169 protein-coding genes, 7 tRNA genes and 4 pseudogenes are annotated in these 192,037 nt (G+C 61.2%); 90 read left to right on the top strand and 90 right to left on the bottom strand.

The window, feature by feature from the left end; translation table 11 throughout:
- Positions 1-216: 216 nt before the first annotated feature.
- From AC07OJ_RS23575 to AC07OJ_RS23565, 3 genes are all read right to left on the bottom strand, one after another.
- Positions 217-1,941, bottom strand: a complete 1,725-nt coding sequence (locus AC07OJ_RS23575; protein WP_495095303.1) for an ABC transporter ATP-binding protein/permease — start codon at positions 1,939-1,941, stop codon at positions 217-219.
- Between the two features lie 101 nt (positions 1,942-2,042).
- A complete protein-coding gene (locus AC07OJ_RS23570; protein WP_003171731.1) occupies positions 2,043-2,603 on the bottom strand; it encodes a response regulator transcription factor in 561 nt (186 codons plus the stop codon).
- Positions 2,596-3,858, bottom strand: a complete 1,263-nt coding sequence (locus tag AC07OJ_RS23565; RefSeq protein ID WP_065900649.1) for an ATP-binding protein — start codon at positions 3,856-3,858, stop codon at positions 2,596-2,598. Before AC07OJ_RS23565 ends, AC07OJ_RS23570 begins: the two co-directional genes overlap by 8 nt.
- A 249-nt stretch (positions 3,859-4,107) precedes the next feature.
- On the opposite strand from AC07OJ_RS23565, the gene AC07OJ_RS23560 reads away from it, so the two are divergent.
- The 11 genes from AC07OJ_RS23560 to AC07OJ_RS23510 all read left to right on the top strand — a co-directional run bounded on the left by AC07OJ_RS23560 (position 4,108) and on the right by AC07OJ_RS23510 (position 21,011).
- Positions 4,108-4,818: an SIMPL domain-containing protein gene (locus AC07OJ_RS23560; protein WP_065900647.1), complete on the top strand. Its 711-nt coding sequence runs from the start codon at positions 4,108-4,110 to the stop codon at positions 4,816-4,818.
- A gap of 336 nt (positions 4,819-5,154) precedes the next feature.
- Complete coding sequence (locus AC07OJ_RS23555; RefSeq protein WP_495095302.1) at positions 5,155-8,313, top strand: dermonecrotic toxin domain-containing protein; 3,159 nt, start codon at positions 5,155-5,157, stop codon at positions 8,311-8,313.
- A 95-nt stretch (positions 8,314-8,408) separates the two neighbouring features.
- On the top strand, positions 8,409-10,010 hold the full coding sequence (locus AC07OJ_RS23550) for an ABC transporter substrate-binding protein (RefSeq protein ID WP_106805162.1): 1,602 nt from the start codon (positions 8,409-8,411) through the stop codon (positions 10,008-10,010).
- A gap of 258 nt (positions 10,011-10,268) precedes the next feature.
- A complete protein-coding gene (locus AC07OJ_RS23545; protein ID WP_065900641.1) occupies positions 10,269-11,897 on the top strand; it encodes an ABC transporter substrate-binding protein in 1,629 nt (542 codons plus the stop codon).
- Positions 11,898-12,202: 305 nt separating this feature from the next.
- Complete coding sequence (locus AC07OJ_RS23540) at positions 12,203-13,807, top strand: ABC transporter substrate-binding protein (protein WP_065900636.1); 1,605 nt, start codon at positions 12,203-12,205, stop codon at positions 13,805-13,807.
- 171 nt (positions 13,808-13,978) lie between these two features.
- Complete coding sequence (locus AC07OJ_RS23535) at positions 13,979-15,373, top strand: OprD family outer membrane porin (RefSeq protein ID WP_495095301.1); 1,395 nt, start codon at positions 13,979-13,981, stop codon at positions 15,371-15,373.
- A gap of 80 nt (positions 15,374-15,453) precedes the next feature.
- A complete protein-coding gene (locus AC07OJ_RS23530; protein ID WP_106805164.1) occupies positions 15,454-17,052 on the top strand; it encodes an ABC transporter substrate-binding protein in 1,599 nt (532 codons plus the stop codon).
- A 76-nt stretch (positions 17,053-17,128) separates the two neighbouring features.
- Positions 17,129-18,139, top strand: a complete 1,011-nt coding sequence (locus tag AC07OJ_RS23525; RefSeq protein ID WP_017739471.1) for an ABC transporter permease subunit — start codon at positions 17,129-17,131, stop codon at positions 18,137-18,139.
- Positions 18,140-18,149: 10 nt separating this feature from the next.
- Complete coding sequence (locus AC07OJ_RS23520; RefSeq protein ID WP_027604858.1) at positions 18,150-19,061, top strand: ABC transporter permease subunit; 912 nt, start codon at positions 18,150-18,152, stop codon at positions 19,059-19,061.
- Positions 19,062-19,071: 10 nt separating this feature from the next.
- Positions 19,072-20,040, top strand: a complete 969-nt coding sequence (locus AC07OJ_RS23515; RefSeq protein WP_024073411.1) for an ABC transporter ATP-binding protein — start codon at positions 19,072-19,074, stop codon at positions 20,038-20,040.
- A complete protein-coding gene (locus AC07OJ_RS23510) occupies positions 20,040-21,011 on the top strand; it encodes a peptide ABC transporter ATP-binding protein (RefSeq protein ID WP_025856265.1) in 972 nt (323 codons plus the stop codon). The genes AC07OJ_RS23515 and AC07OJ_RS23510 overlap by 1 nt, the downstream gene beginning before the upstream one ends.
- Positions 21,012-21,140: 129 nt before the next feature.
- On the opposite strand, the gene AC07OJ_RS23505 is transcribed toward AC07OJ_RS23510, so the two are convergent.
- The 3 genes from AC07OJ_RS23505 to AC07OJ_RS23495 form a co-directional block, all read right to left on the bottom strand.
- Entirely contained in the window at positions 21,141-21,407 is a 267-nt protein-coding gene (locus AC07OJ_RS23505; protein ID WP_065900632.1) for a hypothetical protein, read from the bottom strand.
- Between the two features lie 97 nt (positions 21,408-21,504).
- Positions 21,505-21,762: a hypothetical protein gene (locus AC07OJ_RS23500; RefSeq protein ID WP_065900630.1), complete on the bottom strand. Its 258-nt coding sequence runs from the start codon at positions 21,760-21,762 to the stop codon at positions 21,505-21,507.
- A gap of 768 nt (positions 21,763-22,530) precedes the next feature.
- Entirely contained in the window at positions 22,531-24,114 is a 1,584-nt protein-coding gene (locus tag AC07OJ_RS23495; RefSeq protein WP_065900628.1) for a peptide chain release factor 3, read from the bottom strand.
- Between the two features lie 331 nt (positions 24,115-24,445).
- Here AC07OJ_RS23495 and AC07OJ_RS23490 point away from each other — a divergent pair, with 331 nt between their 5' ends.
- From AC07OJ_RS23490 to AC07OJ_RS23470, 5 genes are all read left to right on the top strand, one after another.
- Positions 24,446-25,162 carry an ABC transporter permease gene (locus AC07OJ_RS23490; RefSeq protein ID WP_106805167.1) on the top strand — a complete coding sequence of 239 codons (717 nt, stop codon included), beginning with the start codon at positions 24,446-24,448 and terminating at the stop codon, positions 25,160-25,162.
- Between the two features lie 20 nt (positions 25,163-25,182).
- Positions 25,183-26,076, top strand: coding sequence for a glycine betaine ABC transporter substrate-binding protein (locus tag AC07OJ_RS23485; RefSeq protein ID WP_495095300.1), 894 nt, complete (start codon positions 25,183-25,185; stop codon positions 26,074-26,076).
- A gap of 11 nt (positions 26,077-26,087) precedes the next feature.
- Positions 26,088-26,741, top strand: coding sequence for an ABC transporter permease (locus AC07OJ_RS23480; RefSeq protein WP_065900622.1), 654 nt, complete (start codon positions 26,088-26,090; stop codon positions 26,739-26,741).
- The gene (locus AC07OJ_RS23475) at positions 26,738-27,895 is read left to right on the top strand and encodes an osmoprotectant ABC transporter ATP-binding protein OsmV (protein ID WP_495095299.1); all 1,158 of its coding nucleotides are present in this window, start codon (positions 26,738-26,740) and stop codon (positions 27,893-27,895) included. Before AC07OJ_RS23480 ends, AC07OJ_RS23475 begins: the two co-directional genes overlap by 4 nt.
- A 511-nt stretch (positions 27,896-28,406) precedes the next feature.
- Positions 28,407-29,570 (top strand): type III PLP-dependent enzyme, encoded by a 1,164-nt coding sequence (locus AC07OJ_RS23470; protein ID WP_025856258.1) that lies wholly within the window; start codon positions 28,407-28,409, stop codon positions 29,568-29,570.
- 88 nt (positions 29,571-29,658) lie between these two features.
- On the opposite strand, the gene AC07OJ_RS23465 is transcribed toward AC07OJ_RS23470, so the two are convergent.
- Together AC07OJ_RS23465 and AC07OJ_RS23460 are read right to left on the bottom strand one after the other, a co-directional pair.
- Positions 29,659-30,411 carry a tetratricopeptide repeat protein gene (locus AC07OJ_RS23465; RefSeq protein ID WP_495095298.1) on the bottom strand — a complete coding sequence of 251 codons (753 nt, stop codon included), beginning with the start codon at positions 30,409-30,411 and terminating at the stop codon, positions 29,659-29,661.
- Between the two features lies 1 nt (position 30,412).
- A complete protein-coding gene (locus AC07OJ_RS23460; RefSeq protein WP_065900613.1) occupies positions 30,413-31,093 on the bottom strand; it encodes a Fe2+-dependent dioxygenase in 681 nt (226 codons plus the stop codon).
- A gap of 205 nt (positions 31,094-31,298) precedes the next feature.
- Between AC07OJ_RS23460 and AC07OJ_RS23455 the strand changes: the two genes are divergently transcribed.
- Entirely contained in the window at positions 31,299-33,608 is a 2,310-nt protein-coding gene (locus AC07OJ_RS23455; RefSeq protein ID WP_495095297.1) for a TonB-dependent receptor, read from the top strand.
- A gap of 136 nt (positions 33,609-33,744) precedes the next feature.
- On the top strand, positions 33,745-36,270 hold the full coding sequence (locus tag AC07OJ_RS23450) for a PepSY domain-containing protein (protein WP_495095296.1): 2,526 nt from the start codon (positions 33,745-33,747) through the stop codon (positions 36,268-36,270).
- Positions 36,271-36,324: 54 nt separating this feature from the next.
- On the opposite strand, the gene AC07OJ_RS23445 is transcribed toward AC07OJ_RS23450, so the two are convergent.
- The 4 genes from AC07OJ_RS23445 to ptsP all read right to left on the bottom strand — a co-directional run bounded on the left by AC07OJ_RS23445 (position 36,325) and on the right by ptsP (position 43,470).
- On the bottom strand, positions 36,325-37,866 hold the full coding sequence (locus tag AC07OJ_RS23445; RefSeq protein ID WP_495095295.1) for an alkaline phosphatase D family protein: 1,542 nt from the start codon (positions 37,864-37,866) through the stop codon (positions 36,325-36,327).
- Between the two features lie 100 nt (positions 37,867-37,966).
- A complete protein-coding gene (locus AC07OJ_RS23440; protein ID WP_213550598.1) occupies positions 37,967-39,679 on the bottom strand; it encodes a PTS fructose-like transporter subunit IIB in 1,713 nt (570 codons plus the stop codon).
- An 11-nt stretch (positions 39,680-39,690) separates the two neighbouring features.
- On the bottom strand, positions 39,691-40,611 hold the full coding sequence (gene pfkB, locus AC07OJ_RS23435) for a 1-phosphofructokinase (protein WP_495095294.1): 921 nt from the start codon (positions 40,609-40,611) through the stop codon (positions 39,691-39,693).
- Positions 40,612-43,470, bottom strand: coding sequence for a phosphoenolpyruvate--protein phosphotransferase (gene ptsP / locus AC07OJ_RS23430; protein ID WP_495095293.1), 2,859 nt, complete (start codon positions 43,468-43,470; stop codon positions 40,612-40,614).
- A 294-nt stretch (positions 43,471-43,764) separates the two neighbouring features.
- On the opposite strand from ptsP, the gene cra reads away from it, so the two are divergent.
- On the top strand, positions 43,765-44,760 hold the full coding sequence (gene cra / locus AC07OJ_RS23425; protein WP_065900599.1) for a catabolite repressor/activator: 996 nt from the start codon (positions 43,765-43,767) through the stop codon (positions 44,758-44,760).
- Positions 44,761-44,762: 2 nt separating this feature from the next.
- Positions 44,763-45,539, top strand: a complete 777-nt coding sequence (locus tag AC07OJ_RS23420; protein WP_495095292.1) for a TatD family hydrolase — start codon at positions 44,763-44,765, stop codon at positions 45,537-45,539.
- On the opposite strand, the gene AC07OJ_RS23415 is transcribed toward AC07OJ_RS23420, so the two are convergent.
- From AC07OJ_RS23415 to AC07OJ_RS23390, 6 genes and pseudogenes are all read right to left on the bottom strand, one after another.
- Positions 45,486-45,917: a hypothetical protein gene (locus tag AC07OJ_RS23415; protein ID WP_065900596.1), complete on the bottom strand. Its 432-nt coding sequence runs from the start codon at positions 45,915-45,917 to the stop codon at positions 45,486-45,488. The genes AC07OJ_RS23420 and AC07OJ_RS23415 overlap by 54 nt on opposite strands.
- 125 nt (positions 45,918-46,042) lie before the next feature.
- A pseudogene (locus AC07OJ_RS23410) lies at positions 46,043-46,561 on the bottom strand (methyl-accepting chemotaxis protein); the annotation flags it as partial.
- Between the two features lie 339 nt (positions 46,562-46,900).
- Positions 46,901-47,104 (bottom strand): annotated as a pseudogene (locus AC07OJ_RS23405) (HAMP domain-containing protein); the annotation flags it as partial.
- A 1,180-nt stretch (positions 47,105-48,284) separates the two neighbouring features.
- Positions 48,285-49,121 carry a regulatory signaling modulator protein AmpE gene (gene ampE / locus AC07OJ_RS23400; protein WP_495095291.1) on the bottom strand — a complete coding sequence of 279 codons (837 nt, stop codon included), beginning with the start codon at positions 49,119-49,121 and terminating at the stop codon, positions 48,285-48,287.
- Positions 49,118-49,681 (bottom strand): 1,6-anhydro-N-acetylmuramyl-L-alanine amidase AmpD, encoded by a 564-nt coding sequence (gene ampD / locus AC07OJ_RS23395; RefSeq protein ID WP_106805180.1) that lies wholly within the window; start codon positions 49,679-49,681, stop codon positions 49,118-49,120. The genes ampE and ampD overlap by 4 nt, the downstream gene beginning before the upstream one ends.
- Before the next feature lie 61 nt (positions 49,682-49,742).
- Entirely contained in the window at positions 49,743-51,893 is a 2,151-nt protein-coding gene (locus AC07OJ_RS23390; RefSeq protein ID WP_495095290.1) for a DUF1631 domain-containing protein, read from the bottom strand.
- Between the two features lie 246 nt (positions 51,894-52,139).
- Between AC07OJ_RS23390 and nadC the strand changes: the two genes are divergently transcribed.
- Complete coding sequence (nadC, locus tag AC07OJ_RS23385) at positions 52,140-52,988, top strand: carboxylating nicotinate-nucleotide diphosphorylase (RefSeq protein ID WP_065900584.1); 849 nt, start codon at positions 52,140-52,142, stop codon at positions 52,986-52,988.
- A gap of 43 nt (positions 52,989-53,031) precedes the next feature.
- On the opposite strand, the gene AC07OJ_RS23380 is transcribed toward nadC, so the two are convergent.
- The 4 genes from AC07OJ_RS23380 to AC07OJ_RS23365 form a co-directional block, all read right to left on the bottom strand.
- Positions 53,032-53,337 (bottom strand): DUF6388 family protein, encoded by a 306-nt coding sequence (locus AC07OJ_RS23380; protein WP_065900582.1) that lies wholly within the window; start codon positions 53,335-53,337, stop codon positions 53,032-53,034.
- A gap of 170 nt (positions 53,338-53,507) precedes the next feature.
- A tRNA-Thr gene (locus AC07OJ_RS23375) sits at positions 53,508-53,580 on the bottom strand.
- A gap of 48 nt (positions 53,581-53,628) precedes the next feature.
- Positions 53,629-55,029: an O-antigen ligase family protein gene (locus AC07OJ_RS23370; RefSeq protein WP_495095289.1), complete on the bottom strand. Its 1,401-nt coding sequence runs from the start codon at positions 55,027-55,029 to the stop codon at positions 53,629-53,631.
- A 35-nt stretch (positions 55,030-55,064) separates the two neighbouring features.
- Positions 55,065-55,478, bottom strand: coding sequence for a pilin (locus tag AC07OJ_RS23365; protein ID WP_065900578.1), 414 nt, complete (start codon positions 55,476-55,478; stop codon positions 55,065-55,067).
- Between the two features lie 202 nt (positions 55,479-55,680).
- Here AC07OJ_RS23365 and AC07OJ_RS23360 point away from each other — a divergent pair, with 202 nt between their 5' ends.
- The 4 genes from AC07OJ_RS23360 to yacG are packed head-to-tail and all read left to right on the top strand — an operon-like array spanning position 55,681 to position 58,569.
- On the top strand, positions 55,681-56,889 hold the full coding sequence (locus tag AC07OJ_RS23360) for a type II secretion system F family protein (protein WP_120447610.1): 1,209 nt from the start codon (positions 55,681-55,683) through the stop codon (positions 56,887-56,889).
- The gene (locus AC07OJ_RS23355; RefSeq protein ID WP_495095288.1) at positions 56,886-57,752 is read left to right on the top strand and encodes a prepilin peptidase; all 867 of its coding nucleotides are present in this window, start codon (positions 56,886-56,888) and stop codon (positions 57,750-57,752) included. The genes AC07OJ_RS23360 and AC07OJ_RS23355 overlap by 4 nt, the downstream gene beginning before the upstream one ends.
- Positions 57,749-58,372: a dephospho-CoA kinase gene (coaE, locus tag AC07OJ_RS23350; protein WP_065900573.1), complete on the top strand. Its 624-nt coding sequence runs from the start codon at positions 57,749-57,751 to the stop codon at positions 58,370-58,372. The genes AC07OJ_RS23355 and coaE overlap by 4 nt, the downstream gene beginning before the upstream one ends.
- Positions 58,369-58,569: a DNA gyrase inhibitor YacG gene (gene yacG, locus AC07OJ_RS23345; protein ID WP_003188437.1), complete on the top strand. Its 201-nt coding sequence runs from the start codon at positions 58,369-58,371 to the stop codon at positions 58,567-58,569. Before coaE ends, yacG begins: the two co-directional genes overlap by 4 nt.
- Here the strand turns inward: yacG and AC07OJ_RS23340 are convergent.
- The 3 genes from AC07OJ_RS23340 to AC07OJ_RS23330 all read right to left on the bottom strand — a co-directional run bounded on the left by AC07OJ_RS23340 (position 58,566) and on the right by AC07OJ_RS23330 (position 59,999).
- Positions 58,566-58,781, bottom strand: coding sequence for a hypothetical protein (locus AC07OJ_RS23340; RefSeq protein WP_003171680.1), 216 nt, complete (start codon positions 58,779-58,781; stop codon positions 58,566-58,568). The two genes, yacG and AC07OJ_RS23340, sit on opposite strands and share 4 nt — an antisense overlap.
- A 64-nt stretch (positions 58,782-58,845) precedes the next feature.
- Positions 58,846-59,535: an energy-coupling factor ABC transporter permease gene (locus tag AC07OJ_RS23335; protein ID WP_495095287.1), complete on the bottom strand. Its 690-nt coding sequence runs from the start codon at positions 59,533-59,535 to the stop codon at positions 58,846-58,848.
- Positions 59,532-59,999, bottom strand: a complete 468-nt coding sequence (locus AC07OJ_RS23330; protein WP_282396194.1) for an FAD/FMN-containing dehydrogenase — start codon at positions 59,997-59,999, stop codon at positions 59,532-59,534. Before AC07OJ_RS23330 ends, AC07OJ_RS23335 begins: the two co-directional genes overlap by 4 nt.
- A 102-nt stretch (positions 60,000-60,101) precedes the next feature.
- Here AC07OJ_RS23330 and AC07OJ_RS23325 point away from each other — a divergent pair, with 102 nt between their 5' ends.
- From AC07OJ_RS23325 to AC07OJ_RS23315, 3 genes are all read left to right on the top strand, one after another.
- Entirely contained in the window at positions 60,102-60,731 is a 630-nt protein-coding gene (locus AC07OJ_RS23325; RefSeq protein ID WP_010213242.1) for a DUF1780 domain-containing protein, read from the top strand.
- Between the two features lie 89 nt (positions 60,732-60,820).
- Positions 60,821-60,994 (top strand): DUF3094 family protein, encoded by a 174-nt coding sequence (locus AC07OJ_RS23320; RefSeq protein ID WP_048724181.1) that lies wholly within the window; start codon positions 60,821-60,823, stop codon positions 60,992-60,994.
- Between the two features lie 60 nt (positions 60,995-61,054).
- Positions 61,055-62,353: an NAD(P)/FAD-dependent oxidoreductase gene (locus tag AC07OJ_RS23315; protein ID WP_495095286.1), complete on the top strand. Its 1,299-nt coding sequence runs from the start codon at positions 61,055-61,057 to the stop codon at positions 62,351-62,353.
- Between the two features lie 325 nt (positions 62,354-62,678).
- Here the strand turns inward: AC07OJ_RS23315 and AC07OJ_RS23310 are convergent.
- The 7 genes from AC07OJ_RS23310 to rluD all read right to left on the bottom strand — a co-directional run bounded on the left by AC07OJ_RS23310 (position 62,679) and on the right by rluD (position 67,814).
- Positions 62,679-62,755, bottom strand: a tRNA-Pro gene (locus AC07OJ_RS23310).
- Positions 62,756-62,849: 94 nt separating this feature from the next.
- Positions 62,850-62,925, bottom strand: a tRNA-Lys gene (locus tag AC07OJ_RS23305).
- Between the two features lie 5 nt (positions 62,926-62,930).
- Positions 62,931-63,007: transfer RNA gene (locus AC07OJ_RS23300), tRNA-Pro, on the bottom strand.
- A 9-nt stretch (positions 63,008-63,016) separates the two neighbouring features.
- A tRNA-Asn gene (locus AC07OJ_RS23295) sits at positions 63,017-63,092 on the bottom strand.
- Positions 63,093-63,394: 302 nt separating this feature from the next.
- On the bottom strand, positions 63,395-65,959 hold the full coding sequence (clpB, locus tag AC07OJ_RS23290) for an ATP-dependent chaperone ClpB (protein WP_065900568.1): 2,565 nt from the start codon (positions 65,957-65,959) through the stop codon (positions 63,395-63,397).
- Between the two features lie 170 nt (positions 65,960-66,129).
- Entirely contained in the window at positions 66,130-66,855 is a 726-nt protein-coding gene (gene pgeF, locus AC07OJ_RS23285; protein ID WP_495095285.1) for a peptidoglycan editing factor PgeF, read from the bottom strand.
- Entirely contained in the window at positions 66,852-67,814 is a 963-nt protein-coding gene (rluD, locus tag AC07OJ_RS23280) for a 23S rRNA pseudouridine(1911/1915/1917) synthase RluD (protein WP_010213248.1), read from the bottom strand. Before rluD ends, pgeF (AC07OJ_RS23285) begins: the two co-directional genes overlap by 4 nt.
- 149 nt (positions 67,815-67,963) lie before the next feature.
- Between rluD and AC07OJ_RS23275 the strand changes: the two genes are divergently transcribed.
- The gene (locus AC07OJ_RS23275) at positions 67,964-68,989 is read left to right on the top strand and encodes an outer membrane protein assembly factor BamD (protein ID WP_065900564.1); all 1,026 of its coding nucleotides are present in this window, start codon (positions 67,964-67,966) and stop codon (positions 68,987-68,989) included.
- A 127-nt stretch (positions 68,990-69,116) separates the two neighbouring features.
- Positions 69,117-69,350, top strand: coding sequence for a PP0621 family protein (locus tag AC07OJ_RS23270; protein WP_065900562.1), 234 nt, complete (start codon positions 69,117-69,119; stop codon positions 69,348-69,350).
- Here AC07OJ_RS23270 and thiO read toward each other — a convergent pair.
- The 5 genes from thiO to pilV form a co-directional block, all read right to left on the bottom strand.
- Positions 69,337-70,446: a glycine oxidase ThiO gene (gene thiO / locus AC07OJ_RS23265; RefSeq protein ID WP_495095284.1), complete on the bottom strand. Its 1,110-nt coding sequence runs from the start codon at positions 70,444-70,446 to the stop codon at positions 69,337-69,339. The genes AC07OJ_RS23270 and thiO overlap by 14 nt on opposite strands.
- Positions 70,447-70,508: 62 nt before the next feature.
- Positions 70,509-70,910 (bottom strand): type IV pilin protein, encoded by a 402-nt coding sequence (locus AC07OJ_RS23260; protein WP_495095283.1) that lies wholly within the window; start codon positions 70,908-70,910, stop codon positions 70,509-70,511.
- An 11-nt stretch (positions 70,911-70,921) separates the two neighbouring features.
- On the bottom strand, positions 70,922-71,437 hold the full coding sequence (locus AC07OJ_RS23255; RefSeq protein ID WP_495095282.1) for a pilus assembly PilX family protein: 516 nt from the start codon (positions 71,435-71,437) through the stop codon (positions 70,922-70,924).
- Positions 71,438-71,444: 7 nt separating this feature from the next.
- Positions 71,445-72,146 (bottom strand): PilW family protein, encoded by a 702-nt coding sequence (locus AC07OJ_RS23250; protein WP_495095281.1) that lies wholly within the window; start codon positions 72,144-72,146, stop codon positions 71,445-71,447.
- Entirely contained in the window at positions 72,143-72,616 is a 474-nt protein-coding gene (pilV, locus tag AC07OJ_RS23245) for a type IV pilus modification protein PilV (RefSeq protein WP_065900554.1), read from the bottom strand. The genes AC07OJ_RS23250 and pilV overlap by 4 nt, the downstream gene beginning before the upstream one ends.
- A 204-nt stretch (positions 72,617-72,820) precedes the next feature.
- On the opposite strand from pilV, the gene AC07OJ_RS23240 reads away from it, so the two are divergent.
- On the top strand, positions 72,821-73,402 hold the full coding sequence (locus AC07OJ_RS23240; RefSeq protein WP_495095280.1) for a GspH/FimT family pseudopilin: 582 nt from the start codon (positions 72,821-72,823) through the stop codon (positions 73,400-73,402).
- Here AC07OJ_RS23240 and ispH read toward each other — a convergent pair.
- The 6 genes from ispH to murJ all read right to left on the bottom strand — a co-directional run bounded on the left by ispH (position 73,356) and on the right by murJ (position 80,814).
- On the bottom strand, positions 73,356-74,303 hold the full coding sequence (ispH, locus tag AC07OJ_RS23235; RefSeq protein WP_065900550.1) for a 4-hydroxy-3-methylbut-2-enyl diphosphate reductase: 948 nt from the start codon (positions 74,301-74,303) through the stop codon (positions 73,356-73,358). The two genes, AC07OJ_RS23240 and ispH, sit on opposite strands and share 47 nt — an antisense overlap.
- A 121-nt stretch (positions 74,304-74,424) precedes the next feature.
- Positions 74,425-74,862, bottom strand: a complete 438-nt coding sequence (gene fkpB / locus AC07OJ_RS23230; RefSeq protein WP_495095333.1) for an FKBP-type peptidyl-prolyl cis-trans isomerase — start codon at positions 74,860-74,862, stop codon at positions 74,425-74,427.
- A 7-nt stretch (positions 74,863-74,869) separates the two neighbouring features.
- Positions 74,870-75,379 carry a signal peptidase II gene (lspA, locus tag AC07OJ_RS23225; RefSeq protein WP_495095279.1) on the bottom strand — a complete coding sequence of 170 codons (510 nt, stop codon included), beginning with the start codon at positions 75,377-75,379 and terminating at the stop codon, positions 74,870-74,872.
- Positions 75,372-78,203 (bottom strand): isoleucine--tRNA ligase, encoded by a 2,832-nt coding sequence (gene ileS / locus AC07OJ_RS23220; RefSeq protein ID WP_065900543.1) that lies wholly within the window; start codon positions 78,201-78,203, stop codon positions 75,372-75,374. The genes lspA and ileS overlap by 8 nt, the downstream gene beginning before the upstream one ends.
- 14 nt (positions 78,204-78,217) lie before the next feature.
- A complete protein-coding gene (gene ribF, locus AC07OJ_RS23215) occupies positions 78,218-79,156 on the bottom strand; it encodes a bifunctional riboflavin kinase/FAD synthetase (protein ID WP_495095278.1) in 939 nt (312 codons plus the stop codon).
- 119 nt (positions 79,157-79,275) lie between these two features.
- On the bottom strand, positions 79,276-80,814 hold the full coding sequence (murJ, locus tag AC07OJ_RS23210) for a murein biosynthesis integral membrane protein MurJ (RefSeq protein WP_065900539.1): 1,539 nt from the start codon (positions 80,812-80,814) through the stop codon (positions 79,276-79,278).
- A gap of 253 nt (positions 80,815-81,067) precedes the next feature.
- On the opposite strand from murJ, the gene rpsT reads away from it, so the two are divergent.
- The gene (gene rpsT / locus AC07OJ_RS23205; RefSeq protein ID WP_016976313.1) at positions 81,068-81,346 is read left to right on the top strand and encodes a 30S ribosomal protein S20; all 279 of its coding nucleotides are present in this window, start codon (positions 81,068-81,070) and stop codon (positions 81,344-81,346) included.
- Between the two features lie 362 nt (positions 81,347-81,708).
- Here rpsT and AC07OJ_RS23200 read toward each other — a convergent pair whose 3' ends face one another.
- Entirely contained in the window at positions 81,709-82,194 is a 486-nt protein-coding gene (locus AC07OJ_RS23200) for an FKBP-type peptidyl-prolyl cis-trans isomerase (protein ID WP_027606858.1), read from the bottom strand.
- On the opposite strand from AC07OJ_RS23200, the gene AC07OJ_RS23195 reads away from it, so the two are divergent.
- The 3 genes from AC07OJ_RS23195 to yihG all read left to right on the top strand — a co-directional run bounded on the left by AC07OJ_RS23195 (position 82,193) and on the right by yihG (position 85,562).
- Positions 82,193-82,483, top strand: a complete 291-nt coding sequence (locus tag AC07OJ_RS23195; protein WP_106805194.1) for a DUF3565 domain-containing protein — start codon at positions 82,193-82,195, stop codon at positions 82,481-82,483. The two genes, AC07OJ_RS23200 and AC07OJ_RS23195, sit on opposite strands and share 2 nt — an antisense overlap.
- Positions 82,484-82,562: 79 nt before the next feature.
- Positions 82,563-84,662, top strand: coding sequence for a phosphate acetyltransferase (gene pta / locus AC07OJ_RS23190; RefSeq protein WP_065900536.1), 2,100 nt, complete (start codon positions 82,563-82,565; stop codon positions 84,660-84,662).
- Positions 84,663-85,562 (top strand): 1-acylglycerol-3-phosphate O-acyltransferase, YihG family, encoded by a 900-nt coding sequence (gene yihG / locus AC07OJ_RS23185; protein WP_201143511.1) that lies wholly within the window; start codon positions 84,663-84,665, stop codon positions 85,560-85,562. It begins immediately after the preceding gene.
- 174 nt (positions 85,563-85,736) lie between these two features.
- Here the strand turns inward: yihG and cysN are convergent, their stop codons facing one another.
- The 4 genes from cysN to AC07OJ_RS23165 all read right to left on the bottom strand — a co-directional run bounded on the left by cysN (position 85,737) and on the right by AC07OJ_RS23165 (position 90,066).
- Positions 85,737-87,635 carry a sulfate adenylyltransferase subunit CysN gene (cysN, locus tag AC07OJ_RS23180; protein WP_065900532.1) on the bottom strand — a complete coding sequence of 633 codons (1,899 nt, stop codon included), beginning with the start codon at positions 87,633-87,635 and terminating at the stop codon, positions 85,737-85,739.
- Between the two features lie 53 nt (positions 87,636-87,688).
- Positions 87,689-88,030 carry a four helix bundle protein gene (locus AC07OJ_RS23175; protein WP_065900530.1) on the bottom strand — a complete coding sequence of 114 codons (342 nt, stop codon included), beginning with the start codon at positions 88,028-88,030 and terminating at the stop codon, positions 87,689-87,691.
- 104 nt (positions 88,031-88,134) lie between these two features.
- Positions 88,135-89,052 (bottom strand): sulfate adenylyltransferase subunit CysD, encoded by a 918-nt coding sequence (gene cysD, locus AC07OJ_RS23170; protein WP_005784641.1) that lies wholly within the window; start codon positions 89,050-89,052, stop codon positions 88,135-88,137.
- A gap of 255 nt (positions 89,053-89,307) precedes the next feature.
- Positions 89,308-90,066, bottom strand: coding sequence for a Nif3-like dinuclear metal center hexameric protein (locus AC07OJ_RS23165; protein WP_262135852.1), 759 nt, complete (start codon positions 90,064-90,066; stop codon positions 89,308-89,310).
- A 102-nt stretch (positions 90,067-90,168) separates the two neighbouring features.
- On the opposite strand from AC07OJ_RS23165, the gene algW reads away from it, so the two are divergent.
- Both algW and AC07OJ_RS23155 read left to right on the top strand, forming a co-directional pair.
- The gene (gene algW, locus AC07OJ_RS23160; RefSeq protein WP_065900528.1) at positions 90,169-91,323 is read left to right on the top strand and encodes a Do family serine endopeptidase AlgW; all 1,155 of its coding nucleotides are present in this window, start codon (positions 90,169-90,171) and stop codon (positions 91,321-91,323) included.
- A gap of 112 nt (positions 91,324-91,435) precedes the next feature.
- Positions 91,436-93,532, top strand: a complete 2,097-nt coding sequence (locus AC07OJ_RS23155) for a TonB-dependent siderophore receptor (protein WP_495095277.1) — start codon at positions 91,436-91,438, stop codon at positions 93,530-93,532.
- A 61-nt stretch (positions 93,533-93,593) separates the two neighbouring features.
- Here AC07OJ_RS23155 and hemH read toward each other — a convergent pair whose 3' ends face one another.
- Both hemH and AC07OJ_RS23145 read right to left on the bottom strand, forming a co-directional pair.
- Positions 93,594-94,619, bottom strand: coding sequence for a ferrochelatase (gene hemH / locus AC07OJ_RS23150; RefSeq protein ID WP_065900526.1), 1,026 nt, complete (start codon positions 94,617-94,619; stop codon positions 93,594-93,596).
- Between the two features lie 14 nt (positions 94,620-94,633).
- Positions 94,634-95,533 carry a TIGR01777 family oxidoreductase gene (locus AC07OJ_RS23145; RefSeq protein ID WP_106805196.1) on the bottom strand — a complete coding sequence of 300 codons (900 nt, stop codon included), beginning with the start codon at positions 95,531-95,533 and terminating at the stop codon, positions 94,634-94,636.
- 211 nt (positions 95,534-95,744) lie between these two features.
- On the opposite strand from AC07OJ_RS23145, the gene AC07OJ_RS23140 reads away from it, so the two are divergent.
- The 12 genes from AC07OJ_RS23140 to AC07OJ_RS23085 all read left to right on the top strand — a co-directional run bounded on the left by AC07OJ_RS23140 (position 95,745) and on the right by AC07OJ_RS23085 (position 105,738).
- Positions 95,745-96,731, top strand: a complete 987-nt coding sequence (locus AC07OJ_RS23140) for an NAD(P)/FAD-dependent oxidoreductase (protein WP_201143508.1) — start codon at positions 95,745-95,747, stop codon at positions 96,729-96,731.
- Positions 96,728-96,943: a TIGR02450 family Trp-rich protein gene (locus AC07OJ_RS23135; protein WP_065900523.1), complete on the top strand. Its 216-nt coding sequence runs from the start codon at positions 96,728-96,730 to the stop codon at positions 96,941-96,943. Before AC07OJ_RS23140 ends, AC07OJ_RS23135 begins: the two co-directional genes overlap by 4 nt.
- Before the next feature lie 113 nt (positions 96,944-97,056).
- The gene (locus tag AC07OJ_RS23130; protein ID WP_495095276.1) at positions 97,057-98,016 is read left to right on the top strand and encodes a YbgA family protein; all 960 of its coding nucleotides are present in this window, start codon (positions 97,057-97,059) and stop codon (positions 98,014-98,016) included.
- Positions 98,017-98,019: 3 nt separating this feature from the next.
- Entirely contained in the window at positions 98,020-98,949 is a 930-nt protein-coding gene (locus tag AC07OJ_RS23125; protein ID WP_065900520.1) for a MerR family transcriptional regulator, read from the top strand.
- Positions 98,950-100,392 (top strand): deoxyribodipyrimidine photo-lyase, encoded by a 1,443-nt coding sequence (gene phrB / locus AC07OJ_RS23120; RefSeq protein WP_495095275.1) that lies wholly within the window; start codon positions 98,950-98,952, stop codon positions 100,390-100,392.
- A complete protein-coding gene (locus tag AC07OJ_RS23115) occupies positions 100,385-100,807 on the top strand; it encodes a nuclear transport factor 2 family protein (RefSeq protein ID WP_065900516.1) in 423 nt (140 codons plus the stop codon). Before phrB ends, AC07OJ_RS23115 begins: the two co-directional genes overlap by 8 nt.
- The gene (locus AC07OJ_RS23110) at positions 100,804-101,586 is read left to right on the top strand and encodes an SDR family NAD(P)-dependent oxidoreductase (protein WP_495095274.1); all 783 of its coding nucleotides are present in this window, start codon (positions 100,804-100,806) and stop codon (positions 101,584-101,586) included. Before AC07OJ_RS23115 ends, AC07OJ_RS23110 begins: the two co-directional genes overlap by 4 nt.
- Entirely contained in the window at positions 101,583-102,830 is a 1,248-nt protein-coding gene (locus AC07OJ_RS23105) for an NAD(P)/FAD-dependent oxidoreductase (protein ID WP_495095273.1), read from the top strand. Before AC07OJ_RS23110 ends, AC07OJ_RS23105 begins: the two co-directional genes overlap by 4 nt.
- Positions 102,827-103,636: a DUF1365 domain-containing protein gene (locus tag AC07OJ_RS23100; protein WP_065900510.1), complete on the top strand. Its 810-nt coding sequence runs from the start codon at positions 102,827-102,829 to the stop codon at positions 103,634-103,636. Before AC07OJ_RS23105 ends, AC07OJ_RS23100 begins: the two co-directional genes overlap by 4 nt.
- Entirely contained in the window at positions 103,623-104,894 is a 1,272-nt protein-coding gene (locus tag AC07OJ_RS23095; RefSeq protein WP_065900509.1) for an SAM-dependent methyltransferase, read from the top strand. The genes AC07OJ_RS23100 and AC07OJ_RS23095 overlap by 14 nt, the downstream gene beginning before the upstream one ends.
- A complete protein-coding gene (locus AC07OJ_RS23090; protein ID WP_495095272.1) occupies positions 104,887-105,378 on the top strand; it encodes a DUF2878 domain-containing protein in 492 nt (163 codons plus the stop codon). The genes AC07OJ_RS23095 and AC07OJ_RS23090 overlap by 8 nt, the downstream gene beginning before the upstream one ends.
- Positions 105,379-105,432: 54 nt before the next feature.
- Positions 105,433-105,738, top strand: coding sequence for a YkgJ family cysteine cluster protein (locus AC07OJ_RS23085; protein WP_065900507.1), 306 nt, complete (start codon positions 105,433-105,435; stop codon positions 105,736-105,738).
- A gap of 52 nt (positions 105,739-105,790) precedes the next feature.
- On the opposite strand, the gene AC07OJ_RS23080 is transcribed toward AC07OJ_RS23085, so the two are convergent.
- The 6 genes from AC07OJ_RS23080 to hemA form a co-directional block, all read right to left on the bottom strand.
- On the bottom strand, positions 105,791-106,309 hold the full coding sequence (locus tag AC07OJ_RS23080) for an acyloxyacyl hydrolase (RefSeq protein ID WP_065900506.1): 519 nt from the start codon (positions 106,307-106,309) through the stop codon (positions 105,791-105,793).
- 111 nt (positions 106,310-106,420) lie between these two features.
- A complete protein-coding gene (gene murI, locus AC07OJ_RS23075; protein ID WP_065900504.1) occupies positions 106,421-107,215 on the bottom strand; it encodes a glutamate racemase in 795 nt (264 codons plus the stop codon).
- Positions 107,208-107,963 carry a molybdopterin-synthase adenylyltransferase MoeB gene (gene moeB / locus AC07OJ_RS23070; protein ID WP_495095271.1) on the bottom strand — a complete coding sequence of 252 codons (756 nt, stop codon included), beginning with the start codon at positions 107,961-107,963 and terminating at the stop codon, positions 107,208-107,210. Before moeB ends, murI begins: the two co-directional genes overlap by 8 nt.
- Positions 107,957-108,787: a peptide chain release factor N(5)-glutamine methyltransferase gene (gene prmC / locus AC07OJ_RS23065; RefSeq protein WP_106805202.1), complete on the bottom strand. Its 831-nt coding sequence runs from the start codon at positions 108,785-108,787 to the stop codon at positions 107,957-107,959. Before prmC ends, moeB begins: the two co-directional genes overlap by 7 nt.
- Entirely contained in the window at positions 108,788-109,870 is a 1,083-nt protein-coding gene (gene prfA / locus AC07OJ_RS23060) for a peptide chain release factor 1 (protein WP_012722110.1), read from the bottom strand.
- A complete protein-coding gene (hemA, locus tag AC07OJ_RS23055) occupies positions 109,867-111,156 on the bottom strand; it encodes a glutamyl-tRNA reductase (protein WP_065900498.1) in 1,290 nt (429 codons plus the stop codon). Before hemA ends, prfA begins: the two co-directional genes overlap by 4 nt.
- A 182-nt stretch (positions 111,157-111,338) precedes the next feature.
- Here hemA and AC07OJ_RS23050 point away from each other — a divergent pair, with 182 nt between their 5' ends.
- The 18 genes from AC07OJ_RS23050 to AC07OJ_RS22965 all read left to right on the top strand — a co-directional run bounded on the left by AC07OJ_RS23050 (position 111,339) and on the right by AC07OJ_RS22965 (position 125,801).
- Entirely contained in the window at positions 111,339-113,063 is a 1,725-nt protein-coding gene (locus AC07OJ_RS23050) for a tetratricopeptide repeat protein (RefSeq protein ID WP_065900496.1), read from the top strand.
- Between the two features lie 4 nt (positions 113,064-113,067).
- Positions 113,068-113,685 (top strand): lipoprotein insertase outer membrane protein LolB, encoded by a 618-nt coding sequence (lolB, locus tag AC07OJ_RS23045; protein ID WP_213550640.1) that lies wholly within the window; start codon positions 113,068-113,070, stop codon positions 113,683-113,685.
- A gap of 1 nt (position 113,686) precedes the next feature.
- Entirely contained in the window at positions 113,687-114,535 is an 849-nt protein-coding gene (gene ispE, locus AC07OJ_RS23040; protein ID WP_213550642.1) for a 4-(cytidine 5'-diphospho)-2-C-methyl-D-erythritol kinase, read from the top strand.
- Between the two features lie 37 nt (positions 114,536-114,572).
- Positions 114,573-114,647 (top strand) — tRNA-Gln (locus tag AC07OJ_RS23035).
- Positions 114,648-114,693: 46 nt separating this feature from the next.
- Positions 114,694-115,635 carry a ribose-phosphate pyrophosphokinase gene (locus AC07OJ_RS23030; protein ID WP_003208392.1) on the top strand — a complete coding sequence of 314 codons (942 nt, stop codon included), beginning with the start codon at positions 114,694-114,696 and terminating at the stop codon, positions 115,633-115,635.
- A gap of 139 nt (positions 115,636-115,774) precedes the next feature.
- Complete coding sequence (locus AC07OJ_RS23025) at positions 115,775-116,374, top strand: 50S ribosomal protein L25/general stress protein Ctc (protein WP_065900493.1); 600 nt, start codon at positions 115,775-115,777, stop codon at positions 116,372-116,374.
- A gap of 167 nt (positions 116,375-116,541) precedes the next feature.
- The gene (gene pth / locus AC07OJ_RS23020; RefSeq protein WP_010213318.1) at positions 116,542-117,126 is read left to right on the top strand and encodes an aminoacyl-tRNA hydrolase; all 585 of its coding nucleotides are present in this window, start codon (positions 116,542-116,544) and stop codon (positions 117,124-117,126) included.
- Between the two features lie 21 nt (positions 117,127-117,147).
- On the top strand, positions 117,148-118,248 hold the full coding sequence (gene ychF / locus AC07OJ_RS23015; protein ID WP_106805205.1) for a redox-regulated ATPase YchF: 1,101 nt from the start codon (positions 117,148-117,150) through the stop codon (positions 118,246-118,248).
- A 307-nt stretch (positions 118,249-118,555) separates the two neighbouring features.
- Entirely contained in the window at positions 118,556-119,479 is a 924-nt protein-coding gene (locus AC07OJ_RS23010; RefSeq protein ID WP_106805206.1) for a sigma 54-interacting transcriptional regulator, read from the top strand.
- 234 nt (positions 119,480-119,713) lie between these two features.
- Positions 119,714-119,914 carry a hypothetical protein gene (locus AC07OJ_RS23005; RefSeq protein WP_157955103.1) on the top strand — a complete coding sequence of 67 codons (201 nt, stop codon included), beginning with the start codon at positions 119,714-119,716 and terminating at the stop codon, positions 119,912-119,914.
- Positions 119,915-120,022: 108 nt separating this feature from the next.
- Positions 120,023-120,406 carry a type III secretion protein gene (locus AC07OJ_RS23000; RefSeq protein WP_120447587.1) on the top strand — a complete coding sequence of 128 codons (384 nt, stop codon included), beginning with the start codon at positions 120,023-120,025 and terminating at the stop codon, positions 120,404-120,406.
- 5 nt (positions 120,407-120,411) lie between these two features.
- A complete protein-coding gene (sctJ, locus tag AC07OJ_RS22995) occupies positions 120,412-121,212 on the top strand; it encodes a type III secretion system inner membrane ring lipoprotein SctJ (RefSeq protein ID WP_106805721.1) in 801 nt (266 codons plus the stop codon).
- Entirely contained in the window at positions 121,202-121,807 is a 606-nt protein-coding gene (locus AC07OJ_RS22990) for a type III secretion protein (protein ID WP_106805208.1), read from the top strand. The genes sctJ and AC07OJ_RS22990 overlap by 11 nt, the downstream gene beginning before the upstream one ends.
- Entirely contained in the window at positions 121,746-122,378 is a 633-nt protein-coding gene (sctL, locus tag AC07OJ_RS22985) for a type III secretion system stator protein SctL (protein WP_207200620.1), read from the top strand. Before AC07OJ_RS22990 ends, sctL begins: the two co-directional genes overlap by 62 nt.
- Positions 122,379-122,684: 306 nt before the next feature.
- On the top strand, positions 122,685-123,080 hold the full coding sequence (locus AC07OJ_RS22980) for a type III secretion protein (RefSeq protein ID WP_495095270.1): 396 nt from the start codon (positions 122,685-122,687) through the stop codon (positions 123,078-123,080).
- A 14-nt stretch (positions 123,081-123,094) separates the two neighbouring features.
- Positions 123,095-125,239, top strand: a complete 2,145-nt coding sequence (sctC, locus tag AC07OJ_RS22975; RefSeq protein WP_495095269.1) for a type III secretion system outer membrane ring subunit SctC — start codon at positions 123,095-123,097, stop codon at positions 125,237-125,239.
- Positions 125,236-125,439, top strand: coding sequence for an HrpT family type III secretion system protein (gene hrpT, locus AC07OJ_RS22970; RefSeq protein ID WP_262135872.1), 204 nt, complete (start codon positions 125,236-125,238; stop codon positions 125,437-125,439). The genes sctC and hrpT overlap by 4 nt, the downstream gene beginning before the upstream one ends.
- An 11-nt stretch (positions 125,440-125,450) precedes the next feature.
- Positions 125,451-125,801, top strand: a complete 351-nt coding sequence (locus AC07OJ_RS22965; protein WP_495095268.1) for a transcriptional regulator — start codon at positions 125,451-125,453, stop codon at positions 125,799-125,801.
- Here AC07OJ_RS22965 and sctU read toward each other — a convergent pair whose 3' ends face one another.
- The 11 genes from sctU to AC07OJ_RS22910 are packed head-to-tail and all read right to left on the bottom strand — an operon-like array spanning position 125,802 to position 135,939.
- Positions 125,802-126,899, bottom strand: a complete 1,098-nt coding sequence (gene sctU, locus AC07OJ_RS22960; protein WP_495095267.1) for a type III secretion system export apparatus subunit SctU — start codon at positions 126,897-126,899, stop codon at positions 125,802-125,804.
- Positions 126,896-127,684, bottom strand: coding sequence for a type III secretion system export apparatus subunit SctT (gene sctT, locus AC07OJ_RS22955; protein ID WP_106805215.1), 789 nt, complete (start codon positions 127,682-127,684; stop codon positions 126,896-126,898). Before sctT ends, sctU begins: the two co-directional genes overlap by 4 nt.
- Positions 127,685-127,694: 10 nt before the next feature.
- Entirely contained in the window at positions 127,695-127,958 is a 264-nt protein-coding gene (gene sctS, locus AC07OJ_RS22950; RefSeq protein WP_065900472.1) for a type III secretion system export apparatus subunit SctS, read from the bottom strand.
- A gap of 7 nt (positions 127,959-127,965) precedes the next feature.
- Complete coding sequence (gene sctR, locus AC07OJ_RS22945) at positions 127,966-128,619, bottom strand: type III secretion system export apparatus subunit SctR (RefSeq protein ID WP_106805216.1); 654 nt, start codon at positions 128,617-128,619, stop codon at positions 127,966-127,968.
- The gene (locus AC07OJ_RS22940) at positions 128,616-129,629 is read right to left on the bottom strand and encodes a FliM/FliN family flagellar motor switch protein (protein WP_495095266.1); all 1,014 of its coding nucleotides are present in this window, start codon (positions 129,627-129,629) and stop codon (positions 128,616-128,618) included. Before AC07OJ_RS22940 ends, sctR begins: the two co-directional genes overlap by 4 nt.
- Positions 129,623-130,084, bottom strand: coding sequence for a type III secretion system HrpP C-terminal domain-containing protein (locus AC07OJ_RS22935; protein ID WP_213550654.1), 462 nt, complete (start codon positions 130,082-130,084; stop codon positions 129,623-129,625). The genes AC07OJ_RS22940 and AC07OJ_RS22935 overlap by 7 nt, the downstream gene beginning before the upstream one ends.
- Entirely contained in the window at positions 130,081-130,509 is a 429-nt protein-coding gene (gene sctO / locus AC07OJ_RS22930; RefSeq protein ID WP_065900464.1) for a type III secretion system stalk subunit SctO, read from the bottom strand. The genes AC07OJ_RS22935 and sctO overlap by 4 nt, the downstream gene beginning before the upstream one ends.
- Positions 130,496-131,854, bottom strand: a complete 1,359-nt coding sequence (locus tag AC07OJ_RS22925; RefSeq protein WP_106805219.1) for a FliI/YscN family ATPase — start codon at positions 131,852-131,854, stop codon at positions 130,496-130,498. The genes sctO and AC07OJ_RS22925 overlap by 14 nt, the downstream gene beginning before the upstream one ends.
- On the bottom strand, positions 131,851-132,750 hold the full coding sequence (locus tag AC07OJ_RS22920) for an FHA domain-containing protein (RefSeq protein ID WP_495095265.1): 900 nt from the start codon (positions 132,748-132,750) through the stop codon (positions 131,851-131,853). The genes AC07OJ_RS22925 and AC07OJ_RS22920 overlap by 4 nt, the downstream gene beginning before the upstream one ends.
- A 34-nt stretch (positions 132,751-132,784) precedes the next feature.
- A complete protein-coding gene (gene sctV, locus AC07OJ_RS22915; RefSeq protein WP_495095264.1) occupies positions 132,785-134,878 on the bottom strand; it encodes a type III secretion system export apparatus subunit SctV in 2,094 nt (697 codons plus the stop codon).
- Positions 134,875-135,939 carry a TyeA family type III secretion system gatekeeper subunit gene (locus AC07OJ_RS22910; RefSeq protein ID WP_495095332.1) on the bottom strand — a complete coding sequence of 355 codons (1,065 nt, stop codon included), beginning with the start codon at positions 135,937-135,939 and terminating at the stop codon, positions 134,875-134,877. Before AC07OJ_RS22910 ends, sctV begins: the two co-directional genes overlap by 4 nt.
- Before the next feature lie 271 nt (positions 135,940-136,210).
- Between AC07OJ_RS22910 and AC07OJ_RS22905 the strand changes: the two genes are divergently transcribed.
- Complete coding sequence (locus AC07OJ_RS22905) at positions 136,211-136,762, top strand: RNA polymerase sigma factor (RefSeq protein WP_065900458.1); 552 nt, start codon at positions 136,211-136,213, stop codon at positions 136,760-136,762.
- 43 nt (positions 136,763-136,805) lie between these two features.
- On the opposite strand, the gene AC07OJ_RS22900 is transcribed toward AC07OJ_RS22905, so the two are convergent.
- Positions 136,806-138,002 (bottom strand): MFS transporter, encoded by a 1,197-nt coding sequence (locus tag AC07OJ_RS22900; protein WP_120447581.1) that lies wholly within the window; start codon positions 138,000-138,002, stop codon positions 136,806-136,808.
- 271 nt (positions 138,003-138,273) lie between these two features.
- Between AC07OJ_RS22900 and AC07OJ_RS22895 the strand changes: the two genes are divergently transcribed.
- The 3 genes from AC07OJ_RS22895 (at position 138,274) to AC07OJ_RS22885 (ending at position 141,388) form a co-directional block, all read left to right on the top strand.
- Positions 138,274-138,350, top strand: a tRNA-Met gene (locus AC07OJ_RS22895).
- A 217-nt stretch (positions 138,351-138,567) separates the two neighbouring features.
- Positions 138,568-139,920: a PBS lyase gene (locus AC07OJ_RS22890; protein ID WP_495095263.1), complete on the top strand. Its 1,353-nt coding sequence runs from the start codon at positions 138,568-138,570 to the stop codon at positions 139,918-139,920.
- A 415-nt stretch (positions 139,921-140,335) separates the two neighbouring features.
- Positions 140,336-141,388: a DUF1176 domain-containing protein gene (locus AC07OJ_RS22885; protein WP_495095262.1), complete on the top strand. Its 1,053-nt coding sequence runs from the start codon at positions 140,336-140,338 to the stop codon at positions 141,386-141,388.
- Positions 141,389-141,463: 75 nt separating this feature from the next.
- Here AC07OJ_RS22885 and AC07OJ_RS22880 read toward each other — a convergent pair whose 3' ends face one another.
- The 3 genes from AC07OJ_RS22880 to AC07OJ_RS22870 are packed head-to-tail and all read right to left on the bottom strand — an operon-like array spanning position 141,464 to position 144,021.
- Positions 141,464-142,120, bottom strand: coding sequence for a hypothetical protein (locus AC07OJ_RS22880; protein ID WP_213554164.1), 657 nt, complete (start codon positions 142,118-142,120; stop codon positions 141,464-141,466).
- Positions 142,117-143,589 carry a M48 family metallopeptidase gene (locus AC07OJ_RS22875; RefSeq protein ID WP_495095261.1) on the bottom strand — a complete coding sequence of 491 codons (1,473 nt, stop codon included), beginning with the start codon at positions 143,587-143,589 and terminating at the stop codon, positions 142,117-142,119. Before AC07OJ_RS22875 ends, AC07OJ_RS22880 begins: the two co-directional genes overlap by 4 nt.
- 3 nt (positions 143,590-143,592) lie before the next feature.
- Positions 143,593-144,021: a hypothetical protein gene (locus tag AC07OJ_RS22870; protein WP_106805225.1), complete on the bottom strand. Its 429-nt coding sequence runs from the start codon at positions 144,019-144,021 to the stop codon at positions 143,593-143,595.
- 160 nt (positions 144,022-144,181) lie between these two features.
- On the opposite strand from AC07OJ_RS22870, the gene AC07OJ_RS22865 reads away from it, so the two are divergent.
- The 3 genes from AC07OJ_RS22865 (at position 144,182) to AC07OJ_RS22855 (ending at position 146,913) form a co-directional block, all read left to right on the top strand.
- Positions 144,182-145,129, top strand: a complete 948-nt coding sequence (locus AC07OJ_RS22865; RefSeq protein WP_262135914.1) for a helix-turn-helix transcriptional regulator — start codon at positions 144,182-144,184, stop codon at positions 145,127-145,129.
- Positions 145,130-145,203: 74 nt separating this feature from the next.
- On the top strand, positions 145,204-146,037 hold the full coding sequence (locus AC07OJ_RS22860) for an EamA family transporter (protein WP_065900452.1): 834 nt from the start codon (positions 145,204-145,206) through the stop codon (positions 146,035-146,037).
- A gap of 96 nt (positions 146,038-146,133) precedes the next feature.
- Positions 146,134-146,913 (top strand): PhzF family phenazine biosynthesis protein, encoded by a 780-nt coding sequence (locus tag AC07OJ_RS22855; RefSeq protein ID WP_120447578.1) that lies wholly within the window; start codon positions 146,134-146,136, stop codon positions 146,911-146,913.
- Positions 146,914-146,965: 52 nt separating this feature from the next.
- On the opposite strand, the gene AC07OJ_RS22850 is transcribed toward AC07OJ_RS22855, so the two are convergent.
- Positions 146,966-151,303, bottom strand: coding sequence for an AvrE-family type 3 secretion system effector (locus AC07OJ_RS22850; protein ID WP_495095260.1), 4,338 nt, complete (start codon positions 151,301-151,303; stop codon positions 146,966-146,968).
- Between the two features lie 236 nt (positions 151,304-151,539).
- On the opposite strand from AC07OJ_RS22850, the gene ggt reads away from it, so the two are divergent.
- Together ggt and pgeF (AC07OJ_RS22840) are read left to right on the top strand one after the other, a co-directional pair.
- The gene (ggt, locus tag AC07OJ_RS22845; RefSeq protein ID WP_495095259.1) at positions 151,540-153,369 is read left to right on the top strand and encodes a gamma-glutamyltransferase; all 1,830 of its coding nucleotides are present in this window, start codon (positions 151,540-151,542) and stop codon (positions 153,367-153,369) included.
- A gap of 22 nt (positions 153,370-153,391) precedes the next feature.
- Positions 153,392-154,114 carry a peptidoglycan editing factor PgeF gene (gene pgeF / locus AC07OJ_RS22840; RefSeq protein ID WP_495095258.1) on the top strand — a complete coding sequence of 241 codons (723 nt, stop codon included), beginning with the start codon at positions 153,392-153,394 and terminating at the stop codon, positions 154,112-154,114.
- Between the two features lie 21 nt (positions 154,115-154,135).
- Here the strand turns inward: pgeF (AC07OJ_RS22840) and ddlA are convergent, their stop codons facing one another.
- Positions 154,136-155,230 carry a D-alanine--D-alanine ligase gene (ddlA, locus tag AC07OJ_RS22835; RefSeq protein ID WP_495095257.1) on the bottom strand — a complete coding sequence of 365 codons (1,095 nt, stop codon included), beginning with the start codon at positions 155,228-155,230 and terminating at the stop codon, positions 154,136-154,138.
- A gap of 44 nt (positions 155,231-155,274) precedes the next feature.
- Entirely contained in the window at positions 155,275-155,913 is a 639-nt protein-coding gene (locus AC07OJ_RS22830) for a LysE family transporter (RefSeq protein ID WP_120447573.1), read from the bottom strand.
- Positions 155,914-156,052: 139 nt separating this feature from the next.
- On the opposite strand from AC07OJ_RS22830, the gene AC07OJ_RS22825 reads away from it, so the two are divergent.
- Positions 156,053-156,862, top strand: coding sequence for an AraC family transcriptional regulator (locus tag AC07OJ_RS22825; RefSeq protein ID WP_065900440.1), 810 nt, complete (start codon positions 156,053-156,055; stop codon positions 156,860-156,862).
- A 37-nt stretch (positions 156,863-156,899) separates the two neighbouring features.
- Here the strand turns inward: AC07OJ_RS22825 and AC07OJ_RS22820 are convergent, their stop codons facing one another.
- Complete coding sequence (locus AC07OJ_RS22820; RefSeq protein WP_495095331.1) at positions 156,900-158,258, bottom strand: MFS transporter; 1,359 nt, start codon at positions 158,256-158,258, stop codon at positions 156,900-156,902.
- Between the two features lie 122 nt (positions 158,259-158,380).
- Between AC07OJ_RS22820 and AC07OJ_RS22815 the strand changes: the two genes are divergently transcribed.
- A complete protein-coding gene (locus AC07OJ_RS22815) occupies positions 158,381-159,265 on the top strand; it encodes a LysR family transcriptional regulator (RefSeq protein WP_495095256.1) in 885 nt (294 codons plus the stop codon).
- A gap of 40 nt (positions 159,266-159,305) precedes the next feature.
- Here the strand turns inward: AC07OJ_RS22815 and AC07OJ_RS22810 are convergent, their stop codons facing one another.
- The 4 genes and pseudogenes from AC07OJ_RS22810 to AC07OJ_RS22795 all read right to left on the bottom strand — a co-directional run bounded on the left by AC07OJ_RS22810 (position 159,306) and on the right by AC07OJ_RS22795 (position 161,697).
- Positions 159,306-159,884 (bottom strand): flavin reductase family protein, encoded by a 579-nt coding sequence (locus AC07OJ_RS22810; protein ID WP_495095255.1) that lies wholly within the window; start codon positions 159,882-159,884, stop codon positions 159,306-159,308.
- 59 nt (positions 159,885-159,943) lie between these two features.
- Positions 159,944-160,372: pseudogene (locus AC07OJ_RS22805) on the bottom strand (methyl-accepting chemotaxis protein); the annotation flags it as partial.
- A 111-nt stretch (positions 160,373-160,483) separates the two neighbouring features.
- A pseudogene (locus AC07OJ_RS22800) lies at positions 160,484-161,170 on the bottom strand (PAS domain-containing protein); the annotation flags it as partial.
- A gap of 194 nt (positions 161,171-161,364) precedes the next feature.
- Positions 161,365-161,697: a DUF2790 domain-containing protein gene (locus AC07OJ_RS22795; RefSeq protein ID WP_065900430.1), complete on the bottom strand. Its 333-nt coding sequence runs from the start codon at positions 161,695-161,697 to the stop codon at positions 161,365-161,367.
- Between the two features lie 225 nt (positions 161,698-161,922).
- Between AC07OJ_RS22795 and AC07OJ_RS22790 the strand changes: the two genes are divergently transcribed.
- The 3 genes from AC07OJ_RS22790 (at position 161,923) to AC07OJ_RS22780 (ending at position 165,692) form a co-directional block, all read left to right on the top strand.
- Complete coding sequence (locus tag AC07OJ_RS22790; RefSeq protein WP_495095254.1) at positions 161,923-163,242, top strand: OprD family porin; 1,320 nt, start codon at positions 161,923-161,925, stop codon at positions 163,240-163,242.
- Between the two features lie 342 nt (positions 163,243-163,584).
- Positions 163,585-164,259: a heavy metal response regulator transcription factor gene (locus AC07OJ_RS22785; protein ID WP_065900428.1), complete on the top strand. Its 675-nt coding sequence runs from the start codon at positions 163,585-163,587 to the stop codon at positions 164,257-164,259.
- Positions 164,256-165,692, top strand: coding sequence for a heavy metal sensor histidine kinase (locus AC07OJ_RS22780; protein WP_495095253.1), 1,437 nt, complete (start codon positions 164,256-164,258; stop codon positions 165,690-165,692). Before AC07OJ_RS22785 ends, AC07OJ_RS22780 begins: the two co-directional genes overlap by 4 nt.
- Here the strand turns inward: AC07OJ_RS22780 and AC07OJ_RS22775 are convergent.
- The 4 genes from AC07OJ_RS22775 to AC07OJ_RS22760 form a co-directional block, all read right to left on the bottom strand.
- Complete coding sequence (locus tag AC07OJ_RS22775; RefSeq protein ID WP_495095252.1) at positions 165,607-168,762, bottom strand: CusA/CzcA family heavy metal efflux RND transporter; 3,156 nt, start codon at positions 168,760-168,762, stop codon at positions 165,607-165,609. The two genes, AC07OJ_RS22780 and AC07OJ_RS22775, sit on opposite strands and share 86 nt — an antisense overlap.
- 18 nt (positions 168,763-168,780) lie before the next feature.
- Positions 168,781-169,887, bottom strand: a complete 1,107-nt coding sequence (locus AC07OJ_RS22770) for an efflux RND transporter periplasmic adaptor subunit (RefSeq protein ID WP_495095251.1) — start codon at positions 169,885-169,887, stop codon at positions 168,781-168,783.
- A gap of 18 nt (positions 169,888-169,905) precedes the next feature.
- Positions 169,906-171,126, bottom strand: a complete 1,221-nt coding sequence (locus AC07OJ_RS22765) for a TolC family protein (protein WP_495095250.1) — start codon at positions 171,124-171,126, stop codon at positions 169,906-169,908.
- A gap of 110 nt (positions 171,127-171,236) precedes the next feature.
- The gene (locus AC07OJ_RS22760) at positions 171,237-172,142 is read right to left on the bottom strand and encodes a cation diffusion facilitator family transporter (RefSeq protein ID WP_495095249.1); all 906 of its coding nucleotides are present in this window, start codon (positions 172,140-172,142) and stop codon (positions 171,237-171,239) included.
- 253 nt (positions 172,143-172,395) lie between these two features.
- On the opposite strand from AC07OJ_RS22760, the gene AC07OJ_RS22755 reads away from it, so the two are divergent.
- Positions 172,396-173,766: a GntT/GntP/DsdX family permease gene (locus AC07OJ_RS22755; RefSeq protein ID WP_106805243.1), complete on the top strand. Its 1,371-nt coding sequence runs from the start codon at positions 172,396-172,398 to the stop codon at positions 173,764-173,766.
- 3 nt (positions 173,767-173,769) lie between these two features.
- Here AC07OJ_RS22755 and AC07OJ_RS22750 read toward each other — a convergent pair whose 3' ends face one another.
- Positions 173,770-175,059, bottom strand: coding sequence for an MFS transporter (locus tag AC07OJ_RS22750; protein WP_065900419.1), 1,290 nt, complete (start codon positions 175,057-175,059; stop codon positions 173,770-173,772).
- 185 nt (positions 175,060-175,244) lie between these two features.
- Here AC07OJ_RS22750 and AC07OJ_RS22745 point away from each other — a divergent pair, with 185 nt between their 5' ends.
- The 4 genes from AC07OJ_RS22745 to AC07OJ_RS22730 all read left to right on the top strand — a co-directional run bounded on the left by AC07OJ_RS22745 (position 175,245) and on the right by AC07OJ_RS22730 (position 180,538).
- The gene (locus tag AC07OJ_RS22745; RefSeq protein WP_065900417.1) at positions 175,245-176,663 is read left to right on the top strand and encodes a short-chain fatty acid transporter; all 1,419 of its coding nucleotides are present in this window, start codon (positions 175,245-175,247) and stop codon (positions 176,661-176,663) included.
- Between the two features lie 211 nt (positions 176,664-176,874).
- Positions 176,875-178,575 carry an acid phosphatase gene (locus AC07OJ_RS22740; RefSeq protein WP_495095248.1) on the top strand — a complete coding sequence of 567 codons (1,701 nt, stop codon included), beginning with the start codon at positions 176,875-176,877 and terminating at the stop codon, positions 178,573-178,575.
- Positions 178,576-178,697: 122 nt separating this feature from the next.
- Positions 178,698-179,867 (top strand): hypothetical protein, encoded by a 1,170-nt coding sequence (locus tag AC07OJ_RS22735; protein ID WP_495095247.1) that lies wholly within the window; start codon positions 178,698-178,700, stop codon positions 179,865-179,867.
- A 146-nt stretch (positions 179,868-180,013) separates the two neighbouring features.
- A complete protein-coding gene (locus AC07OJ_RS22730; RefSeq protein ID WP_065900411.1) occupies positions 180,014-180,538 on the top strand; it encodes an SET domain-containing protein in 525 nt (174 codons plus the stop codon).
- Here AC07OJ_RS22730 and can read toward each other — a convergent pair.
- Complete coding sequence (gene can / locus AC07OJ_RS22725; protein WP_025856499.1) at positions 180,535-181,179, bottom strand: carbonate dehydratase; 645 nt, start codon at positions 181,177-181,179, stop codon at positions 180,535-180,537. The genes AC07OJ_RS22730 and can overlap by 4 nt on opposite strands.
- A gap of 153 nt (positions 181,180-181,332) precedes the next feature.
- Between can and AC07OJ_RS22720 the strand changes: the two genes are divergently transcribed.
- On the top strand, positions 181,333-181,737 hold the full coding sequence (locus AC07OJ_RS22720) for a serine kinase/phosphatase (protein ID WP_106805246.1): 405 nt from the start codon (positions 181,333-181,335) through the stop codon (positions 181,735-181,737).
- Positions 181,738-181,818: 81 nt separating this feature from the next.
- Here AC07OJ_RS22720 and rimI read toward each other — a convergent pair whose 3' ends face one another.
- Both rimI and AC07OJ_RS22710 read right to left on the bottom strand, forming a co-directional pair.
- On the bottom strand, positions 181,819-182,271 hold the full coding sequence (gene rimI, locus AC07OJ_RS22715; RefSeq protein ID WP_003188286.1) for a ribosomal protein S18-alanine N-acetyltransferase: 453 nt from the start codon (positions 182,269-182,271) through the stop codon (positions 181,819-181,821).
- Positions 182,264-183,007: an energy transducer TonB gene (locus AC07OJ_RS22710; RefSeq protein WP_315413639.1), complete on the bottom strand. Its 744-nt coding sequence runs from the start codon at positions 183,005-183,007 to the stop codon at positions 182,264-182,266. The genes rimI and AC07OJ_RS22710 overlap by 8 nt, the downstream gene beginning before the upstream one ends.
- A 187-nt stretch (positions 183,008-183,194) precedes the next feature.
- Between AC07OJ_RS22710 and mksB the strand changes: the two genes are divergently transcribed.
- From mksB to mksF, 3 genes are read left to right on the top strand one after another with little or no spacing between them, the layout of a single operon-like run.
- The gene (gene mksB / locus AC07OJ_RS22705; RefSeq protein WP_065900405.1) at positions 183,195-184,487 is read left to right on the top strand and encodes an Mks condensin complex protein MksB; all 1,293 of its coding nucleotides are present in this window, start codon (positions 183,195-183,197) and stop codon (positions 184,485-184,487) included.
- Positions 184,477-185,184 carry an Mks condensin complex protein MksE gene (mksE, locus tag AC07OJ_RS22700; protein ID WP_012722059.1) on the top strand — a complete coding sequence of 236 codons (708 nt, stop codon included), beginning with the start codon at positions 184,477-184,479 and terminating at the stop codon, positions 185,182-185,184. The genes mksB and mksE overlap by 11 nt, the downstream gene beginning before the upstream one ends.
- The gene (mksF, locus tag AC07OJ_RS22695; RefSeq protein ID WP_495095246.1) at positions 185,181-188,021 is read left to right on the top strand and encodes an Mks condensin complex protein MksF; all 2,841 of its coding nucleotides are present in this window, start codon (positions 185,181-185,183) and stop codon (positions 188,019-188,021) included. The genes mksE and mksF overlap by 4 nt, the downstream gene beginning before the upstream one ends.
- 172 nt (positions 188,022-188,193) lie before the next feature.
- Here the strand turns inward: mksF and AC07OJ_RS22690 are convergent, their stop codons facing one another.
- Genes AC07OJ_RS22690 through AC07OJ_RS22680 form a run of 3 tightly spaced genes read right to left on the bottom strand, consistent with a single transcriptional unit; the run spans position 188,194 to position 191,759 of the window.
- The gene (locus tag AC07OJ_RS22690; protein ID WP_120447558.1) at positions 188,194-190,497 is read right to left on the bottom strand and encodes a PqiB family protein; all 2,304 of its coding nucleotides are present in this window, start codon (positions 190,495-190,497) and stop codon (positions 188,194-188,196) included.
- Entirely contained in the window at positions 190,490-191,113 is a 624-nt protein-coding gene (locus AC07OJ_RS22685; RefSeq protein ID WP_065900398.1) for a paraquat-inducible protein A, read from the bottom strand. Before AC07OJ_RS22685 ends, AC07OJ_RS22690 begins: the two co-directional genes overlap by 8 nt.
- On the bottom strand, positions 191,100-191,759 hold the full coding sequence (locus AC07OJ_RS22680; protein WP_201143478.1) for a paraquat-inducible protein A: 660 nt from the start codon (positions 191,757-191,759) through the stop codon (positions 191,100-191,102). Before AC07OJ_RS22680 ends, AC07OJ_RS22685 begins: the two co-directional genes overlap by 14 nt.
- Between the last annotated feature and the right edge of the window lie 278 nt (positions 191,760-192,037).

Here is a 192,037-nt window from a genome sequence, read left to right as displayed (position 1 = left end):
CATTTAGATTGAGCCCAGGCTCGGGAGAGGCGTTGCTGCTGCAGCAACCCGCTCTTGATCTACATATGCTGCCCTCGGGAGCCAAATCCATCAGCCAACCCCGCTCAACGGTGGGAGCTGGCTTGCCGGCGATGGCGGTGGGTCATTCAGCATTTGTGTCACTGACACACCGCATTCGCGGGCAAGCCCGCTCCCACATTTAGATTGAGCCCAGGCTCAGGCTACGGGTTGCTCTTGCAGCAACCCGCTCTCGATCCGCACATGCCGTCCATGGAAGCGCTTGAGGCTGCTGCGATGGCCGACGCTGACAATGCTCAACCCCGGCAGCTCGTCGATCAATGCCTGATACAGGCTCGCCTCATCCTCTTCATCCATCGCCGAAGTGGCTTCGTCCATGTACAGCCATTGCGGTGCAAACAGCAACGCGCGCGCGAAGGCCAGGCGCTGCTGCTCGCCCGGCGAGAGCATGCGCTGCCAGTGGTTGGCCTCGTCCAGGCGTGCGACCAGATGCGGCAGGCGGCAGGTTTCCAGCACCTGTGCATAACGTTCTGCCGGATAGACGCTGTCGTCCTGTGGATAACTCAACACGGCCTTCAAGGTGCCGATCGGCAGATAAGGTTTCTGCGGCAGGAACAAATAACGCGCCGCCGGCAGGCGAATACTGCCGTGCCCCGCCGGCCACAGATGGCCCATCGCACGCAGCAGGGTACTTTTGCCACTGCCGGAACGCCCGCTGAGCATCAGGCGCTGGCCAGGCTCCACGGTCATGTCGGCGGCGGTGAGCAAGTGGCGGCCATCGGCCAGGTCCATACCGAGGTCCTGCACCACCAGGCGCTCGCCTTCCGCGCGCACATCAATCGCCGGCGCACGCTGCTCGTTATCACGTATGGCCTGGTGGAAGCTCAGCAGACGATCACTCGTGGCGCGCCACGACGCCAGCTCCGAATACGCACTGATAAACCAGCTGAAGTTCTCTTGCACATTGCCGAACGCCGAGTTGATTTGCATCAGCTCGCCCAGCTCGATCTTGCCGGTGAAATAACGCGGCGCGGCGACGATAAAGGGGAAGATGATCGCGATCTGGCTGTAGCCAGCGGTGAAGAAGGTCAGGCGCTTGGACACTTTCATGATGTCCCAGAAGTTGTGCCAGACCTTGGCGAAGCGGGCGCTCAAGCGCTGGTTCTCATTCGGCTCGCCGTTGTACAGGGCGATGCTCTCGGCGTTCTCGCGCACACGCACCATGGAGAAACGCAGGTCCGCTTCGAAGCGTTGTTGTTGGTTGCTCAGGCCGATCAAGCGACGGCCGATGAGGTGCGTGAGCCAACTGCCGACTGCGGCATAAAGCAGCGCACACCAGAACATGTAGCCAGGGATGGTGATGCCGAACACTTCGATGCTGCCCGACACGCCCCACAGGATGATCGAGAACGACACCAGGCTGACCACGTTGCGTAACAGCCCCAGGCCCAGGCTCAAGGTGCTTGAAGTGAAGTTGTTGAGGTCTTCGGAAATCCGCTGGTCCGGGTTATCGGTGTAACCGCCCTGCTCCAGCTGGTAATAGTTCTTGTGGCCCAGCCAGCGCGCGAAGTGCTGCTCGGTGAGCCAGGCCCGCCAACGGATGGTCAGCATCTGGGTCAGGTACAAGCGGTACACCGCGCCGAGAATCGCCACGGCGGCGATCCCGCCGAAGTAGCCGATCAACTGCCAGAAGGCCGCCGTGTCCTTCTTCTCCAAGGCGTTGTAGAAGTCTTTGTACCAGTGGTTGATCCAGACCGAAATTGCCACGCTGAACAACGACAGGCCAATCACCGCAGCCAGCAGCAGCCAGGCCTTGCCCTTCTCTTCACTGCGCCAATACGGCGTGATCATCGCCCAGGTTCGGCGGAAGAATTGCCCACGCACCGCGTCATTGACCGCGGAATACTCAGCGTTCTGATTCATCGTTCAGGCTCGGTAGGGTAAAGAATGACAGGCGTTTGAACCGATCATAGACGATCGGTTCAGGGCTCCGTGCGGCCTGAAGCAGATTGTTCAGACTTCGTTCAGCGCCGTACCGGGCGCTTCTGCAACTTGCGCTGCAAGGTGCGGCGGTGCATGCCGAGGGCGCGGGCAGTGGCGGAGATGTTGCCTTCGTGCTCGGTCAGCACGCGCTGGATGTGTTCCCACTGCAGGCGGTCAACCGACATCGGGTTTTCCGGCACCAGGGTGTCGAGGTCGGCGTGCTCGGAGAGCAAGGCGGCCAACACGTCGTCGGCGTCCGCCGGTTTGCACAGGTAGTTACAGGCGCCGCGCTTGATGGCCTCGACAGCGGTGGCGATGCTGGAGTAACCGGTAAGGATCACCACGCGCATTTCCGGGTCGAGCTCCAGCAGCTTGGGCAGCAGCACCAGGCCGGAGTCGCCATCCATTTTCAGGTCGAGCGCGGCATAGTCCGGCAGGTCGGCCTGGGCGATGGTCAGGCCCTCCTCGGCCGAACCTGCGGTGCTCACGCGAAAGCCGCGACGACTCATGGCGCGCGCCATCACGCGGGTAAAGGTGGCGTCGTCATCTACCAGCAGCAGGTGCGGCAGTTCTTCGCCTTCGACTTGGATCTCGTCACTCATCGATATCTCCTCGTGCGACACGGGGCAGGCGCAGCTCGGTGAGCGTGCCACCTTCCTCATGACTATAGAGCTTCACTGAGCCGCCCGCGCGGGTCACGCTGGCCTTGCTCAAAAACAGGCCGAGGCCGAAGCCTTTGCCCTTGGTGGTAAAGAAGGGTTTGCCGATCTGCTCGGCAATGGCCAACGGCACGCCCGCGCCGTGGTCGCGAATACTGATGGTGACGTTTTCGGCGTCCCAGTCCAGTTGCACGCCCAGGCCTTCGGGGCAGGCGTCGGCGGCATTGTTCAGCAGGTTCAGCAGCGCTTGGGTCAAGTCTGGCGGCGGCGCCATGCGTGGCACTGTGCCCTGCCCCAGCAGGTTGAAACGGTAACTGGCCTCGGGCCGCATCAGGTGCCAGCGGTTCAGGGCTTCGTCGAGCCACTGGGTCACATCCTGCATCTCCACCGCCAGGCGGCGATTGGCCTCGGCGGCGCGCACCAGTTGCTGCAGAGTCTGCTTGCACTGCTTGACCTGTTCCTGCAGCACGCTCAAATCGTCCTGCAGGGCCGGGTCGTGATGGTCCTGGGTCATTTCCTTGAGCAGCACGCTCATGGTCGCCAGCGGTGTGCCCAATTCATGGGCGGCGCCGGCAGCCTGGGTGGCAACCGCGAGCAGCTGTTGGTCGCGCAGGCCTTCTTCACGACGGATGGCGCGCAATTCTTCCTGGCGGCGCAACTCTTCGGCCATGCGCGCAGCGAAGAAGGTGATCACGGCGGCGGAGAGCGCAAAACTCAGCCACATCCCGTAGATCTGCAGGTTTTCGCGGGCGATGGGGAAGGTTTGCAGCGGATAGAAGCGCGCCAGCAACAGGGTGTACAGGGTCAGGGCGATACCCGACAGCACCACCGAGTAGCGCCACGGCAAGGTCACGGCGGCGATGGTCAGTGGCACCAGGTAATAAGACACGAACGGGTTGGTGGAACCGCCGGAGAAATACAGCAACACACTGTGGATAAACAGGTCGCAGGCCAATTGCAGGGCGTATTCCAGCTCGGTCACCGGCCACGTGGTGCGTAACCGGATCGCGGTGAACACGCACAGCACGATGGAGAAACCGAGGGTCACGGCCAGTTGCAGCCACGGCAGCGGCAACAGGTCGAACCAATAGGCGAGCCCGACGGAGCCGGCCTGTGCGGCCAGTACCAGGGTGCGGATGAACGTCAGGCGCCAGAGGTTCTGGCGGGTGGCGGAAGTCAGTTTTACGGCGGCGAGCATGAGCTCTCCCGGTGAGCGGTGCAGGCGGATCGGCACGAGTATAAACGAAGCGGCGCCTCGGACATTGGGTGTGTGGCTCTTTGACGCAGGGCGCCGCAGCTTCACGTGGCACGCTTCAAACAGCAGGAATACGCGCGCCTTTTAGCTTGTAGCTCGCAGCTTGAAACTTTTTTTTCTAATTCGTAAACCCGAAGAACCCGATGCCACCGTCTACAGTCATACCCGATACGAACACCCTAAGGAGCTTCCATGTCTCGTTTCACTCGCAGTGCAGCCATTTTCACCCTCAGCGCCAGCGCCCTGGCCAGCCTCCCGGCCCTGGCTGCCGATGAACTGCATTACAACCAGATTTCCCTGCGTGCCGAGGTCAGCCAGGAAGTGGCCCGCGACAAGATGATCGTCACCCTCTACACCGAGTCCCAGAACACCGACCCGGCCAAGCTCGCCGCCGAAATCACCACCACCCTGAACAAGGCCCTGGGCGAGGCGCGCGAAGTCAAAGGCGTGACCTTGCGCCAGGGCAGCCGCAACAGCTACCCGATCTACGACAACAAGAACCAGAAGATCACCGGCTGGCGTGAGCGCGCTGAACTGCGCCTGGAAAGCGCGGACTTCCCGGCACTGTCCAAACTCACCGGCGAATTGCTCAACACCCTGAAAATGGAAAACATGGACTTCGCCATCGCCGACGCCACGCGCAAGGCCAGCGAAGACGCCCTGCTCAAGGACGCGGTTGCCGCCTTTAAAGCCCGCGCACAATTGGCCACCGACGCGCTGGGCGGCAAGGGTTACAAGATCGTCAACTTGAACTTCAACACCAATGGCTACCCACAACCTTATGCCCGTGGCGGGATGATGATGAAGGCCGCCATGGCCGATTCGGCACCGACGCCGGAAGTAGAAGCCGGTACCAGCCAGGTCAGCATGAGCGCTGACGGGGTGATCGAAGTCTTGCAATAACCACGACCTGGACAAAACAAAGGCGCAGCCCTCACGGGTTTGCGCCTTTTTTTGCGATGTGTCCCCATGGACACGTCATATCCAGCGGCACATTCAATGGAATCAACCCACCGGTTTTCGTTACGCAAATAGTGCCAAGGCTAACAGGGAGTGCAGTGGCGGTACTTATTCACTTCACGAGAACTGAAAACCATGTACGCACCCTCCAGCAACACCGCTCCTCCTCGGCACCCCATCTCCCCTCTGTCAAACGAGCAGACAAAGACCAGCGAGACAGCCACCCCTGCGGCGCGACAGGGCAATCCTGGCCTATCGACATCCCCCCACGAAACAGCGTTGCTCAACGAATACCTGGCAGCGGTGCAGAGCAAAGCAGAGGGTAAAAAACCCGGGCTTATCAAAGTCCCCCGCGAGAGCAATCTGGGCCAGTGGCTCGAAGTCTATCGGGCGCAATTGCAGCATCCTGTGGTTCAAGGCTGGATGCGTGACCAGAAGATCGACCCGACCGCCCTAATCGCCGTCAATCCGCGCACAGGCGCTCTGACAGCCGCCGCGGACGGCAAGATGAAAACGTTCACCCTCACGGACAACTCCGGTTGGGGCCAAGTCAGCCGCCCGCTGCTTGAGGCGGCCAAAGTCATTGCGCCAGGAACTGTAGAGAAATTGCAGATGCGCTTTGGCGACGACTTCATCCAAGTGCGCGCAGGGTTGGTTGCCAACTTCCAGGGTGAACGCCTTCCAACATCACTGACCGAGGGCAGGTCACAAATCAGGCGCCTGGAGCACAACCAAGCCTTCGCCCCCCTCTCGCCTGAGGATCCCGTACGTCCGGCGAACCAGCGCTCGGCGCAAGCGCTTGAACAGCTCAAGCTGCGTGCCGAAACCTTTTACGCCCAGGCGCCCCAGGCGTTGGCCTACAAACACCTGGCAGTGGAAGTTGCCGAGACATTGCCAAATGTGCGCGCCCAAGCAAAACAATGGGCGGAGTCGGTCATTTTCAAACTGACGGGCAAACACGTGGATGCCGACACCCTTTATCTCAACCGTTTCAACAGTTCGCAAAGCGCATCAACGGCTACCGGCTGGGAGCATATGGGCGAGGAGCCAACCGCCTCCCTGCGCCTGCCGGATGCACTGCTGAAGAACTTCTCTGAAAACGACTGGGTCCCCGGCAATCTGGACTCGGAAGCCGGTTTATATATAGACGGGCCAGGTAAAAGTAGAACGGGTGGGTACGGTGCGCATAACCAATTCCCACTGGCTCCTTCGGTGTTGATGCACGCCAGTTGGAAAACCGACTTCCAATCGGTCATGACGCAGAAAATCGACGATTTCTGGAATACCCACGGCACCGATTACCAGACAGCGATCAAAGGCGAGTTCGCCTATCAGGCCCGAAAACAACTGAAGACGGTCGCCGCCAGGCCGGCGGCCGAGCAAACGCTACAAGCACCCGAGCATCGGTTCACGCGGGAAGACTACCGCTTGGTCATGGGCGCGGTCTCCAACCTTCCACTTGACGAAAATGCACCGCTCAATGTCGAACAACTCAAGTCCCAGGCGCCTGTAAAAGGTGTAGTCCAGGCGCATGCCTTCAATATCAAGGGCTTCTTATCCAACGATATTGTGCGGTTCAGTGCTGCCGACGGTGGCCGCCAGGTCCTCTACATACCGGGCTCGGAACCCGCATTCCTGCGGTTCGACTCCCTGGAGAAACTGGATCAATGGGTAATCGACCAAGCCAAGGATCCGAAAAAACGCGAATCCTTGATGAAACATTTCCCACTGATCGCCCGCCAGGACCACGAGCCCGGGACGATTGAAAAACTGGCAGGCATTTTCATGCCCATAGTGTCTTTTACCAATGTGGCCAGAAAAACCGAAGGCTTGGACAGCACGTTCGAAAAGCTCGCCAGTGGAGAACTGAAAGATCCGACGTTCGATGGTGACGGCTCGAATATTGAGGGTGACGTCTTCTGCGCTATCGCCACCGCGACTAAGGCGCGCATGACCAGTGACGCCGACGTAATGATCAAGTCCAACAGTGAAGTAACGCGGGACACCTGGCTCAACGACATTACCGTGGCAGCGGGTTTGCTGGCCAAGCTGGCACCCATCGCCGCCCCTGTGGCCGCCGCAGCGGTGGCTACCGGGTTGGCCGAGCTGGCACTTGGGGTGGAAAAACAAGCCTCGGGCGATACCCTGGCTGAACGCAATGACGGAGCATCAAAGGCATTCGATGGCTTGCTGAATACGTTGTTCTCGGTGGGCGCCAGTGGCTCGGTTGAAGACCCGTTTGTGCCCCCTGAAGAAAGCCCCATCACGCCCACCCCGAACGAGCCACCACGAGTTGAAAGCCCACAAACCGTGCCGGCTCCCAACCGCCTGCAGCCCAGCCAAGCGGGCAACCTCAATCAATACGCGGTACCGAACGGCGAGCAACTCATCGAAACGGCTGTACGTAACACGAAGGGTATCTACCAGGTTAAAGAGGCAACCACCGGACTGGACCAGTGGTTTATTCGCTACACCGACGAAAAGGGTATTCGCCAGGTATTTGAGATAAAAAGCGATTTCAAACTGAGCAATGATTATGTGCAGATTATTGAACCTGGCACCGGCAAGCCGGTAATGACAGTACACACTGACGGAAACGGTGAATGGGCCCGCATCAAAACCGATGGCGGCATGAAGTGGCCGTGGCAACGTGCACCTTCACCAACGCCCAGCAACGATCTCAAGGCAGAGCCCAGGCTTTCCGATGGCTTCGAAATCCTCGGCGACGCCAAAACCAGTGGGGCCGACAAGTTTGATGAGATCTTTAAATACAACCGCAACACCGCCTACCAACAAGGGGTGAGCAACTTTGAAGAGGACGGTATTTTCAAAAGAAAGCTCACTGTTTCCTGGACTGTCGAGGAAGAGAACTTCGAAGTTTTTCCCAGTGAAAAGGCGCAACCCAATGAGTATGGCTCAACTGACTATTCGCCAAACTTTTTAAAAGATTTGAACCGTGACCGTTATACCGTGCGGATCAAGCAACCCGACGGGTACACCACGGTGGAACTGGATGCCACGGGAAGCGCCGACGGAGCAACATTGCGTATGCGCTTGCAGCAGTTTGAGCAAGCAGTTCCGGATGCGAACATGCGCGCGCGGATCTCCGAAGTTGCTCATCAGGGCAGTGTCGCCCCGACATCGGTGGAGCTGAAAATAAATCAACTGCAAGATCACGTGGGTTTCAAAGGCAAGGACACCCATTACGTCATCACCTATGACCCTGCCACCAATGAGGCCCAGGTCAGCTTCGACGCTCAAATGACACTGCTTGATCTGGACAAGGATGCCGCCCCAATTCCCAACACAGCCGCCGCCACGGAACGAACTTTCCACATTCGAGAAAGCAACGATCTGGAACAAGAGGCCAATCCATACGTCATCGATACCAGCGCGCCCTTTACCTTGAGGACGTCGATTATCACCGACCATCAATAGCCCTGCCGCTACCTGAAAAACCAGAACGGCGGTAACCTCGGTTACCGCCGTTTTCGTTAGGACAGCGTTAGTTTCCTGCCACTTCAGGGGTCTCCATGGAAAGAATTGCTTTCAAACCGCTCCTCCTTGCCGCAGGCCTGCTGGCCTTTATGCCGATGGCCCACGCGGCCAGCACCCTGGTCTATTGCTCCGAAGCCAGCCCCGCCGGCTTCGATCCCAGCCAGTACACCAGCGGCACCGATTTCGATGCCTCTGCCGAAACTGTATTCAACCGTTTGACCCAGTTCAAGCGAGGCGGCACCGAAGTCGAACCTGGCCTGGCGACGAGCTGGGATGTCTCCAAAGACGGCCTGACCTACACCTTCCACCTGCGCGATGGCGTCAAGTTCCACACCACCGATTTCTTCACCCCTACCCGCGACTTCAATGCGGATGACGTGCTGTTTACCTTCAATCGCCTGCTCGATGCGGACAGTCCGTTTCGCAAGGCCTACCCCTCCGAGTCGCCGTATTTCACCGACATGGGGTTGAACACCACGATCAAAAACGTCGAAAAACTCGACGAACACACCGTGCGCTTCAACCTCAACAATGTGGATGCCTCGTTCGTGCAGAACCTGGCCATGAGCTTTGCTTCGGTGCAGTCCGCCGAATATGCCGCCCAACTGCTGAAACAAGGCAAAGCCGAAGACATCAACCAGAAGCCCGTGGGTACCGGGCCGTTCGTGTTCAAGCGCTACCAGAAAGACTCGCAGATTCGCTACGTGGCGAATAAACAGTACTGGAAGCCCGAGGATGTGAAGCTCGACAACCTGGTGTTCGCCATCACCCCGGACGCCGCCTCGCGCCTGCAGAAGCTCAAGGCCGGTGAGTGCCAGGTCAGCGGTTACCCGCGCCCTGCCGACATCGACGTGATGAAACAGGACCCCAACCTGCGCGTGCTACAGCAAGCCGGTTTCAACCTGGGCTTCCTGGCCTACAACGTGACCCACCCGCCGCTGGACCAGCTCAAGGTGCGCCAGGCCCTGGACATGGCCATCGACAAGCCGGCGATCATCAAGGCCGTGTACCAGAGCGCCGGGCAATTGGCGCAGAACGCGTTGCCTCCGGCGCAGTGGTCTTATGACCCGAACATCAAGGATGCGCCCTACGATCCGACCAAGGCGCGGGCGCTACTAAAAGAAGCAGGGGTTGCACCGGGTACGACCATCAACTTGTGGGCGATGACGGTCCAGCGTGCCTCCAATCCGAATGCGCGCATGTCGGCGCAGATGATCCAGCAGGATTGGGAAAAGGTCGGCATCAAGGCCAATATCGTCAGCTATGAGTGGGGCGAATACATCAAGCGCGCCAAAAATGGCGAGCACGACGCGATGATTTATGGCTGGACGGGCGACAATGGTGACCCGGATAACTGGCTCGGCGTGCTCTACAGTTGTGCTGCGGTCAAGGGCAGCAACTACGCAAAATGGTGTAACCCGGCGTACGACAAACTGGTCCAGGAAGCGAAGGTCAGCAGCGACCGCGAGCAGCGCATCAAGTGGTATCAACAGGCGCAAAAAATACTTAAGGAACAAGTACCTATAACGCCTATTGCGAATTCGACGGTTTTCCAACCGCTGCGCAAGGAAGTGCGCGACTTCAAGATCAGCCCGTTCGGCCTGACGCCGTTCTACGGCGTGAGTCTAGATAAGTAACAGCAGCGCCCCAACCGAGTGCGCTAGACGCCTCGGCTGGGCTTTTTTGGTGCGCCTGTTGCACCGAAAAAACCCTCGAAATAGACGCAATTGTGTAGAAACTTTCATAATTGCGACATTCCTGTACGTTCGTACCACTGTTTCAGCCTCGCAACGGTTCAGCATCTTGCAATGGGTATGGCGCCTGCATAAGTATCCGCAGGCCGACTCACGAGGTCGCCCTCACCACCAAAAATGACAACAAATCATGAGGCCAATATGCTTAAACACGCAGTCCTTCCGTTATTAGTGAGCGCTGGCCTTATGGCCGCGGCCCCTTTCGCCCATGCGGCGACTAACCTGGTGTTCTGCTCCGAAGGGAGCCCGGCTGGTTTCGATCCAGGCCAGTACACCACCGGAACAGACTTCGATGCTTCGGCCGAAACCATGTTCAACCGCCTGACCCAGTTCGAACGCGGCGGCACCGCTGTGATTCCTGGGCTCGCCACCAGCTGGGACGTGTCCCCGGATGGCCTGACGTACACCTTCCACCTGCGCGACGGCGTCAAGTTCCACACCACCCCGTACTTCAAGCCGACCCGTACCTTCAATGCCGATGACGTGCTGTTCACGTTCAACCGCATGATCAACAAGGACGACCCGTTCCGCAAAGCCTACCCCACCGAGTTCCCGTACTTCACGGACATGGGGATGGACACCAACATCAAGAACATCGAGAAAGTCGATGACCACACCGTCAAGTTCACCCTTGGCACCGTGGACGCCGCTTTCATCCAGAACCTGGCCATGAGCTTCGCCTCGGTCCAGTCCGCCGAGTACGCAGCCCAACTGCTGAAGAACGGCACGCCGCAAGACATCAACCAGAAGCCGATCGGCACCGGTCCGTTCGTGTTCAAGAGCTACCAGAAAGACTCGAACATTCGCTACACCGGCAACAAGGACTACTGGAACCCTGCCGATGTGAAGATCGATAACCTGATCTTCGCCATCACCACCGACCCGTCGGTGCGTATCCAGAAGCTCAAGAAAAACGAATGCCAGATCACCTTGTTCCCGCGTCCGGCCGACCTCAAGGCGCTGGGCGAAGACAAGGACCTGAAACTGCCGCACCAGGCCGGTTTCAACCTGGGCTACATCGCCTACAACGTCATGGACAAGGTCAAGGGCAGCGACCAGCCGAACCCACTGGCAGACCTGCGCGTGCGCCAGGCGCTGGACATGTCGGTGAACAAGCAGCAGATCATCGACTCCGTGTACCAGGGCGCGGGCCAACTGGCCGTCAACGCCATGCCGCCAACCCAGTGGTCGTATGACACCACCATCAAGGATGCCAAGTACGACCCTGAGAAAGCCAAGGCGCTGCTCAAGGAAGCGGGCATCAAGGAAGGTACCGAGATCGTGCTGTGGGCCATGCCGGTCCAGCGTCCGTACAACCCGAACGCCAAGCTGATGGCTGAAATGCTGCAGAACGACTGGAAGAAGATCGGTCTGAACGTAAAAATCACCAGCTATGAGTGGGGCGAGTACATCAAGCGCTCCAAAGGCGGCGAGAACCAGGCCATGATCATTGGCTGGAGCGGTGACAATGGTGACCCGGACAACTGGCTGAACGTGCTGTTCGGCTGCGACTCTCTGGCCGGTAACAACTTCTCCAAATGGTGCGACAAGAAATTCGATGGCATCGTGAAAGAAGCCAAGGCTACCTCGGATGTCGCCAAACGCACCGAGCTGTACAAGCAGGCGCAACATATCCTCAAAGATGCAGTCCCGATGACACCTATCGCGCACTCGACGGTGTATCAACCCATGCGCACCACCGTGCAGGACTTCAAGATCAGCCCGTTTGGCTTGAACTCCTTCTACGGCGTGAGCGTAAGCGGCAAGTAAGGATCACTGACGGCGACGTTTCATAACGTCGCCGTTATTGCATCCGCCTGGACCGTAGGAAACAGACCACGTTCGCAGTCGTTGCCTCCTACAGCAACGCACTGCGATACGCAGCTCTTTTGCCTACAAGGTCAGTCCGATTTTGCGCATTTACTGCGAAGTCCGCGACCCATAACGTCGTAGGACAGCAGAGGCTGCAATCTGGGAAAGGCACTTGCTGTGTGTGGGATCAGTGATGTCTCCCTGGCCGCAAGGCCTGGGTGATTGCTCGCTGATGACAACTACAAACAAGGATCGGGATCGTCATGCGCCATACCACCGTTCTATCCGCAATTTTCGGCACCAGCCTGCTGGCTGTCGCCACGCTGGGCCAGGCCGCCGACAAGAAGAGCCTGGTGTTCTGCTCCGAAGGCAGCCCGGCAGGGTTTGACACTGCGCAATACACCACCGCCACCGACAACGATGCGGCCGAGCCGCTGTACAACCGCCTGGTTGAATTTGAGAAGGGCGCGACTAATGTCGTACCTGGGCTGGCGACCAAGTGGGATATTTCCGAAGACGGCTTGACCTACACCTTCCACCTGCGTGAAGGGGTGAAATTCCACAGCAACAAGGAATTCAAGCCGACGCGCGATTTCAACGCGGACGACGTGCTGTTCACCTTCAACCGCATGCTTGACCCCGACCATCCGTTTCGCAAGGCCTACCCCACCGAGTTTCCGTACTTCAACGGGATGAGCCTGAACAAGAACATCGCCAAGGTCGAGAAAACCGGCCCGTACACTGTGGTGATGACGCTGAACACGGTCGATGCTGCCTTCGTGCAAAACATCGCCATGAGCTTCGCCTCGATCCTGTCGGCCGAATACGCCGACCAGTTGCTCAAGGCCGGCAAACCCAGCGACATCAACCAGAAGCCGATCGGCACCGGACCGTTCGTGTTCCAGCGCTACCAGAAAGATTCGCAGATCCGTTATGCCGGCAACAAACAGTACTGGGACCCAAGCAAGGTCAAGCTCGATCAGTTGATCTTCGCCATCAACACCGACGCCTCGGTGCGCGTGCAGAAGCTCAAGGCCGGCGAATGCCAGGTCACCCTGCACCCGCGCCCGGCGGACGTGGAGGCCCTCAAGGCCGACCCGAACCTGCAACTGCTGACCAAGCCTGGCTTCAACCTCGGCTATATCGCCTACAACGTGCGCCATAAGCCGTTCGACCAGCTCGAAGTGCGCCAGGCGCTGGACATGGCGGTAAACAAGCAGAGCATCCTGAATGCCGTGTACCAGGGCGCGGGCCAATTGGCGGTCAACGCCATGCCGCCGACGCAGTGGTCCTACGACGACACCATCAAGGACGCCGCCTACAACCCGGAAAAGGCCAAGGAACTGCTCAAGGCTGCCGGTGTGAAGGAAGGCACCGAAATCACCCTGTGGGCGATGCCGGTGCAACGGCCGTACAACCCCAACGCCAAGCTGATGGCCGAGATGCTGCAAAGCGACTGGGCCAAGATCGGCCTCAAGGTCAAGATCGTCAGCTACGAGTGGGGCGAATACATCAAGCGCACCAAGAACGGTGAGCACGATATCAGCCTGATCGGCTGGACCGGCGACAACGGTGACCCGGACAACTGGCTGGGCACCCTCTACAGCTGCGACGCCATCGGCGGGAACAACTACTCCATGTGGTGTGACCCGGCGTACGACAAGCTGATCAAGCAAGCCAAGGTCGTCACCGACCGAGAACAAAGGACTGTTCTGTACAAACAGGCGCAGCAACTGCTCAAGCAGCAGGTGCCGATCACGCCGGTCGCCCACTCGACGGTCAACCAGCCGTTAAGCGCCAAAGTCGAAGACTTCAAAGTGAGCCCCTTCGGCCGCAACGTGTTCTCGGGCGTCAGTATCAACCCATAAAAAAATAACCGGATGCAGGGGAGCGAAACTCGCTCTCCGGCAAACGTGCAGCCTTTTGTTGGGAATTTTCCTACGGCAAACGTTTGCAATAGCTTGAACGAGTTACACACCCAATAGCCGGATCACCAAAAAAGACCGGCATAAAAAAGAGAACCAAAGGAGCTTCAACCCATGAAACTGAGCAGCAAAGCGCTTCTGGCCCTGGCCATCAGCAGCATCACGGCTACCGCCTTCGCTGAATCCGCCAGCCAGGAATTCGTCCCCACCACACTGGCCGGCACCAGCGCTCAAAGCGAGGCCAAAGGCTTTATCGAAGATTTCAGCCTGGGCGGCACCACGCGCAACTGGTACTCCCACGAAAGCAAATACCGTGGCGGCACCTTCGAATACAAGAAGAACGGTGTAACCCGTACCGACCGTAACCGTACCAACTGGGTACAGGGCACCATCATCAACGGCAGCTCGGGCTTCACCCAAGGCACCGTAGGCGTCAAGACCGAATTGGCGGTCTACAACGCGCTGGTCCTGGACCGTAACAAGCGTGACATCAAGGGTGGTTCCAACCGTACCCTGGCTGACTCCGACGGTGATGCAGTAGGCCAGTGGAGCAAACTGGGCCTGGCCAACGTGCAGTTCCGCGTATCGAACACCACGTTGACCGCCGGTCGTCAGAACTTCAGCAGCGGCATCGTCGACACCATCGGCAACCGTGCACTGCCATCGAGCTTCGAAGGTGTGAGCTTCAACAGCGAAGAATTCAGCAACCTGTCGTTCCAGGGCGGCGTGTTTGACCGCGTTTCGCCACGTACCGAACAGAGCCTGTCGAAATTCCGTACCGAATACGGCAATGGCGCGGAGACCGATAAGGTGTCCACCCTGGGCCTGAACTACCAGCCGCTGAAAAGCCTGAAAGTCAGCGTCTTCGGCGCTAACGTGAAGGACTTCTGGAACCAGTACTACTTCGGCGCAACCCACGATCTGGGCGATGCACAGCAACTGGCGCTGACCACCGGTTTCAACTATTACAAAACCGTCGATGAAGGCAAAAAAGAGATGGGGAAAATCGACAACGATACCTTCTCCCTGTCCCTGGGCCTGGCTCACCAGGCTCACAGCCTGACCTTCTCCTACCAGCAAGTGAACGGTAACGAGTACTTCGATTACCTGCACGAAACCAACGGCATCTACCTCGCCAACTCCCTGACCTCTGACTTCAACGGTCCGAACGAGAAATCCTTCCAGATCGCCTACGGCATCAACATGGCCGAATACGGCGTGCCAGGTCTGAAGTTCAACGCCTACTCGGCGCGCGGCTGGGACATCGACGGTACTCACTACACCGGCAACAACGGCCGGGCCAAGTTCGCCTACGACGGCATCCAGAAACAAGACGGCGAAAAACACCAGGAATACGGTGTAGGCGCTTCTTACGCCATCCAGAGCGGCGCTCTCAAGGCCACCACCGTGCGCGCAACCTACGTTGAGCACCGTGGCAGCGAGTTCCAATCCGACGGCAGCATCAAAGAATTCCGTCTGGTCACCACCATCCCGTTCAACATTCTTTAATTAGCACCAGGTAAACGGCGGGCTCAGGACGAGCCTGCCGTCTACGCTTGTCTGGTCCCATCGATTGCAGAGGGCTCTGAATGAAAATGCTCCCGCTACAAGCCGCCATTGCCGCTGCGCTGTTGAGCGTGGCGATCGGCGTTTCGGCCAAACCGCTGGTAGTCTGCACCGAAGCCAGCCCGGAAGGCTTCGACCCGGTCCTGTACACCACGGCCGTCACCGCTGATGCCGCCGCTGAAACCCTGTTCAACCGCCTGGTGGACTTCAAGCCCGGCACCACCGAAGTGATCCCCGCGCTGGCCAAAGACCTGCCGCAGATCAGCGCCGATGGCCTGACCTACACCTTTCACCTGCGTGACGACATCAAGTTCCACACCACCGACTACTTCAAACCCACGCGCAACATGAACGCCGACGACGTGCTCTGGAGCTTCCAGCGCCAGCTGGACCCGAATCACCCGTGGCATAACAAGTCCCTCGTGGGCTACCCGTACTTCGAAAGCATGGGCTTCAAGGAACTGCTCAAGAGCGTGGAAAAGACCGACGATCACACCGTCGTCTTCACCCTGACCCGCCCTGAGGCACCGTTCCTGGCCGACCTGGGCATGGCATTCTCTTCAATCCACTCGAAGGAATACGCCGACCAGTTGCTGAAATCCGGCAAGACCGAAGACCTCAACGCCAAGCCCATCGGTACGGGTCCGTTCGTCTTCAACCGTTATCAGAAAGACGCCCAGGCGCGATTCAAGGCCAACCCGGACTACTTCCGCGGCAAACCAGCAGTCGACCCGCTGATCCTGGCGATCACCACCGATAACAACGTGCGCCTGCAGAAGCTCAAGGCCAACGAATGCCAGATCGCGCTGTTCCCCAAGCCGGATGACATTCCAAGCATCAAGCAGGACCCGAACCTGAAAGTCGACGAACTGGCGGCGATGACCACCAGTTACACCGCGTTGAACACCACTCACAAATACATGAGCGATGCGCGGGTACGTCACGCGATCAACATCGCGTTCGACAAGACCGGCTATACCGAAGCCCTGTTCGGCAAAGGCAATGCGGTGGTAGGTACCGGCCCTTATCCGCCGACCTTGCTGGGTTTCAGCGACAAACTGAAGAACCCGCCCCGCGACCTGGACAAGGCCCGCGCCCTGCTCAAGGAAGCCGGCGTACCGGAAGGCACCGAGTTCACCCTGTTCACCCGTAACGGCGGCGGCCCGACCAACCCCAACCCGATGCTCGGCGCCCAGCGCATGCAGGCGGATCTGGCGCAGATTGGCCTGAAGATCAACATCAAAGTCATGGAATGGGGCGAGATGCTCAAGCGCGCCAAGAACGGCGAGCACGACATGGTTTCGGCTGGCTGGGTCGGTGACAACGGCGACCCGGACAATTTCCTGACCCCAAACCTGAGTTGCGATGCTGCGAAAAACGGCGAAAACTACGCCCGCTGGTGTAACAAAGAGTTTCAAGACTTGATCGACAAGGCACGCGCCATCGCTGAACCCGGCCAGCGCGCTGCACTCTATGAACAAGCACAGGACGTTTTCGAGAAGGACCAACCATGGCTTCCCATGGCTTACCCGAAACTGTTCACCGCCATGCGCAAGAACGTAGAAGGCTTCACCCAAAGCCCTCTGGGGACAAATAACTTCGCCACCACCCAGGTGAAGTAAATAAGAAAAACGCTCGGCGCCTTCGCTATTGAAGGCGTCGAACCTGCCTAACCGGCTGATTGAGGTACACAACAAGATGTTTAGTTTTATTGCCCGCCGACTGGGGTTACTGATCCCCACGTTTTTCGGCATCACGTTGCTGACGTTTGCGTTAATTCGCATGATCCCTGGCGACCCCGTAGAAGTCATGATGGGCGAACGCCGCGTCGATCCCGAGATGCACGCACAGGCAATGGAACGCCTTGGCCTTAACAAGCCGTTGTATGCGCAATACCTGGACTATGTCGGCAAGCTCGCCCAGGGCGACCTTGGCGAATCGCTGCGCACCCGCACCAGCGTGTGGACCGAGTTCACCGCGCTTTTCCCGGCGACCCTGGAACTGTCCATGGCCGCCCTGTTGTTCGCCGGCATCCTGGGCCTGCTGGCCGGGGTGATCGCGGCACTCAAGCGAGGATCCCTGTTCGACCATGGGGTGATGGGCATCTCCCTCGCGGGATATTCGATGCCGATCTTCTGGTGGGGCCTGATCCTGATCATGTTCTTCTCGGTAAGCCTGGGCTGGACCCCGGTATCCGGGCGTATCGACCTGCTCTACGACATCGAGCCGCGCACCGGCTTCATGCTGATCGACACCCTGCTGGCTGACGAGCCGGACGCGTTTTTCGACGCCCTGCACCACCTGATCCTGCCGGCCATCGTGCTGGGCACCATCCCGCTGGCGGTGATTGCGCGGATGACCCGTTCGTCGATGCTCGAAGTGCTGCGCGAAGACTACATCCGCACCGCCAAGGCCAAAGGCCTGTCGCCGGCGCGCGTGGTGTTCGTGCACGGCCTGCGTAACGCGCTGATCCCGGTACTGACCGTGGTCGGCCTGCAAGTCGGCACCCTGCTGGCCGGTGCGGTCCTGACCGAAACCATCTTCTCGTGGCCCGGCATCGGCAAATGGCTGATCGAAGCCATTGGCGCGCGGGACTACCCGGTGGTGCAGAACGGCATCCTGTTGATCGCCTGCCTGGTGATCCTGGTGAACTTCGTGGTGGATATCCTCTACGGCTTCGCCAACCCACGCATCCGTCACCAGCGCTGAGATCATGACCATGACCACACCTACTCAAGTGTCAGCAGTCGATCAGAGCCTGCTGTACCCGTCCCCGTACAAAGAATTCTGGCAAGCCTTTTCCAAGAACAAAGGCGCGGTTGCCGGCCTGCTGTTCATGTTGCTGATCGTGTTCTGCGCGATCTTCGCCCCCTGGGTGGCCCCGCATAACCCCAGCGAGCAATACCGTGACTTCCTGCTGACCCCGCCATCGTGGCTGGAAGGCGGGCAGATCCAATTCCTGCTCGGTACCGATGAACTCGGCCGTGACCTGCTTTCGCGCCTGATCCAGGGCTCGCGCCTGTCCTTGCTGATCGGCCTGTCGTCGGTGGTGATGTCGCTGATCCCGGGGATCCTGCTGGGGCTGTTCGCCGGGTTCTTCCCGCGCTTGCTCGGCCCGACCATCATGCGCCTGATGGACATCATGCTGGCCCTGCCGTCGCTGCTGCTGGCGGTTGCCATCGTCGCGATCCTCGGCCCTGGCCTGATCAACACCGTGATCGCGATCGCCATCGTGTCGCTGCCGTCCTACGTCCGCCTGACCCGCGCTGCGGTGATGGGCGAGCTGAACCGTGACTACGTGACCGCCGCCCGCCTCGCCGGTGCCGGCCTGCCGCGCCTGATGTTCATCACCGTGCTGCCCAACTGCATGGCACCGCTGATCGTCCAGGCCACCCTGAGTTTCTCTTCGGCGATCCTCGATGCCGCGGCCCTGGGCTTCCTCGGCCTTGGCGTCCAACCGCCAACCCCTGAGTGGGGCACCATGCTGGCTTCGGCCCGTGACTACATCGAACGCGCCTGGTGGGTGGTGAGCTTGCCTGGTTTGACCATTTTGCTCAGCGTGCTGGCAATCAACTTGATGGGTGACGGCCTGCGCGACGCGCTGGACCCGAAACTCAAGAACGCCGCCTGAGGAGATTCCCATGTCACTGTTAGAAATCAAGAATCTCAACGTGCGCTTCGGCGACAAGACCGCCGTACCGGTGGTCGATGGCCTCGACATCTCCGTCGACAAAGGCGAAGTACTGGCAATCGTTGGCGAGTCGGGCTCGGGTAAATCCGTGACCATGATGGCGCTGATGGGCCTGATCGAGCACCCCGGCATCGTCACCGCCGACGCGCTGAACTTCGACGGCAAGGACATGCTCAAGCTGAGCAACCGCCAGCGCCGCCAGATCGTCGGCAAGGACCTGGCAATGGTGTTCCAGGACCCGATGACCGCGCTGAATCCCAGCTACACCGTGGGCTTCCAAATTGAAGAAGTACTGCGCCTGCACCTGAAGATGTCCGGCAAGCAAGCGCGCAAGCGGGCCATCGAGCTGCTCGAAAAGGTCGAAATCCCAGGCGCTGCCAGCCGTATGGATGCCTACCCGCACCAACTGTCCGGCGGGATGAGCCAGCGTGTGGCCATCGCGATGGCAATTGCCGGCGAGCCGAAACTGCTGATCGCGGATGAGCCGACCACCGCCTTGGACGTCACCATTCAAGCGCAGATCATGGACCTGCTGCTGGCCCTGCAGAAAGAGCAGAACATGGGCCTGGTGCTGATCACCCACGACCTCGCCGTCGTGGCCGAAACCGCCCAGCGCGTGTGCGTGATGTACGCCGGCCAGGCCGTGGAAGTCGGCCAGGTGCCGCAACTGTTCGATATTCCGGCGCATCCGTACAGCGAAGCGCTGCTCAAGGCGATCCCCGAGCACAGCCTCGGCGCCACGCGCCTGGCCACGCTGCCGGGTATCGTGCCCGGCCGCTATGACCGTCCGCAGGGTTGCCTGCTGTCGCCACGCTGCCCGTATGTGCAGGAAAGCTGCCGCCAGACCCGCCCGGGCCTGGACCCTAAATCCAACAGCCTTGCACGCTGCTTCTACCCCTTGAACCAGGAGGTGGCGTAATGGCCGTCGTTCTTACCGCCCGCGACCTGACCCGTCACTACGAAGTGTCCCGTGGCCTGTTCAAGGGCCACGCCACCGTGCGTGCCCTCAATGGAGTGTCCTTCGAGCTGGAAGCCGGCAAGACCCTCGCCGTGGTAGGCGAGTCGGGTTGCGGCAAGTCCACCCTGGCCCGTGCACTCACGCTGATTGAAGAGCCGTCTTCGGGCTCGTTGAAAATCGCCGGCCAGGAAGTCGCCGGTGCCGACAAAGCCCAGCGCAAGCAATTGCGCAAAGACGTGCAGATGGTGTTCCAGAGCCCGTACGCCTCGCTGAACCCTCGGCAGAAAGTCGGTGATCAACTCGGCGAGCCGCTGTTGATCAACACCAACCTGTCCGCTGCCGAACGCCGCGAGAAAGTGCAGGCGATGATGAAGCAGGTGGGCCTGCGCCCCGAGCATTACCAGCGCTACCCGCACATGTTCTCCGGTGGCCAGCGCCAGCGCATCGCCCTGGCCCGGGCGATGATGCTGCAGCCCAAGGTGCTGGTGGCGGACGAGCCGACCTCGGCACTCGACGTGTCGATCCAGGCCCAGGTGCTCAACCTGTTCATGGACCTGCAGCAGGAGTTCAACACTGCCTACGTGTTCATCTCCCACAACCTGGCGGTGGTGCAGCATGTGGCCGACGACGTGATGGTGATGTACCTCGGTCGCCCGGTGGAAGTGGGCCCCAAGGAAGATATCTACGCCCGCCCCTTGCACCCCTACACCCAGGCGCTGCTGTCGGCGACCCCGACGATTCACCCGGACCCGAACAAGCCGAAGATCAAGATCGTCGGCGAGCTGCCCAACCCGCTGAACCCGCCGCCGGGCTGCGCGTTCCATAAACGCTGCCCGTATGCGACCGCGCGATGCAGCACCGAAGAGCCGCAATTGCGGGCGCTGGATAACCGTCAGGTGGCCTGCCACTACGCGGAGCAATTCGTCGCCTGAAATCATCCGTGCCCTGCACGGAAATGATAAAGGCCCTGGGGGGTTAGCCCAGGGCCTTGCAGAAGTTGTACCGCCCCACCTGTCGGATTGCGCATCAGTCCGGCCGGCGGGGCTTTTTTTTACTTCGACTTACGTATCGCTGTCACCGTCAGCATCGGCGTCATCGTCGTCTGGTGGAGCTTGCTGGTCGTCATCATCCTTGGAGCCGCCCTGGCCTTCATCACCCGGCTCGGACTCGCTCTTGGCCAGCTGCAAGCCACCCGCCTGCGCCGTCTTCGCCGCGACAAACCCTGGGGCCTGGCTCTGCACGGCCGTACTGGCCCACGCAGAGGACGCGCCCAGCGACAACATCACCAGCACTTTCAGCAGCAGCACTAAACGTTGAAAAATACTCATGGTCGATTTCCGTCCAGTCAGTGAATCACGTGCGCCGGTGTTCGACCGTCGCTGTGAATTAAGCTAGTTCCGATCCTGGGTTTGCGCCACTCGCGCTTCAGGTATCACCGTCGTCATAGGTTTCACTGTCTTCCCCTTCGTTGTAGGGGTTTTCTGCATCCTCCTTGGGCGCCGGCTGGGCCTGTGGCTGCCAGCCGCCCGAGTTGACCTCGTTCTGCTTTTTCTTGGTCACCGGTCCGGTGTCCTTCCACTGGGGCGTGCCCGCGTCCGCCAGCGTCGAGGTGTACGCCAAGGTAGTGGACACGCCCAAGGCTCCCAGCAGCACCAGTTGGATGGCGCGTTGAGTTATACGCAAGGTCCTCTCCTGATCCGTCGGTGAGTGGGTGAAGTAGTTCAAACGCTAGACTGGATGTGGGCTTCTCGCCAATCGCCCTGACAGATGAAAATCAACGGCGGGCACCCGATTCAGCCCCCCACCCTGTAGGTGCTGAGCCAGGCACAGGAATCAGGCCTCCACAAATAAGTGTGGGAGCTGCGCCAGGCACAGGAATCAAGCCTCCACAAATAAGTGTGGGAGCTGGCTTGCCTGCGAAAGCGTTGGGTCAGCCAGCCTATTTATCACTGACACACCGCTTTCGCGAGCAAGCCCGCTCCCACATTGGAACTGCGCCAGGCACAGGAATCAGGCCACACACAATAAGTGTGGGAGCTGGCTTGCCTGCGAAAGCGCTGGCTCAGCCAGCCTATTTATCACTGACACACCGCTTTCGCGAGCAAGCCCGCTCCCACATTGGAGCTGCGCCAGGCACAGGAATCAGGCCCCACACAAATAAGTGTGGGAGCTGCGCCAGGGACAGGAATCAGGCCTCCACAAATAAGTGTGGGAGCTGGCTTGCCTGCGAAAGCGTTGGGTCAGCCAGCCTATTTATCACTGACATACCGCTTTCGCGAGCAAGCCCGCTCCCACATTGGAACTGCGCCAGGCACAGGAATCAGTCCCCACACAAATAAGTATGGGAGCTGCGCCAGGCACAGGATTCAGGCTTCCCACCTTTAGCTTTATGCCACCCACAAAAAAGGGCAAAGCCATGACAGCTTCGCCCTTCTCTTTACCACTCAGACCTTAATGATGCTCACGGGTCGCGCGGAATTTCACGTCCGGCCAGCGCTCTTCCATCAGCGCCAGGTTGACCCGGGTCGGGGCCAGGTAGGTCAGGTGGCCGCCGCCATCGACCGCGAGGTTTTCCACGGCCTTGTTGGAGAATTCCTCCAGCTTCTTCTTGTCGCTGCAATCGATCCAGCGCGCGGAGTACACGGTGATCGGCTCGTAGGAGCATTCGACCTTGTATTCCTCTTTCAGGCGGCTGGCGACCACATCGAACTGCAGCACACCGACGGCGCCAAGAATGATGTCGTTGCTGCGCTCGGGGAAGAACACCTGGGTGGCGCCCTCTTCCGCCAGTTGCTGCAGACCTTGGCGCAGTTGCTTGGATTTCAGCGGGTCACGCAGGCGTACGCGGCGGAACAGTTCCGGGGCGAAGTGCGGGATACCGGTGAAGCCCAGGGTTTCGCCTTCGGTGAAGGTGTCGCCGATCTGGATGGTGCCGTGGTTGTGCAGGCCGATGATGTCGCCGGCGTAGGCTTCTTCGAGCTGTTCACGCTCGGAGGAGAAGAACGTCAGCGCGTCGCCGATGCGCACGTCCTTGCCGGTGCGCACGTGGCGCATCTTCATGCCTTTTTCGTATTTGCCGGAGCAAATGCGCATAAAGGCGATGCGGTCGCGGTGCTTGGGGTCCATGTTCGCCTGGATCTTGAACACGAAGCCGGAGAATTTCTCTTCCACGGGCTCCACGGTGCGCTCGTTGGCCACACGGGCCAAGGGACGCGGCGCCCAGTCGACAACAGCGTCGAGCACGTGGTCGACACCGAAGTTGCCCAGGGCGGTCCCGAAGAACACCGGGGTCAGCTGGCCGTCGAGGAATTCCTGCTGGTTGAACTCATGGCAGGCGCCCTGCACCAGTTCCAGCTGGTCGACAAAGCGGTCGTACTCGTCACCCAGGTGGGCGCGGGCTTCGTCGGAATCAAGTTTCTCGATGATCTTGGTTTCGGTGCGCTCGTGACCGTGACCGGCGGTGTAGACAATGATGTAGTCGTCAGCCAGGTGGTACACGCCCTTGAAGTCGCGGTAGCAACCGATCGGCCAGGTGATCGGCGCGGCCTTGATCTTGAGGACCGCTTCGATTTCATCGAGCAGTTCGATCGGGTCGCGGATATCGCGGTCGAGTTTGTTGATGAAGCTGACAATCGGCGTATCCCGCAGACGGCACACGTCCATCAGCGCGATGGTGCGTGGCTCGACGCCTTTACCGCCGTCGAGGACCATCAGGGCCGAGTCCACCGCGGTCAGGGTGCGGTAGGTGTCTTCGGAGAAGTCTTCGTGGCCCGGGGTGTCGAGCAGGTTGACCATGTGGTCGCGATACGGGAACTGCATGACCGACGTGGTAATGGAAATACCGCGCTGCTTTTCCATCTCCATCCAGTCGGATGTCGCATGGCGGTCGGATTTGCGCGACTTCACCGTGCCGGCCACAGCGATTGCCTTGCCCATCAGCAGGAGCTTCTCGGTGATGGTGGTTTTACCGGCATCGGGGTGGGAAATAATGGCGAAAGTGCGGCGTTTCGCGACTTCGGCGGCCTGGTGGGTCATGGGAAATCGCCTGGCAGGTGAGTCAAAAAAGGGCGGCGAGTATAGCGCAAACCCAGGGTCACGGACCACCGTTCACCCCATTGGGGGTGGCTAAATGCTGCCAAGTGTGGAACCTTTTAAAAGGTAGAGACGTCCACTCCCCTGCTGCCGCACTCGTAACAGGGGCTGAAAAATCAGCAAGTTAGCCTGACGAGGCTGCGCTCATGGCTCGAATACATACCGCATTGCCGGTATCGACGAGCTGCTTTTCGCGACCCTATTCGCCGACAGCCAGGAATGGCATTGCCGCTCGGGAATGTGGTCGCCGACAAAAGAAAAAAGGAGTCCGCCTGTGGCTATTCGCTATGGCAAAGGGCTGATAGGAGGAGCGGTTGTCGTCGCTCTCCTGGCCCTGCTGGTCCACTGGATCGGCATCAACACGATCGAACTGTACCGCGACGATTTGTTGTTTTACCTGCAAGCTCATCTGATCCTCGTTCTTGTCTCCATGCTGGCCGCCCTGATTGTGGGCATCCCCGCCGGTATCCTGCTCAGTCGACCGACTATGGTCGGGCGCGCAGAACGCTTCATGCAGATCTTCAACATCGGCAACACCGTCCCTCCCCTGGCCGTACTGGCCATCGCCCTCGGCGTCCTCGGCATCGGCAGTGGCCCGGCTATCTTCGCGCTGTTCCTCGCCTCCCTGTTGCCCATCGTGCGCAATACCTACGAAGGCCTGAAAAACGTTCAAGGCTCGCTGAAAGAAGCCGCCACCGGCATCGGCATGACGCCGCGCCAGGTGCTGTTTCGCGTGGAATTGCCCAACGCCGTGCCGATCATCATCGGCGGTGTGCGCGTGGCCCTGGCGATCAACGTCGGTACCGCGCCGCTGGCCTTCCTGATTGGCGCCAACAGCCTGGGCAGCCTGATTTTCCCCGGCATAGCCCTGAACAACCAGCCGCAATTGCTGCTTGGCGCCGCGTGCACCGCGTTGCTGGCATTGCTGCTCGACGGTCTGGTGACCATGGCCAGCCGCCTCTGGCTGGAACGCGGGTTGCGTCCGTCTTAAGGCTTGGCAAAGGAAATCACATGAAAAGACTGACCCTGATATTGAGCTGCGTCCTGCTGTTTGCAGGCATTGCGCAAGCTGCCGAAAAACCGGTGATCCGCATCGGCGCCCGGGTGTTCACTGAACAGACCCTGCTCGCCGAAATCACGTCCCAGTACCTGCGCACCAAGGGCTACGACGCCCGCGTGACCGGCGGCCTGGGCAGCAACCTGGCGCGCAGTGCCCAGGAAAGCGGGCAACTGGACCTGATCTGGGAATACACCGGCGTGTCGCTGGTGGCCTACAACCACGTCGACGAGAAACTCGACAGCGAACAGTCCTACGCCCGGGTGAAAGAACTCGACGCGAAAAAAGGCCTGGTCTGGCTCTCGCCGTCGAAATTCAGCAACACCTACGCATTGGCACTCCCCGAGAACGTGGCCAAGGAATTCCCGCAGATCAACAGCATCAGCGACCTTACCCAAGCCCTTGCGGAAAAAACCAAAGGCACGCGCCTGGTCGCCCTGGACACCGAGTTCGCCAACCGTTCCGACGGCATGGCGGGCATGGTCAAGCTGTATGACATGAACCTCACGCGCAAAAACACCCGGCAGATGGACGCCGGCCTGGTCTACACCGCCCTGCGTAATGGCCAGGTGTTTGCCGGTTTGGTCTACACCACCGACGGTCGCCTGAACGCCTTCAAATTGAAGCTGCTGGAAGACGACAAGCACTACTTCCCGGACTACACCGCAGCGCCGGTGGTGCGTCAGGTTTATCTCGACGCCCACCCTGAGTTGGCCGCCGACCTCAAGCCGCTGGCCACCCTGTTCGACGATGCAACCATGCGCGAGCTGAACGCGCGGGTCGACGTCGAGCATGAAAGCCCGTCCGCCGTGGCTGCCGATTTCCTGCGCCAGCACCCACTCAACTAAGAGGAGAAGACATGGAATTCCTGAACGCCTTTTCCCATCTTGATTGGGCACAAGTCCTGCACCTGACCTGGCAGCACATCACCCTCGTGGGGATCGCCGTACTGCTGGCGATCTTTATCGGCGTGCCCCTGGGCATCCTGATGACCCGCTTCCCGACCCTGGCCGGCCCGCTGCAAGCCAGCGCCACGGTGCTGCTGACCGTGCCGTCCATCGCCCTGTTCGGCCTGCTGCTGCCGTTCTACTCCAAATTCGGCCAGGGCCTGGGGCCGATGCCGGCGATCACCGCCGTGTTCCTCTACTCCCTGCTGCCGATCATGCGTAACACCTACCTGGCCCTGACCGGCGTTGAACCGGGCATTCGCGAGGCCGCCCGCGGCATCGGCATGACCTTCGGCCAGCGCCTGCGCATGGTCGAATTGCCCATCGCCGTGCCGGTGATCCTTGCCGGTGTGCGCACCGCCGTGGTGATGAATATCGGCGTGATGACCATTGCCGCCACCATCGGCGCCGGTGGCCTGGGTGTACTTATTCTGGCCTCCATCAGCCGCAGCGACATGTCGATGCTGATCGTCGGCGCCGTGCTGGTCAGTCTCCTGGCCATCTTCGCCGACCTGCTTCTGCAATGGCTGCAACGCTCGCTGACTCCAAAAGGACTGCTCAAATGATCGAACTTCAAAGCCTGACCAAGACTTTTCAAAGCAACGGCAAGACTGTTTCCGCCGTCAACGACGTAAGCCTGACCGTCAACGAAGGCGAGATTTGCGTATTCCTCGGCCCTTCTGGCTGCGGCAAGAGCACCACGTTGAAAATGATCAACCGCCTGATCAAGCCCACCTCGGGCAAAATCCTGATCAACGGCGAAGACACTACCGACCTTGATGAAGTGACCCTGCGCCGCAACATCGGCTACGTGATCCAGCAGATCGGCCTGTTTCCCAACATGACCATCGAAGAAAACATCGTGGTAGTGCCCAAGCTGCTCGGCTGGGACAAGCAGAAATGCCATGACCGCGCCCGCGAGTTGATGAGCATGATCAAGCTGGAACCCAAGCAGTACCTGCACCGCTACCCGCGCGAGCTGTCGGGCGGCCAGCAACAGCGGATCGGCGTGATTCGCGCTTTGGCGGCCGATGCGCCGCTGCTGCTGATGGATGAGCCGTTCGGCGCGGTCGACCCGATCAACCGCGAGATGATCCAGAACGAGTTTTTCGAGATGCAGCGCGCGCTGAACAAGACCGTGATCATGGTCAGCCATGACATCGACGAAGCCATCAAGCTGGGCGACAAGATCGCCATCTTCCGCGCCGGCAAGCTGCTGCAGATCGATCACCCGGACACCCTGCTGGCGCATCCGGCCGACGAGTTCGTCAGCAACTTCGTGGGCCAGGACAGCACCCTTAAGCGCCTGCTGCTGGTGAAGGCCGAAGACGCCGCCGACAACGCCCCGTCGGTGAGCCCGGAAACCCCGGTGGCCGAGGCCCTGGAGTTGATGGACGAACATGACCGCCGCTACATGGTGGTCACCTGCGCCGAGAACAAGGCGCTGGGTTATGTACGACGTCGCGACCTGCACCGTCAGACCGGCACCTGCGGCCAGTACCTGCGCGAGTTCAACGCCACGGCGGCGTACGACGAGCATTTGCGCATCCTGCTGTCGCGCATGTACGAGTTCAACCGCTCGTGGCTGCCGGTGATGGATGCCGAGCGGGTATTCCTCGGCGAGGTGACCCAGGAGTCGATTGCCGAGTACCTGAGTTCCGGTAAGTCGCGTGGCGGCAAGACCAGCATCGTCTCCCCTGCGGAAACTGCGCTGGCCTGATAAACCTGCCTCTGTGGCGAGGGGGCTTGTCCCCCGTTGGGCTGCGTAGCAGCCCCAATGAACTCCGCGCGTTTTTTCAGACCAAATGCGGTGGCAGGATTTGGGGCCGCTCCGCAGCCCAACGGGGGACAAGCCCCCTCGCCACAAAGGCCCTCGCCGACCAGCTGTTTTCCTTGCAAATTGCCCCTCCCGGGGAACATCAATCCGTCACACCTGTCGGTTACATAAGTAGCTGCACGCCATCGCGCGACGAACGCGTGCAAAAACGCGACATTTTTAGTTGATCTATGGCCCCTCACGTCCTAAAGTTCGCGCCGAACGTCCATGCTGGAAACGATCCATCCGGCTCAAGTACTGACGACGAGACAGCAAGGCCAAGGGAAGCGGTTATTCCCATGGCCTTTTTGCTTTCGGCGACATGCCTTGGGAAGTAGGCGAACCAAAGTGGGGATACGGAGGACGTTCATTTGCACCCATTGATCAATACAGTTTGCCCTTAGGAGTTCCCAGCATGTCGATCAACGTCGAAGATTATTTCGCGCGCGCCACTTTTGACAAAATGAAGGCGTTCGCCGACAAGCAAGAAACCCCGTTCGTGGTGATCGACACCGCGATGATCAGCCAGGCCTACGATGACCTGCGCGCCGGTTTCGAATTCGCCAAGGTGTACTACGCCGTCAAGGCCAACCCGGCCGTCGAGATCATCGACCTGTTGAAAGACAAAGGGTCGAGCTTCGACATCGCCTCGATCTACGAGCTGGACAAGGTGCTCGGCCGCGGCGTCAGCCCGGACCGTATCAGCTACGGCAACACCATCAAGAAATCCAAGGACATCCGCTACTTCTACGAGAAGGGCGTGCGCCTGTTCTCCACCGACTCCGAAGCTGACCTGCGCAACATCGCCAAGGCCGCGCCGGGCTCGAAAGTCTATGTGCGCATCCTCACCGAAGGCTCGACCACCGCAGACTGGCCTCTGTCGCGCAAATTCGGCTGCCAGACCGACATGGCCATGGACCTGCTGATCCTTGCCCGTGACCTCGGCCTGGTGCCTTACGGCATCTCCTTCCACGTCGGCTCGCAACAGCGTGACATCAGCGTGTGGGACGCGGCGATCGCCAAGGTCAAAGTGATCTTCGAGCGCCTGAAGGAAGAAGACGGCATCCATCTCAAGCTGATCAACATGGGTGGCGGCTTCCCGGCCAACTACATCACCCGTACCAACAGCCTGGAAACCTACGCCGAAGAAATCATTCGCTTCCTCAAGGAAGATTTCGGTGATGACCTGCCGGAAATCATCCTGGAGCCGGGCCGTTCGTTGATCGCCAACGCCGGTATCCTGGTCAGTGAAGTGGTACTGGTGGCACGCAAATCGCGCACCGCCGTCGAGCGCTGGGTGTACACCGATGTGGGCAAATTCTCCGGCCTGATCGAAACCATGGACGAAGCCATCAAGTTTCCGATCTGGACCGAGAAGAAAGGCGAGATGGAAGAAGTGGTCATCGCCGGTCCTACCTGCGACAGCGCCGATATCATGTACGAGAACTACAAGTACGGCCTGCCGCTGAACCTGGCGATCGGTGACCGCCTGTACTGGCTGTCGACCGGTGCCTACACCACCAGCTACAGCGCGGTTGAGTTCAATGGCTTCCCGCCGCTGAAGTCGTTCTACGTCTGATCATCCCGTCCGGGAACGATCACCCTCTGTAGGAGCCGGCGTGCCGGCGATAGCGATCTTTAAGACGCCATCGCCGGCACGCCGGCTCCTACGGGTTCAGGTGTGTGGCGCGCTCTTTGTAAGCCTCGGCCATCGCCCGGATCTGCGGGTCATTCGCCGCCGCCAGCGCCTTGTGCGCCGTGCGCAGGAACTTCAGGTTGCCACCGGCCAGCGCCTTGCGCAGCCACTCCAGCGCCGCCTCGATCTGGCCTCCGTCGGCCAACACCGCTGCATAACTGAACTGCCCACGAAAATCCCCGGCTTCGGCTGAGTGGCGATACCACGTCACGGCCGTCTCCAGATCCCTGGGGCAACACCGGCCGTCTTCCAGATAGCGCCCCAACAGGTTCATCGACTTGGCATGCCCCTGCTCCGCCGCCTGGCGGTATAACGCCAGTGCCTGCGGTTGGTCTTCAGCGACGCCTCGCCCGGTCGCCAACAGATTGGCATAGTTGTACTGCGCCCAATCCAGTCCGGCCTCGGCTGCCACGCGGTATTCACGCGCCGCGGCGGCCTCATCCACCGCGCAGCCCCAGCCATGCTCCAGGCAGCGACCGGTCATATTGCGCGCCATCAAGTGGCCGCCCTTCGCCGCAATCTGGAACCAGCGCAGCGCCAAGGCTTCATCGCGGGCAATGCCACGGCCTTCCAGCAGGATTTGCCCGAGCAGGGCCTGGGCATCCACCACGCCCTCTTTCGCCGCCATCAGGATCGCCTGGGCCGCGCGCACCGGGGAGTCGTCGAGCATGCTCTGCAACTGCTCGACGTTGAGCACTTCTTCACGACGCAACAAAAAGCCCATGTCAGACCTCGACCCAGCGGCGCAGCAGGTTGTGATACGTGCCGGTGAGCTGGATCAGGGCCGGATGGTCAGGCACATCGCGGGTCAGTTGCTGGATCGCGCCGTCCATCTCGAACAGCAGGGTGCGCTGGCTGTCTTCGCGCACCAGGCTTTGCGTCCAGAAAAACGAGGCATAGCGCGCACCACGGCTCACGGCGTTGACTTTGTGCAGGCTGGAGCCGGGATATAGCACCATGTCGCCGGCCGGCAACTTCACGCGCTGCAGGCCGAAGGTGTCCTGGATCTCCAGTTCGCCGCCGTCGTATTCCTCCGGGTCGCTGAAGAACAGCGTCGACGACAGATCAGTGCGCACCCGCTCGTGACTGCCCCGGGCCTGGCGCACGGCATTGTCGATATGGAAGTCGAAGCTGCCACCCGCGGTGTAACAGTTGAACAACGGCGGGAAAACTTTGTGCGGTAACGCCGCTGACATAAACAGCGGATTTTTCCACAAGCGCTCAAGCATCGCCGCACCGATTTCCTTGGCCAATGGATGGCCTTCGGGCAATTGCAGGTTGTGCTTGGCCTTGGCGGATTGGTGCCCGGCGGTGATTTTTCCGTCGGCCCACTCGGTGTTTTCCAGGGCTTGGCGAATGCGCTGCACTTCCTCACGAGAGAACAGGCCGGGAATGTGCAGCAGCATGGGCAGTACCTGATATCGAAGAGACATCAATGATATTGATTCTTATCCACGCTGTAAAACATGCCAGACGAACGACTTCGTAAAAACCGTAAGCAAAAAGTGTAAAGAATGTAAATTCAGTGCGAATAGCAATGTATCGCAATTGATAGAAAGTCTTGTTGACCCTATATTCCGCGGCCTCACATCCTTGGGGAAAGGACACGTCATGTCGCGCACCACTACAAAAATACCTGCCAGTTCACCACGCATGCTGGCTTCGGCCATCGGCGTCGCCCTCAGCGCCGGCTCTGTCGCCCATCTGGCGCAGGCGGCCGAAGACACTGAACAAAAAGGCCAGCGCAACAGCATCTCCCTGGGCGCCACCAGCATTACCGGGGAAGAGCAGGACACCACATCCTACCAGGTCGAAAAAGCCTCTTCGCAGAAATACACCGCCCCGCTGGTGGACACGCCGCGCTCGGTCACCGTGGTGCCGCAACAAGTGCTCAAGGACACCGCGGCCACTTCGTTGCAGGATGCCTTGCGCACCGTCCCGGGGATCACCTTCGGCGCCGGCGAAGGCGGCAACCCCCAGGGCGACCGGCCATTCATCCGCGGTTTCGACGCCCAGGGCGACACCTACCTGGACGGCGTGCGCGACACCGGCGGCCAGAGCCGTGAGATCTTCGACATTGAATCCATTGAAGTCAGCAAAGGCCCGAACTCCTCGTTCGGCGGCCGTGGCTCGGCCGGTGGCAGCCTCAACCTGGTGAGCAAGACCCCACAAGCGCGGGACTTCACCAACGGCGGCTTCACCTACGGTTCCGACCAGACTCGCCGCTATGTGCTCGACGTCAACCGCCAGTTCCTCGACGACAGCGCCGCGTTCCGCCTGAACCTGATGAGCCACGAGCAAAACGTGGCCGGTCGCGATGCGATCAACTATGACCGCTGGGGCGTGGCGCCGTCGCTGACCTTCGGCCTGGGCACGCCGACCCGCGTCAACCTCAGCTACTACCACATGGAAAGCGACGACCTGCCGGATTCGGGCATTCCGTATGGCTACGGCTCCTCGACGGCCGCCGCCCACGTGCATGACAAACCCAACGATGGTGGCGACAGCACGAACTTCTATGGCTTGAAGGACCGTGATTTCCGCAAGACCCGCGCCGATATCAGCACGATCTCCATCGAGCACGACCTGAGCGACACCATGACGCTGAAAAACACCCTGCGTCATGGCAGCACCGGCCAGGACTACATCCTGACGCAACCGGACGACAGCAAATTCAACGTCAACCGGTTCGGCACCGTGTGGCGTCGCCCCAACTCACGTGTCTCCACCACGGAGACCACCACCAACCAGACCGACCTGTTCGGCAGCTTCCAGGCCCTGGGCCTCAAGCATTCCTACTCCACCGGCCTGGAATTCACCGGCGAAGAAACCCGCGCCAGCAGCTACACCGTGCGCACCGCCAACGGTGCCGTCGCAGCCAACCCAAGCGGCGGCTGCCTGCCGAGCCAGATCGGCAGCAGCGGCGGCAACTGCACCTCGCTGGGCAATCCCAACCCGGACGACGCGTGGACCGGCAGCGTCGCGCGCAACTACTTCGGCACCAACACCAAGGCCACCAGCCGTGGCGCGTATGTCTTCGACACGATCGAGCTGGACCCGAAATGGCTGCTGAACGTCGGCCTGCGCTACGACACCTTCGACACTGTGGCCAATACCGACTCCGCCACCGGCCGCACCAAACTCAAGCAAGACAGCCAGTTCTTCAACTGGCAGGCCGGCCTGGTCTGGAAGCCGGTGGAGAACGCCAGCATCTATGCCTCCTACGCCACCTCGGCAACCCCTGCCGGTGGCCTGGTCGGTGAAGGCTCGGACGGCAACCCGCTGTCCGCCGGCGCCGCGACGAGCGACCTGCAACCTGAAGAAACCGTCAACTACGAGCTGGGCACCAAGTGGGACCTGTTCCACGATCGCCTGTCCCTGACGGCGGCGGTGTTCCGCACCGAGAAGAAAAACACCCGCATCCTGGTGGACTCCCTCACCTACGAAAACGCCGGCGAGTCCCGCGTGGATGGCGTGGAGTTGTCGGCCAGCGGCAAGATCACCGATCACTGGCAGGTGTTCGCGGGCTACAGCTACCTGGACAGCGAACTGGTCAACGCCGGCCTCAACGGTCGAAACGGCGTGGTCAGCACGGGCTCAAGCAAAGGCAACCAGATGCCGAACACGCCGAAGAACACGTTCAGCCTGTGGACCACTTACGACATCACCTCCAAGCTCACCGTCGGCGGCGGCGCGTTCTATGTGGACGAAGTCTATGGCGATGCCGGCAACCTCGTTTATGTACCGTCCTATACCCGCTATGACGCCATGGCCAGCTACAAGCTGACCAAGAACGTCGACCTGCAGTTGAACGTGCAGAACCTCACCGACAAGGTGTATTACGACAAGGCCTTCTCCACCCACTTCGCCAACCAGGCGGCCGGGCGTACTGCGTTGTTGACCACCAGTTTCCACTTCTAAACGCGCTCGACGCGCGACCAGGAGCCCCACGCATCGGATGCGTGGGGCTTTTGCGTGTAAAACAGAATGTTTCTCGACAACCCACGGCATAATGCGCGCCGTGGCATTTACAGACAGATGAGCGAGGCGGTCCGACGTGTTGAAGAAAACCCTGTTCCAGTTGCACTGGTTCTTCGGCATCACTGCCGGGCTGGTGCTGGCCTTGATGGGGATCACCGGGGCTGCGGTCTCGTTTCAGGATGAAATACTGCGGGCGCTCAACCCGACGGTGCTCAGCGTGCAAAAACGCGAGGCCGGGGTACTGCCGCCCGCCGAATTGGTACGCAAGCTCGAAGCCACCGAAGGCAAGACCGTGTCGATGCTGTGGGTCGAAGGCGAAAGCGGCAACGCCGCGCGCGTGTTCTTCACCCCGCCGCCCGGCGAGCGCCGTGGCCAGATGCGCTACTTCGATCCCTACACCGGTGACTATATGGGCGACGCTGTCGGCCAGGATGTCTTCGGCTTTATCCTGCAACTGCACCGCTTCCTGGTCATGGGTGAAACCGGTCGGCAGATTACCGGTGCGTGCACGCTGATCCTGGTGTTCTTCTGCCTCTCCGGCCTGTACCTGCGCTGGCCACGCCAGGTGGCAAGCTGGCGTGCCTGGCTGACTCTGGACTGGCGCAAAAAAGGCCGCAGTTTCAACTGGGACCTGCATTCGGTGTTCGGCACCTGGTGCCTGCTGGCCTACCTGTTGTCGGCGCTGACCGGCCTGTCGTGGTCCTACGACTGGTACAGCCAGGGCCTGACCAAGCTGCTGTCCGATGCCCCGCAAAATGAGCGAGTGCGCAAACGTGGCCCGGCGCCCGAAGGCCCTTTGCCGGTGGCCAACTATGACGCGATCTGGAGCAGCATCTACAGCAATGCCGGTCCCGGGCTCAGCGCCTACAACATCCGCATGCCCGCCGTCGCGGGGCAGCCGGCCACCGTCTACTACCTGTTGAAAGACTCGCCCCATGACCGTGCGCTGAACCAGATCAACCTGGACCCGGCCACCGGCGAGGTCAAATCCCACGACCAGTACGCGAGCAAGAGCCTCAAGTCGCAGCTGCTGACCAGTATTTACGCGCTGCACACCGGCAGTTATTTCGGCCTAGCGGGGCGCATCATCCTCACCGTCAGCTCGCTGCTGATGCCGCTGTTCTTCATCACCGGTTGGCTGCTGTACCTGGACCGCCGGCGTAAAAAACGCCAGGTGCGCGATGCACGCAAAGGCTTCGGCGCCAACCACAGTGATGCCCCGGCCTGGTTGATCGGCTTTGCCAGCCAGAGCGGCTTTGCCGAGCAGTTGGCCTGGCAGACGGCCGGGCAATTGCAGGCTGCCGGCTTGCCGGTGAAGGTGCAGCCCTTGGGCAGTGTCAGCCAGGACGACCTGCGCCAGTCGCAGAATGCGTTGTTTGTAGTCAGCACCTTCGGTGACGGCGAAGCGCCCGACAGCGCGCGGGGTTTCGAGCGCAGCGTGCTCGGCCAGGACATGTCCCTCAAGGGCCTGAACTACTCGGTATTGGCCCTGGGTGACCGACAGTACGAACACTTCTGCGGCTTTGCCCGCCGCCTGCATTTCTGGCTGACCAACCAGGGCGGCAACCCATTGTTCGCCCCGGTCGAAGTGGACAGCGGCGACAGCGCCGCGCTGCTCAATTGGCAACAACAACTGGGACAGCTGACAGGGCACGCACCGGCCGCCGCCTGGCCGACCGCCCAGTACGAAAACTGGACGCTGAGCCAGCGCACCCTGCTCAACCGCGACAGCAGCGGCTCGGATGTCTACCTGCTCGGCCTCACCAGCACGTCGCCACAGCGCTGGGAGGCCGGCGACCTGGTCGAAGTCCTGCCGCGCAACTGCCCATGGGCCATCGAGCACTTCCTCGAAGGACTGGGCCTGGCCGGCAGCGACGGCGTACTGATCGACGGCCTGGCGCAAACCCTCAACCAGGCCCTGGCCACACGCCAATTGCCGGACAACCGCGCGCACCTGGTGGGCCTGCATGCCCAGGCACTGGTGAATGCACTGGCGCCGCTGGGCATGCGCGAATACTCCATCGCCTCGATCGCCAGCGACGGCGTGCTGGAACTCATCGTGCGCCAGGAGCGCCACCCGGATGGCGGCCTGGGCGTCGGCTCGGGTTGGCTCACCGAGCATGCGGCCATCGGTGCCGCAATCAGCCTGCGCCTGCGCCGCAACAGTGGCTTCCACCTGCCGGACGCGCCCGTGCCGTTGATCCTGCTGGGCAATGGCACGGGCCTGGCTGGCCTGCGCAGTTTGCTCAAGGCGCGCATTGCCGATGGCCAGCAGCGCAACTGGCTGTTGTTCGGCGAACGCAATATCAAGCATGACTTCCTGTGCCAGGACGAGCTGCAAGGCTGGCTGGCCAGCGGTGACCTGGCGTTGCTGGACCTGGCGTTTTCACGCGACCAGGAGGAAAAAATCTACGTGCAGGATCGCCTGCGTGAATCGGCCGAGGTACTGCGCAGGTGGCTGGCAGAAGGCGCGGCGATTTATGTGTGCGGGAGCCTGCAGGGGATGGCGACCGGGGTGGATCAGGCGTTGGTGGACATACTCGGCAGTGACGCGGTGGAGCGCTTGATCGAACAAGGCCGCTATCGCCGCGACGTCTACTGATGATCAACTGTGGGCGCTGGCTTGCCTGCTCCCACAGTGTTGAGCGCAGGCCAATCAGGCGGGTTGCAGCTTTTGCTCGAATACCGAGACGCCATCCAGGTCACGCAGGATCACGGTCAACTCCGCAGTCTGCCCATCGATCTGCACCTCGCCAAAAAACTGGAAACCCGCAAACGGCGACGTGTTCTGCGCCGGTGGGGCCTTCTCGAACACCACTTCGGGGCCAAAGGTCTTGTCCAGCGGATTAGGCCCGAAGCTCCCCGCATTCAACGGCCCGGCGACAAACTCCCAGAACGGCTCGAAATCCTGGAACGCCGCGCGATCCGGGTGATAGTGATGCGCCGCGCAATAATGCACGTCTGCCGTCAGCCAGACATGGTTGCGCACCTGCTGTGCACGCAGGAACCCAAGCAGCTCGGCGATTTCCAGCTCGCGGCCCTGGGCCGGGCCCGGGTCATTGTTGGCGATGGCTTCCCAACGCGGCACGCCGGGGCTGACTTCGCCGTCGGGCACGCCGAGGCCGATGGGCATGTCGGCGGCGATGACCTTCCACTGCGCCTGGGAAGCCTTGAGTTCGCGCTTGAGCCAGTCCAGTTGCTCGCGGCCGAGGAAGGGCTTTTCCGCGCCCAGGTTGTCGTCGTTGGGGCCGCGATAGCTGCGCATGTCGAGCACGAACACATCCAGTAGCGGCCCATAGCTGAGCTTGCGATAAATGCGCCCGCCACCGTCGGCGCTTTGCCGGCGCATCGGCGAATATTCCAGCCAGGCCTGACGTGCGCGGCCGACCAGGGTGTTGATGTCCTTGGTCTGGTAGCGCTCGTCGAGTTGCTTGCTCGGCGACCAGTTGTTCACCACTTCATGGTCGTCCCACTGCCAGATCTGCGGCACTTCGGCATTGAAGCGGCGCACGTTTTCATCCAGCAGGTTGTAGCGGTAATTGCCGCGATATTCATCCAGGGTTTCGGCGACTTTGCTCTTGGCCTCGGTGGTGATATTGCGCCAGATGCGCCCGCCTTCGGTGGCCAGTTGCGCGGGCACCGGGCCGTCAGCGTAGATGGTGTCGCCGCTGTGGATAAAAAAATCCGGCAGGCGCAGGCGCATGGCTTCGTAGATGCGCATGCCGCCGATGTCCGGGTTGATGCCAAAGCCTTGGCCAACGGTGTCGCCGCTCCACACAAAGCGGATGTCACGGCGCTGTTGCGGCACACTGCGCAGGTGGCCGAACCAGGGCTCGCTGGCCACGCCGGTCTGGGCGTCTTCGAAGTGCACGCGATAGAAGATCGCCTGGTCGACGGGGAGCCCGGTGAGTTCGACGCGGGCGGTAAAGTCGGTGCGGCTGTCGGCCAGCGGCGAGACGAATTTGCGCGGGTTGCTGAACACGCTGCGGGTGTCCCACTCCACCACCATCTTCGCCGGGCGGTCGCTGCGGCTCCAGATCATCGCGCAATCGCCCAGCAGGTCGCCGGACTGCACGCCATCGGTGAGTTGCGGGCGATCTTTCACCGAAGCGATCACCGCCGGGGCCAGGCCCGGCAGCAACAGGCCGGCGCCGACGGCTTGCATCACGCGGCGACGGCCGAGGTCGAAGTGGCTCATGCAGGTGCCCTCTTGAGTATCAAAAGGGCAACTTAACCACGCCGGGATGAAAGCCAGATGACACCCCAGTGTAGGCGCCGGCAAGCCGGCCCCTACAGGGTCAGGCAGGGGCGACGGCCAGCTCCACCGCTTCCGGGCGCTTGATCAGCGCGTACACCAACCCGGTCAGCAGGCTACCCGCGACAATCGCCAGCAAGTACAGCAACGCATGGTTCATCGCATTCGGGATCACCAGCACAAACAGGCCGCCATGGGGCGCCGCCAGTTTGCAGCCGAAGTACATCGACAGCGCGCCGGTCAACGCGCCGCCGGCGATGCTGGCCGGGATCACGCGCAGAGGGTCCTTGGCGGCAAACGGGATCGCACCTTCGGAGATAAAGCACAGGCCCAGGATCATCGCGGCCTTGCCGGCCTCGCGTTCGGTCTGGGCGAACTTGCGCCGCGCCAGGAACGTGGCGATGCCCATGCCGATCGGCGGCACCATGCCGGCGGCCATGGTCGCGGCCATCGGTGCGCCACTCTGCGCGGCCAACAGGCCGACGGAAAACGCATACGCGGCCTTGTTGATCGGCCCGCCGAGATCCACGCACATCATGCCGCCCAGCAGGATGCCCAGCAGCACCGCATTGGTGGTGCCCATGGTACTGAGAAAATCCGTCAGCCCGGTGAGCATGCGCGCCACCGGTGGGCCGACCAGGTAGATCATCGCCAGGCCGGTGAACAGGCTAGCGAGCAACGGGATGATCAGGATCGGCTTGAGCGCTTCCAGGCTTTGCGGCAACTTCACCGCGCGGGTGATCAGCTTGACGCAATAGCCGGCGAGGAAACCGGCGAAGATCCCGCCGATAAACCCGGCGCCCAGCGTCCCCGCGAGCAGGCCGCCGATCATGCCGGGCGCAATGCCCGGACGGTCGGCAATCGAGTAGGCAATATAGCCCGCCAGCAACGGCACCATCAGCATGAAAGCGCGGTCGCCGACGGTTTTCAGCGCCGCCGCCAAGGTGCCTTCCTGTTCGAATGCGTGGATGCCGAACACGAATGACAAGGCGATCAGCAAGCCGCCCGCCACCACCATCGGCAACATGAACGACACGCCAGTGAGCAGGTGTTTGTAGACGCCGGTTTTTTCCGGCTTCTTGGTCGCCGCACCGCCGGCCGCACTTTCCACCGCACCTTCGGCCAGGGCCTTGTTGAGGGTCGCTTCGGACTGCTTGAGCGCAATACCGGTGCCACAGCGGTAAATTTTCTTGCCGGCGAAGCGCTCGGTGGCGACTTCAATGTCGGCCGCCAGCAACACCACATCGGCGTCGGCGATGGCCTGCGGGCTCAACGGCGTGCGGGCGCCGACTGAGCCTTGGGTCTCGACCTGCAAGTCATACCCCAGGCGCTTGGCCGTTTGCTGCAAGGCCTCGGCAGCCATGAAGGTGTGGGCCACGCCGGTGGGGCAAGCCGTGACGGCAACAATGCGCGGAACGTTTTTCGCGGCGACGGGGGCCGTCGCGACATACACCTGCGCCTCTTGCGCACCGCGGCGCAAGACCGCCTCGACATCCGCCAGCGCCTGGGCCGGGGTGCTCTGGAACACGCGCTTGCCGACAAACCGCTGCATGTCCACCGCGGTGCTGCTGACCAGCAATACCCATTCGGCCGCGTCGAGCGTCGCCTGGGACAGCTGGCGTTCCGGACGTTGCACGTCGACCACTTCGACGCTGGTGCTCCAGCCTTGACGCTGCGCGGCTGCGTCCAACAAGCGGGCGCACAGCACACTGGTGACCATGCCGTTCGGGCAGGCAGTAACAATGGCTAACTTCATCACAATCCCTCTTATTGTTCTGTCAGCGTGCAGACGTCGACGCCGTTTTGCAGGTGCGCCAACTGCGCGTCATCGCTGATGCCGAAACCGATCTGCGTCACCGCCATCGCGGCAATCGCCGTCGCGCGGCGCAGGGTGTGCTCCGGTGTATCGCCACTGAGCAGACCGTGAAGCATCCCGGCCAGCAGCGAGTCACCGGCGCCGACCGTACTGGCGACCGTCACCTTGGGCGGCGTGGCATGCAGGGCTCCCTGCGGGCTGTACCAGGTCACGCCTGCGGCGCCGTCGGAGACGACCACGTGTTCCACGCCTTGCTGATGCAGTTGGTGGATGACGTCAGTGGAATGCCCCAGGGCATCGGCCAGCTCCTCGGTATTGGGCTTGACCAGCCATGGGCTGGCCTTCAGACCGGCGCGCAGGGCCTCGCCGCTGGTGTCCAGGGCGACTTTCAAACCCAGGTCCTTGAGTTGCGCCAGCAAGCCCTGGAACCACTGCGCACTGACGCCGCGCGGCAAGCTGCCAGCCACCACCACGGCATCGAACTCAGGGCCGATCACCGCGAGCAGCTTGAGCAAGGCGTGTTGTGCCTGCTCGCTCACCAGCGGCCCCGGCGCGTTGATGTCGGTGACCCGACCGTCCTGTTCGGCAATCTTGATATTGCTGCGGGTTTCGCCCGGCACGCGAATGAACGCGTCGCCAAACCCTCGGCTGGCGATCAGCGCCTCGAACGCCTCGGGGTTGGCCGCACCGAGAAAGCCGCCCACGCTCACCTGATGGCCGAGGTCGGCCAGCACCTGCGCCACATTCACGCCCTTGCCGGCCGCGTGGGTCAGCAGGGTTTCGCTGCGGTTGACTTCACCCGGCTCCAGGCGCCCCAGGCGTACCGTCAGGTCCAACGCCGGGTTCAGCGTCAGGGTCAGAATCATTGCCATCTACACGGCCTCCACAAGGGCACGCACTTCGGCGGGCGAGCCCACCGCGAGTGCTTTTTGCGCCAGGCCCTGGGCCTCGCTCAGACTGAATTCACGCACGCGCGCCTTCACCTCAGGAATGCTGCGGGCCGACACGCTCAGCTCATCCACCCCCAGGCCGACCAGCACCGGCACTGCCAGCGGGTCTGCCGCCAGCTCACCGCACACGCCCACCCATTTGCCCTGGGCATGGGCGGCGCGCACGGTGATGTCGATCAGTTGCAGCACGGCCGGATGCAGGCCGTCGGCCTGGGCCGACAGGGTCGGGTGGCCACGGTCGATGGCCAGGGTGTACTGGGTCAGGTCATTGGTGCCGACGCTGAAGAAATCCACTTCCTTGGCCAGCACCGGCGCGAGCAATGCCGCAGATGGCACCTCGATCATGATCCCCAGTTGCAGGTCGGCCACCGGGATTTCCAGGCGCAGGCGCTCGGTCATGTCGCGGGCCGCGCGCCATTCATCCACGCTGCCGACCATGGGGAACATGATGCGCAACGGGCGGTTGTCCGCCGAGCGCAGCAGCGCGCGCAATTGCGCCTCCATGATCTGCGGACGTTGCAAGGTCAGGCGAATGCCGCGCACGCCCAGGAAGGGGTTTTCTTCCTCGGCGATCGGCCAATACGGCAGCGGTTTGTCGCCGCCCACATCGAGGGTGCGCACCACCAGCGGGCGACCGCCCAGGCCGTCGAGCACGCGGCGGTATTCGGCTTCCTGGGTGGCTTCATCCGGCGCTTGCGGATGGGCCATGAAAATCAGTTCGGTGCGCAGCAAGCCAATGCCTTCGGCGCCCTGCTCCACCGCGCTGGCCACACCGGCGCTTTCGCCGATATTGGCGAACACTTCCACCGCGTGGCCGTCACGGGTCAGGGCCGGCTCATGACGCTGGGCCGAGGCGGCTTGCAGGCGTTGTTCGCGGGTATCGCGCTCGACGGTGGCCCGTTGCAGGGTGGCGGCATCGGGGTCGACATGCAGGCGGCCGCGCTGCGCATCCAGCAACAACGCGGTGCCGGCAGCCAGCAGCAACACCGTCGGACCGGCGCCCACCAGCGCGGGAATCCCCAGGGCGCGGGCGACGATGGCGCTGTGGGCCGTGGCACCGCCACGCGCGGTGAGGATGCCGGCGACGCGCGCCGGGTCCAGCCGTGCGACGTCCGAGGGGCCCACTTCGTCCATCACCAGGATGTAGGGTTCGCTCGGCTCCTGGGCGGTTTCGACGCCGCACAGTTGCGCCAGCACACGGCGACCGATGTCGCGCAAATCGGCCGCGCGCTCGGCGAGCAAGGCGTCCTGCAACGACTCCTGCTGTCTGGCGGCGGCTTCGATCACGCTCATCCAAGCCGCTTCGGCGCTTTCGCCTTGCTTGAGGCGGGTGTCGACTTCGTCGGTGAGTTCCGGGTCGTCGAGCATTTCCTGGTGGGTGATGAAAATTTCGCGGATGGCCTTGGCCTGGCTGCGTTCGATCAGGCCCTGGATATCACCGCGCACCTCGGTCAATGCGGCCTGCAGGCGCTGGCGCTCGATGGCCGAGGACTCGCCGCGCAGCGGGTAGTCGAACACCTGTTGAACCTGGACATGCGCCGGGCCAATCGCGATGCCGGGGGCGGCGGCGATGGCCTGGAGCTGGCTGCCGGCCAGCGGTGCGCTGAGCACCGGTGCGCTATCCGGAGTGGCAGGCTGGGCGCTCACGGTCGGCAGCGGCTCGACTTCTTCGCCGAGGCCGGCTTCAACGGCAGCCAACAGCGCGGGCAGCGCATCACCGGCAATCGCCGGTTCAGCGACAAACTCCAGCACCTGGCCACGTCGGGCGCCGAGGCTGAGCAACTTGCTCAGGCTCTTTACCGACACAGCGCCTACCGGGCCGTCGACAATGCGCAGGCGGATATCGCCGTCGAAACTTTTCGCCAACTGCGCGAGGATTTTCGCCGGCCGCGCGTGCAGGCCATGGGCATTGGCGAGGGTGACGCGCACGCTGGGCCAGTCCGGCGGCAGTTCGCCACCCAACACTTCGAGCACCGCGCGGCTGCTGGTGGCGCGGCCCAACTCCTGGCCGCGCCCTTCGATCAGCAATGCACACAGGCGTTCCAGCAGGGCCTGGTGCGCTTCGCCCAGGCTGGCCAGGCAGAACAGGCCGTTGAGCGGCTGGCCAAGGTAGCGCATGGGTTTGTCCGGGGTGACAAACGCCAGGCCCGGGCGCTTGACGGTCTGCTCGCTGTGCAACCACCACAGGCCATCGCCCAGGGGCAGCGCATCGACCTGTTGCAAGACGGCGGCGAAACCGTTGCTCACACAATCGGCCTGACGCAACAGGCGGGCGCCGCGCCATACCAGCTCTTCAAAATCATCGGCGGACACGCCCAGGCTGATCATCTGCGCGTCCAGCGCCAGCTCCTGTGGCGCACCCTGCAACAGTTTCAGCAGCGCTTCGGCACTACCGGCACGCCGCAGCGCCTGGCCCAGGTCGGTTTCACCGAGGGCACGGGTAAGCAGTTGCAACAGGCGCAGGTGTTCATCGGACTTGGCCGCAATGCCGATCGCCAGGTAGACGATCTGGCCGTCGCCCCAGTCCACCCCTTCGGGGAACTGCAGCAGGCGCACGCCGGTGGAGAACACCTGGTCGCGGGTTTCGGGGGTGCCGTGGGGGATGGCAATACCTTGGCCGAGAAAGGTCGAGCCTTGGGCTTCACGGGCTTGCAAGCCACTGAGATACCCCTCGGCGACCAGGCCGTCAGCCACCAGTTTGTCAGCGAGCAGGTGCAGGGCGGCAGATTTATCCACAGCCGTCTGGCCCATGGAAATCTGCTCTACAGTGAGCTCAAGCATGCCGTTCTCCTAGTTAGTGCGGGGGCCGCACTAGGTATTGTTTTGAATAAAACAGTGTAAGGGCGTTTCGGGATAACTGACTGAGCAGTCAATTGGCAGTAGGTACTCAGTCGCGAACGTCGTAAAAATACGCTGGCTGAAACGTTTAATCTAGAATTTATGGCAGATTACGCGTTAATTGCGCATCCTTGAAGGACCACTCGGCACTTGCGCTGAGACATTGGTCGCGTGCCGTAATCGGTTACGATTGGACAAAATGTCGGGGCAAGCTCCAAAAAACAAGGAAATCCCGGTTTGAAACTCAGTGATATCGCGCGTCTCGCCGGTGTGTCCGTGACCACCGCCAGCTATGTCATCAATGGCAAGGCTGAACAGCAACGGATCAGCAACGCCACCGTCGAACGGGTGCGTGCCGTGGTCGAAGCCCATGGCTTCACCCCCAACCCCCAGGCCGCCGGGCTGCGCAGCCGGCACACGCGCACCTTGGGGTTTATCCTGCCGGATCTGGAAAACCCCAGTTACGCGCGCATCGCCAAGCTGCTGGAGCAAGGTGCACGGGCACGTGGCTATCAGTTGCTGATCGCCAGTTCCGATGACGAGGCCGACAGCGAGCGCCAACTGCTGCAGCTGTTCCGCGCGCGCCGTTGTGACGCGCTGTTCGTCGCCAGCTGCCTGCCCGCCAGCGATGACAGTTACCGCGAGTTGCAAGCCAAGGGCTTGCCGGTGATCGCCATCGACCGGGTAATGGAGCCCGGGCAGTTCTGCTCGGTGGTCAGCGACGACCGCCAGGCCTGCCAGCAATTGACCAGCAGCCTGCTGCAACCGCTGCCCAAGCAGATCGTGCTGATCGGCGCGCGTCCCGAGCTGAGCATCAGCCAGGAGCGCGCGGCAGGCTTCCATGAGGCGTTGCAAGGCTTCAAGGGCGAGGTATTGGTCGAACACGGCGAAGCCTTCAGCCGTGACTGTGGCCGACAACTGATGGAGCAATTACTGCAACGCCTGGGGCATTTGCCTGACGCGCTGGTGACCACGTCCTACGTGCTGCTGCAAGGCGTGTTCGATGCTCTGCATGACTTCCCGTTGAAGTCGCGGCCCCTGAGCCTCGGCACCTTTGGTGACACCCAACTGCTGGACTTCCTGCCGTTGCCGGTCAACGCCATGGCCCAGCAGCATCAACTGATCGCCGACACCGCCCTGCGCCTGGCCCTGGCCGCCATCGAAGACGAGCAGTACCAACCCGGCGTGCACGCCATCGGCCGCACGTTCAAGCAGCGTATTCACGAGGCGTGAGCGTGGAGCTGATCGACACCCACACCCACCTGGACTTCCCGGACTTCGACAGCGATCGCCGCGAAGTCCTCGCCCACAGCCGCGCGCTGGGCGTTCGGCGCATGGTGGTGTTGGGCGTGTATCAGCAGAATTGGCAGCGGCTGTGGGACCTGGTGCAAGCAGACGAAAGCCTGTTCGCCGCCTTCGGCCTGCACCCGGTGTACCTCGATGATCATCGACCTGCCGACCTGACCGAGCTGGGCGACTGGCTGACCCGCCTGCAGGGCCATCGGCAACTGTGCGCCGTGGGCGAGATCGGCCTGGATTATTTCCTCGAAACCCTGGACCGCGAACGCCAGCAACACCTGTTTGAATCCCAGCTCAAGCTCGCCGTGGACTGCCAACTGCCGGCATTGCTGCACGTACGCCGCAGTCACGCGGCGGTGATCGCCACTCTCAAGCGCATCCGCCTGCCACGGGGCGGCATCATCCATGCCTTTGCCGGTAGCCGGGAAGAAGCCCGCGAGTACATCAAGCTCGGCTTCAAACTGGGACTGGGCGGCGCCGCCACCTGGCCCCAGGCCTTGCGTATGCACAAGGTACTGGCGCAATTGCCGTTGGACGCGGTGGTGCTGGAAACCGACTCACCGGACATGGCGCCCGCCATGTACCCTGGCCAACGCAATAGCCCGCAGCATTTGCCGGCGATCTGCACCGACCTGGCCGCGCGCATGGGGACCACGCCCCTATTGCTGGCTGAGGCGAGCACACGCAATGCGTGCGAGGTGTTCAACTGGTAGTGCCGGCATGACCGCTTGCAGGTCCAGGGTGATCCGCTGCCGCGAACGGGCATAACGCAATGCCAGGAAGTGCACCAGCAGCACCACCAATGACACGTTGAGCTGGCCGATCACACTGATCAACCCCACCCACTCCGCCACCAGTGCCACAATCAGCACCACACACGTCAGGACCGCCATGCTCGGGTGCACCAGCGCCCAGTGGTCAAGCGCCTTGAACTGACGCAGTTGCCGCGGACAGCTCAGCTGCAACACCCGATGACAATACGGGCAATCGAAGGGCTCTTCGATGGCGATGGCATTCAACTGCCAAGGCTTGAGCTCAAACGTGATGTCGCAATGGGCGCAGTGCCCTTTGATGCCGATTGCCGTGGCCATCGCCGTGCTCCCCAGTACCTTGAGTGTGTGAAACAAATTCTCACCCATTCACACAGCCACAGAAGAGCGAGCGGCGAATCAAGACAAGAACTACGTCATAAGTAGACAATTCCTACTCTTGCGCCTTACACACGAAACGCCCCGATCAGTTGCTTCAATTCGATCACCTGCATCGACAGCTGCCGGCTCGCCGCTTCGGTCTGATGTGCGCCCTCGGCTGCATGCTCGCCGGCACGATTGATTTCGACGATGTTCTGGTCGATATCCTGGGCGACGGCGGTCTGCTGCTCCACCGCGGCGGCAATCTGCTGGTTCTGATCGACGATCATGCCTACGGCCCCGAGGATGTTTTCCAGGGCCTGCTGGACTTTTTCCGACTGCCCTACCGTGCCATTCGCCATTTCATGGCTGGTGCCCATGGCCTTCACCGCGGCTGCCACCCCGCTGTGCAAACGACTGATCATCTGCTCGATTTCTTCGGTGGAATGCTGGGTGCGCCGGGCCAACGTGCGCACCTCATCGGCCACCACCGCAAACCCGCGCCCCTGCTCACCCGCCCGCGCCGCCTCGATGGCAGCATTGAGCGCGAGCAGGTTGGTTTGCTCGGCGATGCTCTTGATCACTTCCAACACGCTGCTGATCGACTGGCTGTCGGTGGCCAGCTGGTTGATGACCCGCACCGACTCATCGATCTCCGAGGCCAGCCGGGCGATGCTGCCCTGCTGGGATTGCACCAGGCCACGGCCGCTGACAGTTTCATCATTGACACTGTGGGCACTGCTGACCGCCGCCGCCGCACTGCGCGCGACTTCCTGGGCAGTAGACGACATCTGGTTCATGGCCGTTGCGACCTGCTCGATCTGAGTGCGCTGGCCGGAGACCGCCTGGTTGCTCTGCGCCGAGACCGCTTCCACCTGGCCGGCCTGCAGTTCAACCTGGCTGACGGTGTGACCGACGCGCTCGATCAAGTCATGGATTTTTGCCACGGTGCCGTTGAACACCTGGCCCAGGTCGCCCAATTCATCGCGGCTGTGGGCGACAAAAGTGACGGTCATATCACCGGCGGCGACCTTGTCCATCATCGCCCCCAAACGCCGCAGCGTGGTACGCGTGGAGGCGTAGAAACCTGCATACAAGTAAAAGATCAGCAGGAACACCGCGCTGAGGGCCGACACCAGCACCACCATGTGTGTGCGGTTCTGTGCCAGGCGCTGCTCCAGTTGCTGGCCGATGAAGCTCAGGGTTGCTTCATCCAATTGATACGTCTGGGCCATCAGTTGGGTGACATTGTCGTAGAACGCCTGCCAGGGCGCGTCGAGGGTCTCGGCCATCACCACCTGTTCTTCAAACAGCTCGCTGCCTTGCTTGAGACTGGCGTTGCTGGCCTTGGCCAAACTGTCGAGCGCGGCGTGCGCGGTCTTGCTGGAACCCAACGCGTCCTGCAACTTCAAGCCGTATTCGGCCTGGAGCTTTTCCAACTGCTGCAACAACTCGTCAAAGCGCGTGCTGGAGGATGAATTGAGGAACCCCTGGCCCAGCGAATACGCGCCCATCGCCCGGCCCTCCCCCAGGGTTTGCGTGACCTGCGGGGTCACGCTGGTGATGAGTTCGCTGAGTTGGCGCAAATCGCTCTGGGGGTCGCGGCTCAAGCCGGATTGGCTGGCGATGATCTGGCTGAGCATCTGCGCCTTGTTGAGCAATTTGCCGATCAACGCGCTTTTACTCAGCAGCGAGGTTTCCTGTTGCTGGGCCTTGAAGGCCGCGACCAGCTCGTCGCGCTTGGCGTCAAAGGCGGCGATTTGCTCAGGGTCGGTGGCCATCGCGCTGAGGCCTTGCAGGCGGGTCAGCACGCTTTGCTCCAGGGCAGTGATCTTGCCCTCCAGGTCACCGGCTTTGCCGGCCTGCCCCAGGGTCGCGTTGATCTGCACCTGGTTGTTGAGGGTTTCCAGGTCGCGGCGCAGCGCCAGGCTGCTGCCGAGTAGATCCAGGCTTTGCAGTTCGATACGCGTGCCTTGGAACTCGCGCCAGGAATCACGTACCAGGTAATAGTTGGTTGCCAGCATCGGCAGCAGGAACAGCACGCTGATCAGGCTGAACTTCATGCCGAAACTCAGACGGTTCATCAGCGCGACGGCGGGATAGAGCAAGCTCTTCACAGGTGAACTCCCTTTCTATTATTTTTATTTGAGGCGCAGGGCGGCGGCAGAAAGCCACTATTTGGCGCTCTGTCTGTATAGCTCAATTTGAAAGGGAGTTTTGTAACGTAAAGTTAACGAGATAGGCGCCGGCTTGCCGGCGATCGACGCAACTCGGGTGGTGTAACCACCAAAGTGCTCGTATCGCCAGCGAACCGGGGGTCTGTGAGGATCAGGGCAACACGGTCCAGATAGCGAACCCGGCATACCACAGCACCGCCGCGCGCAGCAGCAGCTCCCACAGGCGGTCCAGGCTGTTGATGCCATCGGCACCGACCACTGGCGGCGGGATTTCGGCGGCAACCAGGCCCACCTTTTCCACCAGCTGGGCGGCGCTGATATCCCAGTTCAACAGTTCGTGCAGCATCACGCGGCTGACCGCGACGAAATTGCCTACCAGGGCGAAGCTGGCTGCCAGCAGGCGAACCGGCAACCAGTCAAACGCATGCCGCAATTGCCCGGCACGCTCGGCCACCAGCGGATTCCTGCTGTGTTCGCTGGCCAGCGCCAGCAGGCGATACGCCAGGGCGGCCACCGGGCCCAGCAGGAAGTACCAGAAAATCACCGCGAAAAAGCTCTGGTAGGCCTGCCACAGCAGATGCCCCTGGACGCGTTCGAGCAGCTGTTCGCCGCTGTCGGCACTCAGGCTCAGGTCGCGCTCGGCCACGTGCTCTGCGGCTTGCAGGTCGCCGCGCCGCCAGGCATCGCGAAACGGGCCCAGCCCGGCCAGTAGATCGCCACGCCCCAGGCTGTAGATCACCACCACCAGGTGCACCGGCAGTGCCAACAACCCGTAGGCCACCGGCTCCAGCACCAGAAGCAACAGCGCCAGCAACGCCACCGGCAGCAACACCATCACGGTCAGAATCAGCCAGGGCTGCTTGCCCATGCGCGGGCTGGATTCCAGCTTGGCCAGCTCGCGCAACCAGCCGCCATCGCGCTGCACACGCCGGCGCAGGGCCGAGAATTTCTCGATCCAGACCGCCAGCACCAACACCAGAAAACTCATTGTGCGTGTCCTCCATCCAGCAGGGCGCTGCGAAAGCGCGTCCAATCAAAAGCGGGGCCGGGATCGGTCTTGCGTCCCGGCGCGATATCGCTGTGGCCACAAATCCGCTGCGGCGTGATCCCTGGGTAGGCCGCCAGCAACTGGCGGGCCAGGTCGATCAGCGACACATACTGGGCGTCGGTGAACGGCAGGTCATCGGTGCCTTCCAGCTCGATTCCCAGGGAAAAATCATTGCACGTCTCTCGCCCTTCGAAGCACGAGACCCCGGCATGCCAGGCGCGGTCGATGCAGGACACAAACTGCGTCACCGCGCCATCGCGCTCAATCAGAAAATGCGCGGACACCCGTAGGTCAGCAATCCCTTCAAAGTAGGGATGTTCCGTGACATCCAGGCGGTTCTGGAAAAACTCCTGCACCTTGCCGGTAGCGAACTGCGCGGGCGGCAGGCTGATGTTATGCACCACCAACAGTGAGATTTCGCCTGCGGGGCGCTCGTTGAAGTTGGGCGAAGGGCAATGACGAATACCCTTGCACCAACCGCTGGCGGAGTCCAACTGCATACCGGTTCCTTGAACGAGACAAAGTGTTACCAGTATGCCGCGTTCGCCCCTGTGGTTGCGATCACTTGCCGCGATTGAGTTGTCGCAGCTTGCCCACCACCGCCGCCAGCGCACGCTCGAATAAGGGCCCATCGTCGAGCCTATGCAGCGTGCCAGCCTTGAATGCCACCGCCAGTTGGCCGGCGCTTTGCTCCAGGACCTTGAGCCCCGTGCGACTGACAAAGATGTAGCGATTGGCCGGCGCCATGATCATCGTGAGCTTGCATCGCAGGCTGCTGGCAGTCTCGCGTTGGAACTCCACCCACTGCCCCATCCGCAACTGCCGAGCCTGGAGCAGCTCGGGATCGTTGTCCGGCAGCTCTTCATCCGCCTCATGCGGGACCGCCCCAAGTACAAAGGGCTCACTCACCTCGATCAGCTCATCGAGGTCGTCAGTCGCCTGCCTATGCAGGGCCTGCAGCCGCACAAAAAAATCACGCGTGCTGAATGGGTCGAACGCAGCGCTGGTCAATCCGTCACGCAACGCCTTGAGCAACCCCGGCAACTGTTCCAGCAAGTGGCGCCCGGCTTCGGTGTCTTGCTGCAGGCTGACACTCCAGATCAGTTCGTCGAGGGTGCGCAGCCCCGCTTGCCATTGCACCGACTGCTCACCGTGCTTGAGGCTGGCCAGCAACAGCACCTGGCTCCAGGCCTGCTGGAGGAACTGCACCACCGTGCGTGGCAGGACCTTACCCAGCAGCCGCCGGTTGAGCACATCGGCCACTCGCTGACGGGCCGCCTCGGTGCGTACGCGAGCTTCTTCGGCCTCGCGGGTGTGCTGTTCGAGCAATTCGCTGCGGTGCCGCTCATCGGCGGTGAACGCACTGAACTCGGTCAACAATCCGGAAAAAATCGCCGGGTCTTCGACATAGTCGTTGAGCAGGCGCTGCACCACTTGTTCGATACGCAGGTACAGGTGGTCGCGCTGATAGTCATCACACGGGCTCCAGCCCATGGCCGCCGCCGCGACTTCATTGAGCAGGCGCCGCGCGGGGTGGTTGGCGCGGGTGAAAAAGCTCTTGTCCAACACCGCGACTTTGAGCATCGGGATCTGCAATCGGCCGATCAAGGCCTTGAAGGCATCGGGCACCGTGCGGTCATTGAGGATGAACTCGAACAACAGCGCGACCAGGTTGATCACGTCCTCGTCTGCATCCTCCACCACCCGCGACTTGCCACTCTTGACGCTGACACGCGTGAGCAGTTGTTCCAGCTGGTTGCGCAGGTCGAAGTCGTCTTCAAGCTCCGGCTCCGGCACATACTGCTGCAAATGGGACAGCAGCCTGAGCAGGTCACGGGTGGCGATTGGCTGGGGCTCGGCGCTGGCTTCGAGGGTGGGGGCCACGCTGCCGCGCACGGCTTTGAGCAGCTCCTGCAGGACGGCGAACGCTTGCTGGCCGCTGTCATCGACAGGCTGCTCGGCGCCCGGCTGCGCATCCGGACTGGGTTGTTCACGGGCGGCACGCCCACCGGGGCGGCGCGAGGGGGCGGCCTTGAGTTCCGGCAACACCCCCGTCGCAACCAACAATTGGTTGGCTTCGCCGTACAACTGGTCGGCATCGCTGAGCACGTATTTTTCGAAGAGCTTGAGCATGATCAGCTTGACGCGAATTTCCACGCCGAGGCTGCGCCCCGCCCGCAGGAAAAACTCGCAGAGCAGCGCCGGACCGAGCGGGTTCTCCCGATCGTCCAGGCGATTGCCGAGCAATGCACTCAAACGGGCGGTCAGTTGCCCCAGCGCCAGGCCGTCGCGGTGATGCACCCGGCCCAGCATGGCCTCCAGCGCCACGGCTTTTTCCAGTTGATCCCTGGAGGTACCGGGTGCAGCGTCGTAGGACATCACCGGCACCCATTTCAACGCCCCCCGCCCCGCGTCGCCCAGGTTGGCAAAGGCTTCGAACAGGCGCTCCATGAACACGCGCTCGAAATTCTTGCGCTTGAGGCGCAGGTCGCGCATGGCTTCGAAGAAAATATGGTGATCGACGTTGTTACGGGCCTTGTCGGCCATTTCGAACAACGTGTCGTCGGCGTTATCGAACAGTTCCTGCAGCCCCTGCTGCAGCTGTTGCGCCGCCTTGTCGCGAACCTGCAGCAACACCACCGGCAACCGGGCGAGCGGAGATGGCGTGGCGTGTGCCTTGTTGATTGGCACCACCTTTCCGTCATTGTGCATCCTGGCCTCCTGAAACGGCGGTATTGAGTGGGGCAAAGACCGGCTACAGGCCCGCGTGGGCACACTGGATAGCCGGTGATTACCATGACGTCAAAGCTATGACGCCAATTGAAAGGCGCAAGATTATCTTGCAAATGAGGGGGGTTGCGCCAGCAAACTCTGCGACGGCGCGGTAAATGAGCAGCGAGTGTGGGTTCGGACGCGCACTGCCCCTATAATCGGGGCACTTTGTTTGTGGAGCCTGTTATGCCGAATCTCCGTCTTGCCGACCTCACCGCCGAAATCGAAGCCAACGTGCGCCGCGCACTGCTGGAAGACATCGGCAGCGGCGACATCACCGCACAGTTGATCCCGGCCGAACGGCTGGCCACGGCCGCCATCATTACCCGCGACAACGCAGTCATTTCCGGTACGGCCTGGGTCGATGCAGTGTTTCGCCAGTTGGACCCACGCGTCGCCGTGCATTGGCAGGTGGCCGACGGGGAGCGCGTCAGCCCCAACCAGGTGCTGTTCCGCCTTGAAGGACCGGCACGCTCGCTGCTCAGCGGCGAACGCTGTGCGCTGAATTTCCTGCAATTGCTCTCCGGGGTCGCTACCCGCGCGCAGTACCTGGCGGATTTTGTCGCGAGCACTCAGGTAAAGCTGTTGGACACCCGCAAAACCCTGCCGGGCCTGCGCCTGGCGCAGAAGTACGCGGTGACCTGCGGCGGCTGCCACAACCACCGTATCGGTTTGTACGACGCGTTCCTAATCAAGGAAAACCATATTGCCGCCTGTGGTGGCATCGCCCAAGCCATCACCGCCGCGCACAAGATCGCCCCCGGCAAACCGGTGGAAATCGAAGTGGAAAGCCTGCAGGAACTGCGCGAAGCGCTGGCGGCGGGCGCCGATATCATCATGCTCGATGAGCTGAGCCTGGAAGACATGCGTGAAGCCGTGCGCCTGAATGGCGGCAAGGCCAAGCTGGAGGCCAGCGGCGGGATCAATGAAAGCACGCTGCTGCCTATCGCCGAGACCGGGGTGGACTACATCTCCATCGGCGCGATGACCAAGGATGTAAAAGCGGTGGATCTGTCGATGCGTCTCAGCATCTGAGGAAAACCTGCAGGAGCCGGGTTGCCGGCTCCTGCAGGCTGATTCAAACGACCAGGCCGTTCATCTCGCAATATTCTTCCCAGTCGACGCCCAGTACCTCGGACGCCTCCTTGTGCAAGGCGAGCCTGGCGGCTTCGAATTCTTCCGGTGTCGACGTGTAATAGAGGGTCAGCTCCCAGGGCTGGTAGCCCCGGCTCTCGGCCTCGTCCTCGAATGCCCACTGAATCTGGTCGCGCTGATCATCGGCGCTCAGGTCCTTGATCTCTTCTTTAAGCTGCGGCGATTCCTCGAGGTATTTTTCGAGGGCTGCTTGATGCCGAACTTCCTGGGTCATTTCAGTTGTGGTCATGTTGTTCTCTTAGATCGAGGAATGGGGATGCATCTGGGTCATCAAGGTTGCGCAGATACAAAAGAGCGGGCGCAAATGCCAGCTCGTCTGGCCTTCAGAACCATTCTGGGATCATCTGAAAACAGTGTTGCCTTTGAGACAGTGTTGCCTTTGAAGCAGTAGTGCCCTTTTGCCCGAGACAGGAATCGAACCTGCGACCTTCGCGTTACGAGTGCGCTGCTCTACCGGCTGAGCTACACGGGCGGTGGGCTAAAGCTAGCACCGCATCGGGCGTCCGGCAACTTGCGGCCCTCAACGGGCAATCACGCCCTGGGTCCAGAAGCGGGGTCGCAGCAAATTGTCATGGCTGTCCAGGTACTGCCGCTGGGCTTGGGTGATGTGCGGGATGTCGCGCGCTGCGATGAAGATCAACAGACCAACGGCCAATACACTCAGGGCTTTCCATGCCCCCCGCAACCATGGCATCGCTGCGAAGGCCGGCAACCGCCACTCATGCAGTGCCAGCAGCCAGCCCACGACCAGCGCCAGCCACACCTGGGAGACAGGCATCACAATCACGCCGTCGACCATGGACTGCACCAACGCGCCAACCAATGCCGCAAACAGGCATAGCCTCAGCAGGTCCGCACGTTCGGCGGACAGCGCGCGCTCACGCAGCACAGCCAACGTGGCCCAGCCACCTCGCCACGCCAAGGCCGCAACGCACACGGCGGATGGCACTCCCCATTCACTGGCCCATTGCAGGATAGCCTGGTGGGGGTGAGCGGCAATCTTGTTGGCAATATCGGCAAAATGCATCGGCCCGAAGCCCAGCCAGGGCCGCTCGACGAGCATATGCCACGCCTGCCACCAGATCGGACCACGCCCCGACAGCGTGGTGGTAAGGCGATCACGTGCAGCATTGGCAATCTCGATCCCCAGGTAATCCGCCAACACCGTGAACAGCAGCCAGTACAGCAATAAGCCGCATGACACTGCGGCCAATTGCCAGCCGAGCCAGCGTCGCCCCCACGGCCCCAACATCGCCAGCGCCGCCCCGGCCACGCCGAGGCCAAGCCATGTACCGCGCGTGCCGCCGCTGATCGCGATCAACCACCAGACACACAGCAACGCAAATACCAGGCCTCGCTGGGTTCGAGAGGCCTTGGGCAGTAACAGGGGGAGCGCCAGCAGCGGCAAGGTAAAGGTCTGGAACTGGCCGTAAAAGCGCTTGTTGGAAAAGCTCGACAGCAACAGGTCAGGGTCCAGCGTCAGCGCACCACTGCTGAAGGCCACCGCGCCGGCGTACAGGTATTGGATGGATTTGATCAGGCACAGCAACACCACGACCATGACCAGCAAACGGTCCAGAGGCTCACCTTCGCGGCGACGCAGCACGGCAAACGCCACGGTGATCGCCGCGCAACCGACAAACAACGCCACTTCGGTAAACGCCCAGAGCGGCTGTCGGGCCAGCGCCGAGGACACCAGCCCCAGCACGATGATCAGCGCGAGCCCGAGGGCCGTGAACCGATCCACCAACCGCTCCTGCGAAGTCACCGACAGCCCATACAGCACCGCGCAGACGGCGATGGCAATCTGCAATGTCCGCTGTAGATCATGCCCACTGAAGGGCACGCATATCCCCACAACCAGCAAACACACCGTCACTACCAGGAAAATACTGCCGCGCTGCTGTACAGATAACGACATCGGCCACCTCTACGTCCATGTGGATGGTTTAGCAGTCAGGCACCGTCGGCGCCGCAACCTTTGGCTGCATATTTGGCATCGGCGGTCGTACTGCACTTCCAGCCCGTGGTGGCATTGCGCGTGAGGTTGATGCTCTTGCCCAGCACCGGTGCCGGTGCGTCGAGTATTTCGCAACTGATGGAACCGGCCCCCGTGGCAACGTCGCCGGAGACGTCGATCTTGCAGTTGGCCGTGGGGCTGGTGCCGCCGATCAATGCCAGGGTGGGCACGGTCCCTTGATTGAGGGTGTCTTCGTACCCGGCTTTCAACGCCGTGATTTCAGCCAGGCCGGCAGTGAATTTAGCCTTGGCCTGGTGGGTGGTGTACATCGGCAGGCCGATGGTGGCCAAAATGCCGATGATTGCCACGACGATCAGTAACTCGATCAGGGTAAAACCTTTCTGACGCATCACATTCACTCTCCAGAATAAAACTCATGACAAGGCGCGTCCTGCGCCCCGTATTTTGCAGCGGCGCCAGTGTACTCATCTGCAAGCGGTCAATCGCGCACAAGACGCACATTCTGACATTTTATCGGTGGTTCCCCGCCAGCCCGAATCCGTCACCTGACTAAGCTATAAATCTTCGACGACTTGTGTGCGGAACCGTGACATGAACAACGCCTCGACGATTTACGCCTGGGAAGGCATCAACCGCAAAGGACGCAAGGTCTGCGGGCATGCCACGGCGCACAACCCGGCCCTGGTAAAGGCGCAGCTGCGCCAGCAAGGCATCAGCCCCGGTCGCGTGCGCGAACGATCGCATTGGCTGCCGAGCTTCACCCCGCCCGTCAAACCGGCGGACATCACCTTGTTCACGCGCCAACTGGCCACGCTGCTCAAAGCCGGGATCGCACTGCTGCAGGCCTTCGACATCATCAGCGAAGGCTTCGACAACCCCTCGGTGCGCGAGCGGGTGCAGCGCCTGAAGCAGGAGGTCGCCGCCGGTACCAACTTGAGTGAAGCGTTGCGCAAACAACCGCGCTATTTCGATGAGCTGTACTGCAACCTGGTGGCTGCCGGTGAACAAGCGGGGGCACTTGAGACCTTGCTGGAGCGCGTGGCGGTCCACCGGGAAAAGAGCGAACGGCTCAAAGCCAGAATCAAAAAGGCCATGACCTATCCGATCGCAGTGCTGGTGGTCGCGAGCGTCGTCACCGGCGTGCTGTTGATCCACGTGGTGCCGCAATTCCAGACGTTGTTTGCCGGGGTCGACGGCAAGCTGCCGGATTTCACTCTCCACGTGATCGCACTGTCCGAATTCATGCAACGCGCCTGGTGGATCGTGGCGCTGGGCCTGGGGTCTGCCGCCATGGGGTTGCGTCACGCCTATCGCGCTTCTGTAGAGGTTCGTCGCTGGCTGGACGCCGGTTTGTTGAAAACGCCCCTGGCAGGCAAACTGCTGCAGAAATCGGCAGTAGCCCGCTTCGCCCGTACGCTCTCCACGACGTTTGCTGCCGGCGTTCCGCTGGTGCAGGCGCTGGGGTCGGTGGCCGGCGCTGCTGGTTCAGAACCGTTCAAACAGGCAATCGAGCTTATGCGACACGATGTATCCACCGGTATGCAATTGAATCAATCCATGGCCGCCAGCGGGCTGTTTCCCGGCATGGCGATCCAGATGACGGCGATCGGCGAAGAGTCGGGCACCCTGGACCGCATGCTGGAAAAAGTCGCCAGTCATTACGAGGCCGCAGTGGACGATCAGGTCGATAACCTCACGAGTTTGATGGAACCGCTGATCATGGTGGTATTGGGCGGGATTGTCGGGGCACTGGTCGTCGCCATGTACCTGCCGGTTTTCCAATTGGGGAGCGCATTTTGAGCCTGCTGCTGAGCGAGCACGCCTGGCTTTTTGTGTCGATGGCCTTGGTGCTGGGGGTGATCGTCGGCAGTTTTCTCAACGTACTGGTGTGGCGCCTGCCAAAAATGCTCGAACGGGAATGGCGAGCCCAGGCCCATGAAGTGCTCGGTTTGCCCGCCGAACCTGCAGGGCCGACCTACAACCTGATGCTGCCCCACTCATGCTGCCCCCACTGCAATCACCCGATCCGCCCTTGGGAAAACATTCCCCTGCTCAGTTATCTGTTGCTCAAGGGCCGCTGCGCTCACTGCCGGGGAGCGATCAGTGCGCGCTACCCACTCACCGAACTGGCGAGCGGGTTGCTCTGCGCGCTGGTGGCCTGGCATTTCGGTTTCGGTTGGCAAGCCGCAGCGCTGATGCTGTTGAGCTGTGGGTTATTGGCGATGAGCTTGATCGATGCCGACCACCAACTGCTGCCGGATGTGCTGGTATTGCCGCTGCTGTGGCTGGGGCTGATCGTCAATAGCTTCGGGCTGTTCACCACGTTGCCCGATGCCCTGTGGGGCGCCGTGATCGGCTACCTGAGCCTGTGGAGCGTGTTCCGGCTGTTCAAGCTGGCCACCGGCAAGGACGGCATGGGCCACGGCGACTTCAAGTTGCTCGCCCTGCTCGGGGCCTGGGGCGGCTGGCAGATCCTGCCCATGACACTGCTGATGTCATCGCTGGTGGGGGTATTTTGTGGATTGATCCTGATGCGAATGCGCAAGGCCCAGGCGTCGACACCCATGCCATTTGGTCCGTATCTGGCGATTGCCGGCTGGATTGCATTGCTCTGGGGTGGTCAAATAACCGACTTCTATTTGCAGTCTGTCGGTTTCAGATGACCAATTCTGTTGCAACACCCTGGATTCTTGGCCTGACTGGCGGTATCGGCAGTGGCAAGAGCGCAGCTGCCCAGCACTTTGTCGACCTGGGCATCGACCTGGTGGACGCCGATCACGCCGCGCGCTGGGTGGTCGAACCTGGGCGGCCGGCACTGGCATGCATCGCCGAGCATTTTGGCGACGGCGTGCTGCAACCTGACGGCCAACTGGATCGCGCCGCACTGCGCAAGCTGATCTTTGAAGTACCTGAAGAGCGACGCTGGCTCGAAGCCTTGCTGCATCCGCTGATTGGCGAAGAGATTCGCAGCCACCTGGCGCGCGCGCAGTCACCTTACGCGATTCTGGTGTCGCCGCTGCTGATCGAATCCGGCCAGTACAGCATGACCCAGCGCATCCTGGTGATCGACGTGCCGCAATCGCTGCAGATTCAGCGTACCCTGCAGCGCGATGGCATCAGCGAACAGCAGGTGCAGGCGATCCTCAAGGCCCAGTCCAGCCGCGAAGACCGCCTGAACCATGCCGATGACGTACTGGTCAATGACCAGGACCTGGCCTGGCTGCACAGCGAGGTCGAGCGACTGCACCACTTTTACCTTACTTTGCGTGGAGGCCGATCATGAGCCAACCCTTGACCGTCGATTGCCCAACCTGCGGCGCCCCCGTGGAATGGAAAGCGACCAACCTCAACCGGCCGTTCTGCTCGGACCGTTGCAAACTCATCGACCTCGGCGCGTGGGCCGCTGAGGAACACAAGATCCCGGTGGCTCCGGATGCTGAAGACGAGCTGTTCTCCGAGGACCTGCCGCCGCGCCATTAAGGGCGCATAAAGGCATATTCCTGCTGGTCGTCGAGATTCTCTGCAAGATATTGCAACTCATCGGCCAGGTCTTCGAAACTGCGCACCCCCTTGCTCTGCTGCACCACCGCGCTGAGCATGGCGCGCAGGGTCAAGCCCGGATCGAAACCGATTTCCTGTGCCGCGTCCTGGCTTCTGCGCAACTCCTGCCGTGCCCATTCGTACACACTCATGTCCGTGCTCCTGGAAAATTTTGCAGAGCATGGGCCTGCGCGACCCCGCGGGATTTGATCTGGATCAACGCCGCGAATCGTCATCCTTCCAGGGCGCCGACAGGTAGCGCGTGCGATTGAACGTCTCCAACCACTCCGGGCAAAACACCACCAGGGCGCTGATGACCATGCCGTTGATAAAGGCCTCGGGGAAGATGATCAGCCACAGGTAGCCGATGAAATCTTCCAGCCATTCCGGCATGGCAAAACGCTCGTCCAACCACAGCAGGCCCAATGCGGCCAGCAGGCAGAGCAACGCCGACAACGCCGCAGCGAAGAAACCGGAACAGAAGATGTACACGAAGGGATTGCGCGGTTGCGCCCGCTCCACCAGCAGTGCGCAGCCTTCAGTGACCAGCACTGGCAACACAATCAGCAGCATGCCGTTGACGCCGAGGGCTGCGAGATCCTGGCGCCCCAGTGCCATCAGGCCCAGCTGGGCGGCAAACCCACCGACAATGGCTAACGGCCAATCCAGCAACAGGGTCACGGCAGTCATGCCGATAAAGTGGTAGGAAACCCCGGTATCGAAATCACGCCGTACCAGCCACAGCATGAACAGCGCGAATACCGTGCCGAACAGCAAATGCTGGCGCCGCCGGTCGGCAAACAACTCGACCCACGGCGCGCGCAGGATCGCCCACAGCAACACCGGCGCGTACAACAACCAACCGATGCCGAGCGTCGTCGGTGCCAGCACGGCGGCGCTGATCACGGCTTCACCTGCTCCAGGGCCTGGCGCAGTTCGGTGGCGGAGGCGTATTCGCGTTGCTCAATCAATTGGCCTTTATCCAACTGCAGCCACAGCACTTTATCCACGGCGCCCGGGTAGCGCGGGGTGATGCGCGCCTCCCGATCGAGCATGACCCGGTAGTTGTAGGCCTGCATGGCGGGTACCGCGAATAGCTTGGCGATCAGCCGGGGCATGCGCTGTATGTCCGCGACAAACACCGCATGCCGTGCTTCCAGGTAACCTTTGGGCTGGCCTTGCAGCGCTGCGTCCACCTGCTTGGCGGCGTCCATGCTGCGCGCGACCAGCAGAATCTGCGCCTGATCATTCAGGGTGTAGGCCTGGTCAAATTGATCCAGCAGGGTCCACGGCGCCAGGCGCTCTCCCACCTCGACGGCCTGGGCGCACAAGGGCAGCAGGCCAAGCAACAGCAGCAGAAAAAACTTCACAGCGGACTCCTCATCCTCGGCACAGCGGTCGAGTAGCCAGTCTACACCGACCTTTTGCAGTGGGACTTCCTGCGGTCATCATTTGGACGCTAAGCTGCAAGCATGGATGACTCAGATTATTTGCGCCTGCTTACCGTAGCGGCCGAACAAGCCAATGCTTTCCTGTCCAATGCCCGCAAATGGGAGCGTGAGCGTTGGGTCTGCCAGCGCCTGTTGCAAGGCTTGAATGTGCCTTATCGGGCCGAGGAGTTTCACGCCGCCGGGCAGGAACCGCCGGACGTGCTGTTTCGCGATGCCAGTTTCGAAGTGTTTTTCGTATTGGATGAGGGACGGCGCCTGAACGACGAATGGCGCGACGAATTGCTGCGCCGGCGCAGTGCGTTTTCCCTCAGCCAACTGGTGCGGCGCGAAGCCAAGCCTCGGCGCATTCCCGCCCACGAATTCCTGCTGCGCCTGGCGCCGACCCTGCGCAAGAAGGCCCATAACTACAAGGAACGCGGGATGGACCTGGGCGAGTTGGACATCGTTGCCTTCACCAGCCTCAAGCGCGAAGTGCTGGACCTCAACAGCCACTTCCCGCCGCCTACCGAATACCTGCGCCAGGGCTGGCGCTCGCTGTCGCTGGTTGGGCCGACATTTGCGCGGGTATTGTTCGCGCATCCGGATGCACCGGATTTCTTGCGCAACAACCTGGGGCGCAGCATAGTGTTCGACGTGGGCATCAGCCTGTGAAGCGGGCACAGGCTACGCTTGTGGCGAGACCGCCCACTTCCCGACTGTAACGTGGCGCCCTTTTGCAACGTCTACCTGACGAGGCCTTTATGACCAGCCGCCTGAACCCCGATGACCAACAGCATGTCGAAGAGTACCTGCAACTCTCCCAGAACCAAGTCGAGCGCAAGCCTTTCCGGCCGTGGCTGCTCCTTGGTGTGGTGCTGGTGGTGGTGATCGGGCTCGGGTTGCTGAGCCGCCTTTTGAGTTACCTGACGCTATGAGCTGCCTGGCGCTCGCGGGGGTAACTGCTCCGATTTCTTTTAGCCTTGCGAGATATCCCCATGACCCATCGTATTATTATCGTCGGCGGCGGCGCCGGCGGCCTGGAGTTGGCTACCCGCCTGGGTAAGACTCTGGGCAAGCGCGGCACCGCCAGCATCACGCTGGTAGACGCCAACCTGACCCATATCTGGAAGCCGTTGCTGCACGAAGTGGCTGCCGGCTCGCTGAACTCTTCGGAAGACGAACTCAATTACGTCGCCCAGGCCAAATGGAACCACTTCGAGTTCCAACTGGGGCGCATGAGCGGACTCGACCGTGAGCAGAGAAAAATCCAGCTGGCCGCCACCCTCGATGAAGAGGGCCGTGAGCTGGTGCCCGCGCGCGTGCTGGGCTATGACAGCCTGGTGATTGCGGTCGGTAGCACCACCAACGATTTCGGTACCGAAGGCGCCGCACAGCACTGTCTGTTCCTCGACACCCGCAAGCAGGCCGAGCGCTTCCATCAGCAATTGCTCAACCACTACCTGCGCGCCCACGCCGGGCAGACCGATACCATTGAACAGATCAGCGTCGCCATCGTCGGCGCCGGTGCCACCGGCGTGGAACTGGCTGCCGAGCTGCATAACGCCGCCCATGAGCTGGCGGCCTATGGCCTGGACCGGATCAAACCGGAAAACATGCACATCACCCTTATCGAAGCCGGCCCACGGGTATTGCCCGCGCTGCCGGAGCGCATTGGCGGGCCTGTGCATAAAACCCTGGAGAAACTTGGGGTGACCGTGCTGACCAACTCGGCGGTCAGCGAAGTGACGGCCGACGCGCTGATCACCAGCAACGGCCAGGTGATTCCTGCCAGCCTCAAGGTGTGGGCAGCCGGTATTCGCGCGCCTGGCTTCCTCAAGGATATCGATGGCCTGGAAACCAACCGCATTAATCAGCTGCAAGTGCTGCCGACGCTGCAGACCACCCGCGACGAAAATATCTTCGCCTTTGGCGATTGCGCCGCCTGCCCGCAACCGGGCACTGACCGTAATGTACCGCCACGCGCCCAGGCGGCTCACCAGCAGGCCTCGTTGCTGGCCAAGTCGCTGAAGCTGCGGATCGAGGGCAAGGACCTGCCGTCCTACAAGTACACCGACTACGGCTCGCTGATCTCGCTGTCGAGGTTCTCGGCGGTAGGTAACCTGATGGGCAACCTCACCGGCAGCGTGATGCTCGAAGGCTGGCTGGCGCGGATGTTCTATGTGTCGCTGTACCGCATGCACCAGATGGCGCTGTATGGCTTCTTCCGCACGGCGATGCTGATGCTCGGCAGCAAGATCGGACGCGGGACCGAGCCGCGCCTCAAGCTGCACTGATACCTCGCAACCCTGTGGGCGCTGGCTTGCTGGCGATGGCGGTGGGTCAGCCGACTAAGCCGTCGCTGGTACAACGCTTTCGCGGGCAAGCCCGCTCCCACAGGGAATTGCGCTGGCTGCCACCTTGTAGGCGCTGGCTTGCTGGCGATGGTGGTGGGTCAGCCGACGAAAGTGTCGCTGGTACAACGCTTTCGCGGGCAAGCCCGCTCCCACAGGGGAGTTGAGCTGGCTGCCAGTTCCCACATTGGAATTGTGCTGGCGCCTACAGAGGTTGAATTTCGGGCAAAAAAAATCCCCGTATCTTTCGATACGGGGATTTTTAATATGGTCGGGGTAAGGGGATTCGAACTCCTGACATCCTGCTCCCAAAGCAGGCGCGCTACCGGACTGCGCTATACCCCGGTAAAAAAAAGGCGACCTTTCAGTCGCCTTCTTCGATCAGCGCTTTTGGCCTCTGATCTTAAGATTCGATTCCAGTGTTAACTGGTCTCAAAAATGGTGGGTCGTGTGGGATTCGAACCTACGACCAATTGGTTAAAAGCCAACTGCTCTACCAACTGAGCTAACGACCCAAATATGGTCGGGGTAGGGGGATTCGAACTCCCGACATCCTGCTCCCAAAGCAGGCGCGCTACCGGACTGCGCTATACCCCGGTTTGAAATTGGCTCCGTGACCAGGACTCGAACCTGGGACCCAATGATTAACAGTCATTTGCTCTACCGACTGAGCTATCACGGAACTACATATTTCAAAGTACAACTTTTGCTGCGGTGTAACCTTCTCTTCGACCCGTCCGTATCGCTACGTTCATGTCTCTGAGGCGCGCTATTCTACAATCTTAAAAACCCCTGTCAACCCTTTAAATTGCTTTTAAGACAATGATTTGCGCTTCTTTCTGATTTCTTCTTGGGGAGAAGAAACCCGTGGGCTGACGTTGCTGCGGGGCGCACTTTACAAGCCTTTGCCTTACAGTTCAACGCCCTATCGAAAAAAAAGGCCCCGCAATGCGGGGCCTCCTCTTATCGCCATACAGGCCGGGCTCAGTGGAAGACGATTTCGTCGTTTTCCACCGTCGCCGTGACGCTGGTGCCTGGCATGAAGCTGCCCGACAGGATCAACTGCGCCAGCGGGTTTTCGATCCAGCGCTGGATCGCACGCTTCAACGGCCGTGCGCCATACACCGGGTCGTAACCGACCGCGATCAGTTTGTCCAACGCCTCGCGACTCAGCTCCAGCGACAGCTCGCGCTCGGCCAGGCGGCCACGCAGGCGACCCAACTGGATCTCGGTAATGCCCGCGATCTGATCCCGCGCCAAAGGCTCGAAGATCACCACTTCATCGACCCGGTTGATAAATTCCGGACGGAAGTGCGTGGTCAGTGCGTCCATCACCGCAGCACGCTGCGCTTCGCGATCCCCCACCAACTCCTGGATCTGCGCCGAGCCCAGGTTGGAGGTCATCACGATCACCGTGTTGCGGAAATCCACGGTACGCCCGTGACTGTCCGTCAGACGGCCATCTTCGAGCACCTGCAGCAGGATGTTGAACACATCCGGGTGGGCCTTCTCGACCTCATCCAGCAGGATCACCGAGTAAGGCTTGCGCCGCACGGCTTCGGTCAGGTAACCGCCCTCCTCGTAGCCCACATAGCCTGGTGGCGCACCGATCAAGCGGGCCACCGAATGTTTCTCCATGAATTCGGACATATCGATCCGCACCATGGCCTCTTCGGTATCAAAGAGGAACTCGGCCAAGGCCTTGCACAGCTCGGTCTTGCCCACGCCGGTCGGGCCGAGGAACATGAACGAGCCGCTTGGGCGGTTCGGGTCGGACAAGCCGGCCCGGGAACGCCGCACAGCGTTGGACACCGCGACCACCGCCTCTTCCTGGCCGATGACGCGTTGGTGCAACAGGTGCTCCATCTTCAGCAACTTGTCGCGCTCGCCTTCGAGCATCTTCGACACCGGGATGCCGGTCCACTTGGAGACAACCTCGGCGATTTCCTCCTCGGTCACCTTGCTGCGCAGCAGCTGGTTCTCGCTGTGGCCATGCTGGTCGACCATCTGCAGACTGCGTTCCAGGTCCGGGATTACCCCGTACTGCAACTCGGCCATGCGGTTCAGGTCGCCTTTACGGCGCGCCGCTTCCAACTCCTGGCGCGACTGCTCGATCTTTTGCTGGATCTGGGCGGAGCCCTGTACTTCGGCCTTTTCCGAGGTCCAGATTTCTTCGAGATCCGAATATTCGCGCTCGAGGCGGACGATTTCTTCCTGGAGTTTTTCCAGGCGTTTCTTCGCCGCATCGTCCTCTTCTTTCTTCAGGGCCTGGGATTCGACTTTCAGTTGAATCAGGCGCCGATCCAGACGGTCGAGCACTTCCGGCTTGGAGTCGATCTCCATGCGGATGCGGCTGGCCGCTTCGTCGATCAGGTCGATGGCCTTGTCCGGCAACTGCCGGTCAGTGATATAGCGATGGCTCAATTTGGCCGCCGCAATGATCGCGCCGTCGGTAATCGCCACCTTATGGTGGACCTCATAGCGTTCTTTCAGGCCACGCAGGATCGCGATGGTGTCTTCCTCGCTCGGTTCTTCCACCAGCACTTTCTGGAAACGCCGCTCCAGGGCTGCGTCTTTCTCGATGTACTGGCGGTACTCGTTGAGCGTCGTGGCACCCACGCAATGCAACTCACCCCGCGCCAATGCGGGCTTGAGCATGTTGCCTGCGTCCATCGAGCCTTCGCCTTTACCGGCACCGACCATGGTGTGCAGTTCGTCGATAAACAGAATGATCTGCCCTTCCTGCTTCGACAGCTCGTTCAACAGGGATTTGAGGCGCTCTTCGAATTCACCACGGAACTTGGCACCGGCGATCAGCGAACCCATGTCCAGGGACAACAGGCGCTTGCCTTTGAGACCGTCCGGCACTTCACCATTGATGATGCGCTGGGCCAGGCCTTCGGCAATCGCGGTCTTACCCACGCCAGGCTCGCCGATCAGCACCGGGTTGTTCTTGGTGCGACGCTGCAGGACCTGGATGGTGCGACGAATCTCATCGTCACGGCCGATCACCGGATCCAGCTTGCCTTCTTCGGCGCGCTTGGTCAGGTCGACGGTGTACTTGTCCAGGGCCTGGCGCGACTCCTCATGGTTGGGGTCGTTGACCGCCTCGCCGCCGCGCAGGTTGTTGATGGCGTTTTCCAGGGCTTTCTTGCTCACGCCCTGGCCCAGCAACAATTTGCCAAGCTTGCTGTTGTCGTCCATGGCGGCGAGCAGCACCAGCTCGCTGGAAATGAACTGGTCACCTTTCTGCTGGGCCAGGCGATCGGCCTGGTTGAGCAGACGTGCCAGGTCCTGCGACATGTTCACGTCGCCGGTAGGGTTTTGGATTTTCGGCAGTTGGTCGAGCTCTTTGCTCAACTCCTTGCGCAGGCTGTTGACGTCAAAGCCCACCTGCATCAGCAAGGGCTTGATAGAACCACCTTGCTGATCCAGAAGCGCCTGCATCAAGTGCGCAGGCTCGATGGCCGGGTGGTCGAGGCCCACCGCCAACGATTGAGAGTCCGATAAGGCCAACTGCAATTTGCTGGTTAAACGATCTATACGCATTAGTCACCTTCCTTTTGAGCAGGCCGGAGCTATGTGCGAGCGAGCTTGCTCGCGATAAACACATCCTGAATGAAGAAACCTGCCAGATACCCCTATAGATGGGGTGGATTCTGGAAGATTCAAGCGACCGACGGTTGATATGGATCAGCGTTGACCCAGATCAACGGAGTCTAGCGTTCAAGCCAGATAAGGGAGGCAAAACGACCGGTGCGGGGGCTGCGCCGGTAAGAAAAGAAGCGCGGGTCAGTGACGGTGCAGAAGCCGCCCCCATAAACCGCGGTGATGCCACGTGCCGCCAGGCGCAGGCGGGCCAACTGGTAGATATCGGCCATGAACTTGCCGGGATTTCGGCTCGGCACAAAGGCTTCGGCGGCAACCGGCAGTTGCTGCATAAAGGCCTCACGCACTTCCGGACCGACTTCAAAGGCCTGTGGACCGATGGCCGGGCCCAACCACACCAACACCTCACCGGGATCGGTATCCAGGCTTTCGACGGCGGCTTCGAGCACACCCGCTGCCAGGCCACGCCAGCCGGCATGGGCTGCTGCGACACGCGTGCCGGCACGGTTGCAGAATAATGCGGGCAGGCAATCGGCGGTCATGGACGTGCAGGCGATGCCGGGCGTACTGCTCCAACTGCCATCGGCTTCGGCGGTCACTCCAGGATTCGCCTCGACCACCTTCACCCCATGGACCTGACGCAGCCAGGCGGGCTGGATATCAAAGGCATCAGTGAGACGACGGCGGTTTTCGAGTACAGCCTCCAGGCTGTCCTCGACATGATCGCCCAGGTTGAGACTGTCGAACGGCGCCAGGCTGACGCCGCCCGCACGGGTGGTGACGCAGGCCTTGACCTGAGCCGGCGCGGGCCAGTCAGGAATCAGCCAGTCACTCATCCGATAAACGCCTCGCGATCCTGCTTGAGCAGCGACAACAACCAGACCAGATCGTCTGGAAGAGGCGATTCCCAGCTCATCCGCTTACCGCTCGTCGGATGATCCAGCTCCAGGAAACGTGCATGCAGTGCCTGGCGCGGGAAGTTTTTCAGCGAATCAACCATGGTCGCACTGGCCGCCGGAGGAATGCGGAAGCGGCCACCGTAGGCCGGGTCGCCGACCAACGGGAAGTTGATGTGGGCCATGTGCACACGAATCTGGTGGGTACGCCCGGTTTCCAGCTTGACCCGCACATGGGTGTGGGACCGGAAACGCTCCAGCACACGGTAGTGGCTGACGGCCTGCTTGCCACCTTCCATTACCGCCATACGCTGGCGCTGCTGGCCGTGGCGACCGATTGGGGCGTTGATCTTGCCACCCGCCACCACCACGCCGATCACGATGCACTCGTAGATTCGGCTGACACTGCGGCTCTGCAATTGCGTCACCAGCTGTGTCTGTGCCTGGATGGTCTTGGCCACCACCATCAGGCCGGTGGTGTCCTTGTCCAGGCGGTGCACGATGCCACAACGCGGGACATTGATGATGTCCGGCACGTGGTGCAACAGGGCATTGAGCAAGGTGCCATCAGCGTGCCCGGCCGCCGGGTGAACCACCAGGCCTGCGGGTTTGTTGATGACCAGGATGTCGTCGTCTTCATAGACGATATCCAGCTCGATGTCCTGGGCGACCCATTCTCCCTGGGCTTCCTGCTCGGCAGTCAGCTCAAGAATCGCACCACCATGCACTATGTCTCGCGGGCGGATAACCGCTCCATCCACAGTCAGGCGGCCGTCTTTGATCCAGGCGGAAAGGCGCGAGCGCGAGTGCTCAGCGAATAATTGTGCGGCGACTTGATCGAGGCGTTGGCCGCCCAATTCGGACGGCACCTCTGCGCGAAGTTCAATTTTATCGGACATGCTCAGACTAGGCGTGGCACAGCCTTTGGTTTCGGCTGCGCGCTTGTGGTTAAATACGGCGTCTTTTGCCCCGAGGCTTTCAACGGGGCGCTCATCATAACAGGACGGCCCCGCCCAAGACAGCGGCCGTCATAGGGACGCAAGCCGCCATGCAAGTGAAACACCTGCTGCTGATCGCCATCCTCGCCATGACTGCTGCTTGCTCGTCAACAAAGGAAGTCGTCGACGAAAACCTGAGCGAAGTCGAGTTGTACCAACTGGCTCAGAAAGACTTGGACAATAATAGCTACACCAGCGCCACAGCGAAGCTGAAGGCACTGGAGTCGCGCTATCCGTTCGGGCGCTACGCCGACCAGGCCCAGCTCGAGCTGATCTACGCCAACTACAAGAACGCCGAGCCGGAAGCTGCCAAGTCCGCCGCCGAGCGTTTCATCCGCCTGCACCCGCAGCACCCGAACGTCGACTACGCCTACTACATGAAGGGCCTGACCTCGTTCGACCAGGACGTCGGCCTGCTGGCGCGCTTCCTGCCGCTGGACATGACCAAGCGTGACCCGGGCGCTGCCCGCGACTCCTACAACGAGTTCGCCCAGCTGACCAGCCGCTTCCCCAACAGCCGCTACGCGCCGGACGCCAAGCAGCGCATGATCTACCTGCGCAACCTGCTGGCTTCCTACGAGATTCACGTAGCTCACTACTACCTGACCCGTCAGGCTTATGTAGCGGCAGCCAACCGTGGTCGTTATGTCGTGGAAAACTTCCAGGAAACGCCTTCGGTCGGTGATGGCCTGGCAGTGATGACCGAGGCTTACCAGCGCCTGCACCTGGACGAACTGGCCAGCACCAGCCTGGAAACCCTCAAGCTCAACTACCCTGACCACCCAAGCCTGAAGGACGGCCAGTTCGTGCCTCAGGTTGCCGAAGCCGACAACCGTTCGTGGCTGAGCAAGTACACCCTGGGCCTGATCGAGTCCCGTCCGCCGCTGCCGCCGGGCGAAACCCGCGCCAACCAGGACGTGATCAAGCAGTACCAGGACGCCAAGGACGCGATCCCTTCGGACCTCAAGCCACACGACGAGAACGGCGACGTGATCGAAGAGCAAGAGCCGCAGGCCCTGGGCAACAACCAGGACCGCTCGTGGTTCAGCTACATGACCTTCGGTGTGTTCGACTGATTCAGTCGACGCAACGCAAAAGGGAGCCCCACGGGGCTCCCTTTTGCGTTGCGCCAGCATTATTGCGCTGTGCGCCTGTCGCGTCCATGGCTAAACTGGCGCATTACTTATCGAGAAACTGCCCATCATGGTTCGTCTACTGTTCTGGATTGCCGTCATTGCTGCCGCGGTATGGTTCTGGCGCAAATTCAAAAGCCCGACCGCCAGACAGCAACGCCCCGGCGAACCGGGCGCAGCCCTGATGGTGCGCTGCGCACATTGCGGCGTGCATCTGCCGCAGGATCGCGCCCTCAGCTCACGCCAGGAGTGGTATTGCACCCAGGCGCATCTGGAACAGGGGCCGAAGTCTATCCAGCGTTGAGGCGACCAGAGGGCGCGTAGGGCGCTGGATCAATGATCGGCGCTCGCTCCAGCAACAAATCCGCAAACAGCTGGCAGGAGGCCGGCGCCAGCACCAGGCCATTGCGGTAATGCCCGCAGTTGAGCCATAGCCCATTGAAACCCGGTACCTGGCCGATATACGGAATACCTTCCGGAGAGCCGGGGCGTAAACCGGCCCAGTGCCCCACCACTTCGGCATCTACCAAGGCTGGAATCAGCTCCACCGCCGACGCCTTCAAGCTTTCCAGCGCAGTGTCGGTAGGCGTCTTGTCGAAGCCTTCATGTTCCAGGGTGCTGCCGATCAGGATGTGCCCGTCGCGCCGGGGAATCGCATAGCGCCCCTTGGCCAGGACCATGCTCGAGAGGAAATCCGAGGCGCATTTGTACAGAATCATCTGTCCCTTGACCGGCTCCACCGGCAGCGCCAACCCCAGCGTACCGAGCAGCTGACCACTCCACGCCCCCGCCGCCAGCACGACCTGATCGCCATGGATCGGGCCATCCGCCGTGTTCACCCCCACGACATTGCCATCCTCGAGGATAAAACCGGCCACCTCGCATTGCTCGTGAATCGTCACACCCGGCAACGCCAACAGTGCCGCCTTGAGCGATTTGACCAACCGCGGGTTGCGCACATTGGCCACGTTGGCCATGTAAATCGCCCGGGCATAGCCGCCGCCCAGTACCGGTACGGCATCGTGGGCAGCGGACACATCCACTTTGCTCAACGGCCGGCCTTCACGTGCCGCCCAGGCCAGGGCCTCGGCCTCGTCATCCAGATCGAGCCAGTACAACCCGGTGGTATGCACCTCCGGGTCAACGCCCGTGGCCGCAAACAGCCGCTCGGCCAGCTGTGGATAAAAATCCTGGGACCAATGGGCCAGCGCAGTGACCGCCGGGCTGTAGCGCCATGGGTACAAGGGCGAAACAATGCCACCGCCGGCCCAGGAAGACTCCTGCCCCACGCCCGCGCGCTCCAGCAGCACCACCGCCTGCCCTTGCGTCGCCAGGTTGTACGCCGTCAACAAGCCGATAACACCGCCACCGACAATCACCACTTGCTGTTGCTTAGCCATCATTTGATCCAGCCGATAAATAGGAACAAGCGCACCCGGCGCCCAATCATCCAGCACTCTCATCATTGCCCCCAGCATGTCTTGCGCGACATGGCGGGTGCGGCGCCAGGGTTGGCCCGCGCACCGCTGCTGGTCAGGCTGAAGTCACCGCAAGGATCGCGGGCCATTCCAGAGTCGACGGCAGGCGTAGCCAACAGGCGGTAATCCTGAGGGTTCAATGCTGCGGTGATTCTATAGCGATCATTGCCCGTACTGACGCCGCTTGCGTCAATAAAAGTACCGTTCCTCGCATAAAAGCGCTCCAGGTACTGAGCCTGCTCGGTCAAGAGCGCGACGATCTCGGCGCGATAGACTTTTTTCACATGACCGGCGTACCCGGGGTAAGCGATACCGGCCAGAAGCGCGATGATCGCCACGGCGATCAGTAACTCGATCAGGGTAAAACCCTGGCTATCCATGTCCATCCCTCTACTCCTTATTGAAGTTGTCGCCAGGCCACTCGCCGAAACCACGACCGCCCGCCCTCCTCTACCCGCACATACACACTCTCCAGCACCGTACGCGATTGGCCACTGAACCCGACGGCGGTCACTCGGTACAAGGTGGCCGGGGTTTGCGCCGGCAAATGCGCCACCCCCACGCCAGTCCCCAGGGATTGCACACCGTAGAGACCACTTTTCAGGCCGGCCCAATTCACGCCCGACACGGGATTCACGCCAGCACCTGTCACCGAGAACGCCTCACCGGGTGGCGCACAGGTGACGAACGATTGGCACGGCGCTAACCCCGCAAACTCCCGCCGCACCCTTGACTCACCCAGCCTCAAGCCACTTTCAGCCGTCTGAAGTGACTGGTTGCGATGCCAGAGGCTCGCGGCAATCTTTTGCTGAGTCACAGCCATTTGCATCGATGACAAACCGACCAACGACAACAGCAGCAGAAACACCAGGCTGATCAACAGCACCATGCCGCCTTGACGAGAAAACAGCATGGCCGCCCTACCCCACACGGTTTCGCAGCGCCGCCGCGACGCTGTAGGTTTGATCCTTGACCCGGCCGGTCGGGTCTTGCAGCGTCATCAGGATGCGCACGCTGCGTATCAAGGCAGCGTCGACCGGGCTGTCGTCGTAGCGCGCCACCGTCAATGAGTCCAACCTGTCGGCCATGCCAAAACTGATTTCGAAACGCTGCACGTTATCCACCAGCACCGCCTTGGCCGGCGCAGCGGGCGTGCTGACCTTCAACTGCCCCGCCTCAAAGGTGTAGGTAAGCTGGCGTAGCGCAAAAGAGATTTGCCCAGGCGTTGGCGCAGGTGCGCTGGCGGAGTAGGCATGGGCAGTGCCGGTGCAGTCGGACAGCACCGTCCAGTCGGGTTTGCCACCGGCGATATCAGCGGTGATCAACGTCAGCGACTTTGAGGCGCCCACGGCACTCCAGGCGACAGGCCGGTCAAAGGCCGGCGGGGCATTCTCGATAACCGCTGTCGCCAGGCAGCCAAACATGCCGGCCTGGCGAATGTCCTGGATCAACTTGCCCAGGGCAAACCGCGCATCATCCTGCAGCAACATCGCCGCCTGCTGACTGGCAGAGGTCGTTCGCGAGCTGATCGCCACCTGGCTCACGCCGAGGATCAGCACCAGCCCGACGGCCAGGGCCAACAGTAATTCCACCAGGCTGAAACCGCGTGCGTCCCTCCTCACTGTGCGGCCTCCATGCGACTGGTCAGGGTGAAGGTTTCGCGCGCACCCGGGGTATGCGTGCCGCGTTGATCGTTCCAACTGATGCTGACAGTCACCTCATTGGCGCCGATCACCACCGAACCCGTCGCGCTCTCCCCGGCGAAACCGCGAATATTCGCCTCGAAGTCATGCAGATCCAGATCGCGCACGCTGGCGTTTGCGGTACTGGCCGGCACACTCGCCCCAGCGCGCCAAGCGTAATCAGCACCGGCATTGGCGCGAATTCGGTCGAGCATGTCGTAGGCGATGAAACTGGCCTGGCTGGTCATCCGTGAACTGTCGGTGTACTTGAGCGCGTTCAATTGGATCACTGCCGCCCCCAGCAGGCCGACGGCGAGAATCAGCACCGCCATCAGCACCTCGATCAATGTAGTGCCGCCCTGGTGCCTGGGCGCGGCATTAAAAAAGCAGGTAGTCGGACAGGCAAGCATTACCGTCGTCATCCGTGTCGAAGGCCAAGGGAAGCAGGAAAATCCTGCTGTGCGGCCCAAGACTAGCGTCGGTTTTCAGCCCGCGCTGCTGCGGGAACAAAGGGAAATACTTTGGACATGAAGGCCATCATCCGTTACCGCCGACGTGGCGCTATACCTACGGCAGCACCCCAACACTGAATCGGGTCCACGGAGGGACAGCACATGCGACAACGAGGTTTTACCCTGATCGAACTGCTGCTCGGGCTGATCGTGAGCAGCATCCTGGCGCACCTGGCGGCGCCCAATTTCAAGCACCTGCTGGCGTCCCAGCAACGACAAAGTGCCGCACAATCGCTGGCGAGCGCGCTGCGCTTTGCACGCACGCAAGCCATTGCACGCAACCAGGCGGTGGTGATTCACGCACGCGAAGACGACTGGAGCCAGGGTTGGCGGGTGATAGTGGATGTGAGTGGACGCGGCCATCTGGACGACGACAACCCGGTGCTGCTGGAACGCCAGGACAGCGGGCAAGTAGGGATCGTGGGCAATGGGCCGGTCAAGAGCCAGGTTCGCTTCAGCGGGTTGGGTGAACCGGTATTTTCAGGTGGGGGATTCCGTGCCGGTACCGTGCACGTGTGCGCCACGGACGAGGCTCAGAGCCTGCACCAGATAGTGCTGGCCCCCAGCGGGCGCATCAGCCTGCGCAGCGACAGGGCCGAGCAGGCGTTGTGCCGGAGCTACTCCGGCACCCTGGCAGTCAGAGCAGCGAGCGAACCCGCAGCTCCTTGGGCATGGAGAAAGTGATGTTTTCTTCACGACCGGCCAATTCATCCGCGCCGGTAGCGCCCCAGGCATGCAACTGCTGGATAACTCCGCGCACCAGCACTTCCGGGGCGGAAGCGCCCGCAGTAATACCAATTCGCTCGACGCCATCGAACCAGCTGCGCTGCATGTCCTCGGCACCGTCGATCAGGTACGCCGGTGTCGCCATGCGCTCAGCCAACTCGCGCAGGCGGTTGGAGTTGGAGCTGTTAGGGCTGCCGACCACCAGCACGACGTCGCACTCATTGGCCAGTTGCTTGACCGCGTCCTGGCGGTTCTGGGTGGCGTAGCAGATGTCGTCCTTGCGTGGCCCGCCAATGGCCGGAAAGCGGCTGCGCAGCGCGTCGATCACGCGGCTGGTATCGTCCATGGACAAGGTGGTCTGGGTCACGAAGGCCAAACGCTCAGGGTTGCGCACCTGCAGGTTGGCGACGTCTTTCTCGTCTTCCACCAGGTAGATGGCGCCGCCGTTGCTGGCGTCGTACTGCCCCATGGTGCCTTCGACTTCAGGGTGCCCGGCGTGGCCGATGAGGATGCATTCACGGCCGTCACGGCTGTAGCGCGCGACCTCGATATGCACCTTGGTGACCAGTGGGCAGGTGGCATCGAATACTTTCAGGCCACGGCCTGCCGCTTCGGTACGCACCGCCTGGGAAACACCGTGGGCGCTGAAGATGACGATAACGTCGTCCGGCACCTGGTCCAGCTCTTCGACGAAGATGGCACCGCGCGCGCGCAGGTCTTCGACCACGAATTTGTTGTGGACGACTTCATGACGCACGTAAATCGGCGGCCCGAAGACTTCCAGAGCGCGATTGACGATTTCGATCGCCCGGTCCACGCCGGCGCAGAAGCCACGCGGGTTGGCGAGTTTGATTTGCATGCTGTGCCTCGTGTCTTTGTAGGAGCTGGCTTGCCTGCGATGCAGTCGACTCGGTGTAGAAGGCAAACCGAGGGGATGCAATCGCAGGCAAACCAGCTCCTACAGGAACCGGTTTTGTCGGTCAGATTGCTTTAACGTCGATGATTTCAACGTCGAACGTCAAGGTTTTACCGGCCAACGGGTGGTTGAAGTCGATGGTCACTTGCGCGTCATCGAAGGTTTTGACCACACCTGGCAGCTCGGTATTCGCCGCGTCGTTGAAGATCACCAACAGGCCTTCCGACAGGTCCATGTCCTGGAACTGCGAACGCGGGATGATCTGCACGTTTTGCGGGTTGGGCTGGCCAAAAGCGTTTTCCGGCAGGATCTGCAGGGTGTGCTTGTCGCCGGCCTTGAAACCGAACAGGGCGGCTTCAAAACCCGGCAGCAGATTGCCGTCGCCGACCTTGAAGGTCGCCGGGGCTTTGTCGAACGTACTGTCGACCGTGTCGCCATTCTCCAGGCGCAGTGCGAAATGCAAAGTGACTTCCGTGTTCTGGCCGATGCGTTGCTCAGCCAATACCTGATCAGTCATTGACGGTCTCTCCGGTTTTCTTGCTCTTGAACATATCCAACGCCAGCATGATTGCACCGACGGTGATGGCGCTGTCGGCGAAGTTGAATGCCGGGAAATACCAGCGGTTCTGCCAATGCACCAGAATGAAGTCGATCACATGGCCCAGGGCAATGCGGTCGTACAGGTTGCCGAGCGCGCCACCCAGCACCAGCGCCAGGGCGACGGCGAGCCAGGTGTCATCGCGGCCAAGGCGTTTGAGCCAGACCACCAGCACCGCACTGACCACCACGGCGATCAGGGCGAACAGCCAGCGCTGCCAACCGCCACTGTCAGCCAGGAAGCTGAAAGCGGCGCCGGTGTTGTAGGCCAAGGTCCAGCTGAAGTAATCCGGGATCACCACGATCTGCTGGAACATCTCCAGCGAACCTTCGAAATGAGCCTTGCTGACCTGGTCGATGACCAGGACCAGCACGCTCAGTACGAGCCAGCCCAGACGTCCGAAACGACTGGCGTTAGGCATAGTGGCGAACCTCGCCAGTACCGCTGATGTTATCCACGCAACGGCCGCAGATTTCCGGATGCTCAGGGTTCACGCCGACATCTTCACGGCAGTGCCAGCAACGGGCGCACTTGGGGAAGGCCGACTTGACGACTTTGAGCTTGAGGCCCGGCACTTCAGTGGCCACGGCATCGGCCGGTGCCTGGGCAAAAGGTGCCAGGCTCGCGGTCGAGGTGATCAGCACGAAGCGCAACTCGTTGCTCAGCTTGGCCAGGTCAGCGGTCAGGCCTTCCTCGGCAAACAGGGTGACTTCGGCTTGCAGGTTGCCACCGACGGCCTTGGCCGCACGCTGCACTTCCAGCTCCTTGTTCACCGCAACCTTCACGGCCATCACGCCTTCCCAGTACTCACGGCCCAGTTCGAAGTCGGCCGGCAGTTCGGTCAGGCCTTCGTACCAGGTGTTGAGCATCACCGATTCGTTACGCTCGCCCGGCAGGTATTCCCACAGTTCGTCGGCGGTGAAGGCCAGGATCGGTGCGATCCAGCGCACCAGCGCTTCGGAGATGTGATACAGCGCGGTCTGCGCCGAGCGGCGTGCCTTGCTGTTGGCGCCGGTGGTGTACTGGCGGTCCTTGATGATGTCGAGGTAGAAACCACCCAGCTCCTGCACGCAGAAGTTGTGGATCTTCGAGTAGACGTTCCAGAAGCGGTATTCGCCGTAGTGCTCCTGCAACTCGCGTTGCAGCAACAGGGTACGGTCCACGGCCCAACGGTCCAGGGCGAGCATGTCCTCGGCCGGCAGGATGTCGGTGGCCGGGTTGAAACCAGTCAGGTTCGACAGCAGGAAGCGTGCGGTATTACGGATCCGGCGGTAGGCATCGGCGCTACGCTGCAGGATCTGGTCCGACACGGCGATTTCGCCCGAGTAGTCGGTCGACGCGACCCACAGGCGCATGATGTCGGCGCCCAGGGTGTCGTTGATCTTTTTCGGCTCGATCACGTTCTTCAGCGACTTGGACATCTTGCGACCCGTCTCGTCGACGGTGAAGCCGTGGGTCAGCAATTCGCGATACGGTGCGTGGTTGTCGATGGCACAACCCGTCAGCAACGAGGAGTGGAACCAGCCACGGTGTTGGTCCGAGCCTTCCAGGTACAGGTCGGCGCGCGGGCCGCTCGCGTGGCCCATCGGGTGCGAGCCGCGCAGCACGTGCCAGTGGGTGGTACCCGAATCGAACCAGACGTCGAGGGTGTCGCTGATCTTGTCGTACAGCGGCGCTTCGTCGCCCAGCAGTTCGGCAGCGTCCAGCTTGAACCAGGCTTCAATGCCTTCCTGTTCAACGCGCTGGGCCACTTCTTCCATCAGTTCGACGGTACGCGGATGCAGCTCGCCGCTTTCCTTGTTGAGGAAAAACGGGATTGGCACGCCCCAGTTACGCTGGCGGGAGATGCACCAGTCCGGGCGGTTGGCGATCATCGAGTGCAGGCGCGCCTGGCCCCAGGCCGGGACGAACTTGGTGTCTTCGATGGCTTTGAGCGAACGCACACGCAGGGTGTCGCCGCTGGTCGGCTCTTTGTCCATGCCGATAAACCACTGCGCGGTGGCGCGGTAGATCAGCGGAGTCTTGTGGCGCCAGCAGTGCATGTAGCTGTGCTTGATGGTGTCGGTCTGCATCAGCGCACCGACTTCGCGCAGCTTGTCGATGATCGGCTGGTCGGCCTTGAAGATGAACTGGCCGCCGAAGAACTCGAGCGAAGGCACGTAGACGCCGTTGCTTTGCACCGGGTTGATGATGTCGTCGTTGACCAGGCCGTATTTCTTGCAGATGACAAAGTCGTCCACGCCATACGCTGGCGAGCAGTGAACAATGCCAGTACCCGAACCCAGTTCGACGTAGTCAGCCAGGTACACCGGCGACAGGCGGTCATAGAACGGGTGACGGAAATTGATCAGCTCCAGCGCGGAGCCAGTGGTGGTGGCGATCACCGCACCTTGCAGCTCATAACGCGCCAGGCAGGCCTCGACCATTTCCTCGGCCAGCACCAGCAGGCGATCACCGACGTCCACCAGGGCGTAGGTGAATTCCGGGTGCACGTTCAGCGCCTGGTTGGCCGGGATAGTCCACGGCGTGGTGGTCCAGATCACGATGGCTGCGGGCTTGCTCAGGCTTGCCAGGCCAAAGGCCTCGGCCAGCTTGGCGTCGTCGGCAATCGGGAAGGCCACGTCGATGGTCGAGGACTTCTTGTCTTCGTACTCGACTTCCGCTTCAGCCAGGGCCGAGCCGCAGTCGAAACACCAGTTCACCGGCTTGAGGCCCTTGAACACGAAACCGCCCTTGACGATTTCGGCCAAGGCACGGATTTCACCGGCCTCGTTCTTGAAGTTCATGGTCTTGTACGGGTTGTCCCACTCGCCGAGCACGCCCAGGCGGATGAATTCGGACTTCTGCCCTTCGATCTGCTCGGTGGCGTAGGCACGGCACAGTTCGCGGGTTTTATCCGCGCCCAGGTTCTTGCCGTAGGTCACTTCGACTTTGTGTTCGATCGGCAGGCCGTGGCAGTCCCAGCCAGGGACATACGGCGCGTCGAAACCGGAAAGGGTTTTCGAGCGCAGGATCATGTCCTTGAGAATCTTGTTCAGCGCATGACCGATGTGAATCGTGCCGTTGGCATAAGGAGGGCCGTCGTGCAGGACGAACTTCGGACGATCCTTGCCAATTTCGCGCAACTTTCCGTACAGGCCAATACTGTCCCAGCGCTGCAGGATCTGCGGTTCGCGCTGTGGCAGGCCGGCCTTCATTGGGAAGGCGGTGTCCGGAAGGTTTAGCGTGGCTTTATAGTCGGTCATTTAAGGCTCTTCGGTTAGCGATGGGCGCTAGGTGCGGCTAGTGCACGGGCGGCGGCGACATCCGCATTGATCGCCGTTTTCAACGCCTCAAGCGAGGCGAAACGCTGCTCTTCACGCAGCTTCTGGTGGAAAACCACCGTCAAACGCCGGTCATACAAATCACCGGCAAAATCCAAAAGGTGAACTTCCAGGTGGGCCTTGCCATCACCTGCAACCGTGGGCCTGACGCCTATGTTGGCGACTCCTGGCCACGATTGGCCATTGATGTCGACGCTGACCAGGTAAACCCCGGTCAGCGGCACACGACGGCGCTTGAGTTGCACGTTGGCGGTTGGCGTGCCCAATTGGCGCGCCAGCTTCTGGCCGTGCAGTACCCGTCCGGCAATGCGGAACGGGCGACCGAGCAAACGCTCGGCCAGGGCGAAGTCGGCAGCGGCCAGGGCATTACGCACCTGGGTGCTGCTCACGCGCAGGCCGTCCAACTCGACGGTTTGCGCGGCTTCGACGGTGAAACCCTGGGTGATACCGGCGTGTTGCAGGAAATCGAAATCGCCGACGCGGTCGCAGCCGAAACGGAAGTCGTCACCGACCTCCAGGTGCTGCACGCCCAGGCCATCGACAAGGATCCGGTCGACGAACTCGGCAGCGCTGAGGCTCTGCAAACGCTGGTTGAACGCCAGGCACAGGACGCGGTCCACGCCTTCTTCGGCCAGCAATTGCAGTTTGTCCCGCAGGCGGGCCAGACGGGCCGGCGCCGTTTCGGGGGTAAAATATTCCCGCGGCTGTGGCTCAAAAATCACCACGCAGCTGGGCACGCCCAACTCGACCGCACGCTCGCGCAACCTGGCCAGGATAGCCTGGTGGCCACGGTGAACACCGTCAAAGTTGCCAATAGTGGCGACGCAGCCCCGATGCTGGGGGCGCAGGTTGTGGAGACCTCGAACCAGCTGCATAACGCGCTTCTTGCTCATAAAGTGGTCGATTATAACCACACCCGGCCCCGGACGACAGGCAACAGCACAGGCCAAATGGATCGAATCGATAAAACAACCGTTTTATCCCGGCAAACGCTCTATCCGAGGGACTTGCGATTGAAATCCCGCAGGCGGAAGCCCTGCAGCAGCAACATCCCGAAGTACACCACCACGCCCGCCACCACCAGAACGCCCAGGCGCATGAAGCGCTCCAGCATATGGCCTTCGTCCCAGGCCGGCATAAAGTGCATCAGCCCGAGCAACACCGCCGACATTGCCGCCACTGCCACCAGCAACTTGAGGGCAAACATGCCCCAGCCTGGCTGTGGTTGGAACATCTGCTGTTTGCGCAGCTGGTAAAACAGCAGGCCCGCATTGATGCAGGCGCCGGCGCTGATCGCCAGGGCGAGGCCGGCGTGGGCCAGCGGGCCGATAAACACCAGGTTGAGCAGTTGCGTGACGACCAGCGTGAAAATCGCGATCTTCACCGGCGTGCGGATGTTTTGCTGGGCATAGAAGCCCGGCGCCAGCACCTTGATCACAATGATCCCGAGCAGCCCGACGGAGTAGGCAATCAGCGCACGCTGGGTCATCAAGGCATCATGGGCATCGAACTGACCGTACTGGAACAACGACACAGTGAGCGGCTCGGCCAGGATCCCCAGCGCCAGGGAGCACGGCAGCACCAGCACAAAGCACAGGCGCAGGCCCCAATCGAGGATCCGCGAGTATTCCTGACGGTCCTTGCTCGCATAGGTGCGCGCCAGCGTGGGCAACAGGATCGTGCCAAGGGCCACGCCAAGTACGCCGGACGGCAGCTCCATCAGGCGGTCGGCGTAGTACATCCAGGATACCGAGCCCGAGACCAGCAGCGAGGCGAATGCGGTGTTGATGATCAAGGAGATCTGGCTGACCGACACGCCGAGGATCGCCGGCAGCATGTTGCGCATCACCCGCCATACACCGGTGTCCTTGAGGTTCAGGCGCGGCAAGACGAGCATGCCGATTTTTTTCAGGTGTGGCAGCTGGTAGAGCAATTGCGCCAGGCCACCCGCCAGTACGGCCCACCCGAGGGCCATCACCGGCGGATCGAAGTACGGCGTGAGGAACAGCGCGAAGATGATCATGCTGACGTTGAGCAACGTCGGTACAAAGGCCGGCACCGAGAAGCGGTTCCAGGTATTGAGGATCGCCCCGGCCAGGGACGACAACGAGATCAGCAATATATAAGGAAAGGTCACGCGCAGCAGATCAGTGGTCAGCGCGAATTTTTCCGGGGTGTTGGCGAAGCCCGGCGCGGTAGCCCAGATCACCCAGGGCGCGGCGAGCATGCCGGCGATCGTCACCAGCATCAGCACCAGGGTCAGCAGGCCCGAGACGTAGGCAATAAAGGTACGGGTCGCCTCTTCGCCCTGCTGGGTCTTGTATTCGGCCAGGATCGGCACGAATGCCTGGGAAAACGCTCCTTCGGCGAAGATACGCCGCAGCAGGTTCGGCAACTTGAAGGCAATAAAGAAGGCATCCGTGGCCATGCTGGCGCCAAAAATGCGCGCCAGCAGGGTGTCACGCACAAACCCCAATACCCGGGAGATCATCGTGATAGAGCTGACGGCAGCCAACGATTTGAGCAGATTCATTGAAAGAGTTTGCGCCTATAGATAAAGAGCAGGCGAACTGTGCGCCTACTTATGCGATACTGCGCGCCTGCAACAGCACAGAGCCAAAGCTCGCGAGTTTACAGGTCAAGCGCCGGAAATAAATCACCCGCCTCTTCAGATCGACCACTCAGCAGTTCGCATCAGCCGCCCTTGACAACCCATCAAGTCATCGGCATGATTCGCGGCCTATTTTGTTTGCTATTTCCTAAAAAGTCTTTCGAGGAGCTCGACGGTGGCCAACACACCTTCCGCCAAAAAACGTGCAAAACAGGCTGAGAAGCGTCGCAGCCACAACGCCAGCCTGCGTTCCATGGTTCGTACCTACATCAAGAATGTAGTTAAGGCCATCGACACCAAAGACGCTGAAAAAGCCCAAGCTGCTTACGTTCTGGCCGTGCCAGTTATCGACCGTATGGCCGATAAAGGCATCATCCACAAGAACAAGGCCGCTCGCCATAAGAGCCGCCTGAATGGCCACATCAAGGCTCTGAGCGTCGCTGCTGCAGCCTAAGTGGTAACAACTGCAACGCAACCCCGGTTGCGAAACAGTTAAGAAATGCCCCGAACCGAAAGGTCCGGGGCATTTTTGTTTGTGCGGGCTTTTGTTTGTGCGGGCTTTTTGTGGTGAGCGGGCTTGCCCCGCGCTGGGCTGCGTAGCGGCCCCAAAACCAGAGGACGCGGCCCCACTGAAGGAATGCGGTGATCTTAATGGGGCCGCTGCGCAGCCCAACGCGGGGCAAGCCCGCTCACCACAAAAGCCCGGTGCATAAGAGCCCGCTGGAGCAAACAGCTGTGCTCGGCTGGATTTTCAGGCACAAAAAAAAACGCCCCGAACCAGTCGGGGCGTTTTGCTACCTATTGATCAACCATCAATCAATGGTGGTGACCGCCTTCACCGTGGACGTGGCCGTGAGCCACTTCTTCCTGGGAAGCGTCGCGGATGGCAACGATCTTCACTTGGAAGTTCAGGCGCTGGCCAGCCAGAGGGTGGTTGCCGTCGACGGTTACGTCGTCGCCGTCCAGGTCACGGATGGTGACGATCTGCATCTGGCCGTCCGGCGCGGAAGCGTGGAACTGCATGCCCACTTCCAACTCATCCACACCTTCGAACATGCTGCGGCTCAGGGTGCTGACCAGTTCGGCGGAGTATTCGCCGTAGGCATCTTCAGGTTCTACGGCAACGGTCAGTTCATCACCGACGCTCTTGCCTTCCAGCGCCTTTTCCAGGCCCGGGATGATGTTACCTGCGCCTTGCAGGTAGACCAGCGGCGCGCCGCCGGCGGAGCTGTCGATGACCTCACCAGCGTCGTTGGTCAGGGTATAGTCGATGGAGACAGCCTTGTTAGCGGCGATCGTCATGGGGCGAGACCTTTTGCATAAGAATGAAGAACGGACAAGTCTAAACAAGGATTTGCCCGAAAGCGAACAGAACCCGGACGGACGGGACCGATCAACGGTCGCGACGATCACCGGATTCCACCAGGATGATGACCAGCACTGGGTTGCCGAGCTGTCTTGTGGCCATACCCAGCACCTGCGCCACCAGCCGCCCTGGCAGTCCCGCGCCTGGGTGCTGGACCCCGCGCAACGCCTGGAAAAAATAGGCCAGCCCTTTGCCTGCGGCTGGTGTGCGCAAGTGCGCGAATAACGATAACCTTGGCGCCTGATTCCCGGTAGGCACTCACGCATAGAGCGCCACCGAAGCCATGCACCTCCAGAGAATTCGCATGCAGACTTTTTTTATCGCGCCCACCGATTTTGGTGTGGGTCTGACCTCCATCAGCCTTGGGCTGGTGCGTACCCTCGAGCGGGCCGGGCTGAAAGTCGGTTTCTTCAAGCCGATTGCCCAGCCGCACCCCGGCGACACCGGGCCCGAACGCTCCACCGAACTGATCGCCCGCACCCACGGCTTGAAGCCGCCGCAACCGCTGGGCCTGGCCCACGTCGAGCGCATGCTCGGCGACGGCCAACTCGACGAACTGCTCGAAGAGATCATCACCCTGTATCAACAGGCCGCCGTGGGTAAGGACGTGCTGATCGTCGAAGGCATGGTGCCGACCCGCAGCGCCAGCTATGCCGCGCGGGTCAACCTGCACCTGGCCAAGAGCCTGGACGCGGAAGTGATCCTGGTCTCGGCCCCGGAAAACGAAGTGCTCACCGAACTCTCCGGCCGCGTGGAACTGCAGGCCCAGCTGTTCGGCGGCCCGAAAGACCCGAAAGTGCTGGGCGTGATCCTCAACAAAGTGCGCACCGATGAAAGCATGGAGGCCTTTTCAGCACGCCTGAAAGAGCATTCGCCGTTGTTGCGCAGCGGCGATTTCCGCCTGCTCGGCTGCATCCCCTACCAACCCGAACTCAACGCGCCGCGTACCCGCGACGTCGCCGACCTGATGGGCGCGCAGATCCTCAATGCCGGTGATTACGAAACCCGGCGCATGACCAAGATCATCATCTGCGCGCGCACCATGCGCAACACCGTGGAGCTGCTCAAGCCGGGCGTGCTGGTGGTAACGCCGGGCGACCGCGACGACATCATCCTCGCCGTGAGCCTGGCCGCGATCAACGGCGTGCCGCTGGCCGGCCTGCTGCTGACCAGCGACACCCTGCCCGACCCGCGCATCATGGAGCTATGCCGCGGCGCGTTCCAGGCTGGGCTGCCGGTGCTGTCGGTGAGCACCGGTTCCTACGACACGGCCAACCAGCTCAACAGCCTGAACAAGGAAATCCCCATCGATGACCGCGAGCGCGCGGAGATCATCACCGATTTCGTTGCCAGCCACCTCGATGCGCGCTGGCTGCACCAGCGCTGCGGCACGCCACGGGAAATGCGCCTGTCGCCGGCGGTGTTCCGCTACCAGTTGATCCAGCGTGCCCAGGCCGCGAACAAGCGCATCGTCTTGCCCGAAGGCAGCGAACCACTGACCGTGCAGGCTGCGGCCATCTGCCAGGCGCGTGGCATCGCACGCTGCGTGCTGCTGGCCAAGCCGGCGGATGTGGAAGCCGTCGCCCGCGCCCAGGGTATCGAATTGCCCGAAGGCCTGGAAATTCTCGACCCGGACCTGATTCGTCAACGCTACGTCGAGCCGATGGTTGCCCTGCGCAAGAGCAAGAGCCTCAACGCGCCGATGGCCGAGCAGCAGTTGGAAGACACCGTGGTGATCGCCACCATGATGCTTGCATTGGATGAGGTCGACGGCCTGGTTTCCGGGGTTATCCACTCCACGGCCAACACCATCCGCCCCGCCCTGCAGTTGATCAAGACCGCACCGGGTTGCACGCTGGTGTCTTCGGTATTCTTCATGCTGTTCCCCGAGCAGGTGCTGGTGTACGGCGACTGCGTGATGAACCCGCACCCCAGCGCCGCCGAGCTGGCGGAAATCGCCCTGCAAAGCGCCGATTCTGCCGCCGCCTTTGGCATTACTCCGCGCGTGGCGATGATCAGCTACTCCAGCGGCGACTCGGCGAGCGGTGAGGAAGTGGAGAAGGTCCGCGAAGCCACCCTTCTCGCCCATGAACAGCAAAGCTCACTGCTGATCGACGGTCCGTTGCAGTACGACGCCGCCGCCAACGAAAACGTCGCCCGCCAACTGGCGCCCGACAGCCTGGTCGCCGGCAAGGCCACCGTGTTCGTGTTCCCGGACCTCAACACCGGCAACACCACCCACAAGGCCGTGCAACGCAGCGCCGATTGCGTCAGCCTGGGGCCGATGCTCCAGGGCCTGCGCAAACCGGTCAACGACCTGCCTCGCGGCGCCCAGGTCGACGACATCGTGTACACCATCGCGCTGACTGCGATCCAAGCCGCCAACCGACCTATGGATATCTAAATGCTGGATTTTCTACCTGCCGCCGTACGCGGGGTGATCGCGTCCCTGCTGTTGGCGCTGAACACGATCCTGCTGTGTTCGTTCCTGTTTATCGTGGCGCTGTTCAAGGCGCTGCCGTTTGCCAAGCGCTTCAGCGAATGGCTGATGAACCAGACCCACGAGGCCTGGATCAGCAACAACAACGCCTGGATGACCCTGGTGCGACGCACCCGCTGGCACATCAAAGGCCTTGAGGGCCTGGACTATCAGCACTCGTACCTGGTGACGAGCAACCACCAGAGCTGGGTCGACATCATGGTGCTGCAATACGTGCTCAATCGACGGATTCGCCCGCTGAAGTTCTTCCTCAAGCAGGAGCTGATCTGGGTGCCGGTGATCGGCCTCGCCTGGTGGGCGCTGGGCTTCCCGTTCATGAAGCGCTACACCAAGGCGTACCTGGAAAAGCACCCGGAGAAGAAAGGCAAGGACCTGGAAACCACCCGCAAGACCTGTGCGAAGTTTCGCGACAACCCGGTGGGCATTTTCAACTTCGCTGAAGGCACGCGCTTTACCCCAGGCAAGCAGGCGCAGCAGAAATCGCCGTTCCGCTACCTGCTCAAGCCCAAGGCTGGTGGTATCGCGTTTGTGCTGGATGCGATGGGTGAGCAGCTGAAGTCACTGGTCAACGTGACCATTCACTACCCTGCCGGGCGCCCTGGGTATTGGGATTTGCTCTGCGGGAACGTGAAAGAGGTGGTCGTGCAATTTGAGGAAGTGCAGATTCCGGCCGAGTTCATTGGCAAGAATTACGAGCAGGATGGCGAGTATCGGTTGGCGTTCCAGGGCTGGATCAACCGGTTGTGGGAAGAGAAGGACCAGTTGTTGGAGAAACTGCACACAGAATTCCCAGGCAAAAGATGATCAACCTGTGGGAGCTGGCTTGCCTGCGATAGCGGTGGGTCAATTACTGATATATCAACTGACAGTCAGCAATCGCAGGCAAGCCAGCTCCCACATTGATTGAGCCTGATCTTGAGAATGTAAAAAAGCCCGTCACCGAGTCATCGGTGGCGGGCTTTTTTGTGGCGGCGAGGTTTAGATCGCGCCGCGCTGACGCAACAGCTCCAGCACTTGCTTGACGCTGTCTTCCAGCGACAGGGCCTGGGTGTCGATCACCAGGTCGGCATTCAACGGCACGTCGTACGGGAAAGACTCGCCAGGGATGTTATCCCCACCCGCGGCGTACAGGCCTTGCGGATCACGCTCGGCGCACACCAGCGGCGAGGCTTGCACATAGACCGTGAGCAGGCGGTCGGCGCCGATCAGCGCCTTGGCCTGTTCGCGACCCTCGGCATCCGGTGCAACGAAAGCGGCCAGGGTCAGCAGGCCAGCCTCGTTGAACTGACGCGCCACATGCGCGGCACGCCGCCAGTTTTCAGTACGCCCGGCACGGTCCTGCGGCAGACCTTTGTTCAGGTCGTGACGCAGGTTCTGGCCATCGAGTACGAACACCGCACGCCCCATGTCGAAGAGCTTGCGCTCAACCGCATAGGCCAGGGTGCTTTTGCCGGCGCCCGACAGGCCGCTGAACAATACGGTGGCCGGTTGCTGGCCGAAACGCAGCGCGCGCTCCTCGGTGGCCACATGCGCGAGACTGCCGTGCTGCGCAGCGCCGCCATGGTTGACCGGCGGCGCGATGATCATGCCCGCGGCCACAGTGCCGTTGGTCAATCGGTCGATGACGATAAACGCACCGGTGGTGCGATTGCTGTCGTAGCCGTCCAACGCAATGGCGGCGTCGAGGCTGACCTTGACCCGGCCGATCTCGTTCAACTGCAGCGAACTTGCCGGGCCTTCGGCCAGGGTGTTCACGTCCACGCGGTGCACGATGCTGGTGATGGAACCCGGCACGTAGCTGGTGGCGCGCTTGATGTCGTATTTCTTGCCCGGCAGCATCGGCTCTTCGGCCATCCACACCAGCATGGCGTCGAAGGCGTCAGTCACTTGCGGCACGTTGTCGGCATGCACCAGCAAGTCGCCACGGGAGATGTCGATCTCGTCTTCCATGGTCAGGGTCACGGCCTGGCCGGGCCCCGCATGCTCCAGCTCACCTTCGAAGGTCACGATGGATTTGACCCGGCTGCTCTTGCCCGACGGCAGCACCACGACTTCGTCGCCCTTGTGCACGACGCCGCTGGCCAGGGTGCCGGCGAAACCACGGAAGTTCAGGTTCGGACGGTTGACGTACTGCACCGGGAACCGCAGGTCGGTGTAGTTGCGGTCATTGGCGATCTCGACGGTTTCGAGAATCTCCATCAGCGATTGGCCGGTGTACCACGGCGAACGCTCGCTCTTGTTCACCACGTTGTCGCCCTTGAGCGCCGACATCGGCACGAAGGCCAAGGTGCTCGGCTTGAAGGCGATACCGTCGGCGAACTTCAGGTAATCGGCCTTGATCTGCTCGAATACGCTTTGGTCGAAGCCATTGATGTCCATCTTGTTGACGGCCACCACGATGTGTTTGATCCCCAGCAACGAGGCGATGAAGCTGTGGCGACGGGTCTGGGTCTGCACGCCGTAGCGGGCGTCGATCAGGATGATCGCCAGGTCACAGGTGGACGCACCGGTGGCCATGTTGCGGGTGTACTGCTCATGGCCGGGGGTGTCGGCGATGATGAATTTGCGCTTGGCGGTGGAGAAATAGCGGTAGGCAACATCGATGGTGATGCCCTGCTCACGCTCGGCCTGCAGGCCGTCGACCAGCAACGCCAGGTCGATGTCATCGCCCGTGGTGCCGGACTTCTTCGAATCGCGGGTGATGGCTTCCAGGTGATCTTCGTAGATCATCTTGGAGTCGTGCAGCAGGCGCCCGATCAGGGTGCTCTTGCCGTCGTCGACGTTGCCACAGGTCAGGAAGCGCAACATTTCCTTGCGCTCGTGCTGGCCCAGGTAGGCGAGGATGTCCTCGCTGATCAAATCAGATTGATGGCTCATTGCATTCAAGCTCCAAGCTGTAAGCTTCAAGCGGCAAGCTTGTCGGCGTACAGCTAGTCAGAAATTTTGTTGATCAGGCCGCAGAGCATTTTTGAAAGCTCGCGAGTTTCTGTAATCCAGTTTTCAGCCAGCGGGCGGGCGATGTAGGCAATGTCACAACCGATGAAGATCTGAGTTCGTAGCTCCCCACAAGAAGCCTTTGCAATCCAAAGAAAATAAGCTTTCTCTTTGGCGCTACGACGTTCCATGCCTTCAGCAATATTGGAAGGCACCGAAAGTGCAGACCGGGTGATTTGATCTTTGAAGCCAAAATCCCCGCACTCCGCAAACTCGCTATAGATCTGCACCGCTAGACACTTGCTTCTTTGCCAGACAACCAGTTTCTCGAAGTCCATCACGAGTCACTCAGTAGCGGCTCGCAACAACCGGCTGCAAGCACCAAGCTGCAAAATTACGCATACCGCCTTTAACTTGCAGCTTGCCGCTTGTAACTCGAAGCTTAAAAGTACCCTTGACGTTTTTTATCTTCCATCGAGCCTGCGCCATCGTGGTCGATGACACGGCCCTGGCGCTCGGAAGTTCGCGTCAGGAGCATTTCCTGAATGATGTCGGTCAGCGTCTCGGCTTCGGACTCCACCGCGCCCGTCAACGGGTAGCAGCCAAGGGTACGGAAACGTACTTTCTTTTTGACGATTCGGGCTTTGTCTTCGTCGGACAAGTGCTCGAGGATGCGGTCGTCGTCGATCATGATCAACGTGCCATTCTTCTCGATTACTTCGCGCTCGGCGGCGAAGTACAGCGGCACGATCGGGATGCCTTCCAGGTAGATGTACTGCCAGATATCCAGCTCGGTCCAGTTGGACAGCGGGAACACACGGATCGACTCGCCCTTGTTGACGTTGCCGTTGTAGACGTTCCACAGCTCCGGGCGCTGGTTCTTCGGGTCCCAGCGGTGCTTGCTGTCGCGGAATGAGTACACGCGCTCTTTGGCGCGGGATTTCTCTTCATCGCGACGGGCACCGCCGAAGGCGGCATCGAAACCATGTTTGTCCAGGGCCTGCTTGAGGCCTTCGGTCTTCATGATATCGGTGTGCTTGGCGCTGCCGTGGGTGAACGGGTTGATGCCCTGCGCCACACCATCCGGGTTGACGTGGGTGATCAGGTCCAGGCCCAGCTCCTCGACCATTTTGTCGCGGAACTTGTACATCTCCTGGAATTTCCAGCGGGTGTCGACGTGCATCACCGGGAACGGCAGCTTGCCCGGGAAGAAGGCCTTGCGTGCCAGGTGCAGCATCACGGCGGAGTCTTTACCGATCGAGTAGAGCATCACCGGGTTGTCGAACTCGGCGGCGACCTCGCGGATGATGTGGATGCTTTCCGCCTCCAGCTGTTTCAGATGCGTCAGTTTGTCGACCATGGTTACTCACGGAAAAACGATCTTATGGACGGCCAGCGGGCCGTGTTCGAGCGGGGCATGCTAGCACAGCACCTTCTTCTATTCAGGGAGCCAGCTAGATCGAAACGGTATATGAATATGCCTCGTGGTTTGGGGTGCAACGCGTTCAGGTGTGGGAGCTGGCTTGCCGGCGATGGCTTCAACTCGGTGTGCCGGATGTACCGAGTTGCCTGCGTCGCAGGCAAGCCAGCCCCCACAGGGGTTCAGTTGCATGGCTCAGATCGGGTTGGGGCAGTCGATGAACAAATGCTCCAGGGCAAAACGCCGCGCCAGGTAATCGCCCAGTGCCTGCACGCCGTAGCGTTCGGTGGCGTGATGGCCGGCGGCGATAAAGCTGATGTCGTTTTCGCGGGCGCTGTGGAAGGTCTGCTCCGACGCCTCGCCACTCAGGAACAGGTCGACGCCGGCGGCAATCGCGTCGTCGATATAGCCCTGACCCCCGCCGGTGCACCAGCCGACGCGGCGGATCATCTCGCTGCCTTCGATCAGCAAGGGCTCGCGGCCCATGACGTCCTGCACCCGGCGTGCGAAGTCGCGCGGTGACAGCGGCTCGGAGAGCGAACCGACCAGGCCGACGATCTTCGGGTTGCTCGGGTCCAGCGGGCCTTCGACCGTGATGTCCAGTTGGCGGGCGAGTTGCACGTTGTTGCCGACGTCAGGGTGCAGGTCCAGCGGCAGGTGGTAGGCCAGCAGGCTGATGTCGTGCTTGAGCAGCGTTTTCAGGCGGCGTTGCTTCATGCCGGTGATGCAGGGGTTTTCGCCCTTCCAGAAATAACCGTGGTGCACCAGGATCAGGTCGGCCTGCGCTTCGACAGCTGCATCCAGCAGCGCCTGGCTGGCGGTCACGCCGCTGACGATGCGCATCACCTGCGGGCGCCCCTCGACCTGCAGGCCATTGGGGCAATAATCGGCAATTTTTGCACTGCCGAGGTAGCGGTCCGCTTCCTCGACGAGGGTGGTAAGGGGGACGGCCATAAAAGACTCCTAAATATCCCGTTCCGAGGCGCTCGCAGCCTCGTATAATGCGCGACATTATGGGCGCTCTCCCGCCCCCTGCAACCTGTCAGGACTTACTTGATGCTCAAGGCACTGCGTTTTTTTGGATGGCCATTGCTGGCTGGCGTGCTGATCGCGATGCTGATTATTCAGCGTTTCCCCCAGTTGGTGGGCTTACCCAGCCTTGATGTAAACCTGCAGCAGGCGCCGCAAACCAGCGCGGTGGTGCAAGGCCCGGTGACCTATGCGGACGCTGTCGTTATCGCGGCGCCAGCGGTGGTCAACCTGTACACCACGAAAGTCATCAACAAACCCGCTCATCCGTTATTCGAAGACCCGCAATTTCGCCGCTATTTCGGCGACAACGGCCCCAAGCAGCGGCGCATGGAATCCAGCCTCGGCTCCGGCGTGATCATGAGCCCCGAGGGCTACATCCTCACCAACAACCACGTGACCACCGGCGCCGACCAGATCGTGGTCGCCCTGCGCGATGGCCGCGAGACCCTGGCCCGCGTGGTCGGCAGCGACCCCGAAACCGACCTCGCGGTGCTGAAGATCGACCTCAAGAGCCTGCCTTCAATCACCCTCGGTCGCTCCGACGGCCTGCGCGTCGGTGACGTCGCGCTGGCCATCGGCAACCCGTTCGGGGTGGGCCAGACGGTGACCATGGGCATCATCAGCGCCACCGGGCGTAACCAGTTGGGCCTCAACAGCTACGAAGACTTCATCCAGACCGACGCGGCGATCAACCCGGGCAACTCGGGCGGCGCACTGGTGGATGCCAATGGCAACCTGACCGGTATCAACACGGCGATTTTCTCCAAGTCCGGCGGCTCCCAGGGCATCGGTTTTGCGATCCCGGTGAAACTGGCGATGGAAGTGATGAAGTCGATCATCGAGCACGGCCAGGTGATTCGCGGCTGGCTGGGGATCGAAGTCCAACCATTGACCAAGGAGCTGGCCGAGTCCTTTGGCTTGACCGGACGCCCGGGCATCGTGGTCGCCGGGATTTTCCGCGACGGCCCGGCGCAGAAAGCCGGCCTGCAACTGGGCGATGTGATCCTCAGCATCAACGGCGAACCGGCCGGCGATGGGCGCAAATCGATGAACCAGGTGGCGCGGATCAAGCCGACCGACAAGGTGGCAATCCAGGTTATGCGCAACGGCAAAGAGATCAAGCTGTTGGCAGAAATCGGCCTGCGCCCACCGCCTGCACCGGTCAAAGAAGAGGAATAAGACGCCTCGCCAGGTACCCGTTCGCGGGTACCTGTAAGCTCATATTTCAAAGCGAAGGCATTCTCATTAGACATGTTATATTGTTTCAATATCGCTATTGGAACGCTCTATCATGCCGTCTCGAAGAATTGCCCCCATGGCCGGCCTGGCCCTGGGCTTGTTGCTTGACCCCGCCTACGCCGAAGACAACACCCTGGAACTCGACACCATCAGCGTCACCACCGACGCCTATGAATCCGCCACCGGCCCGGTCAAGGGCTACCGTGCAACGCGTTCGGCCAGTGCGACAAAAACCGACACAGCCCTGCGCGACATCCCACAATCGATCAGCGTGATTCCCGCAACGGTGCTCAAGGATCTGGGCAGCACCCAGGTAGAACGCGCCCTTGAGTTTGCCGGCGGCGTGTCCAAGCAAAACAACTTCGGCGGCCTCACCCTCTACGAATACAGCGTGCGCGGCTTCACCACGTCGGAGTTTTACCAGGACGGTTTCAGCGCCAACCGTGGCTACCCGAGCACGCCGGACACCGCCAATATCGAACGCATCGAAGTACTCAAGGGCCCCGCCGCGAGCCTCTACGGCCGTGGCGATCCCGGCGGCACCGTGAACATCGTCACCAAGAAGCCCCAGCCCGATGCCTTCACCACCGTGCAAACCAGCGCCGGCAGTTGGGATCGCTATCGCACCGCCGTCGACCTCAACACCCCGCTGGACAGCGAGGGCAACCTGCTCTCGCGAGTCAACCTGGCCGTGGAAGACAACCACAGCTTTCGCGACCATGTGCAGAGCAAGCGGGTCTTTGTTGCCCCCTCATTCAGTTGGCAGCTGGACCCGGACACACATCTGCTGGTGGAAAGCGAATTTGTGCGCCACAGCTCCACCTTCGACCGCGGCATCGTCGACGCCAGCGGCGTGTCCCGCACAACCTTCCTGGGTGAACCCAACGACGGCGATATCGACAACCATAACAACCGTATCCAGGCCAGCCTTGAGCATCACCTCAACGACGCCTGGAAACTGCGCCTGGCCAGCCACTACAAACAGGGCAGCCTGTGGGGCGACGCCTCGGAAAACCGCGCACTGAATGCCGACGGCCACACCATCGACCGCCGCTACCGTGAACGCTCCATGGGCTGGCACGACAGCATCACCCAGTTGGAGCTGCGCGGCCTGTTCGATATCGGCAGCTGGCAGCACGAGTTGCTGGTTGGCACCGAATACGAGGACTATCGCAAGAAAGAACGCGTCACGGCGATTGGCGGGAGCCGCTACACCCTCGATATCTACAACCCGGTCTACGGCCAGCCCAAACCCAACGGCGCGCGCTCCGGCACTGACTTCTTCGAACAGACCCAAAGCAATGCGCTGAACCTGCAAGACCAGGTCATCTTCACCGACCGCCTGCGAGGCCTGGTCGGTGCGCGCTTCGAGCATTTCGAGCAGAGCATCGACGACTTCACCCGCAACCACGCCAGGAGCCAGCAAACCCACGATGCCTTGACCCAGCGTGCCGGCCTGCTCTATCAGCTCACGCCGCAAGTCGGGGTGTTCGCCAATGCCTCCACGTCGTTCAAGCCCAACAGCGGCCTGGGCGCCGACGGGAAATCCTTCACGCCGGAAGAAGGCGTGGGCTATGAAGTGGGGGTCAAGAGCGAACTGTTCGACGACCGTCTCAGCGCAACCCTGGCCGCGTTCCATATCGAGAAGGAAAATGTACTCACCCTGGACCCCGCCACCAACCTCAACCGCGCCGTGGGCAAGGCGCGCAGCCAAGGCCTTGACCTGCAACTGAGCGGGCAAGTGAGCGATGCCGTGCGAGTGATCGGCGCGCTTGCCTACATCGACGCCGAGGTGACCAAAGGCGATAAAACCCTTCCCGCCGGCAGCCGGATCCTCGGCGTGTCCAAGCGCAGCGGCAGTCTGTTGGGCGTGTATGAGTTCCAGGACGGCGCGTTGCGCGGCTCAGACCTGGGGGCGGCGTTCACTTATGTAGGTGACCGCTCGGGTGAAGCAGGGACGCGTTTCGAACTGCCGGCTTATCACACCGTTGACCTGTTGGCCCATTACAAGGCCACGGACAACCTCACCGTGGGGCTGAACCTCAACAACCTGTTTGATGAGAATTACTACGAGCGGTCCTACAGCAGCTACTGGATCAGCCCCGGCGAGCCGCGCAATTTCACGGTCAGCCTGACCCTCAACCTGTAACACCCTCTAACTGTAGGCGCAGGCAAGCCAGCGCCGACAGGTAGATCGGTATAAGACCTGGTTACAGCGCTGTTGGGGCTCTCTCACACAAGGTGTTGAGCGCCTTCGCCCACTGTGGATCATCATTCAGGCACGGCACCAGCACCAGCTCCTCGCCCCCGGCCTCGCGGAACTGTTCCAGGCCGCGATCGCCGATTTCTTCCAGGGTCTCGATGCAGTCGGCGACAAACGCCGGGCACATCACCAGCAGCTTTTTCACGCCTTGCTGTGCCAACGCTTCCAGGCGCGCTTCGGTGTAGGGTTCGATCCATTTGGCGCGGCCCAGGCGCGATTGGAACGCCACCGACCATTTATCTTCCGGCAAGCCCAGGCGCGCGGCAAAGTCACGGGCGACGCTGAAGCACTGCGCGCGATAGCAGGTCTTGAGCACCTCGGCGGAGGCGTTCTTGCAGCAGTCGGCATCCTTGAAGCAATGCTGGCCGGTGGGGTCGAGTTTGGTCAGGTGGCGCTCAGGCAAGCCGTGGAAACTCAGCAGCAGGTGGTCGTAATCCTGCTCCACATAAGGCCGCGCGCTCGCTACCAGGGCGTCGAGATATTCGGGCTGGTCGTAGAACGGTTGCAGGATCGAGAACTGCACATCGAGTTTTTTATCGCGCACCACGCGCCTGGCTTCCTCGATGACTGTGGTCACGGTGCTGTCGGCGAACTGCGGGTACAACGGCGCGAGGGTGACTTTCTGAATGCCCTGGGCGGCGAGGCGGGTCAGCACGCTTTCAATCGACGGTTCGCCGTAGCGCATCGCCAACTCAACCGGGCCCTGGGTCCATTGCGCAGTCATCTGCTGTTGCAGGCGGCGGCTGAGCACCACCAGCGGCGAGCCCTCGTCCCACCAGATGGAGGCATAGGCGTGGGCCGACTGCTCGGGCCGCTTGATCAGGATCAGCGACACCAGCAGACGCCGCACCGGCCACGGCAGGTCGATCACGTAAGGGTCCATCAGGAACTGATTGAGGTAGCTGCGCACATCGGCCACCGAAGTGGACGCCGGTGAGCCCAGGTTGACCAGTAACAACGCGTGATCCGTCATGCAACATCCTATCTCTAGAGGCGGCTGGACACGTCATCCAAAGCCGCGCGCAACTCAGTGAACTGGAAAGTGAACCCGGCCGCCAGCAACCGCTCTGGCAAGGCCTTTTGCCCGCCCAGCAACAGGCCGGACAACTCGCCCAGCCCTACCTTCAACGCAAAGGCCGGCATCGGCATGAACGCCGGGCGGTGCAACACCTGGCCCAACGTCTTGGCGAACTCACGGTTGCGTACCGGGTGTGGCGCGCAGGCATTATACGGACCGCTGGCGTCAGGCTTGTGCAGAAGAAAATCAATCAGGGCGATTTGATCCTTGATATGAACCCATGGCATCCACTGCCGACCGGTGCCGATCGGCCCGCCCAGCGCGAGTTTGAACGGCAGCAACAGCCGCGACAAAAAGCCGCCCTCTGCGGCCAGCACCAGGCCGGTACGCACCAGCACCACACGCAGGCCCAACGCTTCGGCGCGCAGGGCGGTTTCCTCCCAGGCAATACACAACTGGCTGGGGAAATCGTCCTGCACCGGGCCGCTGGCTTCGGTGAGTTCACGCTCGCCGCCGTCGCCATACCAGCCCACCGCCGAACCGGAGATCAACACCGAGGGTTTCTGTGCCAGGCCTTCCAGCCAGGCCAGCAGGGTTTCGGTAAGGCCGATACGGCTGCTCCACAACAGCGCCTTGCGCTTATGGGTCCAGGGACGGTCCGCAATAGCCGCGCCCGCCAGGTTGACCACCGCATCCACCGGGCCGATCACCTCTTGCAGGCGGCCCACACCCAGGACCTGGTCGCCACACAAACGGGCCACCTGTTCCGGATCACGACTCCACACGGTCAAGCGGTGACCCTGGGCAAGCCAGTGTCGGCAAAGTTGGCGGCCAATCAAACCAGTACCGCCGGTCAGCAAAATGTGCATGGGATCTTCCTCATGTAACGTTTGCCGCCCATCGCTAGTCTATTTTATAAGCAGGGACCATTTGTAATCGGGCGTAACGCAGGTTCAAGCCTCAGCTTTAACCATAGGTCACGCCGTAAGAACAGGTAAGCCAAAACTTATACCAAAAAACAATATTGTACAGCTATTGGTGTCGGCGTAGTCTGTACCCAACGGTAAAACGAGGCCTCCCATGACTGTTCCCATCGCGATCATTGGCACCGGCATCGCCGGTCTCTCCGCCGCCCGAGCGTTAAGAGACGCTGGGCACGTTGTACAACTCTTCGATAAAAGCCGCGGCAGTGGTGGCCGCATGTCCAGCAAGCGCAGCGACGCCGGCGCGCTGGACATGGGTGCGCAGTACTTCACCGCCCGCGACCGCCGCTTCGTCAACGAAGTGCAGCGCTGGCAAAGCAACGGCTGGGCCGAGCAATGGAAGCCCCAGCTGTACAACTTCAAGTCCGGCCAACTCACCCCGTCTCCCGATGAACAAATCCGCTGGGTCGGCACGCCGCGCATGAGCGCGATCACCCGCGCCCTGCTCGATGACCTGCCGGTGGAGTTCGGTTGCCGCATCACCGAAGTGTTCCAGGGCAAACAGCACTGGAACCTGCTGGACGCCGACGGCGAAAACCACGGCCCGTTCAGCCACGTGATCATCGCCACACCCGCCCCGCAAGCCACCGCGCTGCTGGCCGCCGCGCCCAAGCTGGCAAGTGCCGCCGCCGGCGTGAAGATGGACCCGACCTGGGCCATCGCCCTGGCGTTCGACAAGCCCCTGGATACGCCCATGCAAGGCTGCTTCGTGCAAGACAGCCCTCTCGACTGGCTGGCGCGCAACCGCAGCAAACCCGGACGCGACACCACCCTCGACACCTGGGTGCTGCACGCCACCAGCGCCTGGAGCAGGGACCACCTGGACCTGCCCAAGGAAGCCGTGATCGAACACCTGCATGGCGCCTTCGCTGAATTGCTGCACAGCGCCATGCCTGCTCCCTCGTTCAGCCTCGCGCATCGCTGGCTGTACGCGCGACCGTCCAGCGCCCATGAGTTCGGCGTGTTGGCCGACGCCGACCTGGGCCTGTATGTATGTGGCGACTGGTGCCTGTCGGGCCGCGTCGAGGGCGCCTGGCTCAGTGGCCAGGAAGCCGCGCGACGCTTGATCGAGCACCTGCAATGAACCGCATCAACCCCGCTAAATTGCTGCTGTCGAAGTGGACAGCAGCGCACCCCCGCAACAAGGAAAAACACTTTTTGGTCACCGAGCTGATCCGTGACGAAGAAGGCACCGTGCTGGAAATCGACCTGCAAGCCGTCATGACGCGGCGCACCGAAAGGCTGGCGTGGCAAAGCCTGCAGAACGCCGAGGACTGGCAGATCGGCTGGAAATAACCTCCGCGAAAAATACTTGTACAAAATATTTGACTTGTACAGCATCAAACCTATGATGAGATTTAGTTGTACAAGTTTTTAGTCTTGTACAGGAATCTTGTAGAGGTTTGGCCATGTCCCACTCCGGTAAGCCAAAGATCGCGATCAGCGCCTGCCTGCTTGGCGAAAACGTGCGCTTCAACGGCGGGCATAAACAATCCCCTCTCTGCAGCCAGACGCTCAGCGGCTATTTCGAGTTCGTACCGCTTTGCCCAGAAGTCGCGATTGGCCTGGGCATCCCCCGCGAACCGATTCGCCTGGTAGGCGATCCGGCGCACCCGCAAGCCGTGGGCACCGTGCACCGCGAGCTGAATGTGACCCAACCGCTGGATGACTACGGCCAGCAGATGGCCGCCGCGCATACCGACCTGTGCGGTTACATCTTCATGCAGAAGTCACCGTCCTGCGGCCTGGAGCGAGTCAAGGTCTACCGCGACAACGGCACGCCGGTGGATGGCGGCGGGCGCGGCATCTACGCCCAGGCGTTTTGCTCGCGCCACCCCAACCTGCCGGTGGAAGAGGATGGTCGGCTGAACGACCCGGTGCTGCGGGAAAACTTCATGACCCGCGTCTTTGTCTACGCCAGCTGGCAACAACTGCTCGCCGAAGGGCTCAGCCGTCATCGCCTGCTGGCCTTCCATTCGCGCTACAAATACTTGTTGATGGCCCACAGCCCGGCGCACTACAAAAGCCTCGGCCACCTGCTGGGCAGCATGACCCGGAGCACCGACCTCGACGCCTTGGCCACCGGCTACTTCAGCGAACTGATGAGCGGCCTGCGCAAGTGCGCCACTCGGGGGACCCACACCAATGTGCTGCAACACATCAGCGGCTACCTCAAGCAAGCCATCAGCGCCGACGACAAACAGGAAATGCAGACCGTCATCGGCCAGTACCACCAGGGGATCGTGCCACTGGTGGTGCCGCTGACCTTGCTCAAGCATCACTTTCGCCAACACCCGGACCGCTACATCGCGCAGCAGGCGTACCTGCAACCGCACCCGGAAAATCTCAGCCTGCGTAATGCGATCTAACCTATGAAAGCCGCCCTGCAAGACGAAACCGGCGACGACATCGCCCAAGCCCTCGAAGACGGCTGGCTGCCGATTCGCGAAGTGGCGCGCCAGACCGGCGTCAACGCCGTGACCCTGCGCGCCTGGGAGCGCCGCTATGGCCTGATCGTGCCCCAGCGCACGCCCAAGGGCCATCGGCTGTTCAGCGCCGATCACGTGCAACGCATCCACACCATCCTGACCTGGCTCAATCGCGGCGTGCCGGTCAGCCAGGTCAAAGGCCTGATCGACTCTGCCCAAGCCCTTCCAGAGACTGTCGAGAATGAGTGGCACGGGTTGCGCCAGAACCTGTTGAATGCCATCAGCGAATTGATCGAGCGCCGGGTCGACGACGTCTTCAACCAGGCCATGGCGCTGTACCCGCCGCGCACGCTGTGCGAGCAATTGTTGCTGCCGCTGCTGCAGGACCTGGAGCAGCGCTGGCAAGGCCAGTTCGGCGCGCAGATGGAGCGGGTGTTTTTCCTGTCCTGGCTGCGCAGCAAATTCGGCGCACGCATCTATCACAACAACCGCCAGTTGCAGGGCCCGCCGCTGCTGCTGATCAACCAGTCCGACCTGCCGCTGGAGCCGCACCTGTGGCTCAGCGCCTGGCTGGCCAGCAGTGCCGATTGCCCGGTGGAAGTCTTCGATTGGCCACTGCCCGCCGGCGAATTGGCCCTGGCCGTGGAACACCTGCAACCGCGCGCGGTGCTGCTGTATTCGAGCAAGGCCCTCCACTTGTCGGCACTCGCAAAACTATTGAGCGGCGTCAGTGGCCCAAAGTTGATCGTCGGACCAACGGTATGCATCCACCAGGCCGAGTTAGCCGTATTAACCCGTGACACCCCTGAATTGTTCGTGGCCGAAGACCCCTTGTCGGCCCACCAGATACTGATCCAGCGTGGACTTCTTTAAATGCATTTGATCTGGCTGCGCACCGACCTGCGCCTACACGACAACACCGCCCTCGCCGCCGCCTGCCAGCGCGGCCCGGTTGCAGCCGTGTACCTCATCACGCCGGAGCAATGGCTGGCCCACGATGATGCGCCGTGCAAAGTCGACTTCTGGCTGCGCAACCTGCAGCACTTGAACCAGGCCCTGGGCAAGCTGAATATCCCCCTGCTGATCCGCCACGCCGCCACCTGGGATCAGGTGCCCGCCGCGCTGGGCAAGCTGTGCCGCGAGCTGTCGGTGCAGTCGGTGCACGTCAACGAGGAATACGGCATCCATGAAAGCCGTCGCGATGCGGCAGTGGCCAACGCGCTGGAGGCCGATGGCGTCAGCTTTCACAGCTACCTGGACCAGCTGTTTTTCCAACCCGGCAGCGTGCTGACCAAGACCGGCACGTACTTCCAGGTGTTCAGCCAGTTCCGCAAGGTCTGCTACACCCGCTTGCACAGCGCCCTGCCGCGCCTGGTCGCGACGCCGAAGGCCCAGGCGCCTGTCCCGTTGAAAAGTGATCCGATCCCCGAGCAGGTCGACGGGTTCGCCCCCCCCAGCGAGACCTTGCGCGCCCTCTGGCCCGCCGGCGAAGAGGAAGCCCGCCGCCGCCTCGACGCCTTCGCCGACCAGCAGATTAGTTACTACAAGGACGAGCGCGACTTCCCGGCCAAACCCGGCACCAGCCAGCTGTCCGCCTACCTCGCGGCGGGCGTGGTGTCGCCGCGCCAGTGCCTGCACGCCGCGTTGCAAACCAACCAGGGCGAATTCGAAAGCGGCGATATCGGCGCCATCACCTGGATCAACGAGCTGCTCTGGCGCGAGTTCTACAAACACATCCTGGTCGGCTACCCAAGGGTGTCTCGCCACCGCGCCTTCCGCCCCGAGACCGAGGCGGTCGCCTGGCGTGACGCGCCCAAGGACCTCGCGGCCTGGCAACAAGCCCGCACCGGGCTGCCGATCATCGACGCAGCCATGCGCCAACTGCTGGAGACCGGCTGGATGCACAACCGCCTGCGCATGGTGGTCGCGATGTTCCTGACCAAGAACCTGCTGATCGACTGGCGTGAAGGCGAGCGATTCTTCATGCGCCACCTGATCGACGGCGACCTGGCGGCCAACAACGGCGGCTGGCAGTGGAGTTCCTCTACCGGCACCGATTCGGCACCGTACTTCCGGATTTTCAGCCCACTGAGCCAATCGGAAAAATTCGACAGCGAAGGCGTGTTTATCAAGCATTGGCTGCCGGAACTGGCCGCGCTGAATAAAAAGGAAGTGCACAACCCCGAGGCAGTCGGCGGCCTGTTCGGCGTGGCGGATTACCCGCGCGCCATCGTCGACCTGAAAAAGTCCCGCGAACGCGCCCTGGCAGCCTTCCGCAGCCTGCCTTCACGCCAGGAGGTCGCCGAACATGAGTGATTTCCTGCGCCGCTTCGCCCAGGCTTTTTCCACCCTCGACAAACACAACCTGCACCTGCTCGACAGCCTGTACAGTCAGGACATCGCCTTTACCGATCCACTGCACGAGGTGCAGGGATTGCCCGCGATGCACCGCTACTTCGCCGAGTTGTACAGCAACGTCAGCCAACTGCGCTTCGACTTCCACGGCTTCGACCAGGTGGCCGAAGGCGAAGGCTACCTGCGCTGGAAAATGAGCTTTACCCACCCGCGCCTGGCCAACGGCAAGGTCATCCGCGTGGAGGGCTGTTCGCACCTGATGTGGCGTGAAAAGGTCTACCGCCATCGCGATTACTTCGATGCCGGCGCCCTGCTCTACGAACACCTTCCCGTACTGGGCAGCGTCGTCAACTGGCTGAAAAGGAGAATGGGATGAACGCACTGCCGCCCCGTCGTTATTGGCTGACCGGCGCCAGCAGTGGCATCGGTGCCTCGCTGGCCGTGGAGCTGCTCAACAGCGGCGCCCATGTGGCACTGAGTTCGCGCAGCAAAGGCCCGCTGCAGGCCCTCGCTCAACGTTTTCCCGGACAAGTGCTGGTGGTGCCTGGCGACCTGACCAACAGCCAGACTGTGCGCGAGATCGGTGAGCAGATCGCCGCGGCCTGGGGTTCGCTCGACACGGTGATCCTGAATGCGGGCACCTGTGAATACGTGGACGCCCGGCAATTCGACGCGTCGATTGTCGAACATGTGGTGCGCACCAATTTGCTCGCCAGCAGTTATTGCATCGAAGCCGCGCTGCCGTTGCTGCGTGCCGGGCGCACCCCGCATCTGGTCGGCGTCGCCAGTGCCGTGACCTACCTGCCGATGCCGCGTGCCGAGGCCTACGGTGCGTCCAAAGCCGGGCTGCGCTACCTGTTCGAATCGCTGCGCATCAGCCTGTCGCCGGAAAACATCGACGTCACGGTGATCAGCCCAGGCTTCGTCGACACCCCGCTGACTGAGCGCAACGATTTCCCGATGCCCCTGAGCTGGTCCGCCGACAAAGCCGCGCGGCACATCTTCGCCAAGTTGGAAAAACGCCCACTCGAGATTGCGTTCCCGGCGCTGTTTATCGCCACCCTGTGGCCGCTGTCGAAACTGCCCAACCGTGCCCAGTTGATCATCGGCAAGCGCATGCTGCGCAGCCCGCCGCCGCATAAGGACGACCTGTGAAGATCGCCATTATCGGCAGCGGCATCGCCGGGCTGACCAGCGCCTACCTGCTCAGCCGTCGCCACGACATCACGCTGTTCGAAGCGGGCGACCGCATCGGCGGGCATACCCACACGGTCAATGTGACGGTCGAGGGTAAAAGCTACGCGGTGGACACCGGTTTCATCGTATTCAACGACTGGACCTATCCCAATTTCATCCGCCTGCTGGGGCAGGTCGGGGTGGCGTTCAAACCCACCGAGATGAGTTTTTCGGTGTGCGACGAACACGCCGGGTTCGAGTACAACGGCAACAACCTCAACAGCCTGTTCGCGCAACGCCGCAATATCCTGTCGCCAGGTTTCTGGGGCATGTTGCGCGATATCCTGCGCTTCAATCGCCAGGCACCGCTGGACCTGCAGGAGCAGCGCATCAGCGCCGAAATGACCCTGGGTGACTACCTTGAGGCCGGCGGGTATGGCCCGCGCTTTATCCGGCACTACATTGTGCCGATGGGCGCGGCGATCTGGTCGATGTCCCTGCAGGACATGCTGGGGTTCCCGCTGCAGTTCTTTGTGCGCTTCTTCAAGAACCACGGCCTGCTCTCGGTGAACAACCGGCCGCAATGGTGTGTCATCGAAGGCGGATCCAGCCGCTATATCGAGCCGTTGACCCGCAGCTTCCGCGAACAGGTGCGTCTCAATTGCCCCGTGCACCTGGTCGAGCGCGACGCCGAGGGTGTGGTTATCCACAGCGCGGCCGGCACCGAAGCCTTTGACAAGGTGGTGTTCGCCTGCCACAGCGACCAGGCACTGGCGTTGCTCGGCGACCCGAGCCAGGCCGAGCAGGAGATCCTCGGCGCCCTGCCCTATGCCGACAACGATGTCGTGCTGCATACCGACACCCGCCTGCTGCCCGACCGCAAGCTGGCCTGGGCCAGCTGGAATTATCGACTGACCGGCAACACGCAGACCCAGGCGGCCGTCACCTACGACATGAACATCCTGCAAGGCATCGACAGCGCCACCACGTTTTGCGTCAGCCTCAACCAGACGCCAATGATCAACCCGCTGAAGATCCTCGCCCGCTATACCTACGCCCACCCGCAATACAGCCTCGCGGCGGTGGCGGCCCAAGGTCGTTGGGAAGAACTCTGCGGTACGCGCAACACCTTTTACTGTGGCGCCTACTGGGCCAATGGTTTCCATGAAGACGGCGTGGTCAGCGCCCTGCGCGTGGCGCAAGCCTTCGGGGAGGCCCTGTGAACAGCGCCCTGTACAGCGGCTGGATCGCCCATCGCCGGTTTGCGCCCAAGGCTCACGCCTTTCGCTACCGCATCGGGCTGCTGTACCTGGACTTGAGCGAAGAAGAGCAAGTGCTCGGGCTCTCGCCGCTGGCCGGCGCGAGTCGTCTGGCACCCTTCGGTTTTCGCCAGCAGGATTACCTGCGTGAATTGACGCGCCACGGCATGAGCTTGACCGCCGCCGTGCGCCAGGAAGTCGGCAAGGCGCTGGGGCGTACACCCCAGGGCGTAATCTGCCTACTGACCCAGGCCCGCAGTTGGGGCCTGGCTTTTAATCCGGTGAGTTTCTTCTACTGCTTCGAGGCCGACGGACGTCTGGCCGCGATCCTGTGCGAAGTGACCAACACCCCTTGGCGCGAGCGCTATCACTACGTGCTGCCGGCCCAGGCCCTTGGCGCGGATGAGCACCAGCATTTCGCCGTGGCCAAGGCGTTTCATGTGTCGCCGTTCTTGCCGCGCGACCTGGAGTACCGCATGAGCTTCAGCCCGCCCGCCGCCAAGCTCGGCGTGCACATGGCCGATTGGCAAGGCGAGCTGAAAGTCTTCGATGCCACGCTGAGCCTGCACAAGGAAACACTCACCCGCGCCAGCTTGCACCGCTACCTGTGGCGCTTTCCGTGGATGACCGCCAAGACCTGCCTCGCCATCTACTGGCAGGCCTTGCGCCTGTTGCTCAAACGCACACCGATTTTTTCCCATCAGGCCGCCGATGGCGCCTCTCGCACCGCAGTCGGGTATACCAAGGATCGCCGCCATGAAATCCCCTAGCTTATCGGTCAAGACCAACCGCCTGAACGTCAACGGCCTGACCAGTGCGCTGCTGCGCAAAGGTGTGCTGCGCCAACTCAGCCAACTGCGCCATGGCCAGTTGGTGGTGATCGAGGATGGCGAGCGCCAAGTGTTCGGCGCACGCGAAGCGCACCTGCTGGGCGAGATCCAGATTCTCGACCCGGCGGTGTGGGGCCTGGTGGCGGCCAACGGTTCCATCGGCGCCGGCGAGGCGTTTATCCACGGCTACTGGAGCAGCCCGGACCTCACCGCAGTGGTGCGCGTGATGGTCAGCAACCTCGATGTGCTCGACGCGATGGAAGGTGGCCTGGCGCGCCTGGCACGGCCGTTCACCCAAGGCCTGCACTGGCTCAACCGCAACACGCGCAAGGGCTCGCAGAAAAACATCGCCGCCCACTACGACCTGGGCAATGACCTGTTCGAAGAATTCCTCGACCCGACCATGATGTACTCGGCCGCGCAGTTCCTGACCGCCGACGACAGCCTGGAACAGGCGCAACTGAACAAGCTTGAGCGTATCTGCCAGAAGCTCGCCCTCAAACCCACCGACCACTTGCTGGAAATCGGCACCGGCTGGGGCAGCATGGCGCTGTACGCAGCGCAGCATTACGGCTGCAAGGTCACCACCACGACCTTGTCCAAGGAGCAGTTCGCCTACACCGAAAAACGCATCGCGGCCCTCGGCCTGCAAGATCAGGTCACGCTGCTGCTGCAGGACTACCGCGACCTGACCGGCCAGTACGACAAGCTGGTGTCCATCGAGATGATCGAAGCGGTGGGCCATCGTTTCCTGCCGACCTACTTCAAGCAGTGCGCGCACCTGCTCAAGAGCGACGGCCTGATGTTGCTGCAGGCCATTACCATCCGTGAGCAACGTTTCGAGCAGGCCAAGAACAGCGTCGACTTTATCCAGCGCTATATCTTCCCCGGTGGCGCCCTGCCCTGCGTGCAGAACATGCTGCAGATCGTCAGCCGCGACACCGATATGAACCTGCTGCACATGGAGGATTTCGGCCTGCATTACGCGCGAACCCTGCGCCTGTGGCATGAGAACTTTCGCCGCGCCCAGGGTCGCCTGACGGAGCTGGGCTACGACGAATACTTCCTGCGCTTGTGGGAGTTTTACCTGTGCTACTGCGAGGGCGGCTTCATGGAGCGCACCATCGGTACCGCGCAACTGCTGCTGGCCAAGCCGTCGGCCATCAACCCACCGCTGCTTGGGCGCTTCAGTGCTTAAGACCGTGGCCAATGCCGTGCTCTTCCAGTGCGGCTGGTTTGCCTGTGTACTGGGTGGGGACAGCCTTTGGCTGCTGGTGGGGTTGGCGGTACTGGCCCTCCATCTGCTGTGGATAAGTGCCTGGTCCCGCGAAGGCCAGGCGATTCTCGCCGTGACCCTGCTGGGGACAGTCATCGATACGTCGCTGCGCACCTTCGGCGTGTTTCACTTCGGCGCGCCCGGGCCGTTGATTCCCTTCTGGTTGATTCTGCTGTGGGCGCTGCTGGCCACGACTTTGCGCCATTGCCTGGCCTGGAGCGCCCAGCCCTGGTGGCGTGCCAGCCTGCTGGGCGCGCTGGGTGGGCCGTTGTCGTATTACGCGGGCAGCCAGTTGGCCGGGGTCGGTTTTGGCTACGGCACTGCCGCCACCCTGATGGGCCTCGCCCTGCTCTGGGCCGTGATATTTCCGGTGTTGCACTGGATTGCCGGGCAACTGGCGCACTGACGTCCGTCAGAGCAGTCATACACGCATCGTCGCCTTGCCTTACACTGCACGCCTATGACCAACATCCCCCATACCCAAATCACCGAACCCGCCGTTACCTGCTCGACGTGCGCGGCCTGCTGCTGCCAGCTGGAAGTGCTGCTGATCACGGACACAGGCGTGCCGGAGCGCTATATCGATACGGACGATTGGGGCGGCGAAGTGATGCTGCGCCTGGACGATGGCTGGTGCGCGGCGCTGGATCGGGACACGATGATGTGCACGATCTACGAGCGGCGGCCGCTGATTTGCAGGGAATTCGAGATGGGCGCGCCGGAATGCCTGACCGAGCGCGAAGGCATTGCAACAGCGTATCGCTGATTGAACTACAGCCTGCAGGAGCCGGCTTGCCGGCTCCTGCAGGAATGTGTGTTTAGAGCGGCATGGTGTAGTGCAGCGAGTAGCTCTCTACGCCGTCGTTGTTGCTGCTGATCCCGGCATTGGAGTAGTGGGTGGCGCGAATGCCCACTTCATGCCCACCGGTAAAGCGCAGGCCGAAACCCAGGCGGTCTTCGAACTGGAAGGCCTGGCCGATGTTGTTGTCTTCCAGGCGCGTGCGGGAGAACACCGCCACACCGATCCCTGCCTCGATATAAGGTTTCACCGACTGTCCGGCGAATTCATACACAAACACCGGAGAGAACGACAGGCTGCTCGCGCCTGCACGGTCGTCACCTTCCCAATAGGTGTAGGCGCCGCTCCAGTAGCCGGTCAGGCGACCGACATCACTTTGCATCCAACTCTTGTCCCAATCCGACGTCAGCCCCAATCGATAAGTGAGCGTCGAATCACTGGTGGCCCCCAGGCCAAACTCAAGTCCAGCGGCCTGCGCCGAAAAAGAGTGTCCCACCACAGCGGCCGCAATCGCAGCCAAACAGAACAAGCGCTTCATAAGAAACATCCTTTCCGAACGAAGTTATATGGTTTTGTACAGGCAATCCCGCTATAGAAGCCTACGCAGTGTCAGAAGTTCAGCCTGGAATCACGATATTTCACGAATTTTTCACGCGCTGAAGCTTCGCACATCTCCGGGATGTTTCCATAGTGTCGGTAGGATATTTCTGAAATGACACACATCGCCACTGGTCCAGAACTGTGCGGGCTGAGGATTGCCGCTGGCGAGCAGGTCGCGCTCGCCGAGCAGACGCTTCAGCTGGCGAGCCACGGCGGCGCCGGTGTCGATCAGAATGATGCTGGGCGGCAGCATCTGCGCCAGCAGCGGCTTGAGGAAGGGGTAGTGGGTACAACCGAGGATGATGGTGTCGCAGCCGACGCTGAGCAGCGGGTCGACATAACCCTGCAACAGTTGGCGCAACACCGGGCTGTTCAGGTCGCCGGTCTCGATCAGTTCCACCAGGCCGGGGCAAGGCTGGGTGACCACGCGTACATCGGTGGCGAAGCGATCCAGTAGCGCGGCGAACTTGGCGCTTTGCAAGGTACCGGTGGTAGCGAGCACACCGACCACACCACTGCGGGTCGCGGCGGCGGCAGGTTTGACGGCAGGCTCCATCCCCACCAGCGGCCACTCGGGATAGTCCACGCGCAAATCCGCGACCGCCGCGACCGTGGCGGTGTTGCAGGCGATCACGAACGCCTTGGCGCCCCGCTCACGGAAAAACTCGGCGACGGCCCGGGAGCGCTGAAGAATGAATCCCGGGGTCTTCTCGCCGTACGGGATATGCCCGCAGTCCGCCACGTACAGCAGCGATTCATGGGGCAGCAGCTGCTGGATTTCATCCAGTACCGACAAGCCGCCGACACCGGAATCGAACACACCGATCGGCGCGCCCTTAACCATGCCGCGGCCCGCAGACGCTGCAGCCGGGGTCACGCTTGACGCGCAACTCGCGAAAACGTGTGGTCAGCGCGTCGATCAGTAGCAGGCGGCCCACCAGCGGCTCGCCAAAACCGGCCAGCAGCTTCAAGGCTTCCAGCGCCTGCAGGCTGCCGACCACGCCGACCAGCGGACCGACCACGCCGGCTTCGCTGCAGGTGAGTTCGCTGTCGCTGCCGTGCCCATATAAACAGTGGTAGCACGGGCTGTCGGCGCGGCGCGGATCGAACACCGACAACTGGCCCTCAAGGCGAATCGCCGCGCCACTGACCAGCGGCTTGGTCGCCGCCACGCAGGCGGCGTTGACTGCCTCGCGGGTGGAAAAGTTGTCACTGCAATCGAGCACCACGTCCACCGCCGCCACGGCTGCAGCCAAGGAATCGGCATCCAGCGCACTGCGGTGGGCAACCAGGCTGATTTCGGGGTTTATCGCGCCGAGGCGACGCAGGGTCGAGTCGACCTTGGTCTGCCCGACGCTGTCGGTGTCATGGATGATCTGGCGTTGCAGATTGGTCAGGTCGACGCTGTCGAAATCCGCCAGGTGCAATTCGCCCACCCCGGCAGCGGCCAGGTAAAGCGCCACCGGCGCGCCCAGGCCACCGAGGCCGACGATCAGGGCCCGGCTGTTTTTAAGGCGCAACTGGCCTTCGATGTCGACATGTTGCAACAGAATCTGTCGGCTATAGCGCAACAGCTCCTGATCGGTCAGCACGGCCGGCGTCCCAGGGTAATGCGTTCGTGGCCGCCAAGGTCGATGCGGCTGGCCACCGCCTCAAAGCCCTGGCTGGACAACAGGTCACGCACGGCCGCGGCCTGGTCGTAACCGTGTTCCAGCACCAACCAGCCACCGGCATTCAGGTGGGCCGGGGCCTCGCGGATGATCAAGCGCAAGTCGTCCAGGCCGTCATGGCCCGCCACCAGCGCACTCGCCGGCTCAAAGCGCACGTCGCCCGCCACCAGGTGCGGATCGTTGTCGGCGATGTACGGCGGGTTGCTGATGATCAGGTCGTAGGCATGACCTTGCAGGGCACTGAACCAATGGCTGTTCAGCACCGTGGCATTGTTGAGGTGCAGGCGCTGGCGATTGCGCTCGGCCAGGGCCACGGCCTCCAGCACCCGGTCGACGGCGGTGACCTGCCAGGCGGGGCGCTCGCTGGCCAGGGCCAGTGCGATGGCGCCGCTGCCGGTGCCCAGGTCGAGGACCTTGGCCGGCGTGGCCGGCAACAATTCCAGCGCCGCCTCCACCAGCATCTCGGTTTCCGGACGCGGGATCAGCGTGTGAGGCGCGACCTCCAGGTCAAGTTTCCAGAAGCCTTGCTGGCCGAGGATATAGGCCACCGGTTCACCACCACGACGGCGCTGCAGGTAGTCGGCGAACGTCAGTGCGGCCTCGCTGCTGACAATTTTTTCCGGCCAGGTGTGCAGGTAACTGCGCGACTTGCCCAGGGCAGCGGCCAGCAACAATTCGGCATCCAGGCGCGCGGTAGGCGAGTCGGGAAGGTCGGCGGCGCGCAGCAGGCTGGCGATGATGGTCATTTATTCACCTATCGCGGCCAATTGATCGGCCTGGTATTCGGCGAGCAACGGCTCGATCACCGCATCCACGCCGCCGGCGAGAATCTCGTCCAGGGAGTAAAGGGTGAGGTTGACCCGGTGGTCGGTGACCCGGCCCTGGGCGAAGTTGTAGGTGCGGATGCGTTCGGAACGGTCGCCCGAGCCAACCAGCAACTTACGCTCGCTGGCAATCGCGTTGGCGGCGGCGCTGGTCTGCTGGTCATTGAGCTTGGCCGACAGCCAGGACATGGCGCGTGCACGGTTCTTGTGCTGGGAACGCTCCTCCTGGCACTCGACCACGATGCCCGACGGCAAGTGAGTGATACGAATCGCCGAGTCAGTCTTGTTGACGTGCTGGCCACCGGCGCCCGACGAGCGGTAGGTGTCGACCCGCAGGTCCGCCGGGTTGATCTCGATCGCTTCCTGTTCGTCCGGCTCGGGCAACACGGCCACGGTGCATGCGGAGGTATGGATGCGACCTTGGGATTCAGTCGCCGGGACCCGCTGCACGCGGTGCGCGCCGGACTCGAACTTGAGCTTGCCGTAGACGTTGTCGCCTTCGACCCGCGCGATGACTTCTTTATAGCCGCCGTGTTCGCCTTCGTTCTCGGACAGGATCTCGACCCGCCAGCCACGACGCTCGGCGTAGCGCGAGTACATGCGGAACAGGTCGCCGGAGAAGATCGCCGCCTCATCGCCGCCGGTACCAGCACGGATCTCGAGGAACACGTTACGCCCATCGTTGGGGTCCTTGGGCAGCAACATGCGCTGCAGGTCACCTTCCAGCTCGGCAAGTTTTTCCTTGGCTTCGCGGACTTCTTCGACGGCCATTTCACGCATGTCCGGATCGCTGTCCTTGAGCAGCGCCTGGGCGCCCTCGAGGTCGGCCTGCACTTTAGTCAAGTGTTTGTAGGTGGCCACGATGGGCTCAACTTCGGCGTATTCCTTGGAATAGGCGCGGAACTTGGCCTGATCGGAAATGACCTCGCCGTCGCCGAGCAAAGCGGTCAGTTCTTCGAAACGGTCCTGGAGCACGTCCAGTTTATTGAGCAGTGACGCTTTCATTGCGGTTTTTTATCCGAAGAGCTGTCTGACGCGCCCTCACCGAGGGCAAAGAGTTCCTGGGCCATGGCCAACGCATCGAGGCGGCCTTCGGCAGTCAATTTTTTAAGCTGTACGCTGGGTGCATGGAGCAACTTGTTAGTCAGGCCGCGCGCCAGTTGCATCAGCACCTCTTCGGCGCTGCTGCCATTGGCGAGCAGGCGCTGGGCCTTGATCAACTCCTCATCGCGCAGGCGCTCGCCTTGCTGACGATACGCCTTGAGCACGTCCACCGCCGCGAGTTCACGCAGGCGCACCATGAAATCTTCGGCGCCGGTGCTGACCATCTCCTCGGCGGCCTGGGCTGCACCCTGTCGGCTCTTGAGGTTTTCGGCGACCACTTCGTGCAGATCGTCGACGCTGTAGAGGTAAACGTCGTCCAACTCGCCGACTTCGGGCTCGATATCGCGGGGAACGGCGATATCGACCATGAAGATCGGCTTGTGCTTGCGCAGCTTCAGCGCACTTTCCACCGCACCCTTGCCCAGGATCGGCAACTGGCTGGCGGTAGAGCTGATGACGATATCGCTGCGCACCAGCTCGGCCGGGATATCCGACAGCAGCACCGCGTGGGCACCGAACTGTTCGGCGAGGATGCTCGCGCGCTCCAGGGTACGGTTGGCGACAACGATGCGCTTCACACCCAGGTCGTGCAGGTGGCGGGCGACCAGGGTGATGGTCTCGCCGGCGCCGATCAGCAAGGCCTGGCTGCGCTGCAAATCACTGAAAATCTGTTTGGCCAGGCTGACGGCGGCGAACGCCACGGACACCGGGTTTTCGCCGATGGCAGTGTCGGTGCGCACCTGCTTGGCAGAATTGAAGGTGGCCTGGAACAGGCGGCCCAGCAGCGGGCCGACAGTGCCGGCTTCACGCGCCACGGCGTAGGCGGACTTCATCTGGCCGAGAATCTGCGGTTCGCCCAGCACCAGCGAATCAAGGCCGGACGCCACGCGCATCATGTGACGAACTGCCGCATCATCTTCATGCACATACGCACTGGCGCGCAGGTCGTCGAGGCTCAAATGGTGGTAATCGGCCAGCCAGCGCAGTACCACATCCGCTGAAAGATGTTCCTGCTCTATATAAAGCTCGCTGCGATTGCAGGTCGAAAGGATTGCAGCTTCGCGGCTGTCGGTGAGCCGGCAGAGCTGCTGCAAGGCCTCAACCAACTGCTCGGGCGTAAACGCCACGCGCTCGCGCACGTCTACGGAGGCAGTCTTGTGGTTAATACCGAGTGCGAGGAAGGCCATTCAATATCGCTGATGATGTCGGGAAGCCGACAATTGTCCTACTTCGAAAGATTCAGAACAACCACCGTCGTCTATTGTCCTAATGCCTTGTGTCTATAAAGGCATCCATTGAGACTCGGTTATGTTTGGCCGAAGGCTTGTGTCATGATGATCCGACCGCAGGTTAGTCGTCCTCTTCCTATATGAATAGATCTTCCGCGTTGCTCCTTGCTTTTGTCTTCCTCAGCGGCTGCCAGGCCATGGCACCCGTGTCGCCGGACGGTACGCCGCCGGTAGAAGACAGCACCCCCGCCCCTGAAAAGCCCAAGGTTTATTCCTCATTCAGTGAAGAAACGGTGTTCAGCCTGCTGAGCGCGGAGCTGGCCGGGCAACGCAATCGTTTCGACATTGCGCTGGATAACTACGTGACCCAGGCGATCAACACGCAGGATCCGGGCATTTCCGAGCGAGCGTTTCGCATCGCCGAGTACCTGGGCGCCGATCAGGCTGCGCTGGACACGTCGCTGATCTGGGCGAAAAACGCGCCGGACGACCTGGAGGCGCAGCGTGCCGCCGCCATCCAACTGGCGCGCGCGGGCCGCTATGACGACTCCATGGTCTATATGGAGAAGGTCCTGCAAGGCAAGGGCGACACCCATTTCGACTTCCTTGCGCTGTCGGCTGCCGACACCGACCAGGACACGCGCAATGGCCTGATGAAGAGTTTCGACCGCCTGCTGCAAAAACACCCGAAGAACAGCCAGCTGATTTTCGGCAAGGCCTTGCTGCTGCAGCAGGACGATGAAGCCGAAGCCGCGCTGAAGCTGCTGGAGCAGAACCCGCCGGAAGACGGCGAGATCGCGCCGATCCTGTTGCGCGCGCGCCTGCTGCAGAACCTCAATCGCGGCAAGGAAGCGATTCCGCTGCTGGAAAAAAGCATCAAGAAGTATCCGGAAGACAAGCGCCTGCGCCTGACCTACGCGCGCACACTGGTGGAGCAGGACCGGATGGAGGACGCCAAAGTGCAGTTCGCCAACCTGGTCCAGCAGTACCCGGACGACGACGAACTGCGCTACTCCCTGGCGCTGGTGTGCCTGGAAGCCAAGGCCTGGGACGAGGCCAAGGGCTACCTGGAAGACTTGATCGCCCGGGAAAGCCATGTGGACTCGGCGCACCTGAACCTCGGCCGTATTGCCGAAGAGCGCAACGATCCACAGGCTGCGCTGCTCGAATACGCCCAGGTCGGCCCGGGTAATGACTACCTGCCGGCGCAGTTGCGCCAGGCCGACATCCTGATGAGCAACGGGCGCACCGACGAGGCGGAAAAACGCCTGGCCGCCGCCCGCGACGCCGAACCCGACTATGCGATCCAGCTCTACCTGATCCAGGCCGAGACCTTGTCCGCCAACAATCAGGGCGAGCGCGCCTGGAAGGTGCTGCAACAAGCCTTGTTGCAATTTCCTGACGATTTGAACCTGCTGTACACGCGCGCCATGCAGGCGGAAAAACGCAATGACCTGGTGCAGATGGAAAAAGACCTGCGCCTGATCATCAAGCGCGATCCGGACAACGCCATGGCCCTGAATGCCCTGGGCTACACCTTGTCCGACCGCACCACGCGCTACGACGAAGCCAAGGTCCTGATCGAACAAGCCCACAAACTCAACCCGGAAGACCCGGCGGTGCTCGACAGCCTCGGCTGGGTGAATTACCGCCTGGGCAACCTGGACGAAGCCGAACGCTTGCTGCGCCAGGCGCTGGAGCGTTTCCCCGACCAGGAAGTCGCCGCGCACCTGGGTGAAGTGCTGTGGGCCAATGGCAAGCAGCGCGAAGCCCGGCAAGTCTGGGAGAAATTCCTCAAGGAACAACCCGAAAGCCCCATCCTGCGCGGCACCATCAAGCGCCTGACCGGATCCGAGACCCTTTAAGCTTATGTTCTTGCGCCACGTTATTGTTTTCAGCTTCATCGCCTTGCTCGCCGGTTGCGCGGGCATCGGCAGCCGAGAATCCGTTGAGGGCCAGGGCAATCCGGCGCAATGGAAACAACACAAGGACCAGCTCAGCAGCATCGACGGCTGGCAAATCGACGGCAAGGTCGGGGTTCGCGCGCCGAAAGACTCCGGCAGCGGCACCCTGTTCTGGCTGCAACGCCAGGACTACTACGACATTCGCCTGTCCGGTCCGCTGGGTCGGGGCGCTGCCCGCCTGACCGGCCGACCTGGGCAGGTCAGCCTTGAAGTAGCCAACCAGGGCCGCTATGAAGCGACCTCACCGGAAGAATTGCTGGAACAGCAGATAGGCTGGAAGCTGCCGGTATCCCATCTGGTGTGGTGGGTGCGCGGCTTGCCCGCGCCCGACAGCAAAAGCCGCCTGAGCCTCAACGGCGACAGCCGCCTGGCCTCCCTGGAGCAGGATGGCTGGCAGGTCGAATATCTGAGCTACGTGCAGCAGAACGGCTATTGGCTGCCCGAGCGCATCAAGCTGCACGGCACCGACCTTGACGTCACGCTGGTGATCAAGGAATGGCAACCGCGCAAGCTGGGGCAATGACGTGACCGAACGCCTGACCCTGCCCTCCCCGGCCAAACTCAATCTGATGCTGCACATTCTCGGGCGTCGCGAAGACGGCTACCACGAACTGCAGACACTGTTTCAATTTCTCGACTACGGCGATGAACTGACCTTCGCCGTACGCGACGATGGCGTGATCCAGCTGCACACCGAATTCGAAGGCGTGCCCCACGACAGCAACCTGATCGTGAAGGCGGCAAAAAAACTTCAGGAACAATCCGGCTGCACGCTGGGCATCGATATCTGGATCGATAAAATTTTGCCCATGGGCGGCGGGATCGGTGGCGGCAGCTCGAATGCCGCGACTACGCTGCTGGGTCTGAACCACTTGTGGCAGCTCGGCTGGGACCACGATCGCCTGGCTGTGCTGGGCCTGACGCTGGGGGCCGACGTGCCGGTTTTCGTGCGTGGACACGCGGCTTTTGCCGAGGGCGTGGGCGAGAAACTCAGCCCCGAATACCCCGAAGAGCCGTGGTATGTCGTGCTTGTTCCGCAAGTATCTGTAAGTACAGCAGAAATTTTTTCAGATCCACTGTTGACACGTAACTCTCCTCCCATTAAAGTGCGCCCCGTTCCCAAGGGAAACAGTCGAAATGACTGCTTACCGGTTGTAGCAAGGCGTTATCCAGAGGTACGTAACGCTTTGAATTTGTTAGGTAAATTTACCGAAGCAAAATTAACCGGCACTGGAAGTTGTGTGTTTGGGGGCTTCCCAAGCAAAGCTGAAGCTGATAAAGTCTCGGCCCTTCTTACAGAGACCCTTACAGGGTTTGTAGCAAAGGGAAGCAACGTTTCGATGTTGCATCGCAAGCTGCAAAGTCTGCTCTAAAAGGAACCGAGTACTGGGTACTCGTTGCAACAGATACAGGGGCGTCGCCAAGCGGTAAGGCAGCAGGTTTTGATCCTGCCATGCGTTGGTTCGAATCCAGCCGCCCCTGCCATTTTCCTATACTCATCCAGGTTACCCTCAGCCTCTAGGTACTGCGCGTGTCCAAGATGATGGTCTTTACGGGGAACGCTAACCCCGATCTGGCTCGACGTGTCGTACGTCAGCTGCATATCCCTCTCGGTGACATCTCTGTCGGTAAATTTTCCGACGGCGAAATTACAGCCGAGATCAATGAAAACGTCCGCGGTAAAGACGTCTTCATTATTCAGCCGACTTGCGCTCCGACCAACGATAACCTGATGGAACTCGTCGTGATGGCTGATGCCTTCCGCCGCTCCTCAGCGACTCGAATCACAGCTGTAATCCCTTACTTTGGTTATGCCCGTCAGGATCGCCGTCCGCGTTCCGCACGTGTGGCAATCAGCGCGAAAGTCGTAGCTGACATGCTGACCGTGGTAGGCATCGACCGTGTTCTCACGGTTGACCTGCACGCTGACCAAATCCAGGGGTTCTTCGATATTCCGGTAGATAACATCTACGGCTCCCCCGTCCTGGTGGATGACATCGAAGACCAGCGCTTTGAAAACCTGATGATCGTGTCCCCGGACATTGGCGGCGTCGTGCGTGCACGGGCTGTTGCCAAATCCCTGGGCGTGGATCTCGGGATCATCGACAAACGCCGCGAGAAAGCCAATCACTCTGAAGTGATGCATATCATCGGTGATGTCGAAGGGCGTACCTGTATTCTGGTTGATGACATGGTCGACACCGCCGGCACCCTGTGCCACGCGGCCAAAGCCTTGAAAGAGCACGGTGCAGCTAAAGTCTTCGCCTACTGCACACACCCTGTGCTGTCGGGCCGAGCGATCGAGAACATCGAGAATTCCATGCTGGACGAACTGGTGGTGACTAACACCATTCCGTTGTCCGCTGCAGCTCAAGCCTGTTCGCGTATCCGTCAACTGGATATCGCACCGGTAGTTGCCGAGGCGGTTCGCCGTATCAGCAACGAAGAATCGATCAGCGCGATGTTCCGTTAAGGGTCAAACCTTTCGGAACACCTCACTGACGAAAAGCGCCCCGCCCCAGCATACTGTTGGGGCGGGGCTTTTTTGCCCATATCGCCTTTAGCGCTGGTCGCAAACGCTGGGGCGAATGTGGTTATTTTGGAGATACAACATGAACGATTTTACTCTGAATGCTGAAGTGCGTTCCGACCTGGGGAAAGGTGCGAGCCGCCGCCTGCGTCGTCTCGCAAGCCTGGTTCCAGCTGTAGTTTACGGTGGCGACAAAGCCCCTGAATCCATCAGCATGCTGGCCAAGGAAATCGCCAAACTGCTCGAAAACGATGCTGCCTACAGCCACGTTATCGAACTGAACGTTGGCGGCACCAAGCAAAACGTGATCATCAAGGCGCTGCAACGTCACCCGGCCAAAGGCCACGTGCTGCACGCTGACTTTGTACGCGTTGTTGCCGGTCAGAAACTGACCGCCATCGTTCCAGTGCACTTCGTTGGCGAAGCTGCTCCGATCAAGAAAGGCGGCGAAATCTCGCACGTTACTTCGGAAATCGAAGTGTCCTGCCTGCCGAAAGACCTGCCTGAGTTCATCGAAGTCGACCTGGCTAACGCTGAAATCGGCGACATCATCCACCTGTCCGACCTCAAGGCCCCTAAAGGCGTTGAGTTTGTTGCACTGGCTCACGGTGATGACAAAGCTGTTGCAAACGTACACGCTCCACGCGTTGCACCAGAAGCTGAAGAAGGCGCTGCAGAGTAATTCACTCTGTATTGCCGGAGCTTGAGGAAACATCGCGGACCGAAACGTAGCGAGAAAGCGGGCGATAACGCGGCGTTTACTCTTGAGTAAATGATCTCTTGTCGTCCACTTTCGCCGCACGCAGGTGTAGCGATGTTATCCACAACTCCAAAGGAAGGGCCCCTGTCGTGACTGCCATTAAACTGATCGTTGGCCTGGGAAATCCAGGCGCCGAATACGAACAGACCCGGCATAACGCGGGGGCCCTTTTTGTTGAGCGTATCGCCCATGCCCAAGGTGTGAACCTGGTGGCCGATCGCAAATATTTTGGCCTGACCGGGCGCTTCTCGCATCAGGGTCAGGATGTTCGTCTGCTGATTCCCACCACCTACATGAACCGCAGCGGCCAGGCTGTCGCGGCGCTTGCGGGTTTCTTCCGGATAAAACCCGAAGAGATCCTGGTGGCCCATGACGAACTGGACCTGCCACCCGGCGTTGCCAAGCTCAAGCTTGGCGGCGGGCATGGCGGGCACAACGGCTTGCGCGACATCATTGCGCAATTGGGCAATCAGAATAATTTCTACCGCCTGCGGCTCGGCATTGGCCACCCAGGCGTCGCCAGTATGGTTTCAAATTTCGTCCTGGGTCGTGCGCCACGCGCCGAACAGGAAAAACTCGATGCCAGCATCGACTTTGCCCTCGGCGTGCTGCCGGATATCTTCGCCGGTGAATGGAACCGTGCGATGAAAAACCTGCACAGCCAGAAGGCCTGACTCTTACCGAGGGGAAACACCATGGGATTCAATTGCGGCATCGTCGGCCTGCCCAACGTCGGCAAATCCACCCTGTTCAACGCCTTGACCAAGTCCGGTATTGCGGCGGAGAACTTCCCCTTCTGCACCATCGAACCCAACAGCGGCATCGTGCCGATGCCGGATCCGCGTCTGGAAGCACTGGCGGCCATCGTCAATCCCAAGCGCATCCTGCCGACCACCATGGAATTCGTCGACATCGCGGGCCTGGTTGCCGGCGCGTCGAAAGGTGAAGGCCTGGGCAACAAGTTTTTGGCCAACATCCGTGAAACCGATGCCATCGCCCACGTGGTCCGCTGCTTTGAAGACGAGAACGTGATTCACGTCTCCAACAGCGTCGACCCGAAACGCGACATCGAGATCATCGACCTGGAACTGATCTTCGCCGACCTCGACAGCTGCGAGAAGCAATTGCAGAAAGTCGCACGTAACGCCAAGGGCGGCGACAAGGATGCAGTGGTCCAGAAGGGCCTGCTGGAGCAGTTGATCGCGCACTTCACCCTGGGCAAGCCGGCACGCAGCCTGATGAAGACCATGGGCGCTGACGAGAAGGCCGTGATCAAGGGCTTCCACCTGCTGACCACCAAGCCTGTGATGTACATCGCCAACGTCGCTGAAGACGGCTTCGAGAACAACCCGCTGCTCGACGTGGTGAAGGCCATTGCCGACGAAGAAGGCGCGATCGTGGTGCCGGTGTGCAACAAGATCGAAGCAGAAATCGCCGAACTCGATGACGGCGAAGAGAAGGACATGTTCCTCGAGGCCCTGGGCCTGACCGAACCTGGCCTGAATCGCGTAATCCGCGCGGGCTACGAGATGCTCAACCTGCAGACCTACTTCACCGCCGGCGTGGAAGAAGTCCGCGCGTGGACCGTCAAGGTCGGCGCCACCGCGCCACAAGCCGCAGGTGTGATCCACACCGACTTCGAGAAAGGTTTCATCCGCGCTGAGGTGATCGCCTACAACGACTTCATCCAGTACAAAGGTGAGGCGGGTACCAAGGAAGCCGGTAAGTGGCGCTTGGAAGGTAAGGATTACATTGTGAAAGATGGCGATGTGATGCACTTCCGCTTTAACGTGTAGGTTTACCTGTAGTTTAAACAGTAAAAAAGCCGATGCTTCGCATCGGCTTTTTTGTGGGCGCACATTTATATATCGCATCAACTAGTGATTCAGCCAAAACCCAGATAACTTCAGACTTTTCCCACCCAATCGTTCGCGCCTAGCAAAAACATCAAATATCAAGATTAGAATCCAACTTATCTTACACAGCCCTGGCCAATAACGACTCCAAGAGCACGTGACAACAGTTATAAAATTCTATCTACTGCAGTGAGCCTGTGACAGTGTCCTTGCAATGAAGCAATAGCGATTATGGAGTTATCATTCGATGTCGGCGTTTGACCACATGGAAAATGAGACGGAGTTATACCTGAATGACGATCCAGATATTAAAAGCATGTTGGGTAGCACTGCTACGTTTAACATCGATATCTTGTTGCTGGGGGAGACCGGCACTGGCAAAGATACGTTAGCTCAGCGCATTCATCATCTATCCGGCCGACGAGGTAACTTTATTGCCGTAAACTGCGCAGCTATCCCTGAAAGCCTCGCCGAAAGCCAATTGTTCGGCGTCAACAGCGGCGCTTATACCGGAGCAATACAATCACGCGCTGGTTTCGTTGAGGCCGCCCACTTGGGCACGCTGTATCTGGATGAGATCGACAGCATGCCACTAAGCTTGCAAGCCAAACTGCTGCGCGTGCTAGAGTCACGCGGTGTGGAGCGCTTGGGTTCGACCCGTTTTATCCCAGTGGACATGCGTGTGATAGCGTCAGCCCAGCATTCGTTGCACGACATGGTCGAGCAAGCCACTTTTAGGCGCGATCTGTACTTTCGCCTGAATGTTGTCAACATTCAGTTACCTACCTTGCGGGATCGACGCGACTGCATCATTTCGTTATTTCTGGAGATGATCCAGAAAGAAGCAGCACATTTCAAACTTCCTGCCCCTCCTCCACCCGAGAGTCTGCTGCAGCAGCTGTTTGTTCACACTTGGCCGGGCAACGTTCGCGAACTACGTTCGACCGCGAAGCGATTTGTATTAGGACTGCCAGTGCTCTCAACTCCGTCCTCCTCCCACTTGGGCAAAAAAACAAGCCTGAAGTCAAGTTTGCAACAAATTGAAAAAACGCTGATTGAGGAGTCTTTGCGCCGCCATGACTACTGTGTAACCCCAGTGGCTATCGAATTAGGTGTTTCCAGGCGTACGCTGTACCACAGGATCAAACATCTGGAAATTTCACTGGAATGAGGCCAATGCCTTTCGTTTTCGTACTAAAACGTCACGTCTTTTTAGTCATAAACATCCTTGCAAGGCCTGGTCTATTAACGCATGGGCAGGACAAAGATAAGCCTGTCGACATACATAACTGGAAACATTTAACCACCACGCACCGGGAACGCATCCGTCACGATAACCACACAGATAGCACCTAAGCAAATATATGCTGGGTCAAATAAACTCAATTTTACGCTTGGAGCTTATATGTCTTTTTCAGTCGGTCAAAACTATCGCGGTGCCCCTTATCCACTCGCTGGTCTCAATCCCAATATGGCCGATAGCCCCGAAGAAGTAGAGGCTAAACAGATTTCAAATAAGCAGAAAAGAGACACATTAGATAACGCTTGGCTAGGTGCCCAGATGAAGAACGTTAACGAACAGGTACGAAACTCCAAAGGTAATTAATCAGTTGATCTACCGGTTGCCTCTTGTGCCTGATGACCTTGAGGCAATCATCTTGCCTGCCTGAAGGTCACTTCATCTGTTCTCATAGAAAGTTACCATGAGTCATCAATGAGCCCACATGCCATGCGTATAAAAGAAACTCAGCTTTCAGATCAGTCCGACAGCGGCGCCGTTACCTACGCAGCACCTGAGCATTCCTTCTCAAGTAGGGATGCCAGTTTTTTTTCATCGATGCTCGAACGCTCAAACCATACAAAGGCAGTGTCTTCAGGGTCTAACGTCCCCCAGCTTTTTGTTGAGGCGTCCAATCAGCTCAGCGCCTCAATGAACCGTTTTTCCAAACTCGTCCGCGCGCCAAAGAAAGAGCTCGACTTTGAAGCCTACAAAACATACTCCCGCGATTTATTTAACGCACAACTTACTCCCCACCTGTTGACAAAATGCCTCGCCAAGGCGACCCAAGGCGTCGACAAGATATGTAACTTGCAGTAATGAAAATGCCCCCCCTTTTCTCTGCCGTCATCTTCATTGTTATTGCATCCCTATTGGGCGGATGCAGCGACCGTGTGGAACTTCATCGCCAACTCTCCGAACAGGAGGCCAATGAAGTCGTAGCCGAATTGGCTGATAAAAATATTCGCGCCACAAAATTTCCGGCTAAGGACGGTGTTGTCATCACGGTTAATACCGTTGATATCGGGCGAGCCGTACGAACACTGGAAGCCGTAGGTCTACCCAGAGTTGCTCGGACCACGCTAGGGGATACCTTTCGCAAGGAAGGCGTAATTTCAACGCCATTGGAAGAACGCGCGCGCTATATCTATGCCTTGTCCCAAGAGCTTGAGGCCACTTTGTCCAACATTGACGGCGTCATTGTCGCACGCGTGCACGTGGTGTTACCGGAACGCGTCGCGCCGGGCGAGCCAGTACAACCGGCATCTGCATCGGTATTCATCAAGCACGACCCACGGTTGGACCCCGATAACATCCGAGCACGGATTCGCAGAATGGTAGCGAGCAGTATCCCTGGCATGTCTATGGCAGTGGACAACCTGCAAAAACTCTCGGTGATATTCGTGCCAGCGACTATTTACCAGGAGCAGCAGCGACTGGTGTATTTCGGCCCTTTCCTGGTGCCTAGCGATAATCTTGGGTTCTGGCGAACCAGCGTAATGGTTTTACTGCTCAGCGTGATCGTCCTCCCGATCGCCTTATTGCTGCTGCACAAACGGCGTCAGAGTCGCCATCAAGAAACGGGGTCAACGGGCAAATCAACGGTTTCTGTTCATGACGCCTAGACTCGATCATCAGCTTCATGAACACCTGCCGTGGGCGCGATGGTGGGTATTTCCCTGGGAGTCTGCCCACGAAGACTGGAAGGGCGAAGATTACCCGGTGATTGAAACGCTGCTTCGCAGTGGACAGTCAGCACCAGACAAACTACTGGGTTATGCAGCCTGTTTGCCTGCTAAGCCGCACCCCACAGTGATCCGCCTGGCCTTGGCCTCTAGGGAACAACTGAACCTAATGCTGGCATTGGTTCACGGCACCTTCAATCCCCAGGACTCAGACCTCTTGACCGACATTCATCATCAATGGTGCATGCGTCTTTCCAAGGCGCTGCCCCCCGTGATACTGCCGCCGGGTTCTGACCCGATACAACTGCTCCATAGCTGGGTTGAAGCCGCGACCTGGCAGCGCCTTAGATTGCGATTCCCGCGTAAATGTGTGGTTGAGGTTGAAACAACAAACCTTCCGCACGGAATCACAGGTAACCGACTCGACACACTCTGGCAGGCCGTCGTATGGCGCGCTACTACATTGGCGAGTAATGACATGCCCACACCTAGCACGAGTGAGGAGTTCAACAGTGTTATGCCGTTACAACATTAAGTTATCCGGGCTCTCGCCTAGCGCGCCACGTAGCATAATACCCCGGGAAGAGCTTGCAAACTGGAAGCATGCAAATCAACTTTTGCGTGACGCAAACATTCAAGCTGAAGAGTTGATCAGATTGACAGAGCAGAAATGTGAGGCGTTGCTGGAGAAGGCCTCGATTGATATCTGGCAACGCGCCGATGCTCAGCTCAAACAGTGGGAACGTAGTAGGCAAACGATGTGCGACACCGTGGAGCATTACGCCACCCAGATCACCAACCAGGCGATTCGCAGCCTACTTGACGAGATAGTAGCCCCACAAAGAGTGGCAGCCCTCGTTAAGCAATTGCTGAAGAGCCAAGTTGAGGAAATCAGCGCGACACTGATGTGCCACCCACATGACCTTAAAGAGGTAACGCACGCTTTAGCCCACTATGGGAGCACGTTCTGGAAGCTTATAGCCGACAGCTCAATCGACGCCCAAACACTTGTATTGAAGACAGATGAAGGCGATTTCCGAATCAGCTGGAACGACATGCGCAATGCTCTTTATGAACAGGTTAGGGATCGTCGGATCGATGTCTGACCTCGCTTTTCTCTAGCCCTATTAATGCTGCCTATTTAGTAATGACTTCGCAATTCCTTCGACGGCCATCAGCCATAAAGGTAGACCATGGACTTCTATAAGGCTTTCACTTCAGAAGTTATAAGCAATCGGAAAAAAGCTGATAACGAATTTACCTCTTTTTACAGGGAGGCGACGCCAGACAATTGGGACAGTGAGCTTTTTTTCAAACTCACACTTAACCACCAGATGGCCAATTCCCTTGATCAGGATCACGCCAAAATTGTCAATCAGTCGCTCAAAACCACCATCGACCATTTCAATTAAATGAAAGATTTAATTCATGACTGGCTGAGTAATAAAAAAGAAGAACATCTGACATTATTTGAAGAGGAGGATGAAGTCACCTTGATATATCAGAAAAACGTTTTGTTGCTTGCCGCCCAACTGACGTCAACACGAGCTGACGGCGTGGTTCTACAGTATTGGGCGCGTCTGGGCGCCGCTAGCCTCGCGCATTTCCAGGGTGCACTCGCTCAGAAACCAGACACTGGTGCGCTTTGGCTTACTCAGATTCTGAAAGGCAAACTGAGTGAGGCGGATGTGCTCGACTGTCTGGCGGACTTACTCAATCAACGCGATGCCTGGCGAGCTATCTTCGCACGTCTTCGCCGTCCCTCCCTGAGCGCCAGGCCCATCCCGTTACGTTCACAGCTGTACTAACCAGAGTACTCCCCATGAATAACAAGACCCGCGAGCGCAGGAGTCTGCGTTTTGATTCGCCCGTTGTTTTATCCAAACGTATCCGTTGGGGCGGCATCGGCCTGCTTTGCTCGCTATTGATCCCGCTAAGCAGCGCGTTAGCTGCCGTTCCCCCGGAATGGAAAAACACCGCCTACGCCTACGAGGCCGAACACAAACCCCTGCGCGATGTACTCGAAGACTTCGCCCAGACCTTTGGCACCCAACTGCAAATCGAGGGGCTGCTGGAAGGCAACGTCAATGGCAAGATCCGCGCGAATACCCCGCAGTCGATGCTGGACAGGCTATCCGTTGAGCATCGTTTTCAGTGGTACCTCTACAACAACACTCTGTTCGTCAGCACCCTCGACCAGCAGGAATCCGCGCGCCTTGAAGTTTCTTCTGAAACCATTTCAGACCTCAAGCAAGCGCTGACCGATATCGGCTTGCTCGACAGCCGATTCGGCTGGGGTGAGTTGCCCGAAGATGGCGTGGTGCTCGTCTCCGGTCCTCGGCGCTACATCGAGCAGATCAAACAGTTCAGCAGCCAACGCCGCTCTCCGGATGAAAAACAGAGCGTGCTGAGTTACCCGCTGAAGTTCGCGAATGCGGCGGACCGTCATGTCGATTATCGCGGCGAGAAGCTTGCTGTCCCGGGCGTTGCCAGCATTCTGCGCGGGCTGCTGGAACCGCGGTCCACCTCGGCGCCCTCGTCGCTCTCGGCACTGAGCCAACGTCCCACATCACCACCCGCACCGCTCACGCCCAACATTCCCCGATTGGGTAATCCGTTGCTGGGCCAGATGCTCGGGGCCAACGCCAACTCAGCGCAAATGGACCTCGGTCCCACGCTCACCTCACGCGCACCGACCTCCAACAGCCGGATTCGCGTCGAGGCCGATATACGCAATAACGCCGTGCTGATCTATGACCTGCCGGAGCGCCAGGCCATGTATCGCGAGCTGATCACTCAACTCGATGTGGCGCGCAAGCTGGTGGAAATCGACGCGATCATTCTCGATATCGAGCGCACGCAGTTGCGTGAGTTCGGGGTGAACTGGGGTTTCCAGAACAGCCGCTTCCGCGGTGGTGCCAACGTGTCGCCGGGCACCTCGTCGCAACTGACGATTGAAAATCGCGATCGTTTCTATGCCGACATACGCGCATTGGAAGCCAAGGGGCTGGCAACCATGGTCTCCAACCCTTCGGTGCTCACCCTGGAAAACCAGCCGGCGGTCATCGACTTCAACCGCACGCAATACCTGACGCCCGGTAGAGAGAACGCCACCATTTTGCCGGTCACCGTGGGCACCAGCTTCCAGGTCGTACCCCGCGTCATCACCAGCCGTGGCGGCCATCAGATCCACTTGGTGGTGGATATCGAAGACGGCAATTTCGACGAGACCAATCCCCTCCCCGGCAACCTGGATGTCCGTCGCGGCAACGTCAGCACCCAGGCGGTGATGGCGGAAAAGCGTTCGCTGGTGGTCGGCGGGTTCCACGTGACTGAAAGCACTGACAAGCAAAACAAAGTCCCGCTGCTGGGGGATATCCCGCTGCTGGGCAAGGCACTGTTTTCCTCGACCGAACGGCAGAACAATCGACGTGAACGCCTGTTTATCCTGACCCCGAGGGTCATCGGCGACCAGGCCGACCCCTCGCGCTACTTGCCCCAGGCCGACCAGGTTGATTTGCAGGCCGCGCTCACACCGCTGGCCAGGCGGTATGCCCCTCACCAGCCGGTGATCAAGCGCAGCGACATCATCAGCACCCTGGCGCACCTGGTCAGTGGCGAAGTCCCCAAGGCCTTCAAGGCTGCACCGATGCCGTTGGGGCTGAACACCTTATGCAGTACACGGGATTTGCTCGCGCTGAACACCGAGCGCAGCCAGTGGTATGCGGGTGCTGAGTACAACGTGGCCGTCGTGGTGCTGCGCAATCAGTTCAAGCGCAATGTGCGTATCGACGAAAAGGAATGCAGCAACTCGCAGACCCTGGCCGTCAGCGTCTGGCCGCGCGCCTGGCTCAAGCCTGGCGAAGAAGCCGAGGTATTTATCGCGATGCGCCCCGTCGTAAAGGATGAACACCTCAGTGTGCCCCGCCCCTCCTTGATCACTCCCGCTCAAAAGGCTACGCCATGAAACACCGCTTACTCTGCGTCACCCTGATCGGCACTGCGCTGCTCGTCGCCGGCTGCACCCCCACGTGCAAGGGCGACTCGTGCTCTCGCCCGCAATCGAGCCAGGATAAAATGGTGATCTGGTGGCCGGCGCAAATGCGCGTCGAGCCTGGTCCTGCCGGGGAACGGGCGGACTATCAAACGATCTCGCTCGAACGATGAGCCTCCCAGAAATGCCCGACGCACAACGCCAGGTGTTTCTGCAGAATCTGGTGAGCGGCACTGCCGCTCACCTGTCACTCGCGCCTGGAATCAAGGTGTGCAAACAGCAAGCCGGCCAGCAGCCGGGGCTGGCGTTGCATGTCGCTCGCGAAGTGTTGCAACCGGGGCAACTGCAATGGGTACTGGAGCGGCGCTTTGAGCATGCGACGTTGTACGATGGCTGTTTCATCTACCTCGACGCCCAGCACGCCCTGGTCATCTGGCACGCATTGCCTGCAGTGCCCAGTACGCTCGACAAGGTCCTCAGTCGGATGTTGTCGTTGGCCAACCTGAGCGCCCTGGACACACCTTCCAATCGCTGATCAGCGGCGCTCAAGCTCCGGCAATTCCAGGGTCTCGCGCTTGGCTTCATCGTCCAGTTCGCGCAAGGTGCGATAGATCAGCGCCACGGCCTGCAGGGTTTCACGAGGAATGCTTGCGCCCAGCTGTTTCGTATAGAGCATGCGAGCCAGCCACACACACTGGATCACCGGCACGTCGGCGGCCTTGGCTCGTACGATCAACGCGCGGGCCTCGGTGTCGGTGCCTTTGCTGATCAGCAGCGGCAGCGGCGTCTTACCGGGCCGGTAGTACAGGGCGACAGCAAAGTGCGTCGGGTTGACCACCAGCATATCGGCCTCCTCCAGCTTGGGCAGCTTGACCTTCGGCTCCTCCTGGGCCAGTTGGTGCGCCAACGCGCGGCGCTGGCCTTTCACATGGGGGTCGCCTTCCATGTCCTTGTACTCCTTGACGACTTCCACCTGGGTCATGCGCATGCGCTTGGCGAAGAAGTGCTTCTGCAAACTCAGGTCGATCAGCGCCAGCACCAGTAACAGTCCGAGACAGGCGTGCAGCAAGTGACGAAACAGGGCTATCAGCGCCAGCAGGTAACTTTGCAGATCGCTGTTCGCCAGGTTGATCAACACCCCTAACGAAGGCCAGACCACCAGGTACACAATCAGGCCGATAAGAAATGCCTTGGTGATGCTCATCAGCAGATTCATCACCGACTGGGCTGAGAACATCTGCTTGACCTGGCTGACCGGGTTGAGCCGATTGAAATCGAGCTTCAGGGTTTCCGGCGCGAACAACAACCCGAACTGCATCCAGCTGCTGATCAGCTTCGTGGTGATCACCACGCCCACCATCAACAGGGAGAACGAGAAAAACATGACCAGCCCATCAACCAGCACTTCTTCCAGCGCTCGTGCGAACGGCTGGTTGAAACGCGACATCGGCAACACCATCATTTGCTGGAAGCGTTGCAGGCTGGTCTCGGCGGTGAACAAGGCGATCTCACTGATGGCCGTGAGCGCCAGTAACTTGGGGACGTCCTGACTTTGCGCGACCTGGCCTTTTTTGCGTTGGTCGCGCAGCTTCTTGGCTGAAGCCGGGTGCTTCTTTTCACCTGAATCACTCATGGCACCGCGGCCTTGAATAACAGCCCGAGTGAATGTTTAAGGTCGCCCAACTCGAGCATGCGCCCGACAATCAGGTCCTGCAGCAGCGCAAAGTACAGCAGCACAATGCCAATACCGGCCAGGCTCTTGACCGGCGGCGCCAGCGTACTCACCTGCAATTGCTGGCTGTAAACCCCCAGCAGCGCAATACCGAACTCCAGCAACAGCAGCACCGCGATGAAGGGCGCGGCGTACAACATCATGTGCGTGAAGGTATCGCCAAGCAGGCCGACGAACACACTCATGCCATTCGGCGCGGGGAGTGGAAACCATACGGTGGGCGGCCAGATCAGGTAGCTGTCCCAGATCACCTGGGTCAAGGCGCCCAACCCCAGGCTGACCATCAGCAGGAAAATCGCCAGTTGCTTGAACAAGTGCCCGATCGGCGTTGCATCCGGCCCCAGTGAAGGGTTGAGTTGGCCACCGGCCAAGGCGCCGCGCTGGTTATCCAGCAACGCCCCCACCGCCTCGAACATCCAGAACGGCATCGCCAGCAACAGCCCCAACAACACACCCAGCGCCACTTCCTTGAGCACCAGGGCACCGAGCATCAGCGCCGAGTAATCCTGGCCCTCCAACGCCGCATGGATACCCGGTGCGGGCATCAGTGCCATGACCATCACCAGGGTGTGCCGGAGCATGCCGCGTATATGTTGAAAACAAAACGCCGCCACCAGAATGCCGCAGGGATAGATACGCGCCATGCCGATCACCAGGCTGGGCAGGAACTCAAGATAGAACAGCACAGGCAAACCCTCAGTTCAGGGCCGAACGGCCGATCATGTCGAAGGTCAGGTTGATCAACTGGATCAACTCCACACCAATCCAGCGCCCCGTCATGATCAACGTGATGCCCACCGCTACCAGCTTGACGCCAAAGGGCAGCGTCTGGTCCTGTATCTGCATGAGCGCCTGCACCAGGGAAGTCAGCACCCCCACCACCACCGCAACGATCAACGGTGGCGCGGACAGCACCACCACCAGCAACATGCCCTGCTTGAACAGCACGATAGGTTCCATAAGCCACTCAGAGATAGGAAAGGAACAGACTGTCGAGCAACCGTGACCAACCGGACACCAGCACGAACAAGAGCAATTTGAGCGGCAGGGAAATGGTCATCGGCGAGACCATTTGCATGCCCAGCGCCAGCAGCAGGTTGGACACAATCAGGTCGATGACGATGAAGGGGATATAGATCAGAAAACCGATCTCGAACCCCGCCTGCAGTTGCGACAATACGAACGCCGGGACCAGCAGGATCAGGTCCTCGCGCTCCACCTCCTGGGCCATTTTTGGCGGCCACAGGCGTGCGGTGTTTTCCAACAGATGCGTCAGCACGTCCGGGTCCACGTTGCGCAGCATGAAGGCGCGCAACGGCTTGATAGCCTCTCCACCGGTCTGCAGTACCGTTTGCACATTGCTCATGTCCAACGGCGACGCCTTGACGCTTTCGGCGATTTCGTACCCAACCGGCGCCATGATAAATAGCGTCGCTGCCAAGGCGATGCCATTGATGGCCATGCTCGGCGGCACCTGCTGCACACCGATGGCGTTTCGGGTAATCATCAGCACGATCACAATCTTCAAGAACGATGTGCAGATGACCAGCAACATCGGCATCAACGTCAATGCCCCAAGAAACAGCGCAAGAACGAGGGGATCGAGCCCCTGGAGTATCATTGGCCGAACAACACACGGGATAACTGCAACCCCAGGCGCCCGTCGACTTCCACCAACTGCCCCAGGCCAATAGGCCGATCACCGTAGTAAAGACCGGCCATGCCAGGCGCGTAGCCGCTGATGCCCAGTACCGAGCCGGGGCCCAGGTTTCGCAGCTCGCCCAGCGTCAGGTTCAACGTCCCGCAGCGCACATTCAGCGCCATGCTCAGCTCATCGAATGGCTCATGGCCGAAGACATCCACCACCGGCTCGTCTTCCTCATACCCCGAGTAATGGGGCGCTGCAAACTCTTCGTCCACGGACGTGTCCTCAATAGAAGTAAGGGTCAGACACAAGGGCCCGCAAGCATCATCGATGCACCCATGCAGCCTCTGTTTTCCAACCTGTATGTAGCCGTTGCCCTGGGCTTGAAAAAAACTCTGCTCCAGCAGCAGCACATCACCGGTACGCAGGCCACGCGCCTGGGCTATCGGCAATTGCAAACGCCCAAGGGTCACCGCGAGTGCCAGTTGGAACGTTGCCGGCATGGGTGCGGCAGTGGCGCGCCACGGTCCCGCCTCGCATAACGCCAGGAAGCTCTCGGGCGCCAGCCACATATAGCTCGCGACCCGTGCGGCCCCCAGGGTTACGCTGAGTCGGCAACCAAAGCCCTTGGGGCGATCGGTCTCCAGCAATCGCATGTAGCCCAATAACGCGCTCACCTGCGGGCTCAGGTGATGCTGGAACAGTGCCCAGAACCACGAATCCGGATCGTTGCCGGAGGGCGCCAATGTCACTGGGCACTCCCCCAGCAAGCTGAGCAGCGGCCCCGCTTCCGCAAGCGCCAGCACGCCACACACGGTTTCAAAGCACACCGCCCTGGCCCCTGCGGACGCGCGCCCCGGCTCCAGCCGCAGCTCACCGTCCTGGCCGGCAACCTGGAACGCCAGGCACAAGCCGCGCCCCAGTCGATGGCGTGCGGCAACGGTATCGCTCTTGATCAAAGGTAAAGTCAGCAGCGGCACTAGCATGCGCACCCGGCGTCAGGCACAAGCAGATTGACCGGCAGCCCCAGCGCGCCGGAAAACCGCTCCTCACACTGTTGTCGCACACCACTGAGCCAGCGGGCCGTGGCGTCATGCTCCGCTTCCAGCTCGATGGTCCAGGCACTCTGCTCACGGTGCACGCTGGCCTTGATCCGCCCCAGCCGGGGCAGATACAACACGGCCTGCAGTGGCCACTGGGCCCCGGCCTGTATGCGCGGTGCCAGTTGTTCGGCGAGGGCCTCGATCATGGCGACATTGGCCGGTGTCTTGATTCCCGCCAGGGACGCTCCCGACCCGGTGCCTTCATCGTTATCGGTAAACAACTGAGCGAACAGTCGACCCTGCTCCCACTCCACTGCACCGGTGGCCCGTGGCTCACGTTCCTCACGCGCGTCACGTGGACGTGGCCGCTCGCTGGGTTTATTTGAAACCTGGTTCATATCGGCTCCTGAGCCAGTAAAAGAGACAACTCCTGAAGTTTCTCCACTTGCCGCAGGCATTCGGTGACCTGTTTCTGTGCCGTGCCGACACGGCTTTGCTTGTCGTCCTGCTGGCCCCGCAACGCCTCCAACTGACCCATTTCTCGCCGGGTACTGGCCGATAACGAGCGCTCCTGCGCGCCCCAGGATTTCAGGGCCTTGAGCGTCATCACTTGGCCTTGATGCCGACTGAGCAACTCGGCACTTTGCCGGGCCTCCTCCAGTCGCGTGTGCTCAAGCGCATCCTGGGCCTGTTGGATATGCGCAAGCAGGGCCTGCTGGGCGCGCTTGGCCTCGCGCAGCGCTCGCTCGGCCCGATCGGCGCGATGCCGGCGCAGGCGCCGCAACGTCTCGACGTCCGCTTGCAACACATCAGAATGGGACATGGGTGGTCAGCTCCTTGAGTTGCTCCAGCGTCACCATCATCGGCGTGGGCTCGCGCAGATCCTGGCGCAGGAAGCCATCGACCGCCTGGCGGCTGTCCACCGCCAGGTCGGTAAGGGCATCACTGCCGGGTTGGTACTCACCCAGCTTGAGCATCAGTTCGATCTGTTGATAAGCCGACAACAAACGGCGCAATCCGGTACCGGCCTGGATGTCTCCAGGTGTCGCCACGTTGCTTAAAATCCGCGAAAGGCTCGCCAGCACATCCACTGCCGGGTAATGCCCGCGCTCGGCCAATTTGCGTGACAGCACGATATGGCCGTCGAGCAGCGAGCGCACTTCATCGGCCACCGGATCGTTCATGGAGTCCTGCTCGATCAGCACCGTATAGATCGCCGTGATCACGCCGTCACGCGTCAGACCGGCGCGCTCCACCAGCCGTGGCAGCAGGCTGTACACCGAGGGTGGCAAACCACCGCGCCCCAAGGGTTCGCCGGCAGCCAGGCCGATTTCGCGCTGGGCCCTGGCAAAACGGGTCAGCGAGTCAATCAGCAGCAATACCCGCTGCCCCTTGCGCCGGAACCCTTCGGCCAATGCGGTGGCCGTGAAGGCTGCGCGGGCGCGCTCCATGCTGGAGCGGTCGGACGTGGCACACACCAGCACCGCTTTGGCGCGCAGTTGATCATCCAGTTCGTGGTCGAGAAACTCACGCAGCTCGCGGCCCCGCTCGCCGATCAGGCCGAATACGATGACATCGCACTCCACGTTACGGGCGATTTCGGCCAGCAAGGTGGTCTTGCCGCACCCCGCACCGGCGAACAGGCCTACCCGCTGACCTTCGCCAAGCGTCAGCAAGCCATCGATCGAACGCACCCCGGTCGCCAGTGCGCGGTGGATCCTCGGCCGCTCGGTGGGCAACGGCGCTTCACACAACACGGCACTGGTGTCCGGCAGGTCAGACTCGACAAACGCACTGGGGCCCTCCCCCGCAATCGGTCGACCGAACCCATCCAGCACCTGCCCCAGCAGGGCATCGCTGACCTGCACCCGATGTGATACCCCCAGGCGCTCCACGCTGGCGCCCACCTTCACGCCTTCAAGGTTGCCCAAGGCGCTGAGTACCGCGTCCTGGTTATCAAAGCCAATGATCTCGGCCAGCATGAATTCCCCCGGGTTTTTCTCCACCTGGCACAAGTCACCGATACGCGCCTGGGGCAGCCGGCACTGCAGCAGCATGCCGTTGACGCGCTGGATTCGCCCGCGCACCGTCACCGGTGCAAAGTTGCTCAGTGATTGCGCCTGGCGCTGCTGCCAAACGTCGAGCCGCGCTTGCAATTCCGTACTCACCAGCGCACCTCATAACGCTGCACACCATCGAAGACCACCTTGCTGTTGTCGATCAGCACCAGTCGCAACCCTTCCACTTCATCACCGACAAACAGCCGGCTGCCCTCGTCCAGGACCACATGGCCATTGGGCCCTCCGACGATCTGCACAATCCTGAACGGCAGCGCCGAGTCACGTGCCCGCACAAGGCTGATCACCGGCACCGCGCTGTCGAACTGCTCACCAAAACGGGCGAGCATGCGCGCCACCAGTTCCACATCGTCCTGGGAGACATCCCCATTGAGCGCGACCTGGCCATTGATCACTTGCAAGCTGACTCGCTGGCCCAACTCACGCTCGCTGAGCATCTTCAGCAGCTGCTGGCGCACTTCAAACGGCGATGCCAATTCGTGTTTCTGAACCACTGGCGGCATCAAGGACGCCTGTGCATCGTGCTCCCCGGTGGGGAGCATGCTCATCACCGCGATGATCACCGCCACGACCAGCACCAGGCTGATCAAGCGCTTTTGCTGCGAATGGGATATGGACGACAACTTCAGCGCCGGCACGGGTTCACTGGCGGGAGGCGGTGGCGCTTGCACGGGGGCTGCAGCCTGCGGCCAGGGCTGATCGGCCAAGGTGACGCACAAGCGCACGCCTCCGACCGAAAACGGGACACCCGGCACCAGGCTCGCAATCTGTGCCAGTACCTGTCCTTCGGCGCTCTGCAACAGCCCGGCCTCGGCCTGCACCGACCACTGGGCATCGATAAGCCGCAGTCGCGCATGCTGCTCGACCACCTCGGGATCATTGAGTACCAGGTCAGCGTCCAGATGGGCACCGATGCTCCACTGCTCCCCAAACAGCGGCAACGCAGCACCCTGGCGCTGTCCATCAAGCACGCGTAATTCAAACATCACCGCCCCCTCCACGCTGGCCAACGCCAAAGACTCATGCCACTGCACCACGCATGAGTTCGTCCTGGCCCAGGTCGATACGTCCCAGCACTTTGACTTTGGAGGTGCTGCTCAACTCGGCAAACGACAGCACCGGAACATGGTTGAATTCTTCCAGCAGCAGAGTGCGCAAAGGGCTGCGCAGGTCCTGCGCGACCAGCATCACACTCTTGCTTTTTGCCCTTATCGCAAAGGCCTGATTGAGCAGGTTGATCAACGCCGCGCTGTATTCGTCCTCAAGGGCGAAGAACACGCCGGTCTGGGTTTGGCGAAGCGCCTCGCGCAGGATGTTTTCCGAATGCGGCGACAGCAGCCAGGCATGCAGACCGTCGGCCTCTCGGTACTGATGGAAGATCTGCGCCTTGAGGGCGATGCGCGCATAGTCGGCCAGGGCTTCTGGTTCACGCTCATGCTGGCCGTACTCGATCAGTGACTCGACAATCAGCCGCACAGCCCGCAGTGGTACGCCTTCGCCGGCCAGGCGTTGCAACACCGCCGAGAAACGCGACAGCGGCATGATGCGCTGCAGCTCCTGCACCAGCTCCGGCTGGTTATGCTCCAGCCAGCCGAGGATCGACTTGCTCTCCTGGATCCCCAGGAGCTGCGGCCCGCTGAGCATCATGGCTTTTTTCATGCGCTCGAGGATCAGCTCCGTCGACGTGAAGCGCTCCAATTGCGGGTCATCCAGCAACGGATCATCGGGCGCCAGCCAGACCCAGCCCTGTTCATCGCGATCGACCAGCCCCGGTATCCCATCAGCCGGCTCAACCGTCAGCGCCTGGCTGTCGACCGCCAGGCGACTGACGACCGAAGCCTTGACCATCGGCACTTCATGCACACAAAACCGCATTTCATCGTTGGCCAGGGTGTCATCGAGTTCGACTTCGAACGGCGGCAACGTCAGGCCGATGTTGGCGACCAGTGAATTTCGAGACTGGCGGATGCCATGGATAAGCTCGGTGACTTCGGGCGTCCCGCGCAGCGCCGCGGGAAATTGCAGCAAGTAGGGTCGCGAAGGATCGAACCCGCGAAGATCCTCCTGGCCATTTTCTTCGGGACGAACCGCCGGAGCCGCCTCAGCGGCAGGCTTCGCCTCTTGCTGACGCTTGCGCATCAGGTAATAACCCAGGCCGCCGGTGATCAGCGCAATGAAGATAAATACCCCGGTCGGCATACCGGGGACAATTGCAAACGCGAGCATGCCCACCGACGCAATCATCCAACTCTTGGGCTCACTGGTCATTTGCCGGGCGATTTCGGCGCCCATGTTACTCACCCCCCTGCGCGCATCCGGCGCCACGCGGGTAATGATCATGCCGGCGGTCAGGGAGATCAGCAGCGCCGGGATCTGTGCAATCAGGCCATCGCCGATGGTCAACACCGAGTACAACGCCATCGAATCAGCGGCACTCAAGCCGTGCTGGAACATACCCGTGGAGAAGCCGCCCAACAGGTTGACGACCACGATGATCAAACCGGCGACGGCGTCACCCTTGACGAACTTCATGGCGCCATCCATGGCCCCGAACAGTTGGCTCTCGCGGGACAGCTGCTCACGCTTGTCGCGTGCCTGTGCTCCGTCGATCAGGCCCGCGCGCAGGTCACTGTCGATCGACATCTGCTTGCCGGGCATTGCATCCAGGCTGAAACGCGCCGCGACCTCGGCGACCCGCTCCGAGCCCTTGGTGATCACGAGGAAGTTGACCAGGGTCAGGATCAGAAAGATCACCATCCCCACCGCCAGGTTGCCCCCCACCACGAAATTGCCGAAGGCCTCGACGATGTCTCCGGCGTCCTGTTCCAACAGGATCAGGCGCGTGGTCGCAATCGACAGCGCCAGGCGAAACATGGTGGTCAACAGCAGGATCGACGGAAACGAGGAGAACGCCAGGGGCCCCGGCAGGTACAGCGCCAATACGATCAACAGGCAGGAAATGCAGATATTCAGCGCGATCAGAATGTCCACCAGCCAGGTAGGCAGCGGCACGATAAAGATGAAGACGATGGCCAGGACCACGACGGCGCCCAGCACTTCGGCGCGCTGGGCAACTTTAAGCAATACACGGTTGATGGCCAGCAGCACGGTCACGCCAGGGACCTCGGCACCACGGTAAATCGTGTGCGCCCGCGCAGGTGCAGGTCCAACTCGTCCATCACGGCCACGAACCGCTGCAGCGTGTCCTGGCGTACTTGCCTATCAGGCCACAAGGCCAAGGGCAACTGCTTGAACAGCGGATGAAGCGCGTGAAGGGCGACCAGTTGACGCAAGGCCGGACCACCGCCCAGGTCATGGCCCAAGGTCAGGAGTTCAGTGGAGTCGATGCCGCTGCCGGCGTAAGTCAGCATGCGCTGCAACAACTCCACCGGGTCATGCGCGATGGCCAGGCGCTCGATCAATGCCCGACAACCGGCCCACACGCCATTCAACTGCCCGCAGCTGTTCAGACTCAGCAACAAGGTGCGCAACAGCGGCAGCGGCCTCGACGACACCAATGCCGCAATATCATCCGCCAAGGCCTTGCGCATCGCCTGGAGGCCAACATGAAACCGCTCGCCACCGTAGAGCCTGAGCAGTTCCTTCATCATCAAGGTCGGGGATTGCCGCACGACCACGCTGGCGTAGTAGAGCATGCGCAGCTCCTGACGCGCCTGCGGATCGAGACCGGCCACCTGCAATGACAAGGCGGTGTTCAGGCCCGCCTGGATTTCGCCTTTGAACCCGACCTCCAGCCTGGCAATGGCCTCGCGCGCCAGGGCCGCCTCGGTCGGGCGCGCTTCAGCGTCCGCCTGGGCCGCCACATGCTTGAGGACCACGAACGCGCGTGCAGGGTCTCCGCCCGTGAGCGCGAGCAGCTTGCTTACCGCAGGCTGTTGTTGCAATTGCAGCCTGAGGCGACGCGAAATGGCTGCCAGGGTCGCCTGGGCCGGATGCCCCAGTTGTTCGTAAAGCTGAATGATCTGTTGGACCGGGGGCAAACGCGTGCCTATCTTCCGCTCGCCCAACAAGCGCTGATTGACTTCCACTTCCTGACTGAACAGATTCGCGAGTTCATCCACCCCTTTGTCGAGCACGGGCACGGAGGTCTTACTGATGACGAGCGACTCAAGGCGCGGGATGGCGTGCACATCGCTTTTGGAATTGACGTCTATGGGCATAGTGTTCAGACCGGCACAGGAAGAGTGTTTCCCTGTGTGGCGAAACAGATGCATACGGTTCCATTGCATTCCACATCAACGCGCACTTGAAAAGACTTGCACAAAGCCTCGTCGAGAAGTGCAAGAACTTGCTCAAAATCGACTCAATTCAAGATATTTCTATATATAAATCAATGCGTTATTAGGTTTTTCATGATTGGCACAGGCAGTGCTAATGGGTTCCTGTCGACATCCTTTCGACTGCGTCTACCCAAAGGAAAACATCATGAATATCCCTATTGATGCTTTAGCTCATCTCGTTGGCAGCTCGCCTCAATTCATGCTCCACCTGACCGACGACCAGCAAAAAAAACTCCGGCGTTTCATTCACAAGCGTGTGCTCAATCCGGAAGATGCGGACGACCTTCTGCAATTGACCTACCTTGAGGCCTGGCGCAATCGCGAACGGTTCAGCGGCACGGCAACCCTCAGCACCTGGATGTGCGGCATCGCGCAGAACCTGATCCGCAATCACTTTCGGCGCATGTATGCCAAGCCTGTGCATTGCGAATTCGATGAGTCGCTGTGGCATGGCCAGGAAGAAAACAACAGTCTGGATTGGGAGTTCGAGGTCAACCGCCGCCTGGAAAATACCCTGAGCGCGATTGACCACCTGCCGCCCGAAATGCGTAAAACGCTGTACGCCTCGCTGGAAACCGACGGCAGCTACCAGGACACTGCCGACGTGCTGGACATTCCGATCGGCACCGTTCGCTCACGCCTGTCGCGGGCACGCGAACAACTCAAACGCGTCACCCGCAATTCGACCTACCCGTAGCACAAGCCTGGTGTTGGGCGGCAGGGATATCTGCCCAACGCCCTCAGGATTTGCGGGTACGCGGCAGGAAGATCGCCAGCAGCCCGAACAACGGCAAGAACGAGCACAGCGTGTACACGTACTCGATACCATGAATGTCTGCCAAGTGCCCGAGCAGCGCCGCGCCGATCCCACCGAAGCCGAACATCAGCCCGAAGAACACCCCCGCAATCATCCCCACATTGCCCGGCACCAACTCCTGCGCATAGACCACGATGGCCGAGAATGCCGAGGCCAGCACGAAGCCGATGATCACGCTGAGCACGCTGGTCCAGAACAAGTCCACGTGAGGCATCAACAAGGTAAAGGGCGCCGCGCCAAGGATCGAAAACCAGATCACCGCCTTACGGCCGATCTTGTCGCCAATCGGCCCGCCAAAGAACGTCCCCGCCGCCACTGCACCGAGAAACAGGAACAGATGCAACTGCGAGCTGGCGACCGACAGGTCGAACTTTTCGATCAGGTAAAAGGTGAAGTAACTGGTGATGCTGGCCATGTAGAAATACTTGGAAAACACCAGCAGGCCCAGCACCACCAACGCGCTCATGACGCGCTTTTTCGACAGGCCATGAGTGGCCGCCTGGCCGGCCTTGAGCTTGAACAGATTGAGGTGGTTGCGGTACCAACGGCTGATGGCATACAGCACCACCAGCGCAAAAATCGCGAACAGGCCGAACCACGCCACATTGCCTTGCCCGAAAGGAATGATGATCGCTGCCGCCAGCAACGGGCCGAATGCAGAACCGGCATTCCCGCCAACCTGGAACGTCGACTGCGCCAGGCCATAGCGCCCGCCCGAAGCCAACCGCGCCACACGGGAGGCTTCCGGGTGAAAGGTCGAGGATCCGATACCGATCAGGCCGGCCGCCAGCAATATCAGCGGGAAACTGCCCACCTGGGACATCATCAAAATGCCCACCAGGGTGCAGATCATCCCGCATGGCAATAGAAACGGCTGCGGACGCCGGTCGGTGTAATACCCCACCCACGGTTGCAACAACGACGCGGTGAGCTGGAAGGTCAGGGTAATCAGCCCGACCTGGGTGAATGTCAGGCCGTAGCTGGCCTTGAGCATCGGGTAAATAGACGGCAGCACCGACTGGATCAGGTCGTTGATCAAATGGGCCAGCGCCACCGCGCCGATGATGCGCATCACCAGCGGGCTGGTCTGTCCGGTGGTCGTGGGGGTGTTCAAAGCCATGGGAAGGTTTCCGTACCGCAGGGGGAAGTGCACAGGTGCAGGTGCGACAATGTGCCACTTTTGCCGGTGGGAAGGCTATCCCGTTAGCACGCTAACGACTGCGCGCCCCCTGACAGTCGTCAGCGCGACGGATGCACTGCACGCCACCGCGAATTGGCGCACCACTCGTCGCCAGATCCGCCCATTCAGGTTAAACAGTTGAAAGCGTAGATAAAAATTCAAAATAAACGCTTGACGCATTGTCGTTCTACGCGAATAATGCGCGCCACTTGGCTACATAGCTCAGTTGGTTAGAGCATAGCATTCATAATGCTGGGGTCCGGGGTTCAAGTCCCTGTGTAGCCACCAAGTACCGGTTTACAGATGTCTACATGAGTTTCTAAACCACCTCAAGAAGCCCGCCTCGTGCGGGCTTTCTTGTTTCTAGCTATCTCTCCTTGTATCCCCCCCTATACCATCCCCTGGTGTATCCCCCACAAATAATTAAACCGAGGGACAAGTCCACCACCTCGTACGGTTACCATCTGTCAAAACGCCCGCGTAAGCGTATAGAAAAGGTTGAAGCATGACCTCCATAGAGAAGTGGCTAGATAGACTGAGGAACAAACCAGTACCTGCTTCCTCATGGTCTGAAAATCGACGCAACGAAGCCTTGGAACTACTCAAAAATGCCAAGAGCAAAGAGACCTGGGTAGCACTCAGCACCCACTACAACGGTTTCATTCGAGAAGTCGCAGTCAGGGAATTGTGCAGCCACCCGTCTCCGGAAGCGTTAGTGGCTTTGATAAATCGGCTGAATGATTGGGTTCCGCAGATTCGCGATTTGGCGTTAGTCGGCATGAATCACTATCTGTCGACATCCCAGACTCAAGCGTTGTTATTTGCGCTGGAGCCTCTTATGGCGCTGGCTGCGCGGCAGAGAGCCGATCATGGCCCCACGTTAAAATCCGTACGCGATGTACTACAGTCGCCCGAAATCCAAGATGAGGTCTACGCGAATTTCCTTACCCGGCAAGGAAAAGCTGCGCGGTATATGTTTGCGCTTTTGCTGGAAAAAAATACCGCTCCAGAAGCCCTTCTCCGTAGTGCCCTGGCTCATCGTGAGCTGACCGTAAGGCTAGCAGCCGTGCCTGCATGCCAGGAGCTGCGAGTTGCGCAAGCTTCGCCATTGCTGCTTGAAGCCTTGTCGCAGCCAGGAGCCAAAGTGCGGGTCTGCGTACTACGCGCGCTGCTCCCATTGCTCGACAATCCAAGGCAGCTTTTACGCCAGGCCTTGCTGGATGCATCGCCCTCGATCCGTAGCCTGGCACGCTTTGAGGCACCCCGTAATAACGTCGACACACTGGCGGTGCTATCAGAACGGGTGAACCAGGATCTGCCCACAGGGAAACGTGATTGGCTCGGTGTTCTTGGCCTGGCAGCAGAGCTTAACGCCGACCTCGACGAACGATGGCTGACACAAGCGCTACGTTCCAGTTATTCCACCGTACGGCATGCGGCTGTGCGCCTGCTCGGGGATGACCAATTGCCCGAACTGTTTGAGGCGCTTGATGATCCGTCGGACAAAGTGTTTCGCGCTGCGGTGACGGCGCTAGACAAACAACCATGGAGTTCCGTGAGTGCGGGAGTGGGCGCAAAGTTAGATCAAGACTGGCATGAACTGTCGACAGCCCGCCGCCAAGCGATACTTCAATTGAAGCCGAGATGGCAACAGGTGGCATATCTGTTGGAGCGGCTCGACACAGAGCCCGTTGTGAACGTTTTCTGGCTTCGTCAAATTGAGCAATGGTGCGATCGTCAATATCAGATTGTCGACCCGGTAACGCCGAAAATTGAGCGAGGATTGCTGGTGAAAAAGCTTCAGGGCTTGGCCGCAGGAGGCCTCATCCGCAGCGATATTGTTGCCCGCATAGTTTGATGACTGGGGTGTAAACGGCGTATTACCGCTTAACTCGTGACTTGATACCCACCGGGTTGCCATCTATCACAGTGATCTCCGTCACCGAGTCGCCCGGCGCCCGCCAATCTTGATAATTGTTAACAGGGTTATCGGCTGGCCAACCTCTCAAGGAACTGCTTTTGACCGGCAGCGCTAATTGTCGAACGGCGGCCAAAAGCCATCGCTCACCCTCTAAGAAATCCCGGTCGCGATGCAAAGACACCTTCGTCACAGGAACCGTCGGGACAGAGCGTCGCAGCGTGCCTATCCGCTGGCTGGAAGACCGTGCCGATTGTTCCAGGCGATATTTCTGTTGTGTGTAACGGCCATGCAATAGGTATTCGCGAAGAACCCTGCCCTAATAGAGTTTTTCCAGTCTACAGGCACCTGTTTGATGACCCGACTCCCTCTCATATTCCTGATGGCTGCTGCAGTTACCAGTGCGAACGCCGCCGATGATGTCCCTTTGGAGCGTTCTATCAAGGACTGGGTTATCGGCTGTGATAACACGCGTACCTGCACGGCTATCGGTGCCGTCCCGGAGCGCGACGATATCGGCATCTCGACGTTCAGCCTGCGTGTAACGCGTGAAGCCGGCCCGCAGGGCAACTTGCGGGTAGGCGTGTTCAGCTACAACGCCACCCGTGGTCAACCCACACTCGATGGCAAACCGCTGAAAAATCGATTCGAGCCTGGCGAACGCAAAGAAGGTGAGGTATCTGAGGTGTTTGCTCTGACCGGATCAAATGCCGACGCCTTGATTGCAGAGTTGCGCAACGGGCGGGAGTTGATTTTGCCCATTGAGGGCGGTACCTCCGTCGCCTCGCTAAACGGGATGAGCGCGGCGCTTTTGCTGATCGACTCGGTTCAGGGGCGGGTTGGCACACAGGACGCACTGATTTCCAAGGGACAGGCGCCCGCCAGCAGCGTGCCGCAAGCACTTGCTGCACCGCCGGGGCCGAGTTGGCATGCACCCGTTGCGCTTACCCCGGACAGGGCAAAAGAGGTCGCGGATGCAGTGGTGGCTGCCACGCGCAAGGAGTGGCAGGAGGATCTGAATGAAGGCGTTGCGCCAAAAGCAAACGCCTATGCCTTGAGTGCAGATCAAGCGCTGGTGATCATCGAGACCGGCTGTGGGGCATACAACTGTTTCTACAATATCTACCAGGCGCCCGTGGACCACCCTGAGCAGGCGCGCCCAGCGCGGGTCGCCGAAGTGCCAAATCTGTCGGAAAGAGAGCCCAACGGCCTCGTCGATTTTGATCCGGCCACGGGTGAACTGAGCAGCCAGGCAATGGCGATGGGCATGGGCGGTTGTGGTACTTCGCTGCGCTGGCGCTACGACGGTAACGGTTTCACGCTGACGCATGCGGCTGAAATGAACACCTGCATGGGGCTGGAGCAGATTTATTGGCCTGTGCTGTGGCGTACCGAGGCAAGCCGCTGAAACTGTCGAATACATCAATGTGTGTGGCGAGGAAGCGAGCTCCCTCGTCACACACAGGTGTAGCCCCTTCCCCCTTCAGGAAGCCTTCAACGCCCGCAACTCACCTTCTACACGCGCCGCGTTGCAGTAGGTGTCCAGCATCTCCAGCACTTGTTCGCCAGTGAGGACTTTACCGTTCAGTTGCAGGCCGAACAGCGTCAGGCATATCTGTGGCTCCCGGGAGCGCTTGATCTTGACGTGAGGCATCAGTGGGCCCGCGGCGTTTTTGCAGGCGGGCAGCGGGGCGCCCTCGCGCAATGTCAGCGTGATCCATAGCTTTACTCGGCCCTGTTTGATGTGGATATCGCCGATATCCAGCAGATCGATGTCTGCATCAATGTTGCGAAACCATAAGTGGCTATGGGTCAGGCGCATCAGGATTTCTTCGCCGGCCCGACGGTGCAGCCACACCCCGCTGAGCAAGACCAACGCCACGATTGCAAAAATGCCTCCCATAAACGCGTTTTTGCCATCCCACGCACTCCCGCCAGCCATCACGAAAGCAAACACTGAAAAGAGCAACAGGGTGCGGCGCACCTTGCGTGGGTACGCCAGTTCGGTGACTGCGGGAACCTCGGCCAACCACTCCTCGCGTTCCTGGATGGCTGCCTGCACCTGATCGCCAGTGTGCTGATTAAAATCCTCAGTGAGGGATTGGGCCAGGCTGGCCAGTGGATCATCAGGGTGGTTCATACCGGTACTCCATTCTTGTTGGCATCTTCAGCCGACTGCGGATCATGAGTGAGTTGACTGAACCACTGCCGGTCGTGCGCGGTGGGCGTCCGTGTTGCCTGGGCCAGCAACTGGTCGTCGAGAACCACACCCAGTTGCTGCAGGCGCACGGCAGTGGGGGGATGGGTATCGAACGGATGAGCGATCGCGTGATCCATCACCGCCTCGTTCAAGATCACCGGAGCCTGGCGAAGGTGTTCTGCTAACGCCTGGATCAAGTTGCTGTGGGTACGCTGGCCAAGCAGTTTGTTGACTTCGGCATCAAGGGCGATGACGCGCAGCAGCGCCTGGCAAAAGAGTCGCTCACCGGCAATTTGCGCGCCGACCTTATCCGCCACCAGTTCTTGCGCACGGCTCCAGTGGTGCACGGCAATCTGGAAGTGATGCAAAAAGCGCCACGTCATCCAGATCGCCGGACGTTCGATCCAGGACGGCATGTCATCCACCGCACTGATGTTCAGGAAATGCATGTACATCAGGCTGAACCGCGCCCCAGCTTCACTGCCACGCTCAGTGTCGCGGCTGCTGAAGTGGCCAAGCTCATGGCCGATAATCGAGGCTGCTTCTTCCTGGCTCAAGGTCGACAGGAAAGTCAGTGGCAGGTACATCGTACGGCCCGTCAACAGTTGTCCCGACGGTTGCAGGGCCACCTGGACGCTGGTGACGAAAAACGATTGGTCGACCCCAATCACGATGTGGTCTGGCACAGGCGCGCGGGTGACGGCTGCCAGTTTTTCGATCCATGCCCATAAGGCCGGGGCGCTGGCCCGGCTGATTGAACGCCCCAGAAACCCGGATTGCGGCGTTTCCATATCCTGCCATTGCCGACGCAGGCGCCCGATCAATAGCACGCCCAGGTACAGCATCACCAGCAAGGGCACAACGACCAGCAGTATCACCATGCCGCTGTTCTGGCGGTTGCTCCAGCCCCAGCTGACTTCATACAGCAGGGCCATTGCCAACGACCCCACAATCAACCCGGTGTAGACCACCAGCCACCGTCCCAGCGCACGCCAACTCAGGACCAGGCGATCATAAAGAAAGTCCCGCGAGCGCAGTGCGCGCCAGGCATCCAGGCGCAGTTTTACCCAGGTAGCGGAGCCTGCCAGCACGGCCGCGACTGCCAGCCAGTAGCCAAGAAACGCCAAGACCTGACGCATGTGCACCGAACCCTGGTCAGCATCGGCCCGAGCGACCTCACGCTGCAGGTAGCCGCGCAGACTGTCGTCCGAGAGCGCCGGCGTTGTGCGCCATTGTTGCGGCAGTTTCTGCCTCAATTCATCGCTCGGGCTGGCGAGCCATTGGCGCATCACTTGCGCTTCTTCCAGCGTGCTGTCGGCCCGCCAGCTTTGAATGCTGCTCCAACCCATCAGTACCAGCGGCAGCAACAACATCGCCAGGCCCCATGACCATCGTCTCAACAGACTCATGGCTCAGTTCGCCTGGAGATAGTCAGTGAGAAACGCTTGCGCATTGCCCTGACTCGCCAGGGCTTCGTTATAGGCGACGGCCAGCGCTTTTGCTTCGCCTGGCAAGTACAGTTCTCCCCAGCCATTTTGCAGAATCAGTACGACGAACTTCTGACCGTCTACCGTGGTGTAATAGCGCGTGTCCTTGCTGGTCTTCTCGACAGACATCTTTTGAATTTTCAGATTCCAGTCGTGGTCAGCCCCTTCCACTTGCACCAGTGCCTGATTTTCTTCACGCGCCCCGATACGCAGTGTCCAGACTTTCACCCCGGCCTCACCCGAATACGCAGCGACCTTATCTGCTACGTCTGGGCGATCTTGAGCGAAGGTATTGCCCGTCATGACGGCCAACACCATGCTTAGCACGGCAGCCCATTTGCGAAAAATCAGCATACTCAGATTCCTTGAATTTCATGGCCAACCATTGAAATTCACCCTCAGCGATCTGCCAACCGTGCAGGCCGTTGCGCACAACTATAAGGCTGCGGTTCACAACGACATCTGACGGGGTACAATGCGGCGGACATGCAAGGAAGTGATCAAGCCCTTCTCGATGAAACGCCAGAATCCTTATCTTGATACGCACTTTTCTTTCGATCACCCGGGCGCTCTAGATCAAGCCGGCGTATTCGACGACAGCGCTCGTCAGGTTGTTGGCTCTGCCGTCGGCCACTACCGGGCACGAACAGTGCGGGCAGATCTGCAGTATTTCGACTGTGATTTGCAGTTCCCCGAGCCGCTGACTATCCACAAGATATTGCCCGACAGTGTGTGCATCGTGCATGTGCTCGGCGGACAGTGGCAGCATCGGGTCGACGGTGTGCTCAATGAATACACTACTGGTGCAGTCCATGCGCTGGGGCTGAGTGAAAGTATGGAGACCGTCGATCAACTGCCCGCCGGCAGTCATGCGCGTATGGCCGGACTGCGTATCGCCGGCGATTATTTGCGCGAGCTGTCCGAGGAAGACTCATCGCTCCAGCCCTTACTCAGTCTGCTTAACGACGGCATTCAGTTTTCGACGCTTCGCGGCTGTCCTGCGCTGGGGCGTTTGCTGGAGCGCATTTACTACTCTCCGTACCGTGGGGCTCTGGAGCGCCTCAATCAGGAAAGCCTGAGTCTGGCAGCACTGATAGAGTTGGCCACGCACCTTGCTCCCCATTCGGCCAAGCCGCTGCCTGCCGTGCGCGGTCAGGCAGACTTGGCCCATGAAGCGCGCTTTCAACTTGATGCAAACCTCATTGACCCTCCCGGTACTCAAGCGCTGGCCCGAAGCCTGGGGGTGGGAGAAACCACGTTGCGCAGGGCGTTCAGTCAAATCTACGGCCAGTCGATGCTGGATTATGTGCGCCAGCAACGCATGGAACTTGCTCGCGACTTGCTTCGCCAGCGCAGGTGGCAGGTGGCGCAAATTGCCTACCGTCTGGGCTATGCCAATCCCGCAAACTTCAACCATGCATACAAGGCCTACTTTGGTCACCCACCAGGCGCCGAACGCTAGAAAAAAGCCTACTGACAAGCAAACGGGAGAGCCCACATGGCGATGGCAATGCTTGATAACGCAAGCTGCAACTCATGAGCCTCGACGTCTTCGCGATCATCATGCTCGGCGCGGCGCTCCACGCTACCTGGAATGCGGTGGTCAAAGGCGGCACAGACAAACTGATGACCACCTGCATGATCGCGTCCGTCGCGTCGTTGATTGCGTTGGCTGTCGTCCCCTTCCTGGCGCTGCCGGCGAAGGAGAGTTGGCCGTTCATTGGTGCCTCGGTGGTTTTGCAGGTGGTGTATTTCGTACTGGTCGCCTCGACTTATCGCATCGCCGACATGAGCCAGACCTACCCGATCATGCGTGGCACCGCGCCGCTGCTGGTGGCCGTGGTCAGCGTGTTGGTGTTGGCCGAGCCATTATCGGCGTCTGCCTGGCTCGGGATTGCGGTGATTTCCCTTGGCATCTTGAGCATGGCTGCCGGCCCTTCGGCCGGGCAGAGAAAAGGCCTGATCCTGGCACTGATCAACGCCGGCGTGATCGCCGGCTACACGCTCATCGATGGCTGGGGTGTGCGTCAGTCCGGTGCGCCAGCGGCCTACACACTGTGGATTTTCCTGCTCACCGGCCTCCCGCTTGCCGCCTGGGCGTTAGTCACCCGGCGGGCGGAGTTTTGCCGCTACGTCCTGCGCAATGGGCGACTCGGCCTTGTCGGCGGAGCCGGCACGCTGGCGTCCTACGGGCTGGCCCTGTGGGCGATGACGCAAGCCCCCATCGCCACTGTATCGGCGCTGCGGGAAACCTCGATTTTGTTTGGCGTGGTGATCTCGGCGTGGGTGCTCAAGGAACATCTCACGCGAGTGCGCATCGTCGCCGCGTGCATCATTGCCGCCGGCGCAATGGTCTTGCGCCTGGGCTGAACGGGTGCATGCGCGCAAAAAAACTGCGCATCTGTATTTTGACGCTCTCCTGAGCCACTGTTAGTGTCCAGCCTCCCCACACACGGAGTGCCCCGGATGAAACTGGATATCTACCAAGTCGACGCCTTCAGCCAGCACGTCTTCGGCGGCAACCCCGCGGCCGTCTGCCCGCTCACCGAATGGCTGCCCGATGAGCAACTGCACAACATCGCCGCCGAAAACAACCTGTCCGAGACGGCGTTCTTCGTGCCCCGTGGCGAGTTCTACGAGTTGCGCTGGCTGACCCCGGAAGTCGAAGTCGACCTCTGCGGTCATGCCACGTTGGCGGCGGCGTGGGTGCTGATCCATCAATTGGGGAATGCGCCTGACGTGCTGCGCTTTGCCACCCGCAGCGGCGAGCTTCGGGTAACGCGCAATGGCGACGAACTGGCGATGGACTTCCCGGCCAAGCAGCCGCAGCGCTGCGAACCGCCCAGCGGGATGTTGAGTGCATTGGGGATCGAGAACGCGCACGTATTCGGCACCGATGACTACCTCGTCGTGGTCGACGATGAGGCCCAGGTCGCCGCGCTCACGCCAGACTTCGCACGCCTCAAGGGCCTGCCCAAACGCGGCATCGCGGTGACGGCCCAAAGCACCCGGTTTGACTTTGTCTCGCGCTGGTTCGGCCCGAACGTGGGCATCAATGAAGACCCGGTCACCGGCTCCGCGCACACCTCGCTGGCGCCACTCTGGGCCGAGCGCCTGGGCAAACAGCAACTCACCGCCGAACAGGGGGGCAAGCGTCGCGGCCAATTGCGTTGCGAGCTCAAGGGCGACCGGGTGATTATTTCCGGCAAGGCCGCGCTGTATATGCAGGGCACTCTTTACCTGTAGAAAAGCACGGGGCATAGCGCAAGCCGGCATTGCTTGAGGGCTTGCGCCTTGTTTACCTCACGGCCTGCGGCGTCCTGATGCGCTGGCTGGCCAAATCAAGGGTCAGATCGTGTCGGGGCAAACGGCTCAACGTATCGTTGAGGTTCATCTTCAAGGGTTTATCCGGATTCACGCCGTACTCCAGATCGACGTTGACGTGTTTTTGCGTGTGGCTGAGCGCAGCGCTGCTGGAAAAGCTGAGGTTCGTCATCGCCGGTAGCGACATGCTATGGGACTGGGTGGCGGTGTAGCTCATGCTCATACTTTTTACGCGTAGGTTGTTGCGGTCATTGAGTGCGTGCTTGATCAACGCCTCGGTGCCTTTACCCGCAAGGTGGCTGTGCTCGATCGCGCGCAGCACCTGCGGCTTCAGCTCCATGCCGAGTCGCACTGAAGTGCCCTCCCCATGCTGCAGCTGATCGAGCACCTGGGCAAAGTGCGGGTCGTCCCTGGCCCACTGTTCGATGGCCGTTTTGTTGGCCGGCGCGACATCATCCAACCAGGCATGCTGCCCGTTGTCCCGCAGGCCCACACGTGTGACGGAAGACTCCACCGATGCCAGCTGGCGCAGCCCGCTTTTCATCAGGTCCCGTTGGGTCAATAACTTATCCAACGACTGGCCAATCGCGTGGTAGGCGTCCGCCTTGGTCGCCAGGGGCGGATGAGTCGCCAGAAACCCCTGCAAGCTGGCCAACTGTTCATCCGTCGTGGCCCCCGGCCGTTCCGTAGCGGCCAAGTCCCGTCTGAATTGCGGCGAATACAGCGAAAGGCTGCGTCGCAGGTCATCGATCTGCGATTGAGTCACCGCGTGTGGCGGCTTGAAAGAGAAACTGAATGCCTGTGATTGGCTTCGATCAAATTTCACCATGACCGATATTTCCGGCAATGCAAAAACGGCAGCAGCTGGCCCGCCAGTTTCAACCCTGCCCAACGCCAGCGCATTCAAAGGCGCAACGTTGGCACCCACGCCACCCTGCCTCAGCCATTGTGCGCTGCGTCCCTCGGCGTGACTGGTGCCCGCCGCCGTGCGCGTCGTGGACTGACTCTTGTCCGCATGCGCAAGATTGAGGTTCGCCAGCCCGCCGATACCTGCGCGTATCACTGAGTCCAGCTCGGCAATATTCTCCTGGGGGTTGTAGAGCACACGCAGCTGCGCGAGTCCATCCAGGTTAACGTCACCACTCAGCTTGGAGCTGTGCCCGGCAGCGTGCTGCTCTCCCAGCGCCAGCAAATCTTGGAGACCACCCGATGGGTGGGTGAGGATCGACATCAACTTGCCGAAGTCCGCCTCCTTCACGTCAAAACTGATGCTCGAACCGGTGTTTTTCGCAACCGCTGCCGTCAATTCCCCCGCGACTCTCAAACCCGGCCCATACGCTTGGGTGCCCCGCCCCACCGTCACCCCTGAAGCCACCGAAGCGGCCAACCGCCGTGTGTCGTCCATCGAGATCTCGACCCTCGCGCCTTTATCCGTGCGACTGATGCTGACGCCGTTGGTATGGGACTTGGAGGCGCCCAGGAAAAACTCCACGGGGGCGACGGGTTTTATCCCCGTCACCATCAAGCCCAGGCTTTTGCCCTGGGTGCGGCTGGAGCCAAGAGTTTGACCACTCTCCAGTCGTTGCACTTGCAGCGTAAGTGCGTCCTTGAGGGAAGCATCGACGGGCAATCCGAGCAGCGTCGAGAGGTGCCAATGCAAGGCGGATCCCGGTGTACCCAGGTCCTTGGCCAATAATTTGAAGTTGTCGTAGAGGGTCTCTGCCTGCGCGTAGCTGACGACGTTCTGACGTGACAATTGATGCAACGGGCTCTGGTCAAAATCCTTGATGACCGCGCTCACGGAGCCTTCTATGCGCTTCAGGGCGCTTGGGCTGTATCCGGAAACGCTATCGAGTTCCTCCGCCAGATCAGTCAGTTTCCTCAGCGTGTTGGCGTGATGAATCAGGTCGCCTTCGACGAGGGCGCCAGGGTGAGTGAGGTCTCGCTTACGCTCCGGTTTCCACTGGGGCAACGTCAAGTCTTGCCCCTCGAGATTGGCCAGTAGCGCAGCGGTGGTTTTTTCCGATGAGGGTGAGACCCGTATAAACGCCTGATGCAGTTGATGCAGCGTCGATTCCGGGTTGACCACTGTCCGGCTCAGTGTGGGCCGCGAGTCAAACGTCAGCCCATGCACATCGCCTAAAAGGCGTGCGCTGGCCTGGCTGCTCGCGTCCACACGGGCCAACACCTGGCTGATCTGGTTGGCCAACGCCTGGCGCGGGCCGGGTACGCTGAGCGCAACGAGGCGCGCGCTCAGGTCAGCCGCAACCGGCTTGCTCTTCGACAGGGGCTTGAGCCGCTCGTGCAGTTGCTTATCGTCAGCGTAGACGGCCTCCAGCCCGCGACGGCCGCTGATACGGTGCTGAATATCCTTGCCTGTCTGGCTGAGGGACTCCAAAGGGTGAAAGTGCGCCTTGATCCCTTGAAAAAAACTGCGCTTGTGCGAAATCCCCTCACGGGTTTGCCCCATCACATGACTGCTGGACGTCAATGCCCCGCCTGGAAACTGCGCGCGCATTTGACCACTCGCCAATGTATCGCCCAGCAACGGTACCGCCGCCACCGGTTGCAACGGCCCCGCCTTCATTGACTCTGGGCCCGAGCGATCCAATCGATGGAACTGCTTATCCCAGCCGGCAACCAAGTGTTTGTCAGCCCCCATCCGCAAGGATTCCAAGAGGCGGCCCTCGGGCAGTTCAACCCTGGCCCAGCGATGCGGCCCCCTGGCGCTGCCTCGCCAAACCTCGCGATCAACCCTGAACAACTCGTCACCCTGGCTGTGTGCGTAGAGATGCCCTTCGTGATCCAGCGCCAGTGCCTTTATCGCAAGCGGCGGTGACAGCCGTAATGGGGTGACGACACCCTCCTGATGAACCTGGAGTTCGTTGTTTTGATTGGCCGTTACGAAATGACGGCCATCAGCGACTGCAAAGTGGGCGATGGGGCTCTGACTTTTTCCAGCGAGTACCTCATCAAGTGACACGTGAGGACGGGGCTTGGGAAGAGCGGCCAAGTCGTGGCTGGCGCCCTCGAAAACCGGATCACGCACTTTCTGGATCGCCACCGCTTTCAGTTGCCCCTCTTGCAGCACATAGGCACGTCCATCCAGGCCACGCTCCAGACGCTCGACGCCCGGCTGCCGGACGTTATCCCATTGCTGTGCACCCGCGTTCCAGCTCAACAGCCGGCCTGAATCAAGTGCGACCTTGCCCCGCAGCCCGAGATCGATCGAGGCCGCGAGTGCCTGCTGGCTGGGCAAGGGCAGACCTTTCTCGATGCCCTTGACCAACACGTCACTGAGGTTCCAGTGCGGGCGCAATGCGCTTGATTCATTCAAGGGCGAACTATGCAGTTGCTCGCGGGCATCGCGAACCTGGGCATTGAGTTGCCCTGCATCATCATGAAAGAAACCTTCGACTCTGACACTGCCCTTCAGCGCCTGCTCCAGTGCTTCGACCGATTGACGCGCCATCGGCAGCACGCCGCCCCTGGCCTGACGCACATCTGCGCGCAGCAGTTCGCCGTCAGGCGTCGCGCCATACAGGGTACTACCGGCCAGCCCGATTCGCGCGAGCGGCACAGGCACGCCGGTCTCATCGAACGGACGCACAGCCGGCGCGCCGGTGCCCTGCAGGTGCAGGGCAGATACGCCCTGGACCTGATTCAATACCACCGAACCCTGGCGCTGCGCACTGCTGTCCAGTGAGCCCTGAGGTGTCTTCAGCAACTGCCCTTCACGGGTCAAACCAATGCGGCTGTATGCACGTGCATCGGCGTCGGGCAGCCAGGACAGCGTGATCGGTTCAAAGCGATAAAGACGCTCGTTATCCAGGCGAAACTGCTTGCCCTCGACAGTCGTGTGGATCCCGCTGACGCTTGCCAGGTGCGCGCGGCCGGGGTTGCTCAAGGACGCTACCGAGCCTGCATCGCCGGCCGGATCGGCAAGACTGCTCTTGAATACCGCCGCGACAGCCGGCGTGGACTGAATATGAAACAGGTACTGTCGCTCATCTTTGAAACGCACCGTATTGCCGCGCTCAGCAGAGTAGCCATCGGCGGTATAGCGTTTGCCTGGCGCGTTGAGATGACGGGCGACATCGCGGCCTGTGGCTGTACTGTCAGCCTGGAGTTGCCCGCCTTTGATGCTGACGTCGAACACCATCGAGGCCGGGTTCAGCGTTTGATAATGAGCCCCCTGCATTTCCGGCAGTGAGGTCGGGCTCGGGCCTGGCGGCGCTTCTCCAATCGACCTTACTGAGCGCTCGACAATGCTCTGGTGCAGCCTGAGCAGACCGTCTAACCCACGATGCATAACGAGTGCCTCAAGCGGATGAGTGACAACTACCTAGTGGACACCTTCAACCATTGGTTCCAACGACAGCAGCACCCTCCTGAGGAACACATTCAACTTTCGTGCAGGCCGAGATAAAGACATCCGGTGACACACCGGCAACGAGCGGGCTCTTCAGAATTTTCAGTCAATCCAGCACGCCTCCAACTCACCGCTGCGGTAAAGTCCCCCCACAGGAAAACCAGATCATTCTCAAAATGAACGGAGTTCAGCGCGTGTTTTTGATTTCCCGCCTTCAACTGTCAGTGATTGCCGCCGCCCTCGTCCTGGCGGCCTGTCACACCCCCGTCAGCGAGCAACCGCCGGCACCGGAGTTGGGCTCGGGCTACCGCACCCACCTCACCCCCCAACACGCCGAACGCCATATGGCGGCAGCCGCCAACCCGCTGGCGGCGCAAGCCGGGCGGGAGATGTTGCGCCAGGGTGGTTCGGCCATCGATGCGGCCATTGCGATGCAGGCAGTGCTGACGCTGGTGGAGCCGCAGTCCTCTGGTATTGGCGGTGGGGCGTTCATCATGGTGTGGGACGGAGACAAGGTGCACGCGTATGACGGTCGTGAAACGGCACCGGCCGGGGCGACCGAGCGGCTGTTCCTGAAAGCGGACGGTACGCCGATGACCTTCACCGCGGCGCAAATCGGCGGACGTTCGGTGGGCACGCCGGGGGTACTGCGGGCATTGGAGATGGCGCACAAAAAGACCGGGCACCTGCCGTGGGTCAAGCTGTTCGAGCCGGCGATCCGCTTGTCGGAACAGGGCTTCGCGATTTCCCCGCGCTTGCACGCGTTGATCGCGGCCGACCGTCATATCCCCCGGTCGCCGGAAATGGCCGCGTACTTTCTGAATGCCGATGGCACGCCCAAGGCCACCGGTACGCTGTTGAAAAACCCGGCGCTGGCCAACGTCTTCAAGCGCATCGCCAAGGAGGGCCCGGACGCGCTGTACCACGGGCCGATTGCCGACGAGATCGCGCGCAAGGTCCAGGGCAATCGCAATGCCGGCAGCCTGTCGGTGGCAGACCTTGAGGGCTATACCGCCAAGGAGCGCACGCCCCTGTGCAGCGACTACAAACAGTGGACCGTGTGTGGCATGCCACCACCGTCATCGGGCGGGATCGCCATCGCGCAAATCCTCGGTACATTGCAGGCACTCGAAGCCCGCGATCCGGGCCTGGCCATCGCACCCATGACGCCGGTGAAAAGCACCTCGCCCGCAGGCCTCGAGCCAACGCCCGAAGCCGTGCACCTGATTGCCGAGGCGGGTCGCCTGGCCTTCGCTGACCGTGGTTTGTACGTCGCCGACGCCGACTTTGTACCGGTGCCGGTGGCCGGTCTTGTCGCACCGGACTACCTGGCCAAACGCGCAGCATTGATCGGCGAACGCAGCATGGGCATCGCCAAACCCGGCACGCCTGCGGGCATCCAGGTCGCCTACGCGCCGGACCGCTCGCCGCTGCGCATCTCCACGTCGCAAGTGGTGGCGGTGGATGACCTGGGTGGCGCCGTGTCGATGACGACCACCGTCGAGGCGGCGTTCGGTTCCCATCTGATGGTCCAGGGCTTTTTGCTCAACAACCAGATGACCGATTTCTCGTTTATCCCCGAAGAACACGGCCAGCCGGTGGCCAACCGTGTCGAACCGGGCAAACGCCCACGCTCGGCCATGGCCCCGACGCTGGTATTTGATCGCAGGAGCGGTGAGTTGCTGGCCGCCGTCGGCTCGCCCGGCGGCTCACAGATCATTGAGTACGTGAGTAAATCCCTGGTGGCGATGCTCGACTGGAAACTCGACCCGCAGGCGGCCATCAGCCTGCCGAATTTCGGCAGTCGCAATGGCGCCACCGAACTCGAACAAGGACTGTTCAGCCCGGCGTTGAAACAAGTGCTGAAGGACAAGGGCCATGCATTGAGCGAGATCGACATGACCAGCGGCATCCAGGCCATCGTCCGCACGCGCGACGCCCAGGGTAAGGTGTCGCTGAGCGGCGGCGCCGACCCTCGGCGCGAAGGCGAAGCGGTCGGCGACTGATTTATTGAGCGGAGAACAGCCCTTGCAACAGGCAAACAATCTCGGCGCCATTGCCGGCGTCGACCACGGTTTCTGTGCGATCAATGACCCGGCGCGCCCGGACGAGGTGTTCATCTGCAAGCAGGTGCACAGCGCCTCGGTGATTGAGTGGCAGCCGGGCCAGGTGGCCAATACCATCGAGGCTGACGCTGTGTTTACCCACACGCACCAGCCCATCGCAGTGATCACCGCCGACTGCCTGCCCATTCTGTTCGCCTCCAAAGACGCTCAGCAGGTAGCGGCAGTGCATGGCGGCTGGAAGGGCCTGCAACGCGGGATTATCGCCAACGCGGTGCAGCGCTTTGCCGCCGAGGGGATCGCGGCCGATCAACTGCAGGTGGCAATCGGGCCGTCGATCAAGCCGTGTTGTTATGAGGTGAGCGAAGGGTTTATCGCCCAGTTCCAGGCGGAGCAAGGGCACCTGTGGCAGCACCGCCAGGCACCGTGGAGCAGCGTGCAACCGGCACCGCGGCAGACACCCGAAATTGCCCCGCCCGCCGCAAGGCAAAGCAACAGCGCGTGGTTTGACTTGAGCAGGTATGCGCTGATGTTGCTGCAGGCGGCGGGGGTCGAGCGCGAGCAGATCGAGGTCAGCGAGGTGTGCACTTACTGCACGTCGCCGACGTTTGCCAGCTACCGCAGAAGGACACATCACCCGGAGGAGGCGAAGACCTTGATCTATTCGTGGATCGCGCGCCGCCCCTGACCACCTGATAGCCCGCGGCGCTCAACGATTGATCTTCAGCCCCTTGCGCGCTGCATGCCGCTCCAGCGCCAGCTCAATCAACCGGCTCACCAACTCGCTGTAGCTCATCCCCGCCGCCTGCCACAGCTTGGGGTACATGCTGATGCGGGTGAAGCCCGGCAGCGAGTTGATTTCGTTGATCAGCACCTCACCGTCTTCAGTGAGGAACACGTCGACGCGGGCCAACCCGGCGCATCCCAACACTTCGAAGGCATCGATGGCCAGGCGGCGGATACGCTCGCTGGCGTCGTGGCTGATGTCCGCCGGCACCACCACTTGGGCGGCCTGGGCGTCGATGTATTTGCTGTCGTAGGAATAGAAACCGTTGTTCACCACAATCTCGCCGCAGCCGCTGGCGATGGGGTTGTCGTTGCCGAGCACGGCGCATTCGATCTCGCGCCCCTGGACGGCCGACTCCACCAGGATTTTCTCGTCAAACCCCAACGCCAGCTCGACGGCGGCGTGGTACTCGGCTTCATTGCCGACCTTGCTCACGCCCACCGAGGAACCCTGGTTGGCAGGCTTGACGAACATCGGCAGGCCGAGCTTGCGCACGGCGGCATCAAATGCGGTGTGCGCGGCGTTGCGACGGGTCAGGGTAATGAACGGGGTGACGGCAATGCCGGCGTCGCGCAGCAGGCGCTTGCTGATGTCCTTGTCCATGCACACCGCCGAACCGAGCACGTCGGACCCAACAAAAGGCAGGTCGGCCATGCGCAGCAAACCTTGCAGGCAACCGTCTTCGCCGAGGGTGCCGTGGACGATGGGGAAGATCACATCAATGTGTTCGAGCAGGCCGCTGCCGGAGGTTTCCACCACTTGCTGGCTGGCCTTGCCGGGCACCACCGCCAGTTCGCGGTTGGACTGGTTGAGCGCGATGAGGGCGGGGTTTTCCTGGTTGATCAGGAAGTTCGAGGTGTCGTTGAGGTGCCAGTGGCCGGCCTTGTCGATGCCGATCAGGACCGGCTCGAAACGCGTGCGGTCGAGCGCATCGACGATGTTGCGCGCCGACTGCAACGAGACCTCGTGCTCGGCCGAACGCCCCCCGAAAATAATCCCTACGCGCACCTTGCTCATGAACCGGCCTCACTGTTGAAAGTAAGGCTTCTTACCACGGGCGGTCAGCGATTCGCTACCAGATGTGCACCGAACAACACGTAGCAACCGCCGGCAAAACGATCCAGCCATTTGCGCGAACGGCTGTAGAGGTTGGCCATGCGCGCGCTGGAAAACACCAGGGCCACGCTGCTGTACCAGCTGAATGACAACGTGGCCATGGTGATCACCGCCAGGGTCAACAGCATCGGCGAGGGCGAAGGCGGCATGGTCGACGCGAAGATGGTGGCGACGAACAGCGCGGCCTTGGGGTTGGACAGGTTGCCCAGCAGGCCCAGGCGCCAGGCGGAAAACAGCGAGCGCCGGGGTTCGTCTGCCAGCAGGTTGTGACCCATGGCCGGTGCCGAGCGCTTGAACAGCTTCAGCCCCAGGTAGATCAGGTAGCAGCCGCCGATGATCTTGAACGCCAGGTACAGCATCGGCGCAGCGGTGAACAATGACTTGATGCCCAGGCCACCCGCCAGGCCCCACATGATCGTGCCGGTAGCGACACCCGCCGATGCCACCACGCCATGACGACGCGAACAGCTGGCGGCCAGCTGCGCGGTGTTGAAGAAGTTGGGGCCGGGCGTCACCACCGCCACGGTCCACAGCAGGGCCAGCGAGACCAGCGGCGCCACGTAGGCGGGGTCGAAAAAATCCATCGGGGCAGCTCCATCGGTGCAAGGCACGAGCCAGGATCATAGGCCTCGCCCGGCACCTGCACAATCGTACAAGACCCCGGCAGACAAGGAATGCAGACTGGGTTAACGTGTTTCCATCCCTTTTTTGTGACAAGCCATCATGGGCAAACCGACTCCTATCCTCGACTGGCTGCACCGCGCGCCGCACGCCAGCGGCCTGGACCGTATCGAGGCGTACTTTGCCGGCTTCGCCTTCGACCCGCATCGCCATGACACCTACGCCATCGGGCGCACGCTGTTCGGTGTGCAGAGCTTTCATTACCGCGGCGGCATGACCCACAGCATGCCTGGCACGACCATGGTGATTCACCCCGATGAAACCCACGACGGGCGCGCCGGCAGCGAGGAAGGCTTCAAGTATCGGATGATCTATGTGGAACCGGCGCTGATCCAGCAGATCATCGGCGGCAAGCCGTTGCCGTTCATTCCTGGCGGATTGTCCAGCGACCCATGGCTGCACCGTGCCAGTGAAGTGCTGCTGCAAAGCCTGGATTGCCCGATCGACCCGCTGCAGGAACAGGACGCGATGTTCGACCTGGCGCAGGCCCTGAGCAATGCCTCAGGCGCGATTGCCAGTCGCAAGACGTTCGATTACGTGGCCGCCGAGCGCGCGCGGGAATTTATCCACAGCGCGCTGGGCCGCAGCATCACCCTGGATGAAATCGCCGAGCACGCCGGTCGCGACCGCTGGGCGTTATCGCGGGATTTTCGCCTGTTGTTCGCCACCAGCCCGTATCGCTACCTGACCATGCGCCGCTTGGACCTGGTGCGCAGCCTGTTGGCCCAGGGCCAGTCATTGGTGGACGCGGCGTTGACCGCCGGGTTCACCGACCAGAGCCATATGACCCGACAATTTCGCAGCACCTACGGCATGCCGCCCTCGCGCTGGGTGAAGATGCTCGGGCGCTGAGGGCCTGGCCTGGAATACACCCACGCCTACCGTTGATCTACGTGGTTTCCAGCAACGCGTCCGGCTTCGGTGCGCGCGCTCTGAGCCCCAGTGCCAGCAGCGCCCCGGTCAAGGCAATCGCTGCACTCCAGCCCATCGCCGCTTCGATCCCCGCCGCCTGGCTCGACCCGGCATTTGCCACCGACACCAGCACCGCCAGGCCCAGCGCCCCGCCGATCTGCTGGCTGGTAGACGCCATTCCCGCCGCCACGCCTTGCTCTCCTGGCCGGATGCCCAGCCCCGCAGCGACCCACATCGAGGTCCAGGTCATGCCCTGGCCGATGCTCAGGATGAAAATCCCCGGCAGCAGCGACCAGAACCCCACCCCTGTCGGCAACGCCCAGCACACCAGCGCAATCCCCACGGCACCGGCCAACTGCCCGCAGACCAGCGTATTGCGTAACCCCAACCGGGCGAGCGAACGCTCCGCCAGCCAGATGCCGAACGTGCACACCAGGGTCGCGGGTAAAAACGCCAACCCTGCCTGCAGCACGCTGTAGCCGTAGACCTGCTGGTAATACAGCGCGAGAAAGTAGTACTGCACGCCAAAGCTGCTCATGAACACCGCCGTCAGCACCATCGCCATGCGCAACTCGCGGTAGGCAAACAAACGCAGTGGCATCAGTGGGTCGCGGCCGCGATGTTCAATCCAGGCGAACAGGCCGAGCAGCGCCAACGCCAAGCCCAGGCAACCCAGTGTGGACGGCGCCGTCCAGCCCCATTCAGGCCCCTGCACCAGCGAAAACACCAGCAAGGTGCCGCCAACGGTCACGGTCAACGCGCCGCTCACATCAAAGTTGCGCCCGCGCGCACGCTCGCCATCGGCGGGGATCCAGTAGCGCGCCGCCCAGGCGCAACCGCCCGCCAGCGGCACGTTGACCAAAAATACCGCCTCCCACCCCCAGGCCTGGGTCAGCACGCCACCCAGCAGCGCGCCGAGCGCCAGGCCTGCCGCCGACGCCGCACTCCACACGGCAAACGCGCGGTTGCGCGCCGGCCCTTCGGCATAGTGGGTGTTGATCAGGGCCAAGGTCGCCGGAAACAACAACGCCCCGCCCACCCCCTGCACGGCCCGCGCCAGCACCAGCAACACGGCGCTGCCACCGAGCACCGCAGCCAGGGACGCCAGCGCATACAACGACTGGCCGACCCGATACAGACGGCGCTTGCCAAGCAAATCCGTGGCGCGCCCGCCGAGTAGCAGGAAACCGCCAAACGCCACGCTGTAGGCACTCACCACCCACTGCAATTGCGCGGCGGAGAAGTTCAGATGCGCGCCAATCTGCGGCAGCGCCACGAACACGATGGTCGCATCCAGCGCAATAATCAGTTGCGCCGTGGCCAGCAGCATCAGCATCCAGCCTGAGGGTCGAGAGGGAGACATCACAGCGTCCTGTCCGAAAATGAGAAGCCGCCAGTGTCTTTTATGCGAAACAGATGATAAATAGCGCAATCACTCTTTCAGTAATGACTTTAATCATGAATCTGAACGCTGTTCGCCTGTTGGTCCGCGTGGCCGAAACCCGCAGTTTCACGCGCGCGGCCGCAGACCTGGGACTGACCCAGTCGGGCCTGTCTCGCGCCATTTCGCGCCTCGAACAGGAACTGGGCGTACGCCTGCTGCAACGCAACACCCGCAGCGTCAGCCTGACGCCCGACGGGCAGATGCTCTATGAGCGCAGCGCGCCGCTGTTGGCAGAATTGGCCGAGGCCGAAAAGCTGATGCTCGACCGCCGCAGCACCCCTTCCGGCCTGTTGAAGATCAGCACGCCCTCGCTGTTCGGGCGCAAGGTGGTCATGCCGGTGATCGGCGAACTGACCTTGCGTTACCCCGCGTTGCGCATCGAAGCAGTGATGACCGACCGCCTGGTGGACATCGTCGATGAAGGCTTCGACGCCCTCCTGCGCACCGGCGAGATCCAGGACCAACGCCTGATCGCCCGCCCGCTGGCGCCGTTGCGCTGGATCACGGTCGCCTCGCCGGCTTACCTGGCGCGCTTCGGTACACCGCACAGCGTCGACGAACTCAAGGACCACAACTGCCTGACCGTGCGCAATCTGCGCAACGGGCGCATGGTCGATTGGCAGTTCATGCTCGATGGCAAGGTGCAGGACGTGAGTGTCGAAGGGCGGCTGATCTTTGATATCGGTGATGCACTGGTCGACGGCGCCGTCGGTGGCTTCGGCATCGCCCAGGTCATGGACTTTGCCGTGCGCGACGACTTGGCCGCCGGGCGCCTGGTGCCGCTGCTGGAAAACTTCGCTGGCCGCCGCCGGGCGATCTCGCTGGTTTACCCGCCGTCCCGACAGTACTCGCCAAAACTGATGGCGTTTGCCGAAGCCCTCGGCCAGGCGCAATGGTAACCCTGCAGACGCAGGCACGCCGGCGCCTGCGGGGGCTGTCTCAAGGCAAGGTTTTACCGTCAATCGGCGCGCCGATGGTGAGGAAATGCCCACCCGCCACATGGTGCAAGGTGCGCAGCGAATCATGCCCTTCGAAGTGCCAGCGGCCGTCGCTGAACACGCGCTCGTCGGCATAAGCCGCCACCACTTCACCCAGGAACAGGTCGTAGGCCTGCTGGTTGTGCGGTTCGGGCAGCAGGCGGCATTCCAGCCAGGCCACACAGCCTTCCAGCAATGGCGCTTCTGTGTGTTCACCGCTGAAGGTGTGCAGGCCGTAGGCGGCAAATTTGTCCGTCTCAGAGCCGGTGGTGTTGCCGACGGTCTGGACCAGATCGACCTGGGCCACGCAAGGCACCTGCAGCACGAAGGTGCCGGCGCTTTCCAGCAGTTGGCGGGTCCAGGTGGCTTTGTCCAATACAACCGCGACTTTCGGCGGCTCGAAATCCAGCGGCATCGCCCAGGCGGCGGCCATGATGTTGCGCTGGCCGTTGTGGGCCGCGCTGACCAGCACGGTCGGCCCATGGTTGAGCAGGCGGTAGGCCTTGGACAGCGGAACGGGGCGGCGGTGAGTAGGGCTCATGGAGGATCGGCTCTTCAAGCGGAAAAAACCTACGATACCTCAAGCACAAGCCCCACGGCTCAGCTCGACAACTGGTTTGCGAATTGTCCCACTGCACTGACCACTTTTTGCGCACCGTCCTGGATTTCGACGATGACCGTGCCCGCCTCCGCCGCGAGGGCCAGGCCCTGCTCGGCTTGCAGACGGCCATCAGTCATCAGGGTTACCGCATCGCGGGCCATGTCCTGGTTCTGCCGCACCACGCCGACAATCTCCTCGGTGGCTTTGCTGGTACGTGACGCCAGCTGGCGCACCTCATCGGCCACCACCGCGAAACCACGCCCTTGTTCACCGGCGCGCGCCGCTTCAATGGCGGCGTTCAGCGCCAGCAAGTTGGTCTGCTCGGCGATGCCGCTGATGGTCTTGACGATGGTGCCGATCACTTGGGACTGGGCGTTGAGCGCCTCGATGCCCTCGCCGGCCTGTTGCATGTGCTTGGCCAGATCGCGCATCACGTCCACCGCCTGGGTCACCACCGTGGTACCGCGCTGGGCACTGCTGTCGGTGTGCAAGGACGTGCTGTAGGCAATGTTCGCAGCTTCAGCGACGGCCTGCTCCTGATTGACCTGGTCGGTGATCACCGTGGCGAACTTGACCACTTTGTACAGCCGGTCGTTGGCATCCAGCACCGGGTTGTAGGTGGCTTCCAGCCAAACCGTGCGGCCATGGCTGTCCACACGCTTGAAGCGCGCCGCGACGAACTCGCCGGCGTTCAAGCGCTTCCAGAAGTGTTGGTATTCGGCGCTGTTGTACTCTTCCGGCGCGCAGAACATACGGTGATGTTTGCCCTGGATCTGCGCCAGGCTGTAACCCATGCCGCCGAGAAAACGATCGTTGGCAGTGAGCACGTGCCCGCCCAGGTCAAACTCGATAACGGCGGTGGACCGCACCAACGCGGTGATCAGGTTTTCATGCTCGCGAGAGGCTTCGATCGTGCGGGTGAGGTCGCTGGAGTAGATCGAAAAATGCTTGATGCGCCCTTCCGAACTGCGCACCGGCTGCAAGATCGAGCGCAGCCACGCCTCCTGGCCATTGCCGCGCATCAGGCGCACGGTGCCGGCGAAATGCTCACCGCGCACCAGGGCGTTCTTGAAGCGGCGATGGAATTCATCATTGCGCACGTGATCGGGCACCAGGTCTTCGATCGGACGACCGAGAATGTTGCTCGACGCGTACACCAGTTCCTGCAGGAAGTTGGCGTTGGCCCACTCCACCCGGCCTTCGGCGTCCAGCGTCAGGCACAGCATTTCGCTTTCCAGGCTCTCCTTGACCTGTTGCAAGCTGGACAATTCTTCGCGAAGAGCCGACAGCTCCTGCTTCAAACGGGTGTTGAACATGGGGCACCGATGGTCATTTGGGGAGAGTGATCTGACCTGCATCGGCGCTGCCGGCGTTTTCTGAAGCGCTTTTTTGCGTGGGCCCCACTGTTTTTTTGGATCCATCAACTGCCGTTATTTCGGCACACACCCATCACTTGATATTCCAGGGTATTGAGATTGCCGCGGGAGTCTTCATAGGTCATGCGCGAGGGCACGGGATTGCACGCGCGGATCGGCGGCGTCACGTTGATCACCTTGGCAATGTCCAGTTTCATGCCGTAGCGATACGCCTGCACCTCGGGCGCCGGCTTGCCGTTTTTCACCGCGTAGTCGGCCATGGCTTTTTCATTGCGCTCCATCATCAACGCAAAAGTGCGATCACCGCCGCCTTCGGCCAATGCGCCCAATGACAGGCTTGCGGTAAATACACCCAGGGCGATTGCATAAAAGTTCATCACAGGTTCCTCGACTGAAAGTTCAGTGCCGAGACTAACCAGCGAACCCTGACGCGATGTTCACCAGAACATTACTTATTTGTTAGGTGGCCACCAGTTTCCAGAATTGTAATGTTGCCGCCACCCAGTCGTTATCCACGGTTTGCAACTATCAGCCCGGGCCAGATCAATAAGAACGCCCGCCTCCATAAGAAGCTGATCACTGCCAATACCGAGGAGCGAAACATGCGGATCCGTTATTACACCCTTCCCCTGTCACTGGTCGCCACGTTGCCGCTGGCCTCCGTGGCGGCCGAAGAAAAACCCGAAGGGTTTATCGAAGGCAGCAGCGTGAACGTGCTGGCGCGCAATTTCTATTTCAATCGCGATGACCGCAAGGGCCAGTCCAGCCCCACCGGCAACGGTTACTCCGAAGCCTGGGCCCAGGGGTTCATCGGTAAATTCGAATCCGGGTTCACCCAAGGCACGGTGGGGTTTGGCCTGGATGCGTTTGCCATGGTCGGCCTGAAACTCGACTCGGGCACCGGCCGCAGCGGTGGCAAAGGCTCGTTCGGCGTGCTGCCGGTGGACAGCGACAACCATCCCGAAGACAGCTACAGCAAGGTCGGCGGCGCGGCGAAATTGCGCGTGCTGGATACGGTGATCAAGGCCGGCGACGTATTCCCGCTGAACCCGGTGGTGGCCTATGGCGATTCGCGCCTGCTGCCGGAAAGCTTTCGTGGCGTGACCGTGCAAAACACCAGCCTGGAGGGCCTGAGCCTGCAGGGCGGGCGTTTGAGCGGCATGAGCCAGCCCAGCGAAAGCGGCATGGATAAAGGCTTTGCAACGTTTTATGCAGGCAAGGTCGACTCGCCCTGGATCAGCTATTTCGGCGGCGACTACAGCCTCAACCAGCACCTCAGCTTCAGCCTCTACAGCAGCCGCCTGAAAGACGCCTGGGACCAGTATTACGCGGGCAGCGCCGCCAGCTACCCACTGACCGACGACGTCTCGCTGTTCGGCGACGTCAACCTTTACAAGGCCGTGGATGAAGGCAAAAAGCTGCTCGGCGAATTCGACAACACCATCTGGAGCGCCAGGCTCGGCGTCAAGGTCGGCGCCCACAGCCTGGCCGTGTCGCACCAGCGCAACAACGGTGATGACGACTTCGATTACCTGCGCCAGTCGGATTCGATCTTCCTCAACAACTCGATCCAGTACAGCGACTTCAACTCCCCCAAGGAGCGCTCGTGGATGCTGCGCTACGACCTGGACATGCAGCCTTTCGGCATTCCCGGCCTGTCGTTCATGACCCGCTACGGCAAGGGCACCGGCGCCGACTACAGCGACGCCAACGCGGTGTATATGCGCCGCGATGCGGCCGGCAATCCACTCACCGACCAGCGTCGCTGGGAGCGGGATGTCGAGGCCAAGTACGTGGTGCAAAGTGGCACGCTGAAGGACTTGTCGCTGCGCCTGCGCCAGGCCACGGTGCGCTCCAGTGCGTTCGAATCCGACCTGGAGGAAGTTCGCCTGATTGCCGAATACCCGCTGGTGGCGCTGTGAGTCGTTACAGTCGTTCGCGGTTAACTAACATCTGTTCACAAATAGCCAGGTATCAGAACTGTAATATTGGGCCCACCTTCCCGTTAAGTTGAACTTCTTATAGTGGACTCAACGCGTCATACACCGAGCACATTCATCTCTGAAGCTTTTGTGTAGCTCCTTTGGAAAGAGATGGATTTTTAACGCCCCGGTCGGGGCGTTTTTTTTGCGCACGCCCTTATGCGGCCGATGGTCGCAGTTGACCCTGAAGCGACTTCACGGTTGAGAATTTTCCCCTACCCCGAACACGTCATTCCATAAGGACATGGACCTCCCCTCTGGTAAAAAAAAGGTAAACCCCCCATGCGTATCCTTGTGGTTGAGGACGAGCAGAAAACCGCTGACTACTTGCAACAGGGCCTGACCGAAAGTGGCTATGTCGTCGATTGCGCGGCCAGCGGCATCGATGGCCTGCACCTGGCCAGGCAGCACACTTATGAACTGGTGATCCTCGACGTGAACCTGCCCAACACCGACGGTTGGGAGGTGCTGGAACAGCTGCGCCGCGACGGCAATCAACGCGTGATGATGCTGACCGCACGCGGCCGGCTGGCCGACAAGATCAAGGGCCTGGACATGGGCGCCGATGATTACCTGGTCAAGCCCTTCGAGTTTCCCGAACTGCTGGCCCGTGTGCGCACGTTGCTGCGGCGCAGCGAGCACATCCCGTTGCCGGACGTGCTGCGTGTCGCGGACCTGGAGCTGGACCCGCGCCGCCATCGCGCCTATCGCGGCAACCGGCGGATCGACCTGACCACCAAGGAGTTCGCCTTGCTGCACGTGTTGATGCGCCAGGCCGGCGAAGTGATGACTCGCACGCAGATCATCTCCCTGGTGTGGGACATGAACTTCGACTGCGACACCAACGTGGTGGAAGTCTCCATCAGTCGCCTGCGCGGCAAGGTCGATGACCAGAGCGAGGTCAAGCTGATCCACACCATTCGCGGCGTCGGCTACGTGCTGGAGGCACGCCCATGAGGACCAGCAGCCTGTCGATGCGCCTGGGGCTGACGGTCAGCCTGATGGGCGCGGGCCTGGTCGTGCTGTTGGCGACCCTGGCTTACCTGGCGCTGACCCACGAGCTGGAAAAGCTCGCGCGCAAGGGCCTGGAAAACAAACTGGAGCAACTGGAACACAGCCTCGGCCAGGACCTCAAGCCGCACGATATTGCCGCCCGCCCCCATTCGCTGCTCGACCTGGTGATGGGCCACGACAACATCTACCTGACCATCATCGGCGGCGCCCCCGATGCACCAGTGCTGCTCAGCGTCGGTGCCAAGCCCCAGCAACCGCTGTTGCTCGACGTGCCCGCCGGCAAGACCCTGGCCTACCTCAATTGGGTGGATGGGCGCGGCAATCGCATCCTCAGTGCCACGCGGCTGATGCCGTTGCGCAGCGGCGAAAATGTGCGCGTGCTGCTGTCGCTGGACCGCTCCGATGATGAGGCCCTGCTCAGTGCCTACCTGCGCTCCACGGTGATCGCGCTGCCGATGCTGCTGCTCCTGATCGGCATGGGCGCCTGGTGGCTGGTGCAACGTGGGCTCGCGCCGCTGCAGCAGTTCAGCCGCGTGGCAGCCAAGGTCAGTACCCAGGACCTGACGCACCGTTTGTCGCTGGACAACCTGCCCAAGGAGTTGGGCGAGCTGGCCGAAGGCATCAACTTCATGCTGCATCGCCTCGACGCCGGTGTGCAGCAGCTGTCGCAATTCTCCGATGACCTCGCCCACGAACTGCGCGCGCCACTGACCAACCTGATGGGCAAGGCCCAGGTGACCCTGTCCCGCGACCGTCCCGGCGAGGCCTACAAGGCCGGGCTGGAATCCTGCGCCGAGGAAATGGAACGCCTGTCGCGCATCGTCTCCGACATGCTGTTTCTCGCCCAGGTCAGCCACCCCGCTGCACGGGCGGGTTTCGACGCGGTGTCGCTGGGTGCCGAAGCGCAGCGGGTCATGGCGCTGTTCGCCCTGAGCGCCGAAGACAAACGCGTGAGCCTGAGCCTGCGCGGCGACGCCTGGGTCAAGGGCGATCGCCTGATGATCCAGCGGGCGATTTCCAACCTGCTGTCCAACGCGATTCGCCATACGCCCGAGGGCTCCACGGTGTTGCTGCTGGTGGAAAGCTACGACCACAGCGTCTCGCTGTCGGTGGGCAACCCCGGCCGTGGCATCGAAGCTCACCACCTGCCACACCTGTTCGAACGCTTTTACCGCGCCGACAGCAGCCGAACCCGCGCCGAGGGCGGCACCGGGCTGGGGCTGGCCATCGTGCAGTCGATCATGCGCCTGCATCAGGGGCACGCCGACGTCAGCAGCCAGCCCGGGCGCTTTACGCGCTTTGACCTGGTGTTTCCTCTTCCTTGCGATGCGCCCACTGGTACAGCGCCGGCAGCACCAGCAAGGTCAGTAGCGTAGAAGAGATAATCCCGCCGATCACCACCGTTGCCAACGGGCGCTGCACTTCGGCGCCGGTGCCGGTGGCCAGGGCCATGGGGATGAACCCGAGGGAGGCCACCAGCGCAGTCATCAACACCGGGCGCAAACGGGTCAACGCGCCTTCGTGGATCGCCACCGACAACGAACGCCCCTCCTCGCGCAGGTTGCGGATGAAGGCAATCATCACCAACCCGTTGAGCACCGCCACGCCGGACAAGGCAATAAAGCCCACCCCCGCCGAGATCGACAGCGGAATATCCCGCAGCCACAGCGCCATGATCCCACCGGTCAAGGCGAACGGAATCCCGGTGAACACCAGCAGCCCGTCCTTGAGGTTGTTGAACATCATGAACAGCAACCCGAACACCAGCAGCAGGGCGACCGGCACCACGATGCGCAAGCGCTCGGAGGCTTCCTTCAACTGCTCGAACTGGCCACCCCAGGTGGTCCAGTAACCCGCCGGCACTTTCACCTGCGCGCTGATCGCCGTTTCGGCCTCTGCCACGAACGAGCCAATATCACGCCCACGCACGTTGGCGCTGACGATCACCAGGCGCTTGACATTTTCGCGGCTGATCTGGTTCGGGCCGAGGACCAGGTCCAGGCTGGCAACCTGGGACAAGGCGATAAATCCCAACTGTCCGGCCGCGTTACCCGCCAGCGCCGGCACCGGAATCAACAGCCGCGACAGGCCGTCGATATCGGTGCGCAGTGCGTCGGACAAACGCACGACCATGTCAAAACGACGGTCACCTTCGTACAACGTACCGGCCTGGCGCCCTCCCACGGCAACCGCAATGGTGTCCTGCACATCGCCGACATTCAGGCCAAAGCGCGCGGCCTTGTCACGGTCGATATTGATGGTCAGCACCGGCAGGCCGGAGGTCTGTTCCACCTTCACCTCCGAGGCGCCCTCGAGCTTTTGCAGGGTCTCGGCGATTTCCCCGGCCGTCGCGTTCAGCACCGCCATGTCATCGCCGAAGACCTTCACCGCCACGTCGCTGCGCACCCCGGATATCAGCTCGTTGAAACGCAGCTGGATCGGTTGCGACAGTTCATACGCACTGCCCGGCACAATCGCACTGGCGCGCTGGATATCGGCGATCAGGGTTTCGCGGGACTTGTTCGGGTCCGGCCATTGGTCCTTCGGCTTGAGCATCACATAGCTGTCGGAAATGTTCGGCGGCATCGGGTCCGAGGCAATTTCGGCGGTGCCGGTACGCGCAAATACCCGCAGGATTTCCGGCACCTGGGCCATCAGGGTTTTTTCCAGTTGCTGCTGCATCTGCACCGATTGCGTCAGGCTGGTGCCGGGCACGCGCAAGGCCTGCTGGGCAAAGTCGCCTTCGCTGAGGCTGGGGATAAATTCGCTGCCCATGCGGCTGGCTACCCAGCTCGAGGCGAGGATTGTCAACACGGCCAGGCCGAACACCAGCGGACGACGCCCCATCACCCAATCCAGGACTGGCGCATACGCCCGGCGCGCGGTGCGCATCACCAGGTTTTCTTCCTCCTTGACCTTGCCGGTGACGAACAGGGCAATCGCGGCCGGCACAAAGGTCACCGACAGAATCATCGCACCCAGCAAGGCAATCACCACGGTGAAGGCCATGGGGTGGAACATCTTCCCGGCCACGCCGGTGAGCGCGAAGATCGGCAGGTACACGACCATGATGATCAGTTGCCCGAAGATCAACGCGCGGCGGGCCTCCTTGGCAGCGGCAAACACTTCATGCAGGCGCTCGCTGCGGGTCAGCTGGCGGCCGTGACGCTGCTGCGCATGGGCCAGGCGGCGGATGGCGTTTTCGACGATCACCACCGCGCCATCGACAATAATGCCGAAGTCCAGCGCACCGAGACTCATCAGGTTGGCGCTGACCCGGTTGGTGAACATCCCGGTAAAGGTGAACAGCATCGCCAGGGGAATCACCATCGCGGTGATCAGCGCCGTACGGATATTGCCCAGAAACAGGAACAACACCGCCACCACCAGCAGCGCACCTTCGAAGAGGTTTTTCTTGACGGTGGCGATGGCTTTTTCGACCAGGTTGGTGCGGTCATACACGGTGACGGCCACCACCCCTGCGGGCAGCGAGCGATTGATGCTCTCGAGTTTTTTCGCCACCGCCTGGGAAACGCTGCGACTGTTCTCGCCAATCAACATGAACACCGTGCCCAGCACCACTTCACGGCCGTTTTCGGTGGCCGCGCCGGTGCGCAATTCACGGCCGATCTCGACCTGGGCGACATTGCGCACCCGGATCGGCGTACCCTCCACGCTCGTGATGACGATATTGGCGATGTCGTCGATGGACGCCACTTGTCCCGGCGCCCGGATCAACAACTGCTCGCCGCTGCGCTCGATATAACCGGCGCCGACGTTGGCATTGTTGCGTTCAAGCGCCGTGACCAGGTCGCTCAAGGTCAGGTTGTAGGCCGCCAGGCGCTTGGGGTCGGGGGCGATCTGGTATTCCTTGGCAAAGCCGCCGATGGTGTTGATCTCGGCCACACCGGGCACGTTGCGCAGTTGCGGCTTGATGATCCAGTCCTGGATCACCCGCAGGTCCGTCGGCGTGTACGGCGTGCCGTCTTCCTTGAGAGCGCCGTCTTCGGCCTCGACGGTCCACAGGAAAATTTCGCCGAGGCCGGTGGAGATCGGCCCCATCGCGGTCTCGATGCCGGCCGGCAATTGTTCGCGAGCGGTTTGCAGGCGCTCATTGACCAACTGGCGGGCGAAGAACAGGTCGGTGCCGTCCTTGAAAATCACCGTCACCTGCGACAGGCCCGAGCGCGACAGCGAGCGGGTCTGCTGCATGCCGGGCAACCCGGCCATGGCGGTCTCGATGGGAAAGGTGATGCGCTGCTCGGTTTCCAGCGGCGAAAACCCCGCCGCCGCCGAGTTGATCTGCACCTGCACGTTGGTGATGTCGGGCACCGCGTCGATCGGCAGTTTCTGATAGCTGGCGATGCCGACACCGGCCATCAACAGCACCGCCAGCAGCACGATGATGCGCTGCTCGATGGCGAATTGGATAAGGCGCTCAAACATGAGAAATCACTCGCGGGATCAATGGGCGTGCTCGGCCGAGCCCTTGCCCAGTTCGGACTTGAGGATGAAGCTGCCAACCGTGGCCACTTGCGCCCCGGCATCGAGGCCTTGGCGCACTTCGACGTAGCCGTTTTCACTCAGGCCGAGTTCGAGATGGCGCGTGATAAAACCGTCCGGGGTACGCACGAATACGGACGGTTTGTCCTCGACGGTCTGGATCGCCGTTTGCGGCACGGTGACCTTGGCCTGGTAGGTGTCGGTGGCCAGTTGCACCGTCACGAACAGCCCAGGGCGCCAGGCGTCGTCGGGGTTGGGCACCGTCACACGCACGGTGGCGGTGCGCGTCTGCTCGCCGAGTAAATTGCCGACATAAGCCACGCTGCCGAGTACCTCGGTGCCCATTTCGGTGGAGCTGACTTTCACCGGTTTGCCGAGCCGGACCTTGTTCAGATCCTTGGGAAACACGCCGAAGGTGACCCACACCTGGGACAGGTCCGAGAGGGTGAACGCGTTGCTGGTTTCGCTGACCACCTCGCCGACACCCAGGTGTTTTTCCACCACCACCCCGGCGAAAGGCGCCCGCAATTCATAGCGGTTGCCGCCCACCAGCACGGCGCTGCCGCTGAGGGCCGTCATCTTCTGGCGGGCATTGTTCAGGGCGATTTCGGCCTCTTGCAGGGTTTGGCGCGCCAGCAGGTAGTCCTGCTCGGCGGAAATCTTGTCCTGCCACAATTGCCGCTCGCGCTGGAAGGTCGTGCGCGCCAGCTCGACCCGCCGCTCACTGGCGGCCAGCTCACTGCGCTGATCGGAAATCTGCTGGCTGGCGATCACCGCCAGCAGCTCGCCTTTCTTCACCGATTGCCCGAGATTGACCCGCACCGACTCCACTACCCCGGCCGCACGCGGCACGATATGCGAGGTGCGGTCCTCGTCGAAACGCACCTCTCCCGGCAGCGTCAGCAACGTGCTGATCTGTCGGGGCTGGGCCTGGACGAGCTGAATGCCGGCTGCTTCGATTTGCTGCTCGGTGAGTTCAAGTTTGCCTTCCTCTTCCTCGGCGCCGGCCACGCCAGACAGCATCAGGCCCAGGGCGACGGCAAGCGCCACGCCGTGTCGTTTGTTCATAAGCCACTCCAGAAAAAATCAAAACCGGGCGAGGTCGCCGTAAATCCGTTCGATACGCACCCAGGCCTCAGTGGCCTGGGCGGTTGCCGTGAGGTATTGGGTGCGGGCCGCAATCAGCGTGCGCTGGGCGTCCAGCACCTCGAGGAAGTTGAACTTGCCCATTTCAAAGCCCCGCGTGGCACTGTCCACCGCGCTTTGCGCAGCCGGCAGGATCTGCTGGTTGAACGCGCGCACTTCGGTATTGGCGGTGCGCCACAGGTCCAGGGCCTGGCGGATTTCGGTGCGCAAGCGCAGTTCGGCGGCGTTACGCAGGTCGCGGGCCTGGTCGGCGCGGCGGCTGGCAGCGAGGACATTGCCCTGGTTGCGATTGAACAGCGGGATCGGCATCGACACGCCCACCAGGTTGACCCGCTCGCGCACGCTGGCGTCGTACTGGCTGCCGATGGACACATCCAGGTCGGGAATACGCTGGGCTTTTTCCAGGCCCACGCTGGCTTCGTTCTGCAGGATCTGCAGCTCGGCCAGGCGCAACTCGGCGGTCTGTTCCAGGAGCGCGAGCAATTGATTCGCGGAGGGTAATGAAGGGGTGGACTGAGGCTGTGTGGCGACGGCCTGGAAGTCGGTCGACGCGCTGCCGGTACTCGCGGCCAGACGGCGGTAGGCGTCGGTGAGGCCCATCTGCGCGCGGTTGAGTTCGAGGCGGATCTCTGACAGTTGCACCTGGGCGCGCGTGGCCTCCACCGGCGACGACTTGCCAGCGCTGACGCGGCCGTTGGCGACCACCAGGCCACGCTCGGCCAATGCCATGGAACGTTGCGCCAGGTCGAGGCGTTCCTGGGCGCGAAGGGCGCCGTAATAGCTGTCGATCACCTCGGCGCGCAGCGTGTTGCGCCGCTGCTCCAGGGTCAGCGCTGCGGCGTCCTGGGCGCGCGTGGCCACGTCAATGCGCGCACCGCGCTTGCCGCCCAACTCGAGGGTCTGGCTCAGTTTGATCGTGGTGGTGCGCGTATCGCGCCGCGTGTCTTCGGCATCCCAGGACGCCACCGGGTTGGGGATCAAGCCCGCCTGCTGGCGACCGCCTTCGGCGATGTCGATGTCCCACTGCGCGGCGGCAAGGTCGGGGTTGTTGGCGAAGGCGGTTTGCAGGGCTGCATCGAGGGTGAGGGTCTGCGCCTGGGCCACCGCAGCGACGCCCCACAACGCCACCGCCCCCAACAGTGTTCTAACAGAAATTGCCATAACGAAAGTTCCACGCCCATGAAGTCGCTGAGGTTTCCCAGCGGGGGGCAATGTAGCTTTCGGTACTTATCAGGGCGGTGGGCAGAACATTACAAATCCGTTAGCCAGGATCAGGCGTGCACCTCGTCATGTTCGTCATGTGCAAAACCGTCGCCTTCGACTTGGACGGTGGCGTGGGAAATATCGAATTGTTCATGCAGCATTTCCGTCACCTGGCTGAGGATCTTGTGCTCAGTGTCCAGCGCCGAATCGGTCACCAGATGTGTGCTCAGCACGTTTTTGCCGCTGGTCAGCGCCCAGATGTGCAGGTCATGCACATCCTTGACCCCGGGAATGGCGCGAATGGCCTGCTCCACCTGGTCGATATCGATACCGTCCGGCACGCCTTGCAGCAGTACATTCATGCTTTCCTTGAGCAAGCTCCAGGTGCGCGGCAGTACCCAGAAGCCGATGGCTGCCGCCACCAGCGAGTCGACCCAACCCCAGCCCGTCAACATGATCACCACCGCCGCGATCATCACGCCGATGGAGCCGAGCATGTCGCTCCAGACTTCCAGGTAGGCGCCCTTGACGTTCAAGCTCTCGCCGCTGGCACCGCTGAGCAGGCGCATGGCGATCAGGTTGACGATCAGCCCCAGCACCGCAATCACCAGCATGCCGGTGGACTGGATTTGCGCAGGCGCCTGTAGCCGTTGATAGGCCTCATACAGAATGTAAAACGCCACGGCGAAAAGCAGCAGTGCATTGAAAGCGGCTGCCAGGATTTCAAACCGCGCATACCCAAAGGTGCGCTTGCGGTCGGCGGCGCGCTTGGCGACCTGAATGGCCACCAGGGAAATCGCCAGGGCCAGGGCGTCGGTCATCATGTGGGCTGCGTCGGACAGCAGCGCCAGGCTACCGGTGACAAAGGCGCCGATGACTTCGGCAATCATGAAGCTGGTGGTCAGCCCCAGGGCGAACCATAACTTGCGCTCGTGACCCGCGCGGACTTGGGCGTGGCTGTGTCCTGCACTCATGAGCAACCCTCGTGATGTTGTTGGCGGCAGGCGCTGGCGTGCCGGCTCCCACAGGTGTGTGGGTGAGCATAGAGCTATAGGCCCGACTCATTGCCATAGGTTGCACAATTGTCATCGGCGGGCCATTGGCACGTTATTGTCGAGCGCACCAAAATCGCACAGGTACGCTCTGGAACCGTTGTATCAGGTATGCTTTTCGAGCAGGAAACAAAAAGAAACAACTTTCCCAACCTGTTCGATAAGGAGTCCCGTTTTGGAGTTATCGACTGCCGCGTGGATGGTTCACGACACCCGCCTTATGTTCTGCGTCCTGTTGGCCATCGCCAGCATCATCGTGCTGATCAGCGCGACCAAGTTGCCACCATTTCTGTCGATCCTGATCGGCACCTTTATCGCCGGGGTCGGTGCCGGACTGCCGCCGGAAGAAGTGGCCAAGGCCTTCAGCAAAGGCGCCGGGGCGATCCTCGGTGAAGCCGGGATTATCATTGCCCTGGGCTCGATGCTCGGCGCACTGATGGCGGAATCCGGCGCCGCCGACCGCATCGCCACCACCCTGCTGGGGTTGGGCAAGGGCAAGTCGCTGCCATGGGTGATGGCGCTGGTGGCGATGGTGATCGGCCTGCCGTTGTTCTTCGAAGTGGGCCTGGTGATGATGGTGCCGATCATCTTTGTGATGGCCAAGCGTTCGAACCAGCCGCTGCTGAAAATCGCCATCCCGGCACTGGCGGGCATGACCACCCTGCACGCCTTGATGCCACCGCACCCCGGGCCGCTGATTGCAGTGAGCGCGTTGCACGCCGACCTCGGCCTGACCATGCTGCTGGGCTTCTGCCTGGCGGTGCCGGCGGTGATCCTCGCCGGCCCGCTCTACGGCAACTGGCTGTCCAAGCGCCTGCACGTGGATGAGCCGGCCGACATCGGCGCACTGTTCAGTGCACCGCCCAAGGCGCCGCGCCAGCCGAGTTTTGGCGTGTCGCTGTTGATCATCCTGTTGCCGGTGATTCTGATGCTCGGCAGCACCTTGGCCAAAGTCGCCCTGCCGGCGGAAAGCACCGTGGGCCTGACCCTGAAATTCCTTGGTGAACCGCTGATCGCCCTCGGCCTCGCGGTGATAGCCGCGGTGATCTGCCTGGGCTGGGCCGCCGGCATGCCGCGCGCCGAAGTCGGCAACACCCTGCGCAAGGCCCTCGCGCCCATCGCCGTGTTGCTGCTGACCATCGGCGCCGGCGGCGGCCTCAAGCAAACCCTGCTCGACGCCGGCGTCAGCCAGACCATCAGCAAAGTCGCCGAAGGCGCCCACATGCCGTATCTGTTGCTGGCCTGGTTGATTGCCGTGGCGTTGCGCCAGGCCACCGGCTCGGCGACGGTCGCCACGACCACCACCGCCGGTATCCTTGCGCCGATGATGGCCGGGTTGGCCGCCACCCAGAGTTCATTGGTGGCACTGGCGATTGGCGCCGGCTCGGTGTTCTTCTGCCACGTCAACGACGCCGGGTTCTGGATGGTGCGTGAGTACTTTGGCCTGCAGTTGAAGCAGACGATCTGGGTGTGGTCGGTGTTGCAGACGATTGTGTCGGTCGTCGGCCTGATCGGTACCCTGCTGCTCTGGCACTTTTTGACCTGAGTTTCAGCCAACCAGGGTGTGGCGCTTGCCAAACAGCGCCACACTTCCCACCCCCACTGCGCCCATCACCACGCAATACCCCACGCAAATCCACGGGCTGGTCGGCATCAGCGCAATCAGCAGCAGCGGCGTAGTGCTCGCCCACAGTGCATAGGCGATGTTGTAGGTGAAGGAAATTCCCGACACCCGCACCGGCGCCGGAAACAGCCCGACCATCACCGACGGCACCGCGCCCACCACCCCGCAACTCAAGCCCGCCACGGCGTAGGCCGCGCCGAGCCACACGCCCCCGTTGATCAGGCTGGCGTAGAGCAGCGCGACCCCCAGCGGCAGCAACACGCTGTAGACCCGCACCGCGCGCCAGGCACCGATGCGGTCCACCAGCAGGCCGGCGAGGATGCAGCCGATGTTCAGGAAGACGATGCCCAGCGCGCTCAAGGCGAAGGTGTGGCTGGGGCTCATGCCAAAGGTTTTCTGCATCATGGTCGGGGTGATGACCACCAGCACGACCACGGCCGAGGTGAGCACGCAGGTGAGGACCATCGCTGGCAGCAGCACGGCGCGATGGTCGCGCAATACCGTGCGCAGCGGCAGTTCGGCAGCCGCGTGGCGGCGGGCCTGCATTTCGAGGAATACCGGGGTTTCACTCAGCCAGCGGCGCAGCCACACGCCAATCACGCCGAACACACCGCCGAGCAGGAAGGGAAAACGCCAGGCGTAGTCGAGGATTTCGGCCGGGGTGAAGACTTGCGCCAGCAGCGTCGCGGTCAGCGCACCGAGCAGGTAGCCAAAGGTCAGGCCGGCCTGCAGGAAGCCCAAGGCGTAGCCGCGATGGTGCGGCGGCGCGTGCTCGGCGACGAACGTCCAGGCGCTGGGGACTTCACCGCCGACCGCGGCACCTTGCAGCACCCGCAGCACCAGCAGGATCAGCGGCGCGAAATAACCGATTTGCGCGTAGGTGGGCATGATCCCGATCAGCAGGCAGGGCAACGCCATCATCAGGATGCTCAGGCTGAACACGCGCTTGCGTCCCAAGTGATCGGCAAAGTGCGCCATCAGGATGCCGCCCAGCGGGCGTGCCAGGTAGCCGGTCACGAAGATCCCGAAGCTTTGCAGCAGGCGCAGCCACTCGGGCATTTCCGGCGGGAAAAACAGCTGGCTCAGGGTCAGCGCGAAGAATACGAAGATGATGAAGTCGTAGATTTCCAGCGCGCCACCGAGGGCGGCCAGGCCCAGGGTTTTGTAGTCGGAGCGGGAAAAACGCTGCGCCTGTGGAGAAAAGGTGGCAGTCATGTGATGGCTCGGCAGACAAACAAAATGGCGTGCAGGTTATGAGCTGGGCCGGATGATGGCAATCGCGGCAGATATATTTGTTTTCCTCATGGATCGATGAAGATAACTGCATTCCCATATGAATGGCCGTAGCGGAACATGCCGTAAAACTGCCAACACCATAATAAATACAAGAGGAAAGACTCGTGGCCGATGCTATCGAAGAAAGCCGCTATGCCCGATTTGCCCTGCGTTGTTCCAATTTCGCCGAACGCTGGTTCCCCGACTCCTGGGTGTTCGCCGCCCTCGCCGTGATCATCGTCGCCGTGGCGACCCTGGGCATGGGCGCCGCGCCGACCGAGGCCGCCAAGGCGTTTGGTGATGGGTTCTGGAGCCTGATTCCGTTCACCATGCAGATGGCCTTCGTGGTGATCGGCGGCTACGTGGTTGCCAGCTCGCCGCCGGCGGTCAAGCTGATCGACCGCCTGGCGCGCATCCCGAAGAACGGCCGCTCCGCCGTGGCCTGGGTGGCGTTGATTTCGATGGTGGCGTCGCTGCTCAACTGGGGCCTGTCCCTGGTGTTCGGCGGTTTGCTGGTGCGCGCACTGGCGCGTCGTACGGACTTGCGCATGGACTACCGCGCAGCCGGTGCGGCGGCCTATCTGGGCCTGGGCGCAGTGTGGGCGCTGGGGCTGTCGTCGTCGGCCGCGCAACTGCAGGCCAACCCGGCCAGCTTGCCGCCGTCGATCCTGTCGATCACCGGGATGATCCCGTTCACCGAGACCATCTTCCTGTGGCAATCCGGCGTGTTGCTGCTGGCGCTGATCGTGGTCTCGCTGATCATCGCCTACGCCACCGCCCCGGGCCCGAACAGCGCGCGTGACGCCAAGGCCTGCGGCGTCGACCCGGCCTTCAACCTGCCCAAGCCGCAGCCTCCCACTCGCCCGGGCGAATGGCTGGAACACAGCCCGTTGCTGACCATCCTGCTGGCGCTGCTGGCGGCCGGCTGGCTGTTCCATGAGTTCTCGACCAAACCGGCGATCAGTGCGATCTCCGGGCTGAACACCTACAACTTCCTGTTCATCATGGTCGGCGCCCTGCTGCACTGGCGCCCGCGCAGCTTCCTCGACGCAGTGGCCCGCGCCGTGCCGACCACCACCGGGGTACTCATCCAGTTCCCGCTGTACGGCTCGATCGCCGCCCTGATGACGGTGGTCAAGGGCGGCGACGGCCAGACCCTGGCGCACCATATCTCGACTTTCTTCACCTCCATCGCCTCCCATGACACCTACGCCCTGCTGATGGGCGTGTACTCGGCGGTGCTGGGCTTCTTCATCCCGTCGGGCGGCGGCAAGTGGATCATCGAAGCGCCCTACGTGATGCAAGTGGCCAATGACCTGCAATACCACCTCGGCTGGTCGGTGCAGATCTACAACGCGGCCGAGGCGCTGCCGAACCTGATCAACCCGTTCTACATGCTGCCGCTGCTCGGGGTATTGGGGCTGAAAGCGCGAGACTTGATCGGCTTTTCGTTCGTGCAACTGCTGGTACACACGCCGCTGGTGTTGTTCCTGCTATGGGCACTCGGGACGACGCTGAAATATCTCCCCCCCGTCATGCCGTAGGTCACAGCTACAAGCTTCAAGCTTCAAGCCTCAAGCCTCAAGCCTCAAGCCGCAAGCCTCACGCTGGTAGCTTGTAGCTTGTAGCTTGTAGCTTGTAGCTTGCAGCTTGTAGCTTGCAGCTTGCAGCTTGCAGCTGCCTTAATTCCGTCACATTGCGTTGCTACCGTCCTGCGAAATATCTTGCAACAATCTCCCGCAAGGACTCCCCGCAATGAGTGACGAGCACGAAGACCGCCCTGCCCCAGATTCCGCAGCCCAACCGCCGGTAGACACCAGCCGCCGGCGCTTCCTAGGGGGCGCGGCGGTATTGGGGGTCGGCGCGACCTTGAGTGCTTGTGGCAATACCGGCGAAGCCCCGGGCAAGCCGGTGACGCGGCCACTAACCCCGCAGGAGTTGGATAAGGCGTTGCGCGACCAGGTGAAAACCGTGGTGGTGATCTACGCCGAGAACCGCAGCTTCAACAACCTGTTTGCGGATTTCCCCGGCCTGGAGAAACCGCTGTCGGCCCTTTCCGCCGCCCAATACCAGCAGCGCGATCGCGATGGCAACCTGTTGACCACCCTGCCCCCGGCTTGGGGCGGCGTGCTGCAAGTCGGCCCGCAAAGCGTGGATGGGGTGACTTATCCCAACGAGGTGCAGTTCCAGGAAAACCTGCCCAACGCGCCGTTCGCCCTCAAGGGTCCGAACGCCGAGGACCTGCCCCTGAGCCTGGTCACTCGCGACTTGTGGCACGTGTTCTACCAGAACCAGATGCAGATCAACGGCGGCAAGAATGACGGTTTCGTCGCCTGGGGCGATTCCGGTGGCCTGGTGATGGGCCATTACGCGCAAAGCCGCTATTCCCTGCGCCTGTGGGACGTGGCCAAGGAGTTCGTGCTCTGCGATAACTTCTTCCAGGGCGCGTTCGGCGGCTCGTTCCTCAACCACCAATACCTGATCAGCGCCACTGCGCCGTTTTATCCGAATGCCGCGCAATCGGTGGCCAAGGCGCAGATTGCCACGCTGCAAAGCGAGGATCCCACCGACCCGCGCCTCAAGCCGCTGGACAAGTCCCCGGCCAGCACCATGACCGGCCCGCCGCAGTTCGGCCCCAGTGCGCTGACGCCGGACGGCTACGGCGTAAACACCCTGGCTCCGCCCTACTGGCCAACCTGGATCCGCGACCCGGAAAACCCGGACTATTCCAAACCCGACCTGCCCAACGTGCTGGTGCCGCAAACCCACGAGCACATCGGCGACAAGCTGTCGAAAAAGAACATCGACTGGGCCTGGTACGCCGGCGCCTGGCAGGCCACGCTGGAGCAGTTCAAGGATTCGGGCGGCATTCCGAAAATCCCCAACTTCCAGTACCACCACCAGCCGTTCAACTACTTCAAGCAGCAAGGCCCCGAGCACCGCGCAGAGCGTGACAAGCGTCTGCGTGACGGCGGCTTGGGCGATGAGTCCAGCACCAACAAGTTCTTCGCCGACGCCCAGGCGGGCAAGCTGCCGGCCGTGAGTTTCTACAAGCCCCAGGGCAACCTGAATATGCACGCCGGCTATGCCGACGTGGCCTCTGGCGACCGGCATATCGCCCGTGCGTTGAAGGTGCTGCAGGAAAGCCCACAGTGGAAAAACATGGTGGTGGTGGTGACGGTCGATGAAAACGGCGGCTGGTGGGACCACGTGGCGCCGCCCAAGGGCGACCGCTGGGGCCCGGGCACGCGGATTCCGGCACTGGTGGTCTCGCCCTTTGCACGCAAAGGCACGGTCGACCATACGGTCTACGACACCGCGTCGATCCTGCGGCTGATTACGCGGGTTTTCCAGTTGGAGACGCTCGACGGTCTCAAGCAGCGCGATGACGCGATGATCGCCCGCGGCCAGAAACCCATGGGTGACCTGAGTAATGCATTGCAGTTCAACGTGTAGGTTTCTTATCCAATAGCGACACGCCTGGCGATTTAGCACGCGTTTTCCTGGTCAGCCGCTACTGTTTGAAGGGTGGCGCTTTCATCCCGCGCAGACGGGCCTTCGCTGACAAGGAATCAAGCATGTTTATACCGACCAGGCTGTCCTGCACCCTGGCCGCACTGCTGGCGAGTGCGGTCGTACAGGCTGATATCGAGGTACCACTGGGCAGCACGCAACGCGTCACCCAGTTGTTCGCCTTCCCCAACAATTGCAACGTGATCTGCTTTCGGCCATGGACGCTGGAGCAGACCGTGGAGCATTACCTGAACCAGAGCCTGCAGCGTGACGGTTACAGTCGCGCCAAGGTCAGCGTGAAGACCCATGACGGCCAGCTCTCGGCCACCTTCAGCGGTGTGCCCGACGACTATGGCAAGCCACTCACCGCGCTGCTCGACACCGCCGACCTCGCCTACCAGGGCGCCAGCAAGCTCAACAGTGACGGCAAGTGGGCCTACAACTGGTACCTGTTCCTGCCGCTGGGCATGGCCCTGGAAAAGCGCAAGAGCATCGAGTTGCTGCATTTCCCTCCGGATTACTCGCTGACCCAGGCCCAGGACTACCTGGAATCGGCCACCTCCGACCGCTGGGCCACGTTGCTCACTGACAATGGCGTGCCGGCCGGCGAAACCCCGGCCTACCAGACCATCATCGATATAGCGCCCATTGCAGCGCCGTCCACGGCGGGCAAGGACCTGGAAAACGTCTATGGCTACTTCACCGACTACCAGACGCGCATGGTCCGGGAGCTGAGCCTGCCGGCCAACGGCTCGTTACCGATGGTGGCGTTCGGTTCGCCGGTGCGCGCCTGGATCAAGCAACAATACGGGCCGTCCGTGGCGGTACTGGGCCTTGTGCAGATCAGCCCGGCCGCAGGCAAGAGTGTCTCGGTACTGGGCGCCAATCACCCGAGCTACATCTGGTATGCGGCGGACCCCGCCAGCTATGACGGCAATGAACAGAAAGCCGATGAAGCCGGCCTGACGGTGATGGGCCAGGACCTGAGCGCAGCCTGCTGGCAGGCCGGGATGGGCCAGAAACCGGCGAGTGATCCCAATGTGCTGCTCAAGGCCTGCATGAACACGTGGCAGGTCACGCGTAAGGAGCAGACCTGCGAGCTGTTCTATACCTCGGTGCGCAACCTGTCGCCGGAAAAGGCGAATGCCAAATGCGCCACGCCCGCGATCAAAGCCCAGCTCAGGCAGCTGAAGAATGCCGCCCCCGCCCCGGAAATCAGCGTCCCCGCCCTATAAAGCGCACAAAAAAAATCCGCTGGCTACTGTCAGGTTTGACAGTAGCCAGCGGATCGATCTTCGGCGAATCTTGTGCCGCCCCCATCTGCTGCAAGACTGGTAGTCAGCCACCATCCGCAGGTCCATGCAGCCCACCAAGGAGAGTCATGAAAACTCAGGCCATGGATAAGGCTAAAACGGCTGCAAATGACTGCCTGTACCCCTTCAAGACACTGCTCGTTGAGCAAGGCTATCCGTCGTACCGGCATTTCCAGGTCATGCAGGGTAGCGACAGTACCGGCAGCGGGGTCAAGGCACGCATCGCGTTTGACGGGCGCATGCGAATTGCCCAGGTCTCCGGCTACGCCGTGAGCGAGCGGCGCCCGCACACGTTGCAACTGTCGCCGCGCATCCATTTATACGACTGCTGGTTCTGCGGCCTGCTCAGGCACTCGTGCAATCCGAATGTGTTTTTCGACACCACCTACCTGGAACTCTGGACCGTACAGCCCATAGGCGCCGGCACCCCGTTGACCCTGGATTACGCCAGCACCGAGGATGCGTTGTTCCGGCAGTTCAAGTGCCATTGCGGCGAACTGAACTGCCGGGGCTGGATCACCGGTCGCGACGAACCCCTGAATGCCGAGGGCCAGCAGTTCATGGTGCAGTGGCGCGAGCGCAAACGGCCTTAGGCTTCGCCCAAGGGGCGCAGGCGATACTGCGGCGGCAGTTGCTCGAAACCACTGATGGTGGTGTTCAAGCTCTTCCAGCGGCCGTCCTTGATGCCATAGATGCAGCCATGGATCGACAGGCTCTGCCCACGGTGCCAGGCATTTTGCACAATGCTGGTGTGGCCGACGTTGGCGACTTGCTGGATCACGTTGAGCTCGCACAGACGGTCGACGCGCTCCTCTTCTGTGGGTAACTGCGCCAGCACGTCACGGTTTTCGTAGTAGAGGTCGCGAATGGTGCGCAACCAGCCATCGATCAGGCCGAACTGGCGGTCCTGCATCGAGGCGCGCACGCCGCCGCAGCCATAGTGGCCAGTGACGAGGATGTGTTTGACCTTGAGTACGTCAACGGCGTACTGGATCACCGACAGGCAATTGAGGTCTGTGTGCAGCACCACGTTGGCCACGTTACGGTGCACAAACAGGTCGCCCGGCAGCATGCCGACGATCTCGTTGGCCGGTACGCGGGCGTCGGAGCAGCCGATCCACAGGTATTCCGGGGTCTGCTGGCGGGCGAGCTTGGCGAAGAATTCGGGATCTTCCTGTTTGATCGCATCCGCCCAGCGTTCGTTGTTATCAAGCAGGTCTTGTAGTTCGTTCATCAGGGAAAGCCTCAGGAATGATGCGCAGCTTTGACAGACGACCGCTCGTCCGGGTCACGCCGCCGCGAAAGAATACCGATTGCCAATTAGCTTGAATCTTTAGCGAACGACGCCTGTCCACACACTATAAGCCCCACAGCATGAGGATTGGCCATGACTGAATCACGACGTCCCTACGGCGCTACGCAGCCGGAACCGATTGATGACAACGAAGACCGCATGGGCGAGATGCGCGAGCTGGACTTTGACCAGGAAGAGCCGACGGCGGAGATCGGCGAGGAAATCCCCCGCCGTGAGCGTGAGCACCTGATGCCCGACGAGCGGGTGCGCGAGGCCGGGTTGACCGGGGCTTCAACCGATGATCATGAGTCGACGGACGATGATATGAGCCCGGAAACGCTGATCCATGAAGACGGCGCGCGGGATGCCCAGGAAGCCGGCGAAGGTGAGCAGGCGGATTGGGACCTGAGCATCGTCGATGAAGACGAGATTGGCGGCGGCAATGGCCTGGATGAGGCTGAGCTGGCGGATATCGACCCGGTAGACGGCAACCGCTGATACCCCGTCAACCTGTAGGAGCCCGGCTTGCCGGCGAGTGCGTCGTTGAGACCGCCGTCGCCGGCAGGCCGGGCTCCTGCATCAATCGACCAGGGTGCAGGCCATCACGACCGCATCTTCACGGCCACCCACGGCGGGGTAATAGTCCCGACGACGGCCGATTTCATTGAACCCATAGCGCTCATACAGGCGAAACGCGCCGGTATTGCTGTCGCGCACTTCCAGGAAACATTCGCGGGCATTGGCGGCATAGGCGCGGGACATCAGGTGTTCCAGCAGCGCCAGGCCGAGGCCACGCCCCTGGTTTTCCGGCTTGACGGTGATGTTCAGCAAATGCGCCTCATCGAGGATGATCTGCACCACGCCGTGGCCCACTTGCTGCTCGCCTTCGAACATCAGCCAGATCTGGTACTTGCCCAGCCCGTCGAGAAAGATCCCGCGGGTCCAGGGGTGGCTGAACGCCGCGTATTCGATTTTCAGCACGGCGTCGAGGTCAGCCTCGGTCATCGGGCGGAAGGATAAAGCCTCACTCATCGGTTGTTTTCCAGCGCGCCATCAGCCGGCGCATGGCTTGCCAGACATCAGCCTTACGCTGTGGCTCTTCCATTAATAATTCCAGGCCCGGCAGGGCCCACACGGAGCCCAGGCCCTCGACCTGCAGCTCGCGGTACCAGGACTCGGCATTCGCTTCGCCGGCAAAGCGTACGGCGGGCAGGCCGATCAGCCACAGGCACACGCAGGGTTCATCCTCCAGGCGCGCCGAGACAAAGCCCTGGACAAAATCCCGCGCGGCTTCCGGGCCCTGGTCCATGGTGCCGCGTACCAACAGCGGCCAGCGCACCGGATCGCCGACGATCTGCGGACTGTCGGGCAGGCCGGCGGCGCGCAGCATGTCCTTGAGCAACATGTAGGCAGGATCGCGCGTCTGGAAACGCTCGCCGGTGGGCAATTCCACCAGCAGCAGGCAACGCCCGGCGCGCAGCAATTGCAGGGCAAAACGCGGCGGCGGCACCACCGCAGCCTTGACCACCGGCGCGGCCTCTTCGGCCACCACCGGCTTGGCCACCGGTGACGGGCGTGGCACTTCGATCTTGGCCCGCTCGACCGCCGGACGCGCCTCGGGAGCGGGCTTGACCACCGCGACCGGCGCGGCAGCCTCCTCGCCGGACGCTTCCAAGGCCTCATAGGGCTCGAACGCCTCCAGCAGCTCGGGCCGCGACGGCGCGGCAAACGGCAGTTCGGTGCGGGGCAGCCAATTGACCACCTGCATGGCGGTCAAGTAAGCGCGACGTCGGGACTCGATAAGCACAGCTCGGCCACTTGTGGATAAGTTAAGAGCGGGGATTCTACCGCTGTTCGGTAACAATCGCCCACTGCGCACTGACCGGCTGTGGATAAATCCCGCGTCCGATGCAGTACAATCGCGACTTTTAATCGCCAACCAGCCGGCCATTCCCATGATCGAACCCAAGCGCGTCCTGCGCGCCCTCGCCGAACACTGGGCCTTACTTGAGCCACTGTGCGAACACTTCGACCAAGGCACCCTGAGCCTCGGCGAGCTGCGCGCGCAACTGGCCGCCCAACAACTGGACAGCACGCCCCAGGACATCACCAGCCTGCTGGACGTGTGGATTCGCCTGGATATCCTGGTGCCTGTCGCCAAGAGCCCGAACCGTTTCGAGCTCAACGCACAGATCCATGACTTCCTCGCCTATCTTCGCAAGGAGCACCGGCTTGGCCTGTGCCTGGAAATCGAAGCCTACCTGCGCCACCTCGAGCGCCTGGCCGGTTACATCCAGGACGCCTTCGACATCCGTGATGGCCATGATCTGGCCCGCCAACTGCGCCTGCTGGATATGCGCGTGCGCGACGTGCTGAAAAAACTCGCCAACGACGAACAGGCCCTCGCCGCCGTGGCCGACCGCGCCAAGACCAGCGACCGGCAGATCCCGTTGCGCCAGCGCTACGCCGAAGTACTGGCGACCTGGGATGAATACGTCGAACCGATGATCCAACTGGTGAACGCCGACGGCGCCTTCGAACAAGGCGTGCGCAAGGTCGAGAACGTGCTGTTGCGCATGCTCACCGAGCAGCAGCGCCTCGGCCACCTGGTGGACGACGACATGCTGCTGCGCACCCACGCGCGCATCCTCGAAATGCAGACCAGCGCCCAGCTGACCTTGCGCCATGCCCGCGAGCTGCTGCTGCCGCTGCGCGAAGAAGCGCGCCGGCACAACGCCGTGACCCGTGGCGCGGCGCTGGCCTTGTCGGCCATCCGTCGCAAGGGCCTGGACGCCGTGCCGCAGGCGGCGATGCCAATGTTTACCCGGCCGCAAAGCACCTTCCTCGGCAGCGCCAGCCAGGTCGAGGCCTATGTGTATGCCCTGGCGAATTTCGAGCCGAAACCGGCGCGTTTCCCCAAGGCGCACAAATCCCACAAGGGCGACGCCCAGCGTGCACCACGCACGGTCAAGGAAATGCTCGAGCGCTGCGAAGACGCGCTGCCGATGCCGGACCTGATGACCTGGCTGCTGGAGCAGGAACCGGACGGCGCCACCGACGAATTGCTGTACTGGTTCTCACGCCTGTCCCGCGAAAAACGCTTCAAGCGCGAACGCCTGGAACGCCGTGATTACCACACGCACGAGCACCAGGTCAGCCTGCGCTCATTCGCCCTGCTCCCGGCCACGCCCGACGCCGCCGAGAACTCTGCGAGCACCGCTAATGTAAGGACTTCGCATGCATCTTGATCTATCCGAACTGTCCCAGCTGGCGCCGATCTTTCGCGAGCTGTTCAAGGGTTACCACGTCAGCCGCCGCGACCCGGAACTGTACGCGCAACTGTCGAACTTCCAGGACCAGTACCGCACGCTGTTCAAGGCCCTGGGCTTTGAGCTGGTGTGTGACACCCGTGGTTTCTACTACTTCGTGCCGGATTCGGCGATTGCCAGCGCACAGGTCAACAAGACTGCCCAGCGCCTGGCGTTGTTCACCTTCATCATCGTCGAGCACCTGGCCGACCAGGGCCGTGACCCGATCGCCGTGCTCGACGGTGGCAGCCTCGGCCGCGATGAGCTGCCATCGCTGCTGGAGAAGTACCGCGACCTGTTTATCCAGGCCGAAGTGCAGACCCAGGAAGAACTCGAAGAAAAAATCATGCGCCGCATGACCCAGCTGGGTTTTGCCAGCGAAGACAACGGCATCTACCGCTTCCTGCCGCCGATGCACCGCTTCCTCGACGTGTGCCTGTCGGTGCAACAGGACCGCGACCTCGCCGCCAGCGTGCACAGCGTGTTGCCGCTGCCGGCACCGGTGATCATCGACGAAGACAGCGATGAAAAACTGCTGAAGACCGATGACCCGCTGGACCTCAGCGACTTTGCCGACGAAAGCGAAGAAGACGCCCTGGCCCGCGCCATTGCCGAAGAACAGGAGACCGATGCATGAGCAAGGAACGCTACGGCATCCGCCGCTTTGCCCTATTGAACACCGCCGGCTACAGCTTGGGCCTGTTCCCGCTGGAAGAGCCGCTGTCGGTGTATGGCGCGAACAACCTGGGTAAATCCGCCTCGATCAACGCCCTGCAGTTCCCGATCCTGGCGCGCATGTCGGACATGAGTTTCGGCAAGTACACCCTGGAACAATCGCGGCGCTTTTACTTCGCCACCGACACCAGCTACATCCTCGTGGAAGTGTCCCTGCCCCACGGCCCTCACGTGATCGGCGTGGTCGGGCGCGGTCCGGGCGGCGGTTTCGGTCACCAGTTCTTTGCCTATGCCGGCAAGCTCGACCTGGCGCATTACCAGAAGAACGATACCTGCCTGCGCCAGAAAGAGCTGTTCACCAACCTTGAGCGCGAAGGCCTGAAAGCCTACGAACTCAAGCCGGATGAACTGCGCCGTTTGCTGGTCGGCGGTCATACGTCGATCCCGCTGGACTTGACCTTGATCCCGCTGCGCTCCACCAGCGAGCAGAGCCTGAAGACCTTCCGCGCGCTGTTTATCAACCTGCTGCACATGCGTGAAATCACCGCGGCCAAGCTCAAGCAGCTGTTCCTCGATGCATTCGAACACAGCTTGCGTTCGGGCAGCGTGGACTACATCGCAGCGTGCGAAGAAGCCTTCCGCGACGTGCGACGCATGGAACAGGACTACCACTCGCTGGTGGCCGCCGGCCCGCTGGTCGAGGCGCTGTCCAATGGCGTGAAACAGCGCGACATCCTGCGTGGCAAGCTGCATCGGCTGTCGCCGCTGCTGGACTCGCTGCTGGGCACCTGGTCGGACTACGCCAGTGCACGCAAGGAAGAGCTGACGATCCAGGCCGAACACTATCGCAACGAGCAGGATGCGCTGCAGAACGACCAGCGTGGCGGCACCCAGGAGCTGATGCGCCTGGAGCGCGAGATCAGCGGCATCCAGCGCTGGCTGGGTGAGCTGTCGGTGCTCAAGCATCGCTTCGCCCTGGTGGATGACGTGAAGGTGCTCGAGCAGCAACTGCTGGCGGCCAAGGATGCTCACGACGAACTGGCGGGCGCCCTTGCGCAGTCGCGGCAGTTCAGCGCCGAAGACCTCGACGAGCGCTTGCGCGACCTGGAAAAACGCCTGAAGTCGGTCAAGCAGCAGCTCGATCATGCGGACAACAACAGCTACGCCAAACTGCGCGAAGAATTCTCACAGCAGGATGTCGAGCGCCTGATGCGCCTGTTCAACAGCTCGTTGTTCAGCCTGCCATTGGGTGAGCATGGCATCACGCTGGACGAGGACGGGCAGTGGGTCAAATCCCTGGAGCTGATCCTCGATGGCTTCAAGGGCGAGCGCTTCGAAGTGCCGGGCCTGTCCATCGACATCTCGCACATCGAGCCACCGGCCTTGCAGGCCCTGGCGGATCGCGCGGCATTGCGCGACCAGAAAGAGCGCCTGGAAAAAGAACTCAAGCAACTCAAGACCCAGCAGGCCGTAGCCTCTGACCGCGCCGCGAGCAAGACTCAGACCGAGGCGCTGTATCAGCAGGTGCTGGACGCGCAGAAGGCGCTGGAAGACTTCCGCCGCGCGCAAACCCTGAGCGCCGAAGAAGACGAGAAACTGGAAAGCCTGGCGCAGATGGAAGCCGCGCAGGATGAGCTCAAGCGCTCCAGTGATGCCTTCACCGAGCGTGTCCAGCAACTGTCGGCCAAGCTGCAACTGGTCGGCCGGCAAATCGGTGATATGGAAGCCAAGCAACGCACCCTCGACGACGCACTGCGCCGCCGCCAGCTGTTGCCAGCGGACTTGCCATTCGGCACGCCGTTCATGGACCCGGTCGACGACTCCATGGACAACCTGCTGCCGCTGCTCAATGACTATCAGGACAGCTGGCAAGGCCTGCTGCGCGCTGATGGCCAGATCGAAGCGCTGTACGCCCAGGTGCGCCTCAAGGGCGTGGCCAAGTTCGACAGCGAGGATGACGTCGAGCGTCGCCTGCAACTGCTGATCAACGCCTATGCCCACCGCACCGACGAAGCCCTGACCCTGGGCAAGGCCCGCCGTGCGGCGGTAACCGACATCGCGCGGACCTTGCGCAATATCCGCAGTGACTACGACAGCCTGGAACACCAGTTGGCGCTGTTCAACCGCGAGATCAACAAGCGCCAGGTGTCCAACCTGCAAAGCTTCCGCATCGTGCTGGCGCCGAACAAGGAAGCCCTCAAGCATATCGACCAGATCATCCACAGTGCCGGTCAGTATGAAGAAGGCGAGACCCTGTCGGTGTTCGACCTCAGCCAGAGCGCCGAGCAGGACAACAAGAACGAAGAGGCCAAGGAATACCTGGCCCGCCTGGTGGCCGCCAACCATAACCAGCTGGGCCTCAAGGACCTGTTCGAACTGGCGTTCGAGATCACCAAGGTGCATGGCCAGCCGGTGATCCACACCGACATCGACGGCGCGGCATCCAACGGCACCACCATGACCATCAAGGCGCTGACCAACATGTACTTGTTGCTGCACTTGATGGACCGTGACCAGGCCGGGCGCGTGCGCTTGCCGTACTACCTCGACGAGGCCGCGGATATCGATGAAAAGAACCAGGCGGCGCTGCTCGAAACCAGTCTGCAATTGGGCTTTGTGCCGATCCTCGCCAGTGTGAAACCGCAAGTGTCTGCCCAAGTGGCGATCGACCTGGAAGGCGGCAGCGGGCCGAATGGGATCTACATTGATGAGGCGGACTGGAAGTACATCCGTCGTAACGATGTGGTGAAGGCGACGGTGAATGTGCAGGCGGACGAGCCGGAGCTGGATGAAGTCTGATCGGCTGCAGTGAAATGCAAAAAGGCCGCGATCTTATGGATCGCGGCCTTTTTTTTGGTGTTGCTGAGGGCCTCATCGCGGGCAAGCCCGGCTCCCACATTCGAGCGCATTCCTACAGGAAAACCCGGTCAACTGTGGGAGCCGGGCTTGCCCGCGATAGCCTCGCCTCGGTTTACTTGCCGAGCGGAATTTTAGGCGCCCAAGTCAGCCATTCCTCTTCGAACTTGTCGAACAGCGGAAAGGTTTGCTGCGGCCGTGCGGCGTTGCCCATGCGCTCACCGTCCGGCGTGGCGAAAGCGATACCGCCGGAGACCAGGGTCTCCAACGACTCGGTGCGTACCGTCGCGCCTTTGAACAGGCCAAAATCGAGACCGAAACCGCTGGTGTTCCAGAAGCGGCTGCCACCGCGTACCAGCGGCGCGTACTTCGGCTCGATCAGGATGTGGATCAGCACGCGGTCGGCGGTCTGGCCCAACTCGTAGCCGGTGACTTTGCCCACGGTGACTTCGCGGTAAGTAACCGGTACGCCTTCCTTCAACGAACCACGCCGTGCGGCACTGAGTGTCAGGCTCAGGCCTGCCTCTTGGTGGACCGCTTCAGGCGGCTGATCCAGCGCGACAAAGCTCTTCTGTGGACCGGCATTTTTCGCCGCCGGCTGCACCTCGATGTACTGCCCGGTAACCAGGGTTTCCAGGTTGGAGGTTTTCATCAGGCCCAGCTCAGGCTTTACCACCCAGAACTGGCTACCGACACGCGCGATGCGATCCGCCACTTGGGTGATGCGCGCGCTGAGCAGCACCGACTGCATATCGGCGCTCAGGTCGACGCTCTCGATCTTGCCGACATCCAGGCCTTTGAAACGCACCGGGGTGCCAGGACGCATGCCATCGGCGCGGTCGACCTTGATGGTCACCAGGGTGCCGCGTTGATTGGCGGCCTCGCGATCGGCAAAGAGACGGAAGCGCGGGATGCGTTTTTTCAGCGGCACATTGGGTTCCGGGGTTTCGAAGGCGATACCGCCGGCCATCAAGCTGGCCAGGGATTCACTTTTCACCTGGATGCCGCCAGTGAGCCCGCCGGTCAGGGTGACGCCGCTGGCATTCCAGAAACGCGTCGAGCCGTTGACCAGGTTTTCGTATTCCTTCTCGATATGAACGCCGATCACCAGTTGCTTGTTCTTGCGCGAGAACTGATAGCTCTGCACCGAACCGACCTTGACCTGTTTATAGAGAATCGGGCTACCGACATCCAGGGAACCGAGGTTGTCAGTGAACAGCACCATGTGCAGGCCTGGAGAGCGCAGGTCCAGCGGCGGTGCCTTGGCCCGCGCAACGAATTCGCGTTGCGGCGCGCTGCCTTTGTCACCAGGGCGAATGGCGATGTAGTTCCCCTTGACCAGGGCTTCCAGCCCGGTGATGCCCGCCAGGGAGATGGAGGGTTTGACCACCCAGAACTGGGTGTCCTGCACCAGGTAGTCTTCGGCCAATGGGTCGAGCGTCAACTCGGCATTGGCGCTGGACAGGTCAGGGTCGATCTTCAAGGTTTTCAGGCTGCCGACCTGGATGCCTTTGTACATGACGGGCGTACGTCCAGCCTGCAGGCCTTCGAAGTCGGTGAGCTTGACCTTGACCTTGATGCCAGCAGCGGCGGCGTCGAAGTCTTCATACAAGCGGAACGGCAGGCTCGGATCCGTCGGCGGGCTGTCCTTGCGGTTCTCCGGCGTGGCGAAGGCAATACCGCCGGCGACGATACTGGAGAGCGATTCACTGCGTACTTTCACGCCGGAAAGGTTGGCGTCGATGCTGATGCCGCTGGCGTTCCAGAAACGTGTGTGTTTGCGCACCAGGCTCGCGTAGGTCGGCTCAATGTAGACCTTGATCTCTACGGTGCTCTGGTCCTCGGAAAGCAGGTAGCTTTTGACCTGGCCAACCTGGATCTGTTTGTAGAACACTGGACTGCCACGGTTCAGCGAGCCGAGGCGATCGGCCTTGATGGTCAGGTGCAGGCCGGGCTTGGCGTCTGACAACGGCGGCTCTTCGGAGAGCGCCTTGAATTTGCGCGTGGGCTCACCATCACCCGGGCTGGCGGCGATGTAATTACCCGACACCAAGGTTTCCAGGCCGGTAATACCGGCGAGGCTGACACTCGGCTTGACCAGCCAGAAGCGCGTATTGGTCTTGAGATATTGGTCGACGTCCTTGTTCATCTCGATGGTGGCAATCACCCCACGGTTACTGCCCTCGTCGTCCAGGGCCAAGGTCTTGACCTTGCCCACGGACATACCTTTGTAGACCACTTCCGTTTTGTTGGCCTGGATACCTTCGCCACTTTCAAAGCGCACCTGGATCTCGATGCCCTGTTGGGAATAGGCGCGCCACCCCAACCAACCGCCGATGATCAGGGCAATCAGGGGTAACACCCAAATGGCCGACCAGTTGGAGGCCGGGCGGGTTTTAGCTTTAGGCAAATCACTCATGGTCGTCGTCCGACTCCGTGTTATCCCAAATCAGTCGGGGATCGAAAGTTACTGCGGCAAGCATCGTCAAGATCACCACACTGGCGAACGCCGCGGCGCCGAGGTTTGCCTCGACACTGGCAAGTCGCCCAAAGTTTACAACCGCCACCAGGATGGCGATCACGAAGATATCCAGCATGGACCAACGTCCAATGAATTCGATGAAGCGGTACATCACAATGCGCTGTTGCGCGGACAGCGGTTGGTGGCGCTGTACAGAGAACAGTAGCAGGCCAATGCCTACCAGCTTGAACGTGGGCACCAGGATACTGGCGATAAATACCACCGCCGCGATGGGAAACATACCGTGCTGCACCAACTGGATCACACCGGCCATGATGGTACTGGGATCACCCTGGCCGAGGGAATTGATGGTCATGATAGGCAGCAGGTTGGCGGGGATATACAAAATGGCCGCCGTGATCAACAACGCCCAGGTGCGGGTGAGGCTGTTTGGACGCCGGGCATGGATCAGCGCACCGCAGCGAGTGCAGGTTTGCTCATCGGTGTCCGCTGCCTGTTTGTTCAACTCGTGGCATTCGGTACAAATCAGAATGCCTGCATCAATCGCCCGCATGATCATCTTCTCCTGACAACGCTTGCCAGACCTGGTGGGGCGACATCACCACCTCAAGCAGTACCTGAACCATTAATAGACTGACAAAACACGCGAGCCCCAAGCCGACCGTGATAGAGGCCATGTCGGCGAGCTTTACGATCGCCACCAGTACGCCCATCAGGTAGACCTCCAGCATCCCCCAGTCTTTGAGGTGGTGGTAAATGCGGTACAGCAACAGCCCATAGCTGCGGCCCACCTTCCAACGAATGCTGAGCAGGACTGCGAGCTGGCAGAGCAGCTTGAGCAAGGGAATCCCCATGCTGCACAGGAATACAACGGCGGCGACACCTTGCATGCCGGTATCAAACAAGCCGACCACGCCACTCCACACGGTGTCTTCCGAGGACTGCCCGAGTAGATTGAGCTGCATGATGGGCAAAAAGTTCGCGGGGATGTACAGCAACAGCGCCGCGAGCACCAAGGCGAGACTTCGCTCAACGACATTGTGGCGGTGAGCGTACAGCTCGTAACCGCAACGCGGGCATTGGGCTTTTTCGCCAAGGGCAAGCTTGGGTTTGCGCATCAGCAAGTCGCACTCATGGCATGCCACCAGGTCGTCCAGTGGTAAATCCGACACCTCAGGGGCATCAACCGGATCGGGCATAGATAGGGCTCTGACTCTAAAAAAGGTTAGGTGCCTATTCTAGTGGTCTGGTTCAGAAATAACTGTGCAAATTTGTCGGGGCTTGGGGCCCCACATGGACATACCAGATAGGGGGAGTCGCGGGGTTAGGACGGCTTGAGCTGATGGCGGGGGCCACGGCGATCAACTTACTTTTCGACCGCCCAAAACAAAACCCCTGTTTGCGTTAGCAAACAGGGGTTCTGGAATTTAATCTTGACGATGACCTACTCTCACATGGGGAAACCCCACACTACCAT

The organism is Pseudomonas sp. GW821-FHT09C08, from assembly GCF_059418125.1.
Note: the sequence above shows the minus strand (reverse complement) of the source record. Positions and strands in the feature narration are given on the sequence as shown.

Coding starts and splice junctions, on each gene's coding strand:
- AC07OJ_RS23575 (WP_495095303.1), bottom strand. CDS start 1,941: ATGAATCAGAACGCTGAGTATTCCGCGGTCAATGACGCGGTGCGTGGG.
- AC07OJ_RS23570 (WP_003171731.1), bottom strand. CDS start 2,603: ATGAGTGACGAGATCCAAGTCGAAGGCGAAGAACTGCCGCACCTGCTG.
- AC07OJ_RS23565 (WP_065900649.1), bottom strand. CDS start 3,858: ATGCTCGCCGCCGTAAAACTGACTTCCGCCACCCGCCAGAACCTCTGG.
- AC07OJ_RS23560 (WP_065900647.1), top strand. CDS start 4,108: ATGTCTCGTTTCACTCGCAGTGCAGCCATTTTCACCCTCAGCGCCAGC.
- AC07OJ_RS23550 (WP_106805162.1), top strand. CDS start 8,409: ATGGAAAGAATTGCTTTCAAACCGCTCCTCCTTGCCGCAGGCCTGCTG.
- AC07OJ_RS23545 (WP_065900641.1), top strand. CDS start 10,269: ATGCTTAAACACGCAGTCCTTCCGTTATTAGTGAGCGCTGGCCTTATG.
- AC07OJ_RS23540 (WP_065900636.1), top strand. CDS start 12,203: ATGCGCCATACCACCGTTCTATCCGCAATTTTCGGCACCAGCCTGCTG.
- AC07OJ_RS23535 (WP_495095301.1), top strand. CDS start 13,979: ATGAAACTGAGCAGCAAAGCGCTTCTGGCCCTGGCCATCAGCAGCATC.
- AC07OJ_RS23530 (WP_106805164.1), top strand. CDS start 15,454: ATGAAAATGCTCCCGCTACAAGCCGCCATTGCCGCTGCGCTGTTGAGC.
- AC07OJ_RS23525 (WP_017739471.1), top strand. CDS start 17,129: ATGTTTAGTTTTATTGCCCGCCGACTGGGGTTACTGATCCCCACGTTT.
- AC07OJ_RS23520 (WP_027604858.1), top strand. CDS start 18,150: ATGACCACACCTACTCAAGTGTCAGCAGTCGATCAGAGCCTGCTGTAC.
- AC07OJ_RS23515 (WP_024073411.1), top strand. CDS start 19,072: ATGTCACTGTTAGAAATCAAGAATCTCAACGTGCGCTTCGGCGACAAG.
- AC07OJ_RS23510 (WP_025856265.1), top strand. CDS start 20,040: ATGGCCGTCGTTCTTACCGCCCGCGACCTGACCCGTCACTACGAAGTG.
- AC07OJ_RS23505 (WP_065900632.1), bottom strand. CDS start 21,407: ATGAGTATTTTTCAACGTTTAGTGCTGCTGCTGAAAGTGCTGGTGATG.
- AC07OJ_RS23495 (WP_065900628.1), bottom strand. CDS start 24,114: ATGACCCACCAGGCCGCCGAAGTCGCGAAACGCCGCACTTTCGCCATT.
- AC07OJ_RS23485 (WP_495095300.1), top strand. CDS start 25,183: ATGAAAAGACTGACCCTGATATTGAGCTGCGTCCTGCTGTTTGCAGGC.
- AC07OJ_RS23480 (WP_065900622.1), top strand. CDS start 26,088: ATGGAATTCCTGAACGCCTTTTCCCATCTTGATTGGGCACAAGTCCTG.
- AC07OJ_RS23475 (WP_495095299.1), top strand. CDS start 26,738: ATGATCGAACTTCAAAGCCTGACCAAGACTTTTCAAAGCAACGGCAAG.
- AC07OJ_RS23470 (WP_025856258.1), top strand. CDS start 28,407: ATGTCGATCAACGTCGAAGATTATTTCGCGCGCGCCACTTTTGACAAA.
- AC07OJ_RS23465 (WP_495095298.1), bottom strand. CDS start 30,411: ATGGGCTTTTTGTTGCGTCGTGAAGAAGTGCTCAACGTCGAGCAGTTG.
- AC07OJ_RS23460 (WP_065900613.1), bottom strand. CDS start 31,093: ATGCTGCTGCACATTCCCGGCCTGTTCTCTCGTGAGGAAGTGCAGCGC.
- AC07OJ_RS23455 (WP_495095297.1), top strand. CDS start 31,299: ATGTCGCGCACCACTACAAAAATACCTGCCAGTTCACCACGCATGCTG.
- AC07OJ_RS23445 (WP_495095295.1), bottom strand. CDS start 37,866: ATGAGCCACTTCGACCTCGGCCGTCGCCGCGTGATGCAAGCCGTCGGC.
- AC07OJ_RS23440 (WP_213550598.1), bottom strand. CDS start 39,679: ATGAAGTTAGCCATTGTTACTGCCTGCCCGAACGGCATGGTCACCAGT.
- pfkB (WP_495095294.1), bottom strand. CDS start 40,611: ATGGCAATGATTCTGACCCTGACGCTGAACCCGGCGTTGGACCTGACG.
- ptsP (WP_495095293.1), bottom strand. CDS start 43,470: ATGCTTGAGCTCACTGTAGAGCAGATTTCCATGGGCCAGACGGCTGTG.
- AC07OJ_RS23415 (WP_065900596.1), bottom strand. CDS start 45,917: ATGGCCACGGCAATCGGCATCAAAGGGCACTGCGCCCATTGCGACATC.
- ampE (WP_495095291.1), bottom strand. CDS start 49,121: ATGAGTTTTCTGGTGTTGGTGCTGGCGGTCTGGATCGAGAAATTCTCG.
- ampD (WP_106805180.1), bottom strand. CDS start 49,681: ATGCAGTTGGACTCCGCCAGCGGTTGGTGCAAGGGTATTCGTCATTGC.
- AC07OJ_RS23390 (WP_495095290.1), bottom strand. CDS start 51,893: ATGCACAATGACGGAAAGGTGGTGCCAATCAACAAGGCACACGCCACG.
- nadC (WP_065900584.1), top strand. CDS start 52,140: ATGCCGAATCTCCGTCTTGCCGACCTCACCGCCGAAATCGAAGCCAAC.
- AC07OJ_RS23380 (WP_065900582.1), bottom strand. CDS start 53,337: ATGACCACAACTGAAATGACCCAGGAAGTTCGGCATCAAGCAGCCCTC.
- AC07OJ_RS23370 (WP_495095289.1), bottom strand. CDS start 55,029: ATGTCGTTATCTGTACAGCAGCGCGGCAGTATTTTCCTGGTAGTGACG.
- AC07OJ_RS23365 (WP_065900578.1), bottom strand. CDS start 55,478: ATGCGTCAGAAAGGTTTTACCCTGATCGAGTTACTGATCGTCGTGGCA.
- AC07OJ_RS23360 (WP_120447610.1), top strand. CDS start 55,681: ATGAACAACGCCTCGACGATTTACGCCTGGGAAGGCATCAACCGCAAA.
- coaE (WP_065900573.1), top strand. CDS start 57,749: ATGACCAATTCTGTTGCAACACCCTGGATTCTTGGCCTGACTGGCGGT.
- yacG (WP_003188437.1), top strand. CDS start 58,369: ATGAGCCAACCCTTGACCGTCGATTGCCCAACCTGCGGCGCCCCCGTG.
- AC07OJ_RS23340 (WP_003171680.1), bottom strand. CDS start 58,781: ATGAGTGTGTACGAATGGGCACGGCAGGAGTTGCGCAGAAGCCAGGAC.
- AC07OJ_RS23325 (WP_010213242.1), top strand. CDS start 60,102: ATGGATGACTCAGATTATTTGCGCCTGCTTACCGTAGCGGCCGAACAA.
- AC07OJ_RS23320 (WP_048724181.1), top strand. CDS start 60,821: ATGACCAGCCGCCTGAACCCCGATGACCAACAGCATGTCGAAGAGTAC.
- AC07OJ_RS23315 (WP_495095286.1), top strand. CDS start 61,055: ATGACCCATCGTATTATTATCGTCGGCGGCGGCGCCGGCGGCCTGGAG.
- clpB (WP_065900568.1), bottom strand. CDS start 65,959: ATGCGTATAGATCGTTTAACCAGCAAATTGCAGTTGGCCTTATCGGAC.
- pgeF (WP_495095285.1), bottom strand. CDS start 66,855: ATGAGTGACTGGCTGATTCCTGACTGGCCCGCGCCGGCTCAGGTCAAG.
- rluD (WP_010213248.1), bottom strand. CDS start 67,814: ATGTCCGATAAAATTGAACTTCGCGCAGAGGTGCCGTCCGAATTGGGC.
- AC07OJ_RS23275 (WP_065900564.1), top strand. CDS start 67,964: ATGCAAGTGAAACACCTGCTGCTGATCGCCATCCTCGCCATGACTGCT.
- AC07OJ_RS23270 (WP_065900562.1), top strand. CDS start 69,117: ATGGTTCGTCTACTGTTCTGGATTGCCGTCATTGCTGCCGCGGTATGG.
- thiO (WP_495095284.1), bottom strand. CDS start 70,446: ATGGCTAAGCAACAGCAAGTGGTGATTGTCGGTGGCGGTGTTATCGGC.
- AC07OJ_RS23260 (WP_495095283.1), bottom strand. CDS start 70,910: ATGGACATGGATAGCCAGGGTTTTACCCTGATCGAGTTACTGATCGCC.
- AC07OJ_RS23255 (WP_495095282.1), bottom strand. CDS start 71,437: ATGCTGTTTTCTCGTCAAGGCGGCATGGTGCTGTTGATCAGCCTGGTG.
- pilV (WP_065900554.1), bottom strand. CDS start 72,616: ATGCTTGCCTGTCCGACTACCTGCTTTTTTAATGCCGCGCCCAGGCAC.
- AC07OJ_RS23240 (WP_495095280.1), top strand. CDS start 72,821: ATGCGACAACGAGGTTTTACCCTGATCGAACTGCTGCTCGGGCTGATC.
- ispH (WP_065900550.1), bottom strand. CDS start 74,303: ATGCAAATCAAACTCGCCAACCCGCGTGGCTTCTGCGCCGGCGTGGAC.
- lspA (WP_495095279.1), bottom strand. CDS start 75,379: ATGCCTAACGCCAGTCGTTTCGGACGTCTGGGCTGGCTCGTACTGAGC.
- ileS (WP_065900543.1), bottom strand. CDS start 78,203: ATGACCGACTATAAAGCCACGCTAAACCTTCCGGACACCGCCTTCCCA.
- ribF (WP_495095278.1), bottom strand. CDS start 79,156: ATGCAGCTGGTTCGAGGTCTCCACAACCTGCGCCCCCAGCATCGGGGC.
- murJ (WP_065900539.1), bottom strand. CDS start 80,814: ATGAATCTGCTCAAATCGTTGGCTGCCGTCAGCTCTATCACGATGATC.
- AC07OJ_RS23195 (WP_106805194.1), top strand. CDS start 82,193: ATGGGGCGAGACCTTTTGCATAAGAATGAAGAACGGACAAGTCTAAAC.
- AC07OJ_RS23200 (WP_027606858.1), bottom strand. CDS start 82,194: ATGACGATCGCCGCTAACAAGGCTGTCTCCATCGACTATACCCTGACC.
- pta (WP_065900536.1), top strand. CDS start 82,563: ATGCAGACTTTTTTTATCGCGCCCACCGATTTTGGTGTGGGTCTGACC.
- yihG (WP_201143511.1), top strand. CDS start 84,663: ATGCTGGATTTTCTACCTGCCGCCGTACGCGGGGTGATCGCGTCCCTG.
- cysN (WP_065900532.1), bottom strand. CDS start 87,635: ATGAGCCATCAATCTGATTTGATCAGCGAGGACATCCTCGCCTACCTG.
- AC07OJ_RS23175 (WP_065900530.1), bottom strand. CDS start 88,030: ATGGACTTCGAGAAACTGGTTGTCTGGCAAAGAAGCAAGTGTCTAGCG.
- cysD (WP_005784641.1), bottom strand. CDS start 89,052: ATGGTCGACAAACTGACGCATCTGAAACAGCTGGAGGCGGAAAGCATC.
- AC07OJ_RS23165 (WP_262135852.1), bottom strand. CDS start 90,066: ATGGCCGTCCCCCTTACCACCCTCGTCGAGGAAGCGGACCGCTACCTC.
- algW (WP_065900528.1), top strand. CDS start 90,169: ATGCTCAAGGCACTGCGTTTTTTTGGATGGCCATTGCTGGCTGGCGTG.
- AC07OJ_RS23155 (WP_495095277.1), top strand. CDS start 91,436: ATGCCGTCTCGAAGAATTGCCCCCATGGCCGGCCTGGCCCTGGGCTTG.
- hemH (WP_065900526.1), bottom strand. CDS start 94,619: ATGACGGATCACGCGTTGTTACTGGTCAACCTGGGCTCACCGGCGTCC.
- AC07OJ_RS23145 (WP_106805196.1), bottom strand. CDS start 95,533: ATGCACATTTTGCTGACCGGCGGTACTGGTTTGATTGGCCGCCAACTT.
- AC07OJ_RS23140 (WP_201143508.1), top strand. CDS start 95,745: ATGACTGTTCCCATCGCGATCATTGGCACCGGCATCGCCGGTCTCTCC.
- AC07OJ_RS23135 (WP_065900523.1), top strand. CDS start 96,728: ATGAACCGCATCAACCCCGCTAAATTGCTGCTGTCGAAGTGGACAGCA.
- AC07OJ_RS23130 (WP_495095276.1), top strand. CDS start 97,057: ATGTCCCACTCCGGTAAGCCAAAGATCGCGATCAGCGCCTGCCTGCTT.
- AC07OJ_RS23125 (WP_065900520.1), top strand. CDS start 98,020: ATGAAAGCCGCCCTGCAAGACGAAACCGGCGACGACATCGCCCAAGCC.
- phrB (WP_495095275.1), top strand. CDS start 98,950: ATGCATTTGATCTGGCTGCGCACCGACCTGCGCCTACACGACAACACC.
- AC07OJ_RS23115 (WP_065900516.1), top strand. CDS start 100,385: ATGAGTGATTTCCTGCGCCGCTTCGCCCAGGCTTTTTCCACCCTCGAC.
- AC07OJ_RS23110 (WP_495095274.1), top strand. CDS start 100,804: ATGAACGCACTGCCGCCCCGTCGTTATTGGCTGACCGGCGCCAGCAGT.
- AC07OJ_RS23095 (WP_065900509.1), top strand. CDS start 103,623: ATGAAATCCCCTAGCTTATCGGTCAAGACCAACCGCCTGAACGTCAAC.
- AC07OJ_RS23085 (WP_065900507.1), top strand. CDS start 105,433: ATGACCAACATCCCCCATACCCAAATCACCGAACCCGCCGTTACCTGC.
- AC07OJ_RS23080 (WP_065900506.1), bottom strand. CDS start 106,309: ATGAAGCGCTTGTTCTGTTTGGCTGCGATTGCGGCCGCTGTGGTGGGA.
- murI (WP_065900504.1), bottom strand. CDS start 107,215: ATGGTTAAGGGCGCGCCGATCGGTGTGTTCGATTCCGGTGTCGGCGGC.
- prmC (WP_106805202.1), bottom strand. CDS start 108,787: ATGACCATCATCGCCAGCCTGCTGCGCGCCGCCGACCTTCCCGACTCG.
- prfA (WP_012722110.1), bottom strand. CDS start 109,870: ATGAAAGCGTCACTGCTCAATAAACTGGACGTGCTCCAGGACCGTTTC.
- hemA (WP_065900498.1), bottom strand. CDS start 111,156: ATGGCCTTCCTCGCACTCGGTATTAACCACAAGACTGCCTCCGTAGAC.
- AC07OJ_RS23050 (WP_065900496.1), top strand. CDS start 111,339: ATGAATAGATCTTCCGCGTTGCTCCTTGCTTTTGTCTTCCTCAGCGGC.
- lolB (WP_213550640.1), top strand. CDS start 113,068: ATGTTCTTGCGCCACGTTATTGTTTTCAGCTTCATCGCCTTGCTCGCC.
- AC07OJ_RS23025 (WP_065900493.1), top strand. CDS start 115,775: ATGAACGATTTTACTCTGAATGCTGAAGTGCGTTCCGACCTGGGGAAA.
- ychF (WP_106805205.1), top strand. CDS start 117,148: ATGGGATTCAATTGCGGCATCGTCGGCCTGCCCAACGTCGGCAAATCC.
- AC07OJ_RS23010 (WP_106805206.1), top strand. CDS start 118,556: ATGTCGGCGTTTGACCACATGGAAAATGAGACGGAGTTATACCTGAAT.
- AC07OJ_RS23005 (WP_157955103.1), top strand. CDS start 119,714: ATGTCTTTTTCAGTCGGTCAAAACTATCGCGGTGCCCCTTATCCACTC.
- AC07OJ_RS23000 (WP_120447587.1), top strand. CDS start 120,023: ATGAGCCCACATGCCATGCGTATAAAAGAAACTCAGCTTTCAGATCAG.
- sctJ (WP_106805721.1), top strand. CDS start 120,412: ATGCCCCCCCTTTTCTCTGCCGTCATCTTCATTGTTATTGCATCCCTA.
- AC07OJ_RS22990 (WP_106805208.1), top strand. CDS start 121,202: ATGACGCCTAGACTCGATCATCAGCTTCATGAACACCTGCCGTGGGCG.
- sctL (WP_207200620.1), top strand. CDS start 121,746: ATGACATGCCCACACCTAGCACGAGTGAGGAGTTCAACAGTGTTATGC.
- AC07OJ_RS22980 (WP_495095270.1), top strand. CDS start 122,685: ATGAAAGATTTAATTCATGACTGGCTGAGTAATAAAAAAGAAGAACAT.
- sctC (WP_495095269.1), top strand. CDS start 123,095: ATGAATAACAAGACCCGCGAGCGCAGGAGTCTGCGTTTTGATTCGCCC.
- hrpT (WP_262135872.1), top strand. CDS start 125,236: ATGAAACACCGCTTACTCTGCGTCACCCTGATCGGCACTGCGCTGCTC.
- AC07OJ_RS22965 (WP_495095268.1), top strand. CDS start 125,451: ATGCCCGACGCACAACGCCAGGTGTTTCTGCAGAATCTGGTGAGCGGC.
- sctU (WP_495095267.1), bottom strand. CDS start 126,899: ATGAGTGATTCAGGTGAAAAGAAGCACCCGGCTTCAGCCAAGAAGCTG.
- sctS (WP_065900472.1), bottom strand. CDS start 127,958: ATGGAACCTATCGTGCTGTTCAAGCAGGGCATGTTGCTGGTGGTGGTG.
- sctR (WP_106805216.1), bottom strand. CDS start 128,619: ATGATACTCCAGGGGCTCGATCCCCTCGTTCTTGCGCTGTTTCTTGGG.
- AC07OJ_RS22940 (WP_495095266.1), bottom strand. CDS start 129,629: ATGCTAGTGCCGCTGCTGACTTTACCTTTGATCAAGAGCGATACCGTT.
- AC07OJ_RS22935 (WP_213550654.1), bottom strand. CDS start 130,084: ATGAACCAGGTTTCAAATAAACCCAGCGAGCGGCCACGTCCACGTGAC.
- sctO (WP_065900464.1), bottom strand. CDS start 130,509: ATGTCCCATTCTGATGTGTTGCAAGCGGACGTCGAGACGTTGCGGCGC.
- AC07OJ_RS22920 (WP_495095265.1), bottom strand. CDS start 132,750: ATGTTTGAATTACGCGTGCTTGATGGACAGCGCCAGGGTGCTGCGTTG.
- AC07OJ_RS22905 (WP_065900458.1), top strand. CDS start 136,211: ATGAATATCCCTATTGATGCTTTAGCTCATCTCGTTGGCAGCTCGCCT.
- AC07OJ_RS22900 (WP_120447581.1), bottom strand. CDS start 138,002: ATGGCTTTGAACACCCCCACGACCACCGGACAGACCAGCCCGCTGGTG.
- AC07OJ_RS22890 (WP_495095263.1), top strand. CDS start 138,568: ATGACCTCCATAGAGAAGTGGCTAGATAGACTGAGGAACAAACCAGTA.
- AC07OJ_RS22885 (WP_495095262.1), top strand. CDS start 140,336: ATGACCCGACTCCCTCTCATATTCCTGATGGCTGCTGCAGTTACCAGT.
- AC07OJ_RS22880 (WP_213554164.1), bottom strand. CDS start 142,120: ATGAACCACCCTGATGATCCACTGGCCAGCCTGGCCCAATCCCTCACT.
- AC07OJ_RS22875 (WP_495095261.1), bottom strand. CDS start 143,589: ATGAGTCTGTTGAGACGATGGTCATGGGGCCTGGCGATGTTGTTGCTG.
- AC07OJ_RS22870 (WP_106805225.1), bottom strand. CDS start 144,021: ATGCTGATTTTTCGCAAATGGGCTGCCGTGCTAAGCATGGTGTTGGCC.
- AC07OJ_RS22865 (WP_262135914.1), top strand. CDS start 144,182: ATGAAACGCCAGAATCCTTATCTTGATACGCACTTTTCTTTCGATCAC.
- AC07OJ_RS22860 (WP_065900452.1), top strand. CDS start 145,204: ATGAGCCTCGACGTCTTCGCGATCATCATGCTCGGCGCGGCGCTCCAC.
- AC07OJ_RS22855 (WP_120447578.1), top strand. CDS start 146,134: ATGAAACTGGATATCTACCAAGTCGACGCCTTCAGCCAGCACGTCTTC.
- AC07OJ_RS22850 (WP_495095260.1), bottom strand. CDS start 151,303: ATGCATCGTGGGTTAGACGGTCTGCTCAGGCTGCACCAGAGCATTGTC.
- ggt (WP_495095259.1), top strand. CDS start 151,540: ATGAACGGAGTTCAGCGCGTGTTTTTGATTTCCCGCCTTCAACTGTCA.
- ddlA (WP_495095257.1), bottom strand. CDS start 155,230: ATGAGCAAGGTGCGCGTAGGGATTATTTTCGGGGGGCGTTCGGCCGAG.
- AC07OJ_RS22830 (WP_120447573.1), bottom strand. CDS start 155,913: ATGGATTTTTTCGACCCCGCCTACGTGGCGCCGCTGGTCTCGCTGGCC.
- AC07OJ_RS22825 (WP_065900440.1), top strand. CDS start 156,053: ATGGGCAAACCGACTCCTATCCTCGACTGGCTGCACCGCGCGCCGCAC.
- AC07OJ_RS22820 (WP_495095331.1), bottom strand. CDS start 158,258: ATGCTGATGCTGCTGGCCACGGCGCAACTGATTATTGCGCTGGATGCG.
- AC07OJ_RS22815 (WP_495095256.1), top strand. CDS start 158,381: ATGAATCTGAACGCTGTTCGCCTGTTGGTCCGCGTGGCCGAAACCCGC.
- AC07OJ_RS22810 (WP_495095255.1), bottom strand. CDS start 159,884: ATGAGCCCTACTCACCGCCGCCCCGTTCCGCTGTCCAAGGCCTACCGC.
- AC07OJ_RS22795 (WP_065900430.1), bottom strand. CDS start 161,697: ATGAACTTTTATGCAATCGCCCTGGGTGTATTTACCGCAAGCCTGTCA.
- AC07OJ_RS22790 (WP_495095254.1), top strand. CDS start 161,923: ATGCGGATCCGTTATTACACCCTTCCCCTGTCACTGGTCGCCACGTTG.
- AC07OJ_RS22785 (WP_065900428.1), top strand. CDS start 163,585: ATGCGTATCCTTGTGGTTGAGGACGAGCAGAAAACCGCTGACTACTTG.
- AC07OJ_RS22780 (WP_495095253.1), top strand. CDS start 164,256: ATGAGGACCAGCAGCCTGTCGATGCGCCTGGGGCTGACGGTCAGCCTG.
- AC07OJ_RS22775 (WP_495095252.1), bottom strand. CDS start 168,762: ATGTTTGAGCGCCTTATCCAATTCGCCATCGAGCAGCGCATCATCGTG.
- AC07OJ_RS22770 (WP_495095251.1), bottom strand. CDS start 169,887: ATGAACAAACGACACGGCGTGGCGCTTGCCGTCGCCCTGGGCCTGATG.
- AC07OJ_RS22765 (WP_495095250.1), bottom strand. CDS start 171,126: ATGGCAATTTCTGTTAGAACACTGTTGGGGGCGGTGGCGTTGTGGGGC.
- AC07OJ_RS22760 (WP_495095249.1), bottom strand. CDS start 172,142: ATGAGTGCAGGACACAGCCACGCCCAAGTCCGCGCGGGTCACGAGCGC.
- AC07OJ_RS22750 (WP_065900419.1), bottom strand. CDS start 175,059: ATGACTGCCACCTTTTCTCCACAGGCGCAGCGTTTTTCCCGCTCCGAC.
- AC07OJ_RS22740 (WP_495095248.1), top strand. CDS start 176,875: ATGAGTGACGAGCACGAAGACCGCCCTGCCCCAGATTCCGCAGCCCAA.
- AC07OJ_RS22735 (WP_495095247.1), top strand. CDS start 178,698: ATGTTTATACCGACCAGGCTGTCCTGCACCCTGGCCGCACTGCTGGCG.
- AC07OJ_RS22730 (WP_065900411.1), top strand. CDS start 180,014: ATGAAAACTCAGGCCATGGATAAGGCTAAAACGGCTGCAAATGACTGC.
- can (WP_025856499.1), bottom strand. CDS start 181,179: ATGAACGAACTACAAGACCTGCTTGATAACAACGAACGCTGGGCGGAT.
- AC07OJ_RS22720 (WP_106805246.1), top strand. CDS start 181,333: ATGACTGAATCACGACGTCCCTACGGCGCTACGCAGCCGGAACCGATT.
- rimI (WP_003188286.1), bottom strand. CDS start 182,271: ATGAGTGAGGCTTTATCCTTCCGCCCGATGACCGAGGCTGACCTCGAC.
- AC07OJ_RS22710 (WP_315413639.1), bottom strand. CDS start 183,007: ATGCAGGTGGTCAATTGGCTGCCCCGCACCGAACTGCCGTTTGCCGCG.
- mksB (WP_065900405.1), top strand. CDS start 183,195: ATGATCGAACCCAAGCGCGTCCTGCGCGCCCTCGCCGAACACTGGGCC.
- mksE (WP_012722059.1), top strand. CDS start 184,477: ATGCATCTTGATCTATCCGAACTGTCCCAGCTGGCGCCGATCTTTCGC.
- mksF (WP_495095246.1), top strand. CDS start 185,181: ATGAGCAAGGAACGCTACGGCATCCGCCGCTTTGCCCTATTGAACACC.
- AC07OJ_RS22690 (WP_120447558.1), bottom strand. CDS start 190,497: ATGAGTGATTTGCCTAAAGCTAAAACCCGCCCGGCCTCCAACTGGTCG.
- AC07OJ_RS22685 (WP_065900398.1), bottom strand. CDS start 191,113: ATGCGGGCGATTGATGCAGGCATTCTGATTTGTACCGAATGCCACGAG.
- AC07OJ_RS22680 (WP_201143478.1), bottom strand. CDS start 191,759: ATGCCCGATCCGGTTGATGCCCCTGAGGTGTCGGATTTACCACTGGAC.